Genomic DNA, 230,686 nt, shown 5'->3' on the forward strand with positions numbered 1-230,686 from the left:
AAACCCTTCTTTTTTCAGTGCTTCCCCTTTCGGATCAGCCGTTCCTCCCTTGCGGAGTGGTGCAAAGATAGGAACTTTTATCCTTCACTTCCTAACCTTTTACGGAAATAGTTTACCGCGACACGGTAAAGAGCTAGAAATGTGACCGATAATTTATCCAGATGCCACCTTATGATCATGCAGGGTCGGATATGGATTACCTTTTGGTATGGATCACATGTTAATTTGTCTGGGATCATCTTTGTGCGGACACGCCCGTCACCTTGTCCATATATTAGATCATCTGACGAATACTGCGTTACCCTTTTATTATGTTACTGCTTTACTCCGTCTCTACATCACTGCGTCACTCGGTCACTGCGTTACTTTATTAATATATACCAGATCCTAGAGACAAATTCTGACCAACTACATACTAACTTAACTATTAAACGGGGAATATGCCAGATATTACTTAGGGTTTATAGAGAGTTAGTAGGGTTATACCCCTACTAACCCCCTATAAACCCCCTGTTATCCCCCTACTATACCTGTATTAAATACGAAGTTGGTCAGGATTTGGTATGCTTTTATAGTGGAACACTATACAGGTACATTGACTCTTATATAGCGTATCAAATTTTCATTGAAATATGATCGATATAAAAAACATACTATTAAACAACTCACACCTGGTTCTACAGGAATGAGGCCAGGGTGAATACAGCAAGATGCATCATCATATTGCTATTAAATGAAAAATAAGGATGGACAAAAATGAAATCGGTATGTAAATCAACATTCAACTGATCTTGTGATAATATCGGGATAATATAAAAACCATCATTTGTTCATCTAGGCTTATTCATAAGGAAACATAGAGCTCTTTACTTTGAATAAATAATTCACCATGATAAGAGTTGCTTTTTTTGCCGAAATCATGATTCCAGATTTTGATGGAGCTGCACGTACAATTTTTCAGCTTGTCGACCGCATCGATAAAAATAGATTTGAGTTTTTGTTTATTTATGGCACAGGACCAGATCAAATACAAGATTTTGAATGTATGAAAATACCGTCTTTAAGTATTCCCATACAGCAAAACTATACTATGGCTATTCCAGCTTTGGTAGACCAGCGTATTCGGAAAAGACTACAAGATTTCAATCCTGACATTATTCATATCGCCACACCTTCACTTTTAGGATTTTATGCACAGCGCTATGCTCTAAAAAACCAAAAACCGGTGATCAGTATTTACCACACACACTTCGTAAGCTATATTGATTATTATCTTAAACATTTTTCTTTCTTAGTCGGACCAACAAAGAAAAAGATTATTCAAACACAGAATAAATTCTATAATAACTGTGACAAGGTATATGTACCTACAACTAGTATTGTATCTGAACTCACAAAAATGGGTATCAACCCGACCTTGATGCAGATCTGGAAACGAGGAATTGACAACACCTTGTTTTCACCGAACAAAAAAGATGAAAATTGGATGGCAGAAATAACGGGAAACAATCATCCAACAATACTATTTGCCAGTCGTCTTGTATGGGAAAAGAACTTAAAAACACTGATCGACATCTACAGCTTATTAAAGCAACAATCTATTCCCTTAAATTTTATTGTTGCGGGTGATGGTTCGGCGATGGATGCATGTCGTCAAAGTATGCCCGATGCACTTTTTTTAGGTAAACTAAATCATAATGATCTCGCGAAGTTATATGCTTCCTCAACTTTATTTGTTTTTCCTTCTCATTCGGAAACTTACGGCAATGTTGTGATTGAGGCTATGGCATCGGCTCTTCCTTGTGTTATTGCAGATGGCGGTGGTTCTGCAGACCTCGTAACTGAAGGTGTTAACGGTTTTAAGTGTAAACCTAAAGATGCCGCGGCGTTTGTCAAACGCATTATACAATTATTAAGAGATAAACAACTTAGAAATGACATTGGAAATGCTGGATTGCAATTTAGTAAATCAATGGATTGGAATTCATTAGCAGCTGTATATTTTGAGGAACTCGAACAAATGTGTATGGATGCGGCAGATTCCATGATTAAATTTCAGGCAGGTTGATACGGATAAAAATTTTAAAATCAATACTTGTTCTGCTCCTTATTATTTCTTTATCTGTTTTCATTAGCCATATCGATCTGGGAGCAGTATTAAAGGAAGTTGCTCATATGGGTTGGAACCTGGTTTGGATTATCGTTATTACTGGTCTGGCTTATCTTTTTGGAACTGCTGGATGGCAAAACTGCTTTATTGAAAAACCAAAAAGATTATCTTTATGGCAGCTATTTTGTATTCGGCACATTGGTGAAACGATAGGCTTATTCAACCCAACCAGTATAATAGGTGGTGATTATATTAAAACCGTTCTCCTAAAACCTACGGGTACCTCTCCACAAGAGATTGTCAATTCTGTGCTCATATCCCGCTTTTTAGCCATTATAACACAATTTTCATTATTTGGTATTACCGGTTTTTGGTTCTTAACCAGCTCTTTTAATAAAAATATACCTGACCAAACGCTTGTGATCTTATGGATATTGGTCATCGCACTCTTTTCAATTCCTCTGATTATCTTTTTTCTACTCAAAAGGTCTAAAAAACTACAGGTTGCATCGGCATTATCATGGAAATTTTTTAGAAGGCTCAGTATACGCCTTCAGCTCGTGCTCAATGCGGTTTTGGTATTTCATCAAAGTCAACCGTATAAATGTTATCGGGCTTATCTTTATTTTTTTCTGCACTGGGTTGTTGGAGCTTTTGAGCTTTTCCTTATTCTATATTTTTCTGGCATTACGATTCCGATTGTACTGAGTCAATTTATGGACATGGGTATTGTGATTATCAAAAGTTTTGGTGCTTTTATTCCAGCTCAGATCGGTATTGAGGAATTTGGCAATAGGTTACTATTGACTAGTGCCGGTATTTATACGATTCAAGTATGGTTGATCATCGCTTTAATCAGGCGTTCACGACAAGTTTTTTGGATCATTTTTGGTTTTTTTGCTTATCTCGGACTTAAAAAAAGGTTGTCGACATCCTAATATGGAAATTCTCTTCATCAGTCACAAGTTTCCACCAGCTATCGGAGGTATGGAAAAACAGAGCTTTGAGCTCATTAATGGGATGAGCTCTCTCACTCAAGTTCATCAAATCGTTTATCAAGGGAATGAATCTATTCTGCGATTCTTTTTTCTACTGAATAAACGAATTTTAGCAGTCTTGGATAGACATCCGAACGTCCGACTTATACACTTTAATGATGGCTTAGTTGCGAGCTTGTCTTTACGGCACCGAGGGTATGATCACTTAAAAAAAGTTGTGACGATTCATGGCCTTGATGTAGTATTTCCTTTGAGGCATTTCCAGAAGAAAATTATTCCTGAGTTCAATCGTTTTGATAAAATTATTGCTGTCAGTCAAGCGACAAAACAAGCTGCTATTGATCGGGGAATTGACCCAAATAAAATTGATGTTATTGCAAATGGTGTGGACCATCATCTCGTTATGGATCCTCATGTTGCGATTGATGTTATTTTAAAGAAATATAAGATTGACAAGGATGGGAATAAATTGATCATTGCACTTGGAAGACCTGTAAAACGGAAAGGCATTTCTTGGTTTATAAAACATGTTCTTCCACAATTACCTGCAGACTATAAACTTATTTTAATCGGTCCTTTTACTATGACCGAAACATGGAAAGAGAAATTACTCTATGCCTTACCACAGCCTGTGCGCCATCTTGTATTTTTATTTCTGGGATTTCCATCAGACCAGAAGGTCATACGTCAATATTTAAGAAATCCTGATTATGAAGATCGATTACAGCACATCGGAAAAATTCCCCTTGTAGATGTACAGTCTTTGCTTTGTCATTCTGGACTTTTTATCATGCCTAATATCAAAGTTGATGGCGATATGGAAGGTTTTGGTTTAGTATGTCTGGAGGCAAGTATCTGCGGGGCGACCGTATTTGCTTCGGATCTTGAAGGTATCTCTGATGCTATTGTTCATCAGAAAAATGGATTTCTAATTCCTACAGAGAAGGCTGATCGCTGGATTTCGGAAATCAAAGATGCCCTTGATGATCCTTTGCTTCTACAGAATAGAAGCAAAGAATTTCAAGCGTATTCATTACAGCATTATAGCTGGGAGAAAATGTCTAAAGCTTATTTCTCTTTGTTTCAAGATATCATTCAATGTGGATAGATCATCTATTATGAGGTGACATCTTATCATCGCTCATTAGGCGTGGTATTACAATCTTAATCCTATTATTAAATCCAACTTAAAAAGCACTTAATCCCGTGATATCATTGCCTGTGATCAATAGGTGGATATCGTGTGTTCCTTCATAAGTAATGACAGATTCTAAATTCATCATGTGCCGCATCATCGGAAAATCACCGACAATCCCCATCGCTCCTAGTATCTGTCTTGATTCTCTAGCGATTTCTAATGCCATATGTACATTATTCCGTTTTGCCATCGAGATCTGTGCCGGCGTAGCTTTTCCTTCATTTTTCAGTACGCCCAAGCGCCATGCTAATAATTGGGCTTTTGTTATTTCTGTCAGAAATTCTGCCAGTTTTTTTTGTTGCAATTGATAAGAGGCTATTGGCTTGCCAAACTGTTCTCTTTCCAAAGCATATTTTACTGCTGTTTGATAACAATCAATTGCCGCTCCAATGACTCCCCATGAAATGCCGTACCGTGCCGAGTTTAAACAAGAAAATGGACCACGGAGTGAATTTACTTCAGGTAAAATATTTTCTGAAGGTATTTCTACGTTTTGAAAAATCAACTCGCCTGTCTTCGATGCACGTAGCGACCATTTATTAGCTGTTTCAGGAGTCGTGAATCCTTCCATATTGCGCTCGACGATACATCCTCTTATTTTATCCTGTTCGTCTCTTGCCCATACGATCGCGATATCACATATTGGGGCATTTGTAATCCACATCTTGGCGCCATTGAGGATATATTTTCCATCCTTTTTGAGCAATCGCGTTTCCATCGCTGCAGGGTCTGATCCGTGATTGGGCTCAGTCAAGCCGAAGCTACCAATGTATGTTCCGGTGGCTAGTTTTGGGAGATACTTTTGCTTTTGTGCTTCACTTCCAAATGTAAAGATGGGATACATGACTAAGGATGATTGTACAGATGCTGCCGATCGGATGGCTGAATCTCCTGCCTCCAATTCCTGCATGATGATTCCATAAGCTATCTGATCTAAACCTGCTCCACCGTATTGTTCTGGAATATATGGTCCTAATGCTCCAATGGCGCCAAGTTTCAACATCAAATTGGGAATATCATGATGATGTTGAGCCGCATCGTTTATGACTGGTTTTATTTCCGTGCTGACAAAATCGCGAATGGATTGGCGAATGAGCTTATTCTCTTCTGATAAGAGCTCATCTATATTGAAATAATCGCATGTTAAGTTCATACTAATCATAATTTAATATCTAAATATAGCTAATATTTCGAATATAATTCACTATATTTAAAATATTAACGAACAATATAAGCCAATATGATGATACAAGAATTAAAAGAATTGGGCATTCTTCCGACCAATTTGGGTTCGTCTACAGGACAAAATTGGTTTGCAACTGGAGAAGATATCACTTCCAACTCGCCTGTCGATGCGCAAGCAATTGCTACAGTGACTTGTTCTTCCCATGATGATTACAATCAAATATGTGCACAAGCACAGCAAGCATATGCAACTTGGCGATTAGTACCTGCTCCACAAAGAGGGGAAGTGATCCGGTTATTTGGCGAGAAATTGAGAGCGCTAAAGCCTGCTCTTGGTAAACTTGTTTCTTATGAAATGGGTAAATCCCTGCAAGAAGGTATGGGTGAGGTACAGGAAATGATTGACATCTGTGATTTTGCTGTTGGTTTATCGCGTCAGCTCTACGGTTCAACGATTCATTCGGAGCGCCCCTCTCATCGGATGTATGATCAATACCATCCTTTAGGGATTGTGGGTATAATTTCTGCTTTCAACTTCCCTGTGGCTGTTTGGGCATGGAATACGGCTCTAGCCTTAATTTGTGGAGATGTCGTGATTTGGAAACCCAGTGAAAAAACACCTTTATGTGCAATCGCGTGCCAACGGATTCTAGCGGATGTGCTCAAACATAAAGATTTACCAGAAGGTATTTCGAATTTAGTAATTGGTGATAAGGTCGTCGGAGAATGGATGGTCAATGATCGCCATATCCCCTTAATATCGGCTACTGGCTCTACGCGAATGGGTAAAATAGTTGCTCAACAGGTTGCTGGAAGGTTAGGAAAAACTATTTTAGAACTGGGCGGCAACAATGCCATTATCATTACGCCTGATGCGGATCTGAATATGACCACTATTGGAGCTGTGTTTGGTGCTGTTGGTACAGCAGGCCAGCGTTGTACTTCTACCCGTAGACTCATTATTCATGAACATGTCTATGAACAGGTGAAAGCTTCATTGGTAAAGGCCTACGCTCAACTTAAGATTGGGGATCCACTACTTCCCGAAAATCATGTCGGTCCACTGATTGATAAGATGGCGGTTGAACATTATTTAGATGCACTTTCGGAAATCGAGAAACAGGGCGGTAAACTTATTGTTGCAGGCGGAGTGTTAACAGGCAAAGGTTTTGAAAGTGGCTGTTATGTTAAACCTGCTATTGCAGAGGTCGAAAATCATTATGAAATCGTCCAAAAAGAAACTTTTGCTCCTATTCTTTATTTAATCAAATATAAAGGGGATGTTTTGGATGCTATCGCCATTCAAAATGATGTCAAACAAGGGCTATCCTCAGCCATTATGACCAACAATCTGCGAGAAGCTGAGCTGTTTTTAAGTGCGCAGGGTTCGGATTGCGGTATTGCGAATGTCAATATCGGAACTTCTGGAGCTGAGATTGGTGGTGCTTTTGGTGGTGAAAAAGACACTGGAGGTGGACGGGAGTCGGGTTCAGATGCTTGGAAAGCATATATGCGCAGACAGACCAACACCATTAATTATAGCACGGAGCTCCCCTTAGCACAAGGGATTACATTTAATCTTTAATATTGACTTTTTAATTGATAACAGTATGAGTACAGTTCACGAAATATTATCCAAACATTTACTAGCCGATGGCTTTCCAATTGTCATGGATATGGAAAAATCACACGGCTCTTATTTAGTTGATCAAAATGGAGATGAATATCTCGACTTATTTAGCATGTTTGCTTCAGTCGCCATTGGTTATAACCATCCTCATCTCTTAGCACAAAAGGAATTTTTAGGTAAAATGGCGATTAATAAACCTGCATTATCCGATATCTATCCTAAAGAGTTCGCTGATTTTATGGAAGTCTTCGAACGTGTGGCTATGCCCAAAGAATTACAGTATTGCTTTTTTATTGCTGGAGGAACTTTGGCTGTAGAAAACACGTTAAAAGCTGCATTTGATTGGAAAACAAGATTAAATTTGGCACAAGGTATCGAAAAGGAGGCTTCTCAGGTTATTCACTTTAAAGAAGCATTTCATGGCAGATCGGGTTATACCCTTTCGCTGACCAATACGAAAGACCCAAGAAAATACATGTATTTTCCAAAATTTAACTGGCCAAGAATTACCAATCCAAAATTGACATTTCCGGTTACGGAAACAGTATTACAAGGAGTCATTGAAAAAGAAAAAATGGCCATTCGAGAAATCAGAAATGCACTTGCTCAACATCCGAATGATATCGCCTGTATCATTATCGAACCAATTCAAGCGGAAGGTGGTGATAACCATTTTAGAAAAGAATTTTTTCAGTCCTTACGCGATATTTGTGATGAGCATGATATTCTATTGATTTTTGATGAAGTCCAAACAGGGATTGGTTTGACCGGTTCGATGTGGGCTTATCAGCATATTGGAGTTGTTCCAGATTTAGTTGCATTTGGCAAGAAAACTCAGGTCTGTGGATTACTTGCTAACAAGGACAAGTTTGATCGAGTAGAAAAACATGTTTTTCAAGAATCTTCGCGCATCAATTCAACATTTGGAGGGGACTTTACGGATATGATGCGTTTTAAACTGATATTAGAAGTCATAGAGCAGGAAAACTTAATTGAACTTATCACGCAGAAGGGAGCCTATTTTATGCAACAGCTCGAAACGTTAGCGATTCATCATCCGCAGATCAGTAATATTAGGGGACAAGGTTTATTTATTGCTTTCGATCTTGAAAATGAACAGGTAAGAGATCAATTTATTAAAGATGCATTTGCAGAAAAACTGATCTTATTGGGGTGTGGAAGGCTTTCTATTCGTTTTAGACCGCATCTCAATATCCTTATGGAGGAAATTGATGCAGCCATTGCGATTATGAATCGCATCTTATAACAGGTTCTTCTGTATAAAGCTTCGCCATATTCAATGAATCTCTTTACATTTGCGTTTCTTATCAATATAACATATGGATGCAGGTAGATTAGCTTTGGTTCAATTGGTGACTATTATTCATTTTGCTTTAATGGCCATTGCGTTATTCCGATTATTTAGACTCAAGGATGTAACTGGAGGATTTGTTATCTTATCCATATTGGGATTATGTGTTCCCATACTTGGCCCTTTTGGCCTGATCTTAATGGTCAATAAGAAGAAAAAAGAAGCAGATCTGGAAGAAGCTAAAAAAAGAAGCTTTCCAGTACAAAAAAAGAAAAAAGCCCGTAAATAATCTTTAAGGGCTTTTTCTTTTTATCCTAATGGGAGTTCAATTGCTTCACGTGGAACGAAATTTCCATTTTCATCCGTAATAAAGCTCATGGGTTCATCTGGGTTCTTAATGATTTCAAATAAAAGAAATCCCCAAGGTTTCCAAAAATTCTCTAATACTTGTCCATAAACCTTTACCTGCCAATGATCGAAGATTGGTTTCATCGACATATCGGCCAAGGGCATCGGTTCGACATAAATCATCTTTGGTGTATTCAAATAGGTATATTCGGGAAGGCGATTAAATAAATAAACAGAATAAAAATAGCGCGCTGCCAGTTCTTCAAATTGAATGGGATGCAATGTTTGATTATCGACCAATCTTAATACATCTTCGTGATAGATATTATTGGTCGCATTGTCTTGCAAACATGCCACGATTCCAAAATCCTTCATTCTCAACGAGAATATCAAGGTGTTGATTTCATCGCGATAATTGAAGGTCTCTGGCGGATTGTCGACTTTGCTGATGAAGATCGAAAATGGATATGTTCCTTCAAATTCCATGGGTTGCAATAGCGATTGCAACATGGCATGTAGGTTTTTGAATTTTTGAGCTAGAACTTGTGAAAAATTCATTTCCTCTCCCGTCAAGGTTTGTTGACGAATACCGGTTTGAATTTCATTGAAAACTACGCCGTACAATATTTTAGACATCCACTGAAATAAGGTGATTTGAGGTAATGCACGCACGGCATCGTAGCCTGCTGCAAAAGCACGCTCTACTTCAGATTCCATTTTTTCAATAGCTAATGCGGCATCTACTGAACAAGGAAGCTTTAAACTTTTATAAGTAACGATGGATTCGTCCAACATCTTAAAAGGTTTTTCCTCGAGATCAAAAGCACGCATCATCCATACGGGGAAAACCTGAATTTGTTCGTCTAAAGAGGAAAGCTCCTGCCCTGTCAAAAAACAGGTTTTATTATCAAACTTAAATGTTTTAAATGGATTGTATAGTGATGTTGACATATAGTGGACAAAGGTACAGGTTTTATAAAAAGTTAAGTCATCACAAAATAAAAATTCAAATTCTGAGAAAATGATTTGATATAAATTGACCTACTGTATTCCTACTTTGAAATTTTCAAAGATTAAGGTTCCTTCAACAGTATTTCCTTCTTTGGTCTTAATGCCTTTTAATGTTGATGTTTTACCTTTTTCAAGTAGATTTTTCATCTCCTTTTCTTCCAATAAAACACCATTTAACGTACGCCATATTTTAAAATCACAGCCTCTAGCATAATGGTCACATTGCGCGACTTTGTCAAATAATTGAATTTGTCCTGCTGCACATTTTGGACATTTTATCTTTCCTTTTTGCAGGGGCTTGATCTCTTCATGTGCGATAGAGATGCGCAGTTGGAGTAATTCTTTTGTGATGCGTTCGGTATAGTCTTTTATATGCTTCATAAAGACTTCGTATGAAACCTTATTAGCACGCATTTCTTCTAATTTCTGTTCCCATTTACCTGTTAAGGTTACTTTGGCAATGGAACGATCTTTGACCAAATTGTAAACGGTCAATCCCTTATCTGTGGGGATGAGTTTCTTTTTATCGCGTTTAATGTAGTCTCTTTGAAATAAGGTTTCGATTGTTGCTGCACGTGTAGCTGGTGTACCCAATCCACAATCTTTCATGGCTTGACGCATCTCATCGTCATCAATTTCTTTACCTGAAGTTTCCATTGCTTTTAGCAACGATGCTTCCGTATGTATGGGTTTTGCTTTGGTAAATCTTTCGGATAATTCCAGCGATAAGATTTCCAATAGCTCATTGGCTATCAATTTGGGCAATTGCGCGTTTTCATTATCTTGATCTTCGGTATTTTTATCTTCGTCCGGCAATTCAACCTGATCTGCGGAGAGTCTCCATCCGTACTGCTTGATTACGGTTCCTTTTGCAATCAATTCGACCCCTGCTGCGTTGATCACAACTGTGGTAATATCTTTTAAGCATACATCAGAAAAACTTTCAACCATACGCTTAGCGATCATATTGTAGATATTCCGCTGTTCTTGTAATAAAGCTCCTGGTTTTTCATCTGTTACCAAAAGGGCATGGTGATCGGTTACTTTCTTTTCATCTACGGATCTTTTATTCAACTTTGCTCCAATAAGATTTCGAGAAATGGTTGCTATACCTTCTTCTGCTGTATCGGCTAAATGCTGGAATAATTCTTCAATCTGTTCGAACACATCTTCTCCTATATAACGTGATCCAGTACGTGGATAAGTAATTACTTTTTTCTCATAAAGTGCCTGTGCTATATTCAAAGTTTGATCTGCAGAATATCCATACTTTTTATTGGCGTCCTGCTGTAAGGATGTTAAATCAAATAGTAACGGTGGTTGTTCTTTGGTTTCTTTTGCTTCAACTTTAGTTACTAAGGCTTCTGACCCAACTGTAATTTTAGCAATCGCTTCTTCTGCTAGCTCTTTTTTATCTATTTTTTCGGAAGTGGCTTTGAACTTGATATTCTCTTTTTCAAAGCCAGCTTGAATTTTATAAAATGTTTGAGGTTTAAAATCTTTATTTTCTAGATAGCGGGAACAGATCATGGCCAATGTCGGCGTCTGAACTCGACCTAGAGAAAGTAAGCCGCGATTTCCGGCAGCAAGCGTGATAGCCTGAGTGGCATTGATACCAATAAGCCAATCTGATTCTGAACGGGAACGCGCCGACATATACAAACTATCATATTCTGTTCCTTCCTTCAGATTTGCGAACCCTTCTTTAATTGCTTTATCCGTCTGCGAGGAAATCCATAAGCGCTTAAAGGGAACTGTTGCTCCGAGGTAATAGTAAATATTCCGGAAAATCAATTCTCCTTCTCGTCCAGCATCGGTTGCTACGATCACTTCTTCTGCTTTATCTAACAAATATTTAATGATATTCAGCTGTTTTAATGCACCGGCATCATCGATTTGCTTACCATCGCGTTTTAGCTTTTTAGATTCCAATTTAAATTCTGTTGGAATAATAGGTAGGTTAGCGATTGACCAATTATGAAATCCATAGGCTTGTGGTGTGCATAATTGCACCAGATGTCCAAAAGCATAGGTGAAAGCATAACCATTTCCTGAAATATAACCATCATTGGTTTCTTTTGCTCCCATAACTCGGGCCAAATCTCGTGCAACGGATGGTTTTTCGGCAATAACGACTTTCATATTTTATGTTTAGATAAAAAACAAGATTGCAAAAACAGATGTTTTTACAATCCTGCTATTTTTAATATTGTATTGTATTAAGCTTAGTCTATGGAAGGAATAATGATTCCTGTTATCTTACGATATAAATCTATCGCATAGACATCTGTCATTCCTGACACAAAATCCAAAACGGATCTAATTTTAGAATAAGAATCCTCTTGGTCTGTATAAAATTGATGAGGGATTAGTGCGACTAATTTTTCATCATAACTGTTTTTATTTTTTTTGAGATAAGCTGGAACAAATTCAGACAACAAAGCATTCATGACTTTATAACCTGCGACCTCAATCTGTACCACTGTAGGCGCATTGTAAATCTTCGCTACTGATATTTTATTAATCTTTTTAAGATGTGCTACAACTTCTGCATCTAAAGCATCCATCAAGGCACTAGGAAAAGTTCCTTTTAATAATTGATCTTGCTCATTATAAAATACTTCAACACATGCTCTGGTTAAAGTATTGATTGCTTTTGCTCTCAAAAGCGCTACTCGGCTAGCGGTGTCGTAAAGCGAATCCAAACGAGCTCTTAGATCTTCTCCTCCACAAAGGGGGAGTAATAAATCTTCGACCTCGGGATATGATAATATTTTCAAATGATGTGCATCTTCCAGATCAATGATATTATAACAAATATCATCTGCAGCCTCTACCAAATAGACTAAAGGATGGCGTAAGTAGCCTTTGGTATTGGTAGGATCTTCCAATAATCCTAACTCTGCTGCTATCGTTTCAAATGTTTCCCGTTCGGATGCAAAGTAGCCATATTTTTTACGATGATGATTTTTTTTAATGTGTCCATCAATCGCAGCGCATGGATATTTCACAATAGATGCTAATGAGGTATATGTTAAAGCGAATCCTTTATCATCTTTGCCATTAAAAGGATGGGTCAATATCCGCAATGCATTGGCATTACCTTCGAAGTGTGTCAAATCTGCCCACTCTTCTTTGGTTACTTGCTCTTGGTACTTACGACCGTCCCCCTCTGTAAAATAAGTTGAAATAGCCGCTTCTCCCGAGTGTCCAAATGCGGGGTTGCCCAAATCATGTGAGAGACATGCTGCAGAGACCATATTTCCGACTTCTTGAAGGTAGGGATAGTGTTCATCGATTTCAGGATTTGCATCTTTCATCTTGGTATAGAACAGACGCCCCAGAGATCGACCGACACTGGCTACTTCTAAACTATGGGTCAATCTATTGTGTACAAATACAGCACCTGGCAATGGAAACACTTGTGTTTTATTCTGCAATCTTCTAAAGGGGGAAGAAAAAATCAATCTATCGTAATCACGTTGAAATTCTGACCGTGCTATTAAATGACTATCGCTAACACGATGCTCATAACCCCAACGTTTTGCGGATAGTAATTGTTTCCAATTCATACTTGTATTTACAGACATATTGCAAATATACATTTTTTGATTTTCTAAGTGCTGTGGGTTTTTGCAAATTGATTTTTTATAAATAACAAGAATCGTTTTTTAAAAAGTTAATAATCTTTATCTTTAACAAGGAATCTAAAAAAAATCACCATCATGAGTCATTATCATTTGCCTTCAATCCATAATTTCACCAGTACTTTAGACGAAAAACACACACACCTTATTGTTTTGAAAAACACAAGGGGCATGCAGGTTGCTTTGAGCGATTATGGTGCTCGAATTGTCAGTATTCTTGTTCCTGACAACACAGGAAAACTCAGGGATGTTGCTTTGGGATTTAGCAATATAGGACTTTACTATCGAGCAGACGAACAGTTTCACGGCGTGACAGCTGGTCGATTTGCAAATCGGATCGCTCATGGAAAGTTTGAGTTAAATGGACACGTATATAACCTTCCTATTAATAATGGGATCAATTGCTTACATGGTGGCCCTAATGGATTTCACACCAAAATATGGGATCGTCGTGTGAGTTATGAAGCTCAGGCTGAATTTTACTTAGTTTCAAAAGACGGAGAAGAGGGCTTTCCTGGCAACCTGAACGTATCTGTGACGTATACCTTAACAAATGATAATGAAATCATCATAAAATATCGAGCAGACAGTGATCAGGATACGGTGATCAATCTCACGAATCATACTTATTTTAATTTAAATGGTGAAGGTTCGGGTGATATATTAAGCCATCAGTTAAAAATAAACGCTGATGCTTACCTTGCTGTAGATGAAAATCAAATTCCGATTGCGACTATTCCTGTTGAAGGAACACCATTCGATTTTAAAGAATTTAAATCAATTGCTCAGGATATCATCGCCGATGATGAACAACTGATTGGAGCGAAGGGTTATGATCATTGTTTTATCAACAATAACCCCATCTCTAGGGCTTGTGCAACTGCTTATTCACCGAAATCGGGTATCCGCTTAGATGTTTATACGACAGAACCGGGTGTACAATTGTATACCGGTAATTGGATGACTGGCAATGATATTGGAAAATCGGGAACAGCTTATCTTCCTTATGCCGGTTTTTGTTTGGAAACACAGCATTTTCCGGATAGTCCAAATCAACCTGAGTTCCCATCCACATTACTAAAAGCGGGATCAGAATTTACATCCGAGACACATTTCAAATTTTCTATTGAAAAATAACATTAATTGGTTAGAAAGTTAAATGGATAGAAAGTTAGATCACTTTTTAGCTTACTAACTTTCTAACCGACTAACTGTTTACGACTTCACCAACTGGCTTAGAGCATTTTCCACTTTTTCAAATCCAAATGCAGATTTTACTTCATCAAACATCCGCTGGATCTGGTCATTACCCAAGTTGCCGATACTTCCTTCGTGGGTATGGTTAACTTCTTTAGATGGTTGAAACTCGCCAGCATCAATAGCAATTCCAATATTTTTATAGGCTTCACGGAAAGGAACACCTTTGAGCACTTCATTATTGACAACTTCTACAGAGAATAAATAATCGTATTTAGGATCATCTAACACATCTTTTCTTACTGATATATGCTCAAGCATAAAAGTTGCTATTTCTAAGCAGTCGTTCAATGACTTGAATGCTGGAAAAAGATTCTCTTTGAGCAGTTGCAAATCACGATGATACCCTGATGGAAGATTTGTTGTCATCAATGCAATTTCATTGGGCAATGCCTGAATTTTATTACAACGAGAACGGATCAATTCGAAAACATCAGGATTCTTTTTATGAGGCATAATACTTGATCCTGTTGTCAAATGTGCAGGAAATGAGATAAAACCAAAATTTTGATTGATATATAGCGTTACATCCATCGCAAACTTTGCCAATGTTGCCGCGATAGAACTCATCGCTTGTGCTAAAATACGTTCGGTCTTCCCTCTCCCCATTTGCGCATAAACGACATTATAATTTAAGTCATCGAATCCTAAAAGGTTGGTAGTCATGGTCCGATTTAGTGGAAAAGAAGAACCATAGCCTGCTGCGGAACCTAATGGATTTTTATTGCACACCTTCCATGCTGCCTTCATCAATTCTAAATCATCTACTAAGCTTTCGGCATATGCTCCAAACCATAATCCAAATGAGGAAGGCATCGCAATCTGCAAATGGGTATATCCAGGAATAAGAACATCTTTATATTGCTCGCTTAGGGAGATCAATTGTTGAAAAAACACCTCTGTGTTGCCAACCATATTTTGAATTTCGGTTCTGAAATACAATTTTAAATCGACCAGTACTTGATCATTTCTAGAACGTCCTGAATGAATTTTCTTTCCTGCTTCTCCAATGCGTTGGGTCAACAGCATTTCTACTTGAGAATGGACATCTTCTACAGAATCTTCGATCTCAAATTTTCCAGCACTTATTTCTTGATAGATGTTTTTCAATTCTTTTTGTACAACAGCAAGATCTTCATCGGTCATCAGTGCGATACTATTTAACATACGAGTATGGGCCAAAGAACCTAAAACGTCTGCTGCTGCTAATTGTAAATCCATCACGCGATCATTACCTACAGTAAAAGATTCGACAAATGAATCAACATCTATATTTTTTTGCCAGATTTTCATTTTTTCAATACGCTATTTATGTGCATGACAAAAATACCATTTGAAAACAAATAAAACAATTGATCTTCAGATCATCGTATAGATGGCAATACTTGACGTCTATATTTGTGCATTCGATTTTCAGGATCAGTATATCAAAACGTGGAAATAAAAAATAATTTTATGTTAAATGTTTGTTAAAACTCAGCAAACAGCGATAGTGAGTAAGTAATTACTTTGTTTTTTGTTTATCCATTGTAGCAACAATTTAATTTTTATATGTTTGTATCATAAGGGAGAGTGAAAGATAAAAATATACGTTTTAAAGTTAGCAAACACTTACTTTTAAAACCGCACAAAAACCAAACTATGATAGACCATAAAAGTCTTTAAACTTTAAGAAATTTAACCTTAACTAATTATAAACCAAAATTATATAGGCATATCCATCCAAGGTATGCCTTTATTCTTTTTTATATTTATCTTTGTACCATAATAGTGTGAATTTTCACTAAACAAAAAACTAATACGATGGGAACAGAAAGTAAAAGACAACAACGTTTTGCTGGAGTATTGCAACAGGACTTGGCCGAATTACTCCAACGTGAAGGCAACAGTTGGGCTCCTGGTGCATTTATTACGGTAACACGTGTACGCGTAACACCAGACTTAGCTATAGCGCGAGTATATTTAAGTTTTTTCAATACCAAAACGGCTCCTGAAGATTTAAAAGCCATTCGCACTAAAACAACAGAGATTCGATACAAATTGGGTTCTAAAATTAAAAATCAGGTTCGTATCGTACCACAATTGGATTTCTTCTTGGATGACACCAATGAGTATGTAGAGCATATGGACAAAATATTTGATGAAATCAGCAAAGAAACAAGACAACCAGATTAAACAATCTGGTTTTTTTGTCTATTTTTAAAAATGGTTTTCAATTTAGATTTTGACAGTAGCCGTGTTAGCTTTCCTCATCCAGAACTAGCTGATGATGATGGATTGCTTGCGATTGGGGGAGACTTAAGTGTGGATCGCTTAATCTTGGCTTATAAAAATGGCATATTCCCTTGGTTTAGTGATGATAGTCCAATTATGTGGTATGCGCCACATGAACGATTTGTCATCTTCCCTGAAAACCTAAAGATCAGTAAGAGTATGCGTCAAACCTTGAGAAGTAATAAATTTAAGATTACTGTTGACCAAGCTTTTAAAGAGGTCATCGAGAATTGCGCTAAAATAAACCGCAAAAATCAAGATGGAACCTGGATCACAGCAGATATGATTCATGCCTATAGTGAACTGAATAAAGTCAATTATGCCCACTCTATAGAAGTCTGGTACAACAATGAATTAGTAGGTGGACTTTATGGCATCTATATCAATCAAGTTTTCTGTGGCGAAAGTATGTTTTCGACGGTATCTGATGCTTCAAAAGCAGCTCTTATTTATTTAATCACTCATTTTAAATTGAAATTTGTAGATTGTCAATTCCATACGCCGCATTTAGCTTCTATGGGAGGGACAAGCATTTCTCAACACGAATATTTGTCTATTTTAACCGAACAGCATGCAAGTAAATTATAAATCTTATTTTGATATTCCTGATGATGTGTGCTATTTAACAACACCAGGATCAGGTCTATTACCTACGGCATCCAAAAATTGGCGGAAAGAGCGAGATGCTGACTTTTTCGATACAACGACCGATTTACGTGAAAAACAGGGTGAATTTAATCAAGCTGTAAAAAAGAGCATTGGCGAGTTTTTTAACATTGCTCCTGATCATATTTATAACACATCAAACTTTTCCACAGGTTTTAATGCTTTACTGGGACGACTTCCTCAACAGGCAAAAGTGTTGTTGCTGGAAGGTGATTATCCTTCTGTCAACTTCTCTGTCATTTTGAGAGGCTTTCAATATGTTACTGCTCCAATTGACGAACAATTGGAGGACAATATTATTGAAGCGATAAAAAAGCATCAACCGACTGTATTTATCTTCAGTATCGTGCAATATATTTCAGGTATTAAGATCAACATTGAATTTATTAAACAGTTGAAAACTCAATTTCCTGAATTGCTTATTATTGGTGATGGCACGCAGTATTTCGGCACTGAAGTGTTTGACTTTTCTCAATCTGGATTTGATGTAGTGGGTGCTAGTGGTTATAAATGGCTACTAGGTGGATATGGTAATGGTTTTATTCTTGCTAATGACTACGCAAAACACATGCTTTTTCCGGAGCTATCAACAGAGAACATTGAAATCGACAGCATGTGGGTGGGTAAAAATATCGATCAGCTGTATTTTGAGCCTGGACATATCGATACACTTGCCCAGGGAACCTTACAAAAGGGATTGCAATTTCTTACTGAACTAGGCCTGGAAAATACAGCTTCCTATACGCATCGATTAGTACAGTTGGCGAAGGACGAGTTGAGCAAAAGAAGGATACTGAGCCAAACTGTTATCAACAGAGCTGAGACGAGCACCATCTTTAATTTACAGATCGATCAGGAACATTTCCATACGTTAATGGAACATAACATCAAATGTTTCCCACGCGGCAATGGCATAAGAATCGGTTTTCATCTCTACAACGATGAGTCTGATTTAGAAAAATTATTAAGAATTATTGACACTAAAATTTTAAAATAACATGGGTTTCAAAATAGGAGATTTAGTCCGATTTGTAGATGAACCAATTGAAGGTCATATTACATCCTTTCAGTCCAATGATCTCATAGGTGTAACAGATGATACGGGATTTGAAATACCTGTACTGGCAAGTAAATTGACATTAGTACATGGCAACATGCGTCGTGATGATGACGAGCTGGCTGAGCATGCAGAAGAAGTTCCATCAAAATTTATTGAAAAGGGAATCCTTTTGGCTATTTCTGGAGATCACAAAGATGGTTTAGCCAAATTGCACATCATTAATGAAACGTCATACGAACTGTTGGTGAGTATTACCGATACGAATATTAATAAAGCAAAAGGGATATTTGCCGAGAAGGTTAGCAAACATGATTCTGTCCAATTTTATTCTGGAAACTTTGCTACTGTTGGCAAATGGCCTACATTTCGTTTTCAAATCATCAGGCACAGCAATACGTTACAAGCGATACAGAATCCTATTGTCAAAGAACAACGGGTTCGCCCGGTTGATCTGACAAACCCCAAGGAGGTCAACAATATTCTGGGCGAAAAAGTATGGATCTACGAACTTGATAAAGAAGAGGAGGATTTAGGTCTAGATAAATTAAAATCTCATTTTATTTCGCATCGTCCGAATAAAAAATAAGCTTGGAAAATTTCCAAGCTTATTTTTTATTCTTCAATTTGTTTGAGTTTCTTAACACTAAGCAATAAGAGGATGACGCCAACTAAATACACAATCCATCCCCAACGCATGTGCAAAGATTTGGATAGTAAACGATCTGCAAATCCCCATCCGAAGTAATTATTGATTTTAAAATACACTGCGGATATACTGATCAAGTACCAAATGCCTAAGACACGTGTCATCCAACTGTACGCTACTAACTGCCTTACAAAAAAAAGCAAACCCGTCACTCCTATCAGCATATAGGTAATAAAAAACAAGGCGGCATCGGTCTGATAAAGATTCCAATTTCCTTTAATAGGCACTTTCAGCATGGGTAGCATTCCTGCTAAAAGACACAATATCAAACCTGATAATGCTAGGTTTTTCCTTATGATAATCATAATATACAAATTAATATGCAGCAAAAATAATCATCTACTCGTTCAGTTTTAATATTTATTTGCTAAAAATTAATCCTTGATACCAATCTTGGTGTTGCCTAAACTCGACCTCATTTCATACTCGATACAAACTTTCCACAATCTAAGCGTATTTTAGTACTAGAATTGAATATTTCAGCTGAATCACAACAAATATGGAGGTAAATACAGTTGATCAGATGTTGCTGATACCGTTTTTATTGTGTGATCTTGCGCATATATGCATATGCTAAATATGATATTCATCACATAATTTTCATACTACACGGATAAGTAAATAAAAATCAATGATTTAACATTAATTTAACGTTATTTGTAATCGTTCTAAATTCAGCTGTTTGACAGATTTTTGACATATGGCAAAAGCTTTTAAACTACATTTGCAGAGTTAAAATTAATCGAGGGTATTGCTTTGAAGAATCTTAAGGTATTAGCATTCACACATAAACACGTAGAACTTAAAGACTTAGGTAATCTTGTTATTTGTAATGAGGAATTAGAGAGTAGACTAATGAATCTAAAACATAACTTAGATATTCCTGAGGTTTTTTACATTGGTACTTGTAATCGTGTTGAATTTGTGTTTTATGGTGCTCATGACCTGACAAATGAATTCATTGCACAGTTTATGGAAAAACTCAATTTCTGTGTCCCTCAAGAAAGATTACAATGCTATTTAGGTCAAGTCAACAAATATGAAGGCATGGATGCTTTAAACCATCTTCTTCGTATGTCTTGTTCCCTAGAAAGTTTGGTCGTTGGTGAAAAGGAAATTCTAGCTCAAGTACGTCGTGCTTATGAGCGCTGTAAAGAAGCAGGTTTTACAGGTGATTTTCTTCGTTTGCTGATGGATCGTCTTGTGAAAACAGCAAAAGAAGTTTACACATTTACAAAAATTTCTAGAAATCCTATTTCTGTTGTTTCTTTAGCTTATCGCAAATTAAAAGAGATTAAGTCTGTTGAAAATCCAAGGATCTTGATCATTGGCTCTGGAGAAACGAATCAAAATTTGGCCAAGTATTTTCAAAAGAAACAGTCCAGCAATTTTGTAATTTTCAACCGCACAGTTGAAAATGCGGAGAAATTAGCTACTGAATTAAATGCGCAAGCTTACCCGTTGTCGGAATTGATCAACTATAAAGGTGGATTTGACATCTTGATTACTTGTACTGGCGCTACAACAGCCATTATTGACAATACCTTGTACCAATCTTTATTAAATGGAGAAGTCGATAAGAAGATCATTATAGATCTTGCTATTCCAAACGATATCGATGCTGAAGTTTTGGCTAAAAATGCTGTTCATTATATTGAAGTAAGTTCACTGCAAGCTATTGCAAATAAAAATATTGAGGATCGTTATAGTGAATTGTCCAATGCTGAAAAAATCATAGCGGATAATATTCAAGAATTTTTACCGATCATCAAACAAAGACGTGTTGAAGTCGCTATGCGTCAGGTTCCACAAAAAATTAAAGAAATCAAATCTGTTGCATTAAATGAAGTTTTTGCTTCTGAGGTTCAGGCTTTAGATCCAGAGGCACGTGATGTACTTGAAAAGATTATTAATTACATGGAAAAAAAATACATCAAAGTTCCCATGGTCATGGCTAAAGAGATATTAGTCAAGGTGAACGAAAATGGTGTAAATTAACTTCTCTTTGCTCTTAAGGCTCTTTTTTTCATTACATTCGGATTTATTCTGACAGTTACGTGTCATCAAATCAATACTATTTATTTATTTTTGCTTATCTTAATTATTAAAATAAGGTAAAGTATATAGATTGTGAATAGAAAACTTATCATTGGTACTCGTGGAAGTGCACTTGCGTTATGGCAAGCAAACTTCATCAAAGATCGTCTCGCTGAAATTGGCATAGAATCTGAATTAAAAATCATCAAAACTCAAGGTGATATCATTCAACATCTTCGTTTAGATAAACTGGAAGGTAAAGGTTTTTTTACCAAAGAATTAGAAGAGGAATTACTTCAGGGAACTATTGATTTAGCTGTTCACTCTCATAAAGATTTACCAACTGTCAATCCTCCAGGATTGATTATTGCTGCCGTTTCTGACCGCGAAAATCCAGCTGAATTATTAATCATTCATAAAGATTGTGTTGATATTAAGAAACGTCTTTCATTAAAGCATAATGCTACTGTTGGTACTTCTTCCAACAGACGTAAGGCACAACTTTCTGCTATAAGACCTGACCTTGAATTTGCTGATTTACGTGGAAATTTACAGACACGTATGCAAAAATTAAGGGACGAGCAATATGATGCTATCATGCTAGCAAAAGCTGGTATTTCACGTATTGATATGGATATTTCAGATTTTCATATTGAAGAGATACCTCCTGTTGAATTGGTCCCTGCTCCTGCTCAAGGTGTATTGGCGGTTCAAATTCGTGAACTAGACGAGGAATTATTTCAAGCACTGCAACCCATCAACAATGAAGAGGTACAAAGAACAATTGCAGTTGAACGCAAGGTTTTAAATCTCTTTGATGCAGGCTGTCACGCTCCATTAGGAGCTTATTGTCGTAAGGTTGGTGATACATACGAAGCTTGGACTTCGATTGCTGATACGAGTGATGAATTTCCTGACCGTTTTTATGTGAAAGGAAATGACCCTTTACTATTACCAGAAATTATATTTTCTAAGTTTGCGAAAGACAGAAAGCTTCCAAGTTCGGTTTTCATTAGTCGCGATTTAGATGAAAACTCTTATCTGTCTCGATTCTTTGCTAAACATAATATTCAAGCAGATGCACGCTCTTTAATTAAAATATTCCCCATTATCAATAAATTGGATCCGTTTATCTTAAAGCATGTGGATTGGATTTTCTTTGGCAGTAAAAATGGCATCGAGCATTTTTTCAGCTTGGAGCCTCGCTTAAGTAAAAAGACAAAAATTGCAGTTGTAGGTCGTGGTTCAGAAGAAACATTACGAAAATTTGATCGTGTGGCTGATTTTTCTGGTGAACAGTTCGGGATTAATATGGAAGAAATCGGTGCTCATTTTGCTGCATTGGCAAATGGTGGTACCGTTTTAATTCCTCGTGCTAAAGGATCTTTAGAAACAATTCAGAAAGCGCTTAGTCCAGAAACTAAGGTGATCAATATGCCTGTATATGAAACTGTACTTGAGGACAATGTCAATGCTACCAGTGCTGAGGTCTTAATATTTACAAGTCCGAGCAATGCGGAGGCGTATTTTGTCAACAATTTAATTGAACCAGAACAACAAGTCATTTGTATCGGTCGCTCTACTGCTGCGATATTTGATGAAATGGGACTTTCCTATACCCTTCCTTACTCACCCGATGAGATAGGATTGGCGGAAGCTATATTTGGATTAGATTATTCTTCATAATACGATTGGAAGAGCATGCGTTCTTCCAATCTTCTTTAAATACATATATCATGTTACAACGTCCGAGAAGAAATCGTAAATCTGCTGTGATTCGCGATATGATTCAAGAAAACCGTTTAAATGCGGGTAATCTAATCTTTCCACTCTTTATTGTAGAAGGGCAAAATCAAAAAACAGCAATTTCATCTATGCCTGGTATCTATCGTTATTCGATTGATAACTTATTGCGTGAGATCGAAAGCTGCATGAAACTGGGATTAAATTCATTTGATTTGTTTCCAGCTGTTGAAGAGTCTTTGAAAGATAAATTCGCAACTGAAAGTTATAGAAAGGGCACTTTATATCTTCGAGCCATTGAAGAGGTTAAAAAAAGCTTTCCTGAAGCTTGTGTGATTACTGATGTTGCGATGGATCCATATAGTTCAGACGGTCACGATGGTATCGTCGAGAATGACGAAATCTTGAATGACGAAACATTAGTTGTTTTAGGGAAAATGGCATTAGCCCATGCGCAAGCTGGTGCAGATATTATTGCTCCCTCGGACATGATGGATGGCCGCATTGGCTTTATTCGTAATATTTTAGATGAAAATGGATTTACAAATGTATCCTTGATGTCTTATACCGCAAAATATGCTTCATCATTTTATGGTCCATTTCGTGATGCCTTGGGTTCTGCTCCTAAAAAAGGGGACAAAAAGAGCTATCAAATGAATTATGCTAACAGTAGAGAAGCATTGATCGAAGCTCAACTTGATCTGGAGGAGGGTGCAGACTTTTTAATGGTAAAACCTGGTTTGCCTTATCTGGATATCATTAAATCATTGCATGATAACTTTGATCTACCCATTGCTGCATATAATGTTTCTGGCGAATATGCGATGATCAAAGCTGCTATCGGTAATGGCTGGCTGCAAGAGACAGCTATACTGGAAACGTTAATGAGTTTCCGCCGTGCAGGTGCTACAGCAATTTTAACGTACCATGCCAAAGAAGCAATAGAAAAAGGTTGGATTAAATAAACAACTTTAGATATCACAAATAAAGCCCAAGTGCAATGCTCTTGGGCTTTATTTGTGATATCATCATAGATGATTATAATGATCTATACCGTGTTTATTATTATGCTATTCCTTACACTGAAATGAGAGATTTTAGTAAATAATTGGATACTTTTGTAGTGTAAAAATGAATCAATATGACACAACAAAATAGCGCTCACACGAAAACTGCCGATATTTCTAGAGAAAAGTCTGCTCAACTTTTTGAAAAAGCGAAACAATATTTTCCTGGTGGAGTAAATTCTCCTGTCCGTGCTTTCAAATCTGTATATGGTACTCCTTTATTTATTGAAAGAGGAGATAAAGCTCATATCTGGGATGCGGATGAAAATGAGTTTATCGATTTTTGTTGTTCTTGGGGTCCTCTTATTCTAGGCCACAACAATGATCAAATTCGTGAGGCTGTAACGGCACAGTTGAGCAAAGGCTTAAGTTTTGGAGCGCCTACTGCTTTGGAAAATGAATTGGCAGAATTGATTATTTCAAACAATAGATTTATCGAGAAAATTCGTTTTGTAAGTTCGGGAACAGAAGCTGTTATGTCGGCAATACGTTTGGCTAGAGGCTATACTAAACGTGATAAAATCGTAAAATTTGAAGGTTGCTATCATGGTCACTCGGATTCTCTTTTGGTAAAAGCTGGATCTGGATTGGTTACTTTTGGTGAGACTTCTTCTGCTGGTGTACCTAAAGCATTTGCCGATGAAACTATCGTGATAGCATTAAATGATCAGGAAGCGTTGGCAACTGTTTTTGAACAATTTAAAGATCAGATTGCTGCTGTTATTATTGAGGGGGTTCCTGCCAATAATGGTCTTTTACTTCAAACAAAAGAATACATTCATTATTTAAGAGAGATCACCAAACAAAATGGGGCTTTACTCATCTTTGATGAGGTTATTACTGGTTTTCGTTTAGGTTTTGAGGGTGCTGCAGCCTATTATGAGGTACAACCCGACATCATCACTTATGGTAAGATTATTGGTGGTGGTATGCCAGTAGGTGCCTATGGTGCCTCTCAGGAACTGATGAGTTGCATCTCTCCAGATGGTGCCGTATATCAAGCGGGAACTCTTTCTGGCAATCCTGTTGCTATGGCTGCTGGAATAGCAACATGCAAAATCTTAACACAGCCTGATTTTTATAAAAACTTGAATGCAACAACTGCTTCTTTTGTTTCGGATATTCGTAACTACATCGAGGAGAAAAAATATGAAGTAAAAATCTTTACGATAGCTTCTATTTTTTGGTTTGCTTTTACGGATCAAGATGCCATCTTAAAAGCGAGTGAAATCGACCCTAATTCGATGGATTTTTACAAAAAAATGCACCGCGAATTATTAAACCGTGGTATCTATTTCGGTCCTTCAGGTTATGAAGTTGGCTTTATTTCTCATGCGCATACGGATGCTGATTTAGCTACAGCTAAGGAACATATTTTTGCCGCGTTGGATTTAGTTTTTGGATAATTGTAAACTTTTTCATGATTTAACTGTTTATATTTATTGTAAGATCAATACATAATAATTATGAAAAAAAATATCTTAAAGTCTGCTGTAGCTGTTTTAGCTATCACGGGAACACTAGCTTCATGTCAAAATACCGCAACTAAAACAACTACGGGACAAGATTCTATTGTATCGCATGATACTACTGCTCATACAGAAATTACAGTAACACCTGTCGCAGACTCAAAAGCATTCCCTGGTGCAGATCTAAAAGTTGCATCAATTACTTCTGAAAAGGTGGGAACAGATTCGGCAAAAGTAATGGTAAAATATACTGTTAGTAATTTTAAACTAACAGAGCAAACGGCTCATGATCATCATATGGCTAATTCACATGATGGTCAGCATATCCACTTTATTTTGGACAATAAGCCATATGCTGCTCTATATAAACCTGAACATACGGTGACCGTAGCATTGAATTCTGAGCATTATCTGATGTCATTCTTATCTCGCTCTTATCATGAGTCGATTAAGACAACTGAGGCATCTAAGTTGGTCAAATTTAAGGTTGATAAAGATGGTAAAGTGGTGCAGGATGCTGCAGTTACGGCTCCTTCGCTGTTCTATAGTCGTCCAAAAGGTGAATATAAAGGGGAGGATACAAAAGTATTATTGCTAGATTTTTTCTTAGTTAATACGACTTTAGCTGCTGATGGAAACAAGGTACTAGCGGATGTAAATGGAAAACAATTTACATTAGATAAATGGGGTCCTTACGAAATCAAAGGTTTACCTCTTGGTGATGCGAAAATAAAATTGTCTTTAGTTGATAAAGATGGAAATGCCATCACGGGAGATAATGTTTCTATAGAGAGAGATATTAAATTATTAGCACAATAGACTCCATCAAATAAAATTAAAAAGCTTCGAAATATTTCGAAGCTTTTTTTGTTTTTAAACTATTTTTTGCAATCTGATTTTAAGACATTTAGTCGAAAAAAAAATGAAAATATAACGGTAATTATGATTTAAAATATAAGGTTATTTTATCTCCTGTTCTCGATAAAATTGACGCTAAAATCAGTATATTTAAGAAACCTTTATTAACTTAATTATCAGCTGCAATATGCGTCGTATACTTCTATTTTTTCTATTTTTATTCCTTGTAAAAACAACTACAGCTCAACAGCATCCAGCGATCTATATACACACCGATCGAGATTTCTATTTCCCAGGTGATACCGTTTGGTTTAAGGGTTATGTCATTGACAATGGATTTCTCTCGGCAAGTACGCTCAATTTATATATTAAAATTGCCGAAGAAAATGGTCAAACCTATCAACAATCTGTTGCTTTAGTTTCCAAAGGCATTACAGCTAGTCATTTTGTCGTTCCTGCTACTTACCCAGGGCAAGAATTATTTATAAATGCTTACACGAAAATGATCGATTGCCCTATTCAAACTTGCTATTTTAAAAGGATCGGAGTTCTTCAAATTGACAGCAATCATGCATCTCTAACCACAACGGCCAAATCTTCTTCTGATCAAAACTACCAGATCAATATCTCGCCTGAAGGTGGTGTTCTCTTATCCGAAATGGAAAATCAACTTATTATCCAATCTCATGATGGACATGGTTATCCCACTGTTGCAAAAGGAAATCTGATTCAAGAAGATGGAAAGTCGCTCACAACATTTGAAACGGATAGTGCGGGATATGCACAGATTAAATTTACTCCTCTCAGTGGAGCTAAATATATAATCACATGGATAGCTGAAGATCAGCAAGAACGGAAAAACAAAGTTCAGGAATCTCAAATGGGTGCTAAAGTGAGTATACAGTCAGCAGCAGATAAAACAACGATTCAGCTCATGGGTAATTTGCCCGATCAACAGGTGATGCTGCATGCTAAATTAGGAAAACGAACCTTATTTCAACAAGAATTTACGTTGACAAAAGATAAAAAAATAAGTATTCCCTTAAAAAACGAAGATCTTGAATATGGTATTTTACAAGTGACTGTACAAGATCATACAGGACAGACTCTGTCTAAGCGAAATCATTTGCTAGGTGAAAAAACAATGCTATTGGAACCTGTTGTAAAATTAGAGAGAGGATCTGGTGAAAAATCTGGTAATAAATTAGCAATTACTCTTCCAGATCTTGGTGAGTCTGCCGATCTGTCCATCTCCGTGACTGCTATTGAAGTGCCCATTGATAGTTCAACCAATATTTTCACGGATCTTTACCTTCAACCGATGGCTCAAAAAAATCTGATACAACCGTTTACGCTTTGGCAGCATAGCAAGGATAAAGATTTATTTATACAAATGCAGGAATGGGCAGATTTAAATTGTCCAATCGACGAGTCTATCACTAAGGATAGTTTATTGATGCTCAAAGGGCAGATTAAAATGGATAAAAATCGATGGGCAGGATTTTATAAGAATTATCAAGATATTTTAAAAAAAGAACCTAAAAAAAGAGGTGCTACTTTTGGCTATCAAGATTTTACAGCTTCTACGATGCAATATTTGGAAATAGATTTTGACGCTTTAGGTCGATTCCATATCCCGAACTTGATTGTCTTTGATTCAATGGATACCAAATTTAACCAAATTTATAGAAAGCTCCAATTTGAACCCTTCCATATTACTTATGAATTTATCGATCCAACTATTGCTCATCGTCCTTTCTTTATTCCTCCGGGTTACACACCTTCTAAACAACATGCAGCCTGGGAAAACAAGAAATGGGAGGCCAATCCTCATGTTACCGTCGACGCTTCGGGTAAAAGGGTATTACAAACGGTCACTATAAATAGAGATCGTAAACAGCGGGAAATTGATCGATTAGAACGTAGGTTTTATACTGCGGGTATCCCAACGAACGTGAAGCCTGATCAGGTGCTTGTGCCCTTATTGGATAGTCTCGTTTTAAAAAGATCCCAAACTCTTGAGGATTATCTTTTTAATAATATCCGAACAAAAAGGTATGAAGTATATCTAAACGGTAGGTATATCAAAGAATTGAGTCCTGACTCGATTTCAAATATCAAAGCTGATAAGTTTTACGGTGATCATATTTCCTTCTTAAACGAAGATATTGTGAACTTTCCTTATATTAAATTTTACAGCACATTTGCATTAGCGAAAGGTAGACCTGCCGTACTTATTTATCAATCTGCTCCTCATGAAGTGAATAAAGATATTGGCAAAGCTGTGGACGAGCAAACTATAATGGGTTATCTACCAGTCAAACAATATGCTGTTACTACGTACGAGACAGTGGCTAAGAAGTTTTCATCTGGATATGACGAGCGTACTACCCTATATTGGAATCCCTTTGTTACTATTTCTGCTGGAGAAAGTACAGCTGAATATACCTTTTTCAATAATAGCAAAGCAAATGGTTACTGCCTGACCATACAGGGCATCAGCAATAGTGGAAAGATTATTTACTACAGAAAGGTATTTAGGTAATCCTATTTTTGTGTTTCATTATCAACTTTAAAGAGCGATCATAGAGTGCTGTATTTTCAACTCTATGATCGCTTAAAAAATTAAATCCGCTGGACTAGTTAGAACCTTTCACCGAGCTAGAAAATCTTGTTTGATCGGTACATGAACAAATTTCCTTTACTAAATCTCAATTATTTAGAAAATGTTACTTAAGAATATGAGGAACAATGGAATACGTGTCATTGGGGGCTACTCTTAAATCTTCAAAAAAGAAACGACTAAGGTGTTGATTTTCGTGTACAAATTGATCCTTCTCGTAATCAACATGAATTGTTTAGGTTAATTTACACAGAAAATCAGAAGGAGTTATTATTTAAATAAAGAAGGGGTTAATACTTGGTAATACCCCTTCTTTATGTATAAAAGTTTGCTTATTTTCTATATGCTCTAAATTCTGCTAAATGTGTACTTGTGGCAGTAGACGTATATGGAGCAGTCATGGTAATTCTAACATATTGTGCATTGACAGGAGTAAACGCATAATCTTGCCACGCAGCAGGACTATCTGCTGAGTTAAAGGTTAAATTTTGGTTGACTGTCGTCCAATTCTGGCCATCCACTGATACTTCAATATTAAAGGTTTTAAAACCACCTGTAGCATTATTATGCCTTCTAATCATACCAATTTTTGAAAGAACTTCTACTTTGCTGAAGTTGATCGTAAACGAATGTGGGTAAGGTACTGATGGGCTGTATTGAGAGTGCCAAAAAGTTTCAATATTACCATCAAATAAAGCAGGAGTTCCACCACCATCACCGCTCTGTGTGCTGGATGCAGTGGCTTGCCATCCTGTTTTAGCAATTGGGGCATAAAGGTCAAATGTTTTTTCAGGAGAAATACCACCTTCACTAGCAACAGTTGCTTTCATTACTCCTCCTCGACCTGCTACATCAAGTTTCAATGAACCCGTAGCACTTGTACTGCCAACTACGCTTGCTGTCTTAGGACCACCTGCCCCCTCAAACGTATAGGTAACATCAATGGGATCGCCTGTATTATTTACCCAGTTTAATACCACATTATTTCCATCATACGAGTAATTCAGGGTTGGCACAATCAACTTGTAGACCAACATACCTGGTGCGATTTGATTCTGTGTTGTTAAATTTCTCCCCCAAAGCTCATCCTTTAAATTTACCGAAAAATCAATAATCTTTGTTTCATCTACCAAATTTTCAACGAGTACAGTATCCATTGTATTCGCATTGAAGACTTGTTGCACCTGCTTTCCATTGAGCAGATATGAAATCGTACCCGGTATAGCTCTATCGGAAGTTTTAGGAAAAATAAACGACACGCCTCCAGGAATAGGATTAATAAGAACACTATTCATCTTGTAATCGGCTTCAAAAGGTCGAGGACTCAATTCTGTCTTCGTAACTTTGGACGGTGTTCCATCAGCTGTAAAGTATTGTAAAGCGAATTCATAATTTTTGACTTCCTTCAAATTGATAACGACAGGGTCATCAAATTTTGTAACATCTAACACTTTCTCAGCTCCATCATCGGTATACTTTACCTGTGCCTTCACTACACGGTCGCTTAACTCAGGCCAATGGATTTCTATAGTCTGATTGAATGCAGATACATAGGTTAAATTTGTTGGTCTTGCTGTCGGTCTATTTTCAGATACTTCAATCTCCGTATTTGCATTTTTTGGAAAAACCAATTCCTCTTCTTTACATCCGTGTATAGCCAGCATCATTCCTCCTAGGAGTATGAAGTGACGGATTGTCAATTTACTTTTTATTTTCATCATGACGGATTAAAATTTATGGCTTTAAAAATTCGACTTCATACTTATTCAAAAATACTTGGCCTTCTAAATTCCAGTCTTTCTGTGTTTGTAATTCCATCCAATAAAATATTTGAGTATAAAAATCTGTTGACTGGACAAATACTGCATTATTTCCCAGATCACAAGGTTTTACTTCTGATACACTTCTACCACTAAATGCTCCAGATAATTGCATGTTACTTTTGCCGGCTATTTCATTGGTAATTTCTCCAGTGGATGTCGGATTCATTTTCCAAAATCCTTTTAAATTCGCACCAAAAGATGATTCACCAATATTACCAGAATAACAAATAAAATCTCGTATTTCTTGTTGACTGTATGCTTTATTGAATATATGAACATCTGAAACATCAAAATCTACTAAATCATATGAAATCGCAGGACGATAGCCAAAAATTAGGGGATCATTTGTTCTGATATTGTTAATATTCATACCTGATGTAGTTGTTTCTTGTGCTAATGTTCCATTATTAAATATTTTAATATTCACTTTATCTGGAGCAATGGCTGTTATAACGGAGGTCATGGTATACCATTCTCCATTAACTTTTGGAGCCTGACATGAAGCAATTGTGGTTCCGTCACTAATTCTTACTTGAATATCACCACCAAATGTGTAATACATCCACCCAGGTGTAGCTGTGCTGGTATTGGAGTCTTTTCCAAAAATACCCGAATACCAATAATTATAAGTATTGGGCTGATAGGTAGAGGATATTATGGTATTATTCAAGTTAAATCTAAATCTTGTAGAAATAGTCAATTCTTTAGATGTGGATAGATCATAATCACTTGAATTGCCTAAGTTTTCACTTACGGCTCTTACTCCGAGCGGTTTATTATCAGTACCATCATATCCCCATAAGCGTACATAACTCATTGCTTTCCCTGTTAATTCGGCTTCTTTAAAACTTGGATTGGCAAAAATTGCAAATGTATTACGTTCGGCATCTGATTTTCCACCATAAGAATTTCCAATACCACCGTGATTGGATGTAATAATAATTAACCAATCTTCATAATCATAATTTTTTCGTGCTTTAATCGCATCTAAAATATTACCAATATATCCATCAACTTTATTTAAAGCGTCTGTATATGTTGCATTTTCGACGGAAAATCCATTTTCTATTCCAGCATCCAACACGCTTTTAAATTGAACAATCATGAGATCTTGATTCTTCTTTTCTAATAAGTCTATCACTTGGGTTTTCACTCCCTCGTCTGTATTCGCATCATAAGTTTCATCGGCGCTGACCAATAACTTATCATTTAAACTAGCTGTTCTCGAAACCACAGCGGTTTTGGTATTAGGTGCTATCGTTGCAATTCTGTAGAGTATAGAAGGGTATCCTACAGCATTTTCATGCGGATGATTCTCGTCAGGTTTTGGAATATAGCTATCATCGTCTATACCATGATTGGCATAAGATACACCACTCATCATGGACATCCAGGAAGAAGCATCCCCAGTATTTTCATCTGCGAAAGCATTGAATGTATATTTACTTGTTTTTAGTAAATTAGTAAGATTTGGAGGTAACTTCTTTTTAATCTCCTGCCCCACAGCTCCATCTATAGAAATAAATAGAACTTTACGTTTAACAGTTTGTTCTCCTTCTTGTTCATAATCTTCATAAATAGCAGGAGGATTTTCATATTTTGTACAACTGCTCCATAACATCAAGATTCCTAATGCACAGATAACGGTTTTTATTCGGTTAAAATTTCTTTTCATAACGATTGATTAAATATCATAAAATACTCCAAGTTCAGCTAAAGCGACATGATTCTCTCCCCCAAGATTTTTATCTGGAAAAACAAACTTGACATATTGCGCTTCTACGACTTCACTAAAAGAAAATTCTCGTAAAACATTTCTTTGAGCTGCGGTTTCAGACGCTTGTGCCAGGGTGTAGGTACCCATTTCAGTCCAGTTTTTATTGTCACGGCTCACCAGTACTTTCACTTTGGGTTGATATGTATTTCCTTGTCTATTTTGAATATAAACACCCTTGAAAGCATTTACTTCTTTCATGTTGATGACGATCTCCACAGGTAAATTTGTTGGGACACTACAGCCCGAATAACAGGTATGCCAATATGTTGCAGGATTACCGTCTGTCATAGCCGTAAATTTGCCCGTACTTTCTCCTGTAGCTGTCGCGACATTAGAAGTAAAGTCAAATGTGGTACCTGGTAAATAATATTTGGAAGCTAATGGCGCATTGCCTCCAGAAAATGTTAAAGGATTATATTCCCAAATGGCTGTTGTCATAGGGGCATATTTGTTGCGCATTTCTCTTTTTGCGGATGCACTCACTGGAATACCCCATGAAATAAAGAAACGAATATAATCGACTGCTGAAAATTCACATAATTGACGATAAAAATAATCTCGTTTAGCCTGTTCCAATGCAGTAGTAAAGTTTTCGTTTCTCGCTTTACTGTAAATGAATGGAAAAAAATCCCATCCTGATTCTCCATTTTTACCTTTTATTTTATCAAATATTTGTAAGAAAGGTGTAATACGGGCGAAAGCAGCATTATCTTCATCGATACCAAAACCTGCAGGAAAACTAGAGAAGTTTTTTCCTCCAGTAGATTTTGCATAGGCTAATGCATTTGGAATGGCTGTTTTCAATGCTGGATGAAAATCAATGCGGTTGGTCTCTCCACGATTGCGTGCGGCATTAAAAATAAAAATATTATTTGTCGTTTCTCCTAAATCTGTCCAACTCCAAGAATTTCCAGCTTGATAATTATGACCAACTTCATGATAGCTTCCCCAAGATGTTCCTTTTTTTATAGTCACTGGATTAGTCAATTCATCTAACCAATATTCATCTTCCTGCATAATCCATGGATTACCACTATGTGCATAACCTGCTGAGGGATGAATATCCATCACCCCGCGTTCCCATAATGTTGGATAGCGGTTTTTCTTATCACTCCCTGTGGGTGAAAGCCCCATCCAATTGTAATAATCTTGTTCATAAGATTTGTCCCATAAACGTAATGCTTCATCAATATGGTCTGCTCGACCTGATTGTATAAATTTAAGAATCAATGAACGGGGTACGGAGAAAGCTGTACGTTTACCAATTAGATCCATCCAAGGGACATCATTGGCAAGAACATCTTTTTTCCACTGATCCACATTGTCTCTATCCAACACAAAATCATTGGCTTTGACTACACCTGCAAATTTTAGATTGACGGGTGTCGAACTTGTATTCTGATTGATAATCCAGATGGTACCTCCATAGAGATTCATCACATAATTATTACCCGGAAATAGCTCTCTTCGCGTATAAATGATATTATCACGACGAGGTGCATCTTTTCCTGTAATATTGTCCGTATGAACACCTACTTGTACCGTCATCCCGATCACTCCTTGCGGAACAGTAATACGGACGACTTCTCCAGCAGGAGCATATAAGCCAGTACTGTAAATGGGAGGTGGCGTATAACTTACTTTATAGTCAAATGGGCTCACATATTCGCGATCCATCAACATGGATAACGTGGTATCTTTTATTCGGTTTACATTATCTCCTACTAGTCCTGGGTAAATTCTAGCACGATGGTAAAGACTTTTATCTGCTTTTCCCATGGTTGTATCGGTCAGGAGGGGACTCTCTGTGGAGTCTCCTTGCTGATAACCATCTTCAAAATCAAAGCCGTATTTGCCACAGGAAGAAGCCAGTGCCATGATCGCACAAAAAGCTCCAAGTGTTATATATCGAATTTTCATATTGGTTTAATTCTAGGATTAGTTTCTGATTTGTGTATAATTAGGACTCCAACTTTTTCCATCCAGTTTCCAAGAGCTCTGAACGGTAACTCCTAACCATTGGTATATCATAAATGGTACATCTACTGCGTTGGGTACTTGACGGAAGAATGAATCACTAATTGGTGGTTGAAAAAATGGCACTAGCTCATTAAAACTCACCCAAGATGTAGATCCTTTAAGAACAAAATTACCAGCCCCTTTACCTGTTTTTTCAGTTAATAGAGTTGTATTTACATCATCATATCCAGGCCAGTAGCCTTGCAAATTATTCCAGAAAGGAGATTTCTCATCGATATGTGTGACACCTCCATACTGCTTTATCTCATCAAAAGTAAATGCCCTGTTGTAGATCTGCAGATTACAAATAGAAATATCAGGATTACCCGAATCACCTGCTAGGTAACCTATAGTAAAAGGAGCATTATTATCCAAATTATTTGAATTAGCTGATACTTGAGAATTAGTTACTGAAGCCTTTGTGCCGTCCGTAAACACATAAACTGAATCTTGACTACCACTACGTTTAATGACTGTCGTCAAAGCATGCCACTCCCCATCATTAATATTAGGACCAAATGCCTGCCCTGCAATCGAACTGTTAATACCCCAGTATCCTGCTTCTAAAAACATGTTCCAACCAGCTCCACTAAAACCTGCAGCTCTTTTGGATAAGAAAGAAGGATAATAATACGTTGCATTCGCATTATTAAACTTTAAAAACAACGTAATGGTCCAATCGGATCCCGTCCCCATATTAAACTTCGTCACATCACCAAGTTTACTCGTAGCTTGATTATTAGCAGCATAATTAAATCTTGTAGCATTACCTGCAAATGGTATATCTTTAGCACTAGGCCTCGGTAAGATCTTACGAGAAAACTTAGGTGAATACATCAGGGTGTATGTCTGTCTTTTGGCATCACCAAAGGCTGTAAAATCTGTAACCGGATCTGTGGAAGTAGCTCCTTTACCAGAAGTGACCACTACTAACCAGTTTTCATGGGTATAAGATTGACGTGCTTTTAAACTTTCCACCAATTCTTTTACCTGCTTGTCCATTTGTGTTACTGCATCTACATACTGAGGAACAGTTTTCCCAAAACCATATTCACGGCCAACTTGCTCTACTTGTGCTAAATGAACAACATTAAAATCTGCAGAGTCTGTACTTAAATTTTTTACTGCACTAGCAATAACGGCTTTATCGTCTGCTCCTTTTGCAACAACTGCATCTTTACCCAAATAATTTGCATAGTTATCTGAAGATGTAAATAAGGTCGATTTTCGTCCAGTCCCTATACTTTTTAGCTGACTAAAAATCGTTGGGTATTCTGCTGTATTCAACACAGATAGATCGTCAGCATTTACTTTATTTTTGACACTATTGACTCCTGTCAAGAGCGCTGCTGCCACTGAAGTATTGGTGACTTCAAAATCTGTTGTTGGATCTGCTAAGCTACCATAAGTCACTAAGCCATTTCTGGTAAATCCGGTTAGATTAACAGGTTCAAGATCTTGTACTGCAGATCCCGATAGTCCATCGACGATGACCAGCAACACTTTATCTCGTGTTTCTGGACTGTCTTTGGCTTCATTGAAATTTTGCAACAAATTTGGAAAATCCTTATTGCAGGCACCAAATAGTAAGAGTGTCACTATCCCAACAGCGATTTTGTTATATACATTAAAAGACTTTTTCATATTTAGTTTCATAAAGGATTATTCTTTAATCTCCAATCGGAAAAAATTTCCGACAGTTTTCACACCATACTGAGAGATACTCCCACCAACCAATAAAGCTGGTTCACCTGTTGACGATTTGGTCTCCACAATCCTTGATATTGATCCTGAAAATGGTGCCTGTGCATTAAACTTCTGCAATAGCGATCCATCTTTTTCCAAAATCAACATATTGGTTCGGCCAATACCATTATATAGGGTAAAAGAACCATTAACGACAACACGCCCATTGTTTAAAACCTGTGCATAATTTGCATTGCCCGTTCCGACGTCTCCCAATACAAATTGCTTATCTATAGAACCATCGGTATTTAATAATGCCACCCCTTTTATATTGGCATTGCCTCCCAATCCATTAAATATTCCTGCAAGAGCAATTTTTTTCTGCGCGGCATTGTAAGTCACACTTATCAATCGTGTAATGGTTCCAGATAAATTAAAGGCAGGATCAACAGAACCATCTGCATTTAAACATACGATACCTGGAGCGGGCTTACCATTGTACGAGGTAAAAGTTCCGATGACAACAATTCTTTCACCATCGATCATAGCCGCGTCCATAATCATCCCATTGGCTCCTTCATTTTTGATCATGTACGTAGAATCTAATGATCCATCAGCACGTAAACGAATGACATGTTTAGCATCGGTAACAATGGTACGTCTATTATCACGTGATGAATAATCATAATCGATCTTAAAATATCGATCAAAATTACCAACGACCATCACCTTATCATCTTTTACTGAAAATACGCGCAATACAGTCCCTCCGAACAATCCAGCGTTGAAACTGGAAACGGTATCTAAGGAATTTTTGGGATTACTTGTCGTATTGATCACATCAACTATAGTGGAATCCAATTGACCATTACTATAGAGTTTTGCAATACCGTAAACTTGTTTGTTATTGAATGTTGAAAAATTACCGCCAATAATAAAACTACCAGAACTCAACTTTGCAATTGAACTGATACCTCCTGAGGAACCAATTCCTCTACCAAAACTCATGGAAGTTGATGTTTTTCCGGATGCGTCGATAAAATGGATCCCTCTTCTATAAACACGATTACTACCGGTTTCGACCGCTTGATTTTCAAAATTGTTGAAGAATCCTGTTACAATAAATCCACCTGCATTAGGTAATATATCCGAAACAGATCCTCTAAAACCATTGATCATTTCATAATTTGCATCGAGACTCGCGTTGCCATCAATCTCCAATCGAGGTCCATAAAAAACTTGCCCGTCGACCACAATTTTGGCATCTCCGGAAGATATCTCCATCGGCACTTTTATCGTGACCAATGAATCTTGTGCTGTGACAACTTCAACTTGTGTATTATTGACAAAAAAATCAATTTTACCAATAAAGGGTTTTAATCCTTTGACATAAAAATCGACTAATTCTCCAGGTTTTGCGAAACTCGGGTTGGGATAATTTTTTATAAATCCGATGCCCAAAGATCCCTTACCTCCAGCATACGGATCTTCCCCTGTTACGATTTCTTTATTACATGCTGTAAAAGCAATGGAAGCCAATGCAAACAACAGATAAAAAGATTTATATAATTTAATTTTCATAATTATTCAGCTTTATGGTTGTTTTGGTAAAATGCCTAAAGTGAATGCTTCATTGGCAAAAAGATAGGTTTGAAATCCAAACGCATGCTTTGAAAACTGCAATACATGCAAAACTCCATTTGTCGGTTGTATATCTGAAGTTGCTACAGGAGCCGTTAAAAATGGGATAAAATAATCCTTAATATCTTCAGGAATGACGACCGAATAAGGATAATTTAAGTACAGTTGTCTATATCCAGCGTACTTAATAATTTGAGTTCCTGTATTGGAGGTTGTTTTAATATCATTGTATAATACGCCAATGTTCATATCGGTATTTTCAAAGTTTTTATACACGCCTCCAGGAAATGTAGCCAAATTCAACGTGTCCATTTGGTTAAAATCTTTAGCCAAATATTTTCCTTTTATAATATACCGTGACAAAAACTTACGCCACACTTCAGGACGAACTTGATCTAAGCTCGTTATTGTATCCTGTCCCATACGAAACAAATTCTCATTGAGTGCCCATACAGATTTTAAAATAGAAACATCAGGTGGCGCAAAAAAAGTAACTTCCTCATTTTTGATTACCTCATCTAACTTCGCTATTTTAAGTGCGACTATAAGCGTGTCAAAAAGTTCTGGTCTTGATTCTAAATATTGCCAGATAGTCCCATTAAACTTAGGGTCATGTATTCCAGTATCGATATAATCCTCCTTTTTACAAGAAAACAAAACCATAGTGGTTATCAGCATCATAAAGCCGATTTTCATCAAATTCTTCATATCGCTACTTGCTTAATTCCAATAATTATTTAAACGCATATAAGGATTGTTGTTCAAAGCCGATTTATCTATTGGCCATGTCCAACCTCCTGAATTAAAGGCTCCTACAGACATCGGTGCGGAGGTGTACTTTGAATTGATTACTTTCTTTGTTCTAACTAGATCATAAAAGAAATTACCTTCTCCAAATAGTTCCCGTGCTCTTTCCCACCATATCGCATCTTTCAGATCTTCTCCACTTTCTGTTATAATGGCTGCCTCTGCACGGTTACGAATAACATTGACTACATCTCTGGCTTCACCATCTCTATTTAATTCAGCTAAAGCTTCTGCACGTAGTAAGATTGGATCTGAGTAGCGGAAGACCATCTGATTATCATCAGGATTGTTATCTTCTCCTTCTTCCATAAACACATTTAGAAATTTTAAACATTGAAACTTACCATCTGTCGCATAAATATTGTTGTCAAACCAATAAGTTTTACGTAAATCTCCTCCGATTGATGGATACAATTCTTCCATAAATTTCGGATCATAATAGATATAAGAGTTGGTTGTTACCTTATTTGGTGCGCGAAGTACATAATCGGAGAATGATGCTGCTAAAGAAAAGCTTTCACCGTAATTGAAGTTTTGTACGATCTCAAACAACCCTTCTTTGGTCCGACCTTTAAAGATTTCTTTAGTTTTTGCTAAACTGAGTAATTGATAAGCTCCATCATTTTGCTCCATCAATTCCTTACCCATCAGTTCAACTTTTTCATAATATGGGGCTTTGTCTTCATTTGCAAATCCTGCAATCCACATATTGATGTGCATATTTAGAGCCAATGCACTGCCCCGCATTGCTTTTACCGCAACCACTGAAGGATCATCATAGGTCCAGGGTAAATTTTTATAATTAGCATCTAAATCTGCAGATAGATTTTTCAATACCGTGATCATATTGGTTCTCGGTAAGGGATCCGTATTCACATCGGTATAATAAGGCACATCTCCAAAGAGGCGTACCATAAAAAAATAGGCTAAAGAACGAAGGAAAACAGCTTCGGCTTTATAAGCTTTCTTTTTTTCTTCGGATAAAAATGGCATATCCTTGTTATCCAATTGGTAACATATGATATTGGCATTTTGAACCATCTTATAGAAATCATTCCATTTGGAGATTCTTGGAAATCCAAAGTAACTGAAGTCTCCCTCACGAGCAAAAATACTATTGAGGTTATTCTGCCTTAAATAAACCAAATAATCTCTACCTGAATTATTTGTGGCACTTGTTCTATTGATCGGTGCACAACGTAGGTCTCCACTTGCAGGGAAAAAAATATTGGACATTGTGGCTTCTCTGAATGTCGAATAGATGCCCCCCATATATTGTTCCACATCATTTTCAGAAGTCCAATAATTATTACCGGTCAACTTATCAATTTGTGTAATATTCAAAAAATCTTTACCACATGAGCCCAGTACTAAACTAGCTCCTAATAAAATTGTATAAATAAACTTTCTTTTCATGATCATTTTCATTTTAGAACTGTACGTTAATACCCAATGAATAAGTTCTTTTACTTGGATAACCGTTTGACCCATCTCGACCCACACCTGTTACAATCTCTGGATCTGGTCCTGAATAATGACTAAACGTATAGATATTATTTGCCGTAAAATTGAGACGAGCAGAACTAATTCCAAATCGTTGTATCCACTTGCGATCAAAATTGTATCCTAACGTTGCTGAGTTAAATTTAATATAAGAGCCATCCTCGAGAAACATCGTTGAATTATAACGGTATGGATTATATAAGGATAGACGTGTAAAATCTGATACATTAGGATAATCAGCATTGTCTCCCAATTCACGCCAAACGTTATAGGCATCTAATGGTACATAAGCTCCTGGCTGATCGTTTGGATTAGCATAGATACCTGTTGGTGTTGAATAATTACGGAATCGATCTGCTAAGGCTGTATTTAGGATATCACGATCTAAGGTATAAGAAAACTGAGTACGTAATGACCATCCTTTGTGACGTACAAATAGACTCAAACCTCCAGTCATCTTGGGCTGTGAATTACCAACATATACTAAATCGTTCTCATCTAAGATGTAATCTCCATTTAGATCCGTAAAAATTGGATCTCCTGCGCGGAAAAATTTTCCTTCAGCAGACTCTCCTCCTGCACGGTAGCGCAATCCGGTAAGCGGATTAACAGGCACCTCATCATCCGATTTGTAAACACCTTTGTAATCGTACAATACGAAAGTTTGTGAATTTCGTCCTAGTCTATAATACGTCGGAAGATTATATCCTGAATCATCTGCTTGTAATAACTGACGAGCTCCATCAGGTAACGATGCCATATAATCTTTGTTCATCGCAAAAGTAGCTGTACCGGATAATTCCCATTCTCTATTTTGCAGTCGTGGTCTGAAATTGATCGTTAATTCATGTCCCATATTGACCATTGCAGACTCATTAGTCAATACATTTCCAAAGGCATTGTGATTGGCAATCGGTTTTCCACGTAAAATTTTGTCTGACTGCTTATAGTAGGTTTCATATACCACATACAAAGCGCTATTAAAAAATCCGAGCTCAGTACCAATAGACCATTGTGTCGTTGTTTGTGGAACTAATTCTGTATTTGGTGCGTTTTTAAGATCTAAGGAAGTCGTCGGTCTATTATTGTATCGACCATCATCAATTTTATACCATCCATACAGATCTGACAAAGTACCTGTTGGAGAGATCGTACGACCTACGGAACCACGGAAAAAACCAGTATCCCACCAATCAAATTTGTCCATGAATTTTTCCTTTTTGAAGTTCCAACGGAATCCTAAGGAAGGATTAGACGACCAAGGAGATTTACCACCTGTTACCGAAGTACCATCTAAACGATATGTTAAATCAACGATGTACTTAGAATCATAGTTATAAGATGCATTACCGGCATATGCAACAGAACGATAGTTTGATAAATTGTTTAACAAACCTCCTAAAGTCCTGCGGGTATCATAACTAATACCTGTCTGAAATTGATCATTTGCGGTACCACGGATAATATTGAGATCAGCGGAGGATTGAGAGATCTCCATCTCCGTGAAACCATAAATATTGATCACATGTTTTTCCTTAATGGCTTTGACCCAAGAAAGCAAGTTGCGGTTATATACTTTACTTTTATTATCGTAATACCCATACACTTCTGAACTATTGCCCAATAATAACTCTGGGGTATAACGGTCTTTGGTAGAAGTTGTATAGTTGTAATTGAATGTTGAGCTTGCTCTCAACCCCCGTATTGGTTCATATTGTAATTCAACCTGAGCAACATAATTTCCAGTTTTATTTTGATCATCAACACTCAATGCTGATAATGCTCCCATACTTCCTGAAAACAGGGATGGAGCTGGGTAAAGTGATGTTGTATTTACGGATTTACCTACTCCTGTCTGCATCATGGCATTACCACTACCCATTTGATTTTCTGCAACATTGGCATTTACATTTGCCATCATCCGGAAACGATCATTGGGCTCGTACTGCATATTGGATTGAACAGTGTATCGCTTAAAACCTGTATTGGCTATAATACCATTCTCATCATAGTAGTTCATATTCACTTTGTAGTTGAACACACGCTCACCTCCTGAAATATTAACATTGTGGGTTTGATTATAGGTATTTCTGTAGAAATATGATTGCCAATCCGTGGAGTTATTATAATATGGATTGAGACTATCTGCCAACATCGGCGAATCGTTAATACGTTGAAATGCTCTGGCTAATGTGGTATCATTTCTTAAAATTTGATCGACACGTAGCATACGTTCGTCACGTCCCCCGATTACTTTTCTTAATTTAGGAACTGAACTTAAAAAGAATTGACCCTGATATTGTACGATCGGAACTTTTGAATTTCCGCGCTTTGTTCTTACTAAGATAACACCATATGCTCCTCGAGAACCGTATAATGCTGTGGCTTGTGCATCTTTTAATACTGTAATATCTTCTACGTCTTCTGGTGGGATCATCGAAATTGGCGATACACCAGGACCTGCAGATTCAAATCCATATTCATAACCTGAATTGTCATCAATAGGCACGCCATCGATAACAAATAAAGGAGATGTGGGTGTTAAAAAAGCATTATCTCCACTTCCCGATACGTTGAAGTTGGAAATACCACGAACAGCTATTGTTCCGCGCATACCCGGGCTACCCGTATTATTTTGGATATTCATACCGGCTACTTTTCCTTGTAAGAGATCAACAAAGTTTCCTGCAGGTATATCTTGGATTTCTTTACCACTAATCGTCACGACCGATCCTGTTAAAGTCTCTCGCTTACGTTGTTGATACCCCACGACTACGACTTCATCAATTTCTTGATTCTTACTGTCCATCTCGATATTATACTCACTCTTTGCGGCTGTTACTTTTGTTTTAACCGTTCCATAACCTTGGTAAGTAAAAATCATTACACCATCTACCGGTACAGAGATGACAAATCGGCCATCACTTCCTGATTTTCCGAGATCTCGTTTTGGTGATTCCAATCTGATGGAAACTCCACTTATGGGTTTATTATCGGTACCCTTAACCGTTCCTTTCACCATTTTAGTCTGCGCCAGAAGCGTATTGCCCAACATGCTGGTAAAAAGAATTATCGTTATACAAAACTGTTTCATAATTGTTAGCTAAATCAATTGGTCTATTATCAATCAAACAAAGGAGATTCATTGGGGAATCGGAACTGGATTTCCCAATCTCCAGCTTCATAAATGGCAAAATAAAATCCAAAATAACAGTCTTCCAATTGACCAAAATTTCCAATTCTCCGATATTTAAATTGCATATATGCTTCTCTTCCATTTGGTGCATAGTCGGTCTCTATCGGAGCCAAAGGAATTGGATAGGCGACATCATAAACTACTTTTTTGTTTTCAAAACGATGCTTAAAGCCATGCACCAATTTTTCCCAATTGGTTGCGTTAAACTTTGCTGGATCAATAGGATTATTTAAAGAATCTAAGAAGCTAATGGTTAATGTGCTAGACCCAGCACCTTTACTTTCCAGTTTATTGAAATATACATTGACATCCGAATTGAACATGGGTTTCTTAGTACGATTTCCTAACATATTCCTCATATTCTGAGGCCAAGTGTAGGGAAGCATAGATAATCCAGTAATGGGATCTATGATACTGGGTTCATAGGGTCTCTCGCGAAAAGGTTTTAATTTGAAATTGCGGATATAACGACGTCCACCAGTATTACTTACCTCGATGTCAAAAACATATCCAGAATCAGGCTGTGCTTTTATAAAACCTGCATTTGCAGATTCTCCCCAAAAATTTATATTACCGGAATGTTCTAAGACTTCTAAAATTGGACGATATTCGGTTTTCCTTTTAGCATTAATTTCAGCAATTGATTTTTCTAAACCATTGTAACTTTCCTTCCAGACTGTTACGGGTAATTTATCATTGAAAATCGTCGCTGGTTGACCGTCAATATCCCGAATATTGACCATTTTAAATGTTAAAGGCTGCGATGTATTCTGTCCTATACTGACCAGATTATTGTAAAATGTATTTCTCCCTAAAATGGGGGTAATCTCATTGTTACTATAGACAATATCCTGCCCTAATGAATCAATATCATCTGGAATATTATTCTTACAAGAAGCCAACACGAACAGCCCTAGACCGAACAATGCAACTTGTTTGAGTGGATTGTAAAATTTTATGTTCATGTTATTTATTTAATAATTTGGCTAGTTTACTGAACCCGAAGTTATGACTGGGACTTAAAATATGAACTGTTCCATTGGTTGTCTTCACGTTGACAACCGAAGTATTACTTTCCTGCCAGTAACGTTGAAAAATGGAATTGTTCATATCGCTCAGTTTAATCTGCTGTTGTCCCCCATTGGTGATTCCAGATGCTGATGTAACGGTATACATCATATTCATACGATAGTCATCAATACTTCTAATTTCTCTACCTTCTCTGAAATCTTTTAAATAATTGGTGTTATAATTGCCGTTAAAAGCGTAGTGATATAACAAACTATCTAGTATCAATTGAGGAATATCTTCGATATAAAGGGGATTTCTATTGGCTGCCATTCTTACGGCATTCATAGCTTCTATGGCATTAGTAAAGCTACTATTGCTCATAGCAAAGAATGTCAAGGTATCGGTTGTTGCGTTTAACTTACGTCTCAAGTCTGGAACACGTTCTAACGCGAATAATAACGAGTCATAGCTCGTGCCCTGCGTTTCTAAAAAATTTAATGTGGTTCCTTTAAACTCAGTGTCTTTTAGCTGATAATCTTCATAATAGGTGTTTCCTTTTTTACAGGAGGAAAAGCCTATTATCAGTATAAAAAAGGAAAATATGGTATATAATTGTCTTTTCATCTTGATATATTGCTAAGTTATTTCCAATAATTATTTTGTTGTAATTTTGAATTTCGGGACAATACATCTGCTGAAATAGGCCAATAAATTCCGCCATTGGTAATCAAATCATTAATGGTTTGATTATTCTTTTTGATTTTTGCTAAACGAATTTGATCGTACCATCTCCAGCCTTCTCCCATCAGTTCACGACGACGCTCTAGAAAAATCTCTTCCAATAGATCATTTGGAGAGGAGGAGATATAAGGTTTCAACCCACGTGCAGATTTGATCTGATTTAAATACTTGATTGCATCGTCACGTTGCCCTAAGACCACTTTAGCTTCTGCTTGTAATAGAATCATTTCTTCCAGACGTGTAAACACGAGATTTGATCCAAAAATGGAGAAATCAGAATCACCACTACCATCACGAATCACCTTTATTTTAGAGAAAATAGGAATATCGCCATTGTAATTGCTAAAATAATTGGTCCGAACCAGCCCAGACACTGAATCTATTCCAAATCGTGTGTCATTGACATCATCAAAGACTTGATTGATGGTATCGCGAGAGATATAGATGTCTGGCTTAGCTTTCGTAACAATTGGATAGCCTAATGTCAGGGATTCGATATGTCCTGTATTGGTGGCTTCACCTAATTCATACGATGAGCGTATGGCTAAGATCTGCGCTCGTGTACTAGGACCAAATAAGCCATTTGTAGGATTGACAATATTGGGCACAGAGAGAATCTCTAATCCTCCTCTTGTATAGTTATCGACAACAAATTTAGCATACACATCAGCATTAATATATTTACCTTGCCAAGCAGCAACATGTGCTAACAAAGAATATGCGGTCAATTTATTGACTAAAACACCTACCCATACACTGGAGTTTTCACCATAATAAGTTTGTGTTCCTGCACCATATACGTAGGGCAATTCTTCGGCTGCTTTTAAAAGCTCTTCTTCAGCAAAAGCCAGTACTGTCGCTTCTGAGGATTTACCTACTTCGGCAAAACTTCCATTATCATAAGAGTCTTTCAGCAATGGAACTTCACCCCAGATACGTACCATGTAGAAATACATGAACGCGCGAATAGTTCTAGCTTGTGCAATATCAAATTTTAAATCGCGCTCTGTATACCGCCTATCTTTTTCCATCACCTGCGGCGCTCTTTCTATAAATAATGATGCAGCATTGATAACGGCATAGAAGCGTCTCCAATCGGTTAAATCTTTGACCAAAGGATAAGCTGCTTTCAACTTATTTTCTTGAACACTCCGTAAGTCAGCTCGGGAATAGGCGGTGAAATCTCCGTATCGCATTTCTCCATAGACCCAATGTGCATAGCTATTGGATGTTGCAGCACGCATCAATCCATACATCCCCATAAGGTGCGCACGTGTGTCTGAAATGGAAGCCCATTCTTTGCTTTCGGAACCTAAACTGGATGATACAATATCCAATTTTTTATTACAGGAAGTTGCTGAAATTAGAACACTTAGTCCCATTAACATGACAACTCCCAATTGATTAAATCTTTTCATTTTTAACATCTTTTACAGCATAATGATATTATAGTTCCAATTTGATTCCCATAGAAATCATGGGAGACAATGGCAGACCATATCCCGTATAGTAGCCATTGAAGTCCACCAATTCAGGATCTTTTCCAGAAAATTTGGAAATGGTCAATAGGTTGGTTCCGGATACATAAACATAGGCTCTGCGTATCGTCTTGACCTTATCTTTAATGGAGTTAAGGTGGGCAAGATCATACCCCACACTGAGTGCTCTCAGCTTTAGGAAGGATGCGTTTTCTAAAAATAGATCTTGATCAACACGGTAGGCTACAATCGAACTCCATGGATTATAAATAGGATACTTACTGATATCAACATCTTGTTGCCAATGGAATACTTCACGGATACCTTCTAACGAATTGGTATTTTCTGTATTGATGAAATCGTATTTATTGGAGGCACGTTGATTCATTGCTTTATGCCCTAGAGCGAAATACCATTGAAAATTAAGGTCAAATCCTTTATAATTAAATTGATTCTGGAATGCTCCAACAATTTTAGGCATCGCATTACCTTTCATGACACGATCTTCATCATTCACTTGGAAATCACCATTTTGATCTTTCCAACGTGGATCGCCAACAGCGAAATTTACACCATCAAATTGTAGCTTTTGACCATTCTGTACTGGAATGTCTGATTCTTCGTTATAAATACCTTCATTTTCATATAACCAAAATTGATCAATCGCGTGACCAACTTTCAATAAGCGATCGCCTACCACCAGTTCGCTACGACCTTCAGGTAATGCTGTCAGTTTATTTTGATTATAGCTTAATGTTAATGAAGTTTTCCATTGAAGTGCAGTTGGATTATGGAGTATTTGTGCGCCTAGATTTAAATCCACGCCTCTATTTTGAACAGTCATACCATTAATAATCTGACCACTATAACCGTACTCTGCTGGTATTGGTGTATTGATCAATTGATTGACATCCTTCTTTTGATAAAGCGATAATGCAAAATCGAAGCGTTTATCAAGCAATGATCCGTCAAAAGTCAACTCAGCATGATCACTGTAAGGCCACTTGATATCATATCCTACCCATCCTTCGGAATAAGGGCGTGAGGCTACTGCAAAACCATTGTAGGAAACGAGTGATTTTTCAGAACCCCAATTTAGATCTGCAGTATAATTTGGACCAATGGCATATTTACTTGTAAAAATAGGCTTTCCTATTCTAGCCCACGATGCTTTTACATCAAAATGATTCCATAATCCGTCATTGGCTTCTGGAATAAAGTGATATTTTGCCGCAAATGCGGGAGTGGTGATCCACCTAGAATCGGGCTGCATGGTGGAAGATCCATCGTAACGTAAAACAGCATTTACTTCTAACTTATTATTCCAGCTGTATTCTCCTGAAAGATACAAGGAATGTAATCTAAAGTCTTCGCGATTCGACCAGCGGTTGACGTATAAACCTCCAACTGGTGTTAGATAACCTGCATTGTTAGAATTTCCATCAACAACATTGACTTTGATAAAATCATTGGGTCCATCGTATGCGCGTGAATAATTGTAGCGGTATAAATCTTGTGTATAAGTTGATCCTAAGGTGAAATTGAATTTGTGTTTATCTTGTACGGCAATATTATAATTCAAAGAATTATTAAAAACCAAACGTTGATTAAATCCAAAATAACTTGACATATAATTGTTGGTTTCCATCAAAGAACTAGGAAAGAAGGCTTGTCTAGCACCCTCTGAATAATCAATACCTAGGCTGGAATTAAATTTCAAATTAGGAAGTAGATATAAATCTAAATTGACTAATACATTAAGCATATTGACAGAATTATTATCCAGTGCTTTATCATACATGGATAAATATTCTCCGTACATCTCTTTATTGGGAGAAATCGGCACAGATAAATCTGGAACGTATGAGGCTTCTCCAAAACGGTCTCTTAAGCTTTTATTACGGTCTCTTAGACTACGGCTTGCATTGATTGTTGTTCCAAAATTAAACCATTTGAAGGGCGCCATATTGACGTTGAATAACGCATTGTAACGTTCAAAATTTGTTTTATCTGCTGAACTGGCATTTTTAACGTACCCGCCCATAAAAGCAAAATTGGCACGATCTCCACCGCCACGGATTCCCAAGTTTCCGCCATAAATGGGAGTTGTCTTATAATATTCTTCATTCCAATTTGCTGGACCGTAATAGTTAACATTGGTCGAGTCACTCAAATAACCTGGATAAGCTAATCGATCGGATGTAGAGGCATATTTACTGTAGAATGAAGACCTAAATAGATTTTCATATTGTGCATTTACAGGTGTTACAGTGGGTTTTGTTGCCAAACCTACATAAGCATCAAAATTAATTTCACGCTTCCCTTCTTTTCCAGGCTTAGTTAAAATCCAAATGGCACCATTAGCAGCAAGAGGTCCTAGTTTTGCTAATTCAATTGGATCTTTAATCACTTGAATCGATTCAATAGCAGATAAATCAATGCCTGCGAAATTATCTGTTGCTGGACCTATCCGATTGAATTGATATTGTTGAATAGAATACGTAAAGTTGTTCTCTCGAGCGATAGGAACACCATTGATGTAAACTGCAGGTTGCACATTGATGGCATCTTTAGTTTCAAAGAGCGGGCTCCCTAGTCCTCGGATAACCATGTTCTTGATAGAACCCGGTTCTCCACTGGACTCTTGGACATACAGTCCAGAAACTTGACCTTTCAATACTTCGGAAATACTTACCAAAGGTAAGGTCTCCACCTGCTTGAAATTGAGGCTATCCTTGACCGATTTCTTTTGCAACAAGGATTTTAACCTCCCTCGCAAAAGCTGTTGATCCACTTCGCTTATTTCAGAAGTGTCTTGCTGCATCCGCCACATATCCCAAGAACGGGCATGCGTTTTTTGCAACATCGGGACAAGAAATAAAAAACAAAAAAGTCTTTTCATCCGATTTTAATTTAGGCTTAAAAATTAAAAATGCAACTCTTATGGTTAGTATAATAAGCTGCGGCTATTCGCTATTTAAAAGCGTTAATAATTGATAGTTAGTAACAATTATATAACATTAATTTAAATACAAAAGCATCGTAAGCACACGAAATCGTTTGCGCAAACTACACAATCGATTGCAAAAGTTTATGTATTACATAAGTTGATTTATTCTCAGGATAAATGCGTTATAGCCCATGAGCCTATCTTAAAGGCTATTTTTATCACATTTTTTATATCATTTGGATGATTTTTGATGTTGACCGTGAGGGAAGAGCTTAACAATCAAAAGACTATCAAAGGTGATACGAAAGAAGGGATAATATATTTATTAGGACGATAATACTGGAAATGCGACTATCAGCATTAAAAAATCGCTATCGATTTGCACTTGAAAGGAATTGCTGAACAAAACGTAATGTTGGATACAATAAGGAGAGGTTTTGGTCAGCATTAGTGATCGTAATAAAATGAATAAGACTATTATTTAATTGCTTATACAATAAAAAAAGCGAAGGCTATGATGGTCTTCGCTTTTCAATTATATAATATTTTGGAATAGATTTAGAATCCTACACTTTTTAAATTTAATCCTATTCTTTCGTCTAAACCAAACATTAAATTCATATTTTGTACTGCTTGTCCTGATGCACCTTTTAACAAATTATCAGTTACATTTAAGATTAACAATTTGTTACCGTGTTTTTCTAAATGAATGATACTTTTATTTGTATTGACAACTTGTTTCAGATCAATATTTTTACGACTAACATGTGTAAATGGATGCCCTTCATAATAATCTTCATACAACTCATAAGCCTGCTCTTCCGATAAATCTGAATCAATATATATCACCGAAAATATTCCTCTGGTGAAATCACCACGTTGTGGAACAAAATTGATTTTCTCTGCTGCACGTTCTAACAATGATTGATCGGACTGGGGAAGGAATCCATCTTGCAACTGTGCTAAAGATTCTGATATTTCCTGTAAATGTTGGTGTTCAAATGATTTATAGGCTGATAGATTATTATTTCGCCATGAGAAGTGCGTAGTTGCTCCAGGCTTCTGTCCTGCCCCAGTAGAACCTGTTGTAGCATTGATATGGATCTGGTCTGGTAATATTCCCTTATATGCCAATGGTAATAGTGCTAATTGAATATTCGTTGCAAAGCAACCTGGATTGGCAATATATTGTGCTGATTTGATAAGTTCTCTATTCAATTCTGGTAGACCATAAACAAATTGCAGACCTTGATACGAAGTATTTGATTTTAGGCGGAAATCTTGAGATAAATCAATAATTTTTACTGATGCATCTACTGGATTTGCATCTAAGAATTTCTGTGCATCTCCGTGACCTACACACAAAAATAACACGTCAATATTGGAATGAAAATCTGAAGAAAAAGTTAATTCGGTATCGCCAAATAAGTCATGGTGTACTTCATAGATTTTATTTCCAGCATTGGAAGCACTGTTGGCAAATACAATATCAACTTCTGGATGGTATATCAATATACGTAATAATTCACCTCCTGTATATCCTGCTGATCCTACTATTCCTACTTTTATCATTTTTTAGTATTTAGATTATTAATTGGACTAGGCATGCATGTACCTAATATCTGCTTTCATTCCATGATCTATCAGTGAAACCAATGGAACTTAAAAATGGATCCCTATCTCAAATGATGAGTTTGGGATCCATTACTTTTTTTTAAGAAAAAATTAATGAATTCGAATAATCGAATTTATATATCTTTATTTTCCGTTGACTTTATGCCAAATAATGGTTTGATTACCAAATATTTTAGAGAATCCTTTTACGTCATCTCCAGTATATCCAGCATTCATCTCGCCATATGTTCCAAACTTATTAGACATCAAATCATGTTCCGATTCAATACCGATCACAATAAAACGATATGGATGCAACTCGACAATTACTTTTCCTGTTACAGCTTCTTGTGTTGATGTTAGGAATGCTTCGATATCACGCATAACGGGATCATGCATCTGTCCTTCATGCATGTAATTGCCATAAAATCCTGCAATCTGGTCCTTCCAAGATAATTGCCATTTGGTCAGGGTATGTTTTTCTAAAGCATGATGTGCTTTGATCAATACTACTGATGCAGCAGCCTCAAATCCAACACGGCCTTTGATACCAATAATGGTATCTCCGACATGGATATCACGACCGATACCATAAGGTTGAGCCAATGCTTGCAATTCTTGAATAACACGTACGGCATCTAATGTTTTTCCATTCAACGCTGTTGGTTCACCCTTTACAAAATCAATCGTGATTTGTTGAGGTTCTGTAGAAGTAACGGGCGTTGGCCAAGCAGATTCTGGTAAATATTGATTAGAAGTCAATGTTTCGGCTCCTCCTACTGAAGTTCCCCAAAGACCTTTATTAATGGAGTATTTTGCTTTTTCTGCTGAATACTCAACACCATGTTTATTCAAATATTCGATTTCATCTTCACGTGATAATTGTAAATCACGGATTGGTGTTATGATCTCAACTCCTGGAATCAAGGTATGGAAGATCATATCAAAACGTACTTGATCGTTACCTGCACCTGTAGAACCATGTGCTACGCATTCGGCTCCAATTTTCTTCGCATAATTGGCAATAGCTGTGGCTTGACAAACACGTTCTGCTGAAACGGATAATGGATAAGTTGCATTTTTCAATACATTACCAAAGATTAAATATTTGATAGTTTCGCGGTAATAGTCTTGCGTTTCATCAATAGCTGTGTGCGATTTTACACCTAAAGCATAAGCACGCGCTTCAATTTGTTTTAATTCCTCATCTGAGAAACCACCTGTGTTAACTACTACTGAGTGAACTTCTAAACCTAAATCTTGTGTCAAATAAATACAACAAAATGATGTATCTAACCCGCCACTAAATGCTAAAACTACTTTTTTCATCTTTTTGGATTAATTCGTTGATCAACCTCTCCTAGAGGTTTGATCAAAAATATAAAAAACTTAAAACTCCTTAACTACTTTTTTACTCTTATGGAAATTGACCGCAACGAACTTTTTTGCTGATTTCCATAATTTTGCTTCTATCCGCTTCAATAGAGATTGTTTTTGCGTAATACGCTCTAATCTTTCTTTTGCTTCTGCTTTTCGCTGAATTTTTTCTTTCAATTCACGTTCCTTATCTACAGGATCCCAAAGCATCGCTGTACACATACAGTTTTTACGGTCTTTACTCAATAAAATATCGTAATTCACGCAACTTTGACAACCTTTCCAAAACTCTTCATCCTGTGTCAATTCGGAATACGTTACAGGTTCATATCCCAATTCGGAATTAATTTTCATAACCGCTAAACCGGTTGTTAGACCGAATATCTTAGCATGAGGATATTTTTCTCGGGATAATTCGAAAACTCTTTTTTTAATTGCTTTGGCCAAACCTACTTTTCGAAATTCGGGGTTGACAATTAATCCGGAATTGGCAACATAATCACCGTGTCCCCAAGTTTCTATATAGACAAAGCCCGCCCATCGACCATCTTTATGTAAAGCAATTACTGCTTTACCTTCGATCATTTTATTGGCAACATACTCTGGCTTGCGACGAGCAATACCAGTACCCCGAGCTTTTGCAGACTCGAACATTTCATTGCAAATCTGCTCAGCATATGTTACATGCTCAGGTTTTGCGGGAATAATTAAAAATTCTGAAATAGTCATTGACTTACGACCCAAATAATAAAACGAACAATCGAAATTGCGTTTTGTTATGAAAAAACAATTAATAAAATCGTGGAGCGCCATCATCGGACCTGATGATATTACTAAAAAGAAAGATTACTACCTCATATCAAGCCCGAGGTAGTATGGGTCGTCGAAAGCGAAGAACCGGAATCTCCATAAACATAAAACAACAATATCCCCTTAATGCAAACTTTTCAAAAGCATGCAGCTGAGAGAACTTATATATATTGTTATTCTTCATTTTCCAGTTATCGTCTTCTAATGTGACGGTGCAAATGTATAAAATAATTTTTTTCTTTTCGGCAATAATACTGCTCATTTTTTATAAAATGACAAAAAACAATAAAAAGAGCAAAATATGGAATATAAAACCTCTAAATCAACTACTTAAATCAATTTACTACAATGAATAAATGATAAATAAAAAAACCAATATCCTAATAAAAATCAATATTCTTTAATAACTTCCCATCAATGTTTAAAAAAAATAAAGAAATAGAAACTTTTAGTATTGTCATTAAAATTAGATAATTTTGTACTTCATCGGTGAATATATAAAGTTTACCATTAGTACACAACGTCATATGGACACACCTAGTATCATTTTCTATTGCATTTTTGGTATCCCATACTTTATTTTTATGTATTGGTTAGTTAGACAAGATAAACAAAAGTATGCTTGGGGAATAGCGCTTATTACTGTAATTGCTATACTTGCTATATATGTTTCCCAAAAAGCGAGTAAAGTTGCGATCGACAATTATCAACAACATCAAATTGATTCTAGACAAATAGAACATGATGAGAAGATGGATAGTTTGAATCATAAATAAAATAAAGCGCCAGGGGCGCTTTATTTTATTTATGATCTATTTTTCAATATGCTCCAAGGCAAACAAAAAGGCATAGTTAAGCGCAATATCTTTAAGATAATCAAATCTTCCTGAAGCTCCTCCGTGTCCGTATTCCATATCGGTCTTCAACAATAATATATGATTATCCGTTTTCATCTTTCGTAACTTTGCGACCCATTTTGCTGGTTCAAAGTATTGCACTTGACTATCGTGTAGCCCAGTCGTGACTAATAGGTTTGGATATTCTTTTTCTTCTATATTTTCATATGGTGAATAACTCTTCATATATTGATAAGCTTCTTTATCATTTGGATTTCCCCATTCATCGTATTCATTAGTCGTCAGGGGGATGCCTTCATCTAACATCGTATTGACTACATCGACAAACGGGACCTGTGCAATGATGCCATTCCATAGCTTTGGTTCCATATTGGCTACTGCTCCCATCAAAAGTCCTCCCGCACTTCCTCCTTGAGCATAAAGGTGTCCTATGCTAGTCAATTTTTGATCAATTAAATAATGACCACAGGCAATAAAATCGGTAAATGTATTGATCTTATTCATCATTTTTCCTTCCTCATACCACTTTCTTCCCATTTCCTCTCCGCCGCGGATATGAGCAATTGCATAGACAAAACCACGATCTAATAAGCTTAATCTAGCGCTGTTAAATGTCGGGTCCATCGCATAACCATAAGAACCATACGCATATAATAGTAATGGTGCTGAGCCATCTTTCTTAGTACTATTTTTATAGACAAGGGAAATGGGAATGCGAATACCCTCTTTTGATGTTGCAAAGATCCGCTCTGTTGTATACGCACTTGCATCATAACCTCCAGCAACTTCTTGTTGCTTCAATAAAGATTTTTCTCTAGTGGCTAGATGATACTCATAGGTAGAAGGAGGTGTGACTAACGAGGTATAACCGTAACGCAATTTATCGGTATGATATTCCACATTAGTACTGGGATAAACCGTATATGCAACTTCTCCAAAATCAAGATAATACTGCTCCTTAGTAGTCAAGTTATGTATAGCGATATGAGACAATCCATCTTTACGTTCGGAAATGACCAAATAGCTTTTAAATTCATCGATATCACTTACTAATACGTCTTCGCGGTGAGGAATAAATGTTGTCCAATGCGCTTTATTCGTATTTTCAAGAGGGCACTGCATGACTTTAAAATTTATAGCATCATCATTTGTGACAATCAGAAAGCGGTCTTCTAAAGCTGTAACCTGATAGAGCACATCTTTTATTCTCGGTTGAAATACTTGAAAATCTCCATTGGGGTGATCAGACTTGAGGTATAAAACCTCTGATGAAAGTGTTCCTTCCGATTGAATAAATATATATTCACCATTCTTGGATTTGCTGACACCAATGTAATTGGTATTATCAATTTCGTTATATACGGTCACGTCATCCTCCGAATTGGTTCCCAATGTATGTCTATTAATTTTTTCACTCAATAGTGTAATTGGATTTTTTGCTGTATAAAATAGCGTTCTATTATCCTTAGCCCAGATGGAACTCCCAGATGTTCTATGCAGTTCATCTTTATAGATCTCCCCTGTAAGTAAATTTTTAATGTATATGGTATACTCTCTTCGTGATACGGTATCGACACCAAAAGACATCAGACTGTTATCCGGGCTTATCGAGAAGCCAGTAGCAGAATAATAGGCATAACCCACTGCCATAGCATCAATATCGAGCAGAATTTCTTCTTTAGCATTAGGCTGATCTTTCTTCCTGCAAAACTTAAAATATTGTCTTCCTTCTTCTGTACGGGTATAATAATAATATCCATTTTTTAGATAAGGAACGGACTCATCTTTTTCCTTAATACGCGCTTTCATCTCCTGAAACAGTTGCTCTTGCAATACCGCAGTAGGTTTTAGCACGGTATCGGTATAATCATTCTCTTTTTTTAAATAGTCAATGACCAAATCTGCATCTGGTCCTTTCTTAAAAAAATCATTCATCCAATAATAATCATCTACTGTCTGATCATGATGAATATTTCTCAGGTGCGGTTTGACTTGAGCTATAGGAGGTAATATGGCCTCTTTTTTTAACCCTTTGATGTCAGACTGTTGTGCTGAAACGGCTCCTACTATACTATTTAAAATAATCATACTTATTATGCTTTTACTGATGAGATAATGCTGAATAAACAAATAAAATTCGGAATTATACAAAAAGTAAAAATAAGGATGTATTCGCATTATTTAATAAAAATTAACATTTTAAGCCCCTTCCTAGCATTATATTTGCAGATCGTAACAAGATCAAAATATCAACAGATGAATTTAAGAAGATTACTTTATGTATTTGCTATAGGACTGACCCCAGTTTTGGGAAATGCTCAAGATCATAAAAGCGTACCTGAAAATTGGTTTAATTTAGATTATGAGAAAGATGGTGTTTTAGGTATAAGTACAGAAAAAACTTATGAAAGTCTATTAAAAGGTAAAAAATCAATTCCTGTAATTGTTGCCGTGCTGGATGGTGGGGTTGATGTCAATCATGAAGATCTGAAAAATGTCGTCTGGATTAATGTTAAGGATAGTTTATCTAATGGTATTGATAATGACAAAAATGGATTTATCAATGATCGATATGGATGGAATTTTATCGGTAATGCCAAGGGAGAAAATGTACAGTTTGATAATTTAGAGCTGACCAGACTGCTCCGTAAAGATGCACCAAAATACAGTGGAGTAACTGCTGCGACAGTATTAACTGATCAAGAGAAAAGAGCTTACAATGCGTATTTAAAAATGGTAGCAACCTATAATGAAAAATTAGATGATGCTAAATATGGTGCCATGAATTATGTTGCCCTCAAAGAGAATATTGATAATCTAGTAAAAGGCATCAATAAAGATAAATCACAAATCACCATAGCAGACCTGGACAGTCTTAACCCTGCTGGCAATCGTCAAAAAATAGCCATCAGAATCGCTAAAGAAGAGATCGAAAAAGCCGGTGGATTTGCTAAATTTTATCAGGACTTAAAAGAAGGAGCTGATTATTTTGGAAATCAAATTGCTTATCATTTAAATAAAGATTATGATCCGCGTTCCATTGTTGGGGATAACTATGAGGACGCCACTGAATATCATTATGGTAATCCGGATGTAACCGGATCTGATGCGCTACACGGTACGCATGTTGCTGGTATCATTGCTGCTGATCGGACAAATACAATTGGTATTAAAGGCGTGGCCGATAATGTCAAGATTTTATCTGTCCGCCTAGTGCCAGATGGTGATGAGCGGGATAAAGATGTCGCTAATGGTATTCGTTATGCAGTGGATAACGGTGCAAAAGTAATTAATATGAGTTTTGGCAAGAGCTATACTTATAATAAACAAACAGTAGATCAGGCGGTACAATATGCGATGTCAAAAGATGTATTACTCGTGCATGCGGCAGGTAATGATAGTGAGAATAATGATCGATCACCTAACTACCCCAATAAATTTTTTACTGATAGTGTAGGTGCAATAAGTGGAGTTGCTGATGCATGGATTACTGTTGGTGCAACTGGCCCGCGTAAAGATGAGGAACTTCTTGCCAGTTTTTCTAATTACGGCAAGACTTCAGTCGATGTGTTTGCTCCCGGATTATACATCAATTCAACAACGCCTCATTCGGAGTATAAAGAAGAACAAGGCACCAGTATGGCTGCTCCTGTTGTAGCTGGGCTTGCTGCCATGTTGCGATCTTACTATCCGGCATTAACAGCTTTGGAAACAAAGGAAATTATCATGAATTCTGTTACAAAACTAGAAGACACGGTGCGAATTAAATTAGAAGATGGATCTTTTAAAACGGTTAAATTATCTGATATATCCCTTTCTGGTGGTATCGTAAATGCATATTCGGCAGTGGAAAAAGCAAATGAATATATCACAAAAAAGAAAAAATAAAATATTGACATAATATTTGCATCTTGTTTTACGTTTTACTAATAAATTTAACGATAACAACAACGATTGCGTATGGTCGAAAACTTTACAACTGAACATGAAGTTAAAAACATCGAAACAGAAACAAAATTTTCTGATGATGATGTAGAGCAACAATTAAAACTTCAGCTACCCCATATCATGATGAATCCAAGTGATTCTTGCATTGAAAATATTTTGAATTATTCAAAATCGGTAGTTACTAAAAAGGCTTAGTCGGGAGATTAAGCCTTTTTTATTTTTTAAAAACTTAACTATCTTTGGTAGATATGTTGAAAAAAGATAGATATAAAGCTTTTGTAGAATATTTTTCTAAGAATAGCCCAGATGCGCAAACGGAATTAAACTATAGCAATCCCTATGAATTATTAGTAGCTGTTATCTTATCTGCTCAATGCACCGATAAACGAATCAATCTGGTAACTCCTAAACTTTTTCAACAGTTTCCTAATGCTGAAGCTTTGGCCAATAGCAGTGTGGATGAAGTATTTACTTATATCCGTTCGGTCAGTTACCCTAATAATAAAGCGAAACATTTAGTTGGTATGGCTAAAATGCTGGTCGATGTATTTGACTCAGTAGTTCCAGAAAAAATTGAGGACCTGATCAAACTGCCTGGTGTAGGTAGGAAAACAGCAAACGTAATCTCATCAGTGGTGTATAACAAGCCTGCTATGGCTGTCGACACACACGTGTTTCGTGTGAGTAATAGACTTGGATTAACGAGCCGTGCCACCACACCTCTTGCAGTAGAAAAGCAATTAGTCAAATATTTACCCGAACATACTATTGCAATCGCGCACCATTGGTTAATATTACATGGTCGATACATTTGCTTGGCTCGAAAACCACAATGTGATAAATGTGCCATTACTTATATGTGTAAATACTTTGAAAAGACGCATCAAGTAAAAGAAATCAAGGAAAGCGTCAATTAAAAAATATAGACTAATTTTTTTAGTAAAAATATTTTGTGAATTAAAAACTATTGTGTACTTTTGAATCAACAATACTAAAAATATGAGCAACCCAGATAAATTAAAAGCGTTACAGCTTACATTAGATAAATTAGAAAAATCATATGGCAAAGGTGCCATTATGAAATTAGGAGATACTACTGTTGAGGCTATCGAATCTATCTCTACAGGTTCTTTAGGTCTAGATATCGCATTAGGCATCGGTGGTGTACCTAAAGGACGTATCATTGAAATATATGGTCCTGAATCTTCTGGTAAAACAACCCTAGCGACCCATATCATTGCTGAAGCTCAAAAGACAGGCGGGATTGCAGCGTTCATCGATGCGGAACATGCTTTTGACAAATATTACGCTCAGAAATTAGGGGTTGATGTAGAAAATTTATTAATTGCACAACCTGATAATGGGGAGCAGGCTTTAGAAATTGCAGATAACTTAATTCGTTCTGGAGCTATTGACATTATCGTTATTGACTCGGTAGCTGCTTTAGTACCAAAAGCGGAGATTGAAGGTGAAATGGGTGATTCAAAAATGGGTCTTCAAGCACGTTTAATGTCTCAAGCTTTACGTAAGTTAACGGGTACCATTTCAAAAACAAACTGCTGTTGTATTTTTATCAATCAACTTCGTGAAAAAATTGGAGTTATGTTTGGTAATCCTGAAACGACTACTGGTGGTAACGCATTGAAATTTTATGCATCTGTCCGTTTAGACATTCGCCGTACTTCTCAAATCAAAGATTCTGATGAAGTATCGGGTAATCGTATAAAAGTAAAAATTGTTAAGAACAAAGTAGCTCCTCCATTCCGTATAGCAGAATTTGATATCATGTTTGGAGAAGGTATTTCTAAAGTTGGTGAAATCATCGATTTAGGTGTTGAATATAATATCATCAAAAAAGCGGGTTCATGGTTTAGCTATGGCGAAACGAAATTAGGTCAAGGTCGCGATGCTGTAAAAAACCTATTGCATGATAATCCAGATTTAGCAGATGAGTTAGAAGCTAAGATCAGAGCTGAAGTTTCGGGTGTAGATCCTAACCTCGTTTTAGAAGAAGGTTAATTTTATATAATATAAATAATTTAGGTATAGCCATTCCCAAAAGAATGGCTATATTTATTTTTAAAACCTTTGCCAATGAAAAATCATATCTTTCCTTATTTCATTCTTTCCATTTTATGTTGTAGTTCGTTCGGACTTGCAGCACAGCAATTAAAGATATTGACTTATAATATCCATCACGCGAATCCTCCTAGTGAAAATGAAACTGTTATCAATTTAGATACTATTGCTGCTATTATCAAAAGAACACATGCTGACCTAGTGGGCTTACAAGAAATTGATGTTAACTTAGATCGTTCTCAAAATATCGATCAAGCGAAAAAATTAGCTGAACTTACGGGTATGCATTACTTTTTCTCTAAAGGAATTAACCTTGATGCAGGTGAATATGGCACTGTCATCCTTTCGAAATATCCTATTGTAAAAACCGAACGCTTGGAGCTTCCCTCTCCTATTGCGAGTGAAAAAAGAAGTTTAGGCATCATCCATATTAAATTAAATGGAAGGACAATCAAATTTGCAAATACACATCTTGATCTCAAAAACGAAAATAGACTGGCACAAACAGCTTTTATCATAGATAAGTTTAAAAATGATCAGGAACTTGTTATTTTAGTTGGAGATCTAAACGCAGAGCCAGAAGAGGAACCTATCCGCAATTTAGAACAAATATTTACACGAAGTCAAATCAAAAATGGATTTACAATACCTGAAGTAGATCCTGATCGTGAAATTGATTATATCATGGTAAATAAAGGAAATCAATTTAAATTTAAAAATCATCATGTTTTATCTGAAACATACGCCAGTGATCACAGACCTGTATATGTTGAAATTAATGCCCAATAATATCTCATGAGTATCAACCGAAGAAAATTTCTCGAAACCTTAACTATTGCAGGCATCACACTACCAAACATAAGTCTTGCCGATGAAAAAAATAACGGAGTCGATAGCGTAAAATTTGATTTTATCGTTCCCGCATATCTACAAAATCAAATCAATAGTAACATAAGCATCTTTTCAATTGTTAGTAAACCAGCATTTGCTTGGCTAGAAATCTTAGATGACAACAATCAGATCAAGAGCAAAATATATCAAAGTGAAGATGGTATGTTAGAAGCAAATACTGATTTATTTAAATTCACCATAATTGATGCTCCAAGGATATTTAAATATAGAATTGTAGCTAAGGAAGTTCTAAAATTTGAGGCTTATAAAATTGTTTATGGCGAGGAAATTAAATCGGATATTTTTTCTGCGAAATTAGCGAAAAAAGACCAAGATCAGATCAGCTGCCTGATATACAACGATGTGCATGAAGTAAAGAATACATACAAAGACCTAGTACCTCATCAAGATACAGATAGATATGATTTTGCAATTCTAAATGGAGATTCATTTCATTATGTAAGCAACCAGAATGACATCACCGAAAAACTGCTACAACCCTTTTCATTTTTTGAAACGAGTAAACCTTTTATCATGAATCGAGGAAATCATGAAACTAGGGGCTCATTTTCGCGTATTTTCAAGAAGTATTTTGGTTATCCAGAAAATAAATTTTATCAATCTTTCAAATTGGGACCTATTTATTGGATTCTATTAGACAGTGGAGAGGATAAGCCCGATACTCATCAAGTATATGGTGGGACTGTAGATTATGATAACTATCGCAAAGAACAGGCGGTTTGGTTAGAACAAGTATTGCAATCAAAAGAAAGAAAATCAGCTCAACATACGGTAGTGGTCAGCCACATTCCTATTTTCCACGCTGATGATTGGCACGGCACATTACATAACCGATCAACCTTTCATCCATTGTTTCAAAAATATAAAATTGATGCGATGATTACAGGTCATACACACCAATATGGTTATCACCCCCCTGACCAAGACCATAACTATACATTATTTATTGGAGGCGGCCCTAAGACTGGGGAAAGAACGGTGATCGATGTACATGCTAATAAAAAATCCTTGGATATAAAAATGATTAAGGATAACGGCGATATTGTGGGGCAGCTCCAAAAATAAAACTACTATCGTGTAATAACAGAAGAGGCGTTTACTTAAGTAAACGCCTCTTCTGTTATTATAAATACAATTTGATTATTCGCCCTCTTCTAAGAACGGATATTTGTAATTGGTATCTGGATTAAAAGTTTCTTTGATCGTACGTGGGGATACCCAACGTAGTAAGTTGATCATAGAACCTGCTTTATCATTAGTACCTGAACCACGAGCTCCACCGAATGGCTGTTGACCTACTACAGCTCCTGTACATTTGTCATTGACATAGAAGTTACCCGCAGCATTGCGTAATGCATGTGTTGCTTGTGCTATAGCATAACGATCTTTAGCGATAACTGAACCTGTTAATGCATAGATAGATGTTTTGTCAACAATCTCCAATGTATCTTCCCACTTCTCGTCTTCATAAACAAAAATTGTTAAAACAGGACCGAATAATTCCTCTGATAGGGTTTCGTAATCTGATTTTTTAGCTACAATAACAGTTGGAGAAATAAAGTAACCTTTAGATTTATCATATGTTCCACCGATCACAACTTCAGCATCAGCAGATTCTTTTGCACGGTCAATATATTTTGTAATCTTATCAAATGATTTCTCATCAATAACTGCATTGATGAAGTTTGTAAAATCTTCTGTTCCACCCATTTTGAATGAATTCACATCTGCAGTCATTGCATCTTTCAATGCTGGCCACATGGATGCAGGAACATAAGCACGTGACGCTGCTGAACATTTTTGTCCTTGGTATTCAAATGCACCGCGAACTAATGCCGTGTTAGTTACCTGTAAATCAGCTGTTGGGTGAACTAAAATAAAATCTTTACCACCAGTTTCTCCAACAATTCTTGGGTACGTTTTATAAAGGTGAATATTCTCTCCAATTGTTTTCCATATATCTTGGAAAACTCCTGTAGAACCTGTGAAGTGGATACCAGCAAAATCTGGGTGTTTGAAGATTACCTCTCCGGCATCAGGTCCTGACACATATACAAGATTGATCACACCTGCTGGCAAACCTGCTTCAATAAAAATTTCCATCAATACTTGTGCAGAATAAATCTGTGCATTAGATGGTTTCCATACGACGACATTACCCATCATAGCAACGCATGACGGTAAGTTTCCTGCAATGGCTGTAAAATTGAAAGGTGTCAAAGCAAAAACAAAACCTTCTAACGGACGTTGCTCAAGACGATTCCATACTCCTTTACCTGATACAGGAGGTTGTTGTGCATAGATTTCAGTCATGTACTGTACGTTGAAACGTAAAAAGTCGGTGAACTCACATGCTGCATCAATTTCTGCCTGATAAGGATTTTTTGATTGCGCCAACATCGTTGCTGCATTCAATTTGTAACGGTATTTTGTAGATGCTAGTTCTGCTGCTTTCAAAAAGATAGCTGCACGATCTTCCCATGGTAAGTTTTCCCAATCGCTTTTAGCTGCTAAAGCTGCATTGATAGCGTCTGTTACATGATTTTTTGTACCTTGGTTATAGTGTCCTAAAAGGTGTTGGTGATCATGCGGTGGATTGATCGATACTTTATTTTCTGTACGTACTTCTTCTCCGCCAATATACATCGGAACGTCAACTTGCTTGGCACGTGCCTCATCGATAGCTGCTTTTAATAATTTACGTTCCTTAGTACCAACAGCATATGAGTAAACTGGCTCATTTGTGGGTGTAGGTACATTAAAAAATCCTTTTATCATAGTAATAATTTTATATTTTCAAAAACCTGAATTTCAATGAGTTTATTAAAATTCAGAATAAATTTACAAGATTTTAATCCGAGTTCCAATTATTCAATTAGTCTTTGGCCGTACTGGTAAAAATATGTTTAAACTTTTCCAATTTTGGTTTAATCACATATTGACAATAACGGTCATCTTGGTTATTGGCATAATAATCCTGATGATAATCTTCTGCTTTATAAAAAATAGTGTAAGGCACAATTTCGGTTACAATAGGACTTTCATAAAGATGTTCTTCTTTCAACTTTTGCAAATAATAATTGACTTTTGATAATTGTTGTTTATCATGAACAAATATGGCTGAACGATATTGAGTCCCTAAATCATTTCCTTGTCTATTTAGCTGTGTTGGATCATGCGCTATAAAAAATGCTTCCAATAAGGTGTCAAACTTAATTTTTTTAGGATCATATATCACATTGATAGCTTCTGCATATCCCGTTGCTCCTGTACTTACCTGGGCATAAGTCGGATTATTTGTTTTTCCTCCAGTATATCCCGAAATCACTTGTTCTACTCCTTCCAGTGTTTTGAATTGTGCCTCTACACACCAAAAACAACCTGCTGCAAAAGTAGCGGTATCCAGTTTTCCGGACTGCATATCGGGTAAGTGGTCAAAAGATGCTGTTTGATTTTTTGTAGCGGAGGGCTGGCATGATAACCATAAGCTGCAAATCGCAAATAATGCAAAAAGATGGATGTAACGATTAATGATATTCATACGATTACAAATTAAAAAAGCGGTAAAATGTGATCATTTTACCGCTTCATATGAGTTAGACAAAAGCTAAAAATTATTTAGCTGCTGCATAATTTTCGGCTACTGCATCCCAGTTGATCACATTGAAAATTTCTTCTAAGTAAGCTGGGCGTTTATTTTGGAATTTTAAGTAATATGCATGTTCCCAAACATCAATTCCTAAAATAGGTGTACCTTTTACCTCAGCAACATCCATCAATGGATTATCTTGATTTGGAGTAGAAGTAACTTGTAATTTACCTTCAGCATTGACAATTAACCAAGACCAGCCAGATCCAAAACGAGTAGCACCAGCATTTTGCAATTGTGTTTTCAATTCTGAAAAAGAACCGAAAGTTTCATTGATAGCTGTTGCTAATTCACCTGTAGGTTCACCGCCAGCATTTGGACCTAATACTGTCCAGAATAATTTGTGGTTATAATGACCACCACCGTTATTGCGAACTGCAGCAGGGTATTTACTGATATTTTTAACGATATCTTCTAAAGACAAGTTTTCTGCTTCTGTGCCAGCAATTGCTTTATTTAAGTTATCTACATATGCTTGATGATGTCTATCATGGTGGATTTCCATAGTAGCTTGATCAATATGTGGTTCTAATGCGTCTGACGCGTATGGTAACGCTTCTAATACAAATGCCATAATTATTTATTTTTGTGATTATTTAAAAGATTATTATATGCAAATATAACGTTTAATATAGTCTTATGTTTCGTTTCAGTATGAAATAATCTCATACTTAATACCGTTTTTGACGAAAAAATGATTTAACGAGCTCAGCACATTCTTCACCGAGCTTTCCAGATTCTACAATAGTTTTGGGATGTAAAATTTTATCATGGAACTGCGAATAACCTCTTTTCTCGTCCTTGGCTCCAAAGACAATTCTTGTTATATGCGTCCAATAGGCTGCACCAGCACACATTACACAGGGCTCTACAGTAACATAAAGTGTACAATCAACCAAATATTTACCTCCTAAGTGGTTTGCTGCTGCAGTAAATGCCTGCATTTCGGCATGAGCAGTTACATCGTTAAGGCGTTGTGTCAAATTGTGTCCTCTTCCTATTATGTTGCCTTTATGAACAATAACTGCACCAATTGGGACCTCTCCCGCAGCTAATGCTATCTGAGCCTCTTTGAGGGCTTGTTGCATAAAAAAATCATCCGCATTGTCTACAGATGTTCCTTCGAAATCAATATATCGCATATTACATTAATCTAGCACCATTTGGTACTTTCTTTTCTACAGTTGTTAAAATAATATCTCCCTGCTCATCTGCAAATCCAGTTACTAAGCATTCGGAAAAGAAATTGGCAATTTGTTTCCTTGGAAAATTAACAACTGCCACCACTTGTCTGCCCACTAACTCTTCTTTGCTATAGTGCACCGTAATTTGTGCACTACTTTGCTTGATACCTAAGATAGAACCAAAATCAATTGTTAGTTGGTAGGCTGGTTTTCGTGCTTTTGGAAAATCTTCTACCGCCAGGATAGTACCAACACGTAAATCAATTTTTTCAAAATCACTCCAAGATATTTCTTCCATTATAAACGATTACTTTCTATATTACTTAATGACTTGGATAGCGTAAATAAGACATATTCTCGATCTCTATTGAGACGAATCATCAAATGCTTGATCAGTTTTTCTTCTTGCCCCTCTTCAAACAATAAATCTGCATCATTCAGATGATTATATTTTCTTTTTATTTTTTCTTTCGCGATATTCCAATCAGATGTTGTTATTTTGAGCCTTATCATTTTTTAGGTATAAAATTTGCTTATATTTTTTAAACTTGATGATAGTTTAGTTAAAGATACAATTTATATAGAAAATAACAGTTATGAAGAAAATTTTACCTGCATTACTATTAATTTGCGGAAGTGTTGCTACTGCTAATGCGCAATTGTTACCTGGAGTCGAAATCGGTTTAAAAGGTGCCTTAAACTTTTCTAAATTTAAAAGTGATGGTAAGTATTTCAATTCAGACAACAAAGCCGGATATCAGGCGGGTCTTTATGGACGTGTTGGTATATTAGGTTTCCATGTTCAACCTGAGATTTACATTACTGGCAAAAACACCACTGTGAAAACAGATGGTGGAGAAACAACAGATGTGAAATTTACTTCTGTTGATATCCCTGTACTTTTGGGAAAACGCTTTGGTTTGGGACCGATTGGTGCACGAATCCAAACTGGGCCCATATTTTCTTTTAAAGTAGACGATAAACAAGATAAAGCAATTGCTAATCTAGACCCAAATAGCTATAAAAAAACAAATACTGCGTGGGCATTTGGTGTAGGTGCTGATGTTTCGAGTTTGCGTGTGGATCTACGTTACGAAATGGGATTGAACAAAGTCAACGATAGTCAAGCAAATCCAAAAATCAACATGTGGAGTATTGGTCTAGGCTACCGTTTGTTTAGTTTATAGACTTATAAAACAATCGACAAGGGGCTTGCTATCAAAATTAGCGAGCCTTTTTTATGAAAGATTTAGAATAGTTCTAAATTACTTCTTTTTCTTGTCAAAATTGTATCATATTTAATATCAAATAGTAGATTTGCCTAATTAAATTAAATTACAAAGGATAATGAGTAAATCAAAGCCAGTTTTAAGTTCTTCAATCGGGAAGAAGCTAATCATGAGCTTAACGGGACTTTTTTTATGTATGTTCCTAATCGTTCACTTGATTGGAAACTTGCAGTTATTTAAAGATGACGCGGGTTTAGCGTTCAACAAGTACGCTTATTTCATGACGCATTTTACCCCTATTAAGGTTGTGTCTTATTTATTGTATGCATCAGTAATCATTCACGTGATCTATGCCATCGTGATTTCATTAAAAAACAAGGCTGCACGTCCTATTGGATACGCATCTTATGATGGAAGCGCAAACAGCAAGTGGAATTCACGTAACATGGGGATTTTAGGTACTGTTATTTTGGTATTCTTGGCGACGCACATGTCAAATTTTTGGTGGAAATACCATAATGACCAAACACCTTACATCGAGTATCGTACAGATCTATCGACAGGTGTTACCACACATCAAGAAATCCAAGCTGCAGATTTTCATGATTATTCTATCGTTTCTGAAAATGGTGTTGAAATTGTGAAAGCACGTGACTTGTATAAACAAGTAGATTATGCATTCAAGAATGTTGGTTTGGTAGCTTTGTATGTTATTGCGATGGCTGCTTTAGCATTCCACTTAATCCACGGTTTTCAATCTGCTTTCCAAACAGTTGGATTCAATCACAAAAGATACATTGGATTGGTTCAATTTATTGGTGTATGGGTATTTGGTGTAATTATTCCAATCCTATTTGCAGCGATGCCATTATATTTCTATTTCCGTTAACAATATTTTAGGATGGTGCTATAAGGCACGATCTAATAAATAAAATATAAGATATGTTAGATTCAAAAGTACCTGCGGGGCCATTGGCTCAAAAATGGTCAAAACATAAATTTGAAATGAAGCTGGTTAACCCTGCTAACAAACGTAAATTTACAATTATCGTTGTTGGTACAGGATTGGCAGGAGCTTCTGCAGCTGCCTCTTTAGCAGAATTAGGTTACAATGTAAAAACTTTCTGTTATCAAGATTCACCTCGTCGCGCACACTCAATCGCGGCTCAAGGTGGTATCAATGCGGCAAAAGATTATCAGAATGACGGTGACTCTGTTTTCCGTTTATTCTATGATACAATCAAAGGTGGTGATTACCGTGCTCGCGAAGCAAACGTATATCGTTTAGCTGAAGTGTCTACAAATATCATCGATCAATGTGTTGCTCAAGGTGTTCCTTTCGCTCGCGAATATGGTGGTTTATTAGATAACCGTTCATTTGGTGGTGCGCAAGTATCACGTACTTTCTACGCGCGTGGTCAAACTGGACAACAATTATTATTAGGTGCATATTCGGCTTTAAACCGTCAGATACATAAAGGTAAAGTGAAATCATACACTCGTCATGAGATGCTTGACCTTGTTAAAATTGATGGACAGGCGCGTGGTATCGTAACTCGTGACTTAGTTACTGGTAAAATCGAATCACATGAAGGTCATGCTGTATTATTATGTACTGGTGGATACGGTAACGTTTTCTTCCTTTCTACTAATGCTATGGGATGTAATGTAACGGCTGCTTGGAGAGCGCACAAACGTGGTGCTTTATTTGCAAATCCTTGTTATACACAAATTCACCCAACATGTATTCCTGTTACTGGTGATCATCAATCAAAATTAACGTTGATGTCAGAGTCATTGCGTAATGATGGTCGTGTATGGGTTCCTAGAACAGTTGAATTGGCACAAAAACTTCAAAAAGGAGAATTAAAAGCTGTTGATATCAAAGAGGAAGATAGGGATTACTTCTTAGAACGTAAGTACCCATCATTTGGTAACTTAGTACCTCGTGACGTTGCTTCCCGTAATGCTAAAGAAGCAGTTGATGAAGGACGTGGTGTTGGTAAAACCGGAGTTGCTGTATTCTTAGACTTTGCAGAAGCAATTGGTCGTTTAGGAGAAGATACTGTCCGTGAAAAATATGGTAACTTATTTGATATGTATTACCAAATTACAGACGAGAATCCATACAAACAACCTATGCGTATCTACCCTGCTGTTCACTATACTATGGGTGGTGTTTGGGTTGATTACAACTTAATGACAACAGTTCCTGGATTATATGCATTAGGAGAATGTAATTTCTCTGATCACGGAGCTAACCGCTTAGGTGCTTCTGCTTTAATGCAAGGACTATCAGATGGCTACTTTGTAATTCCTTATACTGTTGGAGATTATCTAGCAAACTTAGGTTCTTTTGCTCCTGTTGATAAAAATCATCCAGCATTTGAAGAAACTCGCAAAGAGGTTGAAACTAGAATCAATGCATTATTAGCCTTAAATGGTACTAAAACTGTAGATGATCTTCATAAAGAATTAGGTTTGATCATGTGGGAATACTGTGGTATGGCCCGTACTGCTGAAGGATTAACTAAAGCTAAAGGATTGATCCAAAACTTGAAAAAAGAATTCTGGTCAAATGCGAAGGTATTAGGTGAAAATGAAGAGTTAAACATGTCGCTTGAAAAAGCTGGCCGTGTCGCTGATTTCATCGAATTAGGTGAATTAATGGTTGATGATGCATTAAACCGCAGAGAATCTTGTGGTGGTCACTTCCGCTTAGAATCGCAAACTGAAGAAGGTGAGGCTCTACGTATTGACGAAGAGTTTACTTATGTATCTGCTTGGGAATTTAAAGGTGAAAATCAACCAGAGGTTCTTCATAAAGAAGAGTTAGTTTTCGAAAACGTTAAATTAACACAAAGAAGTTATAAATAATATCATTGACTACTTTTATAGTAGTCAATTGATAGACTCAATATTATTATTATGAGTGCACATATGAATTTAACGCTAAAAGTTTGGCGTCAAAAAAACGATAAATCAAAAGGTCAATTCGTAACTGTACAAGCAAATGATATCGCCGATGATATGTCATTCTTAGAAATGCTTGATATTGTAAATGATGAATTGACTCGTAAAGGCGAAGATCCTATTTACTTTGATCATGACTGTCGTGAAGGTATTTGCGGAATGTGTTCATTAGTGATCAATGGACGTCCACACGGACCTAAATATGGTATCACGACTTGTCAATTGCACATGCGTTCATTCCATGACGGGCAAACAATTGTTATCGAACCTTGGAGAGCTGCTGCCTTCCCTGTATTGAAAGATTTAGCGGTAGATCGTACATCTTTTGACCGTATCCAACAAGCTGGTGGTTACACCAATGTAAATACTGGTGGTGCGCAGGATGCTAATAACATTTTGATTCCAAAACGCATTGCAGATGAGGCTTTCGAATCAGCTACTTGTATCGGTTGTGGTGCTTGTGTTGCTGCTTGTAAGAATGCATCGGCCATGTTATTCGTTTCAGCTAAAATCTCTCAATTTGCTTTATTACCTCAGGGTCAAACGGAACGTTATGAGCGTGCTCAGGCGATGGTTGATCAGATGGATGCAGAAGGTTTTGGTAACTGTACGAATACTGGTGCTTGTGAGGCAGAATGCCCTAAAGGTATCAAATTAACAAATATTGCTCGAATGAATCGTGAATATTTAGGTGCAAAACTTTTCAGAGAGGAAGATATCCACGGATAATAAAATATCCATTCATAGATAAGTCCTTACAAATCTTTTTGTAAGGACTTTTTTTATATATTTATATATTCATTCATCCTCAATAGACAGATTATATAGTGCCGATATCCTCAAAAATAAGACTTTTACTTATACTGCTGACGTTAAGCTTTATCGTTACTGCTATTACTTTACAACAATCGATCTCGAGTAAAGATATTTTAAACTTTGAAACCGCAAATCTTGAATCAAAAATTCATGAAAAGGAAGACATAATTGAACATTTATTTGCTGATCCAATTGTTTTAAAAACGTTTAAAAATGCGGAAAAATATCCAGAGCAATCTTATGATATCCTTCAGAAATATGATACAGAGGAAGGGATAGCACTTTTTATATTTAAAAACCATGAATTATTATTGTGGAGTTCCAACCTATTCGTGCCACTAACAGATGGTGGATTGAAGAATACCATAAATTATATTACAACTAACGATCGTACATTTATTGTTAAAAAAAAGGAAATTGGTAATACAACGATTTTAGCATATGTGACTATCAAGAAGTATTTTAATATCAATAATGAATATTTCACAAAAGCATTTTCATCATTTATTTCTAAAAGTAATAATATTGAAATTGCAGATTACAACGATAGTGGAAATATTAAAAATATCTATAGTAAGGACAAAACTTATCTATTTTCGATCAAATTAAAATCTGGACAGCTTCAGAATACATTTAGTGTATTAAAAACATTATCATGGATTCTCGCAGCTATCTGCTTTATAACCCTCATCCATAATATCGCCAATCTCTTGGTTAATAGTGGTCGAGTCATACTTGGAGTACTTTTATACTTTACAGCGCTTGTCACATTGCGCTATATTGATCTTAACTCTGATTGGCTCAGTATTCACGCTAATTTGGGTATTTTTAATCCCAAAAACTATGCTTATAACTATTTGTTTCCCAATATCTGGAGTTTACTGGTTACCGCATTTTTCATTTTTCTATTCACATTATTTTTATACAATATAAAAAGCAAATTTTTATTTGCTGAACATATCAAAACTAAATTTTCAAAGATAGGCTTTACAGTATTGTCCATACTGAGTATATATTTCTTTTTTACCCTGCTCTATAAGACTTTAGGCACCCTAATTACACATTCTACAACGACAGCTGTTGATTTTACTAAACTGGTTGAATTGAATACATTCACTTGGATTGATCTTTTTATCATGTGCCTCAGTTTAATGACGCTAACGCTGTATATAGACATTGTTATTGCTACGATCAGAAAGCTAAAAATATCAGATACCGTACTCATTAATATCCACCTGATTTGCCTTATCATATTTATCTTAGTGGGGACTGTCTCAAAAGAAAATAATGGCTTGGTCAATATTTTACTTGCTGTTATTATACTGATAAGATCTTTCAATTCCTTACTAAAATCAAAATTTAGATTAGCAACTCATATCATCGTTATCATTCTTTTATCTATCATTTGCTCCGTTTATCATGGTCATTTTTTCAAAATGAAAAAAGTGGAGAATATGAAGCTTTTTATTAGTAATCTAGAATCGGAAGATGATATTAACGCAATTTCACTGTATACTGAGATTGAAAAAGATATCTTGAATGATGAACAATTAAAACATTTATTTAAAATCAGTTTACCCAATACCAATACACAAACCATAAATGAATATATCGAACAAAAATACCTTGGGGGATACCTTTCAAGATATGAATTTATGGGATTCTACTATAACAATAATAAAGAGCTTGCGCGTTATAAAAACAATAAAATAGATGAGTACAGGGAAAAGGTGATTAAAAATTCATTAAAAATAAGTAATAACTTCTATCGATTGAACAGCGAGTTGGGAACACATGAGTATTTTTCCATTATTAATCTGCCTATTGATGCTCAAAATACAGTCTCTCTTTATCTCAATCTAAAAAATAGATCGTTCAACTATGCTTTGCCGTATCCAGAGATACTCGTTGATTCTAGATTAAATAATATCGAAGTCGAATCATTTAGTAATAGCTCTATAGCTCTCTATAAAGATGGAAATCTAGTCACGCAATACGGGAAATTCAATTATCCAAGCCATGATAATATTTATCCTAAAAAAGTTGGTGAATATATTAACTTAGATAGTAAGGATAACTATTTTCATGTGATGTATAGACCTAATAGTCATACCACATTTTTAGTTAGTAATCCAAAAGAAACGACTTGGGAATATTTGGCGACAGCTTCATTTTTATTTTTAGTCATATTCATCTTCTTTTCATTCTACAGCGCCATCACTTATGGCTCAAATATTTTGAAAAACAAATCTTTTAAAATCCGAAGTATTAAATACCATTATTTATTTTTAGTAAATAGTATACAGTATAGTTCTAGAATTCAAACCCTATTTATCTCTTCCATTATATTGGCGATCCTGATATCTGGTATTATATCCTTTGTCAGCATCAATATGCAGTTGTCATATAACAATACTTTGGAAAGAGAAAAGACTGTAGCGGATATTAGTAAAAGACTAGAGAGTATCATTAGCACCACTAATTCTGCTGAAGAAAGAGAGAATCGATTAATTTATTATTTGAAGTTATTATCGGAATCGCTATCAAAAGACTTTTCGCTTTACTCTAAATCGGGTCGTTTACTGTACAGTTCGCAACCTAAGATTTATGATTTAAATATCTTATCAACATTTATGAATCCAAGTGCGTTTCGAAAGCTATCGCTTTTAAAAAAATCGGAGACGATAGAAAAGGAAGGTGTGGGTGACTTTAGATATGAATCAAGCTATGCAACGATTAGAGATGAGAATTATGCTACTATTGCTTACCTCGCTATTCCAAATTTTAATGCTCAAAAGGATGATAATTTAAATAAAAATCTTCTTTTAAATACGCTGATCAATATCTATTCATTGATTATTATTGGTTTTGGTTTTTATGCCGCATTTGTTGCTAATAAAATTACTGAACCATTGAGCTTAATTAGTAAAAAATTGGCGCAAACAAACTTAGGACAACAGAATGAACCCTTATTTTGGCAACGAAATGATGAGATTGGTGGTCTTATAAAAGAGTATAATCTCATGATATTAAAACTGGAGGATTATGCTAATAAAATCAAAGATAATGAAAGGGAATCTACTTGGAGAGAAATGGCACAGCAGGTGGCTCATGAAATCAAAAATCCGCTAACTCCAATGAAACTCGGTATTCAACAACTGACCAAATCATACTATGACAATGATCCAAAGTTTGAAGAACGGTTTAAACGGATTTCAGCTTCATTTATTGAGCAAATCAATAGTTTGACACATATAGCTAAAGAATTTTCTGCTTTTGCGAAACTGCCAGATACTAAATATGAGAAGATCAATTTATTGGAAAAAATAAATAAATCAATCGGTGTTTATATACAGAATCCACAAGCTCAAATTAGATTAATGAACCAAACAAATGATGCCTATCTCTTTGTAGAAGGAGATCGAGATCAAATGATGAGAACTTTTAATAATCTTCTAAAAAATGCTATTGAAGCAGGTTTTGGCAAGAGGAAAATAAAAATTGATATTAGTATTACTGATGGGGATCGGGATGATTATATCATTAAAATAAAAGATAATGGATCAGGAATTCCTCAAGAGATGCGTTCTAAAATATTTGAGATTAATTTCACGACTAAGAGTTCTGGTACTGGGTTAGGATTGGTATTTGTTAAAAAAACAATTGAGGCAATGGGTGGAACAGTTCAATTTGAATCTATAGAGGATCATGGAACAACATTTCAAATTGCAATACCTAAATATAAGCATACCTAAGAAAAGAATTAAATGGATGAAGTAGCTATTGTCATTCACATAAGCCCATTCTTAAGAAACAAAAGAGGAGCTCAAATACATGAGCTCCTCTTTTGTTTCTTAAGATACCATCAAGGTAAATACTTGGATGGTATCTTTATTTTTGACCTATTTTAAGACCACTGTAGACCTTCCCATGATAGCATTGTCTGAATATAATAGAACCGTATAAGCTCCCTTTACAAACTTCTTATCATCGTTCCAATACAAAGAATATTCCTCTCCGTGATTAGTAAATTCTAGATTATGCTTAAAGGTATATTGAAGTTTCTCACCATGTGCATAAAAGGTGTTATCCTCATGATTAACAATTAAATTTCCTTGTGGATCTATAACACGGATAAAAACATCTTTATTTCCAACTTTTGCAAGCGTATTATCTGCAATTGTAAAATTGATGCTTAACTTATCTACTCTTTTCGCCCGTTCTTCTACTTCTACTTTATTATTTCGCTTTTCTTGAAGTCCGGATACTGCTATATTAGATACCTTTAAAGCCGCAGCTAAATTAACTTTTGAGGCCAAATTGTTATTTGAACTTTCTAGATTTGTAATTTTAGTTGAAGAGGCAGATACTTCTTTTTGTAATAAACTGTTCTTTTCGGCTAAAATCTTATTTTCTTGGATCAAGCGATTAACATCTAAAGTGAAATAGGCAACATCGCTTTTGAGTGATGTAATTGTTGACTGTGCATAATCAATATCAGATTGAGACAATTCTTTTCTAGATAATTTGGCCCTTAAATCAACAATTTTATTTCTTGCATCTTGTTCTTTTGCAATTAAAGGTGGAGATAATTGAACATTTTCAATTTTCATCTTATCTAACTCTGCTTCGATACGATCAATTTCAACCTCAAGATTTTCCTTTTCAACGGTTAGTGCGTACACCTTTTCTCCTGAAGATTTAAACTTAACATAGAAATAGACGTTGGTAACAATAAGCGCAGCTATTGCTATTATAAAAAAATAAACTTTTGAGGTATTTTTCTTTATTTCTTCCTGCTTATTTCCCTTTACTAATTCAGTTTCCATTACACTTGAATTCCATTTTTTAATAGACTTATTGTATCGTCTTGTAGATACAAGTTGTACCACAAAAATTATTCCAATTTCAAATTATAAACATATTAAAAAATAATATACACTTGAACCATAATTATTGAACCCGATCATAAACATGACAGATTAAATTAGGAAATTATCTTTACTTCCTCATTATATTTAAATCTGTGATAACCAAATCTTTGATAAATGATTGCAAATCATGTATTGGCTGATCTTGAGTTGTGCGATCTTCTATTCCAAATTCCATTGTAATTAGGCTTTCAACTGTCTCAGCATTTCTGTCATTAACTTTGACAACAGTGTGTCCAAATTTAATGTTTTCTTTATTCAGGTGTAGCAGACTTAGTTGCTCTTCATCAATATCAATTATAACTCCCTTTTCTAACTGTCCCTTACCACAAAATTCGATTTCTATTCCCACTTCAGCAAAAGTAAGTCTGACAAATTCACGGATTGTCATATGAGGCTCGGTCGCAATGACATCATGTATATCACTATCCTGCTGAGAAATTGGTTTAAAATCCTCCAAACGCAGATGAAATTCTAAATCGTCTACATAAAGTCGATTTTCTAAACCTAGAGCAATTAGAATAACATCTCTTACTATGTTGTGAATAATACATATTTCAGCTGAAGGACTATTGTTATTATTAAAAAACATATTCAAATATAATATTTCAAAAAAATAAAGCTATAGTTTCCTATAGCTTTAACCGTTTATAAAGTATATATTTTAATTCACTCTAGAAAAAGTAAATACTAAGTAAGCTTCACCACTAGAAATAGTTACCGGCATACGCATCACCAATTTATTCGCATCGGAATAAGATAAATCCAAACGGTAACCTGTGATCACATTTTTAGCTTTATCTCCCGCATATATTTTTTTGAATTGGAATTGTGGTTCTCCATTATTTTTACCAGGATTGTAGATTGACCAAACAATATCTCTGGAAGCTCCTGGAGCACATAATTTACCATCTGCAGAGAAAGAAATATTTCCTTTACCATTACTTGGTAAAACCCAAGTACTACCTATAAAACACTCCGGTGGAGCCTCTTCAAACACACTTTTGATGGTATAAGAAGCAGGTAAATTTTCACGGTCAATAGTGTTTAATATCCAAGTTCCTTTGACAGCACCTTTCCAGTCTGAAGCACTAGGACCTGAAGACATTGCAGTAGATGAAGAACTAGATGTTGCTCCTTTTGGCTGCATACTACAAGCCGAAAAAACAAACAAACTCAGCATAAGAGTTGTGATAGATAAAAGAACTCGATTCATATTCATTAATTTTATAGTTACTTATTGTATTTTTGCTGTAAATATAACAACAAATCATGATGGAGACATCCAAAAATCATACCATTAGTAAGATTGTAGCAAAATCACTATTACGTATCTTCGTTTTGCTTTTAGCTCTTGCGTCTGTTCCTATCTTGTCAAATAAGGGAGCTCAATCTAGTTTAGATGCTAAACATGTTGCTTTTCCTAATGAAATGGCCATAGTCGCGCCAGCGTTACTTTTTATAATTTTTGTAGTATTACTAGTCGTGATGCTAAAAAATAAATATTTAAGAGTAGATATTAATTGGCAATTTTCTTTATGTACGATATTTCTACTTATCTACTTAATTCTTTTATACTCGCGTATATACCCATTAATAGCTTAATACAAATAAGAAGATAAGTTTAATCAAATTAATATCTTTGAAAACTAATTTAGAAAGTCATTACGTAGACTTCATATCTAATGAATAAAAAATTACTCTGGAAAATAATTAAGAATGTCCTTAAAGTCGTGGTTACTATTGCTGCACTTTATTGGGTATTTAGTAAGGTTTCTATCGATGACTTAAAAGATGCTGTAGTCAATTCTAATCCATTTTTTCTGCTCCTCGCATTCTTAGCTTACGGAACCTCAATTTTGATATCTTCTTCTCGTTTACTTAGTTTTCTTAAAGCAATCGGGCTGAATGTATCAGAAAGATATAACTTCAAACTCTATCAACTAGGATTGTTTTATAACCTGTTTTTACCTGGCGGTGTCGGAGGTGACGGATATAAAATATATTTCCTTCGCAAAAAATATAATATTAAAGGTCGAAAATTGTTAGGAGCATTATTCTTTGATCGTTTAAGCGGTCTTTGGGCTTTATGTCTTATTATTGCGGCATTGGTTATTTTTATGCCACAGTTAAAAATCCCTAACTATTTAACTATTTTAGGGTTCTGCGCAGGCACCATACTCTATTATTTTATTGTTGGCAAATTTTTTCCTGACTTTAAATCAAATTTTATTAAAACGCATTTTAAAGCTATAGGTGTCCAGTCCATGCAAGTACTTTCTGCCATCATGATTTTATATGCATTGGGATTTGAAGGTAAATTTTCACCCTATTTGTTCCTTTTTCTTGCTTCTTCTTTAGTCGCTATCATCCCATTCTCTGTTGGAGGATTAGGCATGAGGGAGTTGGTCTATATGTGGGGAGCGAATTTCTTTCATCTTGATTCACATTTAGCCGTTTTGATTAGTCTATTATTTTATATTATATCAGCAATTATGGCCTTCACAGGTTCATATTATATTTTTCATCCCTCAGCTTTAGGAACTGATAAACTACCATCTGTCAAAGAGATAGAAGAATCTCAAACTGAAGATTAAATAAAAAAATTTATGGCAAATATTGTAATAACAGGAGTAAGCAGTGGTATTGGATTTGAAGCAGTATTGGATCTTACAGCTAAAAAAGAAAACAATGTCATCGCCCTAGCTCGATCGGCAGATAAATTAAAACGGTTGCACGAGATTGCATCAGATTTAAATTTTGATGGTGGCAATTTATACCCTGCGCAATTCGATATCGTATTTGATGATTACCAAACTTTAGTACCATTTATCAAATCAAAATTTGAACATGTAGACATTCTGATAAATAACGCAGGTATATTAATCAATAAACCTTTTATGGATAGTTCATTGGAAGATATTGCATCTATGTTTCAAACAAATGTTTTAGCTCATGCTCAAATGATTCAAAACATCGTTCCTTTGATGCCTGAAGGTTCTCACATCCTTAATATTGGGAGTATGGGAGGATTTCAAGGCTCATCCAAATTCAAAGGTTTGGCAGCCTACTCTTCCAGCAAGGCTGCGTTGGCTGTATTAACAGAGTGTCTAGCTGAAGAATTTAAAACGAAGGGTATTCGAGTCAATTGTCTTGCACTGGGCTCTGCACAAACAGAGATGTTTGAAGCTGCTTTTCCTGGTGTGGAAGCTGGAAAATTGGCTTTTGAAATGGGTAGATATATTGCAGAATTTGCCCAAAATGGACACCAATACTATAATGGTAAAATTTTACCGGTGTCGTTGATGACTCCATAACGTAATAAAAGGGCTCTTGAAGCCCTTTTATTATAAACCTATATGTTCATTTTTATTATCTTTTGGACCATCTTTACTGATTGCCTTTGGATTATTCTTCAAATAATGCCAGGTAATTTTATCTTCCAATCGCGCCTCCCCTTTTGATGCCTTCACTTGAACGATATTGTCTCCCTCCCTTAATTTAATATTTTGAAAGATATAATGCACATCTGTTTCTCCCATAACATAGTTTTTGATCTCTACACCATTTACCCATAGCGTTGGTGTTCCGATATTGGAATAAACAGTTATGGGTGTAACCTCATTGGCTCTTTCCACAACACGACGTTGTGTCAGGTAAAGTACAGGTTCTTTACTCCAGTTAGCTTTATACCAATAAAACGGATCCTTCTTTAACTTTCTATCGAAAGTAACCAATCCTTTATAGTTTCTAGGTTCAACATTTAAGGCGGTTATTGGGGTCGCAAAATCAAATGTATTCCATAGATAAGATGCTAAAAATATAGGATGTCTTTTTATCGTTCCCCAATGTATTTCATGAAACTTCGTTGAAAATTCTTCTGGAAAAAATGCAGGGTTTGCCCATTGGTTACCAACATCTCCAACAACCTCTTGCTGGTGGTTGGGATTTGCTTCGGCTCCATATTCTGAAAAAATTATTTTATAATCTTTAAAATCTTTTGAAATTTGATCCGCCCAGTGATCCACATCACGAATGACACCATTGTACCATCCAAAATAATGGTTGATACCCTGTACATCTGCGTTATTGTTTACAGCATGATTAATGACATTATAACCACTCACTTGAACCGTATAGCGATATGGATCTTCTGTTTTAGCCAAGTCATTCAATTTTGTTGTTAATTCTATGGTATAAGCATTGGGTGTATAAACTTCGTTGTGTAATCCCCAGATATAAATAGAGGGATGATTATAATTTTGCCTAATAAGTTCTGTCAACTGCTGCTTAGCATTTGCTTCTTCTAATGTTGTTACACGATTGACAAATGGAATTTCTGCCCAAACAATAAAACCTATACTATCGCATTTTGCATAAAAATAATCCGATTGTTGGTAATGAGCTAATCGAATAGTGGTTGCTCCCATTTCTTTTATAATAGCCAAATCTTCATCATGATCTGCATTTGATAGAGCAGAGCCCTTTCCCCATCGATCTTGATGACGTGTCACACCATACATCGGATATTTAACACCGTTTAAAAAGAAGCCTTCTCCTGTACGCAGTTCAAATTTGCGAATTCCCAATGGCTGAACCACTTCATCAAGAATAATATTTCCATCCATAATCTGTGTGACTACCTTATACAAATAGGGATCTTCTAAGCCTTGCCATACGTGTGGATTTGTTATTCTAATATCTTGAACGACCTCTTGTCTTCCCTGCGGAAGTAAGCGATATTTTTTTACATCTTTTAATTTTACAGCTCCACTTTGCTCAAAAATCGTTGATACGATTTGCACATCTCGCATTTCTGGAGTTTTATTTTCTAATTTCGCTTTTAAGCTGATGTCAGCTTTTTTCTTATCTACTTCCTTTTGACTGATATATATTCCTGAAGAAGCATAATCAGAAACTGCAATATTAATTTTGTCCGTTACAATCAATTCAACGGGGCGATAAATTCCACCATACATAGGAAATAAAGTATGATTAACAGGAATTACTTGCGGAGTGGCTTCATTATTTACTTTAACCAATATCTCATTTTCCACTCCTAATTTCAACATATTGGTAAGTTCTAATACAAAAGCAGAATAACCACCTTGATGCCGACCAACAATTTGGTAGTTACCATTCATCGTTGATCCATCATATACCAAATTGCCTTTTTGCAACTTTACAGACGTAGGTGAATTATTGATATAAACTTCAGTGTTGGTATTGACTCCTTCAAATTTTATAAAAACACGTTTTCCATTCCATGAAGATTCGGGAATAAAAGTTTTCCGATAATAAGCATCTCCTACATAAAATTTTTCATTAGATGTAAATCGATCGTTGCGGACCTGCATATCTGTTGCATTCCATGTATGCGGCACAGTAACAGACTGCCAAGTACCCGAGAAAATATTTCCATATTGCAATCCATCAGTAGTAAATGGTCCTTTTTTAAAAGCCCATTCTTGATTAAAGGGTATAACTTCTCTAGCAGAAACAATAGAAGCTAAAATGGTTAAGAAAGTTAAAGTAATAACTGCCTTGAAATTCATAATATATTATTAAAGGTTTTTATTAAATAGTTCCCACCTTATCCAGGTGTAGCGTATGGACAAAGATATAAACCTAATTGAATTGCAAAGAAAAGTTAAAAGGTAAGAAATAGCCTAAAATCAATTGTAGAGACCTCATAAAGGGGTCTCTATCTTCGAAAAAAGCAATTTACAACGTTATCGTATTTTTAATAAAATAGACAAGATGTCACTCAAATAATACATATGACAGACCATTAGTTTAAAGCATGAATCCACTTTACAAGATCTAATAAAACTTCATTGTTCATCGTTTCACTAATATGTTCGTATTCGGAAACAGCTCCTGTACTTGCTTTTTGAAATAAGTGATTTAAACCCTCGTACTCTTTTAATACAGTTTTCGGATTAGTGGGTAAATTAGATTTTAAACTATTTAAATTTTGCTCTGCTGGAACTTGAACATCAAGGCTTCCAAATGCAGCATAAACCGGTATGGTAATCTTCTTAATAAAAGGGATGGGATCTATTCGCATGAAATAGCGATAAGATGGCAATAAAAGAGTCTCCAGTTCTAACTTACTAGCAGAGTTTAATTGTGCTGGATCAATTTTCATATTATCAAGAATCATAGCCATGGCTTCTTTGTGGGGTTTATTACTCTTAACAATTTCGAAATTCTTTCTATTGATTTCCTGCGCGTGAGCTAAAGCGAGATCACTCATACCTGCTACCTTACCTATGCGATATAATTGGGAGACCATCAATGAATCTATAGGTATCGCGGGTCCGGCTAAAGAAACGATAAATGAAAGAGATGGGAGTTTTTGCCCTGCTAATAATTCCGCAATCAACCCTCCTTCGCTATGTCCTATAATACCAATTTTGTTGGGGTCGACGTTAGGTCTCTTCTTTAGAAACTCTATCGCAGCCATGGCATCTTTACTGAAATTCTCAATGGTTCCATTTATAAAGCTTCCTTGCGAAAGTCCAACGCCCCGATCATCGTATCGAAGTACAACAATATTATTTTTTGTTAAAAAATCAGATAATATACGAAATGGTTCATGTCCCATTAATGTTTCATTCCGATCCTGAGGACCACTTCCTGTTACCAAAACAACTGCGGCAAACTTTCCCTTTTGCTTAGGGGATGTCAATGTGCCACTAAGAAGAACGTCATCATACTTATTTCTAAAGTTTACATCCACGGTATCGTAATTGTAAGGGGGTACTATGCGTTGTGATCTAGATATCTTTATCTTACTGGCTGTAGAAATATCTTCTGTTTTAGTAAGATCTAATCTTGATCGAAATGCTCCCTGCTGAAACTCTCCACCTATTATATTTTCTTTTTCTATTTTACCGATATACGTAATACCTCCATGAATAACCACTTCGATTCCGTTACCGTTTATATGAGCTTGTGCAGGAATTCCAAAAGCTCCCTGATCAGGACTATCTGCTGTAGCTTTCCATAAACCTGCTTCTTCAGACAAATGAATAACAAAAGTCAAATTTGAATTTCCAACTTTTAGCATTCCCTTCCAACTTCCAGCAAAATTTTGAGGAAAAACAGTTATTGTACTCAACAATAAAATAAATAAACTAATTATATTTTTAACCATTCTATCTAATAAAATATGAACAAAGCAGATGAAACTACTTTTAATATCAGAACTAATACCAAAATCAAGCCATGATAATGCTTTTTAAAAAATTCGGTAATGGGAAATTCTTAAATAAACAAACGCATGACACAACTTTAAATATAAATCCAAGAATAAGGGTGATTTGAATTGAAATAAATAGCTAAATAAAGTGCTACCTAAAAAGTAGACCAAATAATTATTGAACGAAAAAGTAAAAAAACAATTCACTTTTTTAAGAAAGATTATCTAAAGGATTCGCTATTATTTATTGTTCTCCATTTTAAGAATTTCTTGATTTACTTGGATCGCAATACGACTTAATTCATCCTTTTTTTGAGTACCAATTAAAAGCTTAGATCCATCATTAAATATGACTTGCAAACCTACAGATCCTTTTGTATTATAAGCTTTGCCCTCATTCCCGTTGCGGTAACCCCACCCATCATAATCTGCTATAGGGTTATAGTCCTTGATATATAGATGTCCTATTTGCGACCAAAGAATGAATCTGGTTTTTAATAGAAATGGAAAAAACTGAACAGCTATTCCTTCTTCATTTATTGTAGTTTTTAGCCTTATAAAAGAAAATAGAATAATGATCCCTACTATGATCCAAAACCCTGGATTGAAATTAATTTCAATAAAATCACCTCTTAATAGATTGAATAGGTCAAAATTTACAGTAGATAATAGCAAAAAAATCATTAGAATAATCATCCACCAACTCCAAAATGTTTGTTTTTCTTGAAAATTCATATTATTTAATATCATTTGTCCTATACAATTATCTGATCCGATCATCTAGTTTATTGTGCCGGTTTGGATCAATTTTGCCCAGTTGATTTACGATTTACTTCAAAGAGCATGCGGTCAATAAAAATTGAAAGATAAACCTTGCTCACCTAAACTTAAATACGTTCAAATATGCATAGCAAATTTATATAGCAAGAAATTCAAGTGAAGCTTACAACTTCAAGTCGAATTTAACAACTAAGGTTTTTATTAGGAATAATTCCTCCTATCTCACTAAATATAAACATTATTAAATCAAAAGGGTATTTTATAGCCGTAAACTTGAATTATTGGGAACATCTAATCGCAATAATTATTTGTAAACTATATTAATAATTATATTTGCTGCAAATAATAATTAGATTTTAACATGAAGAAGATTATTGGATTTATTCTGACACCTATATTTTATTTCTTTTTTGGCTTATGCCTTTTAATTTTTCATCCTGTTCAATGGTTGAGCCTTAAATTAGGAGGGTATAATATGCATAAGAAAAGTGTCGATATCCTCAATTTCTTCCTAACATATTGCAATTGTCTACTTTTCAATAGCGTTACATTTATTGATAATAAAAATATACCCACGGGACAGCCTATTATTTTTGTAGCCAATCATCAAAGTACATTTGATATACCGGCTATGATCTATTTTCTAAGAAGGTTTCATGGAAAATTCATCTCTAAAATAGAATTAGCAAAAGGAATACCTAGTATATCTTTCAATTTAAAACATGGTGGAGCAGCGAATATTGACCGTAAAGATTCAAAGCAATCTATTGGAGAGATTTTAAAACTTGCTAATAATATGAAAACCAAAAATTGGTCTGCTTTTATTTTTCCGGAAGGCACACGTACAAGAAATGGGAAGATGAAATCATTTCACGTTGGAGGAATCGCTACCATATTAAAGAAAAATCCTGATGCACTTATAGTTCCAATTGCCATTAATGGTTCCTATGAAATGACAAAGAGTGGTTTATTTCCGCTAACACCTTTTGTGAAAATGAGTTGGGAAGTCTTAGATCCAATTGATAAAACGGATAAAACTTTAGAAGAAATAGTTTTAGAAGCGGAACAAAAAATTCGTTTGAAAGTCAAAAATGGTTAGCTATTTAACCTGCCTACCTTTCCAATCATATTTTCCAATATTACCTAATATCCCTATATATACCAAGTAAATAATATGTAATGAGGAAAGAATAGGCAGATACCTCATTAATTCCTCTCTATTGGAGAATTGAGTCAACGGTTGTATAAATAAATATTCAACTATTATTTTGACAACGAGGACGACCAGAAAAGTAAAAAGATAGGAATAATGATAAAATAGACCTGCCAAAAGACTGGCAAGCATACAAAAATTAAACAGCCAAATCGTGATACCGAGTAATACGATTGCTTTATTTTTATATTTCGTACTTTTTGATGCCCAACGCTTGCGTTGGCTGATAAATGATCTCAATGTGGGTTTAGCATCCGTAAATACAATAGCATCAGTAGATTTACAAAAACCTATCTTATGGGGATATCTCGCTGCAACTTTATGTAAAAATAATTCATCATCACCCGACGCCAATTCGTCTATTCCTGAAAATCCCCCCAATTCGTAGAAAATATCTTTGCGATAAGCCAAATTTGCACCATTACAAGTTGTAGGATTTTTATTTCCGATACCAGCTGCTCCCAAGCCTATTAAATATAAAAACTCAAGGGTCTGAAGTCTTTCAAAAAATGATTTTTCTTCTGAATAAATAACTGGCGAAGATAACATGTATAAATCTTGAGTTTCAAAATAACTAATTACCGTGTTCAACCAATACTCATCCATTCTACAGTCGGCATCCGTCGTAACGATAATATCTCCGCTACATAAATCAATGGCTTTTGAAATAGCTAACTTCTTATACGAGTTCAATTTATTACTCTCATTGAGCTGAATCAATTGGACTCCTCTGTCCGCATAGGACAATACAACTTCACTGGTACAATCGGTAGAATGATCATCTATCACAATTAATTCCAGTAATTCCGAAGGAAATTTCTGATGTAAAATAGCTTCAATAGTTCGTGCTATACCAGCCTCTTCATTGCGAGCCGCAATGATAACTGAAACACGTCTCGTTGGTTTGTAATTCGATATGACGGTTGGTATTTCAAACCACCCCTTACGCATATATAGCACCAATGCCATATAGATCAGTGCTAATAATATTGTTAAAAAACTAAGACTTAGAATCACCAAAAAAATTTATTTTCAAGACAAAAAAAGAACCTAAGAAAGCTGGTAGTATCAAGTTCACAAACCAAATACAGGATACAATTGCCATTACAGCCAGCTCTTGGTTCGTTATATAACTATAAAGATTACCCGCAACAAAACTTCTTACACTAAAATCAAAAATATCCAATGTAGGTAATGCTGCCTGTACGAAGAACAAAATGAATATCATCAAAATCATTGCCATTACGGGCAATTCTGGTAAAATAACCAACATTAAAATAATATATTGCGAAGTAAAAATGATAAATCGAGCTAATGAGATTAAAATGACTACCAACAATTCCTTAAAAGTGTACTCTTCTAAAATGGAAAAGAATGGTTTGATACGTTTCAGAAAACCAATTTTTCCAACAATAATATCTACCCAATGCACATTAAAATAAAGGACTAAAAAACCTGTTGCATAAAGAATTGCTAATAACCAAATACCAAATCCAATTGATAAAGGGGTCTCCAGGTAAGTACACGCAAACCAAGCAATGCTTAATGCTCCAGCTATGCTTGTTAACACCAATTGTGCAAATAAACCAACACCCATCGCTACGGCGCCCTTAGCTCGATTTTCAGGTTTCAAGAACAAGACTCTTCCACCGTATTCACCAATTCTATTTGGTGTAAAGATAGCCCATGTTAATCCACTAAATACAGACTGGAAAGCTTTCCCCAAGGATATTTTTTCAATCCTAATGGCGAGATACTGCCATTTAACAACTTCAAGCATCCAATTGACAAACATTAAAAATACTATGAGGCTAAAAGTCAACCAAAAATAGTGAGGATCAATCCCATCTATTAATGTTTTAAATTTAAGCAGATTATTTGGATCTGATAATTGCTTATAGATATACCAGCCAGCAAAAGCTAAGACTGCGATTTTAATCAATACACCACTATATTTTTTTTGAGCTTTTGTCAGCATTTCTCAATTTTGGAAACAATGTTACTAAATTTTAGTCAAAGCTAAAGCTATTTTATGGCAATTATAGTATCCTTTCGATGTTGAATTTATATCCATATCGAATAAAAAATGTAATATTGCACATGCAGAAGGAGAAAGCGAAAGAAAGAATTATTTTAGGTATTGATCCTGGAACAGTTGTTTTAGGCTATGGAGTAATACGAGAACAGGGAAATAACATTAGCCTCATAACAATGGGCGTAGTTAAAATGGGGCACCTTGATGATCATGCTCTCAAGCTTCAACGCATATTTAAAAAAACTACAGCCCTAATAGAGGAATATAAACCTGACAGTGTTGCTCTAGAGGCACCATTTTATGGAAAAAACATTCAAGTAATGCTTAAGCTAGGTAGAGCACAAGGGGTTGCTATGGCAGCAGCTCTAAATTTTGATATTCCAATTTTTGAATATGCTCCTAGAAAAATAAAGCAATCAGTCACTGGTAGCGGCAATGCCACCAAAGAACAGGTAGCAGGGATGCTTAAATCCCTACTAAAATTCAATGAAACTCCAGAATTTTTAGATGCCACAGATGGATTGGCAGCTGCAGTTTGTCATTCTTTTCAAAAAAATGCAAGTACAGGTAATAGCAAAAGTTATAGTGGCTGGAGTGCTTTTGTAAAAGATAATGAGAAAAGAATCAAATAAGCTTATAGCTGCACTTGTCTAATTACATTTTTCACATTCAATTCAACAATATCCGTCATAGTTTTACATTTCAAGTACTGTTCGCTCTCATGTGAAATTGCGTATGCTTCACGTAATTGTTTAATATTCTCCTCCGTAGATAATTGCTGAGTTTTTGAAGCATCTCTCAAATCTGCAATTCGATGCCTTTCACTACGTACCCGATGGACGATCGAAGATCGTTCTTCTTGTTGATACTGTAAAACCGTTTTGTCGGTAAGATGCTCCATGGACAGTTTGACATATGGAAAATTCTCTTTAAAAAACTGGGGCATATATACTTTTGGATTACCTTCATAAAATTGTTGGTCAAAATCAATCGCACGAATCCGAAATTGGAAGTCATCAAAATCTGGTGTTATTTGTACAACGAAATTATAAGCACGCATATCTCCCAATAATGATATAATACAACGTTCGTTAAATTTGACAAACTCTTTAGATATTCGAGTGAGATTATAATCAGGTGTATACATCCTCTGTTTGGCAAAGATATCTCCAGGAATGCCCACAATATGTTCTTCCACGAGTGTCTCATGGTCTACCATATAGTTCACTTGGTTTGGAGACAATATCTCTTCCAATTCCAATCCGTAAATACGTGAAGCATCAGCTTGTTTTATATAAAAGTAATCATAAACATCATTCAATCGATTCACAATTCGAATACGAAATGGCCTGGTATTTCCAAAAGCACAATATTCGACACGATCTATATACTTGTGTTGTACTATTCGCGTATTACCAGATGCCTTTAAATTTGCGTAGATAACTTTTAAACCATCGTAAAGTTGATCGATTAGATAGGGTGGATATAAAGGGGTCTCCCAAAATGTATCATTCCCATATTTGTCCATCACAGGTATAGTCTCTGTAAACGAGAGTAAATCCTTATAAGTAATAGGTAGCTTTGCATCACGTTGGTATAAACGTAAATATTTATGCAATCCCTCCCCAACGGCATAGATGGGCTTCTTCCTTGAAATTTTAACGTCTTCTATTTCCATAAATTTCGTACTGATGACCTAAAGTCAATAAAAATCAAAATGATATATAAAATTGTTATTCAAATATCACATTAACAATATGTATATAAAATTTTTACTAAATTTACAGACATAAACCAACAAATCTTAGTATTTTTGAAAAATTTAAAATTTTAATCTGTGACGATTATAAAACAGTATGTCATCAACACTGATTAACTTAATTAATAACAGCACATTTAATGGAAAACAACTATTCTAATTACGATTTAGACAATCTTGATATTCAGATATTATCAATTTTGATGAATGATGCGTCTATTCCTTATACAGAAATAGCAAAAAAATTAATTGTATCTGGAGGTACCATCCATGTTCGTATGAAAAAAATGGAAGAATTGGGTATTATTAAAGGATCCAATCTCATTATAAACCCACAAAAAGTAGGTTTTGATATCACTGCTTTCTTAGGTATTTATCTTGAAAAAGGATCTCAATATTCAGATGCTGTTTCACAATTAAAAGAAATTAAAGAAGTTGTTGAATTACACTACTGTACAGGTCAATATAGTATCTTTGCTAAAATCATCTGTAGAGATACAGTACATCTTCGTAAAGTATTGAATGAAGATATTCAATCAGTACAAGGAATACAACGGACTGAAACCATTATATCACTTGAAGAAAGTATAAAAAGACAGATTAGTTTAGTTTAAGCCATCAAATCTTATATAAACAAAAAAGCACAAAAAATATTTTGTGCTTTTTTGTTTATACTATTTTTTCCAACATGCTTATGTAATCATCAATACCATTCCGTATTTCATCAATAAAAATAAATTCATCTGCCATATGGGAACGTCCAGAAAAACCCGGGCCCAATTTTACTGAAGGAATTCGTAATAACGCTTGGTCACTCATAGTGGGAGATCCATAAGTCTTCTTTCCAAGGCTAATTCCTGATAAAACAAAAGGATGATCTTCTGGAATTGAAGAAGAACTTAATCTTGTTGATCGCGCTGTAACATCCGATAACACCTGCTGTTTTATAATTGCTAATGTTTCTTCATTACTATAAGCATCCGTTGTCCTGACATCAACAACAAAATTGCAAGTCGCTGGTACAACATTATGTTGTTCTCCACATTGAATCATCGTAACAGACATTTTGATCGGACCCAGTTTTTTGGATTCGCGTTCAAATTGGTAAGATTTAAACCACTCAATATCTTGAATAGCTTTGTAAAGAGCATTTTCGCCTTCATCTCTTGCTGCATGCCCAGCTATACCATGGGCTGTACAGTCCAAGACCATTAAACCTTTTTCTGCAATAGCAAGATCCATTAAAGTTGGCTCCCCGACTATGGCGAAATCCAGAGTTCCTAAATCAGAAATTATGGATTCTATCCCCCCTTTTCCAGAGACTTCTTCTTCCGCCGTCGCTGCCAAACAAAAATTATACTGAAGATCAGATCGATTGTAAAAGTAAAGAAATGTAGCAATTAGCGAAACCAAACAACCTCCAGCATCATTACTCCCTAATCCAAAAAGCTTACCATCTGCTTCATCGGGTGAAAACGGATTTCTAGTGTAACCAGTATTGGGTTTTACCGTATCATGATGTGAATTTAATAAGATAGTAGGTTTAAGAGGGGAATAATTCTTATTATAAACCCAAATATTATTTCCTTTGCGATACGACTTAATTGCTTTTTTATTAAAAAATTGAGCAATTAAATCGGCTGTTTCACCCTCATCCCTACTAAAAGAAGAAATTTTAATCAGTGATTTCAGCAATGTTAAACTCTCTTCAAATAATTGAATACGACTATTCATTATATAAACCTCCAGCCTTTTGAGCAGATAATTTAATGCCTTTTATAAAGGCGGAGCTGAAACCATGATGCTCCATCTCATTCAAACCTGCAATAGTACAGCCTTTAGGGGATGTTACCTTATCAATTTCACTTTCTGGATGTGTTTGTGTTTGCAGTAACAAGTCAGCTGCACCCTTAGCTGTTTGAACCGCCATCTTTAGTGCATCATGGGCATGAAAGCCAATCTCTACACCTCCTTGTGATGCCGCTCGAATAGCTCTTAAGAAAAAAGCAATCCCACAAGCGCACAGTGCTGTCGCCGAAGTCATTAAATCTTCATTAATGACAACAACTGCTCCAACGGTCTCAAACATCACCTCTACTTCTTTAACGATATGAGGTGCTGCAGTGTCCGTAGCAATACAAGTCATTGATTGTCCAATAGCAATTGCCGTATTAGGCATTGCTCTTACAACCGATGTACCTTGTCCTAACACTTCTTTAATATCCAAACAGCTCACTCCCGAAACAACAGATACAAAAATCTGATCAGAATCCTTCACTACCGGGGCAATTTCTTCCAGAACTTTTCGTAATTGTTGCGGCAAAATTGCAAAAACAATAATATCAGCATCTTGAACGGCCTGTACGTTATTGTCTGTTACGACAAATCCTAACTGGCTTTCATGACTTAAGGCTTTAATATTACGTCTTGTTAAAGTAATTTGTTCTGCTTTGCAAAATTCACTCTTAACTAAACCTTTTGCAAGTGACAAACCAATATTTCCTGTTCCGATAATGGTGATTCTTTTCATGATTCAAAATTCTATTTTAAGGTTAAACATGTTCCAAATTGCCCTTGTTGGAACAAGTGCAAGTTATTGGCATGACCAATATACACATTCCTAACTCCTTTTTGTATAGCATCAAAAGCATTTTGCAGTTTTGGTACCATACCATCATGGATTGTACCATCTTCCTTTAATTTTGGAAACTCATCGGCATGAATTGAATTAATAACCGACTGATCATCTGTAACATCTCTTAATACGCCATTCTTTTCAAAACAGTAAACTAAAGACGTATCATATAGAGACGATAGACCAACAGCTAAAGCAGAAGCAATTGTGTCTGCATTCGTATTCAATAACTGACCTAAACCATTATGAGTGATTGCTGAGAATACGGGAACAAATCCCGCTTCTAAGAATTTTTTAATAGAAGCTGTATTTACAGAATCATGTAAAATGTCACCAACAAAACCATAATCAATATCTCTAACAGGACGTTTTATGGCTTTAATCGTTCCGCCGTCAGCTCCACTCAGGCCTATCGCATCACATTTTAAAACTTGAAGTTTTGCAACAATATTTTTATTAGTTAAACCAGCATAAACCATGGTTACAATGCGCAACATAGCTTCATCTGTAATTCTGCGCCCCTCAACCATCTTAGCCTCAATTCCTAAATCACTGGCCATGCGCGTCGCTATTTTACCACCACCATGCACTAAAATCTTTTTACCTGGTAATGCAGCAAACTTCTCTAAAAATGAATCTAAAAGTAATTCATCATCAATGATATTGCCACCTATTTTTATAATATTCAGGCTACTATTTGACATCTTTCTCTCTAAATCTTCCAAAATAATATATTTACAAGCTTATTTTTATTTCTTTAAGCTCTCTAGCATGCGCTTTAATACTACTTGAGCAGCCCAAACACGGTTACTTGCCTCTTTAATGACTAAAGAATTTGGTCCATCCAAAACTTCGGACGACAATTCCAAATCTCTCCTAACAGGAAGACAATGCATAATTTTTGCGTCATTGGTCAGCGCTAATTTTTCGTTATCGATTAACCAATTATCCGTTACCGGATATACCTCTCCGTATTCTTCATAAGAAGACCAATTTTTCACATATACAAAATCGGCATCTTGAAGGCTATCATTCAAATTGTTTGATATCTTAGCCCCATTTGTAAATTCTTCAGATAATTGATATCCATCAGGATGTACAATTGTAAAATCAACTAAACCTTCTGATTGAGCTTGACACATCCATTCCGAAAATGAATTTGGTACTGCCTGCGGTAAAGCTTTTACATGAGGAGCCCAAGCTAAAACAACTTTAGGCTTCTCCGTTTTTTTATATTCTGTGATGGTTATAATATCAGTCAGACTTTGTAAAGGATGACGGGTTGCACTTTCTAAAGAAATAACGGGTACACCACAATATTGAATAAACTTGTTAAATAAATCTTCCGAATAATCTTCTTCTCGATCTTTTAATTTTGGAAAAGAACGTAAGCCCAAAATATCACAATACTCGCCCATTACGGCAGCTGCTTCACGAATATGTTCGACAGTTGTACCATTCATGACAACTCCATCTTGAGTTTCCAGTGCCCAACCATCTTTATCCATATTCATGACCATGACATTCATTCCTAAATTCATAGCAGCTTTTTGAGTACTTAAGCGCGTACGCAAACTCGGATTTAAGAACACTAAACCCAGCGTTTTATATTTTCCTAAAGATTCTAATTCATTTGGATTAGCTTTTAGCTCCAACGCTTCTTTTACTACGTCAGAAACATTAGCAACATCTTTAACAGAAAAAAACTTTTTCATATCTATATTTTAATCAAAATTAACCTTTCAAACTTTCAGCAAACGCTGTTAAAAATTGATCAGCCATTTCTTTTGTTGTATTTAATGCAGGTAATAAACGGATAACAGAAGGCTTAGCCTCTCCTGTGAATATTTTATACTTATCTAATAAATCTTTTCTTACATGGGCTAATTCACTAGGTAAATCAATACCTATCATCAAGCCACGTCCTCTGACCTCAGTAATTTGATCAAACTTGTTCAATTCGCTTATGAGATAAGCTCCAACTTGAGCAGCATTTTGAATTAAATTGTCTTGTTTAATAACTTCTAACACAGCAACTGCAGCTGCACAAGCCAAATGATTTCCTCCAAACGTAGTTCCTAACATGCCATAAGCAGCCACAAATTTAGGAGCTATACTAATTGCTCCGATAGGAAATCCATTACCCATGCCCTTTGCCATGGAATATATATCAGCATCGACTCCTGCATAATCATGTGCATAAAACTGGCCAGAACGACCATAACCACACTGTACAGCATCAGCAATAAATACAGAACCATATTGATCACAAAGTGAACGAATTAACTTAAGAAATGCTACAGATGCTTCACGAATACCTCCCACACCTTGTATTCCTTCAATAATGACGGATGAAATTTCATCGCCATAAGATTGGAATGCCTCAACCAAAGCTTCTTCATCGTTAAAAGGTAAAAATACAACATGGTCAGTTTCATTGACCGGAGCTACAATACTTGGATTATCCGTACAAGCAACCGCCAAAGAAGTACGTCCATGAAAAGCTTTTGAAAAAGCAATAACCTTTTTTCGCTTATTATAGAAGGATGCCAATTTTAATGCATTTTCATTAGCTTCTGCACCAGAATTACATAAAAACAAATGATAATCCTCTTTCCCTGAAACCTCACCTAATAATCGAGCTAATTCACGTTGAATAGGAATCTCGACAGAATTAGAATAAAATCCAATTCGATTTAATTGTTCTGTCACACGTTGAACATAATGTGGATGCGTATGACCAATTGAAATCACAGCATGACCACCATATAAATCCAAGTAAGCATTTCCTTCGGCATCCCACACCGTCGAGCCCTGTGCTCTTACAATATTAATTGGATTAATGGGATAAACGTTAAATAAGTCCATTGATAATGAATAAATAATTAAATGAGAAACATAAGTCCGATATGCATTGCAAATATAGCTAAGTCTTCCTAAAAATCAGTTAAAAATAAAAAAGCCTATCATTTTCATGATAGGCCTTATATCTAAAAAAGTTAAAGAACTAGTCTTTGTTTTCTTCTTCTGTCGATGCAGTAGCATCAGTTTCAGTTGCAGCTGGAGTTTCTTCAGTTCCTTCAGCTTTTTTCTTAGAAGCACCACGACGACGAGTTGCTTTTTTCTCAGTAGCAGCTTTAGCACCGTAGATCTCATTATAGTCTACCAATTCGATGAATGCCATTTCAGCATTATCACCTAAACGATTTTCCATTTTGATAATACGTGTATAACCACCTGGGCGATTAGCTACTTTTTCCGAAATTTCACGGAATAAGATAGTAACAGCCTCTTTATCTTTCAAGTAAGCGAAAACAGTACGACGAGAGTGAGTCGTATCGTTTTTAGATTTAGTAATCAAAGGCTCCACATATTTACGTAAAGCTTTAGCTTTTGCTAAAGTAGTTGTGATACGTTTATGTTTTACTAATGACGTTGCCATGTTAGCTAACATTGCCTTTCTATGGCTGTCAGTACGGCCTAAGTGATTTACTTTTTTTCCGTGTCTCATTTTTAATTTAATTTTAATGTATATACCGTCTCTTCACAGAGGGAATTATATACAAGCCGCTTATTAATATATTAATCTTCGTCTAATTTATATTTAGACAAGTTCATTCCGAATGATAAACCTTTCGATTTAACCAATTCTTGGATTTCGCTTAATGATTTTTTACCGAAGTTTCTGAATTTCAACATATCTGCTACGTCATAAGTAACTAGTTCAGATAATGAACGAATATCAGCAGCTTTCAAACAGTTCAATGCACGAACTGAAAGATCCAAGTCAACTAATTCCATTTTCAAAATTTTACGCATATGTAAAATTTCTTCATCAACAACTTTAGTTTCTTCTTTAGTTTGAGACTCAAGAAGCATATTCTCATCAGAGAACAAGATAAAGTGTTGAATTAAGATTTTAGCTGCTTCTTTTAAAGCCTCTTCTGGATGAATAGAACCATCAGTAGAAATATCTAACAACAATTTCTCGTAGTCAGTTTTTTGTTCTACACGGTAGTTCTCAATGGTAAATTTAACATTCTTAATCGGAGTAAAGATCGAATCAATCGCGATTAATCCTACAGGACCATCCACGACTTTATTCTCATCAGCATTTACATAACCACGACCTTTAGCTACGCTCAATTCTACTTCAATTGTAACCGAGCTATCCATGTTACAGATAACCAGATCAGGGTTTAATACTGTAAAGTTGTTTGAGAATTTTGTGATATCACCAGCTGAGAATTGCTCTTGACCATTGATTACTACAAATATCTTTTCGCTATCACCTTGATCACCTGTTTTTTGAAAACGAACTTGTTTCAAATTCAAAATAATCTCAGTAACGTCTTCAACTACACCTTTGATAGTTGAAAATTCGTGCGAAACGCCTGAAAACCTTATCGACGTAATTGCATATCCTTCTAATGAGGACAATAAAATACGGCGCAAAGCATTACCAATGGTTACACCAAAACCAGGCTCCAATGGACGAAATTCGAACGTACCATCAAAATCTGTAGATTTTTGCATGATAACTTTATCCGGTCTTTGAAATGCTAAAATTGCCATTTATTTCTTTTTAAAGTTTTTGTAATAATACTTGCAATACAATAGAATATGCATAATCCATTATGGACTATGCATATTGCTACTTTATTTATTATTTAGAGTATAACTCTACGATTAAGTTCTCTTTGATGTTCTCAGGAATGTCAGATCTCTCAGGGTAACTTAAGAAAGTACCTGTAAGTTCTTTAGCATTCCACTCCAACCATGAGTATTTGTTGATGATTCTACCAGCAACTGAATCAGTGATTGTTTCAAGCGTTTGAGAACGCTCACGAACAGCGATTACATCACCTGGACGTAAGCTATATGATGGAATGTTAACTAATTCACCGTTAACAGTAATGTGTTTGTGCGATACTAACTGACGAGCAGCAGAACGAGTAGGGGCGATACCTAAACGGTAAACCGTGTTATCTAAACGAGCTTCTAATAATTTCAAGAAGATCTCCCCTGTAATACCTTGTTTTGAGGCAGCTTTAACAAACAAATTAGCGAATTGACGCTCTAACACCCCGTAAGTGTATTTTGCTTTTTGCTTTTCTAACAACTGAATAGCGTATTCAGATTGTTTACCTCTGCGTTTAGATGCTCCATGTTGTCCAGGAGGATAATTCTTTTTTTCTAACGCTTTATCTGGGCCGAAAATCGGCTCTCTAAATTTACGGGCAATTTTGGACTTAGGTCCTGTATATCTAGCCATTTTTTTTCTCTTAAAGTATCTATTAGCCTTTAGCTAATGAATCTTATCTTTAACCTAATTAAACTCTTCTACGTTTTGGAGGACGACAACCGTTGTGAGGAAGTGGCGTAATATCTTTGATAGTAGTTACATCAATTCCAACAGTTTGCAATGTTCTGATAGCCGACTCACGTCCAGCACCAGGTCCTTTTACGAATACTTCTACTTTACGTAGACCTAAATCGTATGCAACTTTACCACAGTCATTTGCTGCTTGACCCGCTGCGTACGGTGTATTCTTTTTAGAACCTCTAAAACCCATTTTCCCAGCACTTGACCAAGAAATAGTTTGACCTTGATTATTAGTCAAAGTAACAATGATATTATTAAACGTAGCATTGATGTGTGCTTGACCAACAGGCTCAATTACAACAATACGTTTTTTTGCAGCTTTTTTACTTTTAGCCATTTCTTAATTTTTATTTAGTAGCCTTTTTCTTGTTTGCAACTGTCTTACGTTTACCCTTACGAGTACGAGAGTTGTTTTTAGTGCGTTGACCACGAACTGGTAAATGCTTACGATGACGTAATCCACGGTAACATCCAATATCCATTAAACGTTTGATGTTTAATTGAATCTCTGAACGCAATGCACCTTCAACTTTAATTTCATCAGAAATCAATGTACGAATTGCTGCCAATTGCTCATCATTCCAATCTTGAACTTTAATGTCCTGACTGATTCCCGCCTTATCTAAGATAAGCTCCGCTGTTGTACGACCGATACCAAAAATGTAGGTAAGGCCGATAACACCCCTTTTGTTTTTAGGTAAGTCAATACCTGCTATCCTTGCCATATATGTTTAGCGATTATTTTTAATTAATTAACCCTGACGTTGTTTGTACTTAGGGTTCTTTTTGTTGATTACAAAAACTTTTCCTTTGCGACGAATGATCTTACAATCAGCGCTACGTTTTTTTATTGATGCTCTTACTTTCATGATCTTAATTATTTTCAAAAGCTTGCACTATCAGACAATCAATCCGTTACTTATAACGGTATGTGATACGTCCTTTAGTCAAATCATAAGGAGACATTTCTAATTTAACTTTATCCCCAGGCAAAATTTTGATATAGTGCATACGCATTTTACCAGAAATATGAGCAATAATTTCATGCCCATTTTCCAATTCTACCCTAAACATAGCATTAGAAAGTGCCTCTCTAATTATTCCATCTTGTTCAATTGAGGCTTGTTTAGCCATATATTCTTGATTATTATTTTGTTAAATAGCCTGCAAACAGGAGTGCAAAGATATATAAAATAATTGAAAATCAACTATTTTTCACCTAAAACTTTCTCTACATGTTCAAATGTCAACAACACATCGGGCTCGCCTTTACGTATAGCGACCATTTGTTCGAAGTGCGCTGACAGTTTACCATCAACAGTACTTACTGTCCATCCATCATCCCAAAATCTCACGCCTGCTTTTCCTGCGTTGATCATTGGTTCTATACAAATAACTAAGCCCGACTCTAATTTGGCACCAGAACCACGTTTACCGTAGTTAGGTACTTCTGGTTTTTCATGTAAATGAAGACCAACACCATGTCCAACCAGTTCTCGTACAATACCAAAACCGTATTTAGAAACATGCTCCTGTATCGCTGCACCGATATCACCTACACGTTTTCCAGCGACAGCTTGCTCTATGCCTTTGTACATAGATTCTTTTGTTACATCAAGTAACAGCTGCGCTTCTTCAGTAATATTACCAACACCAAAAGTGTAAGCTGAATCACTAATAAAACCGTTTAGATTTACGCCACCATCAACAGAAACAAGATCTCCATCTTTGATTATATAATCACTAGGAAATCCATGAACGATCTGATCGTTAACAGAAATGCAAAGTGAGTATGGAAATCCATGATAATTAAGGAACGCAGGCGTCCCACCATTATCATGGATAAACTCGTAAGCTAATTTATCAAGAGATAAAGTGGTTATGCCAGGTTTAATAACCTGAGCAACTTCACCAAGCAATTGCGAAAGCACATTTGCTGACAATCGCACTTGCTCGATTTCTTCCTCTGATTTATAATATACTTTAGACATCTAAAGAATTTAAATTGCCGACTGATCTACACCTTCTACTGCCGCAGGAGTTCTTCCTTTAATGCGTCCAGTTTTCATTAATCCGTCATAATGACGCATCAACAAGTGGCTTTCAATTTGTTGCAAAGTATCCAACACAACACCTACCAAAATCAATAAAGACGTACCTCCGTAGAAATGCGCAAATTGATTATTAATACCGAATAAACTTGCAATAGCAGGTAATATAGCAATGATCGCAAGGAAAATTGCACCAGGGAATGTGATATTTGAAATCACACGATCAATAAAGTTACTTGTTTCTAGACCTGGTTTAATACCGGGTACAAATCCTCCATTTTTCTTCATATCATCAGACATTTGCTGAGGATTAACCATAATTGCTGTATAAAAGAATGTAAATGCTATAATTAAAATAGCAAAGGTTACATTATATGCAACAGATGTATAATTACTCAACGACGTTAAGAAATCTGATTGAAGATTAGGGAAAAACTGACCTAGACTCATAGGCACAAACATAATCGCTTGCGCGAAAATGATTGGCATTACACCAGCAGCATTTACCTTTAGAGGAATATACTGTCTAACTCCACCTACCTGTTTATTTCCAACAATTTTCTTTGCATATTGAACTGGGATCTTACGAACACCTTGAACGATTAAAATCGTAAATACAACAACAAAAAATAAAGCTAAAAATTCCAGTAATAATGGAATTGGTCCACCACCACCTTTACTCATACGTGATACCCACTCCGCGGTAATACCACTTGGCAATTGTGCGATAATACCCGTCATAATGATTAAGGAAATACCATTACCAATACCTTTATCAGTAATTTTCTCTCCTAACCACATTACAAACAAAGTACCCGCTGTCAAAACTATTGCAGTAAGAATAGTGAACATTGGATCTGCTAACGTTTTTGCTGAAGGCTCAATTTGAGTTCTCACATACGCAAACGCTTGAAGCAAAGTAATCGCTAACGTTAGATAGCGCGTAATTTGATTCATTTTAGTACGACCACTTTCACCCTCCTTCTGCATTTTTTGGAAATAAGGTACCGCAATGCCCAGTAACTGAACAACAATGGATGCCGATATATAAGGCATTACCCCTAATGCAAAGATAGCCGAACGAGAGAATGACCCTCCTGCAAACATATCTAACAAACCAAGTAAACCTTCTTTCTGACCAGAGGCCAAAGCTTGAGGATTCACTCCAGGTAATACAATATGACATCCAATACGGTAAATTAGAAGAAATAGCAACGTATTCAAAATACGTGTACGTAGATCATCAATTTTCCAAATATTGGTTAAGGTTGTGATTAGTTTCTTCATTTATTAAAGTTTAACGATAGAACCGCCTGCTGCTTCAATAGCTTGTTGAGCAGTAGCCGAGAACGCATGCGCTGTAACTTCAACTTTTGCTTTCAACTCACCACGACCTAAGATTTTCACTTTGTCTTTCTTAGATACTAAACCGTGTGCAACCAATTCTTCTAGGTTTACAGTTGTCAAGTTATGTTTCTCTACTAATTCTTGTAAAGCATCTAAGTTTACACCATTATACTCAACACGGTTTAAGTTCTTGAAACCAAATTTAGGTACACGACGTTGCAAAGGCATTTGACCACCTTCGAAACCGATTTTCGTTGAGTGACCTGAACGAGAACCAGCTCCTTTATGACCACGTGTAGAAGTACCACCGCGACCAGAACCTGTACCACGACCAATACGTTTACTACTTTTTACGGAACCTTTTGCAGGTCTTAAATTACTTAAGTTCATTTTAAAACTAAATTGTGTTAGGCCTTCGCTTTCACTAAACAGGTCCTAACGATTAAAAAATTGATTATAATAAAGTAATGGAAAGAACGATAAAGTTCTTTCCATATGCTTATATTAAATAGTTTCGATAGCTACTAAGTGATTTACTTTTCTCACCATACCAATAATAGCTGGTGTAGCTTCAACTTCTACTGAGTGATTGATTCTTTTCAAACCTAATGCCTCAATAGTTTTCTTTTGGCGCTCGCTTCTGTCGATAACGCTCTTTATCTGGGTGATTTTGATTTTTGCCATGATAATTAACCGTTAAATACTTTATTCAAATCGACACCACGGTGCTGTGCTACTGTATACGCATCACGCATGTTAGCTAAAGCATCAATAGTTGCCTTTACCACATTATGTGGATTAGATGAACCTAATGATTTTGCTAATACGTCTTTGATACCAGCAGACTCTAATACTGCACGCATAGCGCCACCTGCTAAAACTCCTGTACCTGCAATTGCTGGTTTAATCAAAACTGAACCACCAGAATATTTACCATATTGTGAGTGAGGTACAGTACCTTTGATAATAGGAACTTTTACTAAGTTTTTCTTAGCGTCGTCAATTCCTTTCGTAATTGCTTCAGTAACCTCTTTCGCTTTACCTAAACCGAAACCAACGATACCGTTTTCATCACCTACAACCACGATTGCAGAGAAACTGAAAGTACGACCACCTTTAGTAACTTTAGCTACACGTTGGATACTTACTAAGCGATCTTTTAATTCAATCTCGCTTGATTTTACTCTTTTTATATTGCTTAATGCCATTTCGTTCTATGATTAAAAGTCTAAACCGCCTTCGCGAGCACCTTCAGCCAAAGATTTGATACGGCCATGGTATAAGTACCCATTACGGTCAAAAACTACTTTACTAATTCCAGCTGCAACTGCTTTTTCTGCAACTAATTTACCTACCGCTTTTGATTGCTCAACTTTGTTGCCTGCAGCAGCAAAATCTTTTGAAGCGCTAGAAGCTGACACTAATGTCTTTCCAGCAACATCATCAATGATTTGAGCGTAGATACCTTTATTACTTCTAAAAACTGACAAGCGTGGACGCTCTGTTGATCCAGCCAGGTGTTTTCTGATTCCTTTTTTGATTCTCTCTCTACGAGATGCTTTATGTCCTGCCATGGTTATTATTTTTTAGCTGATTTACCTGCTTTTCTTCTTAATACTTCACCTACAAACTTAATACCTTTACCTTTGTATGGCTCTGGTTTACGGAAGCCGCGGATTTTCGCTGCGATTTGACCGATTAATTGTTTGTCGATAGATTCCAAAGTGATAGTAGGGTTTTTACCCTTATCAGCAGTTGTTGTTGCTGTAATTTCTTTTGGCAACATAAATACAATCTGGTGAGAGAAACCTAAAGTTAACTCCAATACATTACCTGTGCATGTTGCACGGTAACCTACACCGACTAATTCTTGAGTAGTTTTGTAACCTTCAGTTACACCGACAACCATGTTGCTCAATAAAGAGCGGTATAATCCGTGTAATGCTTTGTGTCTTTTTTGATCTGTAGCACGAGTTACCACGATGTTTCCATCTTCTTGAGCAACTGTAATGTCACGATCAACTTGTTGTGTTAATTCACCTTTAGGGCCCTTTACTGTAACTAAATTCTTGTCAGATACAGTCACCGTTACACCAGCAGGCATAGCGATAGGCGCTTTTCCAATTCTTGACATTTCTTTGTGATTTTCCTAGATTAATAAACGTAACATAAAACTTCACCGCCAACATTTTGTAAGCGAGCTTCTTTGTCTGTCATAACTCCTTTAGAAGTTGACAAAACAGCGATACCCAAGCCGTTCAAAACACGAGGCATAGTCTCAACACTTGCATATTTTCTTAAACCAGGTTTACTCACACGTGTCAACGTACGAATAGCCGAGATTTTGCTAATTGGATTGTATTTCAAAGCAATTTTGATTGTGCCTTGAACTCCAGTCTCATCAAATTTGTAATTAGCAATGTAACCTTTGTCAAAAAGAACTTTTGTAATTTCTTTTTTAAGGTTCGATGCAGGAATTTCAACAACCCTGTGGTTGGCCTTAATGGCATTCCTTACTCGTGTAAGGTAATCCGCTATTGGATCTGTATTCATTATATATAAAAGTTGTGACAACGGTTTCCTTCCCAACTTTTGGGACAGACCTTTTGTCGATTAATAAATTTTAACGTAAAAAACCCTAGCAAATCTGAAAAAAGATTTGCTGGGGCAAAATTACTTATTTTTTTGATATTACCAAGAAGCTTTTTTAACCCCCGGGATTTTACCGTCTAATGCCATCTCACGGAATGTTACACGAGAGATACCAAATTGACGCATATATCCTTTAGGACGTCCTGTTAATTTACAACGGTTGTGTAAACGAACTGGAGAAGCATTCTTAGGCAATTTATCTAATGCAGCATAATCACCAGCAGCTTTTAACGCAGCACGTTTGTCAGCAAATTTAGCTACTAATTTAGCGCGTTTTACTTCGCGAGCTTTTAATCCTTCCTTAGCCATTGTTATTAGTGTTTTGATTTTTAAATGGTAAACCGAATTGTTTCAACAATTCTAAAGCCTCAACATCATTTCCTGCACTAGTCACGAAAGTAATGTCCATACCTTGAATTTTGTTGATTTTATCAATGTTGATCTCAGGGAAAATGATTTGCTCAGTAATTCCTAAGTTGTAGTTACCTCTACCGTCGAAACCTTTATCGTTGATACCACGGAAGTCACGAATACGTGGAAGTGATACAGCGATTAAACGATCTAAGAACTCATACATGTTGTTATCGCGTAAAGTAACACGTGCACCAACAGGCATACCTTTACGTAATTTAAAGTTTGAGATATCTTTTTTCGATTTTGTTGCAACAGCTTGTTGACCAGTAATTAATGTTAACTCTGCAAGAGCGTTATCAATTAATTTTTTATCTGAAGTGGCAGCACCTACACCTTGTGAAACAACGATTTTCTCAAGTTTAGGAACCTGCATAACACTTTTATACTGGAATTTTTCTTTAAGTGCAGTACGGATTTCCTCCGCATATTTCACTTTTAATCTTGGTACGTAAGTCATTATTTAATTTCCTCCCCTGATTTTTTTGCTACACGAACAATTTTACCATCTTCGTTAACTTTACGACCTACGCGAGTAGGAGCTCCTGTTTTAGGATCGATTAAAGCTAAGTTAGAAATATGGATAGCTGCTTCTTTTTCAATAATACCACCATTAGGATTAGCCGCACTTGGTTTAGTGTGTTTTTTGATGATATTAGCGCCTTCTACAACAGCTCTATTAGCATCCACTAAAACTTGCAATACTTTTCCTTGAACACCTTTAGAGTTACCAGCGATAACTTTCACTAAATCACCTTTTTTGATTTTGATTTTGTGTGTAGTTGTTGTTGTTTTTTTGTATGCCATAATTATAAAACCTCCGGTGCTAGTGATACAATTTTCATGAACTGTTTCTCACGTAACTCTCTAGCAACTGGGCCAAAGATACGTGTACCACGTGGTTCATCATTATTATTTAATAATACTGCAGCGTTGTCATCAAAACGAATATAAGAACCATCTTTACGACGGATTTCTTTTTTAGTTCTAACAACTACAGCTTTAGAAACAGTACCTTTTTTTACGTTTCCTGAAGGTAAAGCGCTTTTGATGGTAACAACAATTTTATCACCTATCGAAGCATAACGCTTACCTGTGCCACCTAACACACGGATTACTAAAACTTCTTTAGCTCCGCTGTTATCAGCAACATTTAGTCTTGATTCCTGTTGTACCATGTTATTTAGCTCTTTCTAATATTTCTACTAATCTCCAATTCTTAGTCTTACTCAGCGGACGAGTTTCCATAATTAATACCGTATCGCCGATACCACAGGTATTAGTTTCGTCATGAGCAGTAAATTTAGTAGTTTTTTTAACGAATTTACCGTAGATAGGGTGTTTCACTTTACGCTCAACCTTTACTACGATAGATTTCTCCATTTTATTGCTAACTACTAAGCCGATTCTTGTTTTTCTTAATTGTCTTTCCATTTCGACTTCAATTTATGCCTCAGAGGCTGTTTCTTTCTTAGCTGCAGCTTTACGAGCACTCAACTCAGTACTTAAACGAGCGATATCTCTACGAGCTGTTTTGATTACATTAGGGTTCTCAATTGCAGAAACAGCATGTGCAAATTTCAATTTGCTAAGGGCAGCTTTCTCTTCTACTAAACGAGCAGCTAAATCCTCTGTTGATAATTCTAAAATTTCTGAATTTTTCATTTTATTTCAGTTGTTATATTGGGTTATCATTAGTTTATATATAGCCTTAGGAGTAACGGTCCTAAGGCTTAAATAATGACATTACCAACGATTTATGCTTCTACGTAATCTCTACGTATAACAAACTTAGTTTGAACCGGAAGCTTTTGAGCTGCAAGACGTAATGCTTCTTTAGCAATTTCTAAAGACACACCTTCTGCTTCAAATAACATACGGCCTGGGCGTACTACGGCAACCCAGTATTCTGGAGCTCCCTTACCTTTACCCATACGAACCTCTGCAGGTTTTTTAGTAACGGGTTTATCAGGGAAAATACGGATCCAAACTTGACCTTCACGTTTCATGTAACGTGTCACTGCAATACGAGCTGCCTCGATTTGACGGCTTGTGATCCATGCTTCCTCCATTGACTTGATACCGAAAGAACCAAAAGCTAACTCTGCTCCACGAGAAGCGTTACCTTTCATACGTCCTTTCTGCATCTTTCTGAACTTTGTTCTTTTTGGCTGTAACATGTTCGTTATTTATTTTAATCCCGTCAGCGACGGAATATTTTTAAATCTTATTATTAATTAATCTCTTTTTGCACCACGGTTGTTGCCACCACGATTGTTGTTTCCACCACGACGGTCACCACCACGACCACCTTTACGGTTGTCACGACGATCAGCACCGCCTTCGTTTCCACCACGTGTTTTCACACCAGAAGCTTGACCAATGTTTGGAGATAAGTCACGTTTACCGTAAACTTCACCTTTACAGATCCAAACTTTGATACCGATTTTACCGTAAGTAGTAAGTGCCTCAGCTAATGCATAGTCGATGTCAGCACGCAATGTATGTAAAGGAGTTCTTCCTTCTTTGTACTGCTCAGAGCGCGCCATTTCAGCACCACCCAAACGACCAGAACACATAATTTTGATACCTTCAGCACCCATACGCATTGTCGATGCAATAGAAGTTTTCATTGCACGACGGAATGAAATACGAGCCTCTAATTGCTTAGCAACACCTTCAGCTACTAATTTAGCATCTAACTCAGGGCGTTTAATCTCAAAAATGTTAATTTGAACATCTTTCTTAGTGATTTTCTTTAACTCTTCTTTGATCTTATCAACTTCCTGACCACCTTTACCGATAACGATACCAGGTCTTGCTGTATGAATAGTAACTGTGATACGTTTTAAAGTTCTTTCAATAACAACTTTTGCTACACCACCTTTTGCTATACGAACAGAAAGATATTTTCTAATCTTTTCGTCTTCTACTAATTTATCGGCATAGTTTTTTCCTCCGAACCAATTAGAATCCCAACCTCTGATGATTCCTAATCTGCTACCTATTGGATTTGCTTTTTGTCCCATTTCTCAATAAATTAGTTTTGTTCAACGTTAGATTTACTGTCAACGATCAAAGTAACATGGTTTGAACGCTTACGAATTCTATAACCGCGACCTTGAGGAGCTGGACGCAATCTTTTCAATTGACGACCACCTGCTACTGCTACTTCTTTAACGTATAATTGACTATCTTCAACTGATTTACCTTCGTTTTTAGCTTCCCAGTTTTTAATTGCAGATAATAATAATTTTTCTACACGGATTGCTGCTTCTTTGCTTGTATGCTTTAAAATATATAAAGCATTCTCTACTTTCTCGCCACGAATTAAGTCCACTACTAAACGCATCTTACGAGGTGAAGTAGGGCAATTTAATAATTTGGCAGTAGAAGCTCCTCCTATTTGAGCTTTCTCTTGCTCTTTGCGCTGCTTTATTAAAACAGACTTTTTAAGTTTTTTTGTTGCTTCCATTACCTATTATTTTTTCTTTTCTGCGTGGCCTCTGAATGTACGCGTAGGAGCGAATTCGCCTAATTTGTGACCTACCATGTTTTCCGTTACATAAACAGGGATAAATTTATTCCCGTTGTGCACTGCAAAGGTATGACCAACAAAATCAGGGGAAATCATTGATCTGCGAGACCATGTTTTGATAACTGACTTCTTGTTAGTTTCATTCATAGAAAGAACTTTTCCTTCTAAGTTGTGATCGATATAAGGACCTTTTTTAATTGAACGAGCCATTATTTTTTCCTTCTCTCAATGATGTAACGATTCGATGTTTTCTTCTTGTCGCGTGTTTTGAAGCCTTTAGCTAAAACACCTGTGCGTGAACGAGGCTGACCTCCTGAGGTACGACCCTCACCACCACCCATAGGGTGATCGACAGGGTTCATAGCTACACCACGAACTCTTGGACGACGTCCTAACCAACGGTTACGACCAGCCTTACCTAACACTTCGATTCTTCTATCGTGGTTAGATACTGAACCGATTGTAGCTACGCAAGTCAATAAGATCATACGTGTCTCACTTGAAGGTAATTTGATAATAGCATATTTACCATCACGAGCAGACAATTGTGCATATGTACCAGCCGAACGAGCGATTGAACCACCTTGACCAGGGTTCAATTCGATGTTATGGATGATAGAACCCAATGGAATGTTTGCTAATGGAATAGTATTACCTACTTCAGGGGCAACTTTTTCTCCTGCTACTACAGTCATTCCAACTTTTAAACCAGCTGGAGCGATGATATAACGTTTCTCACCATCAGCATAATGCAATAATGCAATACGTGCCGTACGGTTTGGATCGTATTCAATTGTAGCTACTGTTGCAGGGATATCTTTTTTATCGCGTTTGAAATCTATTAATCGGTATACTTTCTTGTGTCCCCCACCGATATAACGCATAGTCATTTTACCGGATTTATTACGACCGCCCGATCTTTTGTTGCTTCCAACTACTAATGATTTTTCAGGAACATTAGTTGTTACGTCAGAATAGTCAGCGCCTACTCTGAAACGAGTACCAGGGGTTACCGGTTTGAATCTTTTAACTGCCATCTCTAATTATATAGTACTGTAAAAGTCAATAGTTTCGCCGTCTTTAATTGTAATGACAGCTTTTTTATACTTAGGAGCTCTACCAGAAACAAAACCTGCTTTTGTGTAACGGCTCTTTGCCTTACCTGCTACTACTGCAGTATTAACCGCAAGAACAGTAACACCAAACATAGCCTCAACAGCTGTTTTGATCTGAATTTTGTTAGCTCTGTGATCTACTTTGAAAGCATAACGGTTTAATTTTTCCGTTAAAAATGAAGCTTTCTCAGTTAAGATAGGTTTTTTAATAATGTCCATATTACTTAGCTAATGCCTCCTCCAAAGTTTTAAGAGAACCTGTAGTGAACAATAATTTAGTAGCATTCAATACATCATATGTATTCAATTGATCTACTGTAATTACTTTTGCTTTCTTCAAGTTTCTGCTTGATAAATAAACGTTGTTATCTTGCGCTTGTAAAACCAATAAAGTTTTCTCATCTGCTACATTTAAAGCATTTACGAAAGCAACATAATTTTTAGTTCCGATTGAGTCAAATTTAACTTCATCTAATACTAAAACATTGTTGTCAACAGCTTTATAGCTTAACGCTGATTTACGTGCCAATTGTTTCAATTTTTTATTCAATTTGAAAGAATAGTCACGAGGTTGAGGACCGAATACACGACCACCACCATTAAACAATGGAGATTTGATAGAACCCGCACGAGCACCACCAGTACCTTTTTGTTTGTGTAATTTACGAGTTGATCCCGCGATTTCATTACGTTGTTTAGATTTGTGAGTTCCTTGGCGTTGATTCGCTAAGTATTGCTTCACGTCCAAATAGATCGCATGATCGTTAGGCTCTAACCCAAATACCGACTCAGGAAGTTGCACCTTGGCACCTGTTTCTTTACCTGATAAATTTAAAACTTTAACTTCCATTTCCTATTTGTCTACAACTACATAAGAACCTTTAGCTCCTGGGATGGAACCACTAACAACGATTAGGTTTTGATCAGCATAAACTTTCAAAACTTGTAAGTTTTGAACTTTAATTCTATCACCCCCCATACGACCCGCCATACGCATACCTTTAAATACACGTGAAGGCCAAGAAGCCGCACCAATTGAACCTGGAGCACGTAATCTGTTGTGCTGACCGTGAGTCGCACCACCTACACCACCAAATCCATGACGTTTCATTACACCTTGAAAACCTTTACCTTTAGAAGTACCGACTACGTCAACATACTCCCCCTCTTCAAAAAGTGTAACGTCAACTACGTCACCAAGTTGTTTTGCATCTGGGAAAGTTTTAAACTCAACCAGCTTACGCTTAGGCGTTGTATTTGCTTTTGCAAAGTGCCCTTTTAAAGAATTCGTTGTGTTCTTTTCTTTAGCTTCATCGAAGCCAAGTTGAACAGCAGCGTAGCCATCTTTCTCTTCCGTACGTATATGCGTAACCACGCACGGACCAGCTTGAATAACAGTACAAGGAATGTTTTTTCCCTCTGCATCAAACAGGCTTGTCATTCCTACTTTTTTTCCAATAATACCTGACATGTTGTAAATTAATTAATTAAAAGTCCATCGAAGCAGTAGGGCTTCGCTCAAGACGTATTTCTCCCAATAAGGGACTGCAAAAGTAAGAAGAATTTTCTAAGTATCAAATTATTAGCGCATTATTTTTTTATTTTTTTATCCCGATCAAGAAAATAAAAAAATAACCGATTGAATTATTAAAAATTAATCGAATAGCAGACAACTCATGGATACGATAAACATATAACTTAATTCACCTTTTCTATCCTTAAAAAATCAAACGATGAAATATAAACCAAATGTAATACCGGCTTACTCATAAATAATAAATACCAATTTACAACAACCTAATAACAAAAAAACCTATACCTAGTTGATAAAGTTAGGTATAGGTCTTTTAATGCGAATTTACAGTCAATTTAAATTTTTATGATAGGATCCCCATCCAATAATCGTTTATATCGAACTAAAGCTTCTACATAATAGTAGTCCGCATATGTCAAAGGAACATCGACCTCCGTCTCATGTGGAATGGACCCTACACTATGTTTTAAGATATACCCCCCCGCTTCCTTATAGTCTGCTTTATAAGGTTTAGAAGACAATGATCGCAACATCTGCTCCGCTTTGACGATATATAATTGACTCTCCCCGCCATCGGTATATTGCGCAAGTTCCAACAATGCAGAAGCCATGACTGCGGCAGTTGACACATCACGCAAATCTTTCTGATTGTAATATTTACTAGAAGTCGTTAATTTATTTTGATCCATATCCCAATAAGGAATCAGATCTTGAGGTAAATTGGGATGATTCAAATAAAACTTTGCAATATTTCTTGCCTGCTGTAAATATTTTTGATCATTCGTTTCCCTAAACATCATAGTATAACCATACAAGCCCCAAGCCTGACCTCTGGACCAAGCTGATTTATCAAAAGCACCTTGTGCAGTCTTCCTAGATATAATACTTCCGTCCGTACTATTATAATCAACCACATGATAAGAACTATAATCTTTTCTGTAATGATTGACCATGGTTGCATCAGCATGTTTAATTGCGATGTCAGCATAACTGGAATTTCCAGTCATCTTAGATACTTCCATTAAAAACTCCAAATTCATCATATTATCTATAATAACGGGATATGTCCAAGATTGCCCATCCCAGTTTTTACCCCCATCCCATGAACGAATAGTCTTTGTAGCATCCTTATAACGTGTCGCCAATGAGGCAGCACCTGTACTCAGTACATATTTATAGGAAGTAGAATCACTTGTCAACCGTAGTGCATTTCCAAAGCTGCAGTAAAGCATAAAACCCAGATCATGCGTACCTTTATTATTCTTTTCTTTCTCCAAATATTTCAATTTTCTTTTGGCCTCATCTAATAATTTCGGATCCTTTGAATACTCATAAAGGTACAATACAGTACCTGGATAAAATCCAGAACACCACCAGCTAGACCCCCAATTCACATATTTACCATTTTGGAAAGTCGTAGGAATATCAGCTTCTTTTACAGAAGAAGCGAGATAACTAATCTGTTTCTTTGCATCTTCCAGGTTTTGATTCACAAAAGCTTGATCAAGGGTTAGCCTATCCTTCACCAACTTTCTTTTACCTTGGCACGAAGCTCCCTGAAGAGCAAATCCTATTATTCCAAACAGGATTAAATAATTTCTCAAGTTCATTTAAAAAGTAATTTTTGAGGTTTTTAATAATTTACATAATAATCTTTTGGAAACTGTTCGGCATCCCAGCATTTCTGCGAAGTCCATTTTTCAGGATTACAAGTCCAAAATTCATCATTAGCCGGTAGCCCAAGAGGAAGAAAGGACAAAGAGGCTACATACATAGAACCAGCATTCGTATAGTAATCTGCCAAATTCTGTTGCAAATCGCCTACCACCCCCATACGAAGCCATCCTGAAGGTGAAAAAGTCTTATCAATATAAATATTTCTCAATACTGCTGTTAGAGCTGCACGTACTTGTCCCTTAGAAATATCCTCCGGCAATCTATTTTCAAGAGCCACCGCAGCCAAAGGCTGAAAAGCTGCATTCTTATAAGTTGAAGATCGACCAACAACCATATAATAACCTTCTGGAGAAATCATACGTTCCAGATGATGTGCATAACGTTGCATTCTTTTATAAGCCCGATCAAACATTTCTTTATATCTCTTATCTACGCTTACATGATGACGCAAGGCTTCCACCAGCATATTATGGATCACATAACCATTATAATGATCAAAACTAAAGTGAGCGCCATCGCTGTACCAACCATCACCCACATACCATTCTGTATCAAACTTGTTTACAGCATAATCTATTTTCTCTCTTGCGCACTCCTCCCCGATATCATATAAAAACGTTTCCGTCATTGCCGCAAATAAAAGCCAATTACTTTCATTTGGTTTAATTTTACGCAAAAGTTTAAATTCTTCTACAACTCGACTTTTAGTAAGGGGATCTAAAGGTTCCCATAGTGCAACAGGAGCACGCAGAAAAGCTAGAGCTAAATGAGCTGCATCAACCAAAGTTTGCGAAGACGGACCACGCCAGGTAAAATAATCTGGAGATCTAGGATCTACTCCATGTTTTATTCCCAATAAAGCCTGCTCTCTGAATTTTTTACGCACCCTCCCCTCATCCGTTCCATCATCAGGTAAAGCCAACCAAGGGGCCATACCTGCTAATAATCGACCAAAAGCCTCTAGATAACCCACACCAGGATCACGCTTATCAAAAGTCGGACTGACCTCCATCGGCATATTTCTTCGCCATTGCTCCTTACTGATATTGGTTAATATCGGCGATGCCATCTTAATTAGTATGGCTACCCAATAAGCACGGTCATTTTCCTGTCCAAAACAATGCCGTCCCTTTTGATGACCAGCCTCTACTTGCATGGGTACAGAAGTCGACAAGGTCCCTAATCCAATTCCACCTAAAAGCTTCAATAACAACCTTCTTTTCATTTTTTTTATATCTATCTATGTGCACTAGATGTGCTTATTTATTAATCTAAAAGTCTAAAAATCATATTTTTGCATTAAAAAAGCAATCTTAAAAAGATCAACCGACTTGTCAAACGATTGCACAGACGGTTGATATCAAAATCTTTACAGAATAATCAAAATTTAACTTAATTATCCCAACCAGGATTTTGAGTAAGATTTGTATTTCTCTCCCTTTCTAACTGTGGTACAGGCCAAGTAAATAAATGGTCTCCCCCCCAAGTGTATGGTGAATTCACTCTACCCCAAACTTCTTTAATACCATTTCCCGCATAAAAAGACGTCTCTTTAAGAGTTTTCCAACGCAGTTCATCAAAATAGATAACACCCTCGCACATTAATTCACGACGTCGTTCATCACGAATTTCCTTACGCAAATCATCTTCACCGATACCTAAACTAATAGGCTGCACATTCGCACGAGTACGCACCTCATTGGCTTTTATAACGGCCTCTCCAGACTTATGCAATTCATTCAGAGCCTCTGCCCATAACAATAATATATCGGCATAACGAATCACGATATAATCATAAGCTCCAGCCTCTCTGTTAGGAATACCAGGATTTGCACCCGTATAGACAAATTTTCGAGGATAGTAATAAAAATTTGGAACAATGTCCGTACGCAAATCAAATACACCTCCAAACTCTTGACGATATGGCCATCTCGAAGTAAACACCTGATCAGTTGCACCATTAGCACCCACAAAAGTCGAATACGGCAAAATAACATTGCTTGACAGCCTAGGATCTCGATCAACATAAGCAGCCATGACACGTTGCTCATTGCTCGTAGGAAGGTACAAAGACATATCTAAACCCTTTTTCGTCATATTAGCTATTTCCGTAGCTGTTAAATTATTTCTTAAGAAAAATACCTCACGTTTTACGGGATCCATAGCATTATAACCCGGAATATAATCGTTCCAATTAAATGGTGAACCGTCCTTCTTTTGATAGCGGTCTACCGCATCAGGGTGCACTAAGAACGTATTCCAATTAGAACCAAATGCAGATCTAGACCCAAATCTAAATTGATAATTTGACCCATAACCTGGTAAAGCAATATTCTGAATACTGAATATAATTTCAGGACTTTTCTCATTTTCACCTTTAAATAAATTCTCATAATTTCCGAAAAGAGTATGTCCAAGATCCTTCACTTTTTGAAAATCATCTATAGCTTTTTGCCATTCTTTTCTGTACATATAGACTTTTCCACGGAGAGCATAAGCAGCAGATTTTGAAATTCTTCCAAAATTTGCATTTGCAGCTTCATATCGATTTGGAAGATTAGTTTCGTTAATACAATCAGTCAAATCCTGTACGATCAAATTCCACACCTCATCTTCTGTATTTCTGGGCTTATCTACCTTATTCCATTCAATCGGTTCCGTATAAATTGGAACACCTTGATATAGTTGATTTAAACGATAGTAATAAAAAGCACGCAAAAATTTCACTTCCGCAAGCAACCGTGATTTTTTAACCTCCTCAGTTGGAGAAATATTTGTCAATCCATAGACTGCATCATTAGCTCGATGAATCCCCTCATAAAGATTCTGCCATTCGGAAGAAAATATTCCAGAGGACGCTGTTGCAGTACCATTCATTAAAACCGAATTATCTCTTCCCTGCAACGTAACATATGTATCATATTCATACAGCATCTGTCCATTACGCAAGTTTTGATATACACCCGTTACACCTTGATCAGTTAGGTTGTCCGTTAACCACATATTATTGGTTAATACCTGTGTTTTTGGTACCGTGTCCAAGAGATCCTTATCGCAAGAAGATACCGATAGTGCTGTCGCCAAGCTAGCAACAAGCATTAATTTTTTATTCCAAAATGTATATTTTATATTTTTATTTTTCATGATCAGTCTATTTTTAGAATCCAAAATTTAAACCAAATGCATACTGTTTCATTGTTGGGTATTCAGCACCTGCTCCCACTTCAGGATCTAATCCAGGGAAATTGGTAAACATCAACAAATTCTCTCCAGAAAAGAATATTCTTAAATTTCTAACCTTAAATTTCTCCGTGAGCTTCTTATCAAACGTATACCCGATTTGCAGATTTCTCAACTTAAAGAAATTCGATTCGTACAACCAATAATCACTAGACTGATTATTAATATTTTCTGCAGAGGTACCATATTTCAACCTTGGAAAATATCCATTTTGATTTGTACGCGGATCATCAGGACTATTTGGATTATAGAAGTAGTGATCGTCAGCAATTCGTGTCGTCACCTGATTTCCAGAAATCAAGACATTGTTATTATACCCATGATCATTCCAGTAATACTGCGCACCAGACTCTCCTGCCCAAATCATAGACATATCCAATCCCTTATACGAAAAGCCAAGACTAATACCGTAAATATATTTTGGATTGACAGAAGTACCGGTAAAATATTGATCCGCAGTATTTCCATATACACCATCTTGATTAAGATCCGAATAAATTAGATCTCCATAATATAGAGCAGTACTACCGTAAACATCACTGATTTTCTGACTCGAGTTTAAGAAGGAATAACCAGCAGCCTTCATCGCTTTTGCCCATTCATAGTCTCCCTCAGTACGAATCATTCCAGTCGTTGGACCTCCATGAATATTAACAGAACCATCCGCATTAAAATAAGAGCCATCCCCTTTATAGACTTTACGCAAATAAAATTCATTTAATTGACTTCCTTCAAGAATACGGTTGAGCCCCCCGCTAGAAACATCTCCTAAGTTTGTTTGCCAAGTCATTTTTCCTGTACCATCATCAACAAATCCTTCTTTCAACTGACCTTCAAATTTGATTACCTTATTCTTATTATAAGAAAAATTACCCCCTATATTATATCTGAAATCTCCAATCTGATCACGCCAATTTAAATTAAACTCAACACCTGTATTACGCATTGCAGCTTGATTAAAAAAAGGAGGAGTCGTCGTACCCGCAGTAATTGGAACCTCTGCAGCACGAATAATATTAGACGTCTTACGGTCATACACATTTAATTCTACAGATGCACGGCGTTTTAAGGTCGCAAATTCTAATCCGATCTCTTTGTTTTCAGCTTCCTCCCACTGCAATAAATCATTGCCAAAACGAGACAACTGCAAACCATTCATTTGTGTACCATTGAAAGAGTAACCAACCAGTCCGTAGACACCGTGCCAACCGTATACATTAAGACCATCTCCCCCATCATTCCCCAATTTACCCCATGATCCACGAATTTTCACATCCTGTATGTAAGGATTCACAGCAGCCATAAAAGATTCTTTTGACAGCATATAACCCAAAGAAAAAGAAGGAAAAGTTCCATATTTTCGATTACGGCCAAACTTCGAAGCACCGTCTCTACGAAGACTAAACTCAGCCAAATATTTAGAGTCATAATCATAGTTCACACGACCAAAGAAGGAACGCATAGAATTATCTGATTCATCTCCTCCGATAGATGACATTTCAGTTCCTGTACCAATATTAGTAATGGTTTCATCAATCAAACCTTTCTTAGAAGCGCTGAATCCCGAATCATTATAATAAAATTCGTTATGTCCAATTAACGCACCGATTGTATGCTTGCCTATTTCCGTATTATAGCGCAAAACATTATCAAAAGATTTTCTATAAATTTTCCCATAGGATTGACTTGTTGTCAGCTGTGAAGGCACAGTTGGAGTAACCACCATATTCAGGGTAGAAAAATCATATCGAGCTGAAGGATTTTGATATCCGGTAATCTCATCAAAACGCGACTGATAATTAAATTTGGTTTCAAATGTTAAACCTTTCCAAAGTTTAAGATTAGCGAAAAATGTAGAATTCAATCGAGTTCGCTCATTACTCCCTTTATAATCATACAGATACAACAAAATATTATTTAATTGTGAAGACTCTCCTGAACTTAAAACGGCTCCCCCAAACTTGTCTTCATACTTAGGGTAGATACCCGGAGTTGTTTGACGCAAAAAATTGTAAAGATTAGCATCAGAAGCCAATGAACGATGTTCATTAACAACGAACGTTTGTGTTCCTACAGTCAAGAAATCGGTTACATCAGTTTCCAAGTTAACACGTCCTTCATAGCGCTTCATTCCTGTATTGTACATGATACCGGGATTATCTTGAATTCTTCCAGATAAATTAAAACGAATTTTCTCACTTCCTCCCAGTACACTCACATTATGATTCTTCAACCAGCCATCTTCATAGATCCAGTCCCCCCAATTGGTATTAGGATAAGCAACATAATTAGGTAAACCAGAAGGAGCTAAACCATTTGGGTCCGCATTGGCTGCAGTCCATGCATCAATTGCAGACTGTGTATACTGTCCAGTAGTACCAATATTTGCAGCTGCTTCATTAAATAAATTCATGTGACGCACATAATCATTAACAAATACAGGCTTAGCACTGGGTGAGGTCCTTGAAAATAATCCCGAATAATTGATCTGCGGGCCTTGTCCAGCTTTACCTTTTTTAGTTGTTATCAAGATAACCCCATTTGCAGCACGTGCACCATATATTGCTGCAGATGATGCATCCTTCAAAACAGAAATACTTTCAATATCTTCGGGATTTACCGCATCCATTACACCTTGTATCCCATCAATGATAACTAGTGCGTCATTATTATTCATAGTTCCTACCCCGCGTACTCGAATAGTAGCACCATCACTTCCCGGTTTGCCATTTCCTACTTTTACCTGAACTCCTGCTGCTAAACCCGAGAGTGCAGAGGAAACATTAGTAACTGCACGATTTTCCAGTTGTTTAGCATCAATAGTTGATATGGATCCCAGTAATTTAGCCTTTTTCTGCGTTCCATAACCCACGACGACAACTTCATCAATAGCAGCATTTCCGTCAGCTAAAGTGATTGTAATAGTGGTTTTTCCATCGACAGAAACTTCTTGATTTTGGTAGCCTACATTAGAAATGATCAACGTTGCATTACTCGGGACAGAAATCGAAAAATTTCCAGATTTGTTAGTCGAAGTCGCTACTGTTCCTCCTTTCTCTTTGATCGTTACGCCAGATAATGCCCCACCTTGACTATCCGTTATTCGTCCAGACACAGAAATCTTTTGCTGAGCCATAGTCGTGCCTACCGTAAATAGCATCATAGCCGATACCCCGACTGTGTAAAACTTTGCCATACTTTTGGATTTAGTTTATATATTGATTAATTGGTTTATGTCTCAAATTTGAAGCATAATCACAATAATAGAGGGTGATTTTTATAAATTTTTAGGGGTAAAATCTTAAATTTGACCTGTAAACCAGCCAAAATGAATAATCAGCTAAATCTACTACGATGTTTTTTAACCTTGGGATTCTTGATTGCTCATTGCTATGCACAGGATTTTCGATTTGAACAATTAAGTCAGGAGAATATTCTTGACAAACAACCGGTTCTCTCTATTGCACAAGATCAAAAAGGTAGGCTTTGGTTTGGAGGTGCGGACAATCTTTTTGTTTATGATTCAAAAAATATTTCCAATTTATTGAAATCTGACACCAGTCTAAATGATATTAAGTATATAATTAAAATTGGGATCAACATCAAAAATGATCTTTTTATTGGAACAGATACTCATCTGTATGTATATGACATCAATAAACAAAGACCCGTCAAAAAAAACAATAAGATTTTTAAAGAAAAGATAGCCGTGCTTGATATTCAAACATTGTCTAACCAAACTTTTATTTGCGCTCAGAATGGCCTTTATATGGCAAAACCCGAAGGATCATCCTACAGACTTGAATTATTACTTTCCAGAAGTAAAGTGCAAACCATTACCCAAATAAATAGTGATACGTATATTATTGCAAGTCTTCAAGGCATTGAAGTTCTAGAGTATAAAAATGAAAAACTTTCCATAGTATCCAATCTACAGCTACCAATTTCATTAAGAGAAGAACGTATCGTTAGTTCCTTACTATATGATAAAAGCAATTTATGGGTAGCAACTAAACTACATGGCGTTTATCGATATAAATTCAGTAACAAGGAATGGGTAAACTTTTCAGTAGGAAATAGCAATTTATTAAGCAATAATATCCGGAAAATCATTAAAAATCCTGCTGGCAATATATTAATAGGTACACTTAAAGGATTATCTGTGTTTCAAAAAGAAAATCACTTTAACAATTATCAACATAATACCCTTAATTATTCCTTATCTCAGAATTCAATCTATGATATTTTTATAGATAATCAAAAAATTGTATGGTTAGGGACCTACTTTGGAGGTATCAATGCCATTTATCCCAATATATTACCATTAATCATCTATTCTACTCGTTCTAGTAATTTCCATCGCTTAAATAGTGATATAACAAGTAGCTATGCCCAAACAAAAAACAGTTATTGGATCGGAACAGAAGAAAATGGGATTAATATTATAGACAAACAAAGTGGATATAGTGTTCCTGTACCACATTTAACAAAATCTAACCTGATCAAAGATCTTTATGTAAGGGATAATAAAATCTATGCGGCTCAATATGCTGGTGGATATAACGTCATGGATATCTATAGTCATAAAACCGATCATTATTATCTTGATAAAGACTCTTTTAATGTTAAAAATAACGTTTTTACCATCTATGTAGATCTACAGCATAAAATTTATCTGGGCACTAACACTGGATTATTTACCGTAGAAAAAAATCAGATACCCATTCGAGTTGATGAAATAGGAAGCACTGAAATTGCAGACATACAAGAAGACCGTAAAAATCAAATATATCTTTTACAAGAAAATAAACTATATGTAAAAAAGCAAAACTCAATTTTTAAAGTAATTCCGGAACTCAAATCTTATTCAATAAAAGGTTTTTTTATCGATCACTTGGATCAACTTTGGTTTACCACAGACAGCGCACTATACAGTATACAAAAAAATGGTAAGACAAACTTTGAAGTCAAGTTTAAAAAAAATAATCTAGGATGGCCTATAAGGATCGACAATAAGCTCTGGATCACAAGTAAAAATGGCTTAATTTTCTTTAATCCAAAAACGAAGTACACCACTATTTTAAATCAAAATGATGGTCTACCCGTTAAGAATTTACAAAATGCTAAGCTATTCCATGGTGAAGAAGGAAAATTATTTTTGACCACTCTAAATGGATTAGTATCTATAGATACTAGAAAAATAGTGTTCAATCATATTGCACCTACTGTATTATTAAGAAATATTTATGTAAATGAAAGTATACTTCCATTTGACCGAATTAGTGCTACAGCCACGAACAATCATTATCAAATCAGATTACATCACCATGAAAACTATCTAACAATCGATTTTTCAAGCTCTAATTTTATTAAGCCATTAAAAAACAAATACAGATACAAGTTGGATGGAATTGACAAATATTGGATAGAGACCAATTCCGCAAATATTAAATACACCAATATACCGGAAGGAAGACATAAATTAACCATATTCTCCTGCAATAACGATATGATTTGGAGCAAAACACCTTTAATCTTAGATATTATGGTACTTCCTCCATTTTGGCGCACTTGGTGGGCATATCTTTTTTATGCCATATCGTTTGCTCTAGCCATCCATTTTATCATAAAATTTATTGTAGAACGTGAGATTCTAATCAACTCAGAAAAAGAGCATGAGAAAAAAATAAAATTCTTCACCCAAATTTCACATGAAATCAGAACACCACTGACATTGATCACAGCTCCTCTTGACGAATTAATAACAGAAGTTGCCACTCTTCCAACGACACAATTTAAATTAATACGGATTAAGAAAAATGCAACTAAACTATTGTCAGTCATCAATGAATTGTTAGATTTTAAAAAATTTGACGACAATAAACAAGAACTCAAACTAACATCAATTTCATTTAGAGAATATATAGAAGATACGTTTTATTTATTCAATGATTTAGCCCAAACCAAAAATTTAAACTATTACATCAAACGAATAGATCCTGTTGGAATACAACTTATTGATACCATACAATTTGATAAAGTGATGTTTAACCTGCTATCCAACGCAATCAAATATACACCTGAAAATGGTACCGTTTATTTAGAGATTCTTCATGATGAAAAGAACATTACCATTCACATTGTCGATAATGGCGTCGGTATCACCTCTTCAAATCAATTCAAAATATTTGAAGAATACTATAGAGAAGACCATGTACAAGATAGTATTGGCACGGGTATAGGCTTAGCACTTACTAAAAAGATAATCGAGCAACACGGAGGAGAAATTTATTGTCGATCCAATTATGAAAAAGAAGAACTCTGGACTATTTTCACGGTTCGCTTACCCATAACTGCCAATCTTCAATACCATGATCATGAAAAATCCAATGAAACCAATTATTCATTAAACAGTATTCCATCCATTACAGAGACCAGATTTCAAACAACGATACTCATTGTCGAAGACAATAAAGAATTGTTAGAGCTAATTGCCTCCATTTTTAAAGAAAATTTCAATGTTATACTTGCACATGACGGTGAAGAAGCTTTAAAGAAAGCAGAAAAAAATGTACCAGATTTAATTATTTCAGACCTGATGATGCCCAATATGAATGGAAGCGAACTATGCAAAACCATAAAAAGAAATATCATCACAAGCCATATTCCATTTATCTTATTAACAGCATTAACGGACGATCAAGTCCAAACTGAAACCTTACAAAGTGGAGCAAATATTTATTTAACAAAACCATTTAATAACAGTCAACTCTTTTATTACGTCCAGAATTTATTAAATATAAATAAAAAGCGTAGTCAAAACTTCCAGATAAAAACAACCATTAGTGATAATGAACAAGACAATAAATTTATTCAATCTTTAAATAAACTCATCGAAGATCATCTTTTATCTGATTCTTTTGATGTCAATTATATTTCTCGAGCTATGGCAATGAGCGCACCAGTACTATACCGTAAATTAAACGCCATTACAAATCTATCACTTAACAACTATGTTAAAAACTACAGACTCAATAAAGCAAAAGAAATGCTGATATCCACCATGAACATTAGTGAAGTTGCCTATGCTGTAGGTTTTTCAGACAGAAAATATTTTAGCAAAGAATTTAAAAAGCTTTTTGGACAAAATCCTTCGGAATTTATTATTAAAGAACAACGTGAGTCAAATTAATAGTCAGGTGTTATTTTGAGTGAAAAATCAATAAAATATGGTGTTATTTTTTTCCAAGAAATGATCTATTTTATACATGCTCCTTGTCTTCATTATTGTGGGCTTCACTCATATCATCAATGAGCTCATTCGATGAATTAATGATTCTAGCCCCCAAACACAATATTGTTGATATCACTTTTACTGAACAATTCTACATGTGATATACTCTTCATCAGTACTTCATCTACTATGCGATCTATAAATAGTTAGCATGCTAAATTGTTTGTATTTTAATTGTATTACTCATCACCAAGGGGGCAATAGTAGGCTTACTTTTTGCATTTCGCTAGCCCTTTGTTAATAAACGAAAATTCCTATTTCTAAAAAAGTGGTTACTTTCTGATCAATAAAAGCCATTATTTCCAAAAAACTAATCCTGAGCTGATTAACATGAACTACCATTTCCAAACAATCGTTCCTGAGCTGATAAACTTGAACTATTATTTCCAAATCAACAATCCAGTGTTGAGAAATAGCAATCCTGAGTTGATAAACTTGAACCATCATTTCCACATAATCGTTCTTGAGTTTATACACATGAACAACTATTACCAAATTAACTATTCATTGTTGAGAAATAGCAATCACTTTTTCCCAACAATGAACTTCTTTATGAACAAAGTGTTCCATCCTTTTAAATCAGCGAATGCTTATTTTTCAAAAAGATGATGGCTCTTGTGAACAACCGAACACCGTTTTCGAACAAGTGACTTCCTTTTAAAAAAGGTTGGATTCCTTTACCAAATGATGAAATCCTTCTTTGAAAATAGGAAATACTCTTTCTTAAGGAGTGATTGACCAAAGCCAAAAAGTAGATACAGAAAGGTCCACATCAACTCGTAAAAAGGCTATTATAAACTTTAAAACGTGTTTTTATATAGCGGCATTCCACAGTAAAACTATGTTCGATTAAGATTTCGATATGGTTGTTTCGCTAACGATAACAATTCCAATCGAATAAGATCTACCATTCTGGAAGCTCCAAGAAATTCCTTTTCACGATCAGCTCGACATGGTCGGTTGGCATATAGAAATACCATTCATATTGTTCAAGACAATAAAGAATTGTTGAGAAGGAAGAAATGTCATTTTGCTATCTCTTGAATAATAGCACTTCCCTCTAGAAGCCTTTTGTACCTAATTAACGCCTCAACATAATAATAATCTGCATAGGTCAATGGCACATCTATTTCAGAATTTAAAGGTATTGCCCCTACACTATGCTTTAATAAATAACCGCCATTCTTCCCATACTCTGCCTTATAAGGTGCTTTAGATAAATTAGTAAGTATAGTCTCCGCCTTAGTAAGATATAGCATTGACTCCTTACCTGCTGTATATTGTGCCAATTCGAGTAAAGCAGATGCATACAGTGCTGCTGCTGAAACATCACGTAGATCTTTCTTAGCATACATGTTACTAGATGGTTCAATCTTATCCTTATCAAAATCCCAATAAGGAATTAAATCCTGAGGTAGATTAGGATGATTTAAAATATACTTTGCAATATGTCGAGCTTGATTTAAAAATTCCTTTTTCTTAGTCTCGCGATACATCATGGTATACCCATAGAGTGCCCATCCTTGCCCTCTAGACCATGCAGATTCATCAAAAGCACCTTGATGCGTTTTTTTTTCAATTACTTTACCGGTGTTCACATCATAGTCAATAACATGATATGAGCTATAATCTTTCCTAAAATGATTTTTCAATGTTGTTTCAGCATGTGCTACTGCCAAATCATAGTACCTATTATTTCCAGTCATTTTTGAAACCTGAGTCAAAAGCTCCAAATTCATCATATTATCAATGATGACAGGATAATGCCAAGGCTTGTGATCCCAAGACCGAATCGTGTTTGTGGTCTCATTGAAACGAGAAGAGAGCGAAGCTGCACCTGTAACTAATACATCTTTATATTTAACAGAATCACCTGTGAGACGTAATCCATTTCCAAAGCTGCAAAACAACATAAAACCTAGATCATGTGTACCTTTATTATATTTTTCTTTCTCCAAATAAGGTAATTTTTCTTCCACCTTTTGCAATAATTCATGATCTTGAGTTCCTTCATATAGGTACCACAGTGTTCCAGGATAAAATCCAGAACACCACCAACTCGATGATGAAAAGACTTGTTTATTATTTTCAAAAGTTTTAGGAAATTTTTCCTTAGGAATTTCATTTGCCAAGACTTTGATTTGTTGAGCTGCATCACTCAAATTCTGCTGGATAAATACTTTCGATAATTTCAGATCCCGGGACTGACCTTGAATAGTACAGATTCCTAAAACAGAACATAATACCATGATAATCTGTTTTTTCATTTTCATCATAATTTACAATAATCTTAATTCGCTATTATTTTATACATCACTTGATTCTTTAATTCCGTGCTTTTAATTAAAACATTCATTTTATAAAGCATTCCTCCCCAGACTTTCACCAATCGTGGATCCTCGATCTCCTTAGTTTCTAAAGAAAAAGTAACCGTTTCCCTTTCGAAATTTATAACGACTTTTTTTCCATTATCCAATTGTAATAAAAAGCCATCCTTTACTAACTGAGGTTTTATTCTAGATATAAAACTAATTGATTGTGGTTTTCTAAATTCCTCCAATTGGTACTTGTCATTAACATCAATTGTATTATTGCGAGGATCCATTTTGAAGCCTCTTATCCAAGATCTTACTTCAGCTTCCTTTGGGTAAGCCTTTGCGATATCTACACGATAATGGGCAGTTTTACCATTTGATACATATTGAACATTCTCTGCACGATAAGACTTTCCATCCTTTTGTTGTATACCATTTATAATCGGAAGATTATGCCATTGCGATTGCATATTCCACAATGTATAGCGATTCCTACTAAAAGTTTCTTTAGTATAAGTCCCCACACCCGCATCAATAAGGACAGGAATAGAGTCCAGATATAGGATATAGCTTCCTACATCATTATGATTATGGCTTACACCATTATTACTTCCTATAGTTGCCAAGAATAAATTACCCTTTTCATTCAAGCTCCTCATAGTTGCCTGCCCCAAGCTCTCATAAAAATAAAATTGGGGAGCTATAAAATCTTTCCGATGATTACTTAAAACAGGATAAATCAAGGCATGCATTAAAAAATCTTGTACTGTTCCTAACGACATCATTGGCGATTTAAGAGTTGTCAAGTAGCTTGCATAAGCTTTCAAATTATCATCATTAAATAAAGCACCATAAGTCCATATCTTAGCAGGATCAGGTATCTGCATCGCCTCTGCATCTGCGAAATTGATATATCTATTTCCGTAAATATGCGAATTCAGAATGTAGTTGCCGATATTGAACAACTTACGGTCCTCCTTAAATGTAACTTCACCACCCGACACATCCTCTAACCACAATAGCATTTGTCCAAGTTCGCCACCAGCATGCATCCAATAAGATGGCCCCTCCTCACATGCACCATCCTCAGCATAAGAGTCAATAAATTGATCAGCACTCCGGGTCAATTTCTGAAGAATCATTCCTAGTTTAGCAGGATTCTCTTCCATTAAAAGAGCTACTTTAAGCACATTGGTATTGATCCAAATATTCCAATTATTAACCATAGCGTTTGGCTGTAGTGCCATCCACCAAAAATCATCTCGGGTTAAATAAGGATTTATGATACGGTTCCGTAAGACAACTTTTATTTTTTTAGTAATCATAGGAGAGATCCGATTTAACTGATCCCCCAACAATAAATAAACCGTTGCCAAATCCGCCGCCACTCGTCCAGCTCCGAGATCAATATACTCATCCATTGGATCTGGTAAACCAATTCCAGATTTTTGTACTCCAATATGAGCGGGACTTACCCAAGTACTTTCTTCCAACATTAACCATAAACCATTTGCAATCTGCGGAATAAAACGTCCCTCTCGCTCTACCAACTCTCCTATTACCAACTGTGACAATACACTCCTACGTGTATTAATATCATCCTCATAGCGCGTTCTATTCCCATCAGTCTTATATTCCAAGTACTTTGTTGCTAATAGTGATGGCCAAGAAAATGTATTCGCTTTCTCTGCAACTTTTATAATGCGAGCCTTTTCTATTACTGGTAGCTCCTGAATAACATGATACCATTTGTTTTTCTTTTCCAAGCGCCATGCATCAATATGATCAACCATATGTGTTACAACTGTATTTGAAAGATGCCTTTTTAAAATTTGCTGCGCAAATCCATTAATTTGCAGCATAACAAATGAAAGCAATAATAAGATTTTAAAAAATGTTCTATTTCTTTTCATAAACTAATGCGCGTGCACCTTTGTTAAGTGTAAAAACAATTATTCCATCAAGATCAATTTCATATTTACCCCTACCTTTGATCACAACCATTGGTGTCGATATTCCCGATTCAACTTTAATCGTGCCCGTATGTTGACTTTCGATCTCCACAGTTTGAGTTATACCATTTTCCCTCTTTGCCGAAACCAAAAAAGCTCCATCAGTCAAAAATTTTTTAAAAGATATATCTTTCCAAGCAGTAGGTACAGCGGGAAAAATTCTTAATTTTCCATTCCAATATTGCAAGCACAGTTCTTGAATGCTTGTCATTGCTGCCAATGGCGTTTCAATGACGGGCCCCGACTCAGCATATAGCGTATTCTTTTTAATATAAGATTTTAATAAATTATCAAGAGACGTTAAGGCCGCATCTCCCCTTCCCATCATGGCATACATCGATGCAGCGCCAGTAAATGAATAACCTTGCAAGTACTGATTTTTACTCTTCCAGTACTTAATTGAGCGCTCAATCAAAACTCTATTTTCCTTTTGGTCCCAATTAATTTCATAAAAGGGATAGATCATCATTAAATGCGAATAATGTCTATGTGACTCGTCATAAGGAACATCCTTAGCAATCAAGTAACCGTTTACACCTTGTGGAAAATCGATCAAATTATCGAGTACATCGACCCATCGATCATAAAGAGGATCTTTCTTGTTCTTTTCATGATCAAGCTCTATAAGTGATTTAAGCCCCCATCGAAGAATCGCTAGATCATAATTCGTATCATAAGCATACCCATATTTATATTCAGGCGAATAAGTCTTCACGGCAACATGATATTTTCCTGATTCATTTTTCTCTAATAGATGCAAATAATAATTAACAGCCTCTTTAAGCAAAGGGAATAGGCGGTCATACACATCTTCTCGCATGCTAAAGCGATAATAAGAATAGTAACTATGCAATAACCAAAGCAAGTTTCCGAGCTCTTTTTCACCATCAGAGGCATCCGCAATAGATACACCCTTTTCTAAAACAACAGGACTCCATAAATCATTCGCAGAGGAACGTCCAATAGCAATACTATTATAGCGATAAGCTGCAGGAACATTCTCTCGCAAATTGGAGATATTACGATCAATCATTTGAATCAAGGAACTTGCGATATCGAGATGGTTTGAAGTGAAGACTGGAGAATATGCCAATTGCAGATTTAAATTCATCCAGTAAGCTGGCCAAGGAGTGGGACTAGTCCAGGGACCTTGTAAATCCATTGCAGGCTTATCTGCTCTGGTTGCACTTGCTAATTTATATAACTGCATATCATAAAAACTTTGATAAAGCTTGTCTGGCAAAAACAAAGAAGATGCACTGTAATAATTTTGCCACCAGTCTTGATGCTTTTTCACTCCTCTATTGATATCCTGAGAATCAAAATGATGAACAAAATCAATTGTTTCTTCTAAATAGCTATTGTTAACCTGACTATATCCTACTGAGACAACATACACATCTTTGTCCATACCGATCACTTTCTTATAGACCGTTGCATACCCACCTCCAGCTAATAATTCTTGATTATAAAAAGATACTCCCTTAGAATTTCCCGATTTTCCTAAAGGATTTCGAATATAATGAACAGGTTTTTGAGTATAATCAAATTTCATACGAGGACTAATAGCACAATCCGGACACAAGTCAAAAGAGTAGTTCCCGTTATAAGCATTTTTAATGACTTCGATAAGTATAATATTATCCTCAGACAATGTTGTTGTTTTAATTTGCAGTATACCAGCAGAAGTCTTGATGTTCGTCAGAGAAAAAGCTTGTTGAAGAAAAATATCACCACCAGCACTATCTATATTCACATCAAAATTTATAAAAAAATGCCCCAGTGAAAGACGTGCTTTATCAAAAAGCTTTTTATTACTCTTTTCACGATGATCATAAATATCCGTTCTACCAATATCTATGCGCACGGATTGTGAAGATTTCAAGTAGGTCATGGTACCTAACAAGCCATTACCCGTGAAAACACCTTCGTAAATATTGTTGCCAAGCTTAGGGATATGAAATATTGCCTTGTCCTGTCCATGACAAACAAAACATAACATCGAAATAAAAAATATATATAAATTTCTCACAACTTGGGCTCAATTGGACTCTAAAGTGTACTTTTTTTAGTAGACACACAAGGGAAACTTACGAAATCGTTTGAGAAAGGAAGGCATAAAAAAGGGTTATATTGGTTTTAAAAAGCCAATATAACCCTTTTTTATGAGTTAAATACGGAATATAAATTCCGATAAAATATAATTACAATATTTCAGTCTAATACTGTCCAGTACTTAAAAGAACTAGTGTACAAGCGTTTTCAGTATCAATACCTAACTTATTAGCAAGTGTTGCTAATTCGGGATTTTCAGCACCAGGATTAAAGATAATTCGCTTTGGTTTTGTTGCCAATATGTAATCCATATAGCCCTTCTGATTTGCTTCGCCAACATACATCGTGATAGTATCAATGTCCGCATGAATTGGTCCCATTGACTCAATTGCAACACCTGCAACTTCACCCTTCTTAAGACCGACATTCACAATATCATGTCCATATTGCTTCAATTTATGAGCAGCTTTGTACGAATACCTTCCTGGATTAGTACTCGCTCCTATTATTAGCGTTTTTTTCATAACTCCTTACTTAATTAAACATCATCAGCCACATTACCAGCATCATTATAAACACCTTTCCTCAAAATAGGCATACCTAAAATTTTATACAATTCATCCAATTTAACTAAACTTCCATTAGTCATATTTGATAACAGTACAATCGTGACATTATTTTTCAGATCCCTCACATACAGATTGCGAAATCCGTGCCACCATCCAGTATGATAGATTATTACATCATTATTTCTGTGAAAAGTACGCCATCCCAATCCATATCCAAATATTCCATTTTTAGATTTCGCACGGTCGACATAAGCAGAGTCTAATGTTTCTTTCTTTAATAATCTACCTTCATTCAAAGCTAAATCTAATTTATACAGATCCCTTACCGTACTATAAATTCCCTTATCTCCCAGAGGCCCATCTTGAAAATTTTGAACAACAGATCTTCTCCATACTTTATCGTGACCGATAACATCTGTAGGAATTTTTTCATAAATAGCCTTTGACAATGCTGCCGTATTTGTCATGCCTGCCGGGTTAAAGACATTTTCCTTCATCCATTCCGCATAACTTTGATTGGTTACCTTTTCAATAATGGCACCTAAAACCATGAAATTCGAGTTGTTATAAAAGAATTTACCATCTGGTTTTCCATATCGATTCGGCTTAAATTCTATCAGCATATTCATGACATCTTGATTGGTCATGCCTTTCTTTTTTTCCTTCCAATGTTCTTCAGAAAAATAAACATAATTTGGCAATCCAGATCGGTGAGACAACAATTGTTTTATTGTAATATCTGGATAAGGAAAGTTAGGATAAAAATCATTAATGGTTTGATCCAATTTCAATTTTCCCTCCTCGACCAATTTCAAAATACCTATACCTGTGAGGGGTTTTGAAACAGAAGCCAATTCGAATTTTGAATCAATTTTCAAACTATCTTTTAAAAGATAATTAGCCCAACCAAATGAATTTTGATATAAAATCTTTCCATTTTTTGCAATCAGCACATTACCATTAAATCCTGATCTTTTATGCAAATTTTGCATAAATGCCTCTACTTTGGGATCTGCTTCAGATGGATGGTATATGAGTTTTAAACTATCAGTTTTAGCCTGTTCAACTAATGCCTTTTTTTGTTTTTCTTCTTTCGAACTACACGATACTGTTGCTATGATAAGAACAGCAACTAGACTTTTTAATATATATAACTTCACTATTTAACGGATTCTATTTCTTTTCTAATGTATAAATGCTAAAATGCTGATTTTAGTACTAAAAAAAGAAAAAAACAATAAAAAAAGGTCACTTTATATAAAGTGACCTTTTTAATATAGGTATTCGAAGTAAGATTATGCTAATAATCTTACTGGATTTTCTAATAATGCTTTTAACGTTTGTAAGAATTGAGCGCCTGTAGCACCATCCACTACACGGTGGTCACAACCTAAAGTCAGCTTCATCACATTTCCAGGAACAACCGCGCCATTCTTAACAACTGGTACTTGTTGAATTGCACCAACAGATAGGATTGCACCATCAGGAGAGTTGATAATTGATGTAAATTCATCAATACCAAACATACCCAAATTAGAAACTGTAAATGTTGAACCTTCCCAATCTGCTGGAGTTAATTTTTTAGTTTTAGCTTTTTGAGCGAAATCTTTAACTTCTGCAGAAATGTGAGATAATGATTTTCCATCGGCAAAACGTACAACAGGAACTAATAAACCATCTTCAACTGCCATTGCAACACCAATATTAGTATGTTCATTGAAACGGATCTTATCACCTTTCCATGAAGAATTGACAGCAGGGTGCTTTTTCAAAGCAACTGCAACTGCTTTTACAACGATATCATTGAAAGAAACTTTTACTGGAGCCACTTCATTGATTTGTGTACGAGCAATCATTGCATTTTCCATATCAATACTTACAGTCAAGTAAAAATGTGGAGCAGTAAATAAACTTTCACCTAAGCGACGCGCAATAGTTTTACGCATTTGAGAAACAGCAACTTCTGTATATCTTTCTTCACCTACAAAAGTTGGTAAAGTGATCGCTTTTGTTTCGGTAGCTACTGGAGCTGACGCAGCAGGAGCAGATTTAGCAGCTGGGACGTAAGATTCAACATCTTTTTTCACAATACGACCACCATCAGCAGATCCTTTAATCTCATTCAGATTGATCCCTTTATCTTTAGCAATTTTACGGGCTAAAGGAGATGCTTTCACTCGAGAATCATCAGCTACATCAGTAGATTTATTTTCATTAGTTACAGGAGCCTCTTCTTTAGATTCTTCTTTTTTTACTTCTGCAGGAGCAGCTTGAGATGCAGACGCTGGCTTTTGATTTAACAATGGTGTTACATCTGTTCCAGCAGGACCTACAATAGCAATGATATCATTTACTTTAGCAGCTTCACCTGCTTCAAGACCTACATACAACAATGTACCATCAGCATAAGCTGTCACCTCCATTGTCGCCTTATCAGTCTCCACATCAGCAATAGAATCATCAGATTTGATCGTGTCACCAACTTTAAAATTCCACTGTGCAATCACACCTTCAGTCATCGTATCACTCAACAAAGGCATAGTAATTACGGTAACACCTAAAGATTCCGGAGTTACATTAGATTGTGGAGCTGCTTCAGTTTCAGATGAATTTGAAGTTTCTACTTCCTTTTTCTCTGTTACTTCCTCAGCCTGAGGAGCATCACTTAATAATGCTTGAAAATCTTCTCCTGGTTCTCCAAGAATAGCGATAACAGCATCAATCGCAACTGCTTCACCTTCCTTTGGACCAATATATAAAAGCGTTCCTTCTTGGTATGATTCAAAATCCATCGTTGCTTTATCAGTTTCGATTTCAGCAACTAAATCACCAGAATTAACTTTATCACCAACTTGTTTGTGCCATTTTGCGATAACCCCTTCGGTCATGGTATCGCTCATTTTCGGCATTCTAACTACTTCAGCCATTGTATTTTATTTATCTAGTTAAAGTAACTTATATTAATCTAATATAAATGGATAATCCTCTTGAACGTACACATCTTTGTACAATTCATCAGCTGTAGGGAAAGGAGATTCTTCCGCAAATTTTACAGACTCATCTACAATACTTTTCACTTCAGCATCCACTTCAGCAAACCAAGCTTCATCAGCATAATTGTTTTCAACAATAGCATGCTTTGTCGCTAATAATGGATCACGCCCTTTATATTCTTCTAGTTCTTCTTTCGTACGGTATTTCGCAGGATCGGACATAGAGTGTCCTTTGTAACGGTATGTACGTATTTCTAAGAAAGTAGGTCCTTCACCAGCACGAGCACGTTGAACAGCTTCGTCCATCGCATTGTGTACCGCTACTACATCCATACCATCTACTGGAGCACAAGGCATATCAAAACCTAAGCCCATTTTATAAATATCTTGCATATTGGTTGTACGTTGTACAGAAGTACCCATTGCGTAACCATTGTTTTCACAAACAAAAATTACTGGTAATTTCCACAACATGGCCATGTTCAAAGTTTCATTGAAAGCACCTTGACGAACAGCACCATCACCCATGTAACATACGTTAACATTATTTGTGCCCAAATATTTCTCAGCAAATGCGATACCAGCTCCTAATGGAATCTGACCACCGACAATACCATGGCCTCCCATCATCTTATGTTCTTTCGAAAAAAAGTGCATAGATCCACCTTTTCCTTTTGAACAACCTGTTGCTTTTCCAAACATCTCAGCCATACATTCATTTGCAGACACACCTTTTGCTAAAGCATGTGCGTGATCACGGTAGGCTGTAATTAAAGAATCTTCAGGTTTAATTACAGACATGGTACCCGCTACTACTGCCTCTTGTCCAATGTACAAGTGACAGAAACCACGGATTTTTTGCTGTCCATAAAGTTGACCTGTTTTCTCTTCAAACTTACGCATAAGTAGCATAGATCTATACCACTCTAAATATGTCTCTTTTGTTATAGGTGTTGAACTCATTTCAAAGTTTTGAATTTCTTACTAATCTTGACTACAAATCTAATCAATTTGGGTGATATTTTGGTCAGAAAATCAAATTTTCTTCTCGTTTTAGACAGTTCTAAGACATTTGATTTAAACCACATAACAGGAAAGGCAAATAAATGACTGGCTTAATTTAGTAAATTAAAAAAAGAACAAACAAAAAAGCCAAAAGACATATTATTCTTTTGGCTTTTACATTTTGTAACAAATTTGATTTTAGCTCAATTCAGCAATCAAAGTCGATTCATCTATTTTTCTTTGATCACCAGTTTGCATATCTTTCAATGAAAGCTGACCCGAAGAAACCTCCTCATCTCCGATTAACAAAACATATGGAATCCCTTTATTATCCGCGTATTTCATCTGTTTCTTCAATTTTGCAGCTGTAGGATAAAGCTCGACTGCAATATTTGCCTGACGTAAGCGATTTAAAAGTGGCAATGTAAAGGACTCGGTCTCTTTATCAAAATTCACAATCAGCAGTTTGGTATAATCTCCTTTGGCTTCTGGATAAAGGTTTAACTCTTCTAGAACATCATAGATGCGATCGGCACCAAAAGACACACCTACGCCTGTCAACCCTTTTAACCCAAACATACCTGTCAAATCATCGTAGCGTCCACCGCCTCCGATACTTCCCATAGCTACTTCATTGGTCTTAACCTCAAAAATGCATCCCGTATAATAATTTAAACCACGAGCTAAGGTAATATCCACCTCTACAAACTGATGTAAAACTTCATTTGAAGAATCCAACTTAGAAATATAATCAAAAGTTTCTTCTATTTCAGCTACGCCCATCAATCCAATTTCCGAATTTGACAGTACATGTTTGAGCGCCGACAATTTCTCTTCATTTGATCCTTCCAATAAAATAATTGGACGTAAAATTTCCAAATCAGTTGTTGTAAAACCACGTTCTAATAATTCCTTGTTGACTCCTTCTAAACCGATCTTATCCAATTTATCGATCGCAACTGTCATATCGACAATAAGTTCCGGCTTACCAATAATCTCTGCAATACCTGAAAGAATCTTACGATTGTTAATTTTAATGGTAAAATCTTGCAATCCCAAGTTTTTCAGTGCTTCATGATAGATCAATATAAACTCGGCTTCATTAAGTAGGCTTTCAGACCCCACTACATCTACATCACATTGGTAAAATTCACGATAACGACCTCTTTGAGGATTATCTGCACGCCATACAGGTTGAATTTGAAAACGCTTAAAAGGTAAAGAAATATCATTTTGATGCATGACAACGTAACGAGCAAACGGTACAGTAAGGTCATAACGAAGTGCCTTTTCAGAAATATGGGAGATTAATTTAGTTGAAGACTTGGATTCAAATAGATCATCAGGAGCTTTACTCAAATAATCTCCAGAATTCAAAATCTTAAAAATTAACTGATCCCCTTCATCACCATACTTTCCTGTAAGTGTCTGTAAATTTTCAAAAGAAGGAGTTTGAATTTCACTGTAACCATACTTTTTAAAAACACGCTTAAGTGTATTGAAAATATAATTACGTTTAAGCATTTCGGCAGGTGAAAAATCACGAGTGCCTCTTGCTAAAGAAGGTTTTACTGTTGCCATTCGGCAAAGTTAATATTTAAGAAGGATTTTTTGAGACTTCTGAAAAAAAAGCTTAGTCAAGCTCTAAAATTTTCAAATATTCACAAGCTTTTTCAGCAGCTGTTTTTTCAGCACTTTTTTTATTGAAGTCTTGCCCTAAACCACACACCTCGCCTTGGACAATAGCTTCTACAGAAAACATTTTACTCGATTCTCCTGGTGGATTTTCAATTTGATTGAAAACAACCTCTTTCCCATTATGTTGACACCATTCGATCAATCGGCTTTTAAAATTTGTTTCCGTTTGTTCCAATAAATGAATATCAACATGTGGCTTAATAATACGATTTAACAGAAAATTTTTAGTAAAAACATAACCTTTATCTAAATAAACAGCACCGATAAGTGCTTCAAAAGCATCTCCTAGCAGAGAGCCTTGTTTATTAGGAAAACTGATCATTCTGGCATCAAACTGAATCAGTTCATTGAACCCCAATTTTCGGGAAAGTTGATTAAGATGGACACGACTAACAATTTTAGATCTCATTTCAGTCAAAAAACCTTCGTCTTTGTAAGGATACTTTTTAAAAAGTAATTCAGCAACAACTGAACCCAAAATTGCATCGCCCAAAAATTCCAATCTTTCATTGCTGTTTTTTGAACCTTCCTTAATCACAACAGCTACAGACTTATGCCTAAAAGCCATTTGATAAAGTCGTATGTTTCCAGGGACAAAACCTAACAGGTTCTTGAGCTTCCTAACATAAGCTTTGTCAGCAGAAAAATATAATTTATAAATCCTTGAAAAAGGCATCTTAGTCTAAAAATGGGACAACAGGTATAAAGCACCTGTTGTATCCCAATTATTTTAATAACTTAAATAAAGTAATATTAAGCTTTGTATTTTTTCACAACAATAGTTGCATTGTGACCACCAAAGCCAAAAGTATTACTCATTGCAGCATTTACAATACGCTTTTGAGCTTTATTAAATGTGAAATTTAATCTGTTGTCCAATTCTGGATCATCTGTAAAATGATTAATAGTAGGTGGTACTATATCATTTTGAACAGCTAAAATAGAAGCAATAGTTTCAATCGCGCCAGCTGCACCTAAAAGGTGTCCAGTCATTGATTTTGTTGAACTAATGTTCAATTTATAAGCATGCTCCCCAAACAAATCCACAATAGCTTTAGTTTCACTAATATCCCCTACCGGAGTAGAAGTGCCATGCACATTGATGTAGTCAATATCAGTGAAATCTAATTCAGCATCATTGACTGCCATGGTCATCGCAAGTTTAGCACCTAAACCCTCTGGATGTGAAGCTGTGATATGATGTGCATCAGCGCTCATACCTCCACCCCCAATTTCAGCATAAATTTTAGCACCACGCGCTAATGCGTGTTCTAAACTTTCTAATATGATCGCACCAGACCCTTCACCAGAAACAAAACCATCACGATCTTTATCAAAAGGACGCGAAGCTGTTTTGGGATCATCATTTCTAGTTGACAATGCATGCATCGCATTAAATCCACCGATTCCAGCTTCATTAATAGTCGCTTCAGATCCACCTGTAACAATCACATCAGCTTTACCCATACGAATATAGTTAAAAGCATCAATCATCGCATTGGTTGCCGAAGCACATGCAGAGACAGCAGAAAAATTAGGTCCACGAAGTCCGTGACGCATAGAAATATGTCCCGGAGCAATATCGACAAGCATCTTTGGAATAAAGAAAGGATTGAAACGCGGTGTTCCATCCCCTTTTGCAAAATTGACAACTTCATCTGTAAAAGTTGTCAATCCTCCAATTCCTGATCCCCAGATTACTCCGATACGATTTGTATCTAAATTTTCAAAAATTAAACCAGCATCCTTGATTGCTTCATCAGATGATGCAATAGCATACTGTACAAAAGGATCTACTTTGCGAGCTTCCTTTCGATCCATAAATTCATGTGGATCGAACCCCTTCACTTCACAAGCGAATTGGGTTTTAAATTTTGACGCATCAAAATGCGTAATGGGAGCAGCACCGCTTACACCATCTAGTAAACTATTCCAATATTCTGAAACGGTATTACCAATTGGTGTAAGTGCGCCTAATCCTGTTACTACTACTCTTTTAAGCTCCATTTATACGATTTGGCCCAATTAAATTAGTTAGTTAACGTTTTTTTCTAAATAAGTGATTGCTTGTCCCACTGTACCAATAGTTTCAGCTTGGTCATCAGGTATTGCAACGTTGAATTCTTTCTCAAATTCCATGATTAACTCTACAGTATCAAGTGAATCTGCACCTAAATCATTAGTGAAAGAAGCTTCTGGTGTTACCTCGTTTTCGTCTACACCTAATTTTTCAACGATAATTGCCTTTACTCTTGAAGCGATATCTGACATGATTTTATAGTTTAATTGTTTAATAAATCTGTGCAAAGAAAAATAAATTTCATCAAATATAAAAATCCAATTGATTTTTAGATTGTCAAATTATTTTCCATGTAGGTACAGCCATACCCGTAACTCGCTATAAACTAACCTTCTTCAAGTATAACAATAATTCCTAATATGTACAAACAAGAAGTCAATTAATTCAAATTTTACATTAAATTCACAGCATTTGCACCATTTTTTTGTATTTTCGTCAAGAACACAAGCATAAATTTTCACTTTGAATAACAAAACGATACTAAAATGGGACCTAGAATTTGATGCCGAACTTGACTTCGTACTCATTGCCATATCATGTCCTTTAAAAGATTACCGTCTCTGTCATTTTATCAACAAAGTGACCTTACTCGATTTTGTAAGAGGTAAAGAAGACAAGTTTGATCATAATCAAAAATTAAAGCAAAAATCTGCTGAAGAATTAGAATATCACATCATTGTCGATCATCATAAAAAATCAATACAGCACTTCACTACTTTTTGGTACATAAACACCAAATTTCAAACGGAGTATTATCTAATCAACAATAAAAGTATAGAGGGAAGCCTACTTATACCCGAACATGCCAATTTTGATTATTTTATTCTCATCAAAAATTTTATTGATGAAGACGACTTAGATCGGATCATAAAAAACATAAACAAAATACCCGAAGTTGTGTTTGTAAAAGAAATATCACCAAAAATATTGAAATCCAAAGAAAATCTGATATTTTAGCAAACTATTTAATAGTGTACAAGATACACGCCTTAAATCTAAATTATCCTCGTTAGTAAAAACGAGTTTTATAATTTCAAAAAAATGAAATTATATAAAAATAAAAATACATAGTAATAAAAAAATTAGAATGGAAAAAGTTCAAAAAAGGACTAAAATTGTTGCAACATTAGGTCCTGCATCTGCTGACAAACAAGTGTTAACAAATATGATTGCCAAAGGTGTAGACGTTTGTCGTCTTAACTTTTCTCACGGGAGTCAAGAGGATCACCTAAAAGTTATTGAAACCATCAAAGAGATTAATGAAGAAACAAATTTCAACGTCGCTATTTTAGCCGATTTACAAGGTCCTAAGATCCGTATCGGAAAAATGAAAGAAGGTGGTGCTATCCTTGTAAATGGATCACAGGTTGAAATTACTACACATGAATTAATCGGTGATGAAGAGAAAATTTACATCACATACGATAATTTCCCAAATGATGTTGAAGCAAATGAAATCATCCTATTAGATGATGGAAAATTGCAATTACGTGTTATAAACACAAATCATAAAGATACTGTTACTTGTGAAGTTGTACATGGTGGTGTACTTACTTCCCGTAAAGGTGTTAATTTACCAAACACAAAAGTTTCAATTCCTTCTTTAACAGAAGAAGATTTAGATAATTTAAATTTCGCCCTTGATCATGGTGCAGATTGGATCGCCATGTCATTTGTGCGTTCAGCAGAAGACATCTACCAATGTAAAAAAATCATTGCTGAAAAAGGAAGTCATGCACAAGTAATTGCAAAAATTGAAAAACCTGAAGCTATCGAAAACATTGATGCTATCATTGAAGCAACTGATGCAATCATGGTAGCACGTGGTGACTTAGGTGTAGAAATGCCAATGGAAGAAGTACCAGGCCTACAAAAAATTATTGTTCAGAAATGTCGTGATTTATCAAAACCTGTTATCATTGCAACTCAGATGTTAGAAAGTATGATCACAACTCCTCGTGCTACACGTGCGGAAGTTAATGATGTGGCTAACTCGGTTATTGATGGTGCTGATGCAGTGATGCTAAGTGGCGAAACATCTGTAGGTGAATTTCCTGAGATCGTTATCGAAACAATGAGCAAAATCATTATCCACGTGGAACAAACATCTTATCCATATTATAATGAGAAAGTTAGTGAGATTAGTGATGGAACTAAAATTCCTGATGCAATTTGTGCATCTTCAGTATATTTAGCTAAGAAAACAGATGCAGCGGCAATTGCTGTTTTAACATCGTCGGGTGCTACTGCATTTGAAATCGCAAGTTACAGACCTAATGCAGACATTATGGTATTTACAGGAACTAAAAAATTGTTACGTCAATTGAGTTTATTATGGGGTGTTAAAACCTTCATATACGACAAATTTGATAGTACTGACGGTTCTATTCACGATGTCAACAAATTTATTGTGAAAAACAACTATATCGCTCCAGGTTCGATTGTGATCAACACAGCATCGACACCCTTAATCGAAAAAGGAAAAACGAATACAATTCGTGTTTCTCAATTGTAATCAAAACAATATAAAAAGATAAAAAAGCTCTCCAATATGGAGCGCTTTTTTTTTGCAATATCACCTCTATCCTCAATTCTCCCGAATTCAAAATCTTATTCTTCTCAATTCTAAATGCAATTGACACTAACGATCCCAAGTAGTCATCAAATTTCTACTATTTATTCATTAAGTGAAAGTAACGTGATTTGAACCTAACTCGTATTCATGTACATCTTGGAAAATGTTATTCACACCTATGATATCCAATTTAATACGCTAATAAGTAGTTACATAAAGCAGAGATTTCTCATTTTTATTTCAAATAATAAAAAATAAATTGATTTTATTGATAGCAATTTACAATTATCTCCTATTTATGACAATTATATTGATTGAAATAATTGTAAATAAAAATTATTATTATTAATCAAGAAAAGCATAACAAAACATTAACAATCAATAATTTACAAAAAAAACCAATATAATTAGCTTGTTTACTGAAAGAAATGCTATTAAAATCTTTCTCTCATAAAAATAGCATAGCATCCATGAAAGCATCAAATACTTCCGAAAATCCGCGTTATATAATTCATAAAAAAAGCATAAATTTCACTATAATTAGATTTTGATATTGTTATTAGCTAATTGTAAGCACTGACTATCAATCAGTAACTACCCAAAAGTTCTCAATAATTAGAAAAATCATTTTAGTAATTACACTTCCCAAAAAAAGCTCACTATGATTAATCATAACATTGACTTCAACAAAGCTAGCTTCAAAGAATTTGAAAATATACCACATTACGATATTGTACAATCTGCAAACGCTTTCCAAGAATTCACAGATTACATGAGCGATCAAGATCAAATGAATTTTCGATTTGTTACAGCAGGATGTGGTCCTGTGGTTCAAGTCAAAACACCATTTATGAAGGTAGCAAAAGAGTGTATCAGCTTAGTGTCCAATGACTATCTCAATTTCACACAACATCCTAAAGTGAAACAGGCTGCGATTGATGGGATTATGAAATATGGTACAGGGGCAGGAGCATCCCCGCTTATTGGAGGGCACCACGAGTACCATGTGCAACTCGAAGATCAATTATCTAGTTTTTTTAATAGACAAAGGGGATCATCAATTGTATATACAACAGGATATTCTGCAAATGCAGCAACTCTACAATGTTTATTAAAGATAGAAGATTGTGCAATTGTTGACATGGAAGTACATGCAAGTGTCTATGAAGGGCTATTACGCACCAATACTAAACGCTTTCCACATAACAGCATGATTCATTTGGAAAGGGCCTTAGTCGATGCAGAAAATAAATATAGAACCAAGCTTGTGATCATAGATGGTGTATACTCGCAAAACGGTGATTTAGGAAAAATCGATGAAATATATCATCTGTGTGAAAAACATGGGGCTTACTTAATGGTAGATGATGCACATGGAATCGGTGTCATAGGAGAAACTGGAAGGGGCTGTATTGAACTATACAATTTATTAAATAAAGTCCATATTATCTCCGGCACATTAAGTAAAGCCTTTGGACATATTGGAGGATTTATCATTTCATCTCCTGAAATCATCAACTATTTACGTCATCAATCTCGACAACAGGTATTTTCATCCACCTCTACCCCAGCATCTAATGCAATTATACAAGCAATAAAGCTTATTGATGAAGAACCACAATGGCGAATAAAATTAGAAGAAAATATTTCATATTTCAAAAAAGGTCTCTTATCTTTAAATCTAAACATTGGAACGACACAGTCTGCAATAATTCCTATAAAAATTGGTGATCCTCACAAAACGTCTCAAGTAGCAAGAATGCTTTTAGCTGCTGGTGTATATGCAAATTGTATTGTCTACCCAGGTGTTTCAAAAAAAGATGCCCGAATAAGAACAAGTTTGATGGCAACACATACCAGGGAAAATTTGGACCACGTATTAAATGCATTTGAACAAATTGGTAGAAAAATTAATCTGACAAAGATTACATAAAATCAATCATTAAAAGAAAATGATATATTTAATTTAACTTTGAACCTAATGTTTAACCACATACACAACTACCATGGCTAGAAAAACGTATCAGGGGGAGAAAAACGACAAAAGTAGAACAATGAATAAGCTTATTCAATCTGTCGGTATTGTTTTGGAAAAAAAAGGATATACGGGTTTAACAATTGCTAATATAGCAAGTACAGCAGGTGTAGATAGGAAGCTAATCTCTGTATATTTTGGAAGTGTTGAAAATCTAATTGAAACATACATTAAAGGAAAAGATTATTGGGTAGAAGCCACAGCTGCAGCAGAACAAACATTAGCAAACTCTAAAGATGAAAGTACGCGCCATTTTCTCGAAAATCTCTTGCTGGAACAAATTCACTATTTTGCACTAAATGAGGAGATGCAAAAAGTTGTTCTTTGGCAGATTAGTGAAAAGTCAGATATTATGTCCCATGTGACACAATCAAGAGAAAAAATGAGCTCGCTATTCTTTCCCTATTCCGACAAAGAATTAGCGGGTAAAAATGTAGACCTCAGAGCAGTCTCCAGTTTACTTGTTGCGGGAATATACTATTTGGTGTTACATACAAAAATGACTGATAGTACTTTTTGCGAAATAGATCTCACTACGGAAGAGGGAATGAATCGTATTAAAGAAGCTGTAAAGTTTATTTTAAAACAAACCTATGGAGCCGAATAATATTAGCCAAATTTATTAATAAACAATAAAAATCTTTTAAATAGAATAAGAACTGTTACTCAATAGACCTCCAATAACATAACCAAAGTAATAGACATCTTATAAAAATGTCAAGAAGCAAAATTCAGTTATTATTTTTCTTTAGTATCCATTCTATTTTTTAAAGGAGAATCCATACGATGGATTAGACTATCTTGTAAAAATCTAACACTATCAATTAGTCCATTATTTTTCAATTGGGGAATATTTTTCCTATCGAAAAATTCGAATTTTCCATTGAATTTGGTATTTTAATGGAATGATTTTCATCCAGCTTTTTATGTTTCAAATGATAGTGAATATTTGAATCTTGTGGAATCTTCAAAAGAGGTGTTCTAGAATGAAACCCATTCCCTTCAGTTATAATTTTACCCTTTACAGTATCTTTGGACATCATTTGCACTTGTGCCTGTGTAAACAGAAAGCAAATAGAAAAACAAATTAAGGTTAATATCTTTTTCATATCATCATTTGTAAAAAGTAGTAATCTAAATTAACCATTAAGATCTTAAAATGAAACAATAAGCTTGTTAAACATTGTTAAATGCCGTTAAATCAAAGAAAGCATTCCTATATTTGTAACAAATGAAGAAAAGTAGCATCGTTTTGATTATTAGCTTGATGACCCTCGCCCTATTAGGTGTGGCGGCTATGCAATTCTATTTTATAAGAGAATCGTATCGCCAAAAATCGCAGCTTTTTGACGAATCAGTTAATGCGTCTCTAACAGCTGTTGCCGGCAAAATAGAACGTAGAGAAGTCATTGACTTTGCTAAGGTACAGCAACAAACCAATATTGAAAAATATAAATTTGAACAAGAGAAACAAAGACATTTAGCCGAGCAATTAAAATTACAAAGGGAGTTAGAAAATCTCAGAGCTGATCAATATGCTATAAAAGAAAAATTCAAAGAAGCAGAAGATCAATTGAAAGAAACATTTCCAAGTGTCATTTCAATCGAAAATTCATTTTATGAGACCTATATCAATAGAAAAAATAAAGAAAACGTATTAAGTATTGATGTCATTAAATATAATAGTCCGGACCATGTCGTAAAAGAATATGTAGAAATTGGAGCAACAAAATTTTTACCTCGAGTAAATGCAAAAGATGATAGTGCCCGATTTGTTATTCCAACCATAGATCCTGTCTTGAAACAAGCTATTGAATATAAAGTAGCGACTTTGCCACCAAGATCAAATAAACAAATTTCAAAAAAAATAATTGAACTTGAAGATCAACTCGAAAGCATGAGTGGTCAAAATTTAATTGGAAATGGTAAAAATGTATTCGATACCATTGCTGCCATTGGTGGCAAAAGAAGTGGTATCATAGAAGATGTAGCTATCGGGATGGAGTTATCAAAACGTCCCTTTCGAGAGCGTCTAAATATCAATCTCATACAAAATTTATTAAAAGAAGAATTATCCGAACGCGATATCCATTACCCTTTCAATATTGAAGTTCGGGACAGCAGTAATATCGTTTTCAGTGTACAAACCATCGATAACATTATTAAACCCAATAAAATAACGCGCTATTCAACCGCTTTATTTAAAGGCGATATTGGTTCCCCTCCAGGAAGATTAAGTGTTTACTTCCCTAGAAAGAGCACGATTATTGTTGATAATATGAGTTATCTGCTACTCCCAACAATTGCATTGCTTTTCCTTTTAATTGGTTGTTTTGCATATACCCTACTGATCATATTCAAACAGAAGAAAGTATCAGAAATGAAAACGGATTTCATCAACAATATGACGCACGAATTTAAAACACCCGTCGCTACGATCATGATAGCCAGTGAGTCCCTACGCGATCCGGAAATCATATCAGATGAGCGTCGAGTGAAACGACTTGCCAATATTATATACGATGAGAATGTGAGATTGGGCAATCACATCGAGCGGGTGTTAGATATTGCCCGTCTCGAGAAAGAAACGTTAAAGCTGGAAAAAACACCTATTCGCATTAATGATCTATTGTCAGCAGTACTAGATAGTATGCAGCTGCAATTACAAAAAGTAGGTGGTAAATTTGAACATCACTTTGATGCACAAAACGATGTTGTAGTAGGTGATGAACTTCATTTATCTAATGTATTTTTCAATTTGGTCGACAATGCAATAAAATATAGTAAAGATAATCCACACATCACTGTTAAAACTAAAAATGCAAAAGACAGCATTCAAATTACAATTATTGATAATGGTATTGGAATGGCCAAAGATCATTTATTGAAGATATTTGATCAATTTTATCGTATTCCAACAGGAAATGTACACAATGTCAAAGGCTTTGGATTAGGACTTTCATATGTTTATGATATTATCAAAAGAATGAATGGTAAAATTCAAGTGAAAAGTGACAAAGACAAGGGAACACAATTTGACATCATATTACCTATAAAAAATTAAATTTAAAACGATATTAATTTCGTATATTATCATCAATATTCGAACAAAACCATAAGAATATGCAGAAGATATTATTAGCAGAAGACGATCCAAACTTAGGAGACTTATTAAAAGATTATTTAGAGCTTAAAGGAAAATTTGACGTCACCTTATGCACAGATGGTGAAGAGGCCGTCAATCAATTTCGCAAGAGCACTTATGATCTATGCATCTTAGACGTCATGATGCCAAAGAAAGATGGCTTTACAGTAGGTAAAGAAATCAGGAAAATAAATACGACAACCCCAATCATATTTGCTACCGCAAAAGGTATGATGGAAGATAAAACAGAAGCTTTTGAACTTGGTGGCGATGATTACATCACAAAACCATTTCGAGTAGAAGAATTGCTCCTTCGCATAAATGCATTGCTTAAACGGGTTATAAGAGAAAAAGATGATCAGGTTGTGAGCGATAAATTTGAAATTGGAGAATACTTTTTTGATTATACCAGTCAGCAAATCGCCCACAAAGGTGTGCAACAGAAGCTATCGACAAAAGAAGCCGAATTATTAAGATTACTTTGTTTAAAAAAGAATGATGTACTGACAAGAGAAGAAGCACTTTTAAAAATCTGGCATGATGACAATTATTTCACAGGCAGAAGTATGGACGTTTTCTTAAGTAAACTGAGAAAATATCTACGAGATGATCCAAAAGTTGAGATTGTTAACGTACATGGAAAAGGCTATAAATTATTGGTCAGCTAATATACATTTACTCCGAATAATAAAGAGATGTTAAAACATCTCTTTTTGTTTATCTTGCTACAATGAAAATATCAATAACAATTTTTTTTATCCTTTCTATCTTTTGCTCCTCTCCATCTCTTTATGCGCAAAGAGATACTTTACAAAAAAATAATGAAGATTTTGACACCAGTAGGAGTCAAATAAATTATAAACAATTAATAGTACCCGCTGCTTTAATGACTTACGGCATAATCTCATTAAACAGCCCATACCTCAAACATAAAGATCAACAGATAAATAATTCCATAAACAATGATCCATCAAAAACATTCAAATTTGATAATGTCAGTGTTTTTATTCCTTCAGCAGCTGTTTACGGTCTCAATTTCCTAGGTGTCCCAAGTAAACATAACTTCAAAGAACGTCTAGCCATTAGTACGATCGCTCATGCCATCACCTTATCTACAGTATACACGATCAAACATACGACTCCTACTTGGAGACCAGATCGTGCTGATCATGAATCATTCCCATCCGGACATACTGCTGTCGCATTTACGGGAGCCGAGATGTTATGGCAAGAGTATAAAGATCAATCCATTTGGTATGGTATAGCAGGATACACAATAGCTGCAGGAACAGGTTACCTCAGAATGTACAATCAGAAACATTGGTTTTCGGATGTCGCTATGGGGGCAGGTATTGGTATCATGGGGACAAAAATAGCATACTGGCTATTACCCCTATTTGATAAACACTTGCAATCAAGAAAGACAAGTTACTTAACCATGGCAACTCCATTTTACAATGGGAAACAACTTGGTGTATCTGCTAATTTTCAATTTTAAGCCTTGATTTATTGTCATTTTGATATAAAAGTTACAAAATATTTGTTTTTATAAAACTAATTCCGATATTTACAGCGCTTATAGAGAAAGGCAGAGGGAATAGACCCAATGAAGCCTTAGCAACCTGTCGATTGACAAGGTGCTACATTCTACCCCATCAAAAAGTGGGAATGATAAGCTAGACACAAAATATATCTTGTGCCCTCCTCTCTAAAAGCAATCAAAAAATTTAGTAAATAGATTCAAGAATTTTTGATCGTTTTTTATTTCAAATAAAAAAAATCCATCTAATTTCTTGCTTCGTTAAGGTTGAACAAATAAAATAATTTTATATTTATGTTACTAACGAACAACTTAGGTTACCCACGTGTAGGTGCCTTCCGCGAGTTGAAAAAGGCCAATGAAGCATATTGGGCTAAAAAAATCAGCGCGCAAGAATTATTGCAGGCTGGACTGAAAATCCGTGAAGGCAACTGGAAAACTCAAAAAGATGCTGGCATCGATTTGATCCCTTCAAATGATTTTTCATTTTATGACCAAGTATTAGACTTGACTCTAACTGTAGGTGCTATCCCTGCACAATACCAATCACTTTTAAATAACGAAGATAAAGGATACAATTTGGACCTTTACTTTGCAATGGCGCGTGGTTTCCAACAAGATGGCGTTGATGTAACGGCAATGGAAATGACAAAATGGTTTGACACCAACTACCATTACATTGTTCCAGAATTCGTGAAAAATCAAGAATTCAAATTGACTTCAGAAAAATTCTTAAACGAATACAATGAAGCAAAATCTTTAGGTATCGAAACTAAGCCTGTATTAATCGGCCCAATCTCATACTTATTATTAGGTAAAGAAAAAGAATCTGGTTTCAACCGTATCGATCTAATCGATAAGTTGGTTCCCGTATATGAAGAAATCTTAGGCAAATTGGCTGCTGCTGGTGCAAAATATGTACAAATTGACGAGCCATTTTTAGCTTTAGATATCGATGATGCAACACGTGCTTTATACACCAGTGTATTTACTAAATTAGCTGCTGCTGCTCAAGACATCAAAATTATTGTAACGACTTATTTCGAGGCATTACGTGACAACGAAGAAACCGCTCTAAACTTACCAGTTTATGCCGTTCACGTTGACTTAGTAAGAGGTGAAAACCAACTCGATACTATATTAGCTAAAGTTCCTGCTTCATTAACACTTTCATTAGGTGTTGTTGAAGGTCGTAACATTTGGAAAAATGATTACGAAAAATCTTTAGTACAAATCAAAAAAGCTGTTGATGTTCTAGGCAAAGACCGTGTATTAGTAGGACCTTCAAGTTCTTTATTACATGTACCTTTTGATTTAGACAATGAGGATAACGAAGAATCATTGCCTAAAGAAGTTAAAAATTGGTTAGCATTTGCTAAGCAAAAATTAGCAGAGGTAAAAGATTTAGCGATCTTAGCTGAAGGTGAAATAGATGCAAAAACTGCGGAGCGTTTTGAAGCTAATAAAGCTGCTGCAGAAGACCGTCGTACATCTTCTTTAATTCACAAACCAGAAGTTAAAGAGCGTACTGCAAACATCACGGACGACGATGCAAAACGTACATCTTCATTCGCTGCTCGTAAAGAAGCACAGCAAGCTAAATTTAACCTTCCAGCATTCCCAACTACGACAATTGGTTCATTTCCACAAACAAAAGATGTTCGTAAATGGAGAGCTGATTTGAAAAAAGGTACCATTTCTCAAGAACAATATGACAAAGAAATCGCTGAGGAGACAGAAAGAACAATCCGTCTTCAAGAGCAATTAGATATCGATGTATTAGTTCATGGTGAATTCGAACGTAATGACATGGTTGAGTATTTTGGTGAGCAATTAGCGGGTTATGCCTTCACTAAAAATGGTTGGGTACAATCATATGGCTCACGTTGTGTAAAGCCTCCTGTTATTTATGGTGATGTTTACCGTCCTGCTGATATGACTGTTCGTTGGTCTTCATACGCCCAAACTTTGACTAACCGTCCGGTAAAAGGGATGTTAACAGGTCCAGTAACGATCTTACAATGGTCATTCGTACGTAACGATCAACCACGTTCTACCACAACTTATCAAATTGCATTAGCAATTTTGGATGAAGTACAAGCATTAGAAAAAGCAGGTATCAAAATTATTCAAATCGATGAACCAGCAATTCGTGAAGGTCTTCCGTTGCGTAAAGCCGATCACCAACAATATTTAGATTGGGCTGTGCGTTCATTCCGTGTTTCATCTTCAAATGTAGATGACGATACACAGATTCACACACATATGTGTTACTCTGAGTTCAATGATATCATCGAAGATATCGCTGCAATGGACGCTGATGTAATTACCATCGAGACTTCTCGTTCACAAATGGAATTATTAGATGCATTTGCGGCTGACTTTAAATATCCAAACGATATCGGACCAGGTGTATATGACATCCACTCCCCTCGTGTACCGAGTACAGAAGAAATGGTTGAGTTATTGCGCAAAGCTAAAGCTGTAGTTCCTGCAGAACAACTTTGGGTGAATCCTGACTGTGGTTTAAAAACACGTGCTTGGCCAGAAACTAAAGCTGCTTTAGAAGCGATGGTTGAAGCTGCTAAAATCTTAAGAGCTGAATAAGTTTAGTCTTTTTAGAATTATAAATATAAAAGATCCTGAAGTAAAATTACTTCGGGATCTTTTTTTTACAAAAAAATAATACACTCTATCTATTTCTTTAACACAGAAAGATTAATTTTACTGTAATCAAAAAAAGTGTATATCATGAAAATTTTAAGCTGGTTTTTCTGTTTGCTGTTTTTTTCATCTATCGATACCTATGCACAAGAAGGCTATCCGATCCCTCCTTTCAAATCTAACACCCTTTTTTATATTCAACATAGCGAAGGCCATAACACGTATGTATATGAAGCCAATATGATTGACAAACAGCATCTCAATGCCAACAGTCCTATCAATAACTATCGAATTTTGTATGATAAAGGAGGAGAAATTAAACCTTTAACGAGTATTCAACAAAAATTCGCATACGGAATCATTTCAAAAAATTTAGAGAACAATATAGTTGAGTTTGAGATTGTGTCTTATAAAAATCAACCGCTATACCTTAAAGTCGATAAATCAGGTAAACCCTATGTAGAAACCACATTAAATGGACACAAATTTAATCTACATCGTATTTTTATCAAACAAAAGGAAGGGACATCCGGTTTAGGGACACAAGTCGATTATCTCTTGTTTTACGGAATAGACCATAAAGGCAATAAAGTACGAGAGAAATTAGTGCCGTAATTGATCTTAAGAAAGCAATCCCGTCACCTTATTTCATACTCAATGCTTTATTTCATTAAACTTTCTATTTTAATTAGTTTGTACCTCTTCAATGAAAAGAAGATGATACGTTTTATATGACGATGATGCATTATGATATCTAAAGCGTATACCCTTCTTTAATTCAATGGAAGGATATACGTCTTATACTTTTTATTATAGTCGCGATCTGTTGAATTTGTCCATACATTAGAAAGTGTAAACTATCATTTCGTTATTTTTTGTTTACGTGCTATTTTCCGTTTTCCTTTAATTCGATCTTCAATATCTTTGATCGTGGTCAACATCTCAGTATCTACATTTTCCAATCTAACCAATTTTAATACTTTTAAGGCTTTTTTAAATTTTTTAAGTTTTTCCAATATGAGTACTCTTTTTAATAGAAATAATGAAGGTGAAACTCCAGGAATTGTTAAAGCAAACTCAATTGTTTTTTCAGCCTCTTCATATGCATTGGTATCAATCAAGGTCTGTATATAAGGTTGATAAATTTCCAAAGCATATAAATTATGTACTAACGCTTCTTGAAAATATTTCTTTGCTTGTTCAAAATCAAACAATTGTTCAGCATGAAGCCTTCCCATCAGGCATAGCGCCATCGTATTTGATTCGTCATAAGATAGGGCATATGACAAAGATTCTATAGTATTTTCCAGGTAATATGGATAATTATCCAATGCCTGTAACACATATTTATTCATAAAATATATTGCATCAATTCTCAAAAGACCCTGATATAAAAGATGTTAGTGTCAGGATCAATAATTAATAAAAGATCATCTTATATACTTCGACTCACGAAATATATAAGACATCATGAATTACTCGAACATTGTCGAGACCAAAATAAAGTCAAAAAAGGAGTAACTAAGAGAAAAAAGTATTCTGAAGAATATCCCCAAGATCCTTCTTTTGGATTGAAGTCGGGTTATTTAATATAGCAAACATATTCTTCCATTTTTAATTGTGAATACCTAATTGATATGCAAATATTTAAAACAAAATTGAAATTTCAAAATAAATTTTTCAAAAACCTACTTGGGTACACGTTTCACGATTAACAACAAATTATTTTCCAGTAACAAATAGCCATATTCATAAATAAAATAATAAGTCTGTCCTTTTGCATTGGTGAAATTATGAGTATGATATTTTAAATCAAAGCCTTGCAACAACATCTTTTCCTTGCTTATTTTGAGCATCCCCTCCTCCCCCAGAACATCTTGTAGAATACGTCTATTCTTACGCAAGGTATGATTGATCTTTCTAATCAAGTTAGTTTGATCACTATTCTGTCTATAATTATAGCTATTGCGACAGTCATCATCACAAAATCTTTTATCAGACCGACCTCTTATTGCCTTTTTACATTCTAGACAATTTCTTAAATTTTCTTCTTTCATAAATCTTAAAATAAACGACAACAAACGTTTACAAACGCTTATAGTCGATTACAAACATTTAATTACCGACAAAAACACTCTTTACGTTTCATCTTTGCTTCTGTTCCTCAAGAATAATTCGAAGGGATGCAATTATTGAAGTTAAACATTTTTACAAACATTTAAAAGCAAAGTTATGAGTACATTAAGAAACAAAGTTCAATTGATCGGACATATAGGTGCTGATCCGGTTATTAAGACAAGTACAAATGGAACAAAGGTTTCATCTATTCGATTAGCAACAAAAGATCTATTCAAAAACAAAGCAGGGGATTGGGTAGATGAAACCCAATGGCATACATTGGTTGTCTGGGGTAACATCAATAACATGATTGAAAAACATTGTCAGAAAGGAACACAAATCCTAATTGAAGGCAAAATTGTCTATCGCGAATATGAAGATAACAATGGTGATAAAAGAACAATCACTGAAATTAAAGTTGGCAACATGGTGGTGATGAATAGACCTAAAGCTGTTCAGGTAAATAACAGGCTAGAAGAAGAAATCACAGAAGAAGATTTACCTTTTTAAAGAAATCAATAGCAGGAACAAACTTTTTAGCCTTAATAATTGTTCTTTATTAAAATTCAATATATTATGAAAAGAATATTTCCATTCACGTTGATCGTGTTAACTTGTCTCTCTTTATCCAGCTGTTCGGTCATTGAAGGCATTTTTAAAGCAGGAGTTTGGTCAGGTATAATCATCGTTGTTGTTGTTGTAGCTTTAGTAATATGGCTACTTGCTAAACTTTTTGGTGGCGGCAGTAAAAACTAACATAGATTACAAAATATGCCTAAAATATATCTTTAGGCATATTTTTTTATAAGATTATTAAACGACTAAACCTTTTCAAACTTTCCATACAATTTCCAGTAATACTTAATATCAGGTAAGGAAAACAAACTACTTTTCCAAGAATTAAGGATCAGCGATATCTGTTCCCCGTTTTGTTCATACTTTCCGATAAAAACTTCCTCTTCAGACAAGAACAGACCTAAATTATGGTGAAGAAGATGAAGAGATTCTATTTCAATACCTTCAAAAATTAATATACTTTGTTCTTTAACCTCCAATTCCAATGGAGCGGCAATCAATTCTGAAAATTCAATGGCTAAAAACTTATGCTTACTTTGAATAGGAAGTTGAAGTTGCTCTGCACCCTCTATTTGATTTAACAAATCATTATTATTCATCATAACTTCCCGTGTCAGTAAAGGAATACTTGCTAATTTTTTTGTGCTATTTGTTACAATTGCGGGTTCAAAATAATCACTAAAATTTAAAATTTGATTGACGGAAAGATTCTCCTGAATTAAACTTTGAAGCGGAATGCCAAAATAATTGGCAATTATCATTACTGTTTCGATTTTAGGTTCAGCTCTCAATTCTTCATAAGACGAAATATTACCCCTACTTAAATTAAATAAATCAGCAAATGCCTGTTGACTCAATCCTCTTACCTTTCTTAATTTCTTTATATTATTACCAATATTTGTCATTATCAAAAAAAATTAAAATTTTTTGCAAAATATTTTTGCAAAAATATTATCTTTATGCAAAGAATATATGCAATATATAAAAAACTAAATTATGTACTTCTCAAAAATTGAAAATTTTATTAGCAATATCGGATACGATATCTTTTATAAAGATGAAAAAGAAGGTGTGTTCATTATTCAAAATGAATTAGACGGCATTCACAATTTAATTGTAGGCATCGCTAATCCAATTTTAATTTTTGAACAATACTTATTTACGATTTCCAATGAAAGTATGGAATTGTTCAAATCACTACTGATCAAGAATAGGGATATGATCCATGGGGGTTTTGCTCTAACAGAAGATGGTAAAAAAGTAATTTTTAGATATACGCTACAAATCAGCAATATTGATCAAAATGAATTTGATGCTGCAATCAATTCTTTAAGCTTATTAATAAGTGAGTACTACAATCAGTTAATTAACTTCTCAAAATTATAGTAATGATGAATATTTTTAAAAGAATTTTCAGGATTGGTCAAGCGGAAATACACGCTGTGGTTGAAAAAATGGAAGACCCAATCAAAATGACGGAACAAGGTATCCGCGAAATGAAAGATGATTTAGAACAAGCTTTGGAGGCATATGCCAAAGTTAAAGCTTTAGCAATTCGTACTAAAAGCAATTTTGAGAAAAAACAAGAAGAATCAAATGTCTTCGAAGGAAAGGCTATTCTCTTGTTGAAAAAAGCACAAAATGGAGAACTTCCAATTGATAAAGCTGAAAACTTAGCAAAAGAAGCTCTAGTATTAAAAAATCAATTCATAGCAGAAGCTACAGAATTAGAAAAACAAAGTATAATCCATCTTCAATCAGCAGACGAATTGCATAAAAATGTAGATGTTCTCAAGTTTAACATTTCGAAATGGGAAAGCGAATTGGCGACCTTAAAAGCTCGTGTGAAAGTATCTAATGCCGCTAAAATGGTCAATAAACAATTGGCAAATATTGATTCCAATAGTACCATATCTATGCTAGAACGAATGAAAGTCAAAGTAGAGGAAGATGAAGCTTTAGCAAAAGCATATGGTGAAATTGCACATGCCAACAAATCGATTATTGATGAAATCAACGAAACAATTTCAAATAAGGACTCCGTCAATGACGAATTACAAGCTCTAAAATTAAAACTAAAAAACGATGATAAGATTTGAATATAAAACAATTAAGATTGAACCTAAAGGTTTTTGGGGAACAAAACTTGACGAAGCTAAAATCGATGAAATACTGAACGAGCTAGGTAGTCAGGGCTGGGAACTGGTATCCATGCAAGATTTGGAATTGGGAGGAAATTCTTGGTCATTTCACTACACATTCAAAAGAGAACTTTAACAAAAAAACCAATTATGAGCGAATTATTTAACCTACTTTTCAATCCAGTATCCAACGGCATTATGACTGTACTGACAGGAATTTCGCTATTATATTGGTTAATTATGTCTTTTGCAGGTGATGGATTACACCTCTTTGATGGTGATGTTGATCTCGATGGTCATATAGACGCAACTGCTGATGTCACAGATGTGGACAGTTCTCAAGATTTACATCATCATTCAGATACACAGACGCATACAGAACCATCTTTTTTCGCAAAAGCAATGGATTTCATTAATGTTGGCAAAGTTCCTATTATGATCATCGTTACACTTTTCAAATTTATTGGATGGATCATTACGATCATTTCTTCCATATTTTTAAATACTGCCACATGGGGTCTGAAATCAATTTTCATTCTAATACCCATATTCTTCATCACATTTATATTCATGCATTTTTTTACCAAACCATTAGTAAAACTATTTAACAACATTGGATATCATGGGGAAGAACCAATTGATTTTCTCGGAAGAATGGGAAAAATGAAAGCAACAATAGAAGGTAAAAAATTGGGGTCAGCAGAATTTTTGATCGAAAGAGATCCTATTCGTCTTTATGTAGAAAGCTTAAATGGGGAAAAAATCGAGTACGGAGATGAAGTCATTATCGTTGATGAATCAAAAGACAAAAAAATATATTACGTAACAAAAGAAATAACCATTCACAATATTTAATTATTAACCATGCAGTTACAAACTCTTTTATTTATAGATGGGATAACAGGTCTCATCCTCTTAATTGTAGGAATTATAGTATTATTAATTTTTGCATTTTTCATTGTATTAAGTGCTTTTTACAAAAAGATTCCACAAGGAAAAGCAATAGTAAGAACAGGTATTGGGGGGACCAATGTGGCTTTCAATAAAGGGATGTATGTTATTCCTGTTTTTCACAAAATGGAGATTATGGACATTTCAGTAAAGAAGATCGAAATATCCAGAATGCAGCATGATGGTTTAATCTGTAAGGATAATATTCGTGCTGATATCAAAGTAGCATTTTTCGTTCGTGTCAACAAGTCTGTTGATGATGTGATCAGTGTTGCTCAAAATTTGGGATGTGAACGTGCAAGTGATCCCGATACCTTAAAAAGTATTTTTGAATCCAAATTTTCAGAAGCGCTAAAGACTGTTGGAAAAAAATTCGACTTTATTGAACTATACGAAGCTCGTCGCGAATTTAGAAATGAAATATTAAACATTATAGGAACAGATTTAAATGGATACATTCTAGACGATTGCGCAATAGATTATCTAGAACAAACAGAACTAAAATTTTTAAGTCCTGATAATATTTTAGATTCACAAGGTATTCGTAAAATCACTGAACTTACTGCTGCACAAAATATTCACGCCAATCTAATACGTCGTGACGAAGAGAAAGTAATTAAAAAACAAAATGTTGAAACTCGTGAGGCAATACTTGAGTTAGATCGCCAATTGGCAGAAAAAGAAGAGAAACAACGTCGTGAAATCGATAACATTAAAGCTCGCGAAGATGCTGAAATAACAAAAGTTAGAGAAGAGGAACGTCTAAAATCAGAAACTGTTCGGATATCTACTGAAGAGCAATTAGCTATTCAAGAAGAAAATAAGCTTCGCCAGATTATCATTGCAGAGAAAAATAAACTACGTACTGATGCTGTTGAAACTGAACGCGTGGAAAAAGATCGTGCATTAGAAGAAACGGAGAGAATTCGAATTGTCACATTAGCACAAATTGATAAAGAGCGTTCAATTGAAATCGAGAAGAAAAATATTCAAAATGTAATCAAAGAACGTGTTCAACTTGAAAAAGGTGTTGTAGAAGAACAACAAGGAGTCAAAGATATCGAGGTGTTCCGTGAAGTTGAACGAAAAAAACAAGCTGGTGTTATTGCAGCATCACAAGAGGCCGAAGAACGTTTAATTTCAACTGTTAAAGCGGCTGAGGCAGATAAGATAGCATCTGAACAAAAGGCTGAGCAAGATGTTATATTTGCTGAATCAAGGAGAAAAGTTGCAGAGAAAAAAGCGCAAGAATTACTAATAGATGCTGATGCGAAAAAAGAAGCATCCGTAAAAGAAGCAGAAGGCCGGAAGATTATTGCAGAAGCACAAGCAAAAGAAGATGCTGCTTTAGGATTATCGGAGGCTGAAGTCATGATAGCAAAAGCAGAAGCTACCCAAATCCAAGGTACAGCTGAGGCATCTATTATTGAGAAAAAAGCAGAAGCGAACCGTAAGCAAGGCTTAATGGAAGCAGAGGTAACGCGTGAAAAAGCGATTGCTGAAGCAACAGGAATTCAAGAAAAAGCAGAGGCCATGAAAAAATTAGATGGTGTTGGAAAAGATCATGAAGAATTTAAGTTACAATTACAAAAAGAAAAAGATATTGAATTGGCCCACATAGGTATTCAAAAAGATATTGCGGCATCACAAGCATCTGTGTTAGCAGAAGCTTTAAAAACTGCGAAAATTGATATTGTGGGTGGTGAGACTATGTTTTTCGAAAATATTGTCCGTCAAATATCTACTTCCAAAGGTTTTGACCATTTAATCAACAATTCAAAACATGCCACAGACATTAAAAACTCGTTGTTGGGTCCAGATGGAAAAGGTGATCTGGCTGAAAAAGTGCGTGGCTTAGCGGATAAATATGGGATATCATCCAATGATATCAAAAATCTAACCATCTCTGCTGCTTTGGTACAATTGCAACAAGCAGCCAAAAATGCGGACGATAGTGAAGATAGCAATTTCATCAACTCGCTATTTGGCTTAGCCAAAAACTTAGGGATATCCAATAAAAAGTTGATCTAATTTTTTCTCAAATCTGTCAACTTGAAAACGGATTGTATTCAAGTTGACAATTCAATTGTTATCATGAAATTTGTCTATCACACAGTATTTTTCAAAGATAAATTGGATTTTTAGTGTTATAAATGTACAGTTGACTTCTATATACAACATTCGTAAAGTCAATATAGTAACCTGATATCAAAATAAGTAGAAAACAGAACTCAAAAAAGATTAAAATAGTCCACGATTATTTTCGAATTATGCAAGAAACACAAGCGAACAACGATACTTTAGACTCTGGATCTTACGAAATTATTAGAAAACGTCTTTTAAATCAAAAAGAAACACTTTCTAATAAATTACAATTATTAAATACTTCCAGAAAAGAGGTATTTAATTCGACCAACTTTATATTAAAGGCCAATCAACGTATTTCAACAGATAATAACTGTGTATCAAGAGGTATTTTGGCTATTGGTAATATTTGCATATTCGGATATAATGTACATTTTGGATTACGAACCGAAATACAGCTACAGGATGTATTTAGTATCTATTTATTTGAAGATAACCAATTTATTCCACAAGATCTTGATTTCATAAACGATGTAAATTTTGTAAATGATTACCAAAATCTATACAAATATTATAGAGATTCGATTTTTTCCAAATTCAGAAAAACGGAGAACTACTTGTATATGATCTTTCAGACCACCAAGAATGAACAGGATCTAAAAGCGTTTAAATGGTTGATTAAAGATGGGAAATTAATCTACTTAGATGATCGAAGTATACATGAAGTCAAAAAGGCAAATCAACATGAATTTGATTGGATAAAAACTACACTTGAAGATCGAAGATTGGGTCGTTTTCCACATATTTCAATATTAGACAAGGTATTTATTGAAGCGATTCATGGTGATATCACATTTAAAATTGAAAACAATACCGAATCTGGTAAAGGTATTTACTCTGAAAAGGTAAGTAATCTGGATCAACAGCTAGATGATGCAGAATACCATTACGCTGATTTAGGCAATATGATTGCTCTAAGGATAAAACCCTTTCAAGAAGAATTTCGTGCTTACATTTTCAACTTAAGGACAAAAGAAGTCGTTAATCTAAAGACGCTGAATGAATCAGCTATTTTGCTTCCTGATAATCAAGGCATCATATTCTCTAATGGATATTATCTTCAAAATGGCACACATAAAACCTTCGAGAATAACCTCGAAAATGTTCAGTTTCTAAAAAAAGTAATTTCTCCTAATGGAGAAGACTATCTCTATGTTTTCACACATGAACAGTCGAATACATATATTTTGATGTCTTATAATATCATTCAGCAATCTGTAGAAACCCCAATCGTTTGCAATGGATTTACGATATTTAAAGATGGAAGCTTAATCTATTTTCGTACTGAAAACGAAGCGACGAGACATCATCAAGTGCAGATATGGGAGACTCCTTACATGGCTGTTCTTAAAGAAAATGAATCTCGCAGAGATGATCCTTTGTACAAAATCGGAAATAAAGATATTGTTCAAGCGATGTCTGAGGTTCAAGAAGTCATTCAACTGATCAACAAAGAAGATTCCTATGAGGGGCTCTATGAAGATATTCTTAAAAAATCAAATTCCATTATAGATTCTTACTTCTGGATTAATGATAAGGCACTTCAAAATCTTGGCGAACCCTTAAAACAGATAAAAGAAGTCGCGAACACCGCGATCGACGAGTTCGTTAAAGTACAGATTCAGCGTAAACACGCCGAAGAAATTTTAGCGGTTACGGAGAAAAAAATAGAAGATCTTGTTTTTAAAGTCAATAGTTCGATTTATGAACAGCTAGATCAACTGGTGCACAATTTATCACATACACGTAAATTACAAGGCGAGGTGATTGACTTACGCCATGTAAAATACATAGATAATAGTCGGGTAAATGAATTAGAAGATCAACTTCAACATATAGCATCTCATCTTTCTGAGAAAACAATACAGTTTTTATTACAGGAGGCTGCACTTACATCATATGAGCAAAAAGTTATTATCCAAAAGCAAGAAGTCGAAAAAGTAACAAAAGCTATTGATGCCAAAGCTATTGAAGATGGATGTAAAGCGATCTCCAGTGATCTGGAATTATTGATTGATATACTTCATAGCTTAAAGATTGAAGACACAACACAGACAACAAGGATCATTGAAAAAATATCCGTTATTTTCGCGTCTTTAAATGAGGTCCGAGCTCAATTAACACGGAAATTAAATACACTAAAAAGTTCTGAAGCGATTGCAGAATTTTCGGCTCAACTCACTTTGTTAGAACAATCAATTGTTAACTATCTGGAATTATCCACTTCAGCAGAAAAAGTTGATGAATATTATACTAAGATTGTTGTCAACTTAGAGGAACTTGAAAGTAAGTTTTCTGAATTTGAGGAGTTTGCTTTAAAAATTGCTGATAAGCGTGACGAAATTATTAAAGCCTTCAATGGCAAGCGGGAATCTATTATTGAGCAAGTCAATAAACGATCATCTTCTCTGGAACAGATAGCACTACGGGTCCTTAAAAACATTGAGAATAAGGCAAAATCACTATCCACTAGAGAAGATATTCTAAGTTTTTACTCGACAGATCTCATGGTTGACAAAATTCGTCAAATTATTGCAGAGCTGAAGACAATACAAGATGTATCTAAAGCTGAAAGTCTTGAGAATTTACTAAAAAAATCACAAGAAGATGCACTGCGTATTTTAAGAGATAAGTCCGAACTATTTGTTGAAGGTGAAAATATAATTAAACTCGGCAAAAACAACTTTACAGTCAATAATCAGCGTTTAGGTTTAACTTTAATCCGTCGTCAAGATGAGCTATATTATCATTTGACAGGAACCAGTTTTTATCAAAAAGTGACCGCCCAAGAGATCAATACTTTTCGGGATATATGGGAACAAGAAATAATTTCAGAAAATAAACTGGTATATCGTGCCGAATATTTAGCATATAAGACCTTCATAGCATCACAATCAGAAGAGAATTTTAATGCTGAAAAATTTATCAATCAAACCGTAGAACAAAATTATGCAGAATCATATATCAAAGGTGTTCATAATTTTGATGCACTTCAGATTTATGAGCAGCTTCATATTCTAGGGAAAAAATTAGATTTATTACAGTTTGACCCTGATACTAGAACATATGCCCATTTTTTTTGGCATCAATTGGATCCATCCGTTCGTTCTAAATTATTAGCTCTTATCCAATCATCTAATCAAATCCTTAAGAATTTTCCAAATTCAAATCGTTATCAAAGTATAATAAAGGAAATTCTAGATGAAGTCAATCACTGGGAGACAAATTTGGATTTATCACAGATAAACGAAGCCAACATGGCCCATTATCTTTTTAAAACATTTAGCAAATTCAACAAATTATCATTGTCCGAATCTGCAGATCATTTAAAACAAGAGTTTACCCGTTATCTACATGATAAAAAGATTTTAAAAGATTTTGAGGCAGATCTGAACAATGAAGGTTTCAATCTGACAGATCGCTTTTATTTAACTCAAAACTGGTTATATGCTTTTATTGAGAGCACTGATCATGTAATGACATTTGAAAAATACATTAATGAAACAGCAGCGCTCATTTTATTTAATGAGGACGATTATGAACTCATTATAGCCAAGGATCAACTTTCGGTGGCACATTTGAAAGGTAGTCATCCCGTAATTTTAAATGAAAGTTATCAAATAGATTTTCATTCTTTCATTCAAAAATTGACAAAATTTCAACACATCGATGTACCTCGTTTCGAGTCCTTTAATACATTAAAAGAAAAATTAAGCACGGCCTATAAAAAAGAATTAAAGATAAACGAATTCGAGCCAAAAGTACTGAGTTCCTTTGTCCGCAATAAATTGATCAATGATGTTTATTTTCCTCTAATCGGAACAAATTTCGCTAAGCAATTAGGTGTAGCTGGAGAAAATAAACGTACAGCAAAAATGGGCATGCTCCTGCTCATTTCTCCTCCAGGATATGGTAAAACAACATTGATGGAATATCTCGCAAAAACGATGGGTTTACATTTTGTGAAAATCAATGGTCCTACCATCGGTCACTCCATTACCTCCATCGATCCAGCCGAAGCTAAAACTTCTGGTGAACGAGAAGAGCTTAAAAAAATTAATTTAGCATTTGAAATGGCGGACAATGTGATGCTGTATTTAGATGACATTCAACATCTCAACCCTGAATTTCTTCAAAAATTTATTTCTCTTGCTGATGGACAAAGAAAGATTGATGGTATTTTTGAAGGAGAAAGTAAGACTTACGATCTTCGTGGAAATCGATTTTGTATCGTAATGGCTGGAAATCCTTATACGGAAAGTGGTTCTAAATTTAGAATCCCTGATATGTTAGCGAATCGTGCCGATGTATACAATTTAGGAGATGTTATTGGAGATACAGATTATTTATTCAATTTAAGTTTAATTGAAAATGCTGCAATTGAAAATCCTGCAATTGATAAAATTGCAAGTAAGAGTTTTAATGATTTTTATGCGCTCATCCGATATATAGAAAATAAAGAAGAACAATTACCAGAGTTAGAAGGAAACTACCTAAAACAAGACGTTGATGATTTCATTGCAGTTTTGCAGCATCTTTTTAAAATTCGGAATATCGTCATAAGAGTAAATCAAAACTATATCAACAGTGCTGCTATGCAAGATAATTATCGAACAGAGCCTCCATTTAAATTACAGGGCTCTTATCGTAATATGAGTAAATTAGTAGCTCAGGTCATACCGATGATGAATGACCGAGAAATTAATCAACTGGTTTTGACTCATTATGAAAGTGAATCACAAACACTTACCACAGATACAGAATCCAATTTATTAAAACTGAAAGAATTAGCACATCTCTTAACAGAAGAGGAAAAAGAACGCTGGGAAACAATTAAAAAGGTTTTTCAAAAAAATAATAAGCATGGTGATCTTGGGAAGGATGATAAGATGTTTGCTCAATTATTGGAATTTAATGAGAACCTACAAGGTATCATCCAAGCTATTAGTAAGAAATAACGATAGATCTTATGATTTAAGATTATGCTACTTTCTTAAAATTAAAGGGGCATTCATCTATTTTGAATGCCCCTTTAATTTATAGCTTTATGATCTATTTGCTAGCTGCGCCAGTTATCTCAGTCGCCAATTTTTGAGTATACTCAGCCCATAATTTAGCATCATCAGCTGTAAACTTACTCGCAGCGGTCGCTGTTTTAGTAGCCCACTCTTGTTGCTTGGTGGCTAGTTCTTGAAGCTTAGTCGCATTCCCTCCTTTAGCGGCAGCAACATACTCATTCACAAATTTTGTATAATCATCAGCCAATTGTTGTACTTCGGGAGAACTAAATTTCGGTACTGTAGTTGTCGAAGTCGTTTCTGTCGTAGTTGTTGTTGCAACACCATTATCAGTATTTACTTGAGTAGTTGTATCTTTTACCTCTACTTTTTTGCTGTCTGTATTATTACAAGACGCAAACATAATTACTGCGGCTGCAGCAGATAAAACTAATTTCTTCATAAAATTTAAGTTTAAAATAAATAAAATTATGTTAATTTAAAATAAATTTAAGATAATAAAGTTTAGAATTAAAGAGATTATATAGACCCTGATAGAAAAAACAAGCATCTCTTCTTTTAAAGTAGAATAAAGGGTTTTTAATACCTTGAAATTTGTTCATAATTTAGAATTATTGTAACATTCGCTAAGTTTTAGAATGTAATTTTCGAGAATATCATATTACTAACCAAACAGTTAGCTTATCTAAACAGCTATTTAAATATCGTATAGCAAATAGAATATTAGGTAGATTGTTACCACCTTCCTCCTGCTCCACCACCACCTGAAGATCCTCCACCAAAACTTCCTCCACCGGATCCACCAGAACGCCCCGATCCACTTCCAGAACTACTAGAAGAAGACCTGACTAGACGAGGCGTATTATGAGTTCCATGAGATATCTCATAGCCACAGTATTTACACAAATCGTACTTCTCTTCCAATCCACCAGAACTATAAGTAGCCTTCGTAATTGTCTTTCGCAAATCTTTTTCAAATGTTTTATAATGGCATTGTGGACATAGTATAATAGTTTTATCCTCATCCCAGGGAATCAATTTAGTCTCGTTTGTTTTACTATTAACCCAGACTTCATAGTCACGGCTATTAATTTTTTCTTCCATTAATTGTCCTGCATCCAGAAAATTTCTCATTTTTGAATCTGCTTGATCTCGATTTATTCTTAACCAGTTTCCGGAATTATCAGGAGCGACTAAACGTCCTGGATGAAGACTTAATCGCTTATTGGATCTTCCAAAATCTATCCATGCCAAAGGACTTATTAATAACGGTAGGAAATTCCATTTCAAAAATTTACGAATAGCTTGCTGAATGTTTTCCTCATCCTTATAAGAATTTGTGACAGCTGTAATACCAGCATTATATTTCATACCTAAAGTAATCACTCCGAAAATGAGAATGAAGTAGGGCAAATTTTTAACTTGATAAACTTGGTCAAAATTTTCAAAAACAAATGCAAAAATAAAGGAAGTAAAAAACATCAGTATTCCCATACAACCACAACCACTGATTAATGGAGGAAAGTAACTGCTTTTTTTTGTTATTTTCCCTTTCGTGATTTTGGTGACCACTGAAATCCAAACATAAAGAAATATGAATACGGCAAGTACTAACAACGAATTTCTTAAATATGGATTTTTAAAATTCCAAAAAGGTATTGCTTCGGGCATTAACCGATCTAATTCAGCTCTTGCATCTGGAGCATTTAAGATTTTTTGGATAAATTTTGATGACTCTAAAACTCCACGATCATAATCATCATTTCGAAAATTAGGAACTAAATATTTTTCACCTATCCGTTTAAGGTAAGCATCTGGCAATATACTTTCCATACCATAACCCGATATAAATCGGTACTCATGTCTATTTTTGGCAATAAAAAGAAGTAAACCATTATTACTCTCTTTTTTTCCGATTCCCCAAGTATTGAATAACTTTAATGCAAAATCAAAATCGCTATCTCCAACGTAATCATCAACGATAACAATCGCAAATTCACACGCTGTAATCGAGTCGATCCGCCAAGATATAGCGTCAAGTTCATCCATAACACTTGAAGAAATAATATGATCTGGATTTGATACAAAATAAGCCTGCCCCTTGATTTTAGGATTAGGAAGATCCTCGACTGTATATTGAGCAAATGAAAGCGAAAACCCGTGTATTAAAATAGAGGTAATTAGGGTATAAATAAATATTTTTATTTTCCTTGACATAACTTTTCATTAATCTTTCATTCCTCATCTAAAATAATCTAGACGATCATTTTTAATAATGCCGTAATAACAGTTCTTAAATTAAATTCAACCTTTAACCTTTCCCGATGAGACTGTAAAAATACCATAGTCATCAATGAGCATATCCTCTTTCTTAATATGATTAAACGCCATTATACGATCTAGTTCTTTTTGAGAGCGTCTACGCATTACCCAATCCTTTTTTTGATGACTATTCAGAACAAATGCTATCATTTTCAATTGTGGATGCCAAGGTTGTCCAGTATATACAATATGACTATTTTCCTCTGAGATAGAAACAATGCCTTGCACAGCTTTATTCGTAAGTTGATTATCTCCGAATAATTCGAAGATTCCAGAAATGATCGTAATATTGGGTTCAAAATTAATGAGCTGATAAGTCTTAGGATCAAAACAGTCAAAATTTGTAAAACGAATATGGCTATAACCTTTTTGATCAATAATTTTTTCGCCCAAACTGATATTTGATTCCACAAATTCATTGATCACAATTTCTACATCCGGGTACCTCTCCTTGATATCAAAAAGATAATTTCCTGTCCCACCTGCAATATCTAAAATCTTTACCTTTCTTCCAGAAGATTGAATATCTTGAATATTCTTTTCTAATAATGTCAATAGATGTTGTTTTCGAATTCGGATCCCTCTCCAACCAATCGCTTCTAAATACCCTTTATCAATCACTTTACCGATTCCAAATTTGCCATTTGCTTGATTATGATACACATAGTCTAGCGATATACCAGAATCAAATCCGTATTTTAAACCAAGAGCCATCCCTTCACTTAAAGTACCAATTTTTCCCAAAGACCATTTTTGAAACGCAAAGTTCAACTTTTCCATAGTTGGCATTACTTTGTAATATAAGTTCTCATACTCTTTTACCGAGAACAAGTCCGGAGCTAAGCTGAGCTCATTCGGTTCCAATTCAAATGATTTGACTACAAAAGTTTTAATATATTGATACACTTCATGCCTCCCACTCTCGAACAATATGCCATGAAAAAAATTAGTTAAAGTTCTAAATTCCTTAACTTGCGACTCCAAATTGACATAAAATTTCTTTTGCACACTATTTTTTACCACATAATCTTTTTCAGCAGATAGGATCAAAGTTGGAATATTAATCGCTGCGGCATCCTCCACCAATCTTTTACCTGCACTTTGTAAATCCACTAATAACCTACCATTAATCGACTTTGAAATCAGCGGATCTTGATCATACGCCTCCTGTTGTGCTTTATCGTGAGTTAAAACTTTAGACTTGACATAACTTTGAATCACTAAATCTTTTTTTAGTTTGGTTGTAAAACCAATAAACTCATTAGCAAAAGGAACATATAATTTAATCTCAAATGCAGGAGCTAACAAGGCCATACCTGCAATTGCAGGAGCAAAATCATGAACCCATGACGTCACAATAACTCCAGCTATGCTATTGGCAATTACGAAAATATCTTGTTCATCTATCTGGTATTGATGATGCAGATATTTAGAAAACATATCCAAATCCCGTACATTATCCATGAAAATTGGTGATACCGGTTCTTTGGTATAACCATGTCCACGAAGATCATAAGCGAAAATATTATATCCCTCAAACTGAGCATCCGTGGCAATCTCATGTAACCGTTCAGAATGTTCGTGACCACGGTGTATAATGATCAATGTTTTTTGATTGGGTTGAAAATTCCATTCTCGATAAAAAATGTCACTTCCGTCAAAACTTTTAAAATATCCTGTGTTCATCATCTTTTCATTTTAATAAGTCAATTGAAGCGGCATGTAGAATACTATTTTTATTCTTTTCTTGCATCAAAGCAATTGATTGGTTTATGTTTAAATATAATATTTTTTTTAACAATAATACACCTACTAATGTACTTCTGGAATACCCCATGGTACAGTGTATGATCACTCTTGTTTCTGGACATCGTTGCTCATACACGACCGCTATCTTGCTAACCAGATTTTCCAGATCAACAATTGAAGCTACTCCAATATCCAATATAGGGAATGAATAATACAAACACTGTTCCCTAATGATCCTATTTTCCTCCAACTCTGCTGACAAGTCATATACATAATCCTTTTTAGATATCTGACAAGCTACAATCTCTTTATTGGTTAATCGAGCTGTAATAAACATGTGTGGCAATATTTCTAAGAGTACCTTTTCTTGTTTTTTCCTAAAAAAATGCCATATTAAATAATATGAAAACTGATAAGGAAAATAAAATATCTTTTTCAAGATTGAAATATGTCCATGTTTATCTTTTAAAAAATGGTGACGGTTATATTGATATTGTAACCCAACCATAAAGACCATTATACTGACCCATACTGCTACACAACAATAGATAAGATTTAATTCATAGCATAATGAAGCCAATAAACATACTATAAAACTGAATAGATAATAAAAACAAGCAATATATTGATTCCTGCACGCAGCTAATTTTTTATTGGGAAAGGTTAATATCAAAACAATCTGTACAAGTATTAATGACGTTATTACATCTATGAAGTGATGTTGATAAACAGTCATTGTCGATATTCCTAAAAGAATTAACCAGAATCCAAAAATGAATTTCATAACTCCAAATAAACGTTCTTTTAATACAGACCAAAACAAACAAGCATAACCAATATGTAATGATGGCGCCTGATTGAAGGGAGAATCCCAAGTCTTTAAAAAATCAAAAAAATAATATAACGGAAAAGTATTGACAATTGGTTTTGAATAAGAAAACTGAAGCGGAATAAGGATAAAGAAAATACCAGATGCAACCGTTAATAGCACAACACGTTTTAGATACACCATCAATTGAGATCTAGTGCGGCATAGAAAACAAAGTGACAAAAAAAACAATCCGCTGGACATATATGGAATAATCATCCAAGGAATAAAAGGAATATATCTTTCAAAACTAAATACAAAAGAAGGTACAACTTCCAAATTAGAAGCATAATAAGCACTAGCGTTGTAAATTAATGAAAATATAAACCAGCAGGCCAATGCTGCTTTAATTTTAAGTTGTATCGTCAATCGTTTTTCATCCATTTTGCTTTTTTATACATCATAATATCCAAAAACCGAGCAGGAAAATAAGACAGAAACTTCATCAAGACTTTCATCTTCCAGGGGAAAACATAAAGTTCCTTTTTTTTAACGATAGCGTCAGCAATATAGATGGCAGCTTCTTCTTGTGAAACTAAATAAGGTTTCTTTGATAAATTCTGTTGATTAAGATCGCGCAATTTTTGGGTATCCACATACCCAGGAGCAATAGTCGTGACTGTGATCCCAAATGGTTCTAATGCCTTACGATATGCATCAGCAATTTGAATCACCGCTCTTTTGGATTTACTATATAGACTTGCTTTTGGGTAATGTAGCGTCCCAGAAACGGATGCAATCGTGACTATATGGCCTTGATTGTGTTTACGCATAACTTTTCTTGCTATCTCAAAACAATTAATAGTACCTAAAATATTGATTTGTAACATATCAATGCTTTCATTATATCGGATCTTTCGAGCGACATCATCAGCATAGCTACCTGTTGTATTAATAAAAAGATCCAAAGGCTCCTGTTGCACAAAGTCAAGAACATAAAGCTGCAGCATTTCCACATTTAACACATCAACCTCATATTTCGTTAAATTGCCGTTTTCAATAACAGTTTTTTGTAAGTCTCTTCCACAAATAGCAACAAGATAACCTTTAGCCAGATACAAATTAGCTAATGCCGCACCAATGCCAGATGTTCCGCCTGCAATAAAAACTTTCATCTTTTTAAACTTTCTAATGTCTTCTGATAACCATATTGCCATTGTCGTTCAATATCATCTTGATAATGCTCAATAGTATCTGGTCGTTTTACAACAATCTCTCCCTTGAACCAGTCTACATACTTAGCACAATAATGTCCTTTAAGGATTTGGGGAGCATCTCGAGTATCAATCCAATAATCCGCATGTTGCACTTCTACCTCACGTAATCGTTCATTTCCACTGAATCCTAACACGGCTCTTACTAATGCTTCCTCTACAGGTTTATACGACTGTTTTCGCTCTATAAAAGTATGATCTGCTAAGTATTGTGCTAATTCTATTGGAACCAAATCTATCGCTCCTCCAGCATAATAATTTTGTCCAATCTCTACTGGTGCTACGTAAAACATATCGGATATCGATATGCGCACAGCTTGATGAAGTGGCACTGAGCTTTCGATCAAAATTTCTTTTGAAACCGCGCTATGCAAATAGTTCTCAGATTCAATTTCAATTTGATCGGCAGCGATCTTTTTAGCAGTTTCTACGTCAGTAAACAAAACTTTTTGATAGAGCTTCCTATCTCCCCTTTTAAATAAAACCTCAAGAGGTGTAAACAACATCTTAGAACCTACAACAATGATTTTAGGGCTGTTGTTTTGTTGTTGTTTCAATGTAGGTAACAAGACTGTTAAATCTTGAGGCATTTCGACCAAGTATCGATCTAGTACGTCTTCTATATATGGAGCATGTTCTTTGTTTAAAGTCTTCAATAAAGAATAATATCCGATCTTAAAAATACTTTTATGGTTTGTCAATTTTATTTGAGCAACAAAATCATAAAATTCCTTTGACTTAAGGTATTCTTTTTGTTCATTAACTTGGGGAAAAGCCTGTATAACAGCCGCAGCAATAGCTCCCCCACAACTAGCAACAATAAGATCAGGAGACATGTTCATGTCTACTAATGCAGCATACATACCCGTATATAATGCAAAGCGAGTTCCTCCTCCAGAGAAGACAATTGCCCTTTCAAATTCCTTCTTAGCCATCATTTTAATAAAATATACTGTACAATAAGAAAGAAGGCTGGCGCATTAAAAGTTAAGCTATCCATCCGATCCAATAGTCCGCCATGTCCCGGAATTAAAGTGCCTGTATCTTTGACATGTGCTTTCCGCTTCATATAAGACATAAGCACATCTCCACCAAATCCCAATATCCCAAGTAATAATCCCATAAACGTAAAATTGAGTAAATCATAAAATGAAAATAATAGATAACCCAATAGATTGCTCAGTAGAGTTGTCAACATAACACCTCCAATTAGCCCTTCCCAGGTTTTATTGGGGCTGATTTGTGGGACAATAGGTTTATTGCCGAAGAATTTACCGGATAGGTATTGAAAAACATCGTTTAGCTCTGTGACAACAACAATAAAGATTATTAATCGAAGGCCAAAATGAGATATGATCGGATATTCAATAGATCGTATATATGCCAGGTAAGCAAAACAGATCAAAGTGATACAGAGTCCTATTCCAAAAGAAAGCAGAGCTTTAAAAGAAAATTTCCAGACGATGAATAAAATTATTAAGGCGATTAATATAGTAATAATAGCATAACGAAGATAAGCAGTATCGGAAATAAAATAAATGAAGTACGCCTGTAAACAAGTTAGCAAAACTAATAAAGGAAGAAAGGAGAAGTTTGGTTTGATCATCCTAAAAATTTCCTTCATCCCCTGAAAGGTAAGCAAGCTGACAAAGATTGTCATCGTTAGGGAATTAATAATACCTAAAGAAAAAAGAATAATAATATATACCCAACTTTTCACACGGATAGGGACATCCGAAAATTTTCCATTAACAGGATCTTGCTCTTTCATATTTAGATTAAAGATTTTCTCAGCCTTGTTAATGTACTGATGATTAACAATATATTAATCATCGCAAAAATATATAAAGAACTATTCTGTAAGGACACTTGGCAGAAGGCTAATATTCCATACAAACCCACTAATAAAGCACGGTCACTTTTACCCATTGGCCCGTCGTATCGACGTGCAGTACCCACGACCTTTCCCATCAGACCCGCCATCTCGTTGATAATACTCAATATGATGAAGATGATAATCAGATAGAGACTTTCTGGAAGAAATTTAATCAACGGAAAAAAAACAAAAACATCAGATACGACATCTCCAATTTCATTTAACAATTCTCCTTTTTTGCTAGTTTGATTGTATGTCCTCGCCATCATACCATCCAATGCATTTAAAGCCATACGAATCAGTAAACCTATAGGAAGAGCTAAAAAAAACCAGCTGCAATAATCAGCACTCCAAAATAATAAGCCAATCAGCAATGAAAGTACGATCGAAGCTATGGTTATTTGATTTGCAGTCACATTTCTTTTATAGAAGAAAGCCAATATAGGCTTTAATAGTTGCTGAAATTTGGGCTTTAGTTTATATACAGAAATCATGTGTTAGTATGTGTTATTATTAAAATAAATAAAAAAGGCTCTTTTCGCAATTATAGAATCAAATATACTCCACATTTCTTTTAATCACTCTAAAGTTTTGCGAAACTTTTATTGTTTAACTTAGGCTAGTTTGAGATCTTCATATCACCCATAATACAAAAAGGTAAGTATCGATGATACTTACCTTTCCTGACTCGATATTCGATTATAATTTACCGTTCGATATCTTTTAAGCTATTCATTTTTTTATATTCAAGAAATCCTTTTATATCTTCAAAATGTTCACGAACGCGTTTATTTCCAAATTCAAATACCTTTTTAGCTAGGCCATCCAGAAAATCACGATCATGCGATACTAAAATCAAAGTTCCATCAAAATCTTGGAGAGCATCTTTAATAATATCTTTCGTTTTCATATCCAAGTGGTTGGTAGGCTCATCCAGAATAAGAACATTTACCGGCTCTAGGAGTAATTTTATCATAGCTAATCGTGTTTTTTCACCACCAGATAAAACCTTTACCTTTTTTGTTGTATCATCTCCGCTAAACATAAAAGCACCTAATAGATCTTTTATTTTAACTCTAACGTCACCTACAGCAATCTGATCTATCGTATCAAATACGGTTAATTCGCCATCCAAAAGTGCAGCTTGATTTTGAGCAAAATAACCGATTTTAGCGTTATGTCCTATTTTCAAAGATCCTTCATAATCGATCTCCCCCATAATAGCTTTGATCATGGTTGATTTTCCTTCACCATTCTTACCTACAAAAGCGACTTTTTCACCACGTTCGATGACCATATCAGCTTTTTGAAAAACAACATGGTCGCCATATTTTTTGGTTAATTCCTCCACGATAACAGGATATTGTCCAGATCGTGGTGAAGGAGGAAATTTCAATCTTAATGCCGAAGTATCGACCTCATCAATCTCGATGACATCTAATTTTTCCAACATCTTGACACGAGATTGGACTTGAAGTGTTTTCGAATATGTACCTCTAAATCGATCTATAAACTCCTGATTGTCGGCAATGAAGCGCTGTTGCTCCTCATAGGCTTTCAGTTGATGCTGACGACGTTCCCTTCTCAGTTCAAGATAGTGGCTATATTTTGCTTTATAGTCATAGATACGCCCCATAGTAACCTCTATAGTGCGGTTAGTGATCGTATCAACAAAAGCTCTATCGTGTGAAATAACGATAACAGCCTTCGCTGAATTCAATAGAAAATCCTCTAACCATTGAATACTTTCAATATCCATATGGTTGGTCGGCTCATCCAATAATATTAAATCTGGTTTTTTCAATAAAATTTTTGCCAATTCAATACGCATGCGCCATCCACCCGAGAATTCTGACGTTTGACGCGTAAAGTCCGAACGTTCAAAACCTAAACCCTTTAGTACTTTTTCAACCTCTGCGTCATAGTTTACTTCCTCAATCGAATAGAATTTCTCACTTAACTCGGATACTCTTTCGATAAGTTTCATGTAATCATCAGTTTCATAATCTGTTCTTACATTTAACTGTTCATTCAACTGCTCTAGCTCATCACGCATATGATACGCCTCTTCGAAAGCTTTTGACGTTTCCTCAAAGACGGTCACATTATCTTGTGTTAATAAATGCTGGGGTAAGTAGGCAATAACTGCATCTTTAGGACCAGATACATTTCCTGTAGTAGGTTTACCTGCGCCAGCAATAATCTTCAATAATGTCGATTTACCTGCACCATTTTTTCCCATAAGAGCAATTTTATCATTCTCATTAATTGAAAATGATACATCACTAAAAAGAGTTGTTCCTCCAAAGGAAACTGAAATATTATTTACGTTAATCACTTTTATTCGCTTTTTTTTTGCGCAAAGATAAGCGAATCAATCTTATAAATAGAGTAAGTACCATTTTTATAATAAAAGAAGTCCCTATTGTTTGCCAAAATAATAACAAGCTCATACCTATTCATTTTCGTAAATGCTTATATCATGAATTGAGTTCTCCGAGTATAAAAGAAATTAATAATAGTAATTTTCAATTTTGTGTATCTTTGTCACATGCGATTTGATATAATTACCGTACTTCCAAGTTTATTAGAAAGCCCATTTGCGCATTCTATTTTACAGCGAGCACAGAAAAAAGGTTTGGCTGAAATTGTTGTTCACAATCTTCGTGATTATGCAACCAATAAGCAAAAAAGTGTTGACGACTATCCATACGGAGGAGGTTCAGGTATGGTGATGCAAATAGAACCTTTTGCTGCCTGTATTGAAAAACTACAGTCCGAGCGAAATTATGATGAAATCATATTTATGTCCCCTGATGGAGAAACACTCAATCAAGAAATAGCAAATAATCTATCTACTAAAGGCAATATGATGATTCTTTGTGGTCATTATAAAGGGATTGATCAGCGCATTCGAGATATTTATGTTACAAAAGAAATTTCCGTCGGTGATTATGTGTTATCAGGGGGAGAATTACCAGCAGCAATTTTAACAGATGCTATCATCAGGTTGATACCTGGAGTTTTATCTGACGAAACATCGGCATTATCTGACTCTTTTCAAGACGGATTATTAGATGCACCCATTTATACGCGTCCAGCAGATTGGAAAGGACATAAAGTCCCTGATGTTTTACTCAGCGGACACGAAGCTAAAATTTCAGCTTGGCGGGATGAACAGCAACTAATTCGGACCCAAAAAAGGAGACCTGATTTATTAAATGACTAATAAATTTCAGTTTTTATTGATTATTTATCATAAAAAGTTTGCATAATCATTTTTTTTTATAAATTTGTGATACAATGACGACAGTTAGAACATATACAAATTGGTGGTGGCCTGAAGCAACAAGCATCGGGGACTAATTGGTATTGTCAAAATATTTCATAATCAACCAAAACCATTTATGGAAGTTCAAACCCGATGCTACTCAGTATCGGGTTTTTTTATGTTTAAAAATTAAAGAATAAAATGAAATACACGTTTAAAACAAATCTTAAAAAATTGCTCGCTGATACGACAACACCAGTTAGCATCTATCTCAGATTACGTGATGTCTTTCCGAATAGCATTTTACTTGAAAGCTCTGACTACCATAGTAGAGACAACAATATCAGTTACATCTGTTGCCAATCTATTGCACATATCAAATTAGATAGTAAGCAATTAGAAATTGCGTATCCAAATGAAAAACTTATTATTAAGAGCAAGGAAGAAATCAATTTAAAAGAAGAGGTTGCTATTTTTAGAAAAGCTTTTGAAGCAACACACTCTACAGAGCGTAATATCATATCAAATGGACTATTTGGATACTTCACATTTGACACCATCGAGCATTTCGAAGATATCAAATTAACTACAGTTCCAAGTCAAAAGCTAGATATTCCTCATTTACAATACCACGTATACAAATACGTGATTGCGATTGACCACTTTCGCAACGAACTGTTTGTATATGAGCACTTATTAGATGATGAAGCATCAGAATTGGACAAACTTCAATATTTAATTCAAAATAAAAACTTTCCCGAATATACATTTAGTAGAACTGGAGAAGAGACTTCTAATAGATCCGATGAAGAACATCGCGAGTTAGTGAAAAAGGTAAAAGAACATATTCAACGAGGAGATGTTTTTCAGATTGTTCCATCACGTGCTTTTTCAACACCATTTCTAGGTGATGAATTCAATGTGTACCGTGCATTACGCTCCATTAATCCATCGCCCTATTTATTTTATTTTGACTACGGGAATTTCAAATTATTTGGTTCTTCACCCGAAGCGCAGTTGACTATCAAAAATGGGGAAGCAACCATTTACCCAATTGCTGGAACTTTCAAACGTACCGGCAATATGGAAGAAGATATTAAAATCGCCGAACAACTTAAAAACGATCCAAAAGAATCAGCTGAACATGTGATGCTTGTAGATTTAGCAAGAAATGATTTAAGCAGACACTGTAGCCATGTCGAAGTGAAATCATATAAAGAAGCACAGTACTATTCGCATGTCATTCACTTAGTCTCGAAAGTATCAGGCAAATTAAAACCTGGAGTCAATCCCTTTGATGTTGTCGGTGACACTTACCCCGCAGGAACATTAAGCGGTGCCCCAAAACACATGGCGCTCACACTGATAGACAGATATGAAGGTCAACAGCGTTCGTTTTACAGCGGGGCAATCGGCTATATGGGTTTCAATGGTGACTTTAATCATGCCATTATGATCCGGTCATTCTTGAGTAAACAAAATCTACTTAATTACCAAGCTGGTGGAGGTATTGTACTCGATTCAGATCCAGAGATGGAGTTACAAGAAGTAAACAATAAAATAGCAGCTTTGAGAAAAGCTTTAGAATTAGCAGAGACGTTATGATTAGACCGTTAGCATATTGTGATAATCTGTCACACATTCGTAGTTCAATTGATTGTATTGATTACAGAATCATTGAACTTCTTGCACAGCGAGCAGAATATGTTGAGCAAGCCGCTCATTACAAATCCTCATTAGAGGAAGTAAAAGCTGAGCAAAGAGTCATCAACATGTTTGAACAAAGAAACGAATGGGCATCTTCCTTTAATATGGATGCAAAACTGATTGAAAGTATATTTCAATCTATTATCAATCATTTCATTAATAAAGAAACAGAAATTTTCCATGAGCAATCATAAAATATTAGTAATCGATAATTACGATTCTTTCACGTACAATTTGGTACACCTATTACAAGAGTGCGATCAAGAGTATACCGTATGGAGAAATGATAAATTCAAATTAGAAGATGTAGCTGCTTTCGATAAAATTTTATTATCGCCAGGTCCTGGTATCCCCGAAGAAGCAGGTTTGTTGTTGGATGTCATTCGCGAATATGCTGACAAAAAGAGTATTTTGGGTATTTGTTTGGGACAGCAAGCAATTGCGGAAGTTTTTGGAGGCAAATTGTATAACATGCCTAGACCACTTCACGGTGTTGCGACAGATTTAATTATCACCGATTCTTCTGAAAAGTTATTTGAAAATTATAGCAATCACAGCAAAATTGCCAGGTATCATTCTTGGGCAGTCGAAGCCTCATCCCTTCCTGAATCTTTAAAAATAACAGCAACTGACGAAGACGGTGTTATTATGGCTCTATCCCATACCACGCTAGATGTAAAAGGCTTACAATTTCATCCAGAATCTGTCTTAACAGAAAATGGGAAACAATTAATTGAAAACTGGTTAAAAAAATAGAAATGACAATTTTAGATAAAATAGTTGAAAGAAAGAGAGTTGAAGTAGCTGAAGCAAAATCAAAAGTTTCGATTGAAGAATTAAGTCATTATCCACTCTTTGACAGAACTTGTTATTCACTAAAAGAATCTGTTCTTGATCCACAACGTACTGGTATCATTTCCGAATACAAAAGGGCATCACCCTCCAAAGGTGTTATTAATAATACAAACAGTGTTTCCGAAGTAGTACAGGGCTATCAAAAAGCGGGAGCATCCGCTATTTCAGTGTTAACAGATGCTGATTTTTTTCAAGGAAGTTTAGAAGACTTAAAAGCTGCTAGAGAAGTTTTGACCATTCCATTACTTCGAAAAGAATTTATTGTTGATCAATATCAAATTGCAGAAGCCAAAGCTTATGGAGCTGATATTATATTATTAATAGCAGCATGTTTGACAGTAAAAGAGATACAAGAATTATCCAGTTACTCCAAATCTTTAGGCCTCAATGTACTCTTGGAAGTCCATAACGAAGAAGAGTTAAAGGATAATTTATTGGATACAATTGACGCTATAGGTGTTAACAATCGAAATCTAAAAGATTTTTCTGTGTCACTAGCACATTCTTACGATTTAGTCAACAAAATTCCTGATCATTATATAAAAGTATCTGAAAGCGGTATCTCTGATCCAAGTACCATCCGTGAATTGAAAAACATCGGTTACCAGTCTTTTCTTATTGGTGAAAACTTTATGAAAACAACCAATCCTGGCGAAGCATTAGCCGAATTTGTAAAAGAAATATCAAAATAATTTAAAACGAATCTAAATAAGAGTATATTTGCTATCTTAAATCACAGATTAAGTAGCGCCTTCTTATTTTGGAAACAAAAATTTTTATCATAAATAAAGAAAACTTTGAGCAAATATACCTGCAGTACTGGGAGGGTATGTTTGCTTTTTGTTTGAAAAACATTCAAGATGAAGAAGTCGCAAAAGAAATTGTACAAGAAGTATTCAAGTCGTTATGGGAACGCAGAGATAGTCTTAGACTAAAAGAAGTAGAGCGTTACTTGATACGTGCTGTAAAACTAAAAACATTTGAATACATTCGTAACAAAGTTACTCGTCAGCAACATTTAGAAAATTTCACTAATAATAAACAAAACTATTATGTGGAATATCCATTGATTGCCGAGGAACTGTCACAAAAAATATCAAAATTGGTCAATGAACTGCCTACTCAATGCAAAAAGGTTTTTCAGATGAGTAGAGATCAAGGCCTTACGAATAAAGAAATTGCCACGAAACTGTATATTTCAGAAAGAGCTGTAGAATATCATATTTCCAAGGCTTTAAAAACGTTAAAAATGGAATTAACGGATTATATTAATTAAATGATAAAGAATTCCTGTATTTTTGTCATAAGTAAATATTGCGATGCAAGTTGATCATAAGTTGATAGAAAAATATCATTTGAACCAATGCACTCCAGAAGAACGAAATCTTGTGGAAGAATGGCTTATAGATGATACTTTAGACTTTCCCTCGCTTCCCATTTCTCAAGCAGACAAGTCCCATATCCAGTCAGAAATTTGGGAAAACATCAGTCCGCATATCACGGAATCTCCCGTAATAAAAAAAGAAAACCTGATAAAAAAACGGCTTCGTTATATCGCTATCGCTGCTTCTCTACTTATTATATTTGGTTTCTATATATCTAAAAATAATATAGACAAGGAGATCAGTTATGCCATATTTGACAATAGCACCGGTCCTAATTCAAAATATTTTGATAAGAATAACTATGAACTTATATTAGGAAAGCATGCTACAGCCAAGATTAATATCGAAACAGGAGAATTTTTCTCATTAGGTACCATGGTGATCATACCTAAGAAAGATTTTGAGTTTAATTTTACAGGTACTAGGGAGAAAAAAGAGCTGAAAAATGGGGAAACTTATTTTATCCTTAATTCTAAAAACACAGGTAAGCAAATTATTCTTTCCCAATCTGAGCTTACTTTCTTAGCGCCTACGATACAAAACCAACTTAAATTACAGTTTAACAATATATAGTCGCCCATATTAATATCTTCTTTCATGCAATTAAAACCTATTTCTAAATTTCTACTTCTTTTATTAATAGTTGTTTTTATTGGCTGTTCTAGTCGGGACCAAACTAGTCGTCCGAACGACAAATACAGTCTCTATATCATGAATAAGAATTTAGGCAATACAATTGTCACAGTCAATTCTCTTGATTCAGGGATAGTTGATATTCTTAAGCAAGGTATCAATTTACCTACGCAATATTTTGATCGCAGCATTATCATTCATGACGGTTATTTCTATCACATAAAAAATGCAAAATTTCGCAAATTTGAAATTAAAGAAAATGCATTATCAGAAATAGCTGCCATCGCAATGCCAGATGAATATATAGAAAATATGAATTGGCAAGGAAAAGACACATTATTGATTTTTACAGTTGATAATAAAACCTACAGCAAACTGAATTATTATAAAATAGATGTTAAGAAGTTTGAAGTTCTACAAAAAGAACAAATAGCGTTACCCCCGGCCCCATCCAATTTTTCAACGGTATCAATTGGATTCAGCACCTTGCATAACAAAAATTTGATACTCGGATATACCTATAATAAAGTGATCAATGAAACAGATTTTACAACAATTGACACGATGTATTTTGCGACACTAGATCCACAGACATTGCAAATAAAGTCCATAAATAAAGATAGTAGATCCACTTATCCAGGCGGCATCAATACCGTACAATCCTATAGCTTCCATGATGAAATAGGGAATTTTTACTTTATGAGTTGTCCTGGAATTGCACTAGGAAACAATCTGACTAAACCGACAGCAATCTTTAGAATTGAAAAAAATAGTTCCATTATCGATCCTGACTATTGCATCAATTTAACCGCAGCCACAAAAAATCATGCCTATGGCATGTGGTATATAGGAAATAATGAAGCAATCATCCGCAGTGAAAGAAAAGATCGCTATACTGATTTTAGTGATCATCATTCCACTTATCAATTTGAATATTATCGAGTAGAGCTTTTGAAAAATAAGGTCACTAAGTTAGATCTCCCTTTTGATAAAGGCACCCGTAAGGAATCTGTACTTGTCGAGAATGGCAAAGCTTATATAACCATTGATGACAAAGATGATAATCATCAAATCTGGATATATGATATCAAGACAAAAAAAATCAATAACGGATTAAAACTGAACCATGAAACCAATTTCATGGTTCGTGTTGATAAATTGAATTAATTTTTATTAACAAAAACAGATCGTTATAAATTGGTATGCATTTCTCTAGGGTTGACTCTTATTAAATTTAGATTCAGCTATCAGATGTAGTAAAGTCATTAGATTAAGATTAACCTACTTCTCCAATTTATAGTATATAGCTTCAGAAAAATATCAAGCTATGATTACTACATGACCTAACATCACAGTAAATAAACTGAACTCCTTCAAATATCTATCTTCAGAACATTCTACTTTCAATTAAATCCCTCTGATAAATCATTACTATAGCTATAATAATAGCAATTGATAATTCCTTATTTCACTTAATTACTCCAATATTTATAAAATATGGACTAATTATAGTGCTATCATTTAGGCGACTAGCATATTTATCCATATTTTTCACGCGCTGACCTTCGGTAAAAGTTGAGTTAAGCAACATCCTTATGTATAATTAATCTAAATAAAGGGATGTTAAAATTAAAAATTATATGGTTAAATCTATTCTTAATCATATCGCTTACTTCTTACGCACAGCAGAAAGGGGAACTTAAGGGAAAGGTAAGCACGAGTTCAAATGAACCGATAGAAGGAGCAACTATTACCCTAATAGGAACAAGCCAAGTTACACAAGCAGATAAGAATGGATTATTTTCAATAAAAAATCTTTCCTTTGGCAACCATACTATACGTATTTCAGCTGTTGGACATCAAGCCAAAGACAAAGCATTCCACATTAGCCAATTAACAACAGAATTGTCCACGATCCACTTGACCACAGAACATACAACAATGGATGAGGTAGAGATTGTTGCGCGGTCAGAAGCCCAGGAAGTACAAAAACAACCCTTTAATGTAACGGCTATAGATGCTAAGAAATTGTACAATACGACTATGGATATTGGGCAAGCTCTTAATCGCGTTTCTGGCGTGAGATTACGCGAGTCTGGTGGTATCGGATCAAACATGTCTTTTAGCTTAAATGGATTTTCCGGAAATCAGATTAAGTTATTTTTAGATGGTATACCGATGGATAATTTTGGATCATCTTTCCAATTAAACAATATTCCTATCAATTTTGCTGAACGTGTAGAAGTATACCGAGGAGTCGTTCCAGTATGGTTAGGAGGTGATGCTCTGGGTGGAGCAGTTAATATCGTGACAAAAAACCAACCAGGCAAATATATCGATGCTTCCTATTCATTTGGATCATTCAATACCCATAAATCTTCTGTCAATACCGGTTACGTAGCTGACAACGGATTTACAATGACATTATCTGCATTCCAAAACTATTCGGATAATAATTACTGGGTAAATGTAAGGTCATATAACTTCGATACGGAGAAATATTTTCCTGCCGAAAGAAGAAAACGTTTTCACGATACTTACAGAAATGAAACCTTGATCTATAATATAGGAGTTTCAAATAAAAAATATGCAGACCAACTTCTGTTTGGAATTACACTCGGTCAAAATAAAAAAGAAATCCAGACCGGTAATACCATGGAAGATGTATACGGTGGTAGAGAAAGTCTGGGGAATATTGTTCAACCGACATGGAAGTATATCAAGAAAAATTTATGGACAAAAGGTCTTGATGTTACTCTAAATGCACGTTACAATTTCGGTCAGGAAAGAAGTTTAGATACTGTACCTCGAAAATTCACTTGGACTGGAGAAAGTAGACCTAAAAATCCGGATCAACCCAATGCACCAGGAGGAGAAAATGAATTAACAGATTACCGCTATAAAAACAATAATGGCAATCTTACTGCTAACATTTCTTATGCAATCAATGATCAGCACAGCATCATGATCAATCATTTGTTGACAACATTTGATAGAAAGGGTAAAGATCATTATTATCCAGATTTAGAAATTAACAAACTTCCTCGAAAAACAACCAAAAATATTACAGGTATCGGATTCAGAACCGCTTTACACGATCGCTGGGATGCTAATCTTTTTGTAAAAAATTATAACCAACAAGGAAAATATTTCACAGAAGTCAGTAAGCAAGTTTATGAAAACTTAGAAACGACGACCAATAAAATCGGATATGGTTTAGCAACGTCCTATTTTGTCAATAAGGATATTCAATTAAAAGCCTCTTATGAAAAAGCTTACCGACTTCCAGATAATACGGAACTATTTGGCGACGCTTTAGATATAAGCGCTAATCCGACCTTAAAACCAGAAAGCAGTGACAATATTAACTTCGGATTGTCTTATGCTCTGAAATGGAAGGAAAGCAATCAACTCATCATCGATGCCAATTACATCTACCGAAATGCAACAGACTTTATTCGCCAGAGCATTGGGCCATTAACGAGTAGCGGAAAAAGAGAAATTAAAAGTGCCAATTTAAGAAGTGTTCAAAATAATAGTGTTGATATCAATCTGAAATATTATTATAAAAATCATTTATCAATTGGTGGGAATATGACATATCAGAACCTGATCAATACGACACAATTTGAAGATGGACAAACGGTAGAGAGCAGTATTTACAAAGATCGTCTTCCCAATATGCCATATCTATATGGCAACGCAGACGTGGCTTACTATTTCCACCATGTTGGTAAACAAAATAACACCTTAACAATTGGGTATAATCTACAATATATCCATGAATTCTTTCTAACGTGGCCAAGTTTAGGGACACCATCCCAGAGATATAAAATTCCAGAACAGCTCTCACATGATATCAACATCATCTATTCTCTAGCCTCTGGAAAATACAACATCGCTTTAGAATGTAATAATCTAACCGATGCCACACGCTACGACAATTTCGAAATGCAAAAACCGAGTAGATCATTCAACATTAAATTCAGATACTTTATACGTACAAAGTAATAACATTCAATAACAATCAAAATTCAATAACAAATAATAAAAATGAAAAAGTTAAACACTTTAAGAATGCTAACATTAGCATGTGGCGTTTTAGCCATTACTGCATGTTCAAAAGACAATCCTTCTGAAAGCGGGATTGATAATGGAAATTCTGAAAAAAAAGAAAAATTTGTTTTTATAGTAGACGGGCAGGGTAGTTCTGAGTCTGGAACTTCAGGTAAATATATATTATCTACAGACAATGTTACTGACGGTTCTATCAGTATTGTAGGCAATGGCATGCCAGCAACGGAACATTCCTTTATCAATCAAAACAACTACATCTTTGGATTAACATATGGCGGTCAAGGCCCTATAACACCTTATAATATTGACAGCAAAGGTGAATTCCAGAGACTTAAAGATGAACAAGTAAATGCAGAATCTGCGGGTATCTATGGTAATTATGGTGACAAAAACATTATTTTAGGTACGACCAATAGAAGTATTGCAAACCCTGTTGCAACTTTAAGAAATTACGATGCACAAAACTTCTCTATAGCAAATAAAAATACCGTAGATCTATCCAAAGTTTTAGGTGGAAAAAGAATGGCCATCTGGACGGGTGTATTTCAAGTAGGCAATAAATTATATGTTCCTTTTCAATCTGGCGACGGATCAAACAACTGGGGTGGTAATTTTACCACTACCGACACCACATATATCGGGATATTCTCTTATCCAGAGTTGAAATTTGAAAAAACCATCAGAGATGGTCGTGGTTCACACATTGGAAACTGGTGGGCACAGCAAGGTCTTGCTGTTGACGATAAAGGCGATGCATATGTGTGGTTCTCTGCAAATGAAGCATCATTAGCCTCTAAAAACAAATCGGGATTCCTAAGAATCAAGAAAGGAACAGATGAGTTTGATAAAGACTATTATTTTGATATCGAATCATTAGGAAATGGAAAAATTGCTAGAGGAAGCTATCTTAAAGATGACAAATTTTTAATGACCATCTATAATAAAGGTCAGCAAGCTGAAGGTGTAGGTGGTGGATTAGTAAAATTATATATTGTAGATATCCAAACAAAAAAGATGACAGAAATCAAAGAAATTCCTGCTCATGAGCAACAAGGCTATAAGGATGTCGTATTTGTTGAAAAAGATGGTAGCAAAGCTTACTATGCATGTCAAAGCTTAGAAGACAAACAATATTATACTTACACCATTGACATCAAGAATGCAACAGCGAAAAAAGGTTTAAAATTTGTCGGAGTAGCAGGTGTTTCGTCAATGAGTAAAATCAATTATTAAAAAAATCCATTTATTCTGTCAAAGTATCCCTTTGACAGAATAAATTTTATCACTTCATACATATTACTGTAAATCATTATGCTCAGCAAAATTAATGCATGGTTACATCTTTGGTTGGGATTAGCGGCAGGTATACCTGTCGTCATCCTGAGTATTACTGGCTGTGTACTTGTCTTCGAACATGACATAAAAGAATTAACCACAAACTATATTCAGGTAGAAGCACAAAAATCCGAAGATCAGCTCCCGCCTTCTGCCATATACAAAGCAGTTCAAGCCGCTATTCCAGACAAAGAAATTGCTAGTTCTTGGTATTATGGTTTAGACAAATCCGTAAAAGTAAGTTTAGATCACTCCGATAGCTTAGTTTATGTAAACCCTTACACCGCCGAGATACTAGCCGTAGTCAACCACGAAGATTTTTTTCATTTCATGGATGAGGGGCACCGTCACTTATGGATGCCAAACAAGATAGGTCGTCAAGTTGTAGGCTGGAGTACATTTATATTCTTTTCGCTATTAATAACAGGACTTATATTGTGGTGGCCAAAAAAATGGAATAAAAGATCTCGGGAACAAAGTTTCAAAATAAAATGGCGCGCTAAATTTAAACGCATTAATTATGACCTGCATAATGTTTTAGGTTTTTACGCATTGACAATCGCATTAGTGATGTGTCTTACAGGATTAGTGATGAGTTTTCCTTGGATGCGCAAATCCGTGGTATGGCTTAGTGGTGGATATCCAAATAAACCTAAAATGGAACAAGTGGAAAAAGAAACTCCAGATGATCAACCTTTGAATGATGCATTGCTCGTTGCGGATCAAATCTGGTATAAAGTGCGACATGAATACGCTCGTCATAATAAAGAAGCAGTTATCGTACATTATCCTGAAGAAGAAGAAAAAACAGTTTATGCTTGTACTGATATGGCAAACGGAACATGGAGAGATTTAAATTTTGATCGCAATACTTTAGAACTCACTGGTCGAAAACAAGGACCTATCGATGATGCGAATACCACAGAATGGCTCATGCGGTCAAATTATGCCCTACATACAGGATTTATTGGTGGAATGACCACTAAGATCATCTACTTTTTAGCTTCACTCATTTGTGCAACTTTACCCATTACTGGCTTCTATATCTGGTGGGGGAAAAAGAAAAAAACAGTAAAAAAATCCAAAAAAGTTCCATCCGTAACCTCTTAAACTTGCTGACATGTTTCATCACTGTAGATACTTTATTAGTTTATTTTTAGTTTTCACCTTATTTGCTGCATATGCTCAAAATTCTACTACAATCGTTGGTCGTATCATAGATGAAAATGCAGCACCAATCCCATATGCACAAGTAAGTCTACATCATGCTCCTGATGGGCGTGTCGCAAAAATTATAGTAGCAGATAGTATTGGAAATTTTACTTTTCCAAATACATCCAATGGAAATTACTATGTGCATATAAAAAACATGACCCACCAAGATCTATTAACCCCACATTTTACATTAAGCGAGCACATCAATAAACACGATCTTGGAAAAATAATGCTTCAACAAAACAATGCCTATCTGGACGAAGTTGTTATCCATAAACGCAAACAATTTATTGAACAACACCAAGATAAAACCGTATTTAATATCGAAAACTCAGCACTGGCAGACGGAAATAGTGGTCTAGAATTACTCACCAAGATTCCAGGAATCAGCTTGGATGATAAGGGCAGTTTCAGTTTAAAGGGTAAATCAGGAGCCTCTATCATGATCAATGGTAAACTGACCTATCTTTCTGCAGATCAGCTCGCCAATTTATTAAGAAGTACTTCATCAACAGATATTACCAAGATAGAAGTCATGACCAATCCAAACGCCAAACAAGATGCGGCCGGAACCTCAGGTATCATCAATATTGTCCTTAAAAAAGGGTTAAAGCAAGGGTGGAATGGGACTGTCTCTGGTAATTTAGGTGCAGGTCGAGGACTACATCTCGGTGGAAGTTTGGACTTGAATTATAGAACCGATAAAGTAAACATCTTTGGAAATTACAATCAATATTTTCAAAATCTAGAGTATTACAATTCATTAACACGCTATTTTTATAAAGATTCACGAGAAGAACCAGAAACTTTTGCTCAACAGGAAAACAAGATACAGCCGAAACTTCGTTCTAATAATTTCAGAGTTGGGATGGACTTTTACTTAACGTCTAAACAGACTCTAGGCTTTCTAGTAAATGGAGGTTTTGGTAAATATCCAAAATATGAACCAACCACCAATCATTTTAGAAACTATACAACAAAAGATCTCATCTGGTCAGCTTCCACTATAACCGAAGGGAAAGAAAGATGGGAAGATATGCTTTATAACATCAATTATAATTGGAAATTTAATGAAAATGGTCACGAACTAAAAGTAGATGTAGATTTTATTGACCATTATTCCAAAATGGATCAAACACTTACTACCCAATATAGTAATGAAAATCAAAATAATATACGCCCCCTATCTTCACGTATTGGTGATATCCCGTCTGACAGTAAAGTATACGTAGCAAAAATCGATTATACTCTTCCTTTTAGTGAAAACTTTAAATTAGAAACGGGTTGGAAAGCAAGCCATATCCGGACAGAGAATGATCTGCGGTATGATACTCTTCAAAACGAAAATTATGTTCCCGATCAATCGACAAGCAATCACTTCATTTATAAAGAGACAATACAAGCAGGTTATGTCAACATCTCAAAAACCTGGGATAAATTTTCAACACAAGTAGGACTACGTGCAGAACACACGTCGACCGATGGAAATCAAATTACTTTAAATGAGCAATTCTCTAAAGATTATTTAAAGTTTTTCCCTTCAGCATTTCTATCCTATAGCATCAATAACAATCACAAGCTGCAATTAAGTTACAGCTATCGTGTTGAACGACCTTCATTTTGGAGCCTAAATCCATTCCGTGTGTATACTGATCCTTTCTCCTATTCAGAAGGAAATTCAAAACTAGATCCCGCTTACGAGCATGCATATGAAGCGAACTACACCCTAGCCAACAAATACATATTTACGTTAAATTATGCAGACAGATCAAATGTCGTAAATGAGATCATTGGATTAGATCCTACCAATGATCAGATCACCTACGAAAGACCGGAAAATATTGGCTCATTCAAAAATTACGGAATATCATTTATGGCACCTACCCAATTTTTCAATTGGTGGACAGCAACACATTTTGTCAACTACTATAGAAATGAATACGAGATTCCACAGGAAGATGCCTTGATCAAACGTTCAGGAAATACATTATCATTAAATACACAAAATAATTTTAAACTCCCAAAAAATTGGTCAATAGAGATTGGTGGAAACTATAATTCCGGATTGACTATTGGTCTAACTGATATCAAAAGTTATGGGGTTGTTTATTCAGGAATACAAAAGAGCATCTTAAATAAAAAAGCAACAATTAAACTTGTTGTCAACGATATATTTCATACTAATAATCGTCGTTATGAAACCATTTCAAATGCCGTTAGATTAATAGGAAGATCTAATCCCGACAGCAGAACCGCTATTTTATCTTTCAATTATCGATTTGGAGGTTCTGAAAATGCAACAAAAAAACGATCAACAGGATCTGAAGAGATAAAAAATAGATTATAACTAGATCTCAAAATAACAATATTGAAGGGTCAAAATAATACACAAAGAGCTATCAAATTTTAACTTGATAGCTCTTTGTGTATAGTATCTGTTACAATAAATCGCGAATAAATCGTGATATCCCGTTTTATTATCATATGACATTCATATCAAAAACAGCATAAATAGAACTATATCAAATTTACTATCTTTGTAAAAAAATCAAATATGTCTGTTAAGATTGGTGAAAATATAGATTTAGGAGAATTTCCCTTGTTGCTCGCTCCAATGGAAGATGTGAGTGATCCACCGTTCCGTTTTGTCTGTAAGCAAAACGGTGTAGATATGATGTATACCGAATTTATTTCTTCCGAAGGATTGATTCGTGATGCTGCAAAATCACGTAAAAAGTTGGACATATTCGAATATGAGAGACCAATAGGAATTCAAATCTTTGGTTCGGAAATCGAACACATGAGACAGTCTTCTGAAATTTGTACCCTAGCAAATCCAGATCTAATCGATATTAATTACGGTTGTCCTGTTAAAAACGTAGCCTGTCGCGGAGCAGGAGCTAGTCTATTACAAGATATCGATCGCATGGTAGCGATGACAAAAGCAGTTGTAGAAGGTACGCACTTGCCTGTCACCGTAAAAACACGTTTAGGTTGGGATGACAATACGAAGAATGTCTATGAGGTTGCAGAACGCTTGCAGGACATTGGTATTAAAGCATTATCGATTCATGGCCGTACACGAGCTCAGATGTACAAAGGACAAGCCGATTGGTCTATGATACGTGATATTAAGCGTAATCCACGCATTAAAATTCCGATTTTCGGAAATGGTGATGTAGATTCGTTAGAAAAAGCAGTGGCTTGGCGTCAAGAGTATGAGGTAGACGGCATTATGATCGGTCGTGCATCTATTGGCTATCCTTGGATTTTTAGAGAAATAAAGCACTTTTTCAAAACAGGTGAGCGCCTAGCTGGACCAACGATCGCTGAACGTGTAGAGGTCTGCAGAACACATTTAGTAAAATCCATTGAGTGGAAAGGTCCCAAAACAGGTATTTTTGAAATGAGACGCCATTATTCAAATTACTTCAAAGGAATACCAGATTTTAAAGAATACAGGATGAGATTAGTCAGTCTACAAACTTTCGAAGAGATTCAAGAAGTTTTAGATGAAATTCAACATAATTTTGTAGAAGAAGCAATTTTTTAAAAATCGCTTCTTCTAATTTTTAGCCTTCATGATCCTAAGAATTGTTTTTCTCTCGACAAAAACAGTTCCCATGATATAAGCAATCAACATGATATTGCCAATCCAAAAATTACGATCAAAGGCGGTATAGTGAATATAAACAATGATTATTCCCACCAACATATAAGCTCCAATTTTTAAAATCTTATACGGTATTGGATAGTTCTTTTGTCCCCAAAAATAAGACAAAAACACCATCACGAGGTAAGTTATGGACGTGACATAGATGGCACCTACATAGCTATACCGAGGAATGAGTAGGTAACAAAGAATGATGGTAATTAAAGCCCCGATACCTGAAATATAAAGTCCATATCGCGTTTGATCAGAGAGTTTATACCATACGGACAAATTCATATAAATACCGAGCATGACATAGTTGAACAAGATAACAGGAATAATAAATAAACCAGACCAATATACGGCACTTTCAGCAGGCGATCCGCCTTCAATAAAATACTTCAGCCATTCAATATTGACAGATAAACCAATCATGACCATCATCATGGCAATTACAAAATATTCCATAATCATAGCATAAACCTTTCTAGAATTTTCATTTTTTGCATATGAAAAGAAAAAAGGTTCAGCTCCTAGACGGAAAGCTTGGACGAAAATGCTCAAAAAGACAGCAATTTTTGCTATAGCCCCATAAATCCCAACATCACGATCAGCAATATTTTTAGGAAGCAACTCTGGCATCAGCATCTTGTCAAGATTTTCATTGATGATAAATGAAATATTAGCAATCAATATTGGGAAACTATAACGAAACATATCCCCTAGTAATACCTTATCAATTTTAAAACTAAAAGTACTAATCTCCGGCAGCAACATCAATAAAGTCAATCCACTAGCGATAAAATTGGATAAGAACACATATCCTAACCAAGAATCCACAAACCAAGATGAAAAATAAGGTGCGGTATGAGGAAAATTTTTAATTAAATAGGGGATGAAGATAATAAAGGTTAAATTTAGCAGGACAAAAGTACTAATATTGGCAAGCTTCAATATACCATAACGCAGGGGTCGGCCATTGGCACGTACCTTAGCAAAAGGTACAACCGCTAAAGCATCTACCACAAGTGTTAAACCCACGAAATAAACGTAGCTTTTATATTCTCCTATAGAATCTATATTATCCTTCGCAAACCAAGCAGCAATATCATTAGAAAATAGGAGAATCGTAGATAGAAAAATCAAAGAAGTAAAAATAGTAACAACAAAGCTGTTATTAAAAACTTTAGCTTTATCCTTTTCCTCTACCTTCTGTAAATATCTAAAGTAAGTCGTCTCCATGCCGAAAGCAAGGAAAGCATTAATCATCGCAGCCCAAGAATACATGTTCGTGAATATTCCATAAGTGGAAGCTTCAAATTTACGAACGAAAATTGGGGTTAAAACAAAATTCAGTAATCTGGAAACTATAGTACTGAGACCATAGATTAGAGTTTGTCCAGCAAATTTTTTAAAAACAGACAAGATATTAGGATTTATTTGGTTGATTTTTTTAGCACTTCAAAATTATTAAAGTTCCTCCAAGTCCCCTCTTCACAAGTCACTTCTTGTACCTCAGCCCGTTCTGGTCCTTCTTCACAGAATTCTTTTAGACAATCCAAGGCAAAATCATCACCTTCCGCTTCAACATACACAGAACCATCAGCTAAGTTTCTTACAAAACCCTTTATGCCCAATTGATCTGCAACGGCTTTAGTAGTCAATCTAAAATAAACCCCCTGTACTTTTCCTTTAATAGAAATATTTACATGTTTCATATCAACAAAAGTACAGAAGATTTTGAGTAATTTACTATACTAATCGCTGTACAGTAACTTTATCTGTAAGTCTGAAATGTTCCATATTTTTCAATAGAACAAGTCCTGGCTTTTTACCAACTTCAATAGATCCAAATTCGCGATCGATATTCAAAGCTTGAGCCCCATTAATAGTTGCCCATTGAATCGATTGTTGAAAATCCAAATTATCAAAATGTTTGTGTAAAACTTTCAATTCATCCAGAATAGAAAGCGTATCATTCGAAGCTAAACTATCCGTACCAATCACTATTTTTTGATTATCGTTTACAAAGTTTAGAACTTTCGGTAATTGATTTTCAATATATAAATTAGCTTTTGGACATAAACACCATACAATATCACGTCCCATACGATCAACAAAATCTAGATCCTTTAAAGATGTAAAAGTATTGTGCACAAGAATCAATTTATTCGGATGAGGCAGATACGGTAAATAAGATTGAATCGAATTTCTTGCTTGAGCCTTAAATAAGTCTGGATTCTTGCCGATTGTTTTAAAGAAATCTATAAAACCACCTGTTTTATAACGAAATAACTTATTTTCATCATCGCTCTCCTGATTATGGATACTAATGATGTTTACATCAGAAACTGCCTTCTTAAATTTTTTAAGAAGAATTTTTGAACATGAATAAGGCGCGTGGGGCGTCAGAGAAGAGTGAGCAGGATCAAATTCATGGATTAGATCTTTTGCCTCTTGCAATTTGCCATCTGCCTCTTCAGGTTCTACACCAAAAATTTCAACAAATGTGTGATAAAGAATTTTGCTCGATTCTTTGATCTTAGAAGTGTTATCCGAATTAACGTGATCCCCAACCGCTACAATTCCATTATTGTACATCTCTGCGTCCGCTTCGGCCATAGCCTTATCAATAACTTTCAAAGATGCATTTCTGCTTGTCATTACTGAAGAGAGGAAAGCTGGTAATCCAGTTTTTTGCGGAATTGCTCCCTTCATGTGAGACAATTCTAAATGACAATGCGCATTAATAAATCCAGGAATAATTACTCCCTCAAATTTTTCGATGTGCTGGTCTTTCAATTCAGCGGCTTTACTTTCATAAATTGCTAAAATTTCACCTTCATCATTTACTTTTACCACTCCATCTTTGATTGGCAAAGATGTAATTGGTAAAATATAGTTAGCGCTAAAATATTTCATTATCATAAAAACTTAAAATCACTTTTGCATTACAGGTTAATGCAAAGTAACTGTGGATACTAACGTTAAAATTCGTGCCAAAATATAATTAAAATAATTTTCCTATTCAAACCAAACCTGTATTAATATAGTTTAAATATTTACACATGATAAAATTTATAAAAACCTTTTAGCTACATTATGCTATAAAAATTTTAAATAAATTTCAAGTTTAATTAAAATCAATTTATTGCTAAATAATAACCGCAAACAGCTAAATTATTAAATTTTAGCATATTAGTTGAAGGTAATAAATAAGTTTAATTTCAGCCAATTTATTATCAAAAATTTACATTTTTAGATGACTTTTAAAAAATTTGTAGCGATTTGCTGACGTCATGTCAGCATTTCCTGATATCTACTCATTAATGGAAATGAAGCCGTAAAAATGTATTTCTGCAGACTTACAATTGTTTGAATAATATGATAACTGTGGAGAGTAGACATCGACCTTCCATTCATTAAGCAAACTTGCTCAATATCATGGTGACAATTTTACTAAAAAGATGAAACTGATATAAAAACGATCAACTTAATATAAAGCAATTACACTTATTATTTTTAGTCCTAGAAATATTTAATAACTTCGCAACATCAATAAGGGGTGCCTTGTTCCAAGAACACGAATAAAGGCTGAGAATATACCCAACAATACCATTCGTATTGTGCACCTGATCCAGATAATGCTGGCGGAGGGAAAAGGTTAGTTAAATATCTATAAAACTGTTGTAACCCCTTGCAAGAGTTTGTTTAACTCAAAATTCAATTAAAAAATCATGATTAAAAATTTAATCAGCACAGTAGTACTATTAGGAATCGCACTTTCCGTATCTGCGCAACATCAGCTATCAATCAAAGTAATCGACAATTCTACAAAAAAAACATTGCAAGGCGCTAGTATTATATTATCTAACCACCTCAGCAAGAAGTCGGATCAAAATGGAATAGCTAAATTTTCAGATCTATCTGAAGGGAAATATGACTTAACCGTTTCCTATCTAGGGTACAGTACTGAAAAAAAACAAATTAACTTACTGGACAATCGCTCTATAGAAATCAATCTAGATCCTTCTAGGATAAAAACCGAAGAAGTTATTGTACAAGCCACCCGCGCCAAAAACAATTCATCCACCACTTACAAAAATCTGAGTAAGGAAGATATTGCTAAAAATAATTTCGGACAAGATATTCCTTATCTACTCGATCAAACGCCTTCTGTCGTAATAGGCTCTGATGCCGGTGCTGGTATCGGATATACCAGTATGAAAATACGAGGTTCTGATAACGCCCGTATCAATGTAACCTTAAATGGAATACCATTAAATGACGCCGAAAGTATGGGTTCGTTTTTCGTTAACCTTCCAGACTTTGCCTCTTCAACAGAGAGCATTCAGATTCAACGAGGCATCGGAACATCTACTAATGGAGCTGGTTCATTTGGAGCATCCTTAAATATCCAATCCAATACATTAGAAAAAGATGCCTATGTGGAACTAAACAACTCCTATGGTTCTTATAACTCTTGGAAAAACACATTAAAAATTGGTTCAGGCCTATTAAACAATAAATTTGCATTTAACGTACGCCTTTCTCGCATTCTAAGTGATGGTTATATCGATCGTGCATCTTCCAATCTAAAATCATTTTATGTAGATGGAGGATATTACAGTGATAAACAAATTTTAAAAGCGATTGTATTCTCTGGAAAAGAAAAGACCTATCAATCTTGGTATGGCACTCCAGAACCAAGATTAAATAATGATATAGCAGGAATGCAAGATTATGCAATCAATGATGGTTATACAGAATTAGAAACACAGAACTTATTAAATTCAGGTCGTACCTACAACAAATACTTATATAAAAATCAAACTGATAATTATACCCAGACTCATCATCAGTTACACTACACCAATTTTATCAATGAAAAACTAACCTTCAATGGAGCCCTACATTATACTCGAGGAGCCGGATATTATGAGGAATTTCGACCTGAAGATGCTTTATCTAAATATAATCTGCCGCCAGTCATCATCGGAACAGATACCATCACCAAAACTGACTTAGTCAGAAGAAGATGGTTAGACAATTACTTCTACGGCACGACCTTTTCTTTCAACTACAATCCATCTCAAGCCCTGAAATTAACATGGGGTGGGGCTTTAAATCAATATAAAGGAGATCATTATGGAGAAGTTATCTGGGCAAAATATGCATCAACTAGCAACTTGGGCGATAAATATTATTTAAATGATGCAACAAAAAATGATATTAGTACATTTCTAAAAGCAGATTTCACATTAGATAATTGGTTATTATTCGCAGATGTACAGTATCGCAATATCTTTTACAAAGTTAAAGGTGATGATGATAAAATCAAAGGAATGGATTTTGAAAGAACGTTCAACTTTTTAAATCCCAAAGTTGGCTTCACTTACCTGATCAATGAACATGCAAATTGGTATGCATCTTATGCTTATGCGAGCAAAGAACCCGTACGTAATGATTTTGTGGATATAAAAGGGAACAATCCCAAGCCAGAAAAAATGCAAGATATCGAGCTCGGCTATCGCTTCAGAAATGATGCTTTTAACATCGGAACCAATTTTTATGGTATGTTCTACAAAGATCAGCTCATCCCAACAGGAGCACTAAATGATGTCGGTTCTGCTCTAAGGATGAACATTCCTGATAGTTATCGCGTAGGATTAGAATTTGATGCGGCTTGGAAAATATCCAACCAATTTGGATGGAAAGCAACTGCTGGTCTAAGCCAGAATAAAATTAAAAATTATACAGATGAAACGAGCGGCGAATTTATCAAAAAGACAAATATTGCTCTTTCTCCTGCAACAATCCTATCAAGTGAATTTACTTATGCTCCACTCCCTTCTTTACAGATTGCATTACTGTCTAAGTATATTTCAAGACAATACTTAGACAACAGCTCTGCAAAAGAACGAAGTATCAACTCCTCGTTTGTAAACAATGTCAGAGCTAACTATAGCTTCTCCGTACTGGGCGTCAAAAATATAGATCTGGGTTTAACCATTAACAATATTTTAAATGAAAAATATGAAACCAATGGATATACCTGGGGTTATATGGACGGAGATTCACGAAAATACTTTAATTTCTACTATCCACAGGCGACAACTAATTATATGCTGAGCCTAAATGTCAAATTCTAATTAAAAAAAACACACGCTATATAAAGCGTGTGTTTTTTTTGATCCACTCTTTTAAACCTTGACGATCACCAACACTTCCATTAACAAAAGTGAAATCAATAATTGACATTTTTTTCTTAACATTGCCCTATGCGTGCAGTAATACAAAGAGTTTCTAGAGCAAACTGTTCAGTCGACAATAAGATTACAGGTCAAATTGAAAATGGATTATTAATTCTAATCGGAATTGAACAAGAAGATACTATAGAGGATATGAAATGGATGGCTCAAAAATTTGTTAATCTACGCATATTCAACGACGAGAACGGATTGATGAACAAATCCATACAAGATATTGCTGGCAATATTTTATTCATTTCTCAATTTACATTATTTGCACAAACAAAAAAAGGAAATCGTCCATCCTTTATTCGTGCAGCCAAACCAGAGAAAGCTCAACCGATGTATATTGAAATGGCCGATTATCTCAGCACCTTGCTGGACAAAAAAATTCAGCTTGGCATTTTTGGTGCGGATATGAAAATTGATCTATTAAACGATGGTCCTGTTACTATTATAATGAATACACAGGATAAAGAAAATTTCTAATAAGATGACCATAAAAGAAGCACAAGAAACCATTGACAAATGGATCACTACGACAGGCGTTCGTTATTTCAATGAATTGACCAATACTGCCATGCTCATGGAAGAAGTTGGAGAAGTCGCCAGAATAATGGCTCGTCAATATGGAGAGCAATCCTTTAAAAAATCGGATAAAGAAGTAAATTTAGCAGATGAAATGGCTGATGTTCTTTTTGTTTTGATGTGTTTAGCAAATCAAACAGGTATCGACTTGACCGATGCACTCGAAAAAAATTTGGAAAAAAAATCAATTCGTGATGCAGATCGTCATAAAAACAATGAGAAGTTAAAAGAACAATAACAACGTTACTAGTGGTTTACGGAAAATTATTTTAAAAATAAATATACTAGTTATCAGGTAGACTTTATATATTTGAAGATATTAACTTAAATATATAAACTTTATGGATAAAAATTCTACACAACGATCAACTTTATATCAAATATTATTAACAAGTGCATTAACCGTAACTAGCCTATATTCCTTCTCTCAAGAAGTGATTAGAGGTAAAGTCAGCAATAATGGCTTACCATTAAGCAGTGTTACCATTAGAAACACGAGTAATAATACATCAACTAAATCATTAGAAGATGGGAGTTTCAATATTCCAGCATCATCTGGAATCAATACATTAGTTGTATCTCATATTGGATTTACTACCCAAACTAAAGAAATTACAATTTCTCAGGGTATTGAAGGTCTAATCAATTTCGAACTATCAAGCGTTTCATTAGATGAAGTTGTCGTTATTGGTTCAAGAGCGCAAGGAAGATCCAATCTACAGACCGTCGCACCTGTAGATGTCATAGATATCAAAGGTTTAACAAAAGATGTCGGTCAAGTATCATTAAACCAAATTCTGAATTACGTTGCACCATCTTTCAACTCCAATACACAAACCATATCCGACGGTACAGATCATATTGACCCCGCATCACTAAGAGGCTTAGGCCCTGATCAAGTATTGGTGCTTGTCAATGGAAAACGTCGTCATACCACTTCTTTAGTGAATATAAATGGATCGTTTGGTAAAGGATCAGTTGGGACCGATCTAAATGCCATACCAACATCAGCAATAAAAAGAGTAGAAATTCTACGAGATGGGGCCGCTGCTCAATACGGATCCGATGCCATTGCAGGTGTCATCAATATTGTTATTGAAGATAGTGTCGATGAACTACGTGCATCAGTCACTTACGGCGGCTATTTATCGAAAAATGCCGAGAATAATTATGATGGACAAAGTGTACAAGCAAATGTCAATTACGGTATTCCAGTAACTAAAAACGGGGGATTTATCAATTTCTCTGGTTCATACGATTTCCGGCAACCGACAAATCGGCAAAAAGAGTTTACAGGAACAATCTTTTCAGACTACAATAATCCAAGTTTATATCCTAATCCAACAGGGGTAGATATCACCAATGATGAACTCGCAAGACTCGGTAAAACACGTGCAGATTATGTTTCACGAATTGGTCAAGCCGAAACAAAAGGTGGTTCTTTATTTTTTAATTCAAAAATACCCTTATCAGAACATTCAGAATTTTATTCCTTTGGAGGATTGAATTACAGAAAAGGCACTTCAGCAGCATTTCGTCGACAACCAGCACAAATTACTCAAAATATCAGTGAAATATATCCAGATGGGTTTTTACCATTAATTGTTACCGATAATTATGATAAATCACTCGCCACGGGAATAAAATCAGAATTTTCAGGTTGGAAAGTAGATTTATCAAATGCTTATGGATCAAATCAAATTGACTTCCAAACTCAAAATTCTTTAAACGCTAGTTTGTTAAAAGCCTCTCCCACTACATTTGATGATGGAGGATATCGCTTTATTCAAAACACAAGTAATTTAGACTTCACTAAATTCTTCGAAGAACCATTAGCAGGAATAAACGTTGCCTTTGGATTTGAACACCGTTATGAAAATTACCAAATTGTAGCTGGAGAAGAGTCATCCTACGCAGATTATGGAAAAGCAATAAAAATTGGTACCGATGGAAATGGAGACCCGATCTTAATTCCAAATATCCAAGGAAATGTTCAAACACGATTTGCCCAAAATGGGAGACCGTATGCATCGGGAGCTCAAGCATTCCCAGGATTTAGGCCTGACAATGAAGTTAACGAAACACGCTCTTCAGTGGGTGCATATGCCGATGTAGAAGCCAATATAACCACGAGTTGGTTATTAACAGGCGCTCTACGTTTTGAAAACTACTCTGACTTTGGATCTACCCTCAATTGGAAACTAGGGACACGTTATCAAGTAGATGATATTTTTACATTTCGTGCAGCTGCAAGTACAGGATTTAGAGCCCCATCGCTTCACCAACGTTACTTCAATGCAACCTCTAGCTTATTCAATGATGGTGTCATTACCAATTCTGGAACTTTTACAAATGACAGTAGACCCGCACAGCTACTCGGCATACCATCACTAAAACAAGAGACCTCCCGCTCATATAGTGCAGGATTAACAGCCAATTATGGCAAATTCAAAGCCACTGTAGATGGATATTTTATCGCCATAGATAACCGGATTATTTATACAGGAACATTTACAGGAAGCAACGCCTCAAATGCAAGCGAACAAGACAAGGAAATCTATGATCTATTAGCACAGTCAAATGCAACATCAGCGCGCTTTTTTGCTAATGCAATTGATACAGAAACCAAAGGTATAGATGTCGTCCTTACTTATAATGAAGATATAGGAAAAGGTAAACTCCGGACCGACCTTTCTGCCACATTCGTCAAGACCAATATTATAGGAGATATTCATGCTTCAGAGAAACTTGTTGGTAAAGAAAGTACTTATTTTGACAACCAATCACGCATTTATTTAGAATCAGCAGTACCTCGTACAAAAGTAAATCTTACCTTGAACTATAGCTTAAATAAATTCAATGTGTTCTTACGCAATGTTTATTTTGGAGATGTTGATGGTGCGACAAACACAGAAGCTGACTACCAAACCTTTAAAGGGAAGATCGTTACAGATCTAAGTCTTGGCTACACCATTACAAAAAACCTACGGTTCACCTTAGGAGCTAATAATCTTTTAGATATTTATCCCGACGAAACTAGAGAAGGGTCTGGTCTAAGAGGTGCCGGATATTTTATTTATTCCAGAACAGGACAACAATTCGGCAACAATGGTCGTTATATATTTACCAAATTAGCTTTAACACTTTAATCCATTCGTGGATGTAAAAAGGCTGTATCAAGATATTTGATACAGCCTTTTTATTTCTTTACCTTTAATGCATCATATTAATCCCTTCGAAAATGAACTTTACGAAATACCTACATAAAAGAAAACATTATGTGTTATTTTCCATCCTACTTATTGGACTAACACACGTGTCTGCACAAGACAGGGACAAAGAATTCAAATTTCAATATGATGCCAAAGACCTGGTCATGGAAAGTCTATTTCAAAAAATATACGTACTAGATTCCAGAAAAGACACCACCCATTATGGCATCATTAATAAAGGCTTTTTTGGGCAATCAGCAAAGGTTGTGGCTACTCCCTCTCTGGAAACTCAACTACAAGATTACTTAGAAATCATTACCTTGGAAAGTACGCAAAAAGATACTTTGCTCTTGCAGATTCGTAGGCTATCTTTTTCCGAAATAGGTGGGGGATTGAAAGAAAAAGGTTTTTTTGATTTTAGGGCCAATCTCTATCAAAAAAAAGGAAACTACTATCACCCAATTAGTCGCATCGACAGCAGCTTTCAAGTTTCAGGGATAGATGTTTCCAATAAATTATTAAAAAAAGGAAGCCTTATTATTGACACATTCATTCGGTCAAACCTAAAGACACCGAATGTTGGAACTGATGCTTTGACCATCCAAGATCTTCAGAACATCGATTATAAAGAGAAAGAACAATTACCTTTATATGCTGCAGAACATCTTGTAGACGGTATATATATGAACTATGAAAGCCTCAAATTTCAAAAACCAGATTATCCTCTTCTAGATGAAAAAGATAAAAAAGGAAGAATTAAGTACTATTATTATACGAATGAAAAAGGAAAAAAAGTAAAACTTAAAGATTCACAGATCTATGCTATAGTGGACAATGATGAAACGTTTATCTCCACGACCTATGGATACTATCCACTAGTCATGGAAAATGATGAATACTATTTTTACGGATTAGCGACTGAAAATAGTGCCAACATCTTCGTCTCCGCATCCGTTGGTTCAGGATTTGGAGGAGGAATGATCGGTGTTGGAATGGGTTCAGGGCCTGCAAATGTTAGAAAATACAAAATAAAAATTGACCATTTAGATGGAAATTTTGAGAAAATACAACCCGTAACCGATTAGAGATGAAAAGATCAAGTAGATTATACCTAGTAATATTAAGTGCTGCTGTAGTCATTCAGTCGTGTAGTGTATCGCACGAACTAAAGAAAAAACCAGAAACATTTGACAAAGCAGCAGTTGTTACCGCACATCCATTAGCATCAAAAGTAGGTGTAGATGTTTTAAAAATGGGCGGAAATGCTATTGATGCTGCTGTAGCAGTACAATTTGCTTTGGCAGTGGTATATCCCAATGCCGGCAATATCGGCGGTGGCGGTTTTATGGTTTATCGAAGCAGCAAAGGCGAAATCAATGCTTTAGACTTTAGAGAGAAATCTCCTGAAAAAGGCCATGCTGACATGTACCTAGATAAACAGGGGAATGTCATCGAAAATTTAAGCGTCTATGGACACCTTTCAGCCGGTGTACCAGGTTCTGTTGCCGGAATGGTTGAAGCCCATCGTAAATATGGAAAACTAGATTGGAAAACATTGCTCGCTCCAGCCATTGAATTGGCACAAAATGGCTTTCAAATAACCAAACAACAAGCAGAAGAATTTAACCATTTTAAAGCAAGTTTTGAAAAATATAATCCCAATGGTGCTCCTATTATCAGATCAGCAACATGGAAAAAAGATGATGTGTTTCAACAACCGGATCTCGCGAATACGCTTAAAAGAATCGCTGAGCAAGGTCGCGATGGTTTTTATAAAGGTGAGACCGCAGATTTGATTGTTAAAGAGATGAAGAGCGCTAATGGTATCATCAGCCATAATGACCTGGCTAATTATAATGCCGTATGGCGTAAGCCAATTACAGGATACTATCGCGGACACAAAATTATCTGTATGGCACCTCCTTCTAGTGGTGGACCAGCATTAGTAGCACTTTTACAATCTGTAGCACAATTTCCATTATCCAAATGGGGATTTCAAAGTGATTCTACCATCCGGGTTATGGTTGAAGCAGAACGTCGGATCTATGCAGATAGAGCAACATATCTCGGAGACCCAGACTTCATTCGCGTACCCGTAAAAGAATTGACAGATTCTATTTTCAATAGTAACAGGTTAAAATCGGTAAATTTAACTCGGGCAACAGCAAGCTCTGATGTAAAAGCAGCTCCATTTCCAGGATATGAATCAGAAGAAACCACCCATTTCAGCATTGTAGATCCAGAAGGAAATGCCGTATCTATCACCACCACATTAAACAACTCCTATGGTTCGCGAGTTTTTGTATCTGGTGCTGGTTTTATTCTAAATGATGAGATGGATGACTTCTCGGTAAAACCAGGAGTTCCTAATATTTATGGTCTTGTTGGTGGCAAAGCCAATGCGATAGAAGCCAACAAAAGAATGTTAAGTTCTATGACTCCAACTATTGTAGAAAAAGATCATAAACTCTATATGGTTGTTGGCACACCAGGTGGATCGACTATTATGACTTCCGTTTTCCAAACTATCGTCAATGTCATTGACTTTCATCAAGACGCACAACAATCCGTCACATCCCCCCGTTTTCATCACCAATGGCTACCCGATCAAATTGACGTCGAGAAAAAAGCTATAACATCAAAAGTGAGAAAAAGTTTAGAAAACTCAGGATACAAAATTTCTCCACGTGGCAATATTGGAAGAGTAGAAAATATTATAGTATTACCAAACAGAAAACTGCAGACAGGAGCTGATCCCAGAGGAGACGATACTGCTGCAGGATACTAATATTCATCAACAGGATGAAATAAAAAATCCCGTTACAAGTTGTAACGGGATTTTTTATTTTATTACGTTAAGAAGAATGATCTTACATCATTCCGCCCATGCCACCACCCATTGGAGGAGCACCAGCACCATTATTTTCTTCTGGCTCATCTGCTAATACACACTCTGTTGTTAACAACATAGAAGCGATAGAAGCAGCATTTTCCAAAGCTACACGAGAAACTTTAGTTGGATCGATTACACCAGCACCAATTAAGTTTTCGAATACATCAGTACGAGCATTGTAACCGAAATCGCCTGTACCTTCTTTCACTTTCTGAACGATAACAGCACCTTCGATACCAGCATTGAAACAGATCTGACGTAAAGGCTCCTCGATAGCACGTCTGATGATTTCGATACCGATAGTCTCATCTTCATTAGCACCTTTTAAGCCTTTTAAAGCATCAGTAGCACGAATGAAAGCAACACCACCACCAGCAACAATACCTTCTTCTACAGCTGCACGAGTTGCATGTAAAGCATCATCAACACGATCTTTCTTCTCTTTCATTTCTACTTCAGTAGTAGCACCTACATAAAGAACAGCAACACCACCTGATAATTTAGCTAAACGCTCTTGTAATTTCTCACGATCGTAATCAGAAGTAGTTGTTTCAATTTGAGAGCGGATTTGAGCAACGCGAGATTTAATATCTTCCGCATTACCAGCACCATTGATGATTGTTGTATTATCTTTATCAACAACAACTTTCTCTGCTTGACCTAAATCTTCTAATGTAGCATTTTCTAATTTGAAACCTCTTTCTTCAGAAATTACAGTACCACCTGTTAAGATAGCGATATCTTCCAACATGGCTTTACGACGATCACCAAATCCTGGAGCTTTAACAGCAGCCACTTTCAGTGAGCCACGGATTTTATTCACAACTAAAGTCGCTAATGCCTCTCCGTCTAAGTCTTCTGCGATAATGATTAATGGTTTACCAGTTTGAACTTGTTTTTCCAAAATCGGCAACAATTCTTTCATGTTACTGATTTTTTTATCATAGATTAAAATGTAAGGGTTTTCTAATTCCGCTTCCATTTTATCTGAGTTCGTTACAAAATATGGAGATAAGTAACCACGGTCAAATTGCATACCTTCTACTGTTTTTACTTCAGTTTCAGTACCTTTAGCCTCTTCTACAGTAATAACACCGTCATTACCCACTTTTTCCATTGCTTGTGCAATTAAAGCTCCGATAACTTCATCATTATTTGCAGAAATTGATGCTACTTGTTTGATTTTATTATTGTCTTGACCAACAGTTTGAGATTGCGCTTTTAAGTTCGCTACCACTGCTGCTACAGCTTTATCAATACCACGTTTCAAATCCATTGGATTTGCACCTGCTGCTACAGATTTAATACCTGGAGCCACAATAGCTTGAGCCAAAACAGTTGCAGTAGTTGTACCATCACCCGCTTGATCAGCAGTTTTTGATGCAACTTCTTTCACCATCTGAGCACCCATATTTTCCAGAGCATCTTTCAATTCGATCTCTTTAGCTACAGTAACACCATCTTTAGTGATTACTGGAGAACCAAATTTTTTCTCAATGATGACATTACGTCCTTTAGGACCTAAAGTTACCTTTACTGCATTTGCTAATGTATCAACACCTTTTTTAAGTGCTTCACGTGCTTCAACGTTATATTTTACTTGTTTTGCCATTATCTTTAAATTTTTGAAATTATCATTTGATTCTTATTCGATGTCAAGTAATCAAATCTGTTTACATTTAAATTCTATCTGAAAAAAATTAAATAACTGCGTAAATATCAGCTTCACGCATAATTAAATACTCTTTACCTTCAACAGTAATTTCAGTTCCAGCATATTTACCATATAAAACTTTATCACCAACTTTTACAGTTAAAGGTTCGTCAACTTTACCTGTTCCAACTGCTACAACGATTCCTTGAGATGGTTTTTCTTTTGCTGTATCAGGGATGTATAATCCTGAAGCTGTTTTTTCTTCTGCCTGAGCAGCTTCAACTACTACTCTGTCACCGATAGGTTTAATGTTTAATGCCATAATATATTTTATTTTTAGTTTTTTTTGAATGATATATAAACTTCATCAGCAATTATGCCAAAGCACCAAGAACAGACTTTTGAGACAAATTTGCATCGAAAAAGAATAGACTGGCAGGTTTCATTCCTATTCGCTGTCAGGCTGTCACTGTCCAAAACTGACAACAAAAAAAAGCCTCCGATTTCTCGGAGGCTTTCAATTTCTATAGCACAACTTATTTAGTTGAATCCGTCACTGATTTCTGTGCAGGAGCTTGTTGGCTTGGAGCACTCGGTTGTTGTGTGTTATTTAAGTTCAAAGGACTTGCCTGAGCAGGAGCCTCAATTTGATTACCCAAACCACCACCCACAGTAGCTGTTGATGTTGGAGCCACAATATTGAATGCTAAACAAAAAACCATGATCGCAATCACTAATCCCCAAGAACCTTTTTCTAAAAAGTCACCTGTACGTTTTACACCCATAATATTAGTTCCACCAGCAAATCCTGATGATAAACCTCCTCCTTTTGGATTTTGTATTAAAACTAAAAATGATAATAAAATACTAGCCAAAATTATAAGAGCAATTAATATTCCTTGCATTTCTTTATATGTATTAAGTTAATTTCTTTTCTAAATTTAAAATTTCCGACGCAAAGTACGCATTTTTTTCTGGATATTTCAAAACTAATTTTTTGTAAACCTCTATAGCCTTAGGATATAATCCCTGCTCAATATAAATGCGGGCTAACGTTTCAGTTACCAAAGAGTATTGATCTTCTGAACTTTTTCGCGCCTTATTCTCCAAATTGATCTTATCAGCAGGTGGCGGTTTTATTTGAGGATCCTCTTTGATAAACCGTTCAATCAAATGATCCGTATTTTTCTTCTCTACTTGAAAAGGAACCGTATTTTTAAACTCTTCACTCAATTTAACTTCCGGAGATTGCAGATGAAATATATTTTCTCGAATTTGTTGATCCAATACCTGTGCATCGATTTTCTGTTTAAAACGCGTCACATGCTGTTCTGCAGGTTGCGCATGATAAACTGGAGCTTTCAAAAAGGGTTGATACGTCTCCGCGTGATCTAGACGTGTTTTATGTAACCACCATAGAAAACTATAGGGCATTAACTCATCGTCGTATACACTGACACGCTCTTCATCTTGTTCTTTTGTAACCGAAATTGGATTTTCCACAGATTCAATAACAGAAACCGAAGATAGCTCTAAAATATCTGGTTCGGTCCCATCATTCTCTTGATCAAGATCACTTTTTTCTAACCGGAAGAAATCATGTGCAACACCAGATTGAATCAGCGCATCCAACTCTTCCTTCCCTTTATCTTCATTTGTACCGACCACAAGTTGGTCGTCCTCAACAATATCAATATCCTCGTCCTCAACAATATCCTCTTCCTCAACGGTATCTTCAAAAGCGATGTAGTCATCAGCAGACTCCACCTCATCAATCCATTCAACAGGAGCAGCCTTATGTAGATATTCATATAGCCAATTGGGATTGGCTGCATATAATAAAGTAGAGGAAATATTATGCACCTCCCTATTTAACAAATAAAGATGTCTTTCGTAAGCAAAACGAAGAGACTGTGCATATGGAAATTTGGCAATCAATGACAATAAATCAGATTCCGAAAGCGACAACGGATTATTGATCGCTTGATGAAATAAGTTTATATCTTCTGAAATTCGTTTATTTTCCATAGTTAAACTACTACCAGTTAGCAAATGCCTTATTGTACACATCTTCCGTCAACATCGTAATAATTTCTTTATTCAATGTTTCCTCTTGAGCCGATTGCAATTGTCCAGAAAAATCTTTAAATCTGGTGAAAGACTGTTCAAAATTGTCCTTTTCTACAATTTTATTGTGATAACTTACTTTAATCGTTATGGAAAGACGATTTAATGCAGCACGATCCGTACCAGCCTCTACAGCAGCAGGACTAATGCTATAATCTGTAATAAAACCTTCAAATGTAGCGTCAGCATTATCATTGACCTGACTTAGCCTAGATTGATTACGAATCCGTTCTTTTAACGCTTCTGTAAAATTCTGACTTAGGGTCGGATAAACCATCGAAGCAATATTCTCAAAGTACAATACGCTCACAGTTTTCATACCGTCAGGGATTGATCCCCCCGTAAAGCTATATTTCACGCCACAACTTGTTACAGAAAATAACATCGCCATGGTCATTAAAACAGGTAACCAACTTGATTTAAGTTTCTTCATAAACGGAATTTATAAATCTAAATTTAAGTCTTTAATTTTTCTGTACAAAGTTCTTTCCGAAATACCCAGCTCCTGCGCTGCAGCTTTACGTTTACCGCGATGTTTTTTAAGCGCTTTCTTGATTAAATCAGATTCCTTCTCTGTTAAAGATAAAGACTCTTCCACCTCTTCAGCATCTTGGGTATCATAATTTAAATATCCATCTTGACCGTTATTGCCTTTCATCACGTTAGGTTGATGAATAGTCAACGTTTGTGGAGAGGATGTTAAATGATCTTGTAGGCGCTCTTTACTGGGTTCCACTTCTTGATAAAGACGATTGATATAAGGCGAATTTTCATCAAAAGTGGCAGGATTTACACCATTTTGAATCAGTTCAACAACCAATTTTTTCAAATCGACCATATCCTTTTTCATATCAAAGAGCACTTTATACAAAAGATCACGTTCTGAAAAATCGTCTTTCCCATTTTGATTAGCCACTACAGCAGGAAGTGTCGAGCGACTTTCCGAAGGAAGATAATTTTGCAAAATGCGAGCATCAACTACGCGTTCCTTTTCAAGAACAGCAATTTGCTCGGCAATATTTTTCAACTGGCGCACGTTTCCAGGCCAACTATATGTCTTCAACAATTTTTGAGCATCCTCTGTCAATTGTACACTGGGAGATCGATATTTATCAGAGAAATCAACGACGAATTTTCTAAATAACAAATAAATATCCTCAGGTCTTTCACGTAACGATGGTATCCTTAGCGGCACTGTATTGAGCCTATAATATAAATCTTCTCGAAACTTACCGTTTTGGACGGCATTAAAGACCTCAACATTTGTTGCAGCAACAACGCGAACATTCGTTTTCTGTACTTTAGAAGATCCTACGCGGATATATTCTCCAGATTCTAAAACACGTAATAATCGTGCTTGAGTACCCAAAGGCAATTCTCCTACTTCATCCAAAAAGATAGTCCCCCCATCAACAACCTCAAAATAGCCCTTTCGAGCCTCATGCGCTCCAGTAAAAGAGCCTTTCTCATGCCCAAACAATTCAGAATCAATTGTTCCTTCAGGAATAGCACCACAATTTACGGCAATAAAAGCACCATGCTTACGTGCACTTAATTGATGAATAATATGTGAAAAAACTTCCTTACCACTACCACTCTCACCTTGGATCAATACCGAAATGTCGGTAGGCGCTACTTGGCGAGCAATATCAATAGCTCTATTAAGCAAAGGCGAATTACCTATAATTCCAAATCGATTCTTAATATCTTGATTATCCATCTTCTAAATTTAATAATAAAGACCTATATTAAATCCTAATTAGTCAACTATTTTACCCAACAACGTAGCAGAAGTACATGACTCAATGAATACAGTAACATAATCACCAGCCTTAAAGCGCTCATCTACGGGGAAAATGGCCATCGCATTCTGATCATTACGACCAGCAAAATCTTTATCCGAACGTTTTGAAAAACCCTCTATTAAAATGCGTTGGTTTTTACCTACAAACTGTTGTAAACGCTCAAAACTATGCGCTCTCTGTTTTGCAACAATTTCTGTTAAACGGCTTTTTTTAACTTCTTCAGGGATATCATCAGCATAACGTTTAGCAGCTAATGTCCCTGGACGCTCTGAATAAGCAAACATAAAAGCATAATCATACTTGACATAATCCATCATACTGATCGTGTCTTGATGCTCTTCTTCCGTTTCAGTACAAAAACCGGTAATGATATCCGTTGAAATACCACATCCCGGAATAATGCGATTAATGGCATCGATACGGTTAATATACCATTCTCTATCATATGTACGGTTCATTAATTCAAGCACTCTCGAATTTCCAGACTGTACCGGTAAGTGAATATATTTACAAATATTATCATGATTTGCCATGGTATAAAGCACTTCGTCTGTGATATCTTTGGGATGTGAAGTAGAGAATCTCACACGCAATAATGGATTAACCTCTGCTACTAGTGCCAATAGATTAGCAAAATTAACAGGCTCAATCGCATCCTGTCCCTCCACAGCAGGAGCTGTGTATTTATACGAATCAACATTTTGTCCCAATAGAGTCACCTCGCGATATCCAGCATTAAATAGATCTTGTGCTTCTTTCACAATGGATTCAGCATCGCGGCTACGCTCTCTACCTCTGGTAAATGGTACAACACAAAAAGAACACATATTATCACATCCACGCATGATCGATATAAATGCAGTAATACCATTTGTATTCAGACGAACAGGATTAATATCAGCATAGGTTTCCTCACGAGATAGTAATACATTGACAGATCGATTACCACCATCAACCTGAGCGATTAAATTAGGTAAGTCGCGATAAGCATCAGGACCTACGACAACATCCACTAATTTTTCTTCTTCCAAAAATTTAGCTTTCAATCGTTCTGCCATACAACCTAATACCCCTACGATCATGCCTGGATTGCTTTTTTTTGCAAATTCAAACTCTTTCAATCGATTACGTACACGTTGCTCTGCATTTTCGCGAATAGAACAGGTATTGATAAATACAACATCTGCTTCTTGATAATTTTTTGTCGTTTCAAATCCATCTTCAAGTAAGATAGAAGCTACTATCTCACTATCCGAAAAGTTCATTTGACAACCATAACTCTCGATATATAATTTACGTCCATGACCTTTCTCAACATTATTTTCAATTAATAATGCTTCACCTTGACGTGTTTCGTCATGTTCCTTAGTTGTATGCGTTAAATCTAACATAGCTCAAAATTCAAAGACCACAAAGTTAGGAATAAATATTGGATTGATGACAGTTTGTCATATTAATATTGCACGTATATGAATATAACATCCAATAAAAAAAGCGCTGATGATCAATCAGCGCTTCTATAATAATATAAATTATTTGAAGACCTATTTAGCTTGGTTCTTAGCTTCTTGTTTCATTTGATTACCAGCAACGATTACAATCTCTACACGACGATTTGCAGCACGACCCGCTTCAGTATCATTGCTCTCTAAAGGCTCTGAGAAATTTCTTCCTTCCGTACGAATACGAGATGAAGCTAAACCTTGAGAAACAGCGAAAGCACGAACTGAATTTGCACGATTTTCAGAAACTTTTTGATTCGCATCTAAAGATCCAACATTATCTGTGTGACCAATAACTAGGATATCTGTACCTTGCTCTTTATTTAAAGTTGCAACCAAGTTTTTAATATTTTCTCTTGCAGAAGCTTTCAAGTCAGACTTATTAAAATCAAATAAGATTCCTGAATCAAACTTCACAACAATACCTTCTCCTGCTTGTGTTACTTCAGCACCTTCAACAGTTTTAGCAATCTCTGCAGCTTGCTTATCCATTTTCTTACCAATCAATACGCCAGCAGCGCCACCGATAGCAGCACCTGCAATAGTACCAATAGCAGTACTACCTGCTTTATTTCCTATTAATGCTCCTAAAGCACCACCCGCAACACCACCAATTACGCCACCTTTTGTTGTATTATTTGTATTTTGAATTGTTGAACAGCTTCCAAATAACATTGCTGATGTAGCCACCGTAAGACCAAAAACAGCCAACTTCTTATTCATTTTCATAATTTTAATATCTAAAGTAATATTTTCTTGTATTCTATTTCAACATTAAACAAACCAAATGCCAAAAAACAAATATTAACCTGTGGGGGCTAATTTTAGTAACAAAAATATAGACAGAAATTGACAAGAGGAAAATTAAACCTCATTATTTCTCTTGCGTTTTCACCTCAATATCTGGCAAAGTAAGCCCCTCAGGTCTTCCATTTTTATTAAAATCAACTAAAGAACGCTGTACATACTCTAGAAAGTCATAATGTTGCCAATGCTCCACTGTTTCATACGACGGTCTGTAAATACGCATAAAAGACTCCAAATCTTTATCATCTAATTTTGTTATTTCTCGAACAGCATCTTTAGAAAAAGCCTTATCAACCTCAAGTTGTCTTTTTTCACTGTCTAAAAAACGACCAAAACGCTTCGCATTCTTTGCTTCACGTCCGAAAAGATTATAGAGAGCAGTAGCAGGACTAGCGAGATAAGTACCAAATTTATTATTACCTCCGTTATAGACGCCTTTTTTTTGATAATCCCGCATCGCCTCATTTAACTCTGCTTCCTTCGTCTTCCGTTCAATAATAACCGTTTCCAATTTAATTCCAGGTTGGAGCTCCACATAGAAATCTTTCAAATCTCCTATTAAAGTTTTAGCTTCCGAATACCCAACTTTTGAGAAAGACAAACTATCACCAATAGAAGCCTCAATTAAAAACACACCAAAAGAATTGGAAACAACAGATTTTTTTGTTCTAATATTTAATACATTCACATCAGGAAGACGTAAAGAAGTACCCTTTTCAAACACCATCCCCGAAATGCGCTGTATTTGTTGTGCATAAACATGTGTTCCCGAAAAAAACAAGAACACCAAGCTTAGGATGCTGATATGGCAAATTAATTTTCTATACATATATTAATAAAAGTAATCATTGTTTGACATATCATATGTTAAAAAAGTTTAAATATTTAAGATGCTTACTTATACGGATAGAAGACAAAATTTGCTCCTTCTGGCACCACAACAAACAAACACATAAAGTCTTGAGCACGCTTATATTTTTTTATAAATGCATCCTTTCTATCTTCTTTAATAATGTTTGACTCGACAAACTCTTCAAAAGTTGAAGCATTGATACTCCAGTTTGTTTTAAGTTCCACATGATCAAGAATTAGCTCACCGACATTCACGACATGCTGGTGGGCAATAAAAATGGGATAAGCAGACAATCCCTCAGCCATGATTTCTAGCGATATTTCTTTGATTGAATCACTATAATAATCCAAATCGATCTTTAAACTTTTTAGAGGACTTGATTTTTGGCTTTCATCTTCACTATTTTTCGATGCTCCAAACCATTCTTCCATTTCCATAGTTTATCCCTTTAGTTTTAATAAAACAACATTTTCGACGTGCTGTGTATGCGGAAACATATCAACAGGTTTTATCCGAACCACATCATATTTCTCAGCCAACAATGTCAAATCGCGTGCCTGAGTTGCCGCATTACAACTTACATAAACGATTTTAGGAGCCTCCATTTCTAATAATCTTGCCACCACATCAGTATGCATGCCCGCACGAGGAGGATCAGTGATCACTACATCAGGCTTACCATGCTGCGCGATAAAATGAGCTGTTAACACATCCTTCATATCGCCAGCGTAAAATTTGGTGTTTTTAACACCATTAATCTCAGAATTGATTTTTGCATCCTCAATAGCTGAAGGCACATATTCCACACCAACTACTTCTTTTGCGTATTTAGCAACAAAGTTGGCGATCGTACCCGCACCTGTATACAAATCATAAACAAGCTCGTGACCAGACAATCCTGCAAAATCTCTCGTTATTTTATATAATTCATAAGCTTGCGCCGAATTTGTCTGATAGAATGATTTTGGTCCGACTTTAAACTTAAGACCTTCCATTTCTTCATAAATGAAATCACGACCGTTGTAGATCTCTATTTCCTGATCGAAAATAGTATCGTTCTTTTTCTGATTAATAATATAAAGAAGAGAAGTTATTGACGGAAATTTTTCTTGAATGAAAGACATGAGCAATTCCACCTGTCCTTCTTCTGGATAAGCAAATACCACGATCACCATTAATTCGCCTGTTGAAGAAATACGAATGATTAAATTCCGCAATACGCCACTATGTCCTCGCAAATCATAAAAAGAAATATCATTTGCTATAGCAAACTCGCGCACGCTATTGCGCAATACATTTGAGGGATCTTCTTGTAAGTAGCAATGGTTAACATTCAAAATCTTATCAAATCTGCCTGGTACGTGAAATCCAAGAGCATCCATATTCATCCCGTCCACATTATCATCAACAGAAGTCAACCATTTCTTATTTGAAAACGTATATTCCAATTTGTTACGATAATATTCGGTTTGTCCAGAAGCCAATATGGGTTCCATAGACGAAGTATCCACTTTGCCTATACGTGTAAGCGCATTTTCGACAGACTGTTGTTTAAACAATAGTTGCGCATCATACGTCATATGCTGCCATTTACATCCACCGCACACTCCAAAATGCTCACAGAAAGGTTCAACACGGTGTTCAGAAGCTTTCTTCAATGTCTGAATACGACCTTCACCAAAACTTTTCTTTTTACGCAGTAATTCCACATCAACCACATCACCTGGAATTGCTTTTTCTACAAACAATACCAATTCATCTGTTTTACCAACACCCTTGCCTTCTTCTGCAATATCAATAATCTCGATATCGTTGAAAACTAATCTTTCTTGTGAACTTTTTCTTCTCATATTGGCGCAAAATTACGCTTTTTTGATCAGAATTTTAATGAATAGTTGCGTGAACTAAATAAGGAAGAATTTCCTTTTGGAAAGAAATGAAATTTTTACGCACATCAGCTTCTGTAACGGCTGTAAATGCAAATGAGAAAACAATATTTTTACTTGTTTTAATTAAGAAAGTCAACTTCTTTTCAGGAATAGAAGCGGCAATATTATCATGCTGAATAAATGAGCTAAGTAATAAAAGCTCTAGGTCATCAGATAATGTTTTTAAATATTCCTGCGCATTTGCAGACTCACGAATAAACTCCCAACCTACAAACTCATTACACACCGTATAAGTCAAACGGCTAACTTTGAGAATGGTGTTTCCAAGAAAAACTGCCAAGTCTTCTTCACCCACATTTTTTTTTAAGATATCCTTGACATTCTCTTGAATATATTCCATCAAGATCGCATGTAGAATTAATTCTTTACTATCAAAGTATTTATAAAATGTAGCTTTAGCCACATTTGCCCGTTTTGCCAACTCATTCACACTGGTTTTATTATAACCATACTTGCGAAATAGCTCTCGAGCAGCCCTTTTGATAGATTCAATAATTTTCTCCGCTTCCATAATAATTAGCTTGAAAAATTAAGTGGAGAAATTAGACGGCACATGACCGGTTGATTTAGCCAATAAATATAAATGGATCCATTAGCGAGAATACATTTTTGGTTAGAAAAAAGAATCACATTACCTACTCGTTCTGTAAGCAATCGCTTGACAAAAACCGTAAGTAATGTGATAAAATAAAGTATTCTTTCTAACATCTAAATGATTTCACTTTCAAATTGAGATAAGAATCTCACGTCATTCTCAGAGAATAATCTTAAATCTTTAATCTCGTATTTCAAATTGGTCACACGTTCAATACCCATACCAAATGCAAATCCAGAATATTTTGTACTATCAATACCGCAGTTCTCTAAAACGTTTGGATCAACCATACCACAACCTAATATTTCTACCCATCCTGAATATTTACATAACTGACAACCTGCACCTTTACAAATTGTACATGAAATATCCATTTCAGCAGAAGGTTCTGTAAAAGGGAAATAAGAAGGACGGAAGCGCACTTTCGTACCCTCTCCATATAATTCTTGAACAAAGTGAAACAATGTTTGTTTTAAATCAGCAAAAGAAACATGCTCATCTACATAAAGTCCTTCAACTTGGTGAAAGAAACAATGCGCACGAGAAGAAATCGCTTCATTACGATACACACGCCCTGGCATAATAGCACGGAAAGGTGGCTTGCCAGCCTCCATTAAACGAACCTGAACAGATGATGTGTGCGTCCTTAAAGTGATATCATTGCCTTCTTGTTTCTTAATAAAAAACGTATCTTGCATATCGCGAGCAGGATGTTCCGGCGGAAAATTCAACGCCGAAAAATTATGCCAATCATCTTCAATTTCAGGACCTTCTGAAACAATAAAACCTAGTTTCTTAAAGATCTCAACGATCTCTTTGCGAGCTAAAGAAAGTGGATGACGAGATCCTAATTTAAGACCTTGACCAGGCAAAGTAAGATCACCTTCACTTTTTTGAACCTGTGCTTTACTTGCTCCAAATTTTTCCTGAGCCTCTTGGTAAGTTCTTTCAGCAAATTGTTTAAACTCATTCAATACCATACCTAAAACACGTTTCTCTTCTATAGAAACCGTTTTAAATTCATCAAACAAATTTTTAACAATACCTTTTGAAACTAAAAATTTCAATCTGAAATTTTCTACATCAGCTGAAGAAGTCGGGGCAAATTGCTTAATTTCCTCAGTATACTGCGTTATTTTATCTTGCAACATAATTATTCAAAGATACACCAAAATATTATAAAAGATAAAGGGTTTTCATAAGAGAACTTGAAATTTATTCACTCGGCTCAAAAAATAATGACAAAAAAAGAGCATCACTTTTGAATGATGCTCTTCTTAAAAACAAATATTAAGACTAAAACGGTAGCGGATCACTATCGTTTTCATTTTCTGTAAAATCAACCTCGATTTCCTTATTTTCTATTTTTTCAGCATGTGTTTGCGCTGGAGCAGCAGTAGGTTCAAAATCTGATTTTCGACCTAATAATGTAAAATTCTCTGCGACAATTTCTGTTGAATAACGTCTTATTCCTTCTTTATCTTCATAGGAACGCGTTCGTAATCGTCCCTCAATATATACCAATTTTCCTTTTGTCAGATACTTTGCGGCTACATCTGCTAATCCGCGCCACAGGACAACTGTATGCCACTCCGTTTGCTCTACTCTTTTCCCATCCCTATTAAAATTCTCTGATGTTGCTAATGGAAAACTCGCAACAGAGACATTATTATCTAAATATCTAATTTCTGGATCTTTGCCTAAATGGCCTACTAGAATAACTTTGTTGACTCCTGACATAATATTAAAGTTGTTTGGTTATAATTTAGCTGTTTCTAAAAAAGAAAAAATGAGCTTATGTTTAGCTAATTTATCCAAATCTTTTAATAAAACATAATTCCAATTTATTTTTTTTCGTTCCAAACCTCTAGGATCTAATAACCTATAGAAAGTAGCATATATATGTTGATGACTCAAAATATGTTTTTTATTCGTCTGCAACAACGTGAGCTGGACCTCCGATCCGAATATGTCCAAAAACTCTTGATGAGCAGCTATGGACATCCCCTCAAGAGCTTCGCTTGTTTCAATCATAGGAAACTCATATAAATTTTCCCAAACATCCGACGCACCTCGCTTAGACATCAAAATCTCTTCATCCCGCTGAATAATAAAGTAATGAAAATAACGATTTCTACTTTTTTTAGCTTTTATTTTCACAGGCAGATCAGCGATCACATCATTTACTTTTGCATAGCAATCCAATTGAAGTTCGCATTGTTGACACAGTGGAGACTTTGGTTTACACTGTAATGCCCCAAAATCCATAATTGCTTGATTATACAAAGCGGGATAAGTACGGTCTAAATTTTCTTTAGCTAATTGGCTAAAGATCTTTTTACCTGCAGGAGTATTTATAGGTGTATCAATCCCAAAATATCGAGCGAGTACACGAAATACATTACCATCTAAAACAGCCTGAGCCTCATCATTAGAAAAAGAAGAAATTGCCGCCGCAGTATATTCGCCAATTCCAGGCAGCTTGATCAATTCATCATAGGCCTTAGGAAATTCACCCTGATATTCATCACGCACGATGCCAGCAGCCTTATGCATATTTCTTCCACGAGAATAGTAGCCCAAGCCTTGCCATAAGTGCAAAATATCATCTTCCGAAGCATTCGCAAAAGACAACACATCAGGGTAACGCTCCACAAAGCGTAAGTAATAAGGCATCCCCTGCTCTACCCGAGTTTGCTGTAAAATAATTTCCGATAGCCAGATTTTATAAGGATCCCGTGTATTTCGCCAAGGTAAATCACGTTGATGTTCATGATACCACTCTATTATTTTCTTCGCAAATGACATCCTGCAAAATTGCGCTTTTTTAAAGCATCTATCAAATTATTCCATCGCAATTATTTAGTCAATTCCTGATCTAGGATTTTTTTCAATTCAGCAACTTTTTGAGCATGACGATCGGCAATATTTATCCGTTCACCTTTATCAACATTCAGGTCATATAATTGATCCACATCATCATTCCCGAGTTCAATATTCACCAGGTTATTTTTTTTCGCTCCTTTACTCGCTTTGATATATTTATAATGATCTTTCAACACACTTAATGTACCCGAAGACTTGATCAAATAGGATCGACCAACCTGATCAGTACCCATAAAACTCTTCCAATGATTCTCACTATCAATAGCTTCTCCTCGAGCATATTTAACATTCAAAAAAGAGGCAAAACTACTCAATAAATCCACTTGACAGATTAAAGCATCAGAAGTAGTACCCTTCTTGATTATTTTTGGCCATGTGATGATAAAAGGAACACGAGTTCCAGCCTCAAACGCCGAATATTTACCACCACTAAAGGGTCCAAATGGATTATGCCCATTCAGCTGAGCAATTGCTCCATCATCATATCCATCATCTAATACAGGACCATTATCACTCGAAAAAATAATTATGGTATTTTCATAAATTTGATTGTCTTTTAGGGTTTTGACTAATTGTCCAACCGTATAATCAAGTTGCAAAATCGCATCCCCACGGTATCCCAATCCACTTTTCCCCTTAAATATGGTAGCAGGCATACGAGGTACATGAGGCTCGGTCGCATTATACGTTAAGAAAAAAGGTTGTTGATAATGATCTTGAATAAAACGAATTGCTTTGTCCGCAAAAGTTAGAGTAAGCTCTTCATCGACCCATTTTGCCTCTTTACCTCCCGACATCCATCCAATTCTACCAATACCATTCACAATAGTATGATCATGCCCATGATTCAGTGAATTTTTCATTTTCAACAATTCCGGATGCTCCTTGCCTGTAGGTTCATGACCGATCTTTTGAAGATAGGAAACCACAATCGGATCGTTTTTGTCTACACCAAGGACATGATGATTTTCCAAAAATACCGTTGGCACACGGTCTGCGGTCGCGGGGAAAATAAAAGAATAATCATAACCGACTTCCAAAGGTCCTGGCTTTATACTTCCATTCCAATTCTTATCCACTTGATCTCCCAATCCTAAATGCCATTTTCCAATCACTGCCGTTTGATACCCTGCCTGCTTAAACACCCTCGGTAGAGTAATCTTATCCTGAGGAATGATCAATTTGGCATCGCCAGGCAGAATACCCGTTCCTGACTGACGAAAAGGATAGTTGCCCGTCATTAAAGAATATCGAGAAGGCGTACAAGTTGCTGCTGTCGCATGCCCATTTGTAAACCGAATCCCATCGGAAGCCAACGCATCCAAATGCGGTGTCTTTATTTTTTCAGCGCCATAACAACCAAGGTCACCATAGCCCAAATCATCCACATAGATCAAGACCACATTGGGTTTATCTTGTTGTCCCATTACCGCTGTTAAGGAGTTCATGATAGTCCATAGACCCAGAACAAAGTGCTTTAGAAATTTCATTACAACTGTTGATTAAATATAATTATCGATTCATTGTCCTTAAATACATTCTATGATTATATGTTCCCATTAATAGCATTGGCCCGCGGGGATCACAAAAGAAATTTGTTACATAGATTTTATTAAATCGAATCTCAAATGGGATTCGGGCAATATTTAGATTATTTCCTAATTTAGAATCATACGCCCCACTATTTTGATAAGATTGATCATCAGAAATGAGAACAACAATTCTCGGTTTTTGCTGCGCGAAAGCCATCATACTTCCTACACAAAGAACAATTAACCATGTTATTCTTTTCATAGGATATAAGAGGATTGGTTTGATTGAACTTCAAACTTAGATAAATTTGAGGTTGCATGCAATTATAATCTCATTAAATCTAATTGCTTATTATTGTCTTTTATTGAACAAAATAGTTCTCATAAATCATTCCCCATTTTCGGTACTACTTTAATTTTTTACTATTATTTATCCACCCATATCCCATTAATAGGTTAAAAACGATTCGTAGTAAACATCATATACAAATAGAATCCAATTTAATCATAGAAAAGATCATTAAAAAACATAATTTCGCAAGAAATTAGTCACTTAAAAATGAAAATAAAAATCTTCAGAACGCTTATTCTTTTATTTGTTCTTGTCAGCAGCTCTTCTGCACAAGAGAAAATGTTCAAAATTCAATTTGGTTTAAATATTGACAGCACAACAGAAGCAGAGTCTGTCGCAGATATTTATCTGACTAAAGATTATTTAAGAATAGAAAATAAATTTATAGATACAAGTGTCCAAATTTCTGATTTTAAGAAGCAGATCGCATACATCTTAGATTACAGCAATAAAAACTATTACGTGCAAGGGCTTACAACAGAAGATGCAGTGATCTCTCCCGAAGATTTTCAAATTGAATTCATCGCCAATGCATCCAAATCGATCGCTGGATATGCCTGTAAAAAAGCAATTATTAAAATCCCTATTGGAACAGAAGAAGAAAAACCATTTATTGAAGTATGGTATACCACAGCACTACCAAAAATGTATTGGGGAGAATACACCTACTTAGAGAAAATACCTGGAGCAGCACTATCCATTTCCGCTTATGAAATGGAAATGAAAGCCATCCATGTGACAGCAACAGCGATCAACCCTACTCTATTTGAAGTACCAAAAGATTTTGAGGAAGTTGAGGAAGAAGCTTTCACATTTGAGACGACAGAGCTAGGAGAAAACAGGCAGTCATATTATGATGAAGACACCGAACTTATTGGAGTAGCAGACACGAGTGGTAATGCAATAACTCCTGCAAAGTATAGCTTGATCCATGCCTTTATAGCAGGCTACGCGGTCGTCGTAGATGGCAGCAATCATTATGGACTGATCAACAATGACGGCAAAGAAATTATTCCCTGTCAGTATGAACATTTAGCACGTACTGAAGATGGACTATTCCTATTTTCGAAAAATGATCGATATGGCTACATGAATATCCATGCGCAAGTAGTAATACCAGCAACCTACGCTTATGCCCGGGAATTTGAAAACGGTCATGCTGTAGTCACGACCGAACAAGGTTCTGGCGTCATTGACAGCAGTGGAAAGATTATTATTCCAACCAAATTTGAACTCATCCACGAATTTTCAGCAAATACCGCTGTGATCTCAGAGCAAGATAAATACTATTTAATTGATCAACAAGGAAAGAAAATAAGCGAAGCATATGATTTCTTGTCCAATGGCGGAGAAAATTTATGGCTCAATATGCGATCAGAAAAATATGGATTTATAGATGCAAAAGGAAAGCAGGTCATCCCATCAAAATACATATATGCTGCCCCATTTGATGCAGGACTCTCCTTAGTTTCTGAAAATGGTGAAGATTTTTTCTACATCGATACCAAAGGCAAGTTTGTACAAAAAATGGACAACGAGTAAAAATAATAAAATGAGACATTTAGCTGTCTCATTTTTGTTTTAGCAGAGGTTTCTGTTTCTTTGTAGCAAAATCATAACATGGAAAAATTGAGCTTTAAAATCGCAACATTGCATCGAGGAAGATATATATTGCTCATGATGCTGTTTGTGTTGATTCTTGTTTACATCGTATCAAGACTCCCTTTATCAGAAGTCGTGAAAATAATGGGCTCTTTATTTTCATTGCCAGTGGTCCTTTTCATCGCTGTAAAGTGCTCCAAAAAACATTCCGTTTGGACCATTCATAACGGAGAATTAACAATGGAAAACAGCAGTTCCAGTCAAACCATATCTTTAGACACCATTGACTATGTGCGCAACCTGAGAAGATCAGGAGGCAATTTGATTATAATAAAACTAAAAACAGGTAGTCATATTAGATTTTGGCGCAATAAGTTATTCGAATCAGAAGATGATCTCAAAAGTCTTTGCCAAACGCTAAAAGACAATGAAATAGAATATTACGATATGTAGTCACCAATTAAAAAGGAGAAATAGTGTAACTCAAGTTACACTATTTCTCCTTTATGTTGCTTTACTTTGTAAGACATTAGATGGATCATTATGTTGGAAATTATTCAAAAACCCTGGCCTTGGTACATATCAGGACCTTTGATTGCGCTTATCATGTACTTATTGCTCAGGCAAGGTAAGGATTTTGGCATGTCCAATAACTTGAGAACGATGTGTTCAATTGTTGGAGCAGGCAAAACAAGTTCCTTTTTCAGGTTCGACTGGAAAGCACAAATTTGGAATCTATTGGTTGTATTAGGCACTATAATAGGAGGGTTCATAGCACACTTCTGTCTCAGTGACGGCACTCCACCTGCTATAAACAACGCTAGTATTGCGGACTTGCAAGCATTAGGTATTATTGACAAACTTCAGGGATACATGCCTGACAGTCTATTTTTATTTGATGGCTCACTTTTCCAATTCTTATTGCTTAGTATTGGCGGATTACTGATTGGATTTGGGACACGATATGCTGGAGGATGTTCTTCAGGACATGCGATATCTGGTCTTAGCAATTTCCAATTACCATCATTAATTGCCGTGATTGGATTTTTTATCGGCGGCATCATCATGATTCATTTTATCTTTCCGCTTATCTTTTAAAAAAGAGCTATGAAACAGTTAAAGTTTGTATTAATTGGAATACTATTCGGCATCATCCTTTACAAGTCGGAGGCAGCATCCTGGTATCGTATATATGAAATGTTCCAGTTTAGATCCTTTCACATGTATGGAATTATAGGTACTGCATTAACCACTGCCATCCTCATTGTTCAGATTATAAAAAGAAAGAACGTGAAAGATACTAATGGCTTACCCATCCAATTTATTGATAAAAAGAAAAGCATCACACGCTATCTACTCGGAGGAACTATCTTTGGATTAGGATGGGCGTTGACCGGCGCTTGTCCTGGGCCCATGTTTGCACTTCTAGGTGCTGGATATTGGACCTTAGCTATAGTGCTTATCTTTGCACTTATAGGTACATGGATTTATGGGCTTCTTCAAAATAAATTACCGCATTAATTTAAGCACATGACAACAGTTCAACAAGCATTTTCAGGAAGTTTTGAAAAAGAATTAATCGCAGAGATTGAAGAAGTCTCTGTGGTTAAACAGTTCAAAGCAGGAGAAATCATTATGGACATTGGTCAATACATTAAAGCTATGCCCCTGGTCTTAGATGGTGTCATAAAAATTATTCGAGAAGATAAAAAGGAGGGCGAACTGTTGTTATATTTTTTAGAGAAAGGCGATACCTGTGCCCTATCTATAGCCTGCTGTATCGGCACAAAAAAAAGTGAAATCCGCGCTATTGCTGATGTCCATACCACCGTCACGATGATTCCCAATCAGTACCTCGATAGCTGGATGGGAACTTATAAAACGTGGCGGAATTACGTATTAGAAAGCTATTCCAATCGACTCAATGAACTGCTGAGTACTGTCGATAATATAGCCTTCTCACAGATGGACGTTCGCATCATGAACTATTTAAAAGAAAAAGCATCGATCCGTAATTCACAAAAGATAGAGATCACTCATCAAGTCATTGCCAATGACCTCAATACATCTCGTGTGGTCGTATCCCGAATTTTAAAATCGTTAGAAAATCAAGGAAAAATTCTTTTACAAAGAAATAACATCAATCTGCTTTAATTGTCATTTCAATGCTTAAAATATCGAAGGTAACCTATGTTACCTTTTATCATTTTATAAGAGGGTAACTTTGATAAAACAAACAATTAAATATGGAGTTATCACTTATTTTTGGATATATTTTAGCAATTGCTGTAGGTCTCACGATGAGTATTATGGGGAGTGGCGGCAGTATTTTAACATTACCCATATTTGTCTATCTATTTCATCTAGCACCAGCGCAGGCATTAGATTATTCGTTATTTACGATTAGCACAATATCGCTTATTGGTTCAATCTCTCACTTGCAAAAAAAAGAGATCGATCTCAAAATGAGTTTATTTTTTATCCTTCCATCATTAATATCTGTTTACATCACCAAGCAATACATACTCCCAAGCATTCCCGAGCATTTTCAAATTTATCAGATTATGATGCATAAAGATCAAATCATCATGAGCCTTTTTTCGATCATCATGATTGCATCAGCCCTAGCCATGATCAAAAATCGCGATGATCGACATCAAGTTAAAACATACAAGAATAACACCATATTGATCATATCTATTGGTTTTTTGATCGGTATATTAACAGGGTTGGTAGGCGCAGGCGGCGGTTTTATCATTGTCCCCGCACTTATACTTTTGTTAGGCAACACCATTAAACAAGCCACCGCAGCGTCTTTATTATCATCGCAATCAATACAGCCTTTGGTCTATTGAGCAATTTCAAACAGTTGAATCAAATCAATTGGACAATATTAATTATCTTTACAGCAATCACACTAATCGGATTGATGATTGGAATCCAATTAAAAACAAAATTAAAATCCGAAAAATTAAAAGTAGGATTTGGCTATTTTCTGGGAGCAATAGGTATAGTCATAGCCAGTAAAGAAATCAATCAATTTATAAATTTTTAAGGAATAAATTATGTTTTTTCAACACATTTTCGAATCTTCATTAGCACATGCAAGTTATCTCATCGGCTGTCAAGCCAAAGGAGTAGCAATTGTGATTGATCCTAAAAGAGATGTAGACACATACATAGCTATAGCAGAAAAAAATAACTTACAAATAACCCATATTGCAGAAACCCACATACACGCTGATTACCTATCAGGTTCATTAGAGTTAGCCGAATTAACAGGTGCACAGCTCTATCTTTCTGACGAAGGTGGAGCAGATTGGCAGTATGATTTTGATCACATTGGTTTAAAAAACCATGATGAAATAAAAATTGGAAATCTTATTTTTAAAGTCTTACATACACCAGGCCATACTCCTGAAAGTATCAGTTTCCTATTGACCGACACACCTGCAACAGACGCACCCGTCATGTTGTTTACAGGAGATTTTGTATTTGTAGGAGACATTGGACGTCCAGATTTATTAGAAAATGCTGCCGGACGGATCGGCACAAAAGAAATCGGGGCACATCAAATGTTTGAATCATTAAAAATCTTTAACCAGCTTCCAGACTATGTACAAGTATGGCCAGCACATGGCGCAGGATCTGCCTGTGGAAAAGCCTTAGGGGCAGTTCCAAGTTCAACTGTTGGATATGAAAAGATAAGAAACTGGGCTTTAAAATATGAAAATAATGAAAAAGCATTTACTGAGGAGCTTCTAAGTGGACAACCAGAGCCTCCAAAATATTTTGCGATGATGAAAAAGCTTAACAAAATTAAGCGACCATTGCTAACATCAGTACCTACTTACAAAGAACTCGAGGCAACAGAGTTGATATTGCATCATAAAAATGATGTAACAATCATTGATACTCGCAACAAACAAGAATTTGCACAAGGATTTATCCCAAACAGCATCAATATCCAGAATAATAAAGCTTTCAGCAATTGGGCAGGCTGGATTTTAGATTATCATAAACCATTTATCCTTATTGTAGCAAAAGATCAATTAGAAGATGTCACCCGCAAATTGATGCGTATAGGTCTTGATCAAGCAATTGGCTATGTTACACCTCAATCTTTGGAAACAGGTGATATCAAACTTGAAGAGCAAGAAATTATTGATTTCAATGAGATGAATACAGCATTAAACAATCCCAATGCACAAATATTAGATGTTCGAAATGAAAGTGAATATCAGGCAGGGCACCTTCCCCATGCAACCCATGTCTTTGTTGGGACACTACTTGACAATTTAGATCAGATAGCTCAAAGTAAAGATCTGTATTTACATTGTCAATCGGGTGACCGTGCTACCATAGCCATGTCACTCCTTTACAAAGCTGGGATCAAAAATATCAAAAATTATAGTCCTGGGATGAAGGAATGGACCGAGAAAAATGGCACCCTTATAAAATAGAAAAGCGGATTAATCCGCTTTTCTATTTTAAAGACTACGCTCCGGAATCTTAAAATACTGGAGTACATTCGTTTTCTTATCGACAATATCTCCCTTCTTATTGGTTTCCAATCGATGATTAACAACTGAAATATATTGATAATTATCAGCATCAGATTCATAAATCGTGACTGTTGCAAACTCAGCACCCAATTCATCAGTCTCCAGATAGGTTTGTAGATCTGTAAAATCCTTTTTTCCTAAATTCTGCTCCAGTGCCTGCTTATCTGCTATATATGCGATCTGTTTCTCAAGTTCTCTTTTTCGCATCCACTCATTACCTCTTTCAGAAAAAGGTTCAGTTGTCTTACCCGAAAAAGCCAAGACAATGGGATAGACAATAATAGTCGCAGCCTCAATACCCCACAAGATCCATAAAGGCCAACCACTCACTACACTTTTCTTAAGAGAAAAAGTACCAACAGCATTTAATTCTTGAATTCCACTAAACATATCCATAGGGTGAAATAGGAAATATAAAAACCCATCCAGATTAAAAGAAGACTTTAACCACATATCCCCTCCCATTGTACCTTCAGCATTAAACATTAAGGAGACAAATAAGCACCATTGGGCATAATACGCAACCAAAGTGCAGATGAAAGTAAACAGTAGTGCAATCCCCTTATTTCTAACTTTTCCGATTTTTAACAAAACGTCCAAGACGTAAAACAAGCCATAAGCTAAACCAAATGTGATCAAAAAGTTAAAATATACAATTGGTATAAACCATTGCAAAGCAATATATACGATGGCTAAAATAACAGATGCACACACTCCCGCAATAATAGCAAACAGTACACCTCCGATTGGAGCCTTTCCCGAAGATTTATAATAAGTTTCTTCCATACAAGTTTAATTAGATATAGACCTAAAATAACAATTGGAATAAATAAAAACAACCTTATATCAAACAAATATTACAAAACAGGCTGCACCTCCCTTCCCCATATTCCTAATGAATTTTGTATGTTTGAACCATGAATTTGAAATACCTTTATACATTAATCTTAGGACTATTCCTGATCCAAACAACAACAGCGCAACGAAAAGGCTATTGGCAACAGGCCGTAGATTATAAAATGAATATTGATGTCAACGAAAAAACATATCAATATGACGGAAACATGCAGCTGAAATACAGCAATAATTCAGGACAATCACTCAAAAAAGTGTATTTCCATTTGTATTTCAATGCCTTTCAACCGGGTTCGATGATGGACAATAGACTTTCCAACATCGCAGATCCAGATAAAAGAATGGCCACCAATATCGGGACTAAGGAAAAACCAAAGTACCAGAGTCGAATTGCAACCCTAACGCCAAAACAAATTGGTTATCAAAAGATAAAATCATTAACAATGAACGGTAACAATACCAGTTTCAAAATCGATGGTACAATTTTAGAAGTTTCTTTGCCTAATGAAATCGAAGATGGCGAGACGGCTACCTTTGATATGACTTGGGAAGCACAGGTACCAGAACAAATTAGGAGATCTGGTCGCAACTCCAAAGAAGGAGTCGCCCTTTCTATGGCACAATGGTATCCGAAAATGGCACATTTTGATGAATTCGGATGGCATCTAGATGAATATATCGGTCGTGAATTTATCGCCCCATTTGGAGACTTTGATATCACCATCAATATCAATAAAAATTATATCCTAGGTGCATCCGGCGTTTTGCAAAATCCAACAGATGTAAAAGGATATGTAGCAAAACCAAAAATAAAAGCAAAAGATAATAAAGTCCAATGGCATTATATTGCTAAAAATATCCATGACTTTGTTTGGGCTGCAGACCCCAAATTTGTCGTTGACTCTGCGAGTAGCAAACAAGGCATTCATGTATACACGGTATATATTCCAGAGAGTGACTCCGTTAAAACAAACTGGAAAACAGCTTTAGGATTAGCAACAGAATTTTTCGATTTCAATGCTAAAACATTTGGTGCCTATCCATGGCCCAATTATACCATTATCCAAGGAGGTGATGGCGGAATGGAATACGGTACCGCAACATTGGTGACTGGAGGTCGCAATTTAAAAAGCCTAGTAGGTGTAATTTTCCACGAGGCAGCTCACTCTTGGTATCAACACTTATTCGGCATCAATGAGACTGTAGACGAATGGTTTGATGAGGGGTTCACTTCTTATGTAGAAGAACTTGCTATGCAAAACTTATTTGAAAAACGAGGAGCGATTGAAGCTAACCCTTCCATAGATGCTTATCGGGCATACTATAAGCTAGCCTTGTCAGGAAAAGAAGAACCTGCCAGCCTACTTGCCGATTATTATAATACCAATTATGCCTACAGTAATGAAGCTTATAATAAAGGACAGGTACTAGCCGTGCAATTGGGCTACATCATTGGAAAAGACAATCTAGACAAAACATTCTTAGAATTTTATAAACAATGGAAATTTAAACATCCAACGCCAAATGATTTTAAAAGAATTGCTGAGAATATATCAGGAATCAACTTGAAGTGGTACTTCAACCTCTTTATCAACACTACTCGTAAGATTGACTATGCCATCAAAACAGTAACCGATAAAGAAATCACCTTACAGAACAAATCTGACTTTGCAATGCCTATTGACTTATTAGTAACCTATGAAGATGGCACAAAAGAACTTTTCTACATCCCACTACGTGAAATGAGAGGCGAAAAACTAGCAGAAAACTTCAAAATTTACGAAGGTATTAAAAGAACAACATTGCAAGACTGGAACTGGACACAACCATCCTATCAGATCAATTTAACAAAAAAACCAGCAAAAGTGATCATAGATCCATCATTGCGCTTAGCAGATATCGAATCCAGCGATAATACCTGGGAAAAGAAATAACATAAAAACAAGAGGCTGGTCAATAAACCAGCCCCTTTGCTTTAACATCAATCCTCCCGACTTCCATCATCAGCCATACGCACAATCTTCGGAGAGAAACTAGCGATAATATCCACCAGATCTTCTTGCGCGGCCATCACCTCGTGAATATTTTTATAAGCCATCGGTGCCTCATCCAAACCAGCACCGATAAGCGTAATATGATGATCCGACAACATGGATTTCAAATCTTTACGTGCTATCGTTTTTATAGCTTTCGTGCGGCTCATCAATCGACCCGCTCCATGTGAAGCCGATTGAATAGCCTCTTCCTTACCTTTCCCTCGGACTAAGAAACCAGGAGTTGCCATCGATCCAGGAATGATACCCAGCACCCCTTTCGCTGCAGGAGTTGCCCCTTTGCGATGCACGATCACCTCCTCACCTTTGTATAACTCTTTCCATGCAAAATTATGATGATTTTCGACCATCGCCAATCGCTCTGCACCTAATGCTCTGCTGATTTTCTCATGAATTACTTCATGACAAGCCGAAGCATAGTCACCCGCAAGGTTCATCGCTAACCAATATTCTTGACCTTCGGCTGTATCGAGTCCCATATAAGCCAAATTTTGAGCCTCGTAAGGCAAAGGACAAAGCTTTTTAGCCAGTTTAGTATAATGATCGGCAATAGTTGCGCCCAATCCCCTAGATCCCGAATGAGTCAATAAAGCAACATATCGTCCTTTCTCAATACCAAGCTCCGCATCTGCCTCCTTAAACTCCATCACCCCAAATTCAACAAAGTGATTTCCTCCACCAGAAGAACCTAATTGTGTCCAAGCCTTATCCTTTAATTGGCGAATAAAATCATTCGTTTCAAAAGCCTTACTCGCTAGAACAGCATGATCGGCACGTTCATGTTTCAAGTAACCATGTCCAGCACCAAATTTGGTATGATCCATAATTACCTTCTTATAAAAATCATGATGCGCATACAGATGCTCTTCAGGGACATCAAAAATAGACAATGCCATTCGACAACCGATATCAACACCCACACCATAAGGAATGACCGCATGATGAGTCGCCAATACCCCACCGATTGGCAAACCATATCCCTGATGTGCATCGGGCATCAATGCTCCCGCTACTGCTACAGGAAGTTTCATCGCCAGATCCATTTGGCGCAATGCACCCTCTTCAATCTGTGACTCACCATAGATGGTGTAATGTTGTTTCCCCTCCTTTAAAGAAATCGTAGCTTTAGCCACTTCATCAACATTTAAAAGGGATTGCGCTAACGGTTTGAATACCTCATCCTCCATATACGTTTCTGGAGCAGCCAATACTTCCGCAAACTTCAACAACATCTCCTCTCGGGTAAACCCCAATCTCTTTTTATTAATTTTCAACGCTTCCCCTAAAGCAAAATTCTCTTCATATCCCAAAGCAATTAAGTCATTGCCATTTATTCTTTTATTTTCCATTATGCTATTCATCAATGATGTTCCGCTTAAATCACATCCTATAGATTTGATCTATCTTTACATCGGTTATTATTTTTCCTTAAGCAAGGAACAGCACCTCTTTATCGCTATCCCTTGCGCCTCTTTATGTATATCTACCGATTCAGTTTTAAAGGTAAAGCGGTAGATGTATTATTTCACGAACAACTGCTTCAGCTGATCCACAATCTGACCATTACCGGAAACCGATATATTGTTTATTTTTTCAGCAATCTTCTCCACATATTCCATCTCTTTCAATTTAAACAACATCGCATTATCCTCCATCAATTTAGCCGTATTCAACAAGCTTCTTGTAGAAGCCGTTTCTTCACGCCTCGTGATGATATTTGCCTGAGCTTTTTTCTCCGCGACCAGTACCTGATTCATAATCTCCCGGATATCTCCTGGCAAGATGATGTCTTTAACACCGGCGTGGAATACCTTTACCCCCAGTAATTCAACCTGCGAGGCAGTATCCTCTAGGACATGTGCATTGATGGCAGACTTATTATCCATCAGTTCATCCAAAGTCATTCGACCTATGTAAGAACGCAACGCTAATTGCATCAACATATACAACTGCTTCTCAAAATCTTTATTTTCAAGCATTGCTTTCAGTACATCCACAACTTGGTACTGTATCGAAAAATTAATCCGAATCTGAGCCTTATCTTTAGTCAAGATTTCTTGACCAGCAATATCCATAGTCGTCAATCGTGTATCCACTTCTGAAATACTGATGGATGTCGCATTTTTCCACCAGTAGTAGGTACCCGCATTCAATATCTTTGAAAAAACTCCATCAAGAAATAGCAGACCTTTCTCCGAAGGCTCTAACTTAAACTGTCGTACATAGTAAGCCAGCGTCTGCTTCTCCAACAGTTGTTTGTGCACTGTCGATCTTATTTCTATCTCCGTGATATCCTCCTTTTGGAAATGATAGGTTAATAAACCCTTCCAGAAAAAATGTCTGCCAGCTGCTAGGACCTGCTTATAGTTGTTGTTAACAAAAACTAGACAGATCTCATGATCGGCAACTTCAACCAATGCTACATGCTCCGAAAAACCGGTAAGCTGCATCAATACATCAACATCCAAGCTTCCTGGAAAAGGCTTCGACAAATCATATAATTCTAGTTTTTCACCAAAACCTAGCCAGTATTTTCCAGCAGGCAATACGCGGGTATACCGATTGTTTTTAACAACTAATCCCAATTGATTGATATCTATAGTTACTCTTTTCATATCTAATTTTATTTTTTATTCTACTCTTCCAAACCCAGTACAAAACACTGCGCTTTATCAGAATATACTATTGTTCTAAATACATTTTTTCGCGATCAAAAAGATGATCCTATTATTTATAAACGCTTCGATTCCTGTTTATTGAATATGACCGGAATATAAAAGGGGACTAAAAGAAAAATAAAATGATGACACCTCATCCTTAAAGAAGATACACCCCATTCATGTATTCATTTAAGGATTGCAATATCCTCAACCCTATCGTTGCTTTTAGCACCTACTTTATACTACAAAGGCCCCATTCAATTGTCTCATCTTTAATAAAAAGAAAAGACCAAACGAGAGACGAAGCGCTTACGAAGTGGTAACTTTTTTAAAGAAAGTCTAAACTTGAACATGGAACTTTCGTTCCTCCAACCGATGGACACACTTTTGAGATGTGCGTGGGATTCGAACCCACCATTTTGCTGTACTCTACCCCTGAGTTACTCCGTTCGAGACGGAGGTAGGATTCGAACCTACGACCCCAACATTTGACCATAGTGATATTTATAAAATCAGCATATTACTTTCAACTGAAGCAATACTACCCTGCTATACAGAAACAGGAGACAAGGACTCTTAAATCATGCACTACGCCATACACCCTTTCAGGTATATATCTTAAAAAGCTAATCGCTTATATATTCAAAGAACTATTTGTCTTGATCGACATTACAAATATGATAGCCCTACCACGCAACCTGAATGCGCAGCAAAAAAGAATTTAAAAAAATCAATTAAAAACAACACATCAAACTGATAATCAATTGAATTTATTTAATAAAAATTAAAAAAAATAGATCAGAAACACTTTGTACGCAAATACATTGCGTGGCAAAGTTGAATTTTGTACCTTTAACTTCATACCATGATATCAAAAACAGCATGTCCACCAATAAACTTGCATTAATTCGCTACAAAACCATTGACAACTGCTTATGTCAACGTCATCGCAAATGGACCTTAGAAGATCTCATAGAAAAAGTATCCGATGCCCTTTATGAACTGGAGGGTATCCATAATGGCATCAGCAAAAGAACGATTCAGGGAGATATACAGCTTATGCGCAGCAATAAGCTAGGATATAATGCTCCAATCATTGTGACGGATCGGAAATTTTATAGTTATAGTGATCCTACATACAGCATCAGCAATTCACCCATCACCTCCTTAGATATGAAGAAGATGAAAGAAGCTGTAGATTTGCTCAAGCATCTTAATGGTTTCTCTTATTTTGACGAAATGAGTGATATGATCTTACGTTTAGAAAATAGTCTCAATAAATCGGAAGGAGCTCAAAAACCTGTCGTGCAAATGGAAAGTAACAAACTCTTGAAGGGTTTAAACTGGATCAGCACACTTCATCATGCCATACTCGAAGAAATTCCTTTACTCATCACCTACAAATCCTTTAAGTCACTCGGGCCTATACAAGACGTGTACTACCCATATCTGCTAAAAGAATACCGCAATCGTTGGTTCTTAATCTGCAAACCTAAGAAAGGAAATCTTTTAATTACACTTGCCTTGGATCGTATAGTTGATATTGATGAAATGGCAAAAAATGGGTTTATACCCTATGAAGGCATTGATTTCGATCGCTACTTTGCCGATACCATTGGGGTAACAAAAAGTCAAAAAGACCGTGGACAAAAAGTAATCTTAAAAATTGACAGCTTCAATGCCCCTTATGTCGAGACCAAGCCCTTACATAACTCTCAGCAGATCATCCATAAAAAGGATGATGGCAGTATCATGATTCGTCTTGATGTCATCTTAAACTTTGAACTCGAGCGAGAAATTTTGGGATTTGGAGAAAACATAGAAGTCATTGCCCCTCGAAATCTACGCGACCGAATAAAAAAGAGAATCAGTAAAAACCTCCAACAGTATACCAAAGAAATAGAATAAATCCATTTAACTCTGGATTTTCCTTTACCTTTGCACTTATATATAATATATACATGATCTACTTCCACATTCCATTCTGTAAACAAGCCTGTCATTACTGCGACTTTCATTTTAGCACCTCACTAAAATACAAAGATGAAATGCTCAACATGCTATAT

General features: G+C 35.6%; 203 protein-coding genes and 1 riboswitch (1 of these 204 cut by a window edge). Of the genes, 82 read left to right on the forward strand and 121 right to left on the reverse strand.

Annotated features, from left to right (window positions below):
- Positions 1 to 889 precede the first annotated feature (889 nt).
- From C8N37_RS11650 to C8N37_RS11660, 3 genes are read left to right on the forward strand one after another with little or no spacing between them, the layout of a single operon-like run.
- Positions 890 to 2,068, forward strand: a complete 1,179-nt coding sequence (locus tag C8N37_RS11650; RefSeq protein ID WP_108159085.1) for a glycosyltransferase family 4 protein — start codon at positions 890 to 892, stop codon at positions 2,066 to 2,068.
- The gene (locus C8N37_RS11655) at positions 2,065 to 3,048 is read left to right on the forward strand and encodes a lysylphosphatidylglycerol synthase transmembrane domain-containing protein (RefSeq protein ID WP_153194261.1); all 984 of its coding nucleotides are present in this window, start codon (positions 2,065 to 2,067) and stop codon (positions 3,046 to 3,048) included. Before C8N37_RS11650 ends, C8N37_RS11655 begins: the two co-directional genes overlap by 4 nt.
- Before the next feature lies 1 nt (position 3,049).
- Entirely contained in the window at positions 3,050 to 4,216 is a 1,167-nt protein-coding gene (locus C8N37_RS11660; RefSeq protein WP_108159087.1) for a glycosyltransferase family 4 protein, read from the forward strand.
- 79 nt (positions 4,217 to 4,295) lie between these two features.
- Here the strand turns inward: C8N37_RS11660 and C8N37_RS11665 are convergent, their stop codons facing one another.
- Positions 4,296 to 5,459 (reverse strand): acyl-CoA dehydrogenase family protein, encoded by a 1,164-nt coding sequence (locus C8N37_RS11665; RefSeq protein WP_108159088.1) that lies wholly within the window; start codon positions 5,457 to 5,459, stop codon positions 4,296 to 4,298.
- An 87-nt stretch (positions 5,460 to 5,546) separates the two neighbouring features.
- Between C8N37_RS11665 and amaB the strand changes: the two genes are divergently transcribed.
- The 3 genes from amaB to C8N37_RS11680 all read left to right on the forward strand — a co-directional run bounded on the left by amaB (position 5,547) and on the right by C8N37_RS11680 (position 8,722).
- Complete coding sequence (gene amaB, locus C8N37_RS11670) at positions 5,547 to 7,076, forward strand: L-piperidine-6-carboxylate dehydrogenase (RefSeq protein ID WP_108159089.1); 1,530 nt, start codon at positions 5,547 to 5,549, stop codon at positions 7,074 to 7,076.
- 25 nt (positions 7,077 to 7,101) lie between these two features.
- Complete coding sequence (gene lat, locus C8N37_RS11675) at positions 7,102 to 8,388, forward strand: L-lysine 6-transaminase (protein ID WP_108159090.1); 1,287 nt, start codon at positions 7,102 to 7,104, stop codon at positions 8,386 to 8,388.
- Positions 8,389 to 8,461: 73 nt separating this feature from the next.
- Positions 8,462 to 8,722, forward strand: a complete 261-nt coding sequence (locus C8N37_RS11680) for a hypothetical protein (RefSeq protein ID WP_108159091.1) — start codon at positions 8,462 to 8,464, stop codon at positions 8,720 to 8,722.
- Between the two features lie 20 nt (positions 8,723 to 8,742).
- Here C8N37_RS11680 and C8N37_RS11685 read toward each other — a convergent pair whose 3' ends face one another.
- The 3 genes from C8N37_RS11685 to C8N37_RS11695 form a co-directional block, all read right to left on the reverse strand.
- Positions 8,743 to 9,732 (reverse strand): hypothetical protein, encoded by a 990-nt coding sequence (locus C8N37_RS11685; RefSeq protein ID WP_108159092.1) that lies wholly within the window; start codon positions 9,730 to 9,732, stop codon positions 8,743 to 8,745.
- A 90-nt stretch (positions 9,733 to 9,822) separates the two neighbouring features.
- A complete protein-coding gene (locus C8N37_RS11690) occupies positions 9,823 to 11,934 on the reverse strand; it encodes a type IA DNA topoisomerase (protein WP_108159093.1) in 2,112 nt (703 codons plus the stop codon).
- An 83-nt stretch (positions 11,935 to 12,017) separates the two neighbouring features.
- A complete protein-coding gene (locus C8N37_RS11695) occupies positions 12,018 to 13,382 on the reverse strand; it encodes a deoxyguanosinetriphosphate triphosphohydrolase (protein ID WP_108159094.1) in 1,365 nt (454 codons plus the stop codon).
- Between the two features lie 135 nt (positions 13,383 to 13,517).
- On the opposite strand from C8N37_RS11695, the gene C8N37_RS11700 reads away from it, so the two are divergent.
- Positions 13,518 to 14,576, forward strand: a complete 1,059-nt coding sequence (locus tag C8N37_RS11700) for an aldose epimerase family protein (RefSeq protein WP_108159095.1) — start codon at positions 13,518 to 13,520, stop codon at positions 14,574 to 14,576.
- A 78-nt stretch (positions 14,577 to 14,654) separates the two neighbouring features.
- On the opposite strand, the gene argH is transcribed toward C8N37_RS11700, so the two are convergent.
- On the reverse strand, positions 14,655 to 15,989 hold the full coding sequence (argH, locus tag C8N37_RS11705; protein ID WP_108159096.1) for an argininosuccinate lyase: 1,335 nt from the start codon (positions 15,987 to 15,989) through the stop codon (positions 14,655 to 14,657).
- Positions 15,990 to 16,499: 510 nt separating this feature from the next.
- Here argH and rbfA point away from each other — a divergent pair.
- From rbfA to C8N37_RS11725, 4 genes are read left to right on the forward strand one after another with little or no spacing between them, the layout of a single operon-like run.
- The gene (gene rbfA, locus C8N37_RS11710) at positions 16,500 to 16,871 is read left to right on the forward strand and encodes a 30S ribosome-binding factor RbfA (protein WP_045754929.1); all 372 of its coding nucleotides are present in this window, start codon (positions 16,500 to 16,502) and stop codon (positions 16,869 to 16,871) included.
- 30 nt (positions 16,872 to 16,901) lie between these two features.
- Positions 16,902 to 17,558, forward strand: coding sequence for a leucyl/phenylalanyl-tRNA--protein transferase (aat, locus tag C8N37_RS11715; protein WP_108159466.1), 657 nt, complete (start codon positions 16,902 to 16,904; stop codon positions 17,556 to 17,558).
- Entirely contained in the window at positions 17,542 to 18,633 is a 1,092-nt protein-coding gene (locus C8N37_RS11720) for an aminotransferase class V-fold PLP-dependent enzyme (protein WP_108159097.1), read from the forward strand. The genes aat and C8N37_RS11720 overlap by 17 nt, the downstream gene beginning before the upstream one ends.
- Before the next feature lies 1 nt (position 18,634).
- Positions 18,635 to 19,282 carry a hypothetical protein gene (locus C8N37_RS11725; protein ID WP_108159098.1) on the forward strand — a complete coding sequence of 216 codons (648 nt, stop codon included), beginning with the start codon at positions 18,635 to 18,637 and terminating at the stop codon, positions 19,280 to 19,282.
- Positions 19,283 to 19,308: 26 nt separating this feature from the next.
- On the opposite strand, the gene C8N37_RS11730 is transcribed toward C8N37_RS11725, so the two are convergent.
- Positions 19,309 to 19,707 (reverse strand): hypothetical protein, encoded by a 399-nt coding sequence (locus C8N37_RS11730; protein WP_108159099.1) that lies wholly within the window; start codon positions 19,705 to 19,707, stop codon positions 19,309 to 19,311.
- A 451-nt stretch (positions 19,708 to 20,158) separates the two neighbouring features.
- Between C8N37_RS11730 and hemA the strand changes: the two genes are divergently transcribed.
- From hemA to C8N37_RS11760, 6 genes are all read left to right on the forward strand, one after another.
- Entirely contained in the window at positions 20,159 to 21,400 is a 1,242-nt protein-coding gene (gene hemA, locus C8N37_RS11735; RefSeq protein ID WP_108159100.1) for a glutamyl-tRNA reductase, read from the forward strand.
- A 132-nt stretch (positions 21,401 to 21,532) separates the two neighbouring features.
- The gene (gene hemC / locus C8N37_RS11740) at positions 21,533 to 23,125 is read left to right on the forward strand and encodes a hydroxymethylbilane synthase (protein ID WP_108159101.1); all 1,593 of its coding nucleotides are present in this window, start codon (positions 21,533 to 21,535) and stop codon (positions 23,123 to 23,125) included.
- Between the two features lie 50 nt (positions 23,126 to 23,175).
- Positions 23,176 to 24,147: a porphobilinogen synthase gene (hemB, locus tag C8N37_RS11745; RefSeq protein WP_108159102.1), complete on the forward strand. Its 972-nt coding sequence runs from the start codon at positions 23,176 to 23,178 to the stop codon at positions 24,145 to 24,147.
- A 176-nt stretch (positions 24,148 to 24,323) separates the two neighbouring features.
- Entirely contained in the window at positions 24,324 to 25,655 is a 1,332-nt protein-coding gene (gene hemL / locus C8N37_RS11750) for a glutamate-1-semialdehyde 2,1-aminomutase (RefSeq protein ID WP_108159103.1), read from the forward strand.
- Between the two features lie 60 nt (positions 25,656 to 25,715).
- A complete protein-coding gene (locus C8N37_RS11755; protein WP_045754937.1) occupies positions 25,716 to 26,537 on the forward strand; it encodes a hypothetical protein in 822 nt (273 codons plus the stop codon).
- A gap of 226 nt (positions 26,538 to 26,763) precedes the next feature.
- On the forward strand, positions 26,764 to 29,121 hold the full coding sequence (locus tag C8N37_RS11760; protein WP_108159104.1) for a hypothetical protein: 2,358 nt from the start codon (positions 26,764 to 26,766) through the stop codon (positions 29,119 to 29,121).
- A 410-nt stretch (positions 29,122 to 29,531) separates the two neighbouring features.
- Here C8N37_RS11760 and C8N37_RS11765 read toward each other — a convergent pair whose 3' ends face one another.
- From C8N37_RS11765 to C8N37_RS11835, 15 genes are all read right to left on the reverse strand, one after another.
- The gene (locus C8N37_RS11765; protein WP_108159105.1) at positions 29,532 to 30,920 is read right to left on the reverse strand and encodes a discoidin domain-containing protein; all 1,389 of its coding nucleotides are present in this window, start codon (positions 30,918 to 30,920) and stop codon (positions 29,532 to 29,534) included.
- Between the two features lie 13 nt (positions 30,921 to 30,933).
- Positions 30,934 to 32,697 (reverse strand): alkaline phosphatase family protein, encoded by a 1,764-nt coding sequence (locus tag C8N37_RS11770; protein ID WP_108159106.1) that lies wholly within the window; start codon positions 32,695 to 32,697, stop codon positions 30,934 to 30,936.
- Positions 32,698 to 32,706: 9 nt separating this feature from the next.
- Positions 32,707 to 34,719 (reverse strand): M60 family metallopeptidase, encoded by a 2,013-nt coding sequence (locus tag C8N37_RS11775; RefSeq protein ID WP_108159107.1) that lies wholly within the window; start codon positions 34,717 to 34,719, stop codon positions 32,707 to 32,709.
- Positions 34,720 to 34,737: 18 nt separating this feature from the next.
- Positions 34,738 to 36,462 carry a DUF4983 domain-containing protein gene (locus tag C8N37_RS11780; protein ID WP_170114521.1) on the reverse strand — a complete coding sequence of 575 codons (1,725 nt, stop codon included), beginning with the start codon at positions 36,460 to 36,462 and terminating at the stop codon, positions 34,738 to 34,740.
- An 18-nt stretch (positions 36,463 to 36,480) separates the two neighbouring features.
- Positions 36,481 to 38,085, reverse strand: coding sequence for a DUF5008 domain-containing protein (locus C8N37_RS11785; protein ID WP_045752462.1), 1,605 nt, complete (start codon positions 38,083 to 38,085; stop codon positions 36,481 to 36,483).
- 12 nt (positions 38,086 to 38,097) lie between these two features.
- Entirely contained in the window at positions 38,098 to 38,826 is a 729-nt protein-coding gene (locus tag C8N37_RS11790; RefSeq protein ID WP_244914406.1) for a fasciclin domain-containing protein, read from the reverse strand.
- Positions 38,827 to 38,865: 39 nt separating this feature from the next.
- Positions 38,866 to 40,368 carry a RagB/SusD family nutrient uptake outer membrane protein gene (locus C8N37_RS11795; protein ID WP_108159467.1) on the reverse strand — a complete coding sequence of 501 codons (1,503 nt, stop codon included), beginning with the start codon at positions 40,366 to 40,368 and terminating at the stop codon, positions 38,866 to 38,868.
- Between the two features lie 13 nt (positions 40,369 to 40,381).
- Positions 40,382 to 43,549, reverse strand: a complete 3,168-nt coding sequence (locus C8N37_RS11800; RefSeq protein ID WP_108159109.1) for a SusC/RagA family TonB-linked outer membrane protein — start codon at positions 43,547 to 43,549, stop codon at positions 40,382 to 40,384.
- Positions 43,550 to 43,578: 29 nt separating this feature from the next.
- Positions 43,579 to 44,616: a DUF5007 domain-containing protein gene (locus C8N37_RS11805; RefSeq protein WP_108159110.1), complete on the reverse strand. Its 1,038-nt coding sequence runs from the start codon at positions 44,614 to 44,616 to the stop codon at positions 43,579 to 43,581.
- 1 nt (position 44,617) lies between these two features.
- On the reverse strand, positions 44,618 to 45,286 hold the full coding sequence (locus tag C8N37_RS11810; RefSeq protein WP_108159111.1) for a hypothetical protein: 669 nt from the start codon (positions 45,284 to 45,286) through the stop codon (positions 44,618 to 44,620).
- Positions 45,287 to 45,303: 17 nt separating this feature from the next.
- Complete coding sequence (locus C8N37_RS11815; protein WP_108159468.1) at positions 45,304 to 46,821, reverse strand: RagB/SusD family nutrient uptake outer membrane protein; 1,518 nt, start codon at positions 46,819 to 46,821, stop codon at positions 45,304 to 45,306.
- Positions 46,822 to 46,849: 28 nt separating this feature from the next.
- Entirely contained in the window at positions 46,850 to 49,783 is a 2,934-nt protein-coding gene (locus C8N37_RS11820) for a SusC/RagA family TonB-linked outer membrane protein (protein WP_108159112.1), read from the reverse strand.
- Positions 49,784 to 50,389: 606 nt separating this feature from the next.
- Positions 50,390 to 51,403 (reverse strand): N-acetyl-gamma-glutamyl-phosphate reductase, encoded by a 1,014-nt coding sequence (gene argC, locus C8N37_RS11825; protein ID WP_108159113.1) that lies wholly within the window; start codon positions 51,401 to 51,403, stop codon positions 50,390 to 50,392.
- Positions 51,404 to 51,589: 186 nt separating this feature from the next.
- Positions 51,590 to 52,774 carry an argininosuccinate synthase gene (gene argG, locus C8N37_RS11830; protein WP_108159114.1) on the reverse strand — a complete coding sequence of 395 codons (1,185 nt, stop codon included), beginning with the start codon at positions 52,772 to 52,774 and terminating at the stop codon, positions 51,590 to 51,592.
- A gap of 60 nt (positions 52,775 to 52,834) precedes the next feature.
- Complete coding sequence (locus C8N37_RS11835; RefSeq protein WP_108159115.1) at positions 52,835 to 53,551, reverse strand: GNAT family N-acetyltransferase; 717 nt, start codon at positions 53,549 to 53,551, stop codon at positions 52,835 to 52,837.
- Positions 53,552 to 54,216: 665 nt separating this feature from the next.
- Between C8N37_RS11835 and C8N37_RS11845 the strand changes: the two genes are divergently transcribed.
- The gene (locus C8N37_RS11845) at positions 54,217 to 54,408 is read left to right on the forward strand and encodes a hypothetical protein (protein ID WP_228115712.1); all 192 of its coding nucleotides are present in this window, start codon (positions 54,217 to 54,219) and stop codon (positions 54,406 to 54,408) included.
- 36 nt (positions 54,409 to 54,444) lie between these two features.
- On the opposite strand, the gene C8N37_RS11850 is transcribed toward C8N37_RS11845, so the two are convergent.
- Entirely contained in the window at positions 54,445 to 56,577 is a 2,133-nt protein-coding gene (locus tag C8N37_RS11850) for a S9 family peptidase (protein WP_108159118.1), read from the reverse strand.
- A gap of 168 nt (positions 56,578 to 56,745) precedes the next feature.
- Between C8N37_RS11850 and C8N37_RS11855 the strand changes: the two genes are divergently transcribed.
- The 6 genes from C8N37_RS11855 to C8N37_RS11880 all read left to right on the forward strand — a co-directional run bounded on the left by C8N37_RS11855 (position 56,746) and on the right by C8N37_RS11880 (position 62,493).
- Positions 56,746 to 58,377: a S8 family serine peptidase gene (locus C8N37_RS11855; RefSeq protein WP_108159119.1), complete on the forward strand. Its 1,632-nt coding sequence runs from the start codon at positions 56,746 to 56,748 to the stop codon at positions 58,375 to 58,377.
- Positions 58,378 to 58,449: 72 nt separating this feature from the next.
- Positions 58,450 to 58,632 (forward strand): hypothetical protein, encoded by a 183-nt coding sequence (locus C8N37_RS11860; RefSeq protein WP_108159120.1) that lies wholly within the window; start codon positions 58,450 to 58,452, stop codon positions 58,630 to 58,632.
- Between the two features lie 53 nt (positions 58,633 to 58,685).
- Positions 58,686 to 59,354: an endonuclease III gene (gene nth / locus C8N37_RS11865; RefSeq protein ID WP_045754616.1), complete on the forward strand. Its 669-nt coding sequence runs from the start codon at positions 58,686 to 58,688 to the stop codon at positions 59,352 to 59,354.
- An 82-nt stretch (positions 59,355 to 59,436) separates the two neighbouring features.
- The gene (gene recA, locus C8N37_RS11870) at positions 59,437 to 60,456 is read left to right on the forward strand and encodes a recombinase RecA (protein WP_045754617.1); all 1,020 of its coding nucleotides are present in this window, start codon (positions 59,437 to 59,439) and stop codon (positions 60,454 to 60,456) included.
- Between the two features lie 75 nt (positions 60,457 to 60,531).
- Complete coding sequence (locus tag C8N37_RS11875) at positions 60,532 to 61,305, forward strand: endonuclease/exonuclease/phosphatase family protein (RefSeq protein WP_108159121.1); 774 nt, start codon at positions 60,532 to 60,534, stop codon at positions 61,303 to 61,305.
- A 6-nt stretch (positions 61,306 to 61,311) separates the two neighbouring features.
- A complete protein-coding gene (locus tag C8N37_RS11880) occupies positions 61,312 to 62,493 on the forward strand; it encodes a metallophosphoesterase family protein (RefSeq protein WP_108159122.1) in 1,182 nt (393 codons plus the stop codon).
- A gap of 75 nt (positions 62,494 to 62,568) precedes the next feature.
- Here C8N37_RS11880 and pruA read toward each other — a convergent pair whose 3' ends face one another.
- The 6 genes from pruA to C8N37_RS11910 all read right to left on the reverse strand — a co-directional run bounded on the left by pruA (position 62,569) and on the right by C8N37_RS11910 (position 66,774).
- Positions 62,569 to 64,206 (reverse strand): L-glutamate gamma-semialdehyde dehydrogenase, encoded by a 1,638-nt coding sequence (gene pruA / locus C8N37_RS11885; protein WP_108159123.1) that lies wholly within the window; start codon positions 64,204 to 64,206, stop codon positions 62,569 to 62,571.
- A 97-nt stretch (positions 64,207 to 64,303) separates the two neighbouring features.
- Entirely contained in the window at positions 64,304 to 64,969 is a 666-nt protein-coding gene (gene msrA / locus C8N37_RS11890; RefSeq protein WP_108159124.1) for a peptide-methionine (S)-S-oxide reductase MsrA, read from the reverse strand.
- Positions 64,970 to 65,042: 73 nt separating this feature from the next.
- The gene (locus C8N37_RS11895) at positions 65,043 to 65,651 is read right to left on the reverse strand and encodes a superoxide dismutase (protein WP_108159125.1); all 609 of its coding nucleotides are present in this window, start codon (positions 65,649 to 65,651) and stop codon (positions 65,043 to 65,045) included.
- 97 nt (positions 65,652 to 65,748) lie between these two features.
- On the reverse strand, positions 65,749 to 66,219 hold the full coding sequence (locus tag C8N37_RS11900; RefSeq protein WP_108159126.1) for a nucleoside deaminase: 471 nt from the start codon (positions 66,217 to 66,219) through the stop codon (positions 65,749 to 65,751).
- 1 nt (position 66,220) lies between these two features.
- Complete coding sequence (locus C8N37_RS11905) at positions 66,221 to 66,559, reverse strand: tRNA-binding protein (RefSeq protein ID WP_108159127.1); 339 nt, start codon at positions 66,557 to 66,559, stop codon at positions 66,221 to 66,223.
- A complete protein-coding gene (locus C8N37_RS11910; protein ID WP_108159128.1) occupies positions 66,559 to 66,774 on the reverse strand; it encodes a nucleoside/nucleotide kinase family protein in 216 nt (71 codons plus the stop codon). Before C8N37_RS11910 ends, C8N37_RS11905 begins: the two co-directional genes overlap by 1 nt.
- A gap of 83 nt (positions 66,775 to 66,857) precedes the next feature.
- Between C8N37_RS11910 and C8N37_RS11915 the strand changes: the two genes are divergently transcribed.
- From C8N37_RS11915 to C8N37_RS11935, 5 genes are all read left to right on the forward strand, one after another.
- Complete coding sequence (locus C8N37_RS11915; RefSeq protein WP_108159129.1) at positions 66,858 to 67,448, forward strand: porin family protein; 591 nt, start codon at positions 66,858 to 66,860, stop codon at positions 67,446 to 67,448.
- A 160-nt stretch (positions 67,449 to 67,608) separates the two neighbouring features.
- Positions 67,609 to 68,379: a succinate dehydrogenase cytochrome b subunit gene (locus C8N37_RS11920; RefSeq protein ID WP_045754625.1), complete on the forward strand. Its 771-nt coding sequence runs from the start codon at positions 67,609 to 67,611 to the stop codon at positions 68,377 to 68,379.
- Between the two features lie 53 nt (positions 68,380 to 68,432).
- Positions 68,433 to 70,367: a fumarate reductase/succinate dehydrogenase flavoprotein subunit gene (locus tag C8N37_RS11925; RefSeq protein ID WP_045754626.1), complete on the forward strand. Its 1,935-nt coding sequence runs from the start codon at positions 68,433 to 68,435 to the stop codon at positions 70,365 to 70,367.
- 51 nt (positions 70,368 to 70,418) lie between these two features.
- Complete coding sequence (locus tag C8N37_RS11930; RefSeq protein WP_021191913.1) at positions 70,419 to 71,192, forward strand: succinate dehydrogenase/fumarate reductase iron-sulfur subunit; 774 nt, start codon at positions 70,419 to 70,421, stop codon at positions 71,190 to 71,192.
- A 98-nt stretch (positions 71,193 to 71,290) separates the two neighbouring features.
- Positions 71,291 to 75,034: a sensor histidine kinase gene (locus C8N37_RS11935; protein WP_244914407.1), complete on the forward strand. Its 3,744-nt coding sequence runs from the start codon at positions 71,291 to 71,293 to the stop codon at positions 75,032 to 75,034.
- A 147-nt stretch (positions 75,035 to 75,181) separates the two neighbouring features.
- On the opposite strand, the gene C8N37_RS11940 is transcribed toward C8N37_RS11935, so the two are convergent.
- From C8N37_RS11940 to C8N37_RS11950, 3 genes are all read right to left on the reverse strand, one after another.
- Positions 75,182 to 76,108, reverse strand: a complete 927-nt coding sequence (locus C8N37_RS11940) for a hypothetical protein (protein ID WP_108159130.1) — start codon at positions 76,106 to 76,108, stop codon at positions 75,182 to 75,184.
- A gap of 172 nt (positions 76,109 to 76,280) precedes the next feature.
- Positions 76,281 to 76,802, reverse strand: a complete 522-nt coding sequence (locus tag C8N37_RS11945) for a GDP-mannose 4,6-dehydratase (RefSeq protein WP_108159131.1) — start codon at positions 76,800 to 76,802, stop codon at positions 76,281 to 76,283.
- 72 nt (positions 76,803 to 76,874) lie between these two features.
- Positions 76,875 to 77,426: a lipocalin family protein gene (locus C8N37_RS11950; protein WP_108159470.1), complete on the reverse strand. Its 552-nt coding sequence runs from the start codon at positions 77,424 to 77,426 to the stop codon at positions 76,875 to 76,877.
- Between the two features lie 469 nt (positions 77,427 to 77,895).
- Here C8N37_RS11950 and C8N37_RS11960 point away from each other — a divergent pair, with 469 nt between their 5' ends.
- Both C8N37_RS11960 and C8N37_RS11965 read left to right on the forward strand, forming a co-directional pair.
- A complete protein-coding gene (locus C8N37_RS11960) occupies positions 77,896 to 78,807 on the forward strand; it encodes a lysylphosphatidylglycerol synthase transmembrane domain-containing protein (RefSeq protein WP_108159133.1) in 912 nt (303 codons plus the stop codon).
- A gap of 12 nt (positions 78,808 to 78,819) precedes the next feature.
- Entirely contained in the window at positions 78,820 to 79,527 is a 708-nt protein-coding gene (locus C8N37_RS11965) for an SDR family NAD(P)-dependent oxidoreductase (protein WP_108159134.1), read from the forward strand.
- A gap of 30 nt (positions 79,528 to 79,557) precedes the next feature.
- Here the strand turns inward: C8N37_RS11965 and C8N37_RS11970 are convergent, their stop codons facing one another.
- The 3 genes from C8N37_RS11970 to C8N37_RS11980 form a co-directional block, all read right to left on the reverse strand.
- A complete protein-coding gene (locus C8N37_RS11970) occupies positions 79,558 to 81,765 on the reverse strand; it encodes a glycoside hydrolase family 2 protein (protein ID WP_108159135.1) in 2,208 nt (735 codons plus the stop codon).
- Between the two features lie 236 nt (positions 81,766 to 82,001).
- Positions 82,002 to 83,372 carry an alpha/beta hydrolase family protein gene (locus tag C8N37_RS11975; protein WP_108159136.1) on the reverse strand — a complete coding sequence of 457 codons (1,371 nt, stop codon included), beginning with the start codon at positions 83,370 to 83,372 and terminating at the stop codon, positions 82,002 to 82,004.
- Between the two features lie 285 nt (positions 83,373 to 83,657).
- Positions 83,658 to 84,152 (reverse strand): hypothetical protein, encoded by a 495-nt coding sequence (locus C8N37_RS11980; RefSeq protein ID WP_146171063.1) that lies wholly within the window; start codon positions 84,150 to 84,152, stop codon positions 83,658 to 83,660.
- Positions 84,153 to 84,558: 406 nt separating this feature from the next.
- On the opposite strand from C8N37_RS11980, the gene C8N37_RS11985 reads away from it, so the two are divergent.
- Positions 84,559 to 85,296 (forward strand): lysophospholipid acyltransferase family protein, encoded by a 738-nt coding sequence (locus C8N37_RS11985; protein ID WP_108159138.1) that lies wholly within the window; start codon positions 84,559 to 84,561, stop codon positions 85,294 to 85,296.
- Here the strand turns inward: C8N37_RS11985 and C8N37_RS11990 are convergent, their stop codons facing one another.
- Together C8N37_RS11990 and C8N37_RS11995 are read right to left on the reverse strand one after the other, a co-directional pair.
- On the reverse strand, positions 85,297 to 86,379 hold the full coding sequence (locus C8N37_RS11990) for a glycosyltransferase family 2 protein (protein WP_108159139.1): 1,083 nt from the start codon (positions 86,377 to 86,379) through the stop codon (positions 85,297 to 85,299). It lies immediately after the preceding gene.
- 31 nt (positions 86,380 to 86,410) lie between these two features.
- A complete protein-coding gene (locus tag C8N37_RS11995; protein ID WP_228115710.1) occupies positions 86,411 to 87,388 on the reverse strand; it encodes a lysylphosphatidylglycerol synthase domain-containing protein in 978 nt (325 codons plus the stop codon).
- A 122-nt stretch (positions 87,389 to 87,510) separates the two neighbouring features.
- On the opposite strand from C8N37_RS11995, the gene ruvC reads away from it, so the two are divergent.
- Positions 87,511 to 88,077 carry a crossover junction endodeoxyribonuclease RuvC gene (gene ruvC / locus C8N37_RS12000; protein ID WP_108159140.1) on the forward strand — a complete coding sequence of 189 codons (567 nt, stop codon included), beginning with the start codon at positions 87,511 to 87,513 and terminating at the stop codon, positions 88,075 to 88,077.
- 2 nt (positions 88,078 to 88,079) lie between these two features.
- Here the strand turns inward: ruvC and C8N37_RS12005 are convergent, their stop codons facing one another.
- Entirely contained in the window at positions 88,080 to 89,123 is a 1,044-nt protein-coding gene (locus C8N37_RS12005) for a hypothetical protein (RefSeq protein ID WP_108159141.1), read from the reverse strand.
- A gap of 221 nt (positions 89,124 to 89,344) precedes the next feature.
- Between C8N37_RS12005 and C8N37_RS12010 the strand changes: the two genes are divergently transcribed.
- Positions 89,345 to 89,818, forward strand: a complete 474-nt coding sequence (locus C8N37_RS12010) for an Lrp/AsnC ligand binding domain-containing protein (protein ID WP_045754637.1) — start codon at positions 89,345 to 89,347, stop codon at positions 89,816 to 89,818.
- A 55-nt stretch (positions 89,819 to 89,873) separates the two neighbouring features.
- On the opposite strand, the gene C8N37_RS12015 is transcribed toward C8N37_RS12010, so the two are convergent.
- The 38 genes from C8N37_RS12015 to C8N37_RS12200 all read right to left on the reverse strand — a co-directional run bounded on the left by C8N37_RS12015 (position 89,874) and on the right by C8N37_RS12200 (position 117,986).
- Positions 89,874 to 90,938 carry a M20 family metallo-hydrolase gene (locus C8N37_RS12015; RefSeq protein ID WP_108159142.1) on the reverse strand — a complete coding sequence of 355 codons (1,065 nt, stop codon included), beginning with the start codon at positions 90,936 to 90,938 and terminating at the stop codon, positions 89,874 to 89,876.
- Positions 90,931 to 91,734: a pyrroline-5-carboxylate reductase gene (gene proC, locus C8N37_RS12020; RefSeq protein ID WP_108159143.1), complete on the reverse strand. Its 804-nt coding sequence runs from the start codon at positions 91,732 to 91,734 to the stop codon at positions 90,931 to 90,933. Before proC ends, C8N37_RS12015 begins: the two co-directional genes overlap by 8 nt.
- 11 nt (positions 91,735 to 91,745) lie before the next feature.
- A complete protein-coding gene (gene argB / locus C8N37_RS12025) occupies positions 91,746 to 92,543 on the reverse strand; it encodes an acetylglutamate kinase (protein ID WP_045754640.1) in 798 nt (265 codons plus the stop codon).
- Positions 92,544 to 92,588: 45 nt separating this feature from the next.
- Entirely contained in the window at positions 92,589 to 93,554 is a 966-nt protein-coding gene (locus C8N37_RS12030) for a Rossmann-fold NAD(P)-binding domain-containing protein (RefSeq protein WP_108159144.1), read from the reverse strand.
- Between the two features lie 19 nt (positions 93,555 to 93,573).
- The gene (locus tag C8N37_RS12035) at positions 93,574 to 94,707 is read right to left on the reverse strand and encodes an aspartate aminotransferase family protein (protein WP_108159145.1); all 1,134 of its coding nucleotides are present in this window, start codon (positions 94,705 to 94,707) and stop codon (positions 93,574 to 93,576) included.
- A gap of 139 nt (positions 94,708 to 94,846) precedes the next feature.
- Entirely contained in the window at positions 94,847 to 95,350 is a 504-nt protein-coding gene (rplQ, locus tag C8N37_RS12040; RefSeq protein WP_108159146.1) for a 50S ribosomal protein L17, read from the reverse strand.
- Positions 95,351 to 95,421: 71 nt separating this feature from the next.
- Entirely contained in the window at positions 95,422 to 96,414 is a 993-nt protein-coding gene (locus tag C8N37_RS12045; protein WP_108159147.1) for a DNA-directed RNA polymerase subunit alpha, read from the reverse strand.
- Positions 96,415 to 96,505: 91 nt separating this feature from the next.
- On the reverse strand, positions 96,506 to 97,114 hold the full coding sequence (gene rpsD, locus C8N37_RS12050) for a 30S ribosomal protein S4 (protein WP_045753991.1): 609 nt from the start codon (positions 97,112 to 97,114) through the stop codon (positions 96,506 to 96,508).
- A 58-nt stretch (positions 97,115 to 97,172) separates the two neighbouring features.
- Positions 97,173 to 97,562, reverse strand: a complete 390-nt coding sequence (rpsK, locus tag C8N37_RS12055; protein ID WP_045753990.1) for a 30S ribosomal protein S11 — start codon at positions 97,560 to 97,562, stop codon at positions 97,173 to 97,175.
- 10 nt (positions 97,563 to 97,572) lie between these two features.
- Positions 97,573 to 97,950 carry a 30S ribosomal protein S13 gene (gene rpsM, locus C8N37_RS12060; RefSeq protein ID WP_045753989.1) on the reverse strand — a complete coding sequence of 126 codons (378 nt, stop codon included), beginning with the start codon at positions 97,948 to 97,950 and terminating at the stop codon, positions 97,573 to 97,575.
- A gap of 27 nt (positions 97,951 to 97,977) precedes the next feature.
- Entirely contained in the window at positions 97,978 to 98,094 is a 117-nt protein-coding gene (rpmJ, locus tag C8N37_RS12065) for a 50S ribosomal protein L36 (protein ID WP_038702005.1), read from the reverse strand.
- Between the two features lie 46 nt (positions 98,095 to 98,140).
- Positions 98,141 to 98,359 carry a translation initiation factor IF-1 gene (gene infA, locus C8N37_RS12070; RefSeq protein ID WP_002997456.1) on the reverse strand — a complete coding sequence of 73 codons (219 nt, stop codon included), beginning with the start codon at positions 98,357 to 98,359 and terminating at the stop codon, positions 98,141 to 98,143.
- Between the two features lie 74 nt (positions 98,360 to 98,433).
- Positions 98,434 to 99,216: a type I methionyl aminopeptidase gene (gene map, locus C8N37_RS12075; RefSeq protein WP_045753988.1), complete on the reverse strand. Its 783-nt coding sequence runs from the start codon at positions 99,214 to 99,216 to the stop codon at positions 98,434 to 98,436.
- Positions 99,217 to 99,225: 9 nt separating this feature from the next.
- Entirely contained in the window at positions 99,226 to 100,563 is a 1,338-nt protein-coding gene (gene secY, locus C8N37_RS12080) for a preprotein translocase subunit SecY (RefSeq protein ID WP_045753987.1), read from the reverse strand.
- Between the two features lie 3 nt (positions 100,564 to 100,566).
- The gene (rplO, locus tag C8N37_RS12085; protein ID WP_045753986.1) at positions 100,567 to 101,013 is read right to left on the reverse strand and encodes a 50S ribosomal protein L15; all 447 of its coding nucleotides are present in this window, start codon (positions 101,011 to 101,013) and stop codon (positions 100,567 to 100,569) included.
- A 114-nt stretch (positions 101,014 to 101,127) separates the two neighbouring features.
- Positions 101,128 to 101,307: a 50S ribosomal protein L30 gene (rpmD, locus tag C8N37_RS12090; protein WP_045753985.1), complete on the reverse strand. Its 180-nt coding sequence runs from the start codon at positions 101,305 to 101,307 to the stop codon at positions 101,128 to 101,130.
- A gap of 5 nt (positions 101,308 to 101,312) precedes the next feature.
- Positions 101,313 to 101,831 (reverse strand): 30S ribosomal protein S5, encoded by a 519-nt coding sequence (rpsE, locus tag C8N37_RS12095; RefSeq protein WP_038695504.1) that lies wholly within the window; start codon positions 101,829 to 101,831, stop codon positions 101,313 to 101,315.
- 12 nt (positions 101,832 to 101,843) lie between these two features.
- Positions 101,844 to 102,197 (reverse strand): 50S ribosomal protein L18, encoded by a 354-nt coding sequence (gene rplR / locus C8N37_RS12100; RefSeq protein ID WP_045753984.1) that lies wholly within the window; start codon positions 102,195 to 102,197, stop codon positions 101,844 to 101,846.
- Between the two features lie 5 nt (positions 102,198 to 102,202).
- On the reverse strand, positions 102,203 to 102,757 hold the full coding sequence (rplF, locus tag C8N37_RS12105) for a 50S ribosomal protein L6 (RefSeq protein ID WP_045753983.1): 555 nt from the start codon (positions 102,755 to 102,757) through the stop codon (positions 102,203 to 102,205).
- 20 nt (positions 102,758 to 102,777) lie between these two features.
- The gene (gene rpsH / locus C8N37_RS12110) at positions 102,778 to 103,176 is read right to left on the reverse strand and encodes a 30S ribosomal protein S8 (RefSeq protein WP_045753982.1); all 399 of its coding nucleotides are present in this window, start codon (positions 103,174 to 103,176) and stop codon (positions 102,778 to 102,780) included.
- 138 nt (positions 103,177 to 103,314) lie between these two features.
- Positions 103,315 to 103,584 carry a 30S ribosomal protein S14 gene (gene rpsN, locus C8N37_RS12115; protein ID WP_021190937.1) on the reverse strand — a complete coding sequence of 90 codons (270 nt, stop codon included), beginning with the start codon at positions 103,582 to 103,584 and terminating at the stop codon, positions 103,315 to 103,317.
- The gene (gene rplE / locus C8N37_RS12120) at positions 103,577 to 104,146 is read right to left on the reverse strand and encodes a 50S ribosomal protein L5 (protein WP_108159148.1); all 570 of its coding nucleotides are present in this window, start codon (positions 104,144 to 104,146) and stop codon (positions 103,577 to 103,579) included. The genes rpsN and rplE overlap by 8 nt, the downstream gene beginning before the upstream one ends.
- Complete coding sequence (rplX, locus tag C8N37_RS12125; RefSeq protein WP_045753980.1) at positions 104,146 to 104,493, reverse strand: 50S ribosomal protein L24; 348 nt, start codon at positions 104,491 to 104,493, stop codon at positions 104,146 to 104,148. The genes rplE and rplX overlap by 1 nt, the downstream gene beginning before the upstream one ends.
- Positions 104,494 to 104,495: 2 nt before the next feature.
- A complete protein-coding gene (gene rplN / locus C8N37_RS12130) occupies positions 104,496 to 104,864 on the reverse strand; it encodes a 50S ribosomal protein L14 (protein WP_021189647.1) in 369 nt (122 codons plus the stop codon).
- A 1-nt stretch (position 104,865) separates the two neighbouring features.
- Positions 104,866 to 105,120, reverse strand: coding sequence for a 30S ribosomal protein S17 (gene rpsQ, locus C8N37_RS12135; RefSeq protein ID WP_021189648.1), 255 nt, complete (start codon positions 105,118 to 105,120; stop codon positions 104,866 to 104,868).
- 12 nt (positions 105,121 to 105,132) lie between these two features.
- Positions 105,133 to 105,351: a 50S ribosomal protein L29 gene (gene rpmC / locus C8N37_RS12140; RefSeq protein WP_045753979.1), complete on the reverse strand. Its 219-nt coding sequence runs from the start codon at positions 105,349 to 105,351 to the stop codon at positions 105,133 to 105,135.
- Positions 105,352 to 105,443: 92 nt separating this feature from the next.
- Positions 105,444 to 105,866, reverse strand: a complete 423-nt coding sequence (gene rplP, locus C8N37_RS12145) for a 50S ribosomal protein L16 (RefSeq protein WP_045753978.1) — start codon at positions 105,864 to 105,866, stop codon at positions 105,444 to 105,446.
- Positions 105,867 to 105,923: 57 nt separating this feature from the next.
- Positions 105,924 to 106,715: a 30S ribosomal protein S3 gene (gene rpsC / locus C8N37_RS12150; protein WP_045753977.1), complete on the reverse strand. Its 792-nt coding sequence runs from the start codon at positions 106,713 to 106,715 to the stop codon at positions 105,924 to 105,926.
- An 11-nt stretch (positions 106,716 to 106,726) separates the two neighbouring features.
- Positions 106,727 to 107,161: a 50S ribosomal protein L22 gene (gene rplV / locus C8N37_RS12155; protein ID WP_108159149.1), complete on the reverse strand. Its 435-nt coding sequence runs from the start codon at positions 107,159 to 107,161 to the stop codon at positions 106,727 to 106,729.
- Positions 107,162 to 107,167: 6 nt separating this feature from the next.
- Positions 107,168 to 107,434 carry a 30S ribosomal protein S19 gene (gene rpsS / locus C8N37_RS12160; protein ID WP_021189653.1) on the reverse strand — a complete coding sequence of 89 codons (267 nt, stop codon included), beginning with the start codon at positions 107,432 to 107,434 and terminating at the stop codon, positions 107,168 to 107,170.
- A complete protein-coding gene (gene rplB, locus C8N37_RS12165) occupies positions 107,434 to 108,261 on the reverse strand; it encodes a 50S ribosomal protein L2 (RefSeq protein ID WP_021189654.1) in 828 nt (275 codons plus the stop codon). Before rplB ends, rpsS begins: the two co-directional genes overlap by 1 nt.
- A gap of 6 nt (positions 108,262 to 108,267) precedes the next feature.
- Positions 108,268 to 108,558: a 50S ribosomal protein L23 gene (gene rplW / locus C8N37_RS12170; protein ID WP_045753975.1), complete on the reverse strand. Its 291-nt coding sequence runs from the start codon at positions 108,556 to 108,558 to the stop codon at positions 108,268 to 108,270.
- Between the two features lies 1 nt (position 108,559).
- Positions 108,560 to 109,189 (reverse strand): 50S ribosomal protein L4, encoded by a 630-nt coding sequence (gene rplD, locus C8N37_RS12175; RefSeq protein ID WP_108159150.1) that lies wholly within the window; start codon positions 109,187 to 109,189, stop codon positions 108,560 to 108,562.
- Positions 109,190 to 109,192: 3 nt separating this feature from the next.
- Entirely contained in the window at positions 109,193 to 109,810 is a 618-nt protein-coding gene (gene rplC, locus C8N37_RS12180; protein ID WP_108159151.1) for a 50S ribosomal protein L3, read from the reverse strand.
- A gap of 398 nt (positions 109,811 to 110,208) precedes the next feature.
- The gene (locus tag C8N37_RS12185; RefSeq protein ID WP_108159152.1) at positions 110,209 to 111,483 is read right to left on the reverse strand and encodes a glycoside hydrolase family 88 protein; all 1,275 of its coding nucleotides are present in this window, start codon (positions 111,481 to 111,483) and stop codon (positions 110,209 to 110,211) included.
- A gap of 23 nt (positions 111,484 to 111,506) precedes the next feature.
- On the reverse strand, positions 111,507 to 112,775 hold the full coding sequence (locus C8N37_RS12190) for a DUF2264 domain-containing protein (RefSeq protein ID WP_108159153.1): 1,269 nt from the start codon (positions 112,773 to 112,775) through the stop codon (positions 111,507 to 111,509).
- A 167-nt stretch (positions 112,776 to 112,942) separates the two neighbouring features.
- A complete protein-coding gene (locus C8N37_RS12195; RefSeq protein ID WP_108159154.1) occupies positions 112,943 to 114,694 on the reverse strand; it encodes a RagB/SusD family nutrient uptake outer membrane protein in 1,752 nt (583 codons plus the stop codon).
- Positions 114,695 to 114,707: 13 nt separating this feature from the next.
- Positions 114,708 to 117,986, reverse strand: coding sequence for a SusC/RagA family TonB-linked outer membrane protein (locus tag C8N37_RS12200; protein ID WP_108159155.1), 3,279 nt, complete (start codon positions 117,984 to 117,986; stop codon positions 114,708 to 114,710).
- A 132-nt stretch (positions 117,987 to 118,118) separates the two neighbouring features.
- Here C8N37_RS12200 and C8N37_RS12205 point away from each other — a divergent pair, with 132 nt between their 5' ends.
- Positions 118,119 to 121,982, forward strand: coding sequence for a response regulator (locus C8N37_RS12205; RefSeq protein WP_108159156.1), 3,864 nt, complete (start codon positions 118,119 to 118,121; stop codon positions 121,980 to 121,982).
- A 1,127-nt stretch (positions 121,983 to 123,109) separates the two neighbouring features.
- Here the strand turns inward: C8N37_RS12205 and C8N37_RS12215 are convergent.
- The 11 genes from C8N37_RS12215 to C8N37_RS12265 form a co-directional block, all read right to left on the reverse strand.
- Positions 123,110 to 124,357: a glycoside hydrolase family 88 protein gene (locus C8N37_RS12215; RefSeq protein ID WP_108159472.1), complete on the reverse strand. Its 1,248-nt coding sequence runs from the start codon at positions 124,355 to 124,357 to the stop codon at positions 123,110 to 123,112.
- A gap of 17 nt (positions 124,358 to 124,374) precedes the next feature.
- Positions 124,375 to 126,312 carry a heparinase II/III domain-containing protein gene (locus C8N37_RS12220; RefSeq protein ID WP_108159158.1) on the reverse strand — a complete coding sequence of 646 codons (1,938 nt, stop codon included), beginning with the start codon at positions 126,310 to 126,312 and terminating at the stop codon, positions 124,375 to 124,377.
- On the reverse strand, positions 126,299 to 128,413 hold the full coding sequence (locus C8N37_RS12225) for a glycosyl hydrolase family 95 catalytic domain-containing protein (RefSeq protein WP_108159159.1): 2,115 nt from the start codon (positions 128,411 to 128,413) through the stop codon (positions 126,299 to 126,301). Before C8N37_RS12225 ends, C8N37_RS12220 begins: the two co-directional genes overlap by 14 nt.
- Positions 128,414 to 128,630: 217 nt before the next feature.
- On the reverse strand, positions 128,631 to 128,990 hold the full coding sequence (locus C8N37_RS12230; RefSeq protein WP_094771537.1) for a CoA-binding protein: 360 nt from the start codon (positions 128,988 to 128,990) through the stop codon (positions 128,631 to 128,633).
- A gap of 14 nt (positions 128,991 to 129,004) precedes the next feature.
- Complete coding sequence (locus tag C8N37_RS12235; protein WP_108159160.1) at positions 129,005 to 130,195, reverse strand: serine hydrolase domain-containing protein; 1,191 nt, start codon at positions 130,193 to 130,195, stop codon at positions 129,005 to 129,007.
- A 135-nt stretch (positions 130,196 to 130,330) separates the two neighbouring features.
- Positions 130,331 to 131,962, reverse strand: a complete 1,632-nt coding sequence (locus C8N37_RS12240) for a pyruvate dehydrogenase complex dihydrolipoamide acetyltransferase (RefSeq protein WP_108159161.1) — start codon at positions 131,960 to 131,962, stop codon at positions 130,331 to 130,333.
- 33 nt (positions 131,963 to 131,995) lie between these two features.
- Positions 131,996 to 132,991, reverse strand: a complete 996-nt coding sequence (gene pdhA, locus C8N37_RS12245; protein ID WP_045753966.1) for a pyruvate dehydrogenase (acetyl-transferring) E1 component subunit alpha — start codon at positions 132,989 to 132,991, stop codon at positions 131,996 to 131,998.
- 240 nt (positions 132,992 to 133,231) lie between these two features.
- The gene (gene hisS / locus C8N37_RS12250; RefSeq protein WP_108159162.1) at positions 133,232 to 134,614 is read right to left on the reverse strand and encodes a histidine--tRNA ligase; all 1,383 of its coding nucleotides are present in this window, start codon (positions 134,612 to 134,614) and stop codon (positions 133,232 to 133,234) included.
- A 52-nt stretch (positions 134,615 to 134,666) separates the two neighbouring features.
- Positions 134,667 to 135,407 carry a ribonuclease III gene (gene rnc / locus C8N37_RS12255; RefSeq protein WP_108159163.1) on the reverse strand — a complete coding sequence of 247 codons (741 nt, stop codon included), beginning with the start codon at positions 135,405 to 135,407 and terminating at the stop codon, positions 134,667 to 134,669.
- 77 nt (positions 135,408 to 135,484) lie between these two features.
- The gene (gene fabF / locus C8N37_RS12260; protein WP_021192393.1) at positions 135,485 to 136,738 is read right to left on the reverse strand and encodes a beta-ketoacyl-ACP synthase II; all 1,254 of its coding nucleotides are present in this window, start codon (positions 136,736 to 136,738) and stop codon (positions 135,485 to 135,487) included.
- 27 nt (positions 136,739 to 136,765) lie between these two features.
- The gene (locus C8N37_RS12265; RefSeq protein ID WP_021192392.1) at positions 136,766 to 137,002 is read right to left on the reverse strand and encodes an acyl carrier protein; all 237 of its coding nucleotides are present in this window, start codon (positions 137,000 to 137,002) and stop codon (positions 136,766 to 136,768) included.
- A 271-nt stretch (positions 137,003 to 137,273) separates the two neighbouring features.
- On the opposite strand from C8N37_RS12265, the gene C8N37_RS12270 reads away from it, so the two are divergent.
- The 4 genes from C8N37_RS12270 to C8N37_RS12285 all read left to right on the forward strand — a co-directional run bounded on the left by C8N37_RS12270 (position 137,274) and on the right by C8N37_RS12285 (position 142,028).
- Complete coding sequence (locus C8N37_RS12270; RefSeq protein WP_045753963.1) at positions 137,274 to 137,768, forward strand: IPExxxVDY family protein; 495 nt, start codon at positions 137,274 to 137,276, stop codon at positions 137,766 to 137,768.
- 130 nt (positions 137,769 to 137,898) lie between these two features.
- Positions 137,899 to 139,326: a pyruvate kinase gene (gene pyk, locus C8N37_RS12275; protein ID WP_045753962.1), complete on the forward strand. Its 1,428-nt coding sequence runs from the start codon at positions 137,899 to 137,901 to the stop codon at positions 139,324 to 139,326.
- A 721-nt stretch (positions 139,327 to 140,047) separates the two neighbouring features.
- Positions 140,048 to 141,319, forward strand: a complete 1,272-nt coding sequence (locus C8N37_RS12280) for an aminotransferase class I/II-fold pyridoxal phosphate-dependent enzyme (RefSeq protein WP_108159164.1) — start codon at positions 140,048 to 140,050, stop codon at positions 141,317 to 141,319.
- 73 nt (positions 141,320 to 141,392) lie between these two features.
- Entirely contained in the window at positions 141,393 to 142,028 is a 636-nt protein-coding gene (locus tag C8N37_RS12285) for a TetR/AcrR family transcriptional regulator (RefSeq protein ID WP_108159165.1), read from the forward strand.
- Positions 142,029 to 142,260: 232 nt separating this feature from the next.
- Here C8N37_RS12285 and C8N37_RS12290 read toward each other — a convergent pair whose 3' ends face one another.
- The gene (locus C8N37_RS12290) at positions 142,261 to 142,530 is read right to left on the reverse strand and encodes a hypothetical protein (protein ID WP_146171064.1); all 270 of its coding nucleotides are present in this window, start codon (positions 142,528 to 142,530) and stop codon (positions 142,261 to 142,263) included.
- 122 nt (positions 142,531 to 142,652) lie between these two features.
- Here C8N37_RS12290 and C8N37_RS12295 point away from each other — a divergent pair, with 122 nt between their 5' ends.
- From C8N37_RS12295 to C8N37_RS12315, 5 genes are all read left to right on the forward strand, one after another.
- Complete coding sequence (locus tag C8N37_RS12295; protein WP_108159167.1) at positions 142,653 to 144,485, forward strand: sensor histidine kinase; 1,833 nt, start codon at positions 142,653 to 142,655, stop codon at positions 144,483 to 144,485.
- Between the two features lie 59 nt (positions 144,486 to 144,544).
- Positions 144,545 to 145,234 carry a response regulator transcription factor gene (locus C8N37_RS12300; protein WP_045752579.1) on the forward strand — a complete coding sequence of 230 codons (690 nt, stop codon included), beginning with the start codon at positions 144,545 to 144,547 and terminating at the stop codon, positions 145,232 to 145,234.
- Positions 145,235 to 145,296: 62 nt separating this feature from the next.
- On the forward strand, positions 145,297 to 146,064 hold the full coding sequence (locus C8N37_RS12305) for a phosphatase PAP2 family protein (protein ID WP_244914408.1): 768 nt from the start codon (positions 145,297 to 145,299) through the stop codon (positions 146,062 to 146,064).
- Positions 146,065 to 146,139: 75 nt separating this feature from the next.
- Positions 146,140 to 146,244, forward strand: a riboswitch (SAM riboswitch).
- Positions 146,245 to 146,400: 156 nt separating this feature from the next.
- Positions 146,401 to 148,713, forward strand: coding sequence for a 5-methyltetrahydropteroyltriglutamate--homocysteine S-methyltransferase (gene metE, locus C8N37_RS12310; protein WP_108159168.1), 2,313 nt, complete (start codon positions 146,401 to 146,403; stop codon positions 148,711 to 148,713).
- Between the two features lie 144 nt (positions 148,714 to 148,857).
- Entirely contained in the window at positions 148,858 to 149,385 is a 528-nt protein-coding gene (locus C8N37_RS12315) for a DUF4833 domain-containing protein (RefSeq protein WP_108159169.1), read from the forward strand.
- A 245-nt stretch (positions 149,386 to 149,630) separates the two neighbouring features.
- Here the strand turns inward: C8N37_RS12315 and C8N37_RS12320 are convergent, their stop codons facing one another.
- Together C8N37_RS12320 and C8N37_RS12325 are read right to left on the reverse strand one after the other, a co-directional pair.
- The gene (locus C8N37_RS12320) at positions 149,631 to 150,125 is read right to left on the reverse strand and encodes a hypothetical protein (protein ID WP_244914409.1); all 495 of its coding nucleotides are present in this window, start codon (positions 150,123 to 150,125) and stop codon (positions 149,631 to 149,633) included.
- Between the two features lie 333 nt (positions 150,126 to 150,458).
- Complete coding sequence (locus tag C8N37_RS12325; protein ID WP_108159170.1) at positions 150,459 to 150,827, reverse strand: hypothetical protein; 369 nt, start codon at positions 150,825 to 150,827, stop codon at positions 150,459 to 150,461.
- A gap of 175 nt (positions 150,828 to 151,002) precedes the next feature.
- On the opposite strand from C8N37_RS12325, the gene C8N37_RS12330 reads away from it, so the two are divergent.
- Both C8N37_RS12330 and C8N37_RS12335 read left to right on the forward strand, forming a co-directional pair.
- Positions 151,003 to 151,398, forward strand: coding sequence for a single-stranded DNA-binding protein (locus C8N37_RS12330; RefSeq protein WP_108159171.1), 396 nt, complete (start codon positions 151,003 to 151,005; stop codon positions 151,396 to 151,398).
- Positions 151,399 to 151,464: 66 nt separating this feature from the next.
- Positions 151,465 to 151,644, forward strand: coding sequence for a hypothetical protein (locus C8N37_RS12335; RefSeq protein WP_045752586.1), 180 nt, complete (start codon positions 151,465 to 151,467; stop codon positions 151,642 to 151,644).
- Positions 151,645 to 151,709: 65 nt separating this feature from the next.
- Here C8N37_RS12335 and C8N37_RS12340 read toward each other — a convergent pair whose 3' ends face one another.
- Positions 151,710 to 152,369: a helix-turn-helix domain-containing protein gene (locus C8N37_RS12340; RefSeq protein ID WP_108159172.1), complete on the reverse strand. Its 660-nt coding sequence runs from the start codon at positions 152,367 to 152,369 to the stop codon at positions 151,710 to 151,712.
- A 91-nt stretch (positions 152,370 to 152,460) separates the two neighbouring features.
- Between C8N37_RS12340 and C8N37_RS12345 the strand changes: the two genes are divergently transcribed.
- From C8N37_RS12345 to C8N37_RS12370, 6 genes are all read left to right on the forward strand, one after another.
- Positions 152,461 to 152,850 carry a YbjN domain-containing protein gene (locus C8N37_RS12345; protein ID WP_021192378.1) on the forward strand — a complete coding sequence of 130 codons (390 nt, stop codon included), beginning with the start codon at positions 152,461 to 152,463 and terminating at the stop codon, positions 152,848 to 152,850.
- Between the two features lie 5 nt (positions 152,851 to 152,855).
- Complete coding sequence (locus C8N37_RS12350) at positions 152,856 to 153,563, forward strand: PspA/IM30 family protein (RefSeq protein ID WP_108159475.1); 708 nt, start codon at positions 152,856 to 152,858, stop codon at positions 153,561 to 153,563.
- Positions 153,550 to 153,741, forward strand: a complete 192-nt coding sequence (locus C8N37_RS12355; RefSeq protein WP_108159173.1) for a DUF4177 domain-containing protein — start codon at positions 153,550 to 153,552, stop codon at positions 153,739 to 153,741. The genes C8N37_RS12350 and C8N37_RS12355 overlap by 14 nt, the downstream gene beginning before the upstream one ends.
- Positions 153,742 to 153,755: 14 nt before the next feature.
- Positions 153,756 to 154,460, forward strand: a complete 705-nt coding sequence (locus tag C8N37_RS12360; RefSeq protein WP_108159174.1) for an OB-fold-containig protein — start codon at positions 153,756 to 153,758, stop codon at positions 154,458 to 154,460.
- A gap of 9 nt (positions 154,461 to 154,469) precedes the next feature.
- Positions 154,470 to 156,587 (forward strand): flotillin family protein, encoded by a 2,118-nt coding sequence (locus tag C8N37_RS12365; RefSeq protein WP_108159175.1) that lies wholly within the window; start codon positions 154,470 to 154,472, stop codon positions 156,585 to 156,587.
- Positions 156,588 to 156,826: 239 nt separating this feature from the next.
- Positions 156,827 to 161,659, forward strand: a complete 4,833-nt coding sequence (locus C8N37_RS12370) for a DNA repair ATPase (protein ID WP_108159176.1) — start codon at positions 156,827 to 156,829, stop codon at positions 161,657 to 161,659.
- A gap of 94 nt (positions 161,660 to 161,753) precedes the next feature.
- On the opposite strand, the gene C8N37_RS12375 is transcribed toward C8N37_RS12370, so the two are convergent.
- The 9 genes from C8N37_RS12375 to C8N37_RS12415 form a co-directional block, all read right to left on the reverse strand.
- Positions 161,754 to 162,161, reverse strand: coding sequence for a hypothetical protein (locus C8N37_RS12375; protein ID WP_108159177.1), 408 nt, complete (start codon positions 162,159 to 162,161; stop codon positions 161,754 to 161,756).
- 293 nt (positions 162,162 to 162,454) lie between these two features.
- A complete protein-coding gene (locus C8N37_RS22815; RefSeq protein WP_170114522.1) occupies positions 162,455 to 163,936 on the reverse strand; it encodes a TPM domain-containing protein in 1,482 nt (493 codons plus the stop codon).
- 87 nt (positions 163,937 to 164,023) lie between these two features.
- On the reverse strand, positions 164,024 to 165,730 hold the full coding sequence (locus C8N37_RS12385) for a bifunctional alpha/beta hydrolase/class I SAM-dependent methyltransferase (RefSeq protein ID WP_211322250.1): 1,707 nt from the start codon (positions 165,728 to 165,730) through the stop codon (positions 164,024 to 164,026).
- Between the two features lie 4 nt (positions 165,731 to 165,734).
- Positions 165,735 to 167,042, reverse strand: coding sequence for a dual specificity protein phosphatase family protein (locus tag C8N37_RS12390; RefSeq protein WP_108159179.1), 1,308 nt, complete (start codon positions 167,040 to 167,042; stop codon positions 165,735 to 165,737).
- On the reverse strand, positions 167,024 to 167,773 hold the full coding sequence (locus C8N37_RS12395) for an SDR family NAD(P)-dependent oxidoreductase (RefSeq protein WP_108159180.1): 750 nt from the start codon (positions 167,771 to 167,773) through the stop codon (positions 167,024 to 167,026). The genes C8N37_RS12390 and C8N37_RS12395 overlap by 19 nt, the downstream gene beginning before the upstream one ends.
- Positions 167,770 to 168,807, reverse strand: coding sequence for a patatin-like phospholipase family protein (locus C8N37_RS12400; protein ID WP_211322251.1), 1,038 nt, complete (start codon positions 168,805 to 168,807; stop codon positions 167,770 to 167,772). Before C8N37_RS12400 ends, C8N37_RS12395 begins: the two co-directional genes overlap by 4 nt.
- Positions 168,807 to 169,643 (reverse strand): phosphatidate cytidylyltransferase, encoded by an 837-nt coding sequence (locus C8N37_RS12405; protein ID WP_108159182.1) that lies wholly within the window; start codon positions 169,641 to 169,643, stop codon positions 168,807 to 168,809. Before C8N37_RS12405 ends, C8N37_RS12400 begins: the two co-directional genes overlap by 1 nt.
- 2 nt (positions 169,644 to 169,645) lie before the next feature.
- Positions 169,646 to 170,242 (reverse strand): CDP-alcohol phosphatidyltransferase family protein, encoded by a 597-nt coding sequence (locus C8N37_RS12410; RefSeq protein ID WP_108159183.1) that lies wholly within the window; start codon positions 170,240 to 170,242, stop codon positions 169,646 to 169,648.
- A 212-nt stretch (positions 170,243 to 170,454) separates the two neighbouring features.
- Complete coding sequence (locus tag C8N37_RS12415; RefSeq protein ID WP_108159184.1) at positions 170,455 to 172,086, reverse strand: ABC-F family ATP-binding cassette domain-containing protein; 1,632 nt, start codon at positions 172,084 to 172,086, stop codon at positions 170,455 to 170,457.
- Positions 172,087 to 172,299: 213 nt separating this feature from the next.
- Here C8N37_RS12415 and trmD point away from each other — a divergent pair, with 213 nt between their 5' ends.
- From trmD to dusB, 13 genes are all read left to right on the forward strand, one after another.
- A complete protein-coding gene (trmD, locus tag C8N37_RS12420; RefSeq protein ID WP_108159185.1) occupies positions 172,300 to 172,977 on the forward strand; it encodes a tRNA (guanosine(37)-N1)-methyltransferase TrmD in 678 nt (225 codons plus the stop codon).
- Positions 172,978 to 173,220: 243 nt separating this feature from the next.
- Positions 173,221 to 174,624 carry an anthranilate synthase component I family protein gene (locus tag C8N37_RS12425; RefSeq protein ID WP_108159186.1) on the forward strand — a complete coding sequence of 468 codons (1,404 nt, stop codon included), beginning with the start codon at positions 173,221 to 173,223 and terminating at the stop codon, positions 174,622 to 174,624.
- Positions 174,621 to 174,920 carry a chorismate mutase gene (locus C8N37_RS12430; protein ID WP_108159187.1) on the forward strand — a complete coding sequence of 100 codons (300 nt, stop codon included), beginning with the start codon at positions 174,621 to 174,623 and terminating at the stop codon, positions 174,918 to 174,920. Before C8N37_RS12425 ends, C8N37_RS12430 begins: the two co-directional genes overlap by 4 nt.
- The gene (locus C8N37_RS12435; RefSeq protein ID WP_108159188.1) at positions 174,907 to 175,482 is read left to right on the forward strand and encodes an anthranilate synthase component II; all 576 of its coding nucleotides are present in this window, start codon (positions 174,907 to 174,909) and stop codon (positions 175,480 to 175,482) included. The genes C8N37_RS12430 and C8N37_RS12435 overlap by 14 nt, the downstream gene beginning before the upstream one ends.
- A 2-nt stretch (positions 175,483 to 175,484) precedes the next feature.
- Entirely contained in the window at positions 175,485 to 176,273 is a 789-nt protein-coding gene (gene trpC, locus C8N37_RS12440; RefSeq protein ID WP_108159189.1) for an indole-3-glycerol phosphate synthase TrpC, read from the forward strand.
- A 68-nt stretch (positions 176,274 to 176,341) separates the two neighbouring features.
- The gene (locus C8N37_RS12445) at positions 176,342 to 176,857 is read left to right on the forward strand and encodes an RNA polymerase sigma-70 factor (RefSeq protein ID WP_244914410.1); all 516 of its coding nucleotides are present in this window, start codon (positions 176,342 to 176,344) and stop codon (positions 176,855 to 176,857) included.
- A gap of 43 nt (positions 176,858 to 176,900) precedes the next feature.
- Positions 176,901 to 177,539, forward strand: a complete 639-nt coding sequence (locus C8N37_RS12450) for a hypothetical protein (RefSeq protein WP_108159190.1) — start codon at positions 176,901 to 176,903, stop codon at positions 177,537 to 177,539.
- Positions 177,540 to 177,677: 138 nt separating this feature from the next.
- Positions 177,678 to 178,766, forward strand: coding sequence for a hypothetical protein (locus C8N37_RS12455; protein WP_244914411.1), 1,089 nt, complete (start codon positions 177,678 to 177,680; stop codon positions 178,764 to 178,766).
- 453 nt (positions 178,767 to 179,219) lie between these two features.
- Entirely contained in the window at positions 179,220 to 181,610 is a 2,391-nt protein-coding gene (locus tag C8N37_RS12460; RefSeq protein WP_108159192.1) for a TonB-dependent receptor, read from the forward strand.
- A 42-nt stretch (positions 181,611 to 181,652) separates the two neighbouring features.
- Positions 181,653 to 182,909 carry a DUF4374 domain-containing protein gene (locus tag C8N37_RS12465; protein ID WP_108159193.1) on the forward strand — a complete coding sequence of 419 codons (1,257 nt, stop codon included), beginning with the start codon at positions 181,653 to 181,655 and terminating at the stop codon, positions 182,907 to 182,909.
- Between the two features lie 78 nt (positions 182,910 to 182,987).
- Complete coding sequence (locus tag C8N37_RS12470; RefSeq protein ID WP_108159194.1) at positions 182,988 to 184,121, forward strand: PepSY-associated TM helix domain-containing protein; 1,134 nt, start codon at positions 182,988 to 182,990, stop codon at positions 184,119 to 184,121.
- A gap of 10 nt (positions 184,122 to 184,131) precedes the next feature.
- Positions 184,132 to 186,573, forward strand: a complete 2,442-nt coding sequence (locus C8N37_RS12475; RefSeq protein ID WP_108159195.1) for an outer membrane beta-barrel family protein — start codon at positions 184,132 to 184,134, stop codon at positions 186,571 to 186,573.
- Between the two features lie 207 nt (positions 186,574 to 186,780).
- Positions 186,781 to 187,779 carry a tRNA dihydrouridine synthase DusB gene (gene dusB / locus C8N37_RS12480; RefSeq protein WP_108159196.1) on the forward strand — a complete coding sequence of 333 codons (999 nt, stop codon included), beginning with the start codon at positions 186,781 to 186,783 and terminating at the stop codon, positions 187,777 to 187,779.
- Positions 187,780 to 187,791: 12 nt separating this feature from the next.
- On the opposite strand, the gene C8N37_RS12485 is transcribed toward dusB, so the two are convergent.
- From C8N37_RS12485 to C8N37_RS12495, 3 genes are read right to left on the reverse strand one after another with little or no spacing between them, the layout of a single operon-like run.
- Complete coding sequence (locus tag C8N37_RS12485) at positions 187,792 to 189,303, reverse strand: oligosaccharide flippase family protein (RefSeq protein ID WP_108159197.1); 1,512 nt, start codon at positions 189,301 to 189,303, stop codon at positions 187,792 to 187,794.
- 11 nt (positions 189,304 to 189,314) lie between these two features.
- Positions 189,315 to 189,596 (reverse strand): acylphosphatase, encoded by a 282-nt coding sequence (locus C8N37_RS12490; protein WP_108159198.1) that lies wholly within the window; start codon positions 189,594 to 189,596, stop codon positions 189,315 to 189,317.
- 34 nt (positions 189,597 to 189,630) lie between these two features.
- On the reverse strand, positions 189,631 to 190,800 hold the full coding sequence (locus C8N37_RS12495; protein ID WP_228115705.1) for an amidohydrolase family protein: 1,170 nt from the start codon (positions 190,798 to 190,800) through the stop codon (positions 189,631 to 189,633).
- Between the two features lie 815 nt (positions 190,801 to 191,615).
- Between C8N37_RS12495 and C8N37_RS12500 the strand changes: the two genes are divergently transcribed.
- The 6 genes from C8N37_RS12500 (at position 191,616) to ggt (ending at position 200,717) form a co-directional block, all read left to right on the forward strand.
- A complete protein-coding gene (locus C8N37_RS12500; protein ID WP_108159199.1) occupies positions 191,616 to 194,030 on the forward strand; it encodes a TonB-dependent receptor in 2,415 nt (804 codons plus the stop codon).
- A gap of 129 nt (positions 194,031 to 194,159) precedes the next feature.
- Positions 194,160 to 194,618, forward strand: a complete 459-nt coding sequence (dtd, locus tag C8N37_RS12505; protein ID WP_108159200.1) for a D-aminoacyl-tRNA deacylase — start codon at positions 194,160 to 194,162, stop codon at positions 194,616 to 194,618.
- Between the two features lie 4 nt (positions 194,619 to 194,622).
- Positions 194,623 to 194,955, forward strand: coding sequence for a nucleotide pyrophosphohydrolase (locus C8N37_RS12510; protein ID WP_108159201.1), 333 nt, complete (start codon positions 194,623 to 194,625; stop codon positions 194,953 to 194,955).
- A gap of 103 nt (positions 194,956 to 195,058) precedes the next feature.
- Positions 195,059 to 197,866: a TonB-dependent receptor gene (locus C8N37_RS12515; RefSeq protein ID WP_108159202.1), complete on the forward strand. Its 2,808-nt coding sequence runs from the start codon at positions 195,059 to 195,061 to the stop codon at positions 197,864 to 197,866.
- Positions 197,867 to 197,958: 92 nt separating this feature from the next.
- Positions 197,959 to 199,014, forward strand: coding sequence for a hypothetical protein (locus C8N37_RS12520; RefSeq protein WP_108159203.1), 1,056 nt, complete (start codon positions 197,959 to 197,961; stop codon positions 199,012 to 199,014).
- Between the two features lie 2 nt (positions 199,015 to 199,016).
- The gene (gene ggt, locus C8N37_RS12525) at positions 199,017 to 200,717 is read left to right on the forward strand and encodes a gamma-glutamyltransferase (RefSeq protein WP_108159204.1); all 1,701 of its coding nucleotides are present in this window, start codon (positions 199,017 to 199,019) and stop codon (positions 200,715 to 200,717) included.
- Positions 200,718 to 200,799: 82 nt separating this feature from the next.
- Here the strand turns inward: ggt and groL are convergent, their stop codons facing one another.
- The 16 genes from groL to C8N37_RS12605 form a co-directional block, all read right to left on the reverse strand.
- Positions 200,800 to 202,434 (reverse strand): chaperonin GroEL, encoded by a 1,635-nt coding sequence (gene groL, locus C8N37_RS12530; protein WP_108159205.1) that lies wholly within the window; start codon positions 202,432 to 202,434, stop codon positions 200,800 to 200,802.
- A gap of 88 nt (positions 202,435 to 202,522) precedes the next feature.
- Positions 202,523 to 202,798 carry a co-chaperone GroES gene (locus tag C8N37_RS12535; protein WP_021192191.1) on the reverse strand — a complete coding sequence of 92 codons (276 nt, stop codon included), beginning with the start codon at positions 202,796 to 202,798 and terminating at the stop codon, positions 202,523 to 202,525.
- A 214-nt stretch (positions 202,799 to 203,012) separates the two neighbouring features.
- Positions 203,013 to 203,381, reverse strand: a complete 369-nt coding sequence (gene secG, locus C8N37_RS12540; protein ID WP_108159206.1) for a preprotein translocase subunit SecG — start codon at positions 203,379 to 203,381, stop codon at positions 203,013 to 203,015.
- Between the two features lie 13 nt (positions 203,382 to 203,394).
- On the reverse strand, positions 203,395 to 204,504 hold the full coding sequence (locus C8N37_RS12545) for a hypothetical protein (RefSeq protein WP_108159207.1): 1,110 nt from the start codon (positions 204,502 to 204,504) through the stop codon (positions 203,395 to 203,397).
- A 10-nt stretch (positions 204,505 to 204,514) separates the two neighbouring features.
- Positions 204,515 to 205,036, reverse strand: coding sequence for an LptE family protein (locus tag C8N37_RS12550; protein ID WP_108159208.1), 522 nt, complete (start codon positions 205,034 to 205,036; stop codon positions 204,515 to 204,517).
- Between the two features lie 9 nt (positions 205,037 to 205,045).
- The gene (locus C8N37_RS12555; RefSeq protein ID WP_108159209.1) at positions 205,046 to 206,323 is read right to left on the reverse strand and encodes a sigma-54 interaction domain-containing protein; all 1,278 of its coding nucleotides are present in this window, start codon (positions 206,321 to 206,323) and stop codon (positions 205,046 to 205,048) included.
- A 39-nt stretch (positions 206,324 to 206,362) separates the two neighbouring features.
- Complete coding sequence (gene miaB, locus C8N37_RS12560) at positions 206,363 to 207,799, reverse strand: tRNA (N6-isopentenyl adenosine(37)-C2)-methylthiotransferase MiaB (protein WP_108159210.1); 1,437 nt, start codon at positions 207,797 to 207,799, stop codon at positions 206,363 to 206,365.
- Positions 207,800 to 207,952: 153 nt separating this feature from the next.
- Entirely contained in the window at positions 207,953 to 208,633 is a 681-nt protein-coding gene (locus C8N37_RS12565) for an OmpA family protein (protein WP_244914412.1), read from the reverse strand.
- A gap of 151 nt (positions 208,634 to 208,784) precedes the next feature.
- Positions 208,785 to 209,546, reverse strand: a complete 762-nt coding sequence (locus C8N37_RS12570; RefSeq protein ID WP_108159212.1) for a hypothetical protein — start codon at positions 209,544 to 209,546, stop codon at positions 208,785 to 208,787.
- Between the two features lie 65 nt (positions 209,547 to 209,611).
- Positions 209,612 to 210,007 (reverse strand): hypothetical protein, encoded by a 396-nt coding sequence (locus C8N37_RS12575; RefSeq protein WP_045752847.1) that lies wholly within the window; start codon positions 210,005 to 210,007, stop codon positions 209,612 to 209,614.
- Positions 210,008 to 210,010: 3 nt separating this feature from the next.
- On the reverse strand, positions 210,011 to 211,420 hold the full coding sequence (gene rlmD, locus C8N37_RS12580; protein WP_108159213.1) for a 23S rRNA (uracil(1939)-C(5))-methyltransferase RlmD: 1,410 nt from the start codon (positions 211,418 to 211,420) through the stop codon (positions 210,011 to 210,013).
- A gap of 34 nt (positions 211,421 to 211,454) precedes the next feature.
- A complete protein-coding gene (locus C8N37_RS12585) occupies positions 211,455 to 212,030 on the reverse strand; it encodes a TetR/AcrR family transcriptional regulator (RefSeq protein WP_045752845.1) in 576 nt (191 codons plus the stop codon).
- Between the two features lie 197 nt (positions 212,031 to 212,227).
- Positions 212,228 to 213,265 carry a phenylalanine--tRNA ligase subunit alpha gene (pheS, locus tag C8N37_RS12590; protein WP_108159214.1) on the reverse strand — a complete coding sequence of 346 codons (1,038 nt, stop codon included), beginning with the start codon at positions 213,263 to 213,265 and terminating at the stop codon, positions 212,228 to 212,230.
- A gap of 145 nt (positions 213,266 to 213,410) precedes the next feature.
- Entirely contained in the window at positions 213,411 to 213,854 is a 444-nt protein-coding gene (locus C8N37_RS12595) for a single-stranded DNA-binding protein (protein WP_108159215.1), read from the reverse strand.
- A gap of 18 nt (positions 213,855 to 213,872) precedes the next feature.
- Positions 213,873 to 214,922: an A/G-specific adenine glycosylase gene (gene mutY, locus C8N37_RS12600; protein ID WP_108159216.1), complete on the reverse strand. Its 1,050-nt coding sequence runs from the start codon at positions 214,920 to 214,922 to the stop codon at positions 213,873 to 213,875.
- A gap of 50 nt (positions 214,923 to 214,972) precedes the next feature.
- Complete coding sequence (locus C8N37_RS12605) at positions 214,973 to 216,490, reverse strand: sulfatase family protein (RefSeq protein ID WP_108159217.1); 1,518 nt, start codon at positions 216,488 to 216,490, stop codon at positions 214,973 to 214,975.
- 601 nt (positions 216,491 to 217,091) lie between these two features.
- Here C8N37_RS12605 and C8N37_RS12615 point away from each other — a divergent pair.
- The 8 genes from C8N37_RS12615 to C8N37_RS12650 all read left to right on the forward strand — a co-directional run bounded on the left by C8N37_RS12615 (position 217,092) and on the right by C8N37_RS12650 (position 222,949).
- Complete coding sequence (locus C8N37_RS12615) at positions 217,092 to 218,426, forward strand: WG repeat-containing protein (protein ID WP_108159219.1); 1,335 nt, start codon at positions 217,092 to 217,094, stop codon at positions 218,424 to 218,426.
- A gap of 78 nt (positions 218,427 to 218,504) precedes the next feature.
- On the forward strand, positions 218,505 to 218,939 hold the full coding sequence (locus tag C8N37_RS12620) for a hypothetical protein (protein ID WP_108159220.1): 435 nt from the start codon (positions 218,505 to 218,507) through the stop codon (positions 218,937 to 218,939).
- A gap of 153 nt (positions 218,940 to 219,092) precedes the next feature.
- The gene (locus C8N37_RS12625; RefSeq protein ID WP_244914413.1) at positions 219,093 to 219,584 is read left to right on the forward strand and encodes a YeeE/YedE family protein; all 492 of its coding nucleotides are present in this window, start codon (positions 219,093 to 219,095) and stop codon (positions 219,582 to 219,584) included.
- A gap of 9 nt (positions 219,585 to 219,593) precedes the next feature.
- Positions 219,594 to 220,007, forward strand: coding sequence for a DUF6691 family protein (locus C8N37_RS12630; protein WP_108159221.1), 414 nt, complete (start codon positions 219,594 to 219,596; stop codon positions 220,005 to 220,007).
- A gap of 9 nt (positions 220,008 to 220,016) precedes the next feature.
- Positions 220,017 to 220,640, forward strand: coding sequence for a Crp/Fnr family transcriptional regulator (locus C8N37_RS12635; RefSeq protein WP_108159222.1), 624 nt, complete (start codon positions 220,017 to 220,019; stop codon positions 220,638 to 220,640).
- Between the two features lie 92 nt (positions 220,641 to 220,732).
- Positions 220,733 to 221,341 (forward strand): sulfite exporter TauE/SafE family protein, encoded by a 609-nt coding sequence (locus tag C8N37_RS12640; RefSeq protein WP_108159223.1) that lies wholly within the window; start codon positions 220,733 to 220,735, stop codon positions 221,339 to 221,341.
- A 14-nt stretch (positions 221,342 to 221,355) separates the two neighbouring features.
- Positions 221,356 to 221,541, forward strand: coding sequence for a hypothetical protein (locus tag C8N37_RS23280; protein ID WP_373866214.1), 186 nt, complete (start codon positions 221,356 to 221,358; stop codon positions 221,539 to 221,541).
- A 10-nt stretch (positions 221,542 to 221,551) separates the two neighbouring features.
- Positions 221,552 to 222,949, forward strand: coding sequence for an MBL fold metallo-hydrolase (locus tag C8N37_RS12650; RefSeq protein ID WP_108159225.1), 1,398 nt, complete (start codon positions 221,552 to 221,554; stop codon positions 222,947 to 222,949).
- A gap of 27 nt (positions 222,950 to 222,976) precedes the next feature.
- On the opposite strand, the gene C8N37_RS12655 is transcribed toward C8N37_RS12650, so the two are convergent.
- Complete coding sequence (locus C8N37_RS12655; RefSeq protein ID WP_108159226.1) at positions 222,977 to 223,837, reverse strand: hypothetical protein; 861 nt, start codon at positions 223,835 to 223,837, stop codon at positions 222,977 to 222,979.
- A gap of 131 nt (positions 223,838 to 223,968) precedes the next feature.
- Here C8N37_RS12655 and C8N37_RS12660 point away from each other — a divergent pair, with 131 nt between their 5' ends.
- Positions 223,969 to 225,840 (forward strand): M1 family metallopeptidase, encoded by a 1,872-nt coding sequence (locus tag C8N37_RS12660; RefSeq protein WP_108159227.1) that lies wholly within the window; start codon positions 223,969 to 223,971, stop codon positions 225,838 to 225,840.
- Positions 225,841 to 225,887: 47 nt separating this feature from the next.
- Here the strand turns inward: C8N37_RS12660 and C8N37_RS12665 are convergent, their stop codons facing one another.
- On the reverse strand, positions 225,888 to 227,309 hold the full coding sequence (locus tag C8N37_RS12665) for an RtcB family protein (protein WP_211322253.1): 1,422 nt from the start codon (positions 227,307 to 227,309) through the stop codon (positions 225,888 to 225,890).
- 171 nt (positions 227,310 to 227,480) lie between these two features.
- Complete coding sequence (locus C8N37_RS12670) at positions 227,481 to 228,575, reverse strand: slipin family protein (protein ID WP_108159229.1); 1,095 nt, start codon at positions 228,573 to 228,575, stop codon at positions 227,481 to 227,483.
- Positions 228,576 to 229,448: 873 nt separating this feature from the next.
- Here C8N37_RS12670 and C8N37_RS12675 point away from each other — a divergent pair.
- Positions 229,449 to 230,528 carry a helix-turn-helix transcriptional regulator gene (locus tag C8N37_RS12675; RefSeq protein WP_244914414.1) on the forward strand — a complete coding sequence of 360 codons (1,080 nt, stop codon included), beginning with the start codon at positions 229,449 to 229,451 and terminating at the stop codon, positions 230,526 to 230,528.
- Between the two features lie 53 nt (positions 230,529 to 230,581).
- Positions 230,582 to 230,686: the start of a radical SAM family heme chaperone HemW gene (hemW, locus tag C8N37_RS12680; protein ID WP_108159231.1), read on the forward strand. 1,038 nt of this gene lie beyond the right edge of the window; 105 of the gene's 1,143 nt are visible here — the first part of the coding sequence; its start codon is at positions 230,582 to 230,584; its stop codon lies beyond the right edge, outside the window.

Source organism: Sphingobacterium faecium (assembly GCF_003054045.1).
Classification (GTDB): Bacteria; Bacteroidota; Bacteroidia; order Sphingobacteriales; family Sphingobacteriaceae; genus Sphingobacterium; species Sphingobacterium faecium.

Excerpts from the sequence above, each read along its gene's own strand:
- C8N37_RS11650 (WP_108159085.1), top strand. The coding sequence starts at position 890 with ATGATAAGAGTTGCTTTTTTTGCCGAAATCATGATTCCAGATTTTGAT.
- C8N37_RS11660 (WP_108159087.1), top strand. The coding sequence starts at position 3,050 with ATGGAAATTCTCTTCATCAGTCACAAGTTTCCACCAGCTATCGGAGGT.
- C8N37_RS11665 (WP_108159088.1), bottom strand. The coding sequence starts at position 5,459 with ATGAACTTAACATGCGATTATTTCAATATAGATGAGCTCTTATCAGAA.
- amaB (WP_108159089.1), top strand. The coding sequence starts at position 5,547 with ATGATGATACAAGAATTAAAAGAATTGGGCATTCTTCCGACCAATTTG.
- lat (WP_108159090.1), top strand. The coding sequence starts at position 7,102 with ATGAGTACAGTTCACGAAATATTATCCAAACATTTACTAGCCGATGGC.
- C8N37_RS11680 (WP_108159091.1), top strand. The coding sequence starts at position 8,462 with ATGGATGCAGGTAGATTAGCTTTGGTTCAATTGGTGACTATTATTCAT.
- C8N37_RS11685 (WP_108159092.1), bottom strand. The coding sequence starts at position 9,732 with ATGTCAACATCACTATACAATCCATTTAAAACATTTAAGTTTGATAAT.
- C8N37_RS11690 (WP_108159093.1), bottom strand. The coding sequence starts at position 11,934 with ATGAAAGTCGTTATTGCCGAAAAACCATCCGTTGCACGAGATTTGGCC.
- C8N37_RS11695 (WP_108159094.1), bottom strand. The coding sequence starts at position 13,382 with ATGTCTGTAAATACAAGTATGAATTGGAAACAATTACTATCCGCAAAA.
- C8N37_RS11700 (WP_108159095.1), top strand. The coding sequence starts at position 13,518 with ATGAGTCATTATCATTTGCCTTCAATCCATAATTTCACCAGTACTTTA.
- argH (WP_108159096.1), bottom strand. The coding sequence starts at position 15,989 with ATGAAAATCTGGCAAAAAAATATAGATGTTGATTCATTTGTCGAATCT.
- rbfA (WP_045754929.1), top strand. The coding sequence starts at position 16,500 with ATGGGAACAGAAAGTAAAAGACAACAACGTTTTGCTGGAGTATTGCAA.
- aat (WP_108159466.1), top strand. The coding sequence starts at position 16,902 with ATGGTTTTCAATTTAGATTTTGACAGTAGCCGTGTTAGCTTTCCTCAT.
- C8N37_RS11720 (WP_108159097.1), top strand. The coding sequence starts at position 17,542 with ATGCAAGTAAATTATAAATCTTATTTTGATATTCCTGATGATGTGTGC.
- C8N37_RS11725 (WP_108159098.1), top strand. The coding sequence starts at position 18,635 with ATGGGTTTCAAAATAGGAGATTTAGTCCGATTTGTAGATGAACCAATT.
- C8N37_RS11730 (WP_108159099.1), bottom strand. The coding sequence starts at position 19,707 with ATGATTATCATAAGGAAAAACCTAGCATTATCAGGTTTGATATTGTGT.
- hemB (WP_108159102.1), top strand. The coding sequence starts at position 23,176 with ATGTTACAACGTCCGAGAAGAAATCGTAAATCTGCTGTGATTCGCGAT.
- hemL (WP_108159103.1), top strand. The coding sequence starts at position 24,324 with ATGACACAACAAAATAGCGCTCACACGAAAACTGCCGATATTTCTAGA.
- C8N37_RS11755 (WP_045754937.1), top strand. The coding sequence starts at position 25,716 with ATGAAAAAAAATATCTTAAAGTCTGCTGTAGCTGTTTTAGCTATCACG.
- C8N37_RS11760 (WP_108159104.1), top strand. The coding sequence starts at position 26,764 with ATGCGTCGTATACTTCTATTTTTTCTATTTTTATTCCTTGTAAAAACA.
- C8N37_RS11765 (WP_108159105.1), bottom strand. The coding sequence starts at position 30,920 with ATGATGAAAATAAAAAGTAAATTGACAATCCGTCACTTCATACTCCTA.
- C8N37_RS11770 (WP_108159106.1), bottom strand. The coding sequence starts at position 32,697 with ATGAAAAGAAATTTTAACCGAATAAAAACCGTTATCTGTGCATTAGGA.
- C8N37_RS11775 (WP_108159107.1), bottom strand. The coding sequence starts at position 34,719 with ATGAAAATTCGATATATAACACTTGGAGCTTTTTGTGCGATCATGGCA.
- C8N37_RS11780 (WP_170114521.1), bottom strand. The coding sequence starts at position 36,462 with ATGAAAAAGTCTTTTAATGTATATAACAAAATCGCTGTTGGGATAGTG.
- C8N37_RS11785 (WP_045752462.1), bottom strand. The coding sequence starts at position 38,085 with ATGAAAATTAAATTATATAAATCTTTTTATCTGTTGTTTGCATTGGCT.
- C8N37_RS11790 (WP_244914406.1), bottom strand. The coding sequence starts at position 38,826 with ATGATGCTGATAACCACTATGGTTTTGTTTTCTTGTAAAAAGGAGGAT.
- C8N37_RS11795 (WP_108159467.1), bottom strand. The coding sequence starts at position 40,368 with ATGAAAAGAAAGTTTATTTATACAATTTTATTAGGAGCTAGTTTAGTA.
- C8N37_RS11800 (WP_108159109.1), bottom strand. The coding sequence starts at position 43,549 with ATGAAACAGTTTTGTATAACGATAATTCTTTTTACCAGCATGTTGGGC.
- C8N37_RS11805 (WP_108159110.1), bottom strand. The coding sequence starts at position 44,616 with ATGAACATAAAATTTTACAATCCACTCAAACAAGTTGCATTGTTCGGT.
- C8N37_RS11810 (WP_108159111.1), bottom strand. The coding sequence starts at position 45,286 with ATGAAAAGACAATTATATACCATATTTTCCTTTTTTATACTGATAATA.
- C8N37_RS11815 (WP_108159468.1), bottom strand. The coding sequence starts at position 46,821 with ATGAAAAGATTTAATCAATTGGGAGTTGTCATGTTAATGGGACTAAGT.
- C8N37_RS11820 (WP_108159112.1), bottom strand. The coding sequence starts at position 49,783 with ATGAAAAGACTTTTTTGTTTTTTATTTCTTGTCCCGATGTTGCAAAAA.
- argC (WP_108159113.1), bottom strand. The coding sequence starts at position 51,403 with ATGATAAAAGTAGGAATAGTAGGATCAGCAGGATATACAGGAGGTGAA.
- argG (WP_108159114.1), bottom strand. The coding sequence starts at position 52,774 with ATGAAAAAAGTAGTTTTAGCATTTAGTGGCGGGTTAGATACATCATTT.
- C8N37_RS11835 (WP_108159115.1), bottom strand. The coding sequence starts at position 53,551 with ATGACTATTTCAGAATTTTTAATTATTCCCGCAAAACCTGAGCATGTA.
- C8N37_RS11845 (WP_228115712.1), top strand. The coding sequence starts at position 54,217 with ATGTATTGGTTAGTTAGACAAGATAAACAAAAGTATGCTTGGGGAATA.
- C8N37_RS11850 (WP_108159118.1), bottom strand. The coding sequence starts at position 56,577 with ATGATTATTTTAAATAGTATAGTAGGAGCCGTTTCAGCACAACAGTCT.
- C8N37_RS11855 (WP_108159119.1), top strand. The coding sequence starts at position 56,746 with ATGAATTTAAGAAGATTACTTTATGTATTTGCTATAGGACTGACCCCA.
- C8N37_RS11860 (WP_108159120.1), top strand. The coding sequence starts at position 58,450 with ATGGTCGAAAACTTTACAACTGAACATGAAGTTAAAAACATCGAAACA.
- nth (WP_045754616.1), top strand. The coding sequence starts at position 58,686 with ATGTTGAAAAAAGATAGATATAAAGCTTTTGTAGAATATTTTTCTAAG.
- recA (WP_045754617.1), top strand. The coding sequence starts at position 59,437 with ATGAGCAACCCAGATAAATTAAAAGCGTTACAGCTTACATTAGATAAA.
- C8N37_RS11875 (WP_108159121.1), top strand. The coding sequence starts at position 60,532 with ATGAAAAATCATATCTTTCCTTATTTCATTCTTTCCATTTTATGTTGT.
- C8N37_RS11880 (WP_108159122.1), top strand. The coding sequence starts at position 61,312 with ATGAGTATCAACCGAAGAAAATTTCTCGAAACCTTAACTATTGCAGGC.
- pruA (WP_108159123.1), bottom strand. The coding sequence starts at position 64,206 with ATGATAAAAGGATTTTTTAATGTACCTACACCCACAAATGAGCCAGTT.
- msrA (WP_108159124.1), bottom strand. The coding sequence starts at position 64,969 with ATGAATATCATTAATCGTTACATCCATCTTTTTGCATTATTTGCGATT.
- C8N37_RS11895 (WP_108159125.1), bottom strand. The coding sequence starts at position 65,651 with ATGGCATTTGTATTAGAAGCGTTACCATACGCGTCAGACGCATTAGAA.
- C8N37_RS11900 (WP_108159126.1), bottom strand. The coding sequence starts at position 66,219 with ATGCGATATATTGATTTCGAAGGAACATCTGTAGACAATGCGGATGAT.
- C8N37_RS11905 (WP_108159127.1), bottom strand. The coding sequence starts at position 66,559 with ATGGAAGAAATATCTTGGAGTGATTTTGAAAAAATTGATTTACGTGTT.
- C8N37_RS11910 (WP_108159128.1), bottom strand. The coding sequence starts at position 66,774 with ATGATAAGGCTCAAAATAACAACATCTGATTGGAATATCGCGAAAGAA.
- C8N37_RS11915 (WP_108159129.1), top strand. The coding sequence starts at position 66,858 with ATGAAGAAAATTTTACCTGCATTACTATTAATTTGCGGAAGTGTTGCT.
- C8N37_RS11920 (WP_045754625.1), top strand. The coding sequence starts at position 67,609 with ATGAGTAAATCAAAGCCAGTTTTAAGTTCTTCAATCGGGAAGAAGCTA.
- C8N37_RS11925 (WP_045754626.1), top strand. The coding sequence starts at position 68,433 with ATGTTAGATTCAAAAGTACCTGCGGGGCCATTGGCTCAAAAATGGTCA.
- C8N37_RS11930 (WP_021191913.1), top strand. The coding sequence starts at position 70,419 with ATGAGTGCACATATGAATTTAACGCTAAAAGTTTGGCGTCAAAAAAAC.
- C8N37_RS11940 (WP_108159130.1), bottom strand. The coding sequence starts at position 76,108 with ATGGAAACTGAATTAGTAAAGGGAAATAAGCAGGAAGAAATAAAGAAA.
- C8N37_RS11945 (WP_108159131.1), bottom strand. The coding sequence starts at position 76,802 with ATGTTTTTTAATAATAACAATAGTCCTTCAGCTGAAATATGTATTATT.
- C8N37_RS11950 (WP_108159470.1), bottom strand. The coding sequence starts at position 77,426 with ATGAATCGAGTTCTTTTATCTATCACAACTCTTATGCTGAGTTTGTTT.
- C8N37_RS11960 (WP_108159133.1), top strand. The coding sequence starts at position 77,896 with ATGAATAAAAAATTACTCTGGAAAATAATTAAGAATGTCCTTAAAGTC.
- C8N37_RS11965 (WP_108159134.1), top strand. The coding sequence starts at position 78,820 with ATGGCAAATATTGTAATAACAGGAGTAAGCAGTGGTATTGGATTTGAA.
- C8N37_RS11970 (WP_108159135.1), bottom strand. The coding sequence starts at position 81,765 with ATGAATTTCAAGGCAGTTATTACTTTAACTTTCTTAACCATTTTAGCT.
- C8N37_RS11975 (WP_108159136.1), bottom strand. The coding sequence starts at position 83,372 with ATGGTTAAAAATATAATTAGTTTATTTATTTTATTGTTGAGTACAATA.
- C8N37_RS11980 (WP_146171063.1), bottom strand. The coding sequence starts at position 84,152 with ATGAATTTTCAAGAAAAACAAACATTTTGGAGTTGGTGGATGATTATT.
- C8N37_RS11985 (WP_108159138.1), top strand. The coding sequence starts at position 84,559 with ATGAAGAAGATTATTGGATTTATTCTGACACCTATATTTTATTTCTTT.
- C8N37_RS11990 (WP_108159139.1), bottom strand. The coding sequence starts at position 86,379 with ATGGCATTGGTGCTATATATGCGTAAGGGGTGGTTTGAAATACCAACC.
- C8N37_RS11995 (WP_228115710.1), bottom strand. The coding sequence starts at position 87,388 with ATGCTGACAAAAGCTCAAAAAAAATATAGTGGTGTATTGATTAAAATC.
- ruvC (WP_108159140.1), top strand. The coding sequence starts at position 87,511 with ATGCAGAAGGAGAAAGCGAAAGAAAGAATTATTTTAGGTATTGATCCT.
- C8N37_RS12005 (WP_108159141.1), bottom strand. The coding sequence starts at position 89,123 with ATGGAAATAGAAGACGTTAAAATTTCAAGGAAGAAGCCCATCTATGCC.
- C8N37_RS12010 (WP_045754637.1), top strand. The coding sequence starts at position 89,345 with ATGGAAAACAACTATTCTAATTACGATTTAGACAATCTTGATATTCAG.
- C8N37_RS12015 (WP_108159142.1), bottom strand. The coding sequence starts at position 90,938 with ATGAATAGTCGTATTCAATTATTTGAAGAGAGTTTAACATTGCTGAAA.
- proC (WP_108159143.1), bottom strand. The coding sequence starts at position 91,734 with ATGAAAAGAATCACCATTATCGGAACAGGAAATATTGGTTTGTCACTT.
- argB (WP_045754640.1), bottom strand. The coding sequence starts at position 92,543 with ATGTCAAATAGTAGCCTGAATATTATAAAAATAGGTGGCAATATCATT.
- C8N37_RS12030 (WP_108159144.1), bottom strand. The coding sequence starts at position 93,554 with ATGAAAAAGTTTTTTTCTGTTAAAGATGTTGCTAATGTTTCTGACGTA.
- C8N37_RS12035 (WP_108159145.1), bottom strand. The coding sequence starts at position 94,707 with ATGGACTTATTTAACGTTTATCCCATTAATCCAATTAATATTGTAAGA.
- rplQ (WP_108159146.1), bottom strand. The coding sequence starts at position 95,350 with ATGAGACACGGAAAAAAAGTAAATCACTTAGGCCGTACTGACAGCCAT.
- C8N37_RS12045 (WP_108159147.1), bottom strand. The coding sequence starts at position 96,414 with ATGGCAATTTTAGCATTTCAAAGACCGGATAAAGTTATCATGCAAAAA.
- rpsD (WP_045753991.1), bottom strand. The coding sequence starts at position 97,114 with ATGGCTAGATATACAGGACCTAAGTCCAAAATTGCCCGTAAATTTAGA.
- rpsK (WP_045753990.1), bottom strand. The coding sequence starts at position 97,562 with ATGGCTAAAAGTAAAAAAGCTGCAAAAAAACGTATTGTTGTAATTGAG.
- rpsM (WP_045753989.1), bottom strand. The coding sequence starts at position 97,950 with ATGGCAAGGATAGCAGGTATTGACTTACCTAAAAACAAAAGGGGTGTT.
- rpmJ (WP_038702005.1), bottom strand. The coding sequence starts at position 98,094 with ATGAAAGTAAGAGCATCAATAAAAAAACGTAGCGCTGATTGTAAGATC.
- infA (WP_002997456.1), bottom strand. The coding sequence starts at position 98,359 with ATGGCTAAACAAGCCTCAATTGAACAAGATGGAATAATTAGAGAGGCA.
- map (WP_045753988.1), bottom strand. The coding sequence starts at position 99,216 with ATGTCTAAAGTATATTATAAATCAGAGGAAGAAATCGAGCAAGTGCGA.
- secY (WP_045753987.1), bottom strand. The coding sequence starts at position 100,563 with ATGAAGAAACTAATCACAACCTTAACCAATATTTGGAAAATTGATGAT.
- rplO (WP_045753986.1), bottom strand. The coding sequence starts at position 101,013 with ATGAACTTAAGTAATTTAAGACCTGCAAAAGGTTCCGTAAAAAGTAGT.
- rpmD (WP_045753985.1), bottom strand. The coding sequence starts at position 101,307 with ATGGCAAAAATCAAAATCACCCAGATAAAGAGCGTTATCGACAGAAGC.
- rpsE (WP_038695504.1), bottom strand. The coding sequence starts at position 101,831 with ATGGCATTAAGCAATATAAAAAGAGTAAAATCAAGCGAGATTGAATTA.
- rplR (WP_045753984.1), bottom strand. The coding sequence starts at position 102,197 with ATGGCAGGACATAAAGCATCTCGTAGAGAGAGAATCAAAAAAGGAATC.
- rplF (WP_045753983.1), bottom strand. The coding sequence starts at position 102,757 with ATGTCAAGAATTGGAAAAGCGCCTATCGCTATGCCTGCTGGTGTAACG.
- rpsH (WP_045753982.1), bottom strand. The coding sequence starts at position 103,176 with ATGAATACAGATCCAATAGCGGATTACCTTACACGAGTAAGGAATGCC.
- rpsN (WP_021190937.1), bottom strand. The coding sequence starts at position 103,584 with ATGGCTAAGGAAGGATTAAAAGCTCGCGAAGTAAAACGCGCTAAATTA.
- rplE (WP_108159148.1), bottom strand. The coding sequence starts at position 104,146 with ATGACTTACGTACCAAGATTAAAAGTGAAATATGCGGAGGAAATCCGT.
- rplX (WP_045753980.1), bottom strand. The coding sequence starts at position 104,493 with ATGGCATACAAAAAAACAACAACAACTACACACAAAATCAAAATCAAA.
- rplN (WP_021189647.1), bottom strand. The coding sequence starts at position 104,864 with ATGGTACAACAGGAATCAAGACTAAATGTTGCTGATAACAGCGGAGCT.
- rpsQ (WP_021189648.1), bottom strand. The coding sequence starts at position 105,120 with ATGGAAAGACAATTAAGAAAAACAAGAATCGGCTTAGTAGTTAGCAAT.
- rpmC (WP_045753979.1), bottom strand. The coding sequence starts at position 105,351 with ATGAAAAATTCAGAAATTTTAGAATTATCAACAGAGGATTTAGCTGCT.
- rplP (WP_045753978.1), bottom strand. The coding sequence starts at position 105,866 with ATGTTACAGCCAAAAAGAACAAAGTTCAGAAAGATGCAGAAAGGACGT.
- rpsC (WP_045753977.1), bottom strand. The coding sequence starts at position 106,715 with ATGGGACAAAAAGCAAATCCAATAGGTAGCAGATTAGGAATCATCAGA.
- rplV (WP_108159149.1), bottom strand. The coding sequence starts at position 107,161 with ATGGAAGCAACAAAAAAACTTAAAAAGTCTGTTTTAATAAAGCAGCGC.
- rpsS (WP_021189653.1), bottom strand. The coding sequence starts at position 107,434 with ATGGCTCGTTCAATTAAAAAAGGTCCTTATATCGATCACAACTTAGAA.
- rplB (WP_021189654.1), bottom strand. The coding sequence starts at position 108,261 with ATGGCAGTTAAAAGATTCAAACCGGTAACCCCTGGTACTCGTTTCAGA.
- rplW (WP_045753975.1), bottom strand. The coding sequence starts at position 108,558 with ATGGACATTATTAAAAAACCTATCTTAACTGAGAAAGCTTCATTTTTA.
- rplD (WP_108159150.1), bottom strand. The coding sequence starts at position 109,189 with ATGGAAGTTAAAGTTTTAAATTTATCAGGTAAAGAAACAGGTGCCAAG.
- rplC (WP_108159151.1), bottom strand. The coding sequence starts at position 109,810 with ATGTCAGGTATTATTGGAAAAAAAGTAGGAATGACAAGCCTGTTTGAT.
- C8N37_RS12185 (WP_108159152.1), bottom strand. The coding sequence starts at position 111,483 with ATGAACTTGAGAAATTATTTAATCCTGTTTGGAATAATAGGATTTGCT.
- C8N37_RS12190 (WP_108159153.1), bottom strand. The coding sequence starts at position 112,775 with ATGAAAAGAAGGTTGTTATTGAAGCTTTTAGGTGGAATTGGATTAGGG.
- C8N37_RS12195 (WP_108159154.1), bottom strand. The coding sequence starts at position 114,694 with ATGAAAAATAAAAATATAAAATATACATTTTGGAATAAAAAATTAATG.
- C8N37_RS12200 (WP_108159155.1), bottom strand. The coding sequence starts at position 117,986 with ATGGCAAAGTTTTACACAGTCGGGGTATCGGCTATGATGCTATTTACG.
- C8N37_RS12205 (WP_108159156.1), top strand. The coding sequence starts at position 118,119 with ATGAATAATCAGCTAAATCTACTACGATGTTTTTTAACCTTGGGATTC.
- C8N37_RS12215 (WP_108159472.1), bottom strand. The coding sequence starts at position 124,357 with ATGAAAATGAAAAAACAGATTATCATGGTATTATGTTCTGTTTTAGGA.
- C8N37_RS12220 (WP_108159158.1), bottom strand. The coding sequence starts at position 126,312 with ATGAAAAGAAATAGAACATTTTTTAAAATCTTATTATTGCTTTCATTT.
- C8N37_RS12225 (WP_108159159.1), bottom strand. The coding sequence starts at position 128,413 with ATGTTATGTTTTGTTTGTCATGGACAGGACAAGGCAATATTTCATATC.
- C8N37_RS12230 (WP_094771537.1), bottom strand. The coding sequence starts at position 128,990 with ATGAAAAAAACGCTAATAATAGGAGCGAGTACTAATCCAGGAAGGTAT.
- C8N37_RS12240 (WP_108159161.1), bottom strand. The coding sequence starts at position 131,962 with ATGGCTGAAGTAGTTAGAATGCCGAAAATGAGCGATACCATGACCGAA.
- pdhA (WP_045753966.1), bottom strand. The coding sequence starts at position 132,991 with ATGAGTTCAACACCTATAACAAAAGAGACATATTTAGAGTGGTATAGA.
- hisS (WP_108159162.1), bottom strand. The coding sequence starts at position 134,614 with ATGGCAACAGTAAAACCTTCTTTAGCAAGAGGCACTCGTGATTTTTCA.
- rnc (WP_108159163.1), bottom strand. The coding sequence starts at position 135,407 with ATGCCTTTTTCAAGGATTTATAAATTATATTTTTCTGCTGACAAAGCT.
- fabF (WP_021192393.1), bottom strand. The coding sequence starts at position 136,738 with ATGGAGCTTAAAAGAGTAGTAGTAACAGGATTAGGCGCACTTACACCA.
- C8N37_RS12265 (WP_021192392.1), bottom strand. The coding sequence starts at position 137,002 with ATGTCAGATATCGCTTCAAGAGTAAAGGCAATTATCGTTGAAAAATTA.
- pyk (WP_045753962.1), top strand. The coding sequence starts at position 137,899 with ATGGAAAAAGTTCAAAAAAGGACTAAAATTGTTGCAACATTAGGTCCT.
- C8N37_RS12280 (WP_108159164.1), top strand. The coding sequence starts at position 140,048 with ATGATTAATCATAACATTGACTTCAACAAAGCTAGCTTCAAAGAATTT.
- C8N37_RS12285 (WP_108159165.1), top strand. The coding sequence starts at position 141,393 with ATGGCTAGAAAAACGTATCAGGGGGAGAAAAACGACAAAAGTAGAACA.
- C8N37_RS12290 (WP_146171064.1), bottom strand. The coding sequence starts at position 142,530 with ATGAAAAAGATATTAACCTTAATTTGTTTTTCTATTTGCTTTCTGTTT.
- C8N37_RS12295 (WP_108159167.1), top strand. The coding sequence starts at position 142,653 with ATGAAGAAAAGTAGCATCGTTTTGATTATTAGCTTGATGACCCTCGCC.
- C8N37_RS12300 (WP_045752579.1), top strand. The coding sequence starts at position 144,545 with ATGCAGAAGATATTATTAGCAGAAGACGATCCAAACTTAGGAGACTTA.
- C8N37_RS12305 (WP_244914408.1), top strand. The coding sequence starts at position 145,297 with ATGAAAATATCAATAACAATTTTTTTTATCCTTTCTATCTTTTGCTCC.
- metE (WP_108159168.1), top strand. The coding sequence starts at position 146,401 with ATGTTACTAACGAACAACTTAGGTTACCCACGTGTAGGTGCCTTCCGC.
- C8N37_RS12315 (WP_108159169.1), top strand. The coding sequence starts at position 148,858 with ATGAAAATTTTAAGCTGGTTTTTCTGTTTGCTGTTTTTTTCATCTATC.
- C8N37_RS12320 (WP_244914409.1), bottom strand. The coding sequence starts at position 150,125 with ATGAATAAATATGTGTTACAGGCATTGGATAATTATCCATATTACCTG.
- C8N37_RS12325 (WP_108159170.1), bottom strand. The coding sequence starts at position 150,827 with ATGAAAGAAGAAAATTTAAGAAATTGTCTAGAATGTAAAAAGGCAATA.
- C8N37_RS12330 (WP_108159171.1), top strand. The coding sequence starts at position 151,003 with ATGAGTACATTAAGAAACAAAGTTCAATTGATCGGACATATAGGTGCT.
- C8N37_RS12335 (WP_045752586.1), top strand. The coding sequence starts at position 151,465 with ATGAAAAGAATATTTCCATTCACGTTGATCGTGTTAACTTGTCTCTCT.
- C8N37_RS12340 (WP_108159172.1), bottom strand. The coding sequence starts at position 152,369 with ATGACAAATATTGGTAATAATATAAAGAAATTAAGAAAGGTAAGAGGA.
- C8N37_RS12345 (WP_021192378.1), top strand. The coding sequence starts at position 152,461 with ATGTACTTCTCAAAAATTGAAAATTTTATTAGCAATATCGGATACGAT.
- C8N37_RS12350 (WP_108159475.1), top strand. The coding sequence starts at position 152,856 with ATGAATATTTTTAAAAGAATTTTCAGGATTGGTCAAGCGGAAATACAC.
- C8N37_RS12355 (WP_108159173.1), top strand. The coding sequence starts at position 153,550 with ATGATAAGATTTGAATATAAAACAATTAAGATTGAACCTAAAGGTTTT.
- C8N37_RS12360 (WP_108159174.1), top strand. The coding sequence starts at position 153,756 with ATGAGCGAATTATTTAACCTACTTTTCAATCCAGTATCCAACGGCATT.
- C8N37_RS12365 (WP_108159175.1), top strand. The coding sequence starts at position 154,470 with ATGCAGTTACAAACTCTTTTATTTATAGATGGGATAACAGGTCTCATC.
- C8N37_RS12370 (WP_108159176.1), top strand. The coding sequence starts at position 156,827 with ATGCAAGAAACACAAGCGAACAACGATACTTTAGACTCTGGATCTTAC.
- C8N37_RS12375 (WP_108159177.1), bottom strand. The coding sequence starts at position 162,161 with ATGAAGAAATTAGTTTTATCTGCTGCAGCCGCAGTAATTATGTTTGCG.
- C8N37_RS22815 (WP_170114522.1), bottom strand. The coding sequence starts at position 163,936 with ATGTCAAGGAAAATAAAAATATTTATTTATACCCTAATTACCTCTATT.
- C8N37_RS12385 (WP_211322250.1), bottom strand. The coding sequence starts at position 165,730 with ATGATGAACACAGGATATTTTAAAAGTTTTGACGGAAGTGACATTTTT.
- C8N37_RS12390 (WP_108159179.1), bottom strand. The coding sequence starts at position 167,042 with ATGGATGAAAAACGATTGACGATACAACTTAAAATTAAAGCAGCATTG.
- C8N37_RS12395 (WP_108159180.1), bottom strand. The coding sequence starts at position 167,773 with ATGAAAGTTTTTATTGCAGGCGGAACATCTGGCATTGGTGCGGCATTA.
- C8N37_RS12400 (WP_211322251.1), bottom strand. The coding sequence starts at position 168,807 with ATGGCTAAGAAGGAATTTGAAAGGGCAATTGTCTTCTCTGGAGGAGGA.
- C8N37_RS12405 (WP_108159182.1), bottom strand. The coding sequence starts at position 169,643 with ATGAAAGAGCAAGATCCTGTTAATGGAAAATTTTCGGATGTCCCTATC.
- C8N37_RS12410 (WP_108159183.1), bottom strand. The coding sequence starts at position 170,242 with ATGATTTCTGTATATAAACTAAAGCCCAAATTTCAGCAACTATTAAAG.
- trmD (WP_108159185.1), top strand. The coding sequence starts at position 172,300 with ATGCGATTTGATATAATTACCGTACTTCCAAGTTTATTAGAAAGCCCA.
- C8N37_RS12425 (WP_108159186.1), top strand. The coding sequence starts at position 173,221 with ATGAAATACACGTTTAAAACAAATCTTAAAAAATTGCTCGCTGATACG.
- C8N37_RS12430 (WP_108159187.1), top strand. The coding sequence starts at position 174,621 with ATGATTAGACCGTTAGCATATTGTGATAATCTGTCACACATTCGTAGT.
- C8N37_RS12435 (WP_108159188.1), top strand. The coding sequence starts at position 174,907 with ATGAGCAATCATAAAATATTAGTAATCGATAATTACGATTCTTTCACG.
- trpC (WP_108159189.1), top strand. The coding sequence starts at position 175,485 with ATGACAATTTTAGATAAAATAGTTGAAAGAAAGAGAGTTGAAGTAGCT.
- C8N37_RS12450 (WP_108159190.1), top strand. The coding sequence starts at position 176,901 with ATGCAAGTTGATCATAAGTTGATAGAAAAATATCATTTGAACCAATGC.
- C8N37_RS12455 (WP_244914411.1), top strand. The coding sequence starts at position 177,678 with ATGAATAAGAATTTAGGCAATACAATTGTCACAGTCAATTCTCTTGAT.
- C8N37_RS12460 (WP_108159192.1), top strand. The coding sequence starts at position 179,220 with ATGTTAAAATTAAAAATTATATGGTTAAATCTATTCTTAATCATATCG.
- C8N37_RS12465 (WP_108159193.1), top strand. The coding sequence starts at position 181,653 with ATGAAAAAGTTAAACACTTTAAGAATGCTAACATTAGCATGTGGCGTT.
- C8N37_RS12470 (WP_108159194.1), top strand. The coding sequence starts at position 182,988 with ATGCTCAGCAAAATTAATGCATGGTTACATCTTTGGTTGGGATTAGCG.
- C8N37_RS12475 (WP_108159195.1), top strand. The coding sequence starts at position 184,132 with ATGTTTCATCACTGTAGATACTTTATTAGTTTATTTTTAGTTTTCACC.
- dusB (WP_108159196.1), top strand. The coding sequence starts at position 186,781 with ATGTCTGTTAAGATTGGTGAAAATATAGATTTAGGAGAATTTCCCTTG.
- C8N37_RS12490 (WP_108159198.1), bottom strand. The coding sequence starts at position 189,596 with ATGAAACATGTAAATATTTCTATTAAAGGAAAAGTACAGGGGGTTTAT.
- C8N37_RS12495 (WP_228115705.1), bottom strand. The coding sequence starts at position 190,800 with ATGAAATATTTTAGCGCTAACTATATTTTACCAATTACATCTTTGCCA.
- C8N37_RS12500 (WP_108159199.1), top strand. The coding sequence starts at position 191,616 with ATGATTAAAAATTTAATCAGCACAGTAGTACTATTAGGAATCGCACTT.
- dtd (WP_108159200.1), top strand. The coding sequence starts at position 194,160 with ATGCGTGCAGTAATACAAAGAGTTTCTAGAGCAAACTGTTCAGTCGAC.
- C8N37_RS12510 (WP_108159201.1), top strand. The coding sequence starts at position 194,623 with ATGACCATAAAAGAAGCACAAGAAACCATTGACAAATGGATCACTACG.
- C8N37_RS12515 (WP_108159202.1), top strand. The coding sequence starts at position 195,059 with ATGGATAAAAATTCTACACAACGATCAACTTTATATCAAATATTATTA.
- C8N37_RS12520 (WP_108159203.1), top strand. The coding sequence starts at position 197,959 with ATGAACTTTACGAAATACCTACATAAAAGAAAACATTATGTGTTATTT.
- ggt (WP_108159204.1), top strand. The coding sequence starts at position 199,017 with ATGAAAAGATCAAGTAGATTATACCTAGTAATATTAAGTGCTGCTGTA.
- groL (WP_108159205.1), bottom strand. The coding sequence starts at position 202,434 with ATGGCAAAACAAGTAAAATATAACGTTGAAGCACGTGAAGCACTTAAA.
- C8N37_RS12535 (WP_021192191.1), bottom strand. The coding sequence starts at position 202,798 with ATGGCATTAAACATTAAACCTATCGGTGACAGAGTAGTAGTTGAAGCT.
- secG (WP_108159206.1), bottom strand. The coding sequence starts at position 203,381 with ATGCAAGGAATATTAATTGCTCTTATAATTTTGGCTAGTATTTTATTA.
- C8N37_RS12545 (WP_108159207.1), bottom strand. The coding sequence starts at position 204,504 with ATGGAAAATAAACGAATTTCAGAAGATATAAACTTATTTCATCAAGCG.
- C8N37_RS12550 (WP_108159208.1), bottom strand. The coding sequence starts at position 205,036 with ATGAAGAAACTTAAATCAAGTTGGTTACCTGTTTTAATGACCATGGCG.
- C8N37_RS12555 (WP_108159209.1), bottom strand. The coding sequence starts at position 206,323 with ATGGATAATCAAGATATTAAGAATCGATTTGGAATTATAGGTAATTCG.
- miaB (WP_108159210.1), bottom strand. The coding sequence starts at position 207,799 with ATGTTAGATTTAACGCATACAACTAAGGAACATGACGAAACACGTCAA.
- C8N37_RS12565 (WP_244914412.1), bottom strand. The coding sequence starts at position 208,633 with ATGAATAAGAAGTTGGCTGTTTTTGGTCTTACGGTGGCTACATCAGCA.
- C8N37_RS12570 (WP_108159212.1), bottom strand. The coding sequence starts at position 209,546 with ATGTATAGAAAATTAATTTGCCATATCAGCATCCTAAGCTTGGTGTTC.
- C8N37_RS12575 (WP_045752847.1), bottom strand. The coding sequence starts at position 210,007 with ATGGAAATGGAAGAATGGTTTGGAGCATCGAAAAATAGTGAAGATGAA.
- rlmD (WP_108159213.1), bottom strand. The coding sequence starts at position 211,420 with ATGAGAAGAAAAAGTTCACAAGAAAGATTAGTTTTCAACGATATCGAG.
- C8N37_RS12585 (WP_045752845.1), bottom strand. The coding sequence starts at position 212,030 with ATGGAAGCGGAGAAAATTATTGAATCTATCAAAAGGGCTGCTCGAGAG.
- pheS (WP_108159214.1), bottom strand. The coding sequence starts at position 213,265 with ATGTTGCAAGATAAAATAACGCAGTATACTGAGGAAATTAAGCAATTT.
- C8N37_RS12595 (WP_108159215.1), bottom strand. The coding sequence starts at position 213,854 with ATGTCAGGAGTCAACAAAGTTATTCTAGTAGGCCATTTAGGCAAAGAT.
- mutY (WP_108159216.1), bottom strand. The coding sequence starts at position 214,922 with ATGTCATTTGCGAAGAAAATAATAGAGTGGTATCATGAACATCAACGT.
- C8N37_RS12605 (WP_108159217.1), bottom strand. The coding sequence starts at position 216,490 with ATGAAATTTCTAAAGCACTTTGTTCTGGGTCTATGGACTATCATGAAC.
- C8N37_RS12615 (WP_108159219.1), top strand. The coding sequence starts at position 217,092 with ATGAAAATAAAAATCTTCAGAACGCTTATTCTTTTATTTGTTCTTGTC.
- C8N37_RS12620 (WP_108159220.1), top strand. The coding sequence starts at position 218,505 with ATGGAAAAATTGAGCTTTAAAATCGCAACATTGCATCGAGGAAGATAT.
- C8N37_RS12625 (WP_244914413.1), top strand. The coding sequence starts at position 219,093 with ATGTACTTATTGCTCAGGCAAGGTAAGGATTTTGGCATGTCCAATAAC.
- C8N37_RS12630 (WP_108159221.1), top strand. The coding sequence starts at position 219,594 with ATGAAACAGTTAAAGTTTGTATTAATTGGAATACTATTCGGCATCATC.
- C8N37_RS12635 (WP_108159222.1), top strand. The coding sequence starts at position 220,017 with ATGACAACAGTTCAACAAGCATTTTCAGGAAGTTTTGAAAAAGAATTA.
- C8N37_RS12640 (WP_108159223.1), top strand. The coding sequence starts at position 220,733 with ATGGAGTTATCACTTATTTTTGGATATATTTTAGCAATTGCTGTAGGT.
- C8N37_RS12650 (WP_108159225.1), top strand. The coding sequence starts at position 221,552 with ATGTTTTTTCAACACATTTTCGAATCTTCATTAGCACATGCAAGTTAT.
- C8N37_RS12655 (WP_108159226.1), bottom strand. The coding sequence starts at position 223,837 with ATGGAAGAAACTTATTATAAATCTTCGGGAAAGGCTCCAATCGGAGGT.
- C8N37_RS12660 (WP_108159227.1), top strand. The coding sequence starts at position 223,969 with ATGAATTTGAAATACCTTTATACATTAATCTTAGGACTATTCCTGATC.
- C8N37_RS12665 (WP_211322253.1), bottom strand. The coding sequence starts at position 227,309 with ATGGAAAATAAAAGAATAAATGGCAATGACTTAATTGCTTTGGGATAT.
- C8N37_RS12670 (WP_108159229.1), bottom strand. The coding sequence starts at position 228,575 with ATGAAAAGAGTAACTATAGATATCAATCAATTGGGATTAGTTGTTAAA.